General features: G+C 68.8%; 198 protein-coding genes and 6 pseudogenes (2 of these 204 only partly in view). 110 read left to right on the top strand and 94 right to left on the bottom strand.

Annotated elements, in window-relative coordinates:
* The 22 genes from JK364_RS23660 to JK364_RS23555 form a co-directional block, all read left to right on the top strand.
* Positions 1-25, top strand: the 3' end of a protein-coding gene (locus JK364_RS23660; RefSeq protein WP_201853163.1) for a hypothetical protein. The gene continues 680 nt to the left of window position 1, outside the view; the window shows 25 of its 705 coding nt (coding positions 681-705); its start codon lies off the left edge, out of view; its stop codon occupies positions 23-25.
* Between the two features lie 10 nt (positions 26-35).
* Positions 36-347 (top strand): hypothetical protein, encoded by a 312-nt coding sequence (locus JK364_RS23655; RefSeq protein ID WP_201853162.1) that lies wholly within the window; start codon positions 36-38, stop codon positions 345-347.
* On the top strand, positions 344-991 hold the full coding sequence (locus tag JK364_RS23650) for a cell envelope biogenesis protein OmpA (protein ID WP_201853161.1): 648 nt from the start codon (positions 344-346) through the stop codon (positions 989-991). The genes JK364_RS23655 and JK364_RS23650 overlap by 4 nt, the downstream gene beginning before the upstream one ends.
* Positions 991-1,209 (top strand): hypothetical protein, encoded by a 219-nt coding sequence (locus tag JK364_RS23645; protein WP_201853160.1) that lies wholly within the window; start codon positions 991-993, stop codon positions 1,207-1,209. Before JK364_RS23650 ends, JK364_RS23645 begins: the two co-directional genes overlap by 1 nt.
* Positions 1,209-1,592: a zinc finger domain-containing protein gene (locus JK364_RS23640; protein ID WP_201853159.1), complete on the top strand. Its 384-nt coding sequence runs from the start codon at positions 1,209-1,211 to the stop codon at positions 1,590-1,592. Before JK364_RS23645 ends, JK364_RS23640 begins: the two co-directional genes overlap by 1 nt.
* On the top strand, positions 1,589-2,008 hold the full coding sequence (locus JK364_RS23635) for a hypothetical protein (RefSeq protein ID WP_201853158.1): 420 nt from the start codon (positions 1,589-1,591) through the stop codon (positions 2,006-2,008). Before JK364_RS23640 ends, JK364_RS23635 begins: the two co-directional genes overlap by 4 nt.
* Before the next feature lie 31 nt (positions 2,009-2,039).
* Positions 2,040-2,444 (top strand): hypothetical protein, encoded by a 405-nt coding sequence (locus JK364_RS23630; RefSeq protein ID WP_201853157.1) that lies wholly within the window; start codon positions 2,040-2,042, stop codon positions 2,442-2,444.
* A 415-nt stretch (positions 2,445-2,859) separates the two neighbouring features.
* Positions 2,860-3,252, top strand: a complete 393-nt coding sequence (locus JK364_RS23625; protein WP_201853156.1) for a hypothetical protein — start codon at positions 2,860-2,862, stop codon at positions 3,250-3,252.
* Positions 3,253-3,316: 64 nt separating this feature from the next.
* Entirely contained in the window at positions 3,317-3,502 is a 186-nt protein-coding gene (locus tag JK364_RS23620; protein WP_201853155.1) for a hypothetical protein, read from the top strand.
* A gap of 41 nt (positions 3,503-3,543) precedes the next feature.
* Complete coding sequence (locus JK364_RS23615; protein ID WP_201853154.1) at positions 3,544-4,308, top strand: hypothetical protein; 765 nt, start codon at positions 3,544-3,546, stop codon at positions 4,306-4,308.
* A complete protein-coding gene (locus tag JK364_RS23610) occupies positions 4,305-4,592 on the top strand; it encodes a hypothetical protein (protein ID WP_201853153.1) in 288 nt (95 codons plus the stop codon). Before JK364_RS23615 ends, JK364_RS23610 begins: the two co-directional genes overlap by 4 nt.
* Complete coding sequence (locus JK364_RS23605; protein ID WP_201853152.1) at positions 4,589-4,891, top strand: hypothetical protein; 303 nt, start codon at positions 4,589-4,591, stop codon at positions 4,889-4,891. The genes JK364_RS23610 and JK364_RS23605 overlap by 4 nt, the downstream gene beginning before the upstream one ends.
* Complete coding sequence (locus tag JK364_RS23600) at positions 4,884-5,120, top strand: hypothetical protein (protein WP_201853151.1); 237 nt, start codon at positions 4,884-4,886, stop codon at positions 5,118-5,120. Before JK364_RS23605 ends, JK364_RS23600 begins: the two co-directional genes overlap by 8 nt.
* Positions 5,117-5,302 carry a hypothetical protein gene (locus JK364_RS23595; RefSeq protein WP_201853150.1) on the top strand — a complete coding sequence of 62 codons (186 nt, stop codon included), beginning with the start codon at positions 5,117-5,119 and terminating at the stop codon, positions 5,300-5,302. The genes JK364_RS23600 and JK364_RS23595 overlap by 4 nt, the downstream gene beginning before the upstream one ends.
* Positions 5,299-6,009, top strand: coding sequence for a hypothetical protein (locus JK364_RS23590; RefSeq protein WP_201853149.1), 711 nt, complete (start codon positions 5,299-5,301; stop codon positions 6,007-6,009). Before JK364_RS23595 ends, JK364_RS23590 begins: the two co-directional genes overlap by 4 nt.
* Positions 6,002-6,757: a hypothetical protein gene (locus tag JK364_RS23585; RefSeq protein ID WP_201853148.1), complete on the top strand. Its 756-nt coding sequence runs from the start codon at positions 6,002-6,004 to the stop codon at positions 6,755-6,757. Before JK364_RS23590 ends, JK364_RS23585 begins: the two co-directional genes overlap by 8 nt.
* 134 nt (positions 6,758-6,891) lie before the next feature.
* On the top strand, positions 6,892-7,902 hold the full coding sequence (locus JK364_RS23580; protein WP_201853147.1) for a hypothetical protein: 1,011 nt from the start codon (positions 6,892-6,894) through the stop codon (positions 7,900-7,902).
* A gap of 144 nt (positions 7,903-8,046) precedes the next feature.
* Positions 8,047-10,056, top strand: coding sequence for a hypothetical protein (locus tag JK364_RS23575; RefSeq protein ID WP_201853146.1), 2,010 nt, complete (start codon positions 8,047-8,049; stop codon positions 10,054-10,056).
* A 329-nt stretch (positions 10,057-10,385) separates the two neighbouring features.
* Positions 10,386-10,793 (top strand): hypothetical protein, encoded by a 408-nt coding sequence (locus JK364_RS23570; protein ID WP_201853145.1) that lies wholly within the window; start codon positions 10,386-10,388, stop codon positions 10,791-10,793.
* On the top strand, positions 10,786-11,298 hold the full coding sequence (locus tag JK364_RS23565; protein ID WP_201853144.1) for a hypothetical protein: 513 nt from the start codon (positions 10,786-10,788) through the stop codon (positions 11,296-11,298). The genes JK364_RS23570 and JK364_RS23565 overlap by 8 nt, the downstream gene beginning before the upstream one ends.
* Before the next feature lie 150 nt (positions 11,299-11,448).
* Entirely contained in the window at positions 11,449-11,715 is a 267-nt protein-coding gene (locus JK364_RS23560; RefSeq protein WP_201853143.1) for a hypothetical protein, read from the top strand.
* A gap of 11 nt (positions 11,716-11,726) precedes the next feature.
* Positions 11,727-11,981, top strand: coding sequence for a hypothetical protein (locus tag JK364_RS23555; protein WP_201853142.1), 255 nt, complete (start codon positions 11,727-11,729; stop codon positions 11,979-11,981).
* A gap of 92 nt (positions 11,982-12,073) precedes the next feature.
* Here the strand turns inward: JK364_RS23555 and JK364_RS23550 are convergent, their stop codons facing one another.
* The 13 genes from JK364_RS23550 to JK364_RS23490 all read right to left on the bottom strand — a co-directional run bounded on the left by JK364_RS23550 (position 12,074) and on the right by JK364_RS23490 (position 37,985).
* Positions 12,074-12,457: an HU family DNA-binding protein gene (locus tag JK364_RS23550; protein WP_201853141.1), complete on the bottom strand. Its 384-nt coding sequence runs from the start codon at positions 12,455-12,457 to the stop codon at positions 12,074-12,076.
* A 133-nt stretch (positions 12,458-12,590) separates the two neighbouring features.
* On the bottom strand, positions 12,591-12,956 hold the full coding sequence (locus tag JK364_RS23545; protein WP_201853140.1) for a hypothetical protein: 366 nt from the start codon (positions 12,954-12,956) through the stop codon (positions 12,591-12,593).
* Between the two features lie 41 nt (positions 12,957-12,997).
* Positions 12,998-14,734, bottom strand: coding sequence for a hypothetical protein (locus JK364_RS23540; RefSeq protein ID WP_201853139.1), 1,737 nt, complete (start codon positions 14,732-14,734; stop codon positions 12,998-13,000).
* 1 nt (position 14,735) lies between these two features.
* On the bottom strand, positions 14,736-20,282 hold the full coding sequence (locus JK364_RS23535) for a hypothetical protein (RefSeq protein WP_201853138.1): 5,547 nt from the start codon (positions 20,280-20,282) through the stop codon (positions 14,736-14,738).
* A 177-nt stretch (positions 20,283-20,459) separates the two neighbouring features.
* Entirely contained in the window at positions 20,460-25,592 is a 5,133-nt protein-coding gene (locus tag JK364_RS23530) for a type IV secretory system conjugative DNA transfer family protein (protein ID WP_201853137.1), read from the bottom strand.
* 127 nt (positions 25,593-25,719) lie between these two features.
* Positions 25,720-27,792, bottom strand: coding sequence for a coiled-coil domain-containing protein (locus JK364_RS23525; RefSeq protein WP_201853136.1), 2,073 nt, complete (start codon positions 27,790-27,792; stop codon positions 25,720-25,722).
* Positions 27,793-27,934: 142 nt separating this feature from the next.
* Entirely contained in the window at positions 27,935-30,844 is a 2,910-nt protein-coding gene (locus JK364_RS23520; RefSeq protein WP_201853135.1) for an AAA family ATPase, read from the bottom strand.
* Between the two features lie 1,682 nt (positions 30,845-32,526).
* A complete protein-coding gene (locus JK364_RS23515) occupies positions 32,527-32,997 on the bottom strand; it encodes an RDD family protein (protein WP_201853134.1) in 471 nt (156 codons plus the stop codon).
* 312 nt (positions 32,998-33,309) lie between these two features.
* Positions 33,310-33,498, bottom strand: coding sequence for a hypothetical protein (locus JK364_RS23510; protein WP_201853133.1), 189 nt, complete (start codon positions 33,496-33,498; stop codon positions 33,310-33,312).
* Positions 33,499-33,561: 63 nt separating this feature from the next.
* Entirely contained in the window at positions 33,562-34,575 is a 1,014-nt protein-coding gene (locus JK364_RS23505) for an LnmK family bifunctional acyltransferase/decarboxylase (protein ID WP_201853132.1), read from the bottom strand.
* Between the two features lie 35 nt (positions 34,576-34,610).
* On the bottom strand, positions 34,611-36,470 hold the full coding sequence (locus JK364_RS23500; RefSeq protein ID WP_201853131.1) for an acyl-CoA dehydrogenase family protein: 1,860 nt from the start codon (positions 36,468-36,470) through the stop codon (positions 34,611-34,613).
* A 58-nt stretch (positions 36,471-36,528) separates the two neighbouring features.
* Positions 36,529-37,746 (bottom strand): beta-ketoacyl-[acyl-carrier-protein] synthase family protein, encoded by a 1,218-nt coding sequence (locus JK364_RS23495; protein ID WP_201853130.1) that lies wholly within the window; start codon positions 37,744-37,746, stop codon positions 36,529-36,531.
* The gene (locus tag JK364_RS23490) at positions 37,743-37,985 is read right to left on the bottom strand and encodes an acyl carrier protein (protein WP_201853129.1); all 243 of its coding nucleotides are present in this window, start codon (positions 37,983-37,985) and stop codon (positions 37,743-37,745) included. Before JK364_RS23490 ends, JK364_RS23495 begins: the two co-directional genes overlap by 4 nt.
* Before the next feature lie 113 nt (positions 37,986-38,098).
* Between JK364_RS23490 and JK364_RS23485 the strand changes: the two genes are divergently transcribed.
* Positions 38,099-38,455, top strand: coding sequence for a hypothetical protein (locus JK364_RS23485; RefSeq protein ID WP_201853128.1), 357 nt, complete (start codon positions 38,099-38,101; stop codon positions 38,453-38,455).
* Positions 38,456-38,826: 371 nt separating this feature from the next.
* Here the strand turns inward: JK364_RS23485 and purU are convergent, their stop codons facing one another.
* From purU to JK364_RS23420, 13 genes are all read right to left on the bottom strand, one after another.
* Entirely contained in the window at positions 38,827-39,690 is an 864-nt protein-coding gene (purU, locus tag JK364_RS23480; protein ID WP_201853127.1) for a formyltetrahydrofolate deformylase, read from the bottom strand.
* 372 nt (positions 39,691-40,062) lie between these two features.
* A complete protein-coding gene (locus JK364_RS23475) occupies positions 40,063-40,611 on the bottom strand; it encodes a hypothetical protein (protein ID WP_201853126.1) in 549 nt (182 codons plus the stop codon).
* A gap of 135 nt (positions 40,612-40,746) precedes the next feature.
* Complete coding sequence (gene mobL / locus JK364_RS23470) at positions 40,747-43,035, bottom strand: relaxase MobL (RefSeq protein ID WP_201853125.1); 2,289 nt, start codon at positions 43,033-43,035, stop codon at positions 40,747-40,749.
* Between the two features lie 95 nt (positions 43,036-43,130).
* Complete coding sequence (locus tag JK364_RS23465) at positions 43,131-44,183, bottom strand: hypothetical protein (RefSeq protein WP_201853124.1); 1,053 nt, start codon at positions 44,181-44,183, stop codon at positions 43,131-43,133.
* A complete protein-coding gene (locus JK364_RS23460; protein WP_201853123.1) occupies positions 44,183-44,707 on the bottom strand; it encodes a hypothetical protein in 525 nt (174 codons plus the stop codon). Before JK364_RS23460 ends, JK364_RS23465 begins: the two co-directional genes overlap by 1 nt.
* Positions 44,708-44,770: 63 nt before the next feature.
* A complete protein-coding gene (locus JK364_RS23455) occupies positions 44,771-45,481 on the bottom strand; it encodes a hypothetical protein (protein ID WP_201853122.1) in 711 nt (236 codons plus the stop codon).
* Complete coding sequence (locus tag JK364_RS23450) at positions 45,478-46,227, bottom strand: hypothetical protein (RefSeq protein WP_201853121.1); 750 nt, start codon at positions 46,225-46,227, stop codon at positions 45,478-45,480. Before JK364_RS23450 ends, JK364_RS23455 begins: the two co-directional genes overlap by 4 nt.
* Before the next feature lie 113 nt (positions 46,228-46,340).
* A complete protein-coding gene (locus JK364_RS23445) occupies positions 46,341-47,042 on the bottom strand; it encodes a hypothetical protein (RefSeq protein ID WP_201853120.1) in 702 nt (233 codons plus the stop codon).
* The gene (locus JK364_RS23440; RefSeq protein ID WP_201853119.1) at positions 47,039-48,022 is read right to left on the bottom strand and encodes a hypothetical protein; all 984 of its coding nucleotides are present in this window, start codon (positions 48,020-48,022) and stop codon (positions 47,039-47,041) included. The genes JK364_RS23445 and JK364_RS23440 overlap by 4 nt, the downstream gene beginning before the upstream one ends.
* Before the next feature lie 197 nt (positions 48,023-48,219).
* Complete coding sequence (locus JK364_RS23435; protein ID WP_201853118.1) at positions 48,220-50,100, bottom strand: phage tail tip lysozyme; 1,881 nt, start codon at positions 50,098-50,100, stop codon at positions 48,220-48,222.
* On the bottom strand, positions 50,097-50,399 hold the full coding sequence (locus JK364_RS23430) for a hypothetical protein (protein ID WP_201853117.1): 303 nt from the start codon (positions 50,397-50,399) through the stop codon (positions 50,097-50,099). Before JK364_RS23430 ends, JK364_RS23435 begins: the two co-directional genes overlap by 4 nt.
* 58 nt (positions 50,400-50,457) lie before the next feature.
* A complete protein-coding gene (locus JK364_RS23425) occupies positions 50,458-51,762 on the bottom strand; it encodes a hypothetical protein (RefSeq protein WP_201853116.1) in 1,305 nt (434 codons plus the stop codon).
* 138 nt (positions 51,763-51,900) lie between these two features.
* Positions 51,901-52,293, bottom strand: coding sequence for a hypothetical protein (locus tag JK364_RS23420; RefSeq protein WP_201853115.1), 393 nt, complete (start codon positions 52,291-52,293; stop codon positions 51,901-51,903).
* 423 nt (positions 52,294-52,716) lie between these two features.
* Between JK364_RS23420 and JK364_RS23415 the strand changes: the two genes are divergently transcribed.
* The 8 genes and pseudogenes from JK364_RS23415 to JK364_RS23380 all read left to right on the top strand — a co-directional run bounded on the left by JK364_RS23415 (position 52,717) and on the right by JK364_RS23380 (position 61,846).
* Entirely contained in the window at positions 52,717-53,226 is a 510-nt protein-coding gene (locus tag JK364_RS23415) for a helix-turn-helix domain-containing protein (protein WP_201853114.1), read from the top strand.
* Positions 53,227-53,912: 686 nt separating this feature from the next.
* The gene (locus tag JK364_RS23410) at positions 53,913-54,233 is read left to right on the top strand and encodes a hypothetical protein (protein WP_230992388.1); all 321 of its coding nucleotides are present in this window, start codon (positions 53,913-53,915) and stop codon (positions 54,231-54,233) included.
* Between the two features lie 204 nt (positions 54,234-54,437).
* Positions 54,438-54,636, top strand: a pseudogene (locus JK364_RS58100) (Tn3 family transposase); the annotation flags it as partial.
* A gap of 192 nt (positions 54,637-54,828) precedes the next feature.
* Positions 54,829-55,560 (top strand): hypothetical protein, encoded by a 732-nt coding sequence (locus tag JK364_RS57610; protein ID WP_307841368.1) that lies wholly within the window; start codon positions 54,829-54,831, stop codon positions 55,558-55,560.
* A 308-nt stretch (positions 55,561-55,868) separates the two neighbouring features.
* A complete protein-coding gene (locus tag JK364_RS23395) occupies positions 55,869-56,114 on the top strand; it encodes a hypothetical protein (protein WP_201853324.1) in 246 nt (81 codons plus the stop codon).
* A 493-nt stretch (positions 56,115-56,607) separates the two neighbouring features.
* Positions 56,608-57,459 carry a helix-turn-helix domain-containing protein gene (locus tag JK364_RS23390; protein ID WP_201853112.1) on the top strand — a complete coding sequence of 284 codons (852 nt, stop codon included), beginning with the start codon at positions 56,608-56,610 and terminating at the stop codon, positions 57,457-57,459.
* Positions 57,456-58,253: an SAM-dependent methyltransferase gene (locus tag JK364_RS23385; protein ID WP_201853111.1), complete on the top strand. Its 798-nt coding sequence runs from the start codon at positions 57,456-57,458 to the stop codon at positions 58,251-58,253. Before JK364_RS23390 ends, JK364_RS23385 begins: the two co-directional genes overlap by 4 nt.
* 1,865 nt (positions 58,254-60,118) lie before the next feature.
* The gene (locus JK364_RS23380; RefSeq protein WP_230992386.1) at positions 60,119-61,846 is read left to right on the top strand and encodes a helix-turn-helix domain-containing protein; all 1,728 of its coding nucleotides are present in this window, start codon (positions 60,119-60,121) and stop codon (positions 61,844-61,846) included.
* 191 nt (positions 61,847-62,037) lie between these two features.
* On the opposite strand, the gene JK364_RS23375 is transcribed toward JK364_RS23380, so the two are convergent.
* From JK364_RS23375 to JK364_RS58095, 6 genes are all read right to left on the bottom strand, one after another.
* Positions 62,038-62,616, bottom strand: coding sequence for a flavin reductase family protein (locus JK364_RS23375; protein ID WP_201853109.1), 579 nt, complete (start codon positions 62,614-62,616; stop codon positions 62,038-62,040).
* 6 nt (positions 62,617-62,622) lie between these two features.
* On the bottom strand, positions 62,623-63,816 hold the full coding sequence (locus tag JK364_RS23370; RefSeq protein ID WP_372461979.1) for a cation:proton antiporter: 1,194 nt from the start codon (positions 63,814-63,816) through the stop codon (positions 62,623-62,625).
* 69 nt (positions 63,817-63,885) lie between these two features.
* Positions 63,886-65,451 carry a tryptophan halogenase family protein gene (locus JK364_RS23365; RefSeq protein WP_201853107.1) on the bottom strand — a complete coding sequence of 522 codons (1,566 nt, stop codon included), beginning with the start codon at positions 65,449-65,451 and terminating at the stop codon, positions 63,886-63,888.
* Positions 65,452-65,558: 107 nt separating this feature from the next.
* Positions 65,559-66,983, bottom strand: coding sequence for a cytochrome P450 family protein (locus JK364_RS23360; RefSeq protein WP_201853106.1), 1,425 nt, complete (start codon positions 66,981-66,983; stop codon positions 65,559-65,561).
* A 40-nt stretch (positions 66,984-67,023) separates the two neighbouring features.
* Positions 67,024-68,226: a cytochrome P450 gene (locus JK364_RS23355; protein WP_230992385.1), complete on the bottom strand. Its 1,203-nt coding sequence runs from the start codon at positions 68,224-68,226 to the stop codon at positions 67,024-67,026.
* Between the two features lie 1,619 nt (positions 68,227-69,845).
* A complete protein-coding gene (locus tag JK364_RS58095; protein WP_201853104.1) occupies positions 69,846-70,418 on the bottom strand; it encodes a nucleoside 2-deoxyribosyltransferase domain-containing protein in 573 nt (190 codons plus the stop codon).
* A 137-nt stretch (positions 70,419-70,555) separates the two neighbouring features.
* Here JK364_RS58095 and JK364_RS23345 point away from each other — a divergent pair, with 137 nt between their 5' ends.
* Positions 70,556-72,010, top strand: a complete 1,455-nt coding sequence (locus JK364_RS23345; protein ID WP_201853103.1) for a prenyltransferase/squalene oxidase repeat-containing protein — start codon at positions 70,556-70,558, stop codon at positions 72,008-72,010.
* An 8-nt stretch (positions 72,011-72,018) separates the two neighbouring features.
* Here the strand turns inward: JK364_RS23345 and JK364_RS23340 are convergent, their stop codons facing one another.
* Entirely contained in the window at positions 72,019-72,540 is a 522-nt protein-coding gene (locus JK364_RS23340) for an NUDIX hydrolase (protein ID WP_201853102.1), read from the bottom strand.
* Positions 72,541-72,754: 214 nt separating this feature from the next.
* Between JK364_RS23340 and amcB the strand changes: the two genes are divergently transcribed.
* From amcB to JK364_RS23315, 5 genes are all read left to right on the top strand, one after another.
* Positions 72,755-73,906 (top strand): cyclophane-forming radical SAM peptide maturase AmcB, encoded by a 1,152-nt coding sequence (gene amcB, locus JK364_RS23335; protein ID WP_201853101.1) that lies wholly within the window; start codon positions 72,755-72,757, stop codon positions 73,904-73,906.
* Complete coding sequence (gene amcA / locus JK364_RS23330; protein WP_201853100.1) at positions 73,903-74,169, top strand: multiple cyclophane-containing RiPP AmcA; 267 nt, start codon at positions 73,903-73,905, stop codon at positions 74,167-74,169. Before amcB ends, amcA begins: the two co-directional genes overlap by 4 nt.
* A complete protein-coding gene (locus tag JK364_RS23325) occupies positions 74,169-74,855 on the top strand; it encodes a pentapeptide repeat-containing protein (RefSeq protein ID WP_201853099.1) in 687 nt (228 codons plus the stop codon). The genes amcA and JK364_RS23325 overlap by 1 nt, the downstream gene beginning before the upstream one ends.
* Before the next feature lie 29 nt (positions 74,856-74,884).
* A complete protein-coding gene (locus tag JK364_RS23320; protein ID WP_201853098.1) occupies positions 74,885-75,610 on the top strand; it encodes a hypothetical protein in 726 nt (241 codons plus the stop codon).
* A 794-nt stretch (positions 75,611-76,404) separates the two neighbouring features.
* Entirely contained in the window at positions 76,405-77,238 is an 834-nt protein-coding gene (locus tag JK364_RS23315; RefSeq protein WP_201853097.1) for an endonuclease/exonuclease/phosphatase family protein, read from the top strand.
* Between the two features lie 22 nt (positions 77,239-77,260).
* Here JK364_RS23315 and JK364_RS23310 read toward each other — a convergent pair whose 3' ends face one another.
* The 7 genes and pseudogenes from JK364_RS23310 to JK364_RS23285 form a co-directional block, all read right to left on the bottom strand.
* Positions 77,261-77,785: a hypothetical protein gene (locus JK364_RS23310; RefSeq protein WP_201853096.1), complete on the bottom strand. Its 525-nt coding sequence runs from the start codon at positions 77,783-77,785 to the stop codon at positions 77,261-77,263.
* Between the two features lie 196 nt (positions 77,786-77,981).
* Entirely contained in the window at positions 77,982-78,740 is a 759-nt protein-coding gene (locus JK364_RS23305) for a hypothetical protein (protein ID WP_201853095.1), read from the bottom strand.
* Positions 78,737-78,847 (bottom strand): annotated as a pseudogene (locus tag JK364_RS55420) (DUF5999 family protein); the annotation flags it as partial. The pseudogene JK364_RS55420 and the gene JK364_RS23305, both read right to left, overlap by 4 nt.
* A gap of 13 nt (positions 78,848-78,860) precedes the next feature.
* A complete protein-coding gene (locus tag JK364_RS23300) occupies positions 78,861-80,756 on the bottom strand; it encodes a tetratricopeptide repeat protein (protein ID WP_201853094.1) in 1,896 nt (631 codons plus the stop codon).
* A 197-nt stretch (positions 80,757-80,953) separates the two neighbouring features.
* Positions 80,954-81,145: pseudogene (locus tag JK364_RS57605) on the bottom strand (DUF5999 family protein); the annotation flags it as partial.
* A gap of 669 nt (positions 81,146-81,814) precedes the next feature.
* Positions 81,815-82,132 carry a hypothetical protein gene (locus tag JK364_RS23290; RefSeq protein ID WP_201853093.1) on the bottom strand — a complete coding sequence of 106 codons (318 nt, stop codon included), beginning with the start codon at positions 82,130-82,132 and terminating at the stop codon, positions 81,815-81,817.
* A 149-nt stretch (positions 82,133-82,281) separates the two neighbouring features.
* The gene (locus JK364_RS23285; protein WP_201853092.1) at positions 82,282-82,692 is read right to left on the bottom strand and encodes an ATP-binding protein; all 411 of its coding nucleotides are present in this window, start codon (positions 82,690-82,692) and stop codon (positions 82,282-82,284) included.
* Between the two features lie 415 nt (positions 82,693-83,107).
* Here JK364_RS23285 and JK364_RS23280 point away from each other — a divergent pair, with 415 nt between their 5' ends.
* Together JK364_RS23280 and JK364_RS23275 are read left to right on the top strand one after the other, a co-directional pair.
* Positions 83,108-83,986, top strand: a complete 879-nt coding sequence (locus JK364_RS23280) for a helix-turn-helix domain-containing protein (RefSeq protein WP_201853091.1) — start codon at positions 83,108-83,110, stop codon at positions 83,984-83,986.
* A gap of 5 nt (positions 83,987-83,991) precedes the next feature.
* Positions 83,992-84,210: a DUF397 domain-containing protein gene (locus JK364_RS23275; protein ID WP_201853090.1), complete on the top strand. Its 219-nt coding sequence runs from the start codon at positions 83,992-83,994 to the stop codon at positions 84,208-84,210.
* A 307-nt stretch (positions 84,211-84,517) separates the two neighbouring features.
* Here JK364_RS23275 and JK364_RS23270 read toward each other — a convergent pair whose 3' ends face one another.
* From JK364_RS23270 to JK364_RS23255, 4 genes are all read right to left on the bottom strand, one after another.
* Complete coding sequence (locus tag JK364_RS23270) at positions 84,518-85,114, bottom strand: IclR family transcriptional regulator domain-containing protein (protein WP_230992383.1); 597 nt, start codon at positions 85,112-85,114, stop codon at positions 84,518-84,520.
* 671 nt (positions 85,115-85,785) lie between these two features.
* Complete coding sequence (locus JK364_RS58090; RefSeq protein ID WP_372461978.1) at positions 85,786-86,598, bottom strand: phosphotransferase enzyme family protein; 813 nt, start codon at positions 86,596-86,598, stop codon at positions 85,786-85,788.
* A 426-nt stretch (positions 86,599-87,024) separates the two neighbouring features.
* Positions 87,025-87,267: a hypothetical protein gene (locus tag JK364_RS23260; RefSeq protein ID WP_201853088.1), complete on the bottom strand. Its 243-nt coding sequence runs from the start codon at positions 87,265-87,267 to the stop codon at positions 87,025-87,027.
* Between the two features lie 283 nt (positions 87,268-87,550).
* On the bottom strand, positions 87,551-88,963 hold the full coding sequence (locus JK364_RS23255) for an NsdA family TPR-like regulatory protein (RefSeq protein WP_201853087.1): 1,413 nt from the start codon (positions 88,961-88,963) through the stop codon (positions 87,551-87,553).
* 943 nt (positions 88,964-89,906) lie between these two features.
* On the opposite strand from JK364_RS23255, the gene JK364_RS23245 reads away from it, so the two are divergent.
* The 13 genes from JK364_RS23245 (at position 89,907) to JK364_RS23185 (ending at position 101,177) form a co-directional block, all read left to right on the top strand.
* Complete coding sequence (locus JK364_RS23245; RefSeq protein WP_201853085.1) at positions 89,907-91,115, top strand: ATP-binding protein; 1,209 nt, start codon at positions 89,907-89,909, stop codon at positions 91,113-91,115.
* Between the two features lie 47 nt (positions 91,116-91,162).
* Positions 91,163-91,705, top strand: coding sequence for a roadblock/LC7 domain-containing protein (locus JK364_RS23240; protein WP_201853084.1), 543 nt, complete (start codon positions 91,163-91,165; stop codon positions 91,703-91,705).
* A 29-nt stretch (positions 91,706-91,734) separates the two neighbouring features.
* Positions 91,735-92,100, top strand: coding sequence for a DUF742 domain-containing protein (locus JK364_RS23235; RefSeq protein ID WP_307841366.1), 366 nt, complete (start codon positions 91,735-91,737; stop codon positions 92,098-92,100).
* The gene (locus JK364_RS23230; RefSeq protein ID WP_201853082.1) at positions 92,075-92,695 is read left to right on the top strand and encodes a GTP-binding protein; all 621 of its coding nucleotides are present in this window, start codon (positions 92,075-92,077) and stop codon (positions 92,693-92,695) included. Before JK364_RS23235 ends, JK364_RS23230 begins: the two co-directional genes overlap by 26 nt.
* On the top strand, positions 92,692-93,438 hold the full coding sequence (locus tag JK364_RS23225; RefSeq protein WP_201853081.1) for a GAF domain-containing protein: 747 nt from the start codon (positions 92,692-92,694) through the stop codon (positions 93,436-93,438). The genes JK364_RS23230 and JK364_RS23225 overlap by 4 nt, the downstream gene beginning before the upstream one ends.
* On the top strand, positions 93,399-94,658 hold the full coding sequence (locus JK364_RS23220) for an acyl-CoA dehydrogenase family protein (protein ID WP_201853080.1): 1,260 nt from the start codon (positions 93,399-93,401) through the stop codon (positions 94,656-94,658). Before JK364_RS23225 ends, JK364_RS23220 begins: the two co-directional genes overlap by 40 nt.
* Before the next feature lie 115 nt (positions 94,659-94,773).
* Positions 94,774-95,997, top strand: a complete 1,224-nt coding sequence (locus tag JK364_RS23215) for a cytochrome P450 (RefSeq protein ID WP_201853079.1) — start codon at positions 94,774-94,776, stop codon at positions 95,995-95,997.
* A 78-nt stretch (positions 95,998-96,075) separates the two neighbouring features.
* Positions 96,076-96,930, top strand: coding sequence for a zinc-dependent metalloprotease (locus tag JK364_RS57600; protein ID WP_201853078.1), 855 nt, complete (start codon positions 96,076-96,078; stop codon positions 96,928-96,930).
* A gap of 522 nt (positions 96,931-97,452) precedes the next feature.
* The gene (locus JK364_RS23205; protein ID WP_201853077.1) at positions 97,453-98,262 is read left to right on the top strand and encodes a zinc-dependent metalloprotease; all 810 of its coding nucleotides are present in this window, start codon (positions 97,453-97,455) and stop codon (positions 98,260-98,262) included.
* A 206-nt stretch (positions 98,263-98,468) separates the two neighbouring features.
* Positions 98,469-99,539: a helix-turn-helix domain-containing protein gene (locus JK364_RS23200; RefSeq protein ID WP_201853076.1), complete on the top strand. Its 1,071-nt coding sequence runs from the start codon at positions 98,469-98,471 to the stop codon at positions 99,537-99,539.
* 43 nt (positions 99,540-99,582) lie between these two features.
* Complete coding sequence (locus JK364_RS23195) at positions 99,583-100,425, top strand: endonuclease/exonuclease/phosphatase family protein (protein WP_201853075.1); 843 nt, start codon at positions 99,583-99,585, stop codon at positions 100,423-100,425.
* A gap of 24 nt (positions 100,426-100,449) precedes the next feature.
* On the top strand, positions 100,450-100,689 hold the full coding sequence (locus JK364_RS23190) for a helix-turn-helix domain-containing protein (RefSeq protein ID WP_201853074.1): 240 nt from the start codon (positions 100,450-100,452) through the stop codon (positions 100,687-100,689).
* A gap of 182 nt (positions 100,690-100,871) precedes the next feature.
* Positions 100,872-101,177, top strand: a complete 306-nt coding sequence (locus JK364_RS23185) for a hypothetical protein (RefSeq protein ID WP_201853073.1) — start codon at positions 100,872-100,874, stop codon at positions 101,175-101,177.
* On the opposite strand, the pseudogene JK364_RS23180 reads toward JK364_RS23185, so the two are convergent.
* The 11 genes and pseudogenes from JK364_RS23180 to JK364_RS23135 all read right to left on the bottom strand — a co-directional run.
* Positions 101,157-101,507, bottom strand: a pseudogene (locus JK364_RS23180) (IS5/IS1182 family transposase); the annotation flags it as partial. The gene JK364_RS23185 and the pseudogene JK364_RS23180 sit on opposite strands and share 21 nt — an antisense overlap.
* 139 nt (positions 101,508-101,646) lie before the next feature.
* The gene (locus JK364_RS23175; RefSeq protein ID WP_201853322.1) at positions 101,647-101,856 is read right to left on the bottom strand and encodes a hypothetical protein; all 210 of its coding nucleotides are present in this window, start codon (positions 101,854-101,856) and stop codon (positions 101,647-101,649) included.
* A gap of 80 nt (positions 101,857-101,936) precedes the next feature.
* The gene (gene fxlM, locus JK364_RS23170) at positions 101,937-103,157 is read right to left on the bottom strand and encodes a methyltransferase, FxLD system (RefSeq protein ID WP_201853072.1); all 1,221 of its coding nucleotides are present in this window, start codon (positions 103,155-103,157) and stop codon (positions 101,937-101,939) included.
* The gene (locus JK364_RS55405; RefSeq protein WP_230992382.1) at positions 103,154-103,351 is read right to left on the bottom strand and encodes a DUF5999 family protein; all 198 of its coding nucleotides are present in this window, start codon (positions 103,349-103,351) and stop codon (positions 103,154-103,156) included. Before JK364_RS55405 ends, fxlM (JK364_RS23170) begins: the two co-directional genes overlap by 4 nt.
* A gap of 451 nt (positions 103,352-103,802) precedes the next feature.
* Complete coding sequence (locus JK364_RS55400; RefSeq protein ID WP_230992381.1) at positions 103,803-104,102, bottom strand: hypothetical protein; 300 nt, start codon at positions 104,100-104,102, stop codon at positions 103,803-103,805.
* A gap of 176 nt (positions 104,103-104,278) precedes the next feature.
* A complete protein-coding gene (locus JK364_RS23160; RefSeq protein WP_201853070.1) occupies positions 104,279-104,815 on the bottom strand; it encodes a class I SAM-dependent methyltransferase in 537 nt (178 codons plus the stop codon).
* Between the two features lie 118 nt (positions 104,816-104,933).
* Positions 104,934-105,149: a hypothetical protein gene (locus JK364_RS23155; protein WP_201853069.1), complete on the bottom strand. Its 216-nt coding sequence runs from the start codon at positions 105,147-105,149 to the stop codon at positions 104,934-104,936.
* 172 nt (positions 105,150-105,321) lie between these two features.
* Positions 105,322-105,561 (bottom strand): hypothetical protein, encoded by a 240-nt coding sequence (locus JK364_RS23150; protein ID WP_201853068.1) that lies wholly within the window; start codon positions 105,559-105,561, stop codon positions 105,322-105,324.
* A 78-nt stretch (positions 105,562-105,639) separates the two neighbouring features.
* On the bottom strand, positions 105,640-106,017 hold the full coding sequence (locus JK364_RS23145) for a DUF6415 family natural product biosynthesis protein (RefSeq protein ID WP_201853067.1): 378 nt from the start codon (positions 106,015-106,017) through the stop codon (positions 105,640-105,642).
* On the bottom strand, positions 106,014-106,454 hold the full coding sequence (locus JK364_RS23140; RefSeq protein WP_201853066.1) for a hypothetical protein: 441 nt from the start codon (positions 106,452-106,454) through the stop codon (positions 106,014-106,016). The genes JK364_RS23145 and JK364_RS23140 overlap by 4 nt, the downstream gene beginning before the upstream one ends.
* 153 nt (positions 106,455-106,607) lie before the next feature.
* Complete coding sequence (locus JK364_RS23135; protein ID WP_230992380.1) at positions 106,608-107,174, bottom strand: ATP-binding protein; 567 nt, start codon at positions 107,172-107,174, stop codon at positions 106,608-106,610.
* Positions 107,175-107,454: 280 nt separating this feature from the next.
* Here JK364_RS23135 and JK364_RS23130 point away from each other — a divergent pair, with 280 nt between their 5' ends.
* The 3 genes from JK364_RS23130 (at position 107,455) to JK364_RS23120 (ending at position 109,556) form a co-directional block, all read left to right on the top strand.
* Positions 107,455-108,339: a helix-turn-helix domain-containing protein gene (locus JK364_RS23130; RefSeq protein WP_201853065.1), complete on the top strand. Its 885-nt coding sequence runs from the start codon at positions 107,455-107,457 to the stop codon at positions 108,337-108,339.
* 7 nt (positions 108,340-108,346) lie between these two features.
* Complete coding sequence (locus tag JK364_RS23125) at positions 108,347-108,577, top strand: DUF397 domain-containing protein (RefSeq protein ID WP_201853313.1); 231 nt, start codon at positions 108,347-108,349, stop codon at positions 108,575-108,577.
* 817 nt (positions 108,578-109,394) lie between these two features.
* A complete protein-coding gene (locus JK364_RS23120; RefSeq protein ID WP_201853064.1) occupies positions 109,395-109,556 on the top strand; it encodes a hypothetical protein in 162 nt (53 codons plus the stop codon).
* A 181-nt stretch (positions 109,557-109,737) separates the two neighbouring features.
* On the opposite strand, the gene JK364_RS23115 is transcribed toward JK364_RS23120, so the two are convergent.
* Both JK364_RS23115 and JK364_RS23110 read right to left on the bottom strand, forming a co-directional pair.
* Positions 109,738-110,838: a phosphotransferase enzyme family protein gene (locus tag JK364_RS23115; protein ID WP_230992379.1), complete on the bottom strand. Its 1,101-nt coding sequence runs from the start codon at positions 110,836-110,838 to the stop codon at positions 109,738-109,740.
* A 494-nt stretch (positions 110,839-111,332) separates the two neighbouring features.
* Positions 111,333-111,875 carry an NUDIX domain-containing protein gene (locus JK364_RS23110; protein ID WP_201853063.1) on the bottom strand — a complete coding sequence of 181 codons (543 nt, stop codon included), beginning with the start codon at positions 111,873-111,875 and terminating at the stop codon, positions 111,333-111,335.
* 191 nt (positions 111,876-112,066) lie between these two features.
* Here JK364_RS23110 and JK364_RS23105 point away from each other — a divergent pair, with 191 nt between their 5' ends.
* Together JK364_RS23105 and JK364_RS23100 are read left to right on the top strand one after the other, a co-directional pair.
* A complete protein-coding gene (locus tag JK364_RS23105) occupies positions 112,067-112,594 on the top strand; it encodes a hypothetical protein (RefSeq protein ID WP_201853062.1) in 528 nt (175 codons plus the stop codon).
* Positions 112,534-112,917: a hypothetical protein gene (locus JK364_RS23100; protein ID WP_201853061.1), complete on the top strand. Its 384-nt coding sequence runs from the start codon at positions 112,534-112,536 to the stop codon at positions 112,915-112,917. The genes JK364_RS23105 and JK364_RS23100 overlap by 61 nt, the downstream gene beginning before the upstream one ends.
* A 76-nt stretch (positions 112,918-112,993) precedes the next feature.
* Here the strand turns inward: JK364_RS23100 and JK364_RS23095 are convergent, their stop codons facing one another.
* From JK364_RS23095 to JK364_RS23060, 8 genes are all read right to left on the bottom strand, one after another.
* Positions 112,994-113,995, bottom strand: a complete 1,002-nt coding sequence (locus JK364_RS23095) for a thioesterase domain-containing protein (protein ID WP_201853060.1) — start codon at positions 113,993-113,995, stop codon at positions 112,994-112,996.
* Positions 113,996-114,036: 41 nt separating this feature from the next.
* Complete coding sequence (locus JK364_RS23090) at positions 114,037-115,005, bottom strand: beta-ketoacyl synthase N-terminal-like domain-containing protein (RefSeq protein ID WP_201853059.1); 969 nt, start codon at positions 115,003-115,005, stop codon at positions 114,037-114,039.
* Positions 115,002-116,138 (bottom strand): beta-ketoacyl synthase N-terminal-like domain-containing protein, encoded by a 1,137-nt coding sequence (locus JK364_RS23085; RefSeq protein WP_201853058.1) that lies wholly within the window; start codon positions 116,136-116,138, stop codon positions 115,002-115,004. The genes JK364_RS23090 and JK364_RS23085 overlap by 4 nt, the downstream gene beginning before the upstream one ends.
* Positions 116,135-117,919 (bottom strand): AMP-binding protein, encoded by a 1,785-nt coding sequence (locus tag JK364_RS23080; protein WP_307841365.1) that lies wholly within the window; start codon positions 117,917-117,919, stop codon positions 116,135-116,137. The genes JK364_RS23085 and JK364_RS23080 overlap by 4 nt, the downstream gene beginning before the upstream one ends.
* A gap of 170 nt (positions 117,920-118,089) precedes the next feature.
* Positions 118,090-118,869 carry a hypothetical protein gene (locus JK364_RS23075; RefSeq protein WP_201853057.1) on the bottom strand — a complete coding sequence of 260 codons (780 nt, stop codon included), beginning with the start codon at positions 118,867-118,869 and terminating at the stop codon, positions 118,090-118,092.
* 97 nt (positions 118,870-118,966) lie between these two features.
* Positions 118,967-119,683, bottom strand: a complete 717-nt coding sequence (locus JK364_RS23070; protein WP_201853056.1) for a uracil-DNA glycosylase family protein — start codon at positions 119,681-119,683, stop codon at positions 118,967-118,969.
* Positions 119,684-119,804: 121 nt separating this feature from the next.
* Positions 119,805-122,420 (bottom strand): methyltransferase domain-containing protein, encoded by a 2,616-nt coding sequence (locus tag JK364_RS57595; protein WP_201853055.1) that lies wholly within the window; start codon positions 122,418-122,420, stop codon positions 119,805-119,807.
* Between the two features lie 505 nt (positions 122,421-122,925).
* Positions 122,926-123,111 (bottom strand): hypothetical protein, encoded by a 186-nt coding sequence (locus tag JK364_RS23060; RefSeq protein ID WP_230992378.1) that lies wholly within the window; start codon positions 123,109-123,111, stop codon positions 122,926-122,928.
* A gap of 945 nt (positions 123,112-124,056) precedes the next feature.
* Here JK364_RS23060 and JK364_RS23055 point away from each other — a divergent pair.
* From JK364_RS23055 to JK364_RS23030, 6 genes are all read left to right on the top strand, one after another.
* Positions 124,057-125,376 (top strand): NsdA family TPR-like regulatory protein, encoded by a 1,320-nt coding sequence (locus JK364_RS23055; RefSeq protein WP_307841364.1) that lies wholly within the window; start codon positions 124,057-124,059, stop codon positions 125,374-125,376.
* 648 nt (positions 125,377-126,024) lie between these two features.
* On the top strand, positions 126,025-127,476 hold the full coding sequence (locus JK364_RS23050; protein ID WP_201853054.1) for an NsdA family TPR-like regulatory protein: 1,452 nt from the start codon (positions 126,025-126,027) through the stop codon (positions 127,474-127,476).
* A gap of 315 nt (positions 127,477-127,791) precedes the next feature.
* Positions 127,792-129,012 carry a methyltransferase, FxLD system gene (gene fxlM, locus JK364_RS23045; RefSeq protein ID WP_201853053.1) on the top strand — a complete coding sequence of 407 codons (1,221 nt, stop codon included), beginning with the start codon at positions 127,792-127,794 and terminating at the stop codon, positions 129,010-129,012.
* Positions 129,013-129,097: 85 nt separating this feature from the next.
* Positions 129,098-129,304, top strand: coding sequence for a hypothetical protein (locus JK364_RS23040; RefSeq protein ID WP_201853321.1), 207 nt, complete (start codon positions 129,098-129,100; stop codon positions 129,302-129,304).
* A gap of 80 nt (positions 129,305-129,384) precedes the next feature.
* Positions 129,385-132,240 (top strand): lantibiotic dehydratase, encoded by a 2,856-nt coding sequence (locus JK364_RS23035; RefSeq protein WP_201853052.1) that lies wholly within the window; start codon positions 129,385-129,387, stop codon positions 132,238-132,240.
* Entirely contained in the window at positions 132,237-133,463 is a 1,227-nt protein-coding gene (locus JK364_RS23030) for a lanthionine synthetase LanC family protein (RefSeq protein WP_201853051.1), read from the top strand. The genes JK364_RS23035 and JK364_RS23030 overlap by 4 nt, the downstream gene beginning before the upstream one ends.
* On the opposite strand, the pseudogene JK364_RS58085 reads toward JK364_RS23030, so the two are convergent.
* The 3 genes and pseudogenes from JK364_RS58085 to JK364_RS58075 form a co-directional block, all read right to left on the bottom strand.
* Positions 133,446-133,685 (bottom strand): annotated as a pseudogene (locus tag JK364_RS58085) (ABC transporter ATP-binding protein); the annotation flags it as partial. The gene JK364_RS23030 and the pseudogene JK364_RS58085 sit on opposite strands and share 18 nt — an antisense overlap.
* A 12-nt stretch (positions 133,686-133,697) precedes the next feature.
* Positions 133,698-133,850, bottom strand: a pseudogene (locus JK364_RS58080) (SDR family NAD(P)-dependent oxidoreductase); the annotation flags it as partial.
* Positions 133,805-134,164, bottom strand: coding sequence for an SDR family NAD(P)-dependent oxidoreductase (locus tag JK364_RS58075; RefSeq protein ID WP_372461976.1), 360 nt, complete (start codon positions 134,162-134,164; stop codon positions 133,805-133,807). The gene JK364_RS58075 and the pseudogene JK364_RS58080, both read right to left, overlap by 46 nt.
* A gap of 1,081 nt (positions 134,165-135,245) precedes the next feature.
* Here JK364_RS58075 and JK364_RS23020 point away from each other — a divergent pair.
* From JK364_RS23020 to JK364_RS22970, 11 genes are all read left to right on the top strand, one after another.
* Positions 135,246-135,785 carry a hypothetical protein gene (locus tag JK364_RS23020; RefSeq protein ID WP_201853049.1) on the top strand — a complete coding sequence of 180 codons (540 nt, stop codon included), beginning with the start codon at positions 135,246-135,248 and terminating at the stop codon, positions 135,783-135,785.
* Positions 135,786-136,515: 730 nt separating this feature from the next.
* Positions 136,516-137,226 (top strand): alpha/beta fold hydrolase, encoded by a 711-nt coding sequence (locus JK364_RS23015; protein WP_201853048.1) that lies wholly within the window; start codon positions 136,516-136,518, stop codon positions 137,224-137,226.
* Positions 137,227-137,346: 120 nt separating this feature from the next.
* Complete coding sequence (locus JK364_RS23010) at positions 137,347-137,721, top strand: GNAT family N-acetyltransferase (RefSeq protein WP_201853047.1); 375 nt, start codon at positions 137,347-137,349, stop codon at positions 137,719-137,721.
* Positions 137,722-137,923: 202 nt separating this feature from the next.
* A complete protein-coding gene (locus tag JK364_RS23005) occupies positions 137,924-139,171 on the top strand; it encodes a glutathione synthetase (RefSeq protein WP_201853046.1) in 1,248 nt (415 codons plus the stop codon).
* 281 nt (positions 139,172-139,452) lie between these two features.
* The gene (locus JK364_RS23000; protein WP_201853045.1) at positions 139,453-140,604 is read left to right on the top strand and encodes a GNAT family N-acetyltransferase; all 1,152 of its coding nucleotides are present in this window, start codon (positions 139,453-139,455) and stop codon (positions 140,602-140,604) included.
* A gap of 3 nt (positions 140,605-140,607) precedes the next feature.
* Positions 140,608-141,036, top strand: coding sequence for a hypothetical protein (locus JK364_RS22995; RefSeq protein ID WP_201853044.1), 429 nt, complete (start codon positions 140,608-140,610; stop codon positions 141,034-141,036).
* A gap of 1,340 nt (positions 141,037-142,376) precedes the next feature.
* Positions 142,377-143,357 carry a DUF8094 domain-containing protein gene (locus JK364_RS22990; RefSeq protein WP_201853043.1) on the top strand — a complete coding sequence of 327 codons (981 nt, stop codon included), beginning with the start codon at positions 142,377-142,379 and terminating at the stop codon, positions 143,355-143,357.
* 1,135 nt (positions 143,358-144,492) lie between these two features.
* A complete protein-coding gene (locus JK364_RS22985) occupies positions 144,493-145,677 on the top strand; it encodes a tyrosine-type recombinase/integrase (RefSeq protein ID WP_201853042.1) in 1,185 nt (394 codons plus the stop codon).
* 30 nt (positions 145,678-145,707) lie between these two features.
* The gene (pcaDC, locus tag JK364_RS22980; protein ID WP_201853041.1) at positions 145,708-147,000 is read left to right on the top strand and encodes a bifunctional 3-oxoadipate enol-lactonase/4-carboxymuconolactone decarboxylase PcaDC; all 1,293 of its coding nucleotides are present in this window, start codon (positions 145,708-145,710) and stop codon (positions 146,998-147,000) included.
* A gap of 134 nt (positions 147,001-147,134) precedes the next feature.
* Entirely contained in the window at positions 147,135-147,782 is a 648-nt protein-coding gene (locus tag JK364_RS22975) for an MBL fold metallo-hydrolase (protein ID WP_201853040.1), read from the top strand.
* A 42-nt stretch (positions 147,783-147,824) separates the two neighbouring features.
* Positions 147,825-148,604, top strand: a complete 780-nt coding sequence (locus JK364_RS22970) for an exodeoxyribonuclease III (protein WP_201853039.1) — start codon at positions 147,825-147,827, stop codon at positions 148,602-148,604.
* Positions 148,605-148,665: 61 nt separating this feature from the next.
* Here JK364_RS22970 and JK364_RS22965 read toward each other — a convergent pair whose 3' ends face one another.
* Positions 148,666-150,480, bottom strand: coding sequence for an SGNH/GDSL hydrolase family protein (locus tag JK364_RS22965; RefSeq protein WP_201853038.1), 1,815 nt, complete (start codon positions 150,478-150,480; stop codon positions 148,666-148,668).
* A gap of 154 nt (positions 150,481-150,634) precedes the next feature.
* Between JK364_RS22965 and JK364_RS22960 the strand changes: the two genes are divergently transcribed.
* The 5 genes from JK364_RS22960 to JK364_RS22940 all read left to right on the top strand — a co-directional run bounded on the left by JK364_RS22960 (position 150,635) and on the right by JK364_RS22940 (position 154,784).
* Complete coding sequence (locus JK364_RS22960; protein WP_201853037.1) at positions 150,635-151,075, top strand: DUF6278 family protein; 441 nt, start codon at positions 150,635-150,637, stop codon at positions 151,073-151,075.
* 476 nt (positions 151,076-151,551) lie between these two features.
* The gene (locus tag JK364_RS22955) at positions 151,552-152,298 is read left to right on the top strand and encodes an amino acid ABC transporter ATP-binding protein (protein WP_201853036.1); all 747 of its coding nucleotides are present in this window, start codon (positions 151,552-151,554) and stop codon (positions 152,296-152,298) included.
* Positions 152,299-152,345: 47 nt separating this feature from the next.
* On the top strand, positions 152,346-153,260 hold the full coding sequence (locus JK364_RS22950) for a glutamate ABC transporter substrate-binding protein (protein WP_201853309.1): 915 nt from the start codon (positions 152,346-152,348) through the stop codon (positions 153,258-153,260).
* Positions 153,261-153,270: 10 nt separating this feature from the next.
* On the top strand, positions 153,271-153,915 hold the full coding sequence (locus JK364_RS22945; protein ID WP_201853035.1) for an amino acid ABC transporter permease: 645 nt from the start codon (positions 153,271-153,273) through the stop codon (positions 153,913-153,915).
* Entirely contained in the window at positions 153,912-154,784 is an 873-nt protein-coding gene (locus tag JK364_RS22940; RefSeq protein WP_201853034.1) for an amino acid ABC transporter permease, read from the top strand. Before JK364_RS22945 ends, JK364_RS22940 begins: the two co-directional genes overlap by 4 nt.
* Before the next feature lie 22 nt (positions 154,785-154,806).
* Here the strand turns inward: JK364_RS22940 and JK364_RS22935 are convergent, their stop codons facing one another.
* Together JK364_RS22935 and JK364_RS22930 are read right to left on the bottom strand one after the other, a co-directional pair.
* On the bottom strand, positions 154,807-156,447 hold the full coding sequence (locus JK364_RS22935; protein ID WP_307841363.1) for an alpha/beta fold hydrolase: 1,641 nt from the start codon (positions 156,445-156,447) through the stop codon (positions 154,807-154,809).
* Between the two features lie 527 nt (positions 156,448-156,974).
* Positions 156,975-157,637 carry a TetR/AcrR family transcriptional regulator gene (locus JK364_RS22930; RefSeq protein ID WP_201853033.1) on the bottom strand — a complete coding sequence of 221 codons (663 nt, stop codon included), beginning with the start codon at positions 157,635-157,637 and terminating at the stop codon, positions 156,975-156,977.
* 90 nt (positions 157,638-157,727) lie between these two features.
* Between JK364_RS22930 and JK364_RS22925 the strand changes: the two genes are divergently transcribed.
* Both JK364_RS22925 and JK364_RS22920 read left to right on the top strand, forming a co-directional pair.
* On the top strand, positions 157,728-158,507 hold the full coding sequence (locus tag JK364_RS22925) for an ABC transporter ATP-binding protein (RefSeq protein ID WP_201853032.1): 780 nt from the start codon (positions 157,728-157,730) through the stop codon (positions 158,505-158,507).
* Between the two features lie 54 nt (positions 158,508-158,561).
* Positions 158,562-159,314, top strand: coding sequence for an ABC transporter permease (locus JK364_RS22920; RefSeq protein ID WP_201853031.1), 753 nt, complete (start codon positions 158,562-158,564; stop codon positions 159,312-159,314).
* A gap of 60 nt (positions 159,315-159,374) precedes the next feature.
* On the opposite strand, the gene JK364_RS22915 is transcribed toward JK364_RS22920, so the two are convergent.
* Entirely contained in the window at positions 159,375-160,130 is a 756-nt protein-coding gene (locus tag JK364_RS22915) for a hypothetical protein (RefSeq protein WP_201853030.1), read from the bottom strand.
* A gap of 268 nt (positions 160,131-160,398) precedes the next feature.
* Between JK364_RS22915 and ggt the strand changes: the two genes are divergently transcribed.
* Complete coding sequence (gene ggt, locus JK364_RS22910; RefSeq protein ID WP_201853307.1) at positions 160,399-162,174, top strand: gamma-glutamyltransferase; 1,776 nt, start codon at positions 160,399-160,401, stop codon at positions 162,172-162,174.
* An 86-nt stretch (positions 162,175-162,260) separates the two neighbouring features.
* Here ggt and JK364_RS22905 read toward each other — a convergent pair whose 3' ends face one another.
* Genes JK364_RS22905 through JK364_RS22895 form a run of 3 tightly spaced genes read right to left on the bottom strand, consistent with a single transcriptional unit; the run spans position 162,261 to position 164,747 of the window.
* Positions 162,261-162,818 (bottom strand): isochorismatase family protein, encoded by a 558-nt coding sequence (locus JK364_RS22905; protein WP_201853029.1) that lies wholly within the window; start codon positions 162,816-162,818, stop codon positions 162,261-162,263.
* Between the two features lie 49 nt (positions 162,819-162,867).
* Positions 162,868-164,319: an MFS transporter gene (locus JK364_RS22900; RefSeq protein WP_201853028.1), complete on the bottom strand. Its 1,452-nt coding sequence runs from the start codon at positions 164,317-164,319 to the stop codon at positions 162,868-162,870.
* Complete coding sequence (locus JK364_RS22895; protein WP_201853027.1) at positions 164,316-164,747, bottom strand: MarR family winged helix-turn-helix transcriptional regulator; 432 nt, start codon at positions 164,745-164,747, stop codon at positions 164,316-164,318. Before JK364_RS22895 ends, JK364_RS22900 begins: the two co-directional genes overlap by 4 nt.
* Positions 164,748-164,912: 165 nt before the next feature.
* Between JK364_RS22895 and JK364_RS22890 the strand changes: the two genes are divergently transcribed.
* The 9 genes from JK364_RS22890 (at position 164,913) to JK364_RS22850 (ending at position 177,176) form a co-directional block, all read left to right on the top strand.
* On the top strand, positions 164,913-166,676 hold the full coding sequence (locus JK364_RS22890) for a hypothetical protein (protein WP_201853026.1): 1,764 nt from the start codon (positions 164,913-164,915) through the stop codon (positions 166,674-166,676).
* A 581-nt stretch (positions 166,677-167,257) separates the two neighbouring features.
* Positions 167,258-168,100 (top strand): nitrilase-related carbon-nitrogen hydrolase, encoded by an 843-nt coding sequence (locus JK364_RS22885; protein WP_201853025.1) that lies wholly within the window; start codon positions 167,258-167,260, stop codon positions 168,098-168,100.
* The gene (locus JK364_RS22880; RefSeq protein ID WP_307841375.1) at positions 168,100-169,467 is read left to right on the top strand and encodes an aspartate aminotransferase family protein; all 1,368 of its coding nucleotides are present in this window, start codon (positions 168,100-168,102) and stop codon (positions 169,465-169,467) included. Before JK364_RS22885 ends, JK364_RS22880 begins: the two co-directional genes overlap by 1 nt.
* The gene (hydA, locus tag JK364_RS22875; RefSeq protein ID WP_201853305.1) at positions 169,464-170,867 is read left to right on the top strand and encodes a dihydropyrimidinase; all 1,404 of its coding nucleotides are present in this window, start codon (positions 169,464-169,466) and stop codon (positions 170,865-170,867) included. The genes JK364_RS22880 and hydA overlap by 4 nt, the downstream gene beginning before the upstream one ends.
* Before the next feature lie 14 nt (positions 170,868-170,881).
* Entirely contained in the window at positions 170,882-171,883 is a 1,002-nt protein-coding gene (locus JK364_RS22870; RefSeq protein ID WP_201853024.1) for a TIGR03842 family LLM class F420-dependent oxidoreductase, read from the top strand.
* A 217-nt stretch (positions 171,884-172,100) separates the two neighbouring features.
* Positions 172,101-173,138, top strand: a complete 1,038-nt coding sequence (locus tag JK364_RS22865; RefSeq protein WP_201853023.1) for a methyltransferase — start codon at positions 172,101-172,103, stop codon at positions 173,136-173,138.
* Between the two features lie 104 nt (positions 173,139-173,242).
* Positions 173,243-174,733 (top strand): MFS transporter, encoded by a 1,491-nt coding sequence (locus tag JK364_RS22860; protein ID WP_201853022.1) that lies wholly within the window; start codon positions 173,243-173,245, stop codon positions 174,731-174,733.
* 155 nt (positions 174,734-174,888) lie between these two features.
* The gene (locus JK364_RS22855; RefSeq protein WP_201853021.1) at positions 174,889-175,716 is read left to right on the top strand and encodes an inositol monophosphatase family protein; all 828 of its coding nucleotides are present in this window, start codon (positions 174,889-174,891) and stop codon (positions 175,714-175,716) included.
* Between the two features lie 47 nt (positions 175,717-175,763).
* Positions 175,764-177,176, top strand: a complete 1,413-nt coding sequence (locus JK364_RS22850) for a phytoene desaturase family protein (protein WP_201853304.1) — start codon at positions 175,764-175,766, stop codon at positions 177,174-177,176.
* A gap of 72 nt (positions 177,177-177,248) precedes the next feature.
* On the opposite strand, the gene hemC is transcribed toward JK364_RS22850, so the two are convergent.
* The 5 genes from hemC to JK364_RS22825 all read right to left on the bottom strand — a co-directional run bounded on the left by hemC (position 177,249) and on the right by JK364_RS22825 (position 186,782).
* Positions 177,249-178,184, bottom strand: coding sequence for a hydroxymethylbilane synthase (gene hemC, locus JK364_RS22845; protein ID WP_201853020.1), 936 nt, complete (start codon positions 178,182-178,184; stop codon positions 177,249-177,251).
* A gap of 30 nt (positions 178,185-178,214) precedes the next feature.
* A complete protein-coding gene (locus JK364_RS22840; RefSeq protein WP_201853019.1) occupies positions 178,215-183,020 on the bottom strand; it encodes an SAV_2336 N-terminal domain-related protein in 4,806 nt (1,601 codons plus the stop codon).
* A gap of 3 nt (positions 183,021-183,023) precedes the next feature.
* Entirely contained in the window at positions 183,024-184,013 is a 990-nt protein-coding gene (locus JK364_RS22835; RefSeq protein WP_230992376.1) for an AAA family ATPase, read from the bottom strand.
* Positions 184,014-184,104: 91 nt separating this feature from the next.
* Positions 184,105-186,357 carry a VMAP-C domain-containing protein gene (locus JK364_RS22830; protein ID WP_201853017.1) on the bottom strand — a complete coding sequence of 751 codons (2,253 nt, stop codon included), beginning with the start codon at positions 186,355-186,357 and terminating at the stop codon, positions 184,105-184,107.
* 5 nt (positions 186,358-186,362) lie between these two features.
* On the bottom strand, positions 186,363-186,782 hold the full coding sequence (locus JK364_RS22825) for a CU044_2847 family protein (protein ID WP_230992375.1): 420 nt from the start codon (positions 186,780-186,782) through the stop codon (positions 186,363-186,365).
* A 174-nt stretch (positions 186,783-186,956) separates the two neighbouring features.
* On the opposite strand from JK364_RS22825, the gene JK364_RS22820 reads away from it, so the two are divergent.
* Positions 186,957-188,432 (top strand): DNA-3-methyladenine glycosylase 2 family protein, encoded by a 1,476-nt coding sequence (locus JK364_RS22820; RefSeq protein ID WP_201853015.1) that lies wholly within the window; start codon positions 186,957-186,959, stop codon positions 188,430-188,432.
* Between the two features lie 153 nt (positions 188,433-188,585).
* Entirely contained in the window at positions 188,586-189,098 is a 513-nt protein-coding gene (locus JK364_RS22815) for a methylated-DNA--[protein]-cysteine S-methyltransferase (RefSeq protein WP_201853014.1), read from the top strand.
* 15 nt (positions 189,099-189,113) lie between these two features.
* On the opposite strand, the gene JK364_RS22810 is transcribed toward JK364_RS22815, so the two are convergent.
* Positions 189,114-189,857, bottom strand: coding sequence for an SIR2 family NAD-dependent protein deacylase (locus JK364_RS22810; RefSeq protein WP_201853013.1), 744 nt, complete (start codon positions 189,855-189,857; stop codon positions 189,114-189,116).
* Positions 189,858-189,963: 106 nt separating this feature from the next.
* Here JK364_RS22810 and JK364_RS22805 point away from each other — a divergent pair, with 106 nt between their 5' ends.
* Positions 189,964-190,716, top strand: coding sequence for a hypothetical protein (locus JK364_RS22805; protein ID WP_230992374.1), 753 nt, complete (start codon positions 189,964-189,966; stop codon positions 190,714-190,716).
* Between the two features lie 55 nt (positions 190,717-190,771).
* Here JK364_RS22805 and JK364_RS22800 read toward each other — a convergent pair whose 3' ends face one another.
* On the bottom strand, positions 190,772-191,635 hold the full coding sequence (locus tag JK364_RS22800) for an NAD(P)H-binding protein (RefSeq protein ID WP_201853012.1): 864 nt from the start codon (positions 191,633-191,635) through the stop codon (positions 190,772-190,774).
* Between the two features lie 92 nt (positions 191,636-191,727).
* Between JK364_RS22800 and JK364_RS22795 the strand changes: the two genes are divergently transcribed.
* Positions 191,728-192,555 carry a TetR/AcrR family transcriptional regulator gene (locus JK364_RS22795; protein WP_201853011.1) on the top strand — a complete coding sequence of 276 codons (828 nt, stop codon included), beginning with the start codon at positions 191,728-191,730 and terminating at the stop codon, positions 192,553-192,555.
* On the opposite strand, the gene JK364_RS22790 is transcribed toward JK364_RS22795, so the two are convergent.
* Positions 192,552-193,622 carry an ADP-ribosylglycohydrolase family protein gene (locus JK364_RS22790; protein ID WP_201853010.1) on the bottom strand — a complete coding sequence of 357 codons (1,071 nt, stop codon included), beginning with the start codon at positions 193,620-193,622 and terminating at the stop codon, positions 192,552-192,554. The genes JK364_RS22795 and JK364_RS22790 overlap by 4 nt on opposite strands.
* 207 nt (positions 193,623-193,829) lie before the next feature.
* On the opposite strand from JK364_RS22790, the gene JK364_RS22785 reads away from it, so the two are divergent.
* Both JK364_RS22785 and JK364_RS22780 read left to right on the top strand, forming a co-directional pair.
* Positions 193,830-194,963 carry a glycerate kinase gene (locus JK364_RS22785; protein ID WP_201853302.1) on the top strand — a complete coding sequence of 378 codons (1,134 nt, stop codon included), beginning with the start codon at positions 193,830-193,832 and terminating at the stop codon, positions 194,961-194,963.
* 98 nt (positions 194,964-195,061) lie between these two features.
* Entirely contained in the window at positions 195,062-195,625 is a 564-nt protein-coding gene (locus JK364_RS22780; protein WP_201853009.1) for a TIGR03086 family metal-binding protein, read from the top strand.
* A gap of 280 nt (positions 195,626-195,905) precedes the next feature.
* Here the strand turns inward: JK364_RS22780 and pssA are convergent, their stop codons facing one another.
* The 8 genes from pssA to JK364_RS22740 form a co-directional block, all read right to left on the bottom strand.
* Positions 195,906-196,772, bottom strand: a complete 867-nt coding sequence (gene pssA / locus JK364_RS22775; protein ID WP_037958797.1) for a CDP-diacylglycerol--serine O-phosphatidyltransferase — start codon at positions 196,770-196,772, stop codon at positions 195,906-195,908.
* On the bottom strand, positions 196,759-197,415 hold the full coding sequence (locus tag JK364_RS22770) for a phosphatidylserine decarboxylase (RefSeq protein WP_201853008.1): 657 nt from the start codon (positions 197,413-197,415) through the stop codon (positions 196,759-196,761). Before JK364_RS22770 ends, pssA begins: the two co-directional genes overlap by 14 nt.
* A gap of 180 nt (positions 197,416-197,595) precedes the next feature.
* Complete coding sequence (locus tag JK364_RS22765) at positions 197,596-198,798, bottom strand: acyl-CoA dehydrogenase family protein (RefSeq protein WP_201853007.1); 1,203 nt, start codon at positions 198,796-198,798, stop codon at positions 197,596-197,598.
* A 1-nt stretch (position 198,799) separates the two neighbouring features.
* Positions 198,800-199,306: a MaoC family dehydratase gene (locus JK364_RS22760; protein WP_201853006.1), complete on the bottom strand. Its 507-nt coding sequence runs from the start codon at positions 199,304-199,306 to the stop codon at positions 198,800-198,802.
* A gap of 3 nt (positions 199,307-199,309) precedes the next feature.
* Complete coding sequence (locus JK364_RS22755) at positions 199,310-200,290, bottom strand: HpcH/HpaI aldolase/citrate lyase family protein (RefSeq protein WP_201853005.1); 981 nt, start codon at positions 200,288-200,290, stop codon at positions 199,310-199,312.
* Positions 200,287-202,305, bottom strand: coding sequence for an ethylmalonyl-CoA mutase (locus tag JK364_RS22750; protein ID WP_201853004.1), 2,019 nt, complete (start codon positions 202,303-202,305; stop codon positions 200,287-200,289). The genes JK364_RS22755 and JK364_RS22750 overlap by 4 nt, the downstream gene beginning before the upstream one ends.
* Positions 202,302-203,678, bottom strand: a complete 1,377-nt coding sequence (ccrA, locus tag JK364_RS22745) for a crotonyl-CoA carboxylase/reductase (RefSeq protein WP_201853003.1) — start codon at positions 203,676-203,678, stop codon at positions 202,302-202,304. The genes JK364_RS22750 and ccrA overlap by 4 nt, the downstream gene beginning before the upstream one ends.
* Before the next feature lie 372 nt (positions 203,679-204,050).
* Positions 204,051-206,918: a glycosyl hydrolase family 95 catalytic domain-containing protein gene (locus JK364_RS22740; RefSeq protein ID WP_201853002.1), complete on the bottom strand. Its 2,868-nt coding sequence runs from the start codon at positions 206,916-206,918 to the stop codon at positions 204,051-204,053.
* A 149-nt stretch (positions 206,919-207,067) separates the two neighbouring features.
* Here JK364_RS22740 and JK364_RS22735 point away from each other — a divergent pair, with 149 nt between their 5' ends.
* Entirely contained in the window at positions 207,068-208,918 is a 1,851-nt protein-coding gene (locus JK364_RS22735) for a glycoside hydrolase family 97 protein (protein ID WP_201853001.1), read from the top strand.
* A 566-nt stretch (positions 208,919-209,484) separates the two neighbouring features.
* Here the strand turns inward: JK364_RS22735 and JK364_RS22730 are convergent.
* Positions 209,485-210,309: a TetR family transcriptional regulator gene (locus tag JK364_RS22730; protein ID WP_201853000.1), complete on the bottom strand. Its 825-nt coding sequence runs from the start codon at positions 210,307-210,309 to the stop codon at positions 209,485-209,487.
* Between the two features lie 115 nt (positions 210,310-210,424).
* A complete protein-coding gene (locus JK364_RS22725) occupies positions 210,425-212,263 on the bottom strand; it encodes a 3-hydroxyacyl-CoA dehydrogenase family protein (RefSeq protein WP_201852999.1) in 1,839 nt (612 codons plus the stop codon).
* A 393-nt stretch (positions 212,264-212,656) separates the two neighbouring features.
* Here JK364_RS22725 and JK364_RS22720 point away from each other — a divergent pair, with 393 nt between their 5' ends.
* The gene (locus JK364_RS22720; RefSeq protein WP_201852998.1) at positions 212,657-213,337 is read left to right on the top strand and encodes a HEAT repeat domain-containing protein; all 681 of its coding nucleotides are present in this window, start codon (positions 212,657-212,659) and stop codon (positions 213,335-213,337) included.
* A 20-nt stretch (positions 213,338-213,357) separates the two neighbouring features.
* On the opposite strand, the gene JK364_RS22715 is transcribed toward JK364_RS22720, so the two are convergent.
* Positions 213,358-214,437 carry an Rv2578c family radical SAM protein gene (locus tag JK364_RS22715; protein ID WP_201852997.1) on the bottom strand — a complete coding sequence of 360 codons (1,080 nt, stop codon included), beginning with the start codon at positions 214,435-214,437 and terminating at the stop codon, positions 213,358-213,360.
* Positions 214,438-214,596: 159 nt separating this feature from the next.
* Here JK364_RS22715 and JK364_RS22710 point away from each other — a divergent pair, with 159 nt between their 5' ends.
* The 11 genes from JK364_RS22710 to JK364_RS22660 form a co-directional block, all read left to right on the top strand.
* Positions 214,597-215,040: an SRPBCC family protein gene (locus JK364_RS22710; protein WP_137980052.1), complete on the top strand. Its 444-nt coding sequence runs from the start codon at positions 214,597-214,599 to the stop codon at positions 215,038-215,040.
* A 493-nt stretch (positions 215,041-215,533) separates the two neighbouring features.
* Complete coding sequence (locus tag JK364_RS22705; RefSeq protein WP_372461977.1) at positions 215,534-217,888, top strand: MFS transporter; 2,355 nt, start codon at positions 215,534-215,536, stop codon at positions 217,886-217,888.
* 701 nt (positions 217,889-218,589) lie between these two features.
* Positions 218,590-221,079, top strand: a complete 2,490-nt coding sequence (locus JK364_RS22700; protein WP_201852995.1) for a SpoIIE family protein phosphatase — start codon at positions 218,590-218,592, stop codon at positions 221,077-221,079.
* Positions 221,080-221,153: 74 nt separating this feature from the next.
* Positions 221,154-221,873, top strand: coding sequence for a class I SAM-dependent methyltransferase (locus JK364_RS22695; protein ID WP_201852994.1), 720 nt, complete (start codon positions 221,154-221,156; stop codon positions 221,871-221,873).
* Positions 221,874-221,979: 106 nt separating this feature from the next.
* Complete coding sequence (locus JK364_RS22690; protein ID WP_201852993.1) at positions 221,980-222,813, top strand: M55 family metallopeptidase; 834 nt, start codon at positions 221,980-221,982, stop codon at positions 222,811-222,813.
* Positions 222,806-224,146, top strand: coding sequence for a M20/M25/M40 family metallo-hydrolase (locus JK364_RS22685; protein ID WP_201852992.1), 1,341 nt, complete (start codon positions 222,806-222,808; stop codon positions 224,144-224,146). Before JK364_RS22690 ends, JK364_RS22685 begins: the two co-directional genes overlap by 8 nt.
* Before the next feature lie 7 nt (positions 224,147-224,153).
* On the top strand, positions 224,154-226,226 hold the full coding sequence (locus JK364_RS22680; RefSeq protein ID WP_201852991.1) for a S9 family peptidase: 2,073 nt from the start codon (positions 224,154-224,156) through the stop codon (positions 226,224-226,226).
* Positions 226,223-226,966 (top strand): 4'-phosphopantetheinyl transferase family protein, encoded by a 744-nt coding sequence (locus JK364_RS22675; RefSeq protein ID WP_201852990.1) that lies wholly within the window; start codon positions 226,223-226,225, stop codon positions 226,964-226,966. The genes JK364_RS22680 and JK364_RS22675 overlap by 4 nt, the downstream gene beginning before the upstream one ends.
* Positions 226,959-227,513 carry a GNAT family N-acetyltransferase gene (locus tag JK364_RS22670; protein WP_201852989.1) on the top strand — a complete coding sequence of 185 codons (555 nt, stop codon included), beginning with the start codon at positions 226,959-226,961 and terminating at the stop codon, positions 227,511-227,513. The genes JK364_RS22675 and JK364_RS22670 overlap by 8 nt, the downstream gene beginning before the upstream one ends.
* Positions 227,514-227,739: 226 nt before the next feature.
* Complete coding sequence (locus JK364_RS22665; protein ID WP_201852988.1) at positions 227,740-229,890, top strand: DUF5107 domain-containing protein; 2,151 nt, start codon at positions 227,740-227,742, stop codon at positions 229,888-229,890.
* Positions 229,891-230,546: 656 nt separating this feature from the next.
* Positions 230,547-230,686, top strand: the beginning of a protein-coding gene (locus tag JK364_RS22660; RefSeq protein ID WP_201852987.1) for a hypothetical protein. Its footprint extends 319 nt past the window's final position; the window shows 140 of its 459 coding nt (coding positions 1-140); its start codon is at positions 230,547-230,549; the stop codon falls past the right edge of the window.

Genomic DNA, 230,686 nt, shown 5'->3' with positions numbered 1-230,686 from the left:
GTTCCAGACCCGCGTCTACGAGTAGGAGCAACAACATGCCGCAGTTCAGCTTCGAGCAGGTCGATCCCGACAACGACAACCGGCTGCGGGTGAGCCTGAAGGACACCGGGGAGGCCCGCGGCATCACGTACCTCACGAAGGGGGCCGGCTGGGTTGCTGAGCACGCCGGCCTCGCCGGTAAGCAGGGCGGGGTGCAGGGCTTCAAGACCGAGTACCTGGCCGCCGAGTTCATGTACTGGTTCAAGGCTCCCGAGCAGTCCTGGTGCGGTGTCCCCTGGCCCCACGACTGGCCCGGCAAGGACGGCGGCGCACCCCACCCACGTGACGCGCAAGGAGACGACCGGTGACCGCACAGCTGCCGGTGCCGATACGGTGCGCGGGCCGTCCAACCCTGGGCGGTCTGGTCGTCCCGTGGATCACGCTGCACGCTGGCGGCCGGTACCAGTTCGGGGCGCTCGACAAAGACCGGCGCAACCGGGCACTGGCCGAACGGCGCTGCCAGGTCTGCGGGCAGAGCTTCGATGAGCGGATCTGTCTCGCGGTGCGGCCTGCTGATGTACACGTCGGGTACACCGCCGAGCCCGGCATGCACCCGGAATGCCTCGCGTACAGCGTACGTGCCTGTCCGATGTTATCGGGGGAGGCCACCCGCTACCGGGCCACGCCCGCGTCGTCGGGCCTGCCCGGCATCGCGGCTGTGGGCCACGGACCGCGTGCCGGACGCCCCGCCGACGCATTCGACGGCTGGTGGATCACACCCGGCTCGTACCGCGTGGAGACCGACCCGGAGCACCCCGGCCAACTGCTGGGCGTCGATCTGGACGTGCCCGTGCTGCGCAAGCGGCCCATCCGCCCGGCAGCGGGCCCGGACCTGGACAGCCTGCTTGCCCTCGCCCGCCAGGCTCTCGGACTCGAAGACGCCACGTCCAGCTGCCCACATCAGCCCGACGGCGCCCCCCAGCCGCGCAACACCGCGAAGGAGAACGACTGATGGCCACAGGCCCCGAGAACTACCGCCGCCCTGAGGAGCTGGTGCGCTCCGTCAGGGACGGCCGCCAGATCGGCGACGACGTTGCCCGGATCCTCGCTGCCGCGACGGCGCTGAACGACCACAGTGCTGACGAGGGCGGCGTGCAGCTCGCCGACTACGACAAGTGGGTCAAGGTGGCCAGCGTCTGGAAGCTCAGGCAGAAGGGCGGCGACGCCTGATGGACCTGACCCCGAATGACTGGCAGTGCGCCAACCTGCCGCCGCTCGCCATCGCCTGCCCGGACTGCGGCTCGGCGGCCGGCGAACTGTGCACGAGCCACGGCGGCACCCGCGCCCGCAACTCCCAGGTGCACCGGGGACGTACCGCCGCATGGAGCCAGGCCCGGATCGACGGCAACCCGGCCGTCCGCCTCATCCTCGACGCCGCCAAGACCCGGCGGGCCATGCACGGCAAGCACGCCGCCGAGCTGCTCGACGCTCACGGCCACACGGCCGAGGCCGAGCGGATCCGACGCGCCGTGTCCGAGCGGAACGGGCTGCTGTCCGCCAAGCAGGCCGCCGCGCTCATCCTCGACGAAGCCGAGGGAGATGAGACTCAGTGAGCGCCCGCGACACACTCATCGGGATCCTCCGACAGCGGGCCGAGCGGCACGACGCCGCCCCCCAGACGCCCGAAGCGCTGGTGGCGGCTTCCGACGCAGAGTTGCTGCGCGAGTGGTCCGTGAAGATCCGCGAGGTCGGCACCGCGAAGGGCTGGTCGGTGTGGGCTGCCGCCTACATGCACCCAGACGTTGAGTTCGTCGACACCGGCATGCCGTCGACCGAGACTATCGTTGCCGAGCTGCGCCGCCTCGATCGCGTCTCGGTCCTGCGCGAGGTCGACGAGCAGTTCGCCGCGATGAAGCTGCCCGACGAGTTGAAAGGCATGTTCAACGCCGGTTCCTATGCCGACGCGTGGCGCCGTTGCCGGGCGATCGTCCAGGCCATGGCCGAGGAGAAGGGAAGCCGACCAGCCTGAACCGCTGGTCGTGTCGCGGTACGACGTCGCCATGGAGCCCGCCTTGGAGGAAGAGTCGGTCTTCACGGTCGGCGCGGTCGCCGAGGACGGGCGGCCCGTGGCGCCGGGCTTCGACCCAGAGACGCGCCGGAAAGTCGCGGCCTGGCTCGCACCGACGGCCGCCGTGCTGCTGGTGCACGCCTCCGCGTTCGAGGTGCCGTGCCCCGGTCGGCTGCCGCTGCTTGTGCAGCGCTGCTACGGCCACGTCGACCGGTGGGTGATCCTCGACCGTGACGGGCACTGCTGGGACCGCGACGGCTACTGGGTGGCCCACTTCGGCGGGATCGCCAGCGACGCGAAACGCGACTCGGCGCGGTTCACGCTCGCCGAAGTCTGGCCCTTGGCGCACCAGATCGCCGCCGGTGAGACGGCAGGCACCGAGGACGGTGAGGGCTGATGGGCCGCCGGATGACGGCCGTCGCCTGGCTGGAGCGGCACTACGACGGCCTGTTCGCCGAGGGGCGAGGCGTCGTGATGCCCACCGACAGCAACATGATTGGGCTGAAAGTCACCAGCTACGCCCCCGACCCGGTGGACGAACGGTACGACCACGGCCCGCTGTTCTCCATCAAGCGGACCCCTTCGACGACGAGTACGCGTGGCCTGCGGCAGCGTCATGGCCGGACCCGGAGCCGGAAGACAACCTTGACGACCACGAAGGCGGTGACTCGTGATGGTGACCGACTGGCCGTTCGCCGAAGACGCCGACCGCGACGACCCGCTGACGAGGCTGCGCATCCCGGTGACCGGCGTCCACCCGGGGTGGTGATACGTCGCCTGCTTCGACTGCGAATCCGAGGCCCGGCCCAGCGATGCTCGCCTCGTTCATCCGCGAGTACATCGAGCACTGGTTCAACCAGAGCTATCAGCGGCGCCTCGCCGAACGGGCCCTCGACGTGGACAGCGGCTGCAACACCGTCATCTTCCACAAGTGGAGCCCTGACGACTGGTCCTACCGCCTCGACAGCTGGCAGTACGGCCCGTTCTGGGTACCCGTCGCACCCCGGCTGCGCGGCCGCCGGCACGACTACAGGGGCCCGTCGAAGCTCTCACTCGTCGAGGTGATGGACCACAAGCACACCATCGGCGACGAGCCGTTGCCGCGTTGGGCGGAGCGGAAGGCGGCGCACCCGGACGTCTTCCCCGTGGCGCACGCCGATGCGCCGTCGCGCACTACCGGCGACACCCCGGGGGAGGACCGGTGAGCCAGCCGTACGACCCGCACGATCCTCAGCGAAGGCCTTCTTCCAGGAGCGTATCAGCGACGTCGTGAGCCGAGCCGCCAACGACGTGAGCGAACTCGCGCCCGAAAACGAGCAGGTACGTGACGCGGCCAACCTCATCGACAGCGTCGCGCTGCACTACCTCGAGAACCCCGGCGAGACCCTGCGCCAGGCGATCAAGGCCAGCTGCGACCAGGACGTCGACGATGTCCTCGGCTGGATCCAGGACTGATCCGATCCACTAATTCCCCCATCCTGAAGGAGCAGATCATCATGGGCGCGAGCATGCTCACCGCCACCATCGCCTTCCCGGCCGCCAGCACCGAACCGCCCAACTTCGACCGCGGCCGTCAGCTGCTCGAAGAGATCACAGACGCCTCGCTCTTCACCTTCGACGAGCCCGAGATCGAGCTGGGGGAGTTGCTGCCGGATCTGGACGGCGAGTCCGACCTCGTCGACGAGAACGGCGAAGTTCTCATCGAGTACGCCCGGCGTGCCGGTCTCGTCATCATCGACAACCTCGAAGAGGTCCTCGACTCCCGGGAGACGACATTCCTCACGGTCGCCGACTACAGGATCTACATCTCCGGCGGGCTCTCCAACGGCGGCAGCCCCACGGACGCGACCGAGGCGATCTGGGACGGCTACAAGCTGCCCGAGAGCGTGCTCCTCGCCATGGGCTTCATCCCGGACTACGAGCAGCCGCTCTCCCGCGCGAACGGCGGAGGGGATCACACGCCCCTCACTGACACCGACGTGGTCGACGCGATCGCGCTCGGCCTTGGCACCTCGCCGGACTGGTCCGGTGCGCACACCCTGGAATGGGTCGCCGACACCATCGGCAAGGTACGACAGCACCCCGGGGACCGCGATCCCCACGAGTACCGCAAAGAGTTTGCACAGGAGCACGCGTTCGATCCACACGAGGACAGCTTCCTCGCGCAGTACGTCAATGAAGGGGTCGACGAGGTCGACTGGGACCCCCACCTCTCCGTCGGCCACCGCGATGTCGCGGTAGCTGGAGAGGTGCCGTCGTGACGCGCTTCCCGCTCCTCCGGCTGCTCGCCCAAGCCTTCCTGAGCGGCGTGGCTGGAGCCCTGGTCGTGACCGGCATCTGGCGCGTGGCCGCGGGCGAGACACCGTCGCCGATGACGGGCCTGGTGTGCGCGCAGCTCGTGACCACCGCGTGGTCGCTCGTCCAGGCAGCCCGTTTCCGGCGGAAGTGGCAAGCAGTTCTCGCCTCCTACAACGAGCCTGCCCTGGGCGAAGGGATCGACATCCCGCACCGGCCGCCAGCCGACAACGAGGAGGGCAACCGGTGAACGACGAGCAGTGGAACGCCCTGTACCCGATTGGTACGCCGGTGGTCGCGTACCCCGGTGTCCGCCCGGAGGACCCGCTCGCAGTCGCGGTCCGGAAGCGGCAGGCGGACGGTCGTTTCGTGGTAGGGGCCGACGCGAACCTGTGCCGCGCCCTGACGACCGTCACGCGTACTCCGGCCTGGAGGCTCGGCTACGGCGACCCTGTGGTGTCCGTCGAGGGCTGCACGGGCGGCATCCACCTCACCCACATTGACGTGATCGTGGAAGCCCCGTCCAAGGTGGCGATGGCTCGTGGCTGACTACACGTTCGAGACTGTCACCCACAGTGTGCACCGCTGGATCATCCCCGCCCCCGAGCCTTGGGGCGCCGCAGCGGGGGAGATCAGCAAAGCGTGGGCCGTGGCCGCCGCCGCTTACCGGGAGACGTACGAGCTCGCCAGTACAGAGCCGATCCCCGGAGAGGCCCTCCGCTTCCACGTCCGCGACACCGCCATCGTCATCGAATACGCCACCGAGGAGCGAGAATGACCGTGCAGATCCCCATCGAGCCCGCACGACCGCACGGCCCCCTGCAGTCGCTGCCCGACTGGTCGTTCTCGGGCGCCGGCATGGGTGGCCTCTTCACCTGCTACTGCATCGACCTGGCCGTGCGGCTCTACCGCGAGCACCAGACCCAGCAGGCTGAGGCCCCTGAGGCGGTGCCAGCATGAGCCGCCGTCCGGTTCAGGATCCAGCGATCGACGCGGAGCGCGGCGGTGAGATCCACCCCGCCTTCGGCGTCGCGGTCGTGACGCGAAGGAGCGGATCCGGTCGTTCGCTGTTCCAGTCCGACCTGTTCCACAACGAGACCATCTCGCTCTCCGTCCGCGAGGCCGTACGCAAGCGCGACCTCAACCACGACTGGGTCCATCCGGGCCGAGAGCTCGTGGAGATCGAGATGAGCCTCGCTCAGTGGGGCTCGCTTGTGTCCTCCATGGGTCTCGGCAGCGGCGTGCCGGTGACCATCCGGCGTTCCGAGCACGACCCTTTCGTGCCCGAGATCCCTCATCAGCCCCGCACCGCCGAGAACCTGCGGGAGGTTCGCGAGGTCACCGACCGGATGTACGCCCGCGTCAAGGCCGCCACGGCGGCCTTGCACGAGGCGATCCACGAGAAGAAGGGCGTGAGGGCCACCAAGGAAGCACTCAGCGCACTGGAGAACGCCGTCGCCGGTGCGGGCAGCAACGCCCAGTTCACCGTCGACTCGCTCGTGGAGACCGGCGAGCAGGTCGTCGCCCAGGCCCGCGCCGACATCGAGGCCCACGTCCTGGAGGTCGTCCGGCTGACGGGTACCGAGCCCTCCATCGAAGCCTCATCATCCGATGCCCCGGCGCTGCCGGGGCCCACTACCAGCCGAGAGGAGCCCACCGATGCCTGAACTCACCGTGCCTGACGAACTGTTCGACGCCGATTTCGTCGCGTCCGACGAGCACAGCCTGGCCGACCGCTTCGACTGGATCATCCAGGACGGCCAGATCATCCACGCTCCCGTCGTCGGCTGGACCTGGGCATGCCCCCAGTGCGGCGAGTCCGGAACCCTGCCGGAGGACCCTGTCTGCCTCGCCTCCCCGCACGGAACACAGCACGCCGCAGGCCGGTTCAGCACCCTCGTGCCACTCCTGGTCTCCGTCGTGCGCAAGTTCCCTCCGACCACGCCGTCAAGCACGAACTACCTCACCGAACTGCTCGCCGAAGCACCGTCCGCCACGACCGTCCGGGAGTGGCTCGCCGCCCGGGGCCCTGACCTTCTGGGAACAGAGGCCCACCTGGCTCTACGGCACATGGTGCGCCGCCGTACGGCGGAGGATCTCGTTGAGCGGTGGCGGCAGACGCGGGATGGCGCCGAGGCCGCGTGGGAAGAAGTCCTGGCCGACAAGATCCGCTGTCATCCGGCCTACCTGCACCCGGTGTACCCCATGGTGCCGGTTCTGGCGCGGTTTTGGGCCGTGGACGGCAAGCGCGGGCCGTTCTGGGACGGCACGGGCGTCCGTCTCGTGGCAGAGGACGGCAGCGAGCTGTGCACCTTCGACCTCGGCGACAGCCCCGGGACGACTGCGGGCCTTGACGCCCTGACCGAACTCTGCCCGCCGCGCTGGGAGGAAGACGAGCGGGACACGCTGCTGTGAGACCGCACCCGCCGCCGGGTGGGGCGCGGCACCCATGCCGCGCCCCGCTCCTCCTCCCTGGCGGAGGACGACTTCGCCGCTCTCGCCGGCGGGGCAGCAAGCATCAGCACTCACCACACACCCGGAGCACACCGATGACCGAACGGACCAAGGTGTTCACCGCCGACATCGCCGAGCGCGCTGTGCGCGTCACCTGGCCTGACAACGACCGCGGCGGGGCCACGCCGCCACCGGACGGCTGGCAGGACCGAGCGTGGGCGCAGGAGCCGACATTGCATGAGATCGACGAAGGGTCGGTGTCCGGCTGCTCGATCCTGCGCTGGCGGGAGGACCCGCGCCCGGACCCCGAGTTGATCGGTGCGTCGCTGGCACTCGTCACCGGCAGGCCGCAAGCTGCCCAGCCTGCTGCCGCGCCGCCTGCGGACCGGCCTCTGCCCCCGCTGCTGATCGGTGCGCAGGCCGAGGCGTACGCCCTCGTGGTCCGCCGCCAGACCTGCGATGACCTTGCGGGGGAGCTCCGCAATGACGGCCAGGTTCTGGCCGCCGATCTCGTGGACGAGAACCGCGACTTCACCGAGATATCCCGCTCCCTGGCCGCCATCCCCACCGCGCCGAAGACGGAACACGGTGCCTACTGCCGCCCCTTCGACTGCCGGTGCGGCTGCGACCGGGCCCAGAACTGCCTCGACTGCCATCGCTGCGTGTGCTGGCGCGCGCAGCGCTGCGCCCAGGTCGCCACCGACCATGCCCGCGCACGGGCCTGCAAGACCGCCCTGCGGGCACTCCTGGACGCCGTGGGCTCAGTGATCTTGACCGAGCTGCGGGAGACCGTCGCCGAGGCCGAGGAAGCCGCCCTGCGCGACATGATCGCCCGCCGGGTCCGCTTGCTCACGCCGGCCGACGGCCCCCGCTACACGCATGCCGTCTTCGCGGCCTATGACTCCAAGCTGGGCATGGGCTATGCCGCCTACCGCCTCCACGACGTGGAGCTGCACGAAGACCAAGACGAGGACAAGCACGAGGACGAGGGCGGGCCTGCGACCGTCGACCTGGACGACGATGTTCTGTCCGCCGCGCTCGGCACTCTCGCCGGGCTGCTGCACCCCGACGAAGGCGCGGACCTCGCCGTCGACCTCACTGACTGACCCCGAACACCGAAACGACGGGGCGCGCGTGGCCTAGGAGGTCGCCCGAGGGCGCCTCGCCGCAGCGCTTCTGGCCCGTGCGCCACACGAACCATGCGCGCCCTGCATCCCTTTGCTTTCACTACCCACCAGGAGAACCGCGCCATGTCCGCGATCACCACTGCCCCAGCCCAGGTCGGCAATGGCAAGGCCGTGCACTACGTCCGCAAGGACGCGTTCCACTCCTACACCATCGGCTGCGGTCGACTGGTGTCCCGGGAGCTGACCGCCCAGGAGGCCGCCGACCGCAAGGCGTGCGGCCCCTGCAAGCGCGCCGTGGAGGTCCTGGCTACCGAGCCGCCGGCCGAGACTGAGGCCCCCGCCGCCCCGGCGGAGGACGACCAGGCCACCAAGGTCGCCGACATCGAGCGGCGCGTGCGCCCCCTGGATGCCGACACCGTCACGGCCGCGACCATGTTCGACCCGGAGCTGACCTACTACGCGGACGGCACCCGGGTGGTCATGCGCGCCCAGGACGCCGAGCGCACCGGCACCACGTTCGGCATGGCGCACGGCGCCGCCGCGTACGCCTACCAGGCCGTGTGCTGGGTCGACGGTGGCGCCGACCTGGTCGCCCCCCACGTCCTTCACCGTGCCGACCAGGACGACCAGGCGCGCCGTCAGGAGCTGGTGACCGAGGTCGCTGCCCGGACCCTCGTCCTGGCCAGCCACGCCACCGCCCACGTCTTCCAGCCGGTCGACCTGCCGGACGGCGAGCGTATCGCCTGGACGTTCCGCACCGGCCACGGCGCCCGCGCCCGCTACCACTGGGTGTCCGTCTGCAACATCATCAGCCAGGGCGACGGCAGCGAGTACCGGTGGCAGGCTGACCAGGCCGCCCGCCTCGCCCGTCGCACCGGCCTGGATCAGGCGCCCATGCCCGAGTACATCGCCCTGGTGACCGCGGAGCCCACCGACGTCCTGGAGCGCGTGGCCGCCACCCTGGACCCGGACACCGTCAAGCTCAAGGAGGACGGCCCGGGCTGCTGGGTGGTCAAGCGCGGCGGCGCCTTCCTGGGTAGCGTCCGTGACGAGGGCGCCCGCATGCGCCGCGGCCGCTACGCCGCCTGGGCCCCCTACGCTGAGCGTCGCGACGGCAAGGCCGGGTTCCACCACGACCTGGACGCCGCCAAGGACGCCGTGGCCCAGGCGTGGCCCGTGGAGGTCGCCGAGATCGCTGGCGAACTGGGCGTGCCGGTCACCCAGGTGATGGAGGTCGCCGAGCAGGTCGACCAGGATTGGAAGGCCCAGGGACGCCGCGCCGTCCTGCGTGCCGAGGCGTACGCGGGCACGGACAGCCGGGTGACCCAGGCCGCCGCCGCCGAGGTGCGCCGCCGCCTGGAGGTGCCCTTCCACGGCCCGGCCGACTACGACGGCCCGACCGGCCTGTGCGGCTACGACGACCACACCGCGCCCCTGCTGTCCTCCGGCAAGCTCGCCCAGCACGACCGCCAGCAGGGCGTCATGTGGGCATGCCCTGGGAGTTGCCGCCCCGGCCGCGGCATCCGCGAGGAGCTGACCATGCGCGACACCACGGCCGTCTTCTACAACCCGCCGCGCCCCCGGGGCCTGGCCTGCCATGCCAAGGACGGCGACCTGGTGGTGGTCGACGGCCAGGCGATGGAGGTCAAGGGCCTCCAGGCGGACAAGGGCATCAACGCCCATGCGTGGCTGGTCCTGGACGGCGTCAGCGCCGGACCACTCCGCTTCACCCTGGAGGACCGGCTGGAGTACCGCCGGCGCGTGCGCCGCGTGGACGTGGCGTGCCGGGAATGCTGCATGTACGTGGTCATGGAGGTGGACGAGGCGGTCGACGGCGTCCCCAACACCCGCCTGTGCGGTCTGTGCGACCGCCCGCAGCCGGGAGAGATGACCGAGGACCAGGCCCGGGCCCGCGTGGCCAATACGTACCCGCGCGCAGAGGCGTTCCAGGCCGAGCGTACCGAGCACGGCCGTCTGACCGGCTACACGTTTCGGGCCGGCCGCCTGCACTCCGCCCGGTACGGCTGGATCACCGCGGCCGGGACGTACGCCCAGGCCCTGGAGGACTACCGGTCACAGGCCGCCGCCATGCTGCCCATGGCCGTCCGCGACGAGCAGGCCGCCCGCCCCTGACCCCTACCTCCGGCCGGAACTGCCGACCTGGATGACGAGGTTCTGTCCGCGGCACTCGGTACCCTCGTGCTGCTGCGCCCCGACGAGGGCGCTGACCTCACCGTCGACCTCACCGACGAGGGGAACTTCTGAAGTCGCGACCGTCCGTCCATCAGGGCCCGTGCCCCGGCTCCGCACCGTGCGGGGCTGGAGCACGGGTCTCCTCTTTCTCTTGCCCGTACCGCCTCTCAGAGACGGAGCGATCCACCATTCGACACTCTTATCGACTCGGCGAATACGGTCGTATGCAAGTCGATGACAAGCTATTCCCGACTGATTAGGCTGAAGCTATGACTCACAACAGCAACGCTCACGACAACGGCACTCCCGACGCCGCGCTCCCGAAGTTCTCCGTCAATGTCGTCCCGACCGACCAGCTCAGGCGCGAGGACCTCGCCACGATGCTGAACCTCTATCGCCGCGGCGAGATCACGCCGCTGATCTTCGGCGACGACAACAAGCCCGAGGCCGCGATCATCCCCTTCGCCGCGCTCGTGCGCCTCATGAGGTACGACCACGCGGCCTACGCCCACACTGAGGCTGCTTTCCAGGCCGAGGTCTCCCGCCGCATCCAGGAGTCCGACGCCTCCGGCGAGGCGAGTATGACCATCGAAGAGCTCGCCGAGAGCCTCGGCCCGCTCGGTCGGCAGTGGGCGGATGAGCATCGTGCTGCCCAGCAGGAGAAGCGTGATGAGTGAGCGTCAGCCTCCCATCCGTCTCCTGCCGACCGTTGGTCTCAAGCAGGACCTCCAGATGCTCCACGACGCCGCGGTGATGCACCCTCATGGACCGGAGGACCGGCTCCTGCGCGTGGCTCTCAACCAGCTGGGCCGGATCCAGCAGGGCGCGCCGAGCACGCACCCGCTGGAGTACATGCCCAGTTATCCCGACCTCTCCGATTGCGAGACCACCTACGTCGGCGCGGACCCAAGCGCAAAGCCCTCGCACCGGATCGTCTGGCGGGAGCGTGCGCCCCGGCGCCCGGGCGAGCCCGTCACCCGCGAGATCATCGCCCTGGGTGAACGTGCGAACGGGCAGGCCTACTACATGGCCGGCCAGCGCCTCGGTCGCCCCGTGGGCTTCACTCTCGCCGAGCTGGCAGCGCAGCGCGAGCCGATCGCGAGTTCCTCACGACCTCGACAGCGCTCGATCGGCAGCTTCGACACGCCATCCATGAACGAGCCTGACCTACAGTTCGAGTGACCTGTAATCAGCGATTCGGCTGACCATTGAGGGCTCCTCATAGAATGGAAGCAATAGCGATTCGATAAGAGTGAGATGGTGGCGATGTACGACTACGAGCCAGTGGCTCAGGCGATTGCTCCTGATGCCGAGCCCCAGTCCAGCGCAGCCATGGGACGCCGCCGGCGGATCGGTCCTCGTTCCGCCCTCTTCGTACGGCGCGGCATCGGACTGGCAATCGCCCTCGGCATGGCCTACGGCATCTTCCACATCATCTTCCGCACTGAGGTGTTCGCCCCCGTACTGGCCTACGTCGGCCCCGTCAAGGACTACATCGGCTGGGTGGTCGAGGACCCGGGGCGGGCCTGGATCGCGCTGGCGGCCCTCGTCATCCCGCACATCGGGCTGTACTACCTGCTCTTCGAGGACCGGAAGTAGGACGGGGTGTCATGTCCAGGACCATGTTCAAGAGCGCTCGTGCCATCATCGCCCTCGGTCTGATCGGCGGCGTCAGCCTGGCAGCCATCGTCGGATGGGTCACCGGCTTCTTCGGCTCGATCGCGAGCACCGTCGCCGGCCTGTGGAACGACTTCATGGGCTGGATCAACTCGCCGCTGGGGTGGGAGCATCTTCTCGCCGGGGCAGGCGTGCTCTTCGTCCCGGTCATCGTGCTCATTCTGATCTTCGCAATCGCCGACGGCTGAGCCTCTCAACTGGGCTCGTCCCACCACGAAAGAACTCCCGTGATGCCTGTGCATCACGGGAGTTCTCTTTTTTTCTGCTGGCTCCTCGTTGCCTACGATGCGGCCCGTAGTTCACGATCCTCAGTAGCGTTCTCGAACTCGTCGGCATCCTCGATCATCCCGTAGGTTTCCGGTGAGATCTCGTCCTCGTTGCCCCCGAGCCGGCGGTTGAAGCTGCTCGACGCGGAGAACTTCAGGACCACGTAGTCGTCGACGTAGCTCTTGCCGAAGCGCACCTTGTGGCCCTTGTGGTCCTGTCGGTAGAAGCGGCCGAAGCTCGGGAGTACGACTGTCTCTCCGCAGCTGACCGCGCCCGTGAGTTCACCGAGCAGCGACTTGTACACCCTGTTCACCACTCGGACCGGCAATCCGCTGCGAGTCGCGACCCGAGAGATGAACTTGCGCTTACAGACGCGCGGATTCGTCGTCGTCTCCATGCCCACACCCTGTCCTGTCGTCCTTCATGCCATGGTTTCGCTTAGAAACCAGTCTATCGAAGATAGTAACGAGTCAAGAAGGACTGGCGGACTTATCGAGCGCCACTTGCTACGCTTGTTGTAACCCATTCGGCTAGAGCTCCAGGTCCAGCTCGATCTCCTCCCGGTCGTCCTTGGGCTCGTAGTCGACCGACTCGATGATGTTCCGCGTGTTCGGATCGCGGCGCTGGTTCACGACCTTGTCGTGGGACTCCTCGAACCGCTGCTGCGCCGCCACGCGGTGGGCCGCATCGAGCCTCGCGCCGATGTTGCGCTCCCCGAACTCCATCATCGAGCCCAGCAATGACTTCGTGCCCTGCTTGGCCGCGTTGACGTTCGGCTTGTTCTGCGCCCGCATCTGTACCCATCGGCTCCGGTCCTCCGGCGTGACGTAGCCGAACATCTGCGCGAAACGCGAGCCGAACCTGGTCTGTTGTCCCTCATTCTGTTCCTGGCTCATGGCCGTTCCTTCTGCTCCTTGTTCGTGTTCCCGGATCGACCTCAGGCGGGCTGGTAGTCCTCGGCATCGGCCTCAGCGTTCGGGCTCTCGTTCTGCGGGCCGGCTTCCCGCTCGGACGACGGGCCCGTAGGGCGCGACCGCGGCTTGAGCCGCTGCTCCTCGAAGAAGGCCCCCGGGTCGTCGACCGCCGTCTGCAGCGTCTGTTGCCAGTTCTCCCCGAGGCTCCGCTTCAGCTCGGCCTCGAGATCCGGGTACTTCTCGTTCACTGCCTCCATCGCGTCGACGTAGGCGTTGGAGTAGACCCGCTGCTGCTCCTCGGGCGACAGGCCGTCGATGTCCATGCTCGCGATCATCACCTCGGACTGGTCCAGGCGGTGCTGGAGCATGTCGGGCAGCCCGCTGGTGTCCAGGCCCTGCTTCTGTGCCGCGAAGCCGACCAGGTAGCCCAGCATGTTGCCCCCGTAGCCCTCCTGATCGCCGCGGCCCAGCGCGTCGAGCATCGAGGTCTTCATCGTCTCGGCGAGCTGGACCTGGTGGGCGTCCGCGTCCATGGGCCGGCGCAGCGTGAACATCGCGTCCTCGGGCAGACGCTGGCCCAGATGGTCGTCGAACTCCCCGCTCCAGACCGTGCGGACTCTGCCCGAGCCCGTGATCCGCTCTTCGTGCGCAGGGGCCTTGACGATCCGGCCGTGGGCCACGCCGTTGAACATCGTGCGCAGTTCGGGCTCGTACTCCATCCGCTCGCCGATGATCATCAGCGCGCGCTGGACGACCTCCTGGCGCTCCAGGCCGTCCTCACTCATCTGCTCGTGCAGCCGCTTGCGCATCGCCCGGTAGCTGTCGCGGATCAGTCCGGCGTCCGCGCCCGGCTCACGCATCTTCCAGAAGGCGTTCTCCATGAGCGCGACCTCGGTCATGGCGGCTGAGTCCGGAGTGAACATCTCCCGGTGGCCGCGTTCGCGGTGCTGCATGGCGTCGAAGCGCTTGCGCCACTTCTTCGTCAGGTGGTCACGCGGATCCGTGCTGCCGATGAGGCGCTCGCGCCGGGCGTCGCTCGGCACATCCTTGAAGATCCTCTGCCGGTGCGCGATGCCGCTCTCGGCAGAGGCGACCATGCCGCGGGTCCTGGTGTCGATGCGTTCCTGGATCTTGTCCTTGAGGGGCTGGAGGTAACTGTCCATCTCCTTCTTGAAGTCCGGGGCGAGCATCCGCATCGCCATCACCATGCCGACGGCCTGGATGACCGAGTTGGCATTCACCCCTCGCGAGAGCGGCTTGAGACACGACTGCATCATCATCTGCATGTAGACGTGGTGCATGACGCCGAGCTCCTGCGTCCGCTCCTCGTTGTTGAAGCCGGGCACCAGCAGCTTCGAGTCCCGCAGCGAGGCCATGTACTTCTCGCCGGCCAGCCGCGTCTCCGCCCGGAGCTTGAGCAGCTGCTCGCGCTGGTCCAGGCCCTCGGTCTCGTCCTCGGCCCGGTCGACGTCGATCCAGCGCACGCGCTCGCGGTCGGCCATCCGCTCCCGGGTTTTCGCACCGAAGAACCCGCGGGCACGGTCCCGGAGCCGCTCGCGCCAGGCGCGCGAGCGGTCGTCCTCCGGTCCCGGCTCGTCGATCGCCTCGGCGTCGCTCGGCTCATCAGAGCGCGAGTCCCAGTAGGCATACGCGTCACCTCCCGGCTCGTCGGCCTGCTGCCGATCGTCGTCAACCGGAAGATCCTTGGTCGCTCGCGGGCGGCCCGCAGGGCCCGTTCCCAGTTCCTTGCGCTGTGCCATCTCAGTACCCCGCCCCGTAGTCGTCGTCGCCCTGCGGCTGATCGATCTCGATGCTCGGCGTGTAGACCGGGCGCGACGCGCCCACGCCCACGGCATGCGCAGAGCGGCGGTGCGAGCCGCGGGTGCGGGAGGTCCCCGCGTCCTGAGAGATCACGTCGCGCTTGACCACCGAGTCGTCGACGGCGATCCCAGCGCTGTCCAGGCTGTGCGCTTCAACGGAGCCCAGCTGATCGAGCTGCCGGGACGTCTCCGTCCGGGCCTTCCGGGTCCCCGAGGGTGCGAACTGCTCGTTCTTCTCGCCGTCGTAGACGCTCTCGCGGTTCTTGGCCGCCTGCACGAGGGCCTCGAAGCCACCGCCGTAGGCCATCCGGTCCATCACGGTGCCGGCCAGCGACGGGTCCTCTTCGAGGTTGCGGATGAGCCCGGTCTTCGGGTCCTCCAGCGCACTGACCACGCGGGCCACGTAGTCCGGGTTGACCGTGACGCCGAAGCCCTCCTTGGACTCGTAGAACTCGATGAACTGCTTCTCCCACTCCTCGGCCGTGGCCTGGACCGGCTCACCGTCGAGGAACGCCGTGCGCCACTGACCGGGGCCGACGTGCTCGATGCTGCGGCCCCTCCAGAGCTCGCGGCCGGGGCCCTGGAGCATCGCGTACTTGTGCCGGGCCTCGGCGGCGTCGTGCTTGGCCTGCAGGATCGACTGGGTCACCGGGTAGGTGACCTCCAGGACGGCCTTGAGGTCCTCGCCGCGCAGCGCGCGCACGGCGCGCTGGCTGAACGAGCCGCCCAGGCCGGTGCCGTGGGCCTTGATAGCCGTGGCGAACATCGACGCTTCCTGGTCGGCCTGCGTGATGCCGGGCGTACCCTGCGCATCGCCCAGGTTCCGGGCGTAATCGGCGAGCTTCTTCTCGCTGCCCTTGGCACCGGTCTGGACGCAGACCTCGCGCACGCTCCGCAGGTGCGCCTCGCGATCCGAGAACGTCAGTGCCGCGCCGAACTCGCCGCGCTGCGCCTGGCGGTACAGCCCGCTCAGCTCCTCCATCACGACCTGCTGGCCGAGCGTGATGTCCTCAGGCGACTCTGCGCCCGTGAGCGCCTGCAGCCGGAGCCGGTTCGCCTCGCTCCGCGAGCTCTCCAGTTCCTCGGCCAGTCCGGCGTCCGTGGAGAGCGCGACCTGGGTGTCCAGCGAGACCTGCATGGCCAGCGGGTGCGAGCCGTCACCCTTGACCACGCCGGTGTCCAGCAGGTTGGCCGGCACCGAGAGCTTCGCCAGGGCTTCCGCCTTGGCGGCCTCGCTGTGCAGCTTCACCACGGCGACCGCGTCGCCGTCGAAGTCGCCGTCGAAGCAGGCGTCCATCACGGGGTTGATCGCGGCACCGGTGAGCCGGTCGTCGATCGCTACCCGCATGTAACGCACGCCGGCGTCACGGAGCACCGGGTCACGCCACACCAGCGCGTGGTCGCCCTCGGCCAGCCCCAGCTGCTCTGCCTTGACCGAGCTGAGCGCAACCTGGTCGACGTCCAGCCGCGGGTCCGCAGTCCACACCATCGTCGCCGAGTCGGTCAGCCGCGAGGCCATCAGCCCGGTCTTGAAGATGTTGTTCTTGCCCGTGAGCACCCGGTTCTGCACGTCGATCGTGATCGCCTCGAAGGCGCGCTGAGCGCGCGAGACCGATTCGCTCATGCCGCGACGCACCTCGGAGCGCTTCTCCGCGGACAGACCCTGGCCGTCCAGCTGCTCGGCCATGTAGCGGTAGCGGCAGGCCTCGACGAAGACGTCCTGGTAGCTGCGGGTGTAGTCGTGTGTGACGGAGGACCCGTCCTCGAACTCCTGGCCACTGCGCAGATGCGAGGACATCACCGGCAGCTTCCACGAGCTCGCGCTCACCGTCTCGGTCTGTTCACCGGTCGGATACGTGAGCGGGAACGGGATCTCCATGTCGCCGCCGCGGTCGCCGATGAGATCGCCGAAGGACTTGCGCATCGCCGTGGTGTTCAGTCCCGGGAGCTGGCCCTCCTTGCGCGGCTGAGTGCGCAGCAGCTCGGGCATCGGGATGAACCGGCGCTCGGGGCGCTCGTCGAGGTCCTCGGCCTGGCCGATCACCCGCAGTGTGCCGTCAGCCTCCATGTCCATGCCGGTCGCCAGCAGGTACTCGCGCAGGTTCGACTCGGCCCCGCTGTTGTGGCCGTAGAACTCGCGCATGATCGCCGGGCAGTCCTGAGACTGCAGCGCCCAGGCCAGCTGCGAGGAGGCCTTACGGCCCTTGCCCGCGCGCACCTGCTCGTCGTCGTAGATCTTCGTCTTCTCGTCCACCGCCATGTGCGTGACGACAAACCGCATCTCGCCGAGAGCGCCGCGCGTGTACTCGCCGTCGGGGGAGAACAAGCCCGCCACCCGTCCGTTCATCAGCTCGCGCGCCGAGCCGGCGTTGCGCCGGGAAATGAGACTGAACGGACTCATGACGACGTCGAGATCCGCATTGGCGCGGAACCAGGCCACCTCCTGCTCGATGCCTTTCTCGCGTGCCTCGTTCAGCCGCATCTCCCGGTCGACCACCAGCGAGATCACGCCCTTGTTGCCGTGCAGGTCGCTGATCTTGTCGCCGACGACCAGGTCGCGCAGCCCTCCGCCGGCCCCGCGGATCTGGTGCTCAGCTGCGAACTCCGAGCTGAGCACGATCGGGTCGTCGGCCGTCCAGCCGCCGAAGGTCATCAGCGCCGTACCGGTGGGCTGGGTGACCTGCGAGGACTGCATGATCGTCGAGGCCGTCATCTGCTGGCGGTCGAACGGGTCGTACCGCAGCGTCTCAAGCCCGGGGAGAGCCATGAGCGGCGCACGCTGCCCGGCCACGCTCTCGTCGCCCGGCACGATCCGGCCGTCGGCGTCGACCTGGGCCTGAGTGGTCAGGTACCGCACGATGCCCTGGTTGGTCGCGCCTCCGGTCATCACCGGGTCGAAGTAGCCGCCGGGCGCAGCGACATTGTTCCGGTCCTGTCCGGTGAGCACCGTCATGTTCCGCCCGCCGGTGAGCCGCCAGGCGTCGAAGCGGTTGTCGTCAGCCGGGTCAGTTCGGTCCCGCCGGGCCCGGTACTCGGCGTAGACCGTCGAGCCGGCCTTGATTTCGTTGGAGTAGCGCACACGGCGCGCCTCGGTCTGCAGGATCGCGGCCGTCCACTCGTCCAGGTGCTCCTTGATCTCGCCGGTGGACTCGTCGAGCTGGTACGTGGTGGCGCGCTCGATGAAGTCGATCGGGTGCTTCGTTCCGTACAGCTGCGAGTAGACCGCGTTGAGCGAGGAGGGCTGGCCGGTCTCGCTGCGCCCGGCGATGAGGTCGCCGGCGATCTGGTACTGGATGCGCTCGTGCATGAGCTGCTCGTAGCCGCGCAGGCGCGTGCGTTCCTCGACCGAGGAGGGAGCCTCGCCCGGAGTCTGGGCCGTGATCGTGGCCTCGTAGCCCGGCACGACCAGAGCGTTCTCCCTGCTGGCGAAGGCGGTGGTGATCTCGCCGTACTCGCCGACATCGAAGACCTGGCCGATCTCACCCGAGATCGGAGTCCCCTTGCCGTTACGGCGCAGCTTCTCGCCGCTCCAGCGGATGACGCCCTGCTCGTCGACCAGGATCTCGGAGACCGTCGCCGCGTTGCGCTCGATGCTCTCGCGCACGGTGGCCCCGATGCGCCGCATGAACGCAGATTCGTGATCGGCGATCGGCACGGAGCGCTCGGCGTCGAAGCGGACGAGCCGGTCCTTAAACCGGGTCGTCTGGAAGGTCGAGCCCATCATCTCGTCGGGGGAGATCCCGCAACGACGCAGAGCCGAGGCGAGGTTGTCGAAGTTCGACCACTGCCCGGTGGGGCTGGTCATGTACCGCGCCACCCGGTCCGGATTGAAGCGCTGATCGACCCACTCGCCACCGGCGTCGTGAGGCTCCGCCTCCCAGGTCCCGATGAGTTCGAAGGAGACGTCCTCGGCGTGCTGCCGGACCTTCTCGACGGCGGTGCCGCCGTAGACGAGGTTGCCCATCTCGGGCACCTCCTCGGCCTGCAACTCGCCGATCTTCTCCAGCCGTTCCTGGTACATCTCTTCCGTCGCACCCGGGCGCAGCAGATCGCTGTGCGCGCCGGTGAGCACGTCCCAGTACGAGCGCTGGATCGCAGCGACCTCGGAGTCAGCCGAGTACTCCGGCGGCTCGATCGCGTCCAGCTGTCCGCCGGTTCGCTCCAGCTCGGCCTCAGCGCGAGCGATCAGGTCTTCGACGCCAAGAGCTGCCTGCAGATTCTCCCGCGCGCTCTCGACGGCGGCCTTCGCGTAGGTCTCAGCGGGCTCGGCGTCGACGAAGAAGGCCGGCAGGGAGCGGTTCTTCGCGTCCCGGCGCAGCATCACCTTCGCCCCGGGCCGGGGACCGGACTCGCCAGGGGCCACGTAGTCGCCGACCACGAACATCGACTCCCGGTCGACGTGGTAGCTGTCGGGCACATCCACCAGCGTGCGGCCACGGCCGCGCTCCTGGTGCGTCGTGCCGGTCTCGCCGGCGGCGTGCCCCGGAAGATCCGCGCGCTCGACGCGGTGGCCCTGGGCGAAGCGCAGCAGCTGAACGGCCTCCGCCGGCGAGGGGGAGTAGACCGCCATGCCGCCGGTGACCCGGTAGTTCGTCGAGTAGCGCAGCGCGGTGCCGTTGTCGTAGATCCGGGCTCCGGCGTACTCCTCCTGGCGCGTGTCGGTGAGACGGATCTCCATGCCGGTCCCGGCGATCTTCGCCTTGATCTGACCGGGCTCGCGGTCGCGCATCACCTCGTAGGACACGCCCTGGGCCTTCAGCTCTTCGAGCAGTGCTGCCGAGCGTGCCACGGCGCGCTGGGACATGAAGCGGTTGCGGTCGACACGGTTCGTCTGGGGATCGCGGCTGCCGTCGATGACCCACTCGCGGACCTGGTCGTACTCCTGCTGGCTCATCTTGTCCATCAGCGCGGTGAGTCCAGCGGCGTCGTCGTTCGTCATCGCGCGCCCGGCCTCGAACGGCTTGCCTTCGTCGTCGATGCGCCAGAGCACCATGTTCCCGCGCCGAGGATCGGCCAGGGTTTCCACCTCGCCGCCGGCCACGCGTCCGATCGTCTCGTCCGGCAGGTACACCAGCGCGGTCCCGGCGCGCTTCACGGTCGCGCGTTCGGACCAGTCGGGGGCGTAGGGGCTGATCGGCAGTCGGGCCGACCTCGGGTCGGCCTGGACACCAACGCCGGTGGCACGGCTGAACTCGCGCTGCGACTGCTGGTAGCGCTCGTTCTGCGGGGAATGGTCACCGAACTGCGGCTCGTAGTCGGACACCTTCTCCGCGAACGCCTGGTCGATGGCGGTGAGGTAGTCCGTGACGCCCAGCCGCGGGTCGGCCAGCGCGGTGCCCCGCTGGCCGAGGATCTCGTCGACCCGGGCGCGGATCACCTTGGCCTGGGAGATCGGAATGACCTGTCCGGTCTGCTCCCGGGCCTGCCCGACCGCCTTGTAGTAGACGTACTCGTAAAAGTACCTGCGCAGTCCGTGTGCCTTCTTCATAGCCAATCAGCCTCCTGTTGAAGCCCGGGGTTGGATAAGTACGTATAGAGCCTACCCCGCTTATCGAAAGGAGATGAGAGGTCATTCGGAAAGGCTAGTGCCGAGGCGGTCTCCCTTAGTCGAGAGACGACCCCGGCACTGGTCGTGATCCTTTGCCAACCCCCAAGTGGCAGCCGGCTACTTCGAGTTCATCTCGATGGCCATGGCCCGGTCGAACCGGCCGTCGGCCAGCACCTCCCAGCTCGGCAGTGAGGCCAGATACTGGTAGAAGGCTGAGTGGACCTTCACCGTCGCCAGGGATTTCAGGTCCTCCTTGGTGATGTCCTCCTCCGCGAACACCCGCGAGTCCTCGTCGTTCACATGGCCATTGATCCGGCGGGCCGCATTGGCGTACGCGTCCGAGCGGATCTGGCTGATGTACGTCTGAGACCCATCGGCGCTGCGCAGCTCGCTGTCGCCGCCGACCGAGAAGTGCTCGCGATCCTGTTCCAACTCGGTCTGCGCCGACTTGTAGGCCTCACCGATCTCGATGTCCAGACTCTTGACCTTCGCCGAGCCGTCAGGGTTGACCAGCATCTCCTTGCTGATAGTCCCCTCGGCGTAGAGCAGACGCTGCCGCTCGGCGCTGACCGCCTGACTCTCGGCGACCGCAACCCCGACCTCGACGGCATCGATGAACTGGTCCTCGTCGAACATGCTCACCCCCTCGTACTCGTCGGGGTCGACGACCACCGGAGCGTTGGGGTCCTGGCCCTCGTCGACCGTGGTCATCGTCGTGATGACCTCCATGACCTCGTCGGCGTAGACATCGGGATCCAGGCGCTCGATGTCGACCTCCTGGTAGCCGTAGATCTCCTGGTACTGCGCCTTCGCGTCTGCGGCCTTGACCGCCTGCCGCATGCGCTTCTCCAGCATCTTCACGAAGTCCGGCTGGTTCATCCGCACGTCGAAGTCCATGGCACTGGACAGCGTCGGGATCGTCTGCAGCGAGTACGTGTGCCCCGGGTGCTTGATCGTGTTCCCCAGCAGCCGGAACGACATCGGCAGGATGGTCTGGTTGCGGTTCCAGATCGGCGCGTCGCCGGCCCGGAAGACGATCGAGTTGTGCGGCGAGAGGAATGCCATGTCGTTGTAGCTGATCAGCGGCTCTTCCTTGGTGTTCATCGTGTAGGAGACCCGGCCCTCGGTCTTGCCGCCGATGACCTTGTCGACATCCTGGCTGATCTGCTTGCTGTCCCTGTAGGACCGGTGCGTCTTGCCGCTCATCTTCTCCAGCGTCTCGATCATCGAATCGTCCGTGGACTTCAGGAAGACGATGTTCGAGGTGTTGTGCGTCGGGATGAAGTCGTCGGTGAGGTAGAGATGGCGCTCGTCGGCCACCCGGATGCACTGCACCACGTCGTCTCGCACGTACTCGACGCTGACGACACGGTTGAAGCCCCGCGTGCGATCCTTCCAGCGCTCCGCCTTGCGGGGCAGCGCGAACGGGTTGATCTTCGGCAGACGAATGTTCTGCACGCGGTAAGCGTCGCGAGCCGCCTTGGGCTCGCTCTGGTTCGGGGCCGTGTACGTGATGTTCGTCTTGACATTGATCGCCACACGACCGCCGAGCGAACGCACAAGAGTCTGCACGCTCTCAGCCAGCTCACGACTCGCGGAGCTGAACTCCATCTCGCCCTTGGCGCTGATCGTGCCGTCGGTGTCCATCAGGCCGCGTAGCAGATCGATGCGTTGCGCGACCGAGCCACGAAGGTAGGCCTCGGGAACCAACTTCTCCCACGAACGCTTGCCGGCGACGCCCAGGTCACGCATAAACTTCCGAACCCCGTTGATCCGGTACTTGGGGCACAGGCCATCCGCGACAGCCCGCTCGACGATGTCATATCCCCGACGACGGATCTCGTCCACGATCTCCAGGTCGCCGCTGTAGAAGGAAACCGTCCCCGCCGGGTTGATGTGACCATCACCCAGGATCGCGCCAAAGACGTACGGGTCGATCGGGAGGTCCATCTCCGGGTAGGAGACCGGGTCGATCGCGATCAGGTCGACCTGGCGACCCTTCTCGACGCGCAACTTGAGCTCTTCGGTGCTGATGATCTCGGTAACCCGCGCCATCGTCTTGCCGTCGACACCGCCAACGTAGCGCCGCTTGCCGTTCTCGTCCTTGCCGCCGAGGTACTTGATGCTGGACTTCCAGCGCTCGACTGGCCACAGGTGTTCAGGGCACGCCTCTACCGAAGACCCGTCGCGCAGCTTCAGCCGGTAGACCGGACGGATCTTGACAGGGTACTTCTCGGTCACAGTCGTGACCGTGCCGAACGGGGTCAGCAGCTCATCACCGGGCTGAATCCTCTCCATCGTCGTCCATCCGTCCGGCGTGGCGATCTTGGCGTTGAGTACGAGGCAATTTCCTTGCACGATCTTGTCGACACTCTCGCCGTAGACGTCGCGCAGCTGCTGCAGGGTCTGCAGGATGAGCGTGAACTGCTGCTCCTGGCCCAGGCCGATGGAGAGCATCGTCTCGAAGGCGTCGATGCCCTTGCCCTCCGACTGCAGGTTGCCGAGCTCGTCGAGCATGAACCGCGTGCGGTAGAGCGGCTTCTGGTTCGACTTGGTCATGTACGCCTGGTCGGCGCTCACGTCGAACAGCTGCTTGACCAGGATCAGGATCAGCTTCGCGTACTTCATCAGGTGAGGCGGAGTCACCAGGAACAGCGCCTTGGGGGACTCCGAGTAGCGCGACAGCGTCTGCGTGATCGCCCGTGCCTGGTACGAGACCTTCTCCGGGTTGCCGTCGCCGGAGAAATCGAGCCGCGTGTCCGGGTACAGCGTGTCCCCGGGCTGGAAAGAGAGGATCTTCCCGTCCCGGGTGCCGCCCTCACGCACCGGCTTCAGTTCACGTATCACGCCGTTCTTCACGATCTTCTTGCCCGTCACCGGCTCGACCACGTAGTGCCGGCCGTTGAGCGAGACCTGGTAGTTCTTCGTGAAGCTGAAGTAGAAGGTACGTACCAGCATCTTCGTCTGCGGGTTGACCAGCTCCAGCTTGAGCCAGGCTTCGTCGCCAGGGAACTTGCCCTTGAAGTTGTACCGGGCCCAACCTTCGCGGCCGACGATCTCCTCGTGCTCGAAGTCCTCGCCCAGGTTCTCGGTGAACATCGGGTCCGTGTAGGCGGACCACACAGCCTGCTGACCGACGAGGTGGTCGCGCTTGACGTAGGTCGGCGCGAAGCGCACGCCGAGGCGACGAGGGAAGCTCAGGCCGGCCAGATCGGTGTTCTGCGAGGGCTTGCCCGAGGTCAGCGTCGAGATCGTGGGGTCGGTGAAGAACGACATGGCGGTGATCGCGATGCCGTACACCGAGGCCAGCATCTTCTCCGCGCCGGCCATCGAGCGCAGCGCGTTGTGGGCGTTGCCCACCAGCGTGCGCATGTTGTTGCGGGGCAGCTCCTCGCTCGCGTTGAAGTACAGGCTGAGCATGTCCTGATCGGCTTTGCCCTCCCACATGAAGGCCTGGGCCGCCGCCTTCTCCTGCTCCTCGGCCAGGGCGTCCTCGTTGTTCTCGAACTCGCCGGCCTTGACCCGCTTCTCCAGCTCGGCCTCAGGGTTCTTGATCTTCTTCGAGCTCATCTGCACGAAGAGCTGGTAGCAGTTGTAGAGCGTGACCTTGCCCCAGAGGTCATCGAGTTTCTGCTCCAGCAGCGCCGGGTCCATATTCAGCACGGCTGCGGCACTGCGCAGCTCCCGTTCCTCCTCCAGATAGAAGTCGATGAGTCCGTAGGCCGCGCGCTTGAAGGCGTTGTTGGCGGCATTGGGCCAGACCGGGTCCTCGCCGCCGTCGAGCGGGAAGAAGATTCCGGCGATGTTCTCCACGTACAGCGCGCACTTGGTGAAGTTGCCCTCACGCGCCGCGTCGGCCGCCAGCCCCAGGGGGCTGTAGATGTCGGTCTTCATGGAGTTGATCAGGTTGAACTGGACCGGCTCGAACCCGCGTGTGACCAGGGGCACGTAGTTCTTCACCAACAACTCGCCCTTGGGGTCGTTGATGACCATGTTCGAGGGTTTCTTCTCCCGCGACCACATGTCGATGACCGGCTCGATGTACGTCTGGCCCTTACCGGCTCGGGTAATGGCCAGCACCATGGTGTTCACCGGGGCGGTATCGACCACATACGCCCCGGCCGGGCGCTGGACCTCGCACGCCGGGAACTCCCAGTCCTCCTTGATCAGGTCAGCGACGGTCTTGTACGTGTCCGACCCGAAACCGAGCTTGTCCCGGTTCTTGCCGTCAGGGTTGTACGGGATCCGCGTCGTGTCGTACTTCTGCCGCAGCGTCTTGTCATCGGGGAGCCCGGATGCCTCGAACAGTTCGTCGCCGAAGTCCTCGTCGATGATCGGCAGGGTCTGCGTCAGCGGATCGCCCTCGTCGTCGTCCATGACCTCGCCGGTGTAATAGACGAGGTTCCCCTTCTCAACGATGACGTCCTTCTTGGCGCGCTGGGCGAACTCGACGGTGCCCAGACCCTTCTTCTTGAGCATCATGTGGCTGAGCATCGAGCTGACCTGCACGCTCGAGTGAGCACCGGCGTCGGGGAACCAGTCGTAGTTCTGCTGGATCTCTTCCGGCAGAGCGATGTGCTGGTCGTTGTGGTATTGGTTGATGTCGCTCGTGGTGTTCATCAGGTTCGCTGCGGCGACCTTCCGCGAGAACCACGTACCGATGATGAGGGCGACCATGAGACCCGAGCTGAGCGTGATGAAGAGCTTGAATCCCGAGACGTCGGCCAGATGCTCGCCGACCGTCGTCGCGCTCTTCTTGGGCTCAGCCGGCTTCTCGGCGCTGGGCTTGCCGTCCTTCGCCGCGGTGTACCAGTTGGGGACCGGAACAGTCTCAGCGCTGGGGTAGCACTCGGCCTCCACGTCCGGGTTGCCGTCCTTGGTCAGGGGCCGGTAACACTTCACGACCGAGCCGCCCGCACCCGTCGTGGTGTCCTGGATGTAGTACGCGCTCGGCTTGCCGGTGCTGCTGCCGCTGCTGGACACACCCGAACCTACGGACACGCCCACCGAGAGCACCGCCGCGGCGATGAGCGAGTAGAAGACCCAGGCGACGATCGTCACCAGCACGCCGGCAATCACCGCGACGACGATGCCCGGTCTGGTCGACTTCAGGGTCAGGAACGTGCTGCGGTCCAACTGCTGGTTGTCGTGGACGTCTCGGTTCGTCAGCGTCTCGCCGGGCGTCCGCGCTGAGATCTTGTCCCAGCTACTCGCCTTCGGCCGTGCCGCCTTCCGCCTGTTCGTGGCCATCGTGATCCCTTAATCTCGAGCCTCGCCCGTTCTGCTGTCCAGTGCGCCTGCCTGCGCAGACGACGACGGCGCATGGGAAACACGCCCCATGCGCCGTCAGATCCCCCGTCGGTCATGACCGGATCGCTCAACGGGTCAAGACCACCCCGACGATGAAGCCGGCCACGCCCATCAGGAGCGAGAGCGTGACGATCATGACGACGAGGATCTTGTTCGAGCGGCTCTGCATCTCGGAGGCCCGAGCCAGCTCGTTGGTGTAGGACTCCTTGTCGGCCTGCATCTCCGCCAGGCGCGGCTCGTACCGCCTGGCCACTGAATCCTCGACCGTCGACAGCTGCTGGAGCAGGTCGGTGACCCGCGCCACCTGGGAGCTGGTCTTCTCCTTCTCCAGGTTGAGGCTGTGCTGCCATTCGGCGTCCCGAGCCGTCATCTGCGTGATGGCGTCCTGGCGGTTGCGTTCGAGCTCGTCCTCCATCCGGCGGATCCGGTCGGCGTGCTCAGAGCGCACAACCAGCAGGAGGTCCTGCTGCTCCCGGCGCAGGACACCGATCTCGTCCGTGGTCCGCAGGTGCTCGGCCAGCGCCTCGGACTGGGCGATGTCGGCCTTGCGGTTGTCGTCGACGATCCGCTGGATCTCGGACTTCCACCGGTTCAGGCGCTCTTCCTCGGCCGCCAGGTGCTCCGACTGCCGTTCGGCCAGCACCTCGAAGATCCGCGTCTGCCCGGTCTGCATCTTCAGCGTCGCGTCCGAGCTCCGGACCCGCAGGATCTCCTGCTGGTTGTGCGCGTGGGTGTCCTCGATGTCCCGCTCGATCTCGGCGGCGGAGTCGATCTGCTCGCGCTGCATCTTCGAGCGGTTGCGCTCCTTGTACTGCAGTTCCGCCGAGAGCGCCGCCTGCTGGGCCACCTTGGAGGCCTGCGACTCGTAGTCCTGGGCGATCTCCGCCCGGCGGGCCCGGATCTTCTCATCCTTCTCCGTCTGCCGTTGCTGGTGCTCGGCCTCGGCGGCGTCCTTCAGCAGCTTGTACCGGGAGCCCGCGCGGCCGGTGGCCACATCGCGGATGACCTGCTCGGTGTGCGCCGACATGAGGTTGACGTAGAGCGCACGCAGCTCATCCTCGTGCGCGGAACGGAGCTGCATCAGGTCTGCGTTGGCCTGCCGGTTGAGCTGGGCGACCTGGTCCCCGAGCCACTCCGTCGCGCCTTCGGGCACAGCGATCTGCACGACCGGCGCGCCGATGGCGAAGGTCGCGTTGAACTCATCGAGCCGGACGTCCAGGTCCAGCTCCTCGGAGAGGAACCGGCGGGCGATGACGTCGCGCACCTGGGCCTGATCGGCCAGCAGCACAGTGTCGCCGGCCTCCTGGTAGTCGCCCTCGATGCCGTAGCCGGCGTCGGTCTCGTCGAAACCCTCGTAGCCGGCCGCCTCGTCGCCGTCGTAGTCCGGCTCCGACTCGACCGGGACGGTGCCCGCGTCGTCGATACTTGCGGCGTCCCCGTCGAGCATGGCTGCGTCCGCCCCTTCATCCGCGTCGACGACGTCGCTGAAGAGCGGCTCGTCGTCCAGGCCCTCGTCAGCCCCCTCGACACCGGGGATCTCGTCGAAGATCGCATCTCCCTCGTCCTCCCCGAGGACGGCAGGGACGGGGTCAGTGGCTCCAGCCTCGGCGACCAGGCCGCTGTGCTCTTCCCACGCCTTCTTGCCCACGGCTTCTTCGAGACTCGTGGTTCCTGCAGCGACAAAGCGCGCCTGCGCGAAGGTCGCATCGTTCACCAGATCGACGAGCAGGTCGCCGCTGGGCTTCTGCCACACGACGGCCCAGGTGTAGGTGGCACCGGTGAGCAGCGAGTACTCCTCCATGCGCGCGAGAGTCTCGTCGGTGGGGATGATGCCGAAGGCCTCCTCTGCGAGCATCTCCGCCGTGGCCACCGTGCGGATCTGGTCGGAGCTGATGAGCTCGATGATCGAGCCCTTCGCCTCGTCCCGGCCGTGCCGCTTGCTCAAGCCGCCGATCGAGTCGGCTGCGAGCACGAGCATCACCCAGGCGGTACCGCTGGGAAAGACGAACCGCGTGTTCGAACGCAGCAGCTCGACCGCCGCCGGGATCGCCGTCTCTCTCACCACGGAGGCCAGAAGCTCGTCGGGCTTCTTCTTCCGCTTCTTCTTCTGGTTGACCGTTGCCCCTCCCAGAATGCCCATTGATGCGCGACCCCTTCGCTAATAAAACACAGTTCGCCTGGCTTATGGGTGACTTGTTGTCGCCCTATGATGATAGGCAATCACAGGGCGTGAATGGGCTATCGGCTCATGACTCGACTGGTTCCCGCTGTCCTCGACCGGCTCATCGCGCCGCGCTGACCTCGACGTAGGCGTCGGAACTCAGCAGGTTCTTGTCGTCGCTGACCAGGTCGCCGACGACGTCGATGCGGATCCGTCGTTCCGAGGGGCGCTCGTTGAGGAAGGTTGCCACCGCGGTGGTGACCTCGTCGGTCAGCTTCGCCACAGCCGCACGCGCACCGCCGGCATCAGAGTCGGTGTCGCCCTTGTCCTCGATGAGGTACTGCAGGACCCTCGCATCGACGTCGACCCGCACGTTGTGCTTGACGGACACCTCCTGCACCATCTGGTGCAGCTTCTTCCGCACGATCTTTTGCTGTGTCGGCAGCGACAGCGGCTGGAAAGGTACGATCGCGTCGATACGGCCCAGCAGCTCGGGCGGAAACCGGTTGTCGCCCGTCGTCGAGGAGACAGAGCGACGGATGAGCTTCTCGTACTCCAGCAGCTGCTTGCCCGACCCGGTGTCGTCCGCCGCGTACTGCGCGATGTCCTTGTAGATCTCCGAGCCGGCGTTCGTCGTCAGCACGATGTAGGTGTTGAGGAAGCTCACCTCGCGGTTGTTGTCATCGTTGAGCCGGCCGTCGTCGAGCACCTGCAGCAGCACGCGTGTCACCATCGACGAGGCCTTCTCGACCTCGTCGAAAAGCAGCACAGCGTGGGAGAGGTCCCACACGCGCTTGGTGAGTTCAGAACGGAACGCCGTGAACGACGAGTCCTCGGCGTACTCCGTCATGTCGAACCGGATCAGGTGCCGCTGGTCGTCACCGAACAGCAGTCGCGCCAGCTGCTTCGCCAACTCGGTGTTGTGTGTGACGACGAAGTCGCCTGCCTGATAAAGGTGCTCGTCGTCGTCGACGTAGATGCAGGACGAGCTCTGTTGCTCCGGCAGCTTCTCGATCGACGCGATGCCGACCATGTCGAACTTCTTCACGCGCTTACGACCCGAGGTCTCGATGACCGCCCGCCGTGCGATCTCGTGCTTGCGGGGGAGGGAGAAGAACCGGGCCTTATCCTCGTTGCCGACCTTCACATGCATGTCATACTCAATCAGTTCGCGCCCGCCCTCCTTCGTGCGTGTCCACGATTTGATCGTGTTCGAGACGCCGAGCGAGAACAGCACCTCCCTGAGGTCCTCCGCGAGCCCCTTGGAGAACGTCGAGTACGAGACGTTGAAGCGGTCGTTAGAACCGCCGATCGATCCGTCGGTGTCGAAAAGGCCCTGCACCAGCGCCCACCGCTGCTGTACCGATCCGTGTTTGTACCTCTCCGGGATACGGCGCTCCGCCGAGCGCGCACCGATCAGATCGGGAACCGAGGCAAGCACGTCCTTTGTCTGGTACAGCGAATCGCGGCGGTCCTCCACCGGGCCAACGCCGGCAGGGAAGACCCAGCTGTAGCTGTGCCCGTACGACTTTGGTGCCGATCCCAGCCATTCGCCCACCGTCCACACGGTGTGGTCGGCGTCGTCCCCGTCAGACGAGAGCGTCAGCTTCGTCTCAGTGAGGCACCCGTTGCCGATGAGGACGCCCAAGACGTACGGGTCGACGTCGAAGTCCTGCTCCGGCCAGTGCACCGGTCCGTTCGCCGGGATGAAGAACTTCAGATACTCCCGAGAGTCGCCGGGGTAGGTCCGCACGACGCCACGCTCGACCATTTCCTGCGTGCTCAGGACCATCGGTGCGACGTCCTTGCCCGCATGCTTCTTCGACCGCTGATCGGCTGTGTAGACCGTCCACAAGTGCGGTCCTCCAACGTCGAGAGTCCGGCCGTCCCAGAGCGTGACCCGGTAGACGTCCTGCATGCCCTGCGGGAAGTGTCCGAGCACCTCGACCGGGCGACCTTGGCGACCGAACACTCTGTCGCCCGGGACCAGGTCGCCGTGCAGTTTCCAGGTGGTCTCGCTGTTGCTCGAATAGACTGGAACCTGCGTCGAGTCGATGCAGAATTTCCCCGTTCCCGTCGATCCTGTGAACAGCAGGCTCGCCATCGGCTTTCCCTTGTCGTTGAGGTCCGCCACCGACAACTGCAGACGACGCGCCACCGCGCCGGTCGCCCACTCCTGGCTGAACACCTTGGCGTCCAGCTGCTGCTTGATCTTCGCGCCGTCGACCCGGAATGCGACGTTCACATTCAGGGACTCCATGAGCACGTCCGAGAGCAGGTCCCGGTCCATCGGCCGGTGCGTCAGGCGATGCCAGCCGACCATGGAGTCGAGTACGAGGATCGACTTGCGCGGCTGGGCGCTGGCCGGCATGTAGCGCTGGGTGTACTCGTAGATCTGCCGGAAGATGTGGTCGTCGTAGAACTCGTCGGCCACGCCGTACCGTTCGGCCATGCCCTGCAGGATCTTGATGGTCGTCGCCTGGTCCGGCGGGTTGAGGTTGATGCGCTGCAGGCGCTCGACGAGCGGCTGGTTCGGTGAGATGTGCTTGTGGAACTCCTCGTAGGTCGTCGCCGCGATGATCCTGATGCCTCGGGTTCCCGAGGCCGCGAGGACCGGCTTGATCGCCTCGACGGCGGCGTCGGAGAGCTGGATGATCTGGTGGAACTCGTCGATGAAGAGCACCAGTTCGCGCTTCTCGTCCTTGACGAAGTTCTCGGCCTCGTCGAAGAAGCCCTTGAGCTTCGCGGCCATGTTCTCGGCGTTGCCCGCCTCGGAGATCATGCGCGCCGGGTCCACCTCCAGGTAGAGGCGGTCCGGATCCATGAGCATCGTGGCCTGGACCAATGCGGTCTTGCCCGTTCCGGCCTCGGCCAGCAGAAGCGCATTGCACAGCTCAGGGCGGCTCATCGAGGCCAGCAGCTGCATCGTCTCGTGCTGACGGCCGACGATGTCGCGCTCGGCCTTCTTCAGCGGCTCCGAGAGCTTGGACAGGAGTGGGTAGCGCTCGTTGAGCTGTGCCTCGTGGGACATGCCGCGCAAGACCTCCCGACTGGACTGAAGATTCAACTGGAAAATCAGCCGAAATCCTATCACGAGTCGCATTCAATAGGGCATTGAATGGACAATTCGAAAGGCCCCGGAGTCCACTCCGGGGCCTTTCGTTCCGTGCACTGGTCGCGGGTCGCTCACCCGCCGTATTCGGACTCGTTGCCCTCCGGCGTCTGGGGCTGCGCGAACTGGTGGTTGAAGCGCTCGCTGGCGGGGCGTCGTTGCTCCCCTCCGTGCCAGCCTTACTCACCAACGCGCCCATGCGTCCGACCAGGTCCACGCCGAACGAGGGTGAAGCCTTCGGCGTGTCCGCGGAGGTGATCATCCCAGGAGCGAAAGCCGCCGGCTGCCGAGTCTGCAGCTGGTGCTCACGCACCACCGGGTTGAACCGCGATCCCGGCTCGCCTGATACCGGCGCCGACGGAGGGCTGTGACGCGGCCCGCCGTGCGTGCTGGGCCCGGCCTGCGAATTCGCCACCGGAGCCCGCAGCTTGCTGAAGACAGGTACAACCTACAGGCCTGCTTGAAACAGCAGATCAGAACATATGCCGGGCACCAAAAAGTCCCCTGAAGTTCCAGGGGACTCCGGGCGGGTCGCGGGTCAGGGCTTCGGCCACTCCTCGCGGTAGCCGGTGAAGCCCTTGAGCGGTTCGGCGACCTCAAGCATCAGCTCACCGAGCGCCGTGGCGGGGTTATCCACAACTGCCTGGTTATCCACGGAGAGCGAGGCCATACACGCGGGGGTGGTCTTCGGTCTGAACGTGTCCGACTCCGCTGGGTGCTGGACCGGCGCGCAGCGCCCTGGGCCGTTGCTGCCGCCGACCGCGGGGCGAGGTTCCTAATCCTGCGTCCGTCTCGACGGCCGTGGTTCACGAGTGTCGTGACTGGCGACGCCGGGTCGCCCGTTCCCTCTGCTCCTCCTCCCACGCTTCTGCGTAGGTCGCGGCCACGGCCGGGTCCGTGTAGACGGGCTCCAGGAAGACGCACCGGGGATCGGGCTTGGGCGAAACAGGCTGCCGGCGTTGCTTCGGCACCGGTGCGACCCTGCGCGTGCGGGTGGGAAAGGACAAGGATTCTCCTGCCGGGGATGAGGCGCGGTACGTCGGTCCATGGTGGCCTCGCGGACGAGGTGTGTGGAGGCCGTACTGTGCCGCTCACCGTATGTCGGCGGGCGTGCCGGGGACAGGGTGGGGCGGCTGGAGGGCGTCGGCGAGGGCTGCCCCCCGGCCCAGCAGCACACCCACGGCCACCAGCACAGCGCAGCCGGGCACCCCCCCCGTATCCACCTCAGGCCCCACACCTGCGCAGGGGGACGCGCCCAGCGGTCGCCGATGGCACGGGAGCTTCGAGGGCGGCGAGCGAACCGGCGACTGAACCCTCTTGCGCGGCACCGAGCCCTCCGGCGCTCTTCCACAGCGCGATGCGGCTGACGGGAACGGTCGACGTCCAGCCCGGCCGGCACGGCGCCGTGTATGACCGGCCCTCGGCCATGCGGGCCCAGGCGCCGGCCTCACCGGGCTGGGATGATGAAGACCTGAGGGGCGAGGTGAACGGCCCGGCGCCGACGGGGGAGCGGAGCCGGGCCTTGATCACCGTACTCGCTGTCCCCGTCCGGGCGTGCCGATTCCGTGGTGTTGGCGAGTTTGTGGTCACGTGAGACGCTCCTACCGCGCCACCGCCACAGTGTCCGCGACCTTGTCGTGAAGGCACTGACGATACGGCCGGTCCCAGCAGCACCACAGCATATTCAGCAGCCCGAGCACGGGAATAAAGCTGGCCACGAGCCAGAACACCTCGCGTCCCACCGCACGCCAGAAGCCGATGGCCTGTCCGCTCTCGCGGTGCACGATGCATACGTGGCAGATCCGCTTGCCCAACGTTTGCCCGAACTTCCATATACACAGGGGGAAGTACAGAGTGCCGGAAACCAGGAGCCATGCCACTAGGAGCGATTGAGCAGTGGACCCCCCTCCCGCATCAATCCACATGCTTAGCCAGATGCCTCCCGTCGCCATGTAGGCCACGTACCAGAAGATCAGATCCAATACGCGCGCTCCGAGCCGGGATCCGAGGTCGGCAAGACCTGCCGGGAACGGTGGGATGTTCGCGTAGGCCAGGCTGTCGTACGGCGCCAAGTGCCCGTCGGCGTGCCCTCCGTGGGGTCCGCCCGCAGGGTCGGACGGGTGAGGCGAGGCGGTGGGGTATTGCGGATAGTTTGACACATCTTCCTCTCAACAGAGATCCACATGGGCTGTGAAGGGGGCGTTTGTGAGCTGCTGAGAAGGCTCGATACGGTCGGAGTCTGGACGTCCTCTGCGCATCGGCAGCCGACAGACGCGGTGCCGCGCTCGCGGACCGCTGACCCAGGACGCTCTGACCGGTCCGGTGCGCGCACCGGACCGGTCAGAGCGGTGGCCCTGCGGTGGTGTCGGACCTCTCGCGGCCGGTCACTTAGAGTCCACCAGACTCTCTGCGGCGCCGAGCGCGCGCGGCTTGCCGGTCGGGGACAGCTCCGCGAACGCCTGTCCCCGATACACGTCGACGACGGGCCGCTCGGTCGAGTCGTAGACCGCCTCCTGCATGTACCGGGCGGCCGCGAGTGCAGTGAGACGCAACGCGATCTTGTGGTGCAGCAAAACAGCTCCTGTGTGTAGGGCCCGGGACGGAACAGAGGGGGGCGGCATGTCCGCCGCATCGCGTCAGGGCGGCGGGGAGGCGGCGGTGGGAGTGGCCTCATGAGACCGGTGACGGGAGGCAGCGACAGCAATGGTGCGGTCGGTGGAGAGGTCATCAATGACAATGTTGGTTTTCTCCTCCGCCGGATCCTGCGGATTATAAACGGAGTGCAGTCTCAACCGGAGCGTTGTGTCGATATCTGCGTTGCCGAGGTAGCAGATACGCGTGTCACGGATGACCCGATCGAGGAAAGCCTGGTCCGATCGGCCGAGGGCGCGCCACTGCTCCAGCTGAGCGTGTTCGGCAATGGAGAAGAATGATGCGAAATAGAGCAGCCCTGCGCCATTGACGTCGAGTGTGATGTTGACGGGGTACTCGACGACGAAATGAGAGCCGCGGGCCGACCAGGAATCCGTGACCGGGTCGGGAAAGACGTGTTGGGTACGGGCCTGGCTGCACAGGAAACGTGGCGAGTACTCGTCGGGCAGGGTGGGGAGGACGGTGTTGTCGAAGCCGATTGGTGGAGAACGTACGAGGCCGACGTTCGTGTGAGTTCCGCCACGAGAGACCCACATGTTGAGATTCTCGACGTAGATGCAGTCCTCTCGATGCCGTGTGTATGCCTCACTCACCTCGAAAGGTGTGATGACGTGGTCATCCTCGGATCCGGTGATACGCCGCAGCCGGTGCATGGTGAGGACGGCCCGGCGCCCGGCATCGAAAACCTGTGTTTGCACTTCTAGCCGGTCGCCGAAAGTGAGCTGTTTGAGATGGAAACTGTCACCGGAGGTGATCCGGTAGTAGTAGAAGGAGAGGTAGGTCGGCCTCCCCCGGTCGTCACGGGCGTTGAAGACGTCGATTCCGCAGGCATCGCTCACCGATTCCCAGGTCCAGTCGCCGACGCAGGAGGCGAATGCCTTTGTGGGACCGCACATCCCTGGTCCCACGGTTACCAGTCGACGTAGGGCAGCCGGCCCCATGCGGTGCACTTGCGTGAAGTTGAAAGGCTGTGGCGCGATCCGGGTATTCATCGTCATCGCGGGCTCTCCTTCCGTTGTGGCAGCGGACGCGGTCACGCGGAGGGGCGGTGGTGAGGCCGGGCCTGGTATGCCGACAGATCGGGGGTGAGAGCCGGTGCGCGAAGAAATGCGTCCGTCAGCCCGAAGCCGCTGATCAGGAACTCGGCATCATCGAGGACCAGAGCGCACATTTTCTCGATCAGGGTGGGGATGCGGCTTGCCTGGGACGGTGTCAGCGCACCGTGGGCCACGTACCATGCCGCGTGCCGATGGGTGAGCCCGAGCGCGTAGATGGACGCGAGCAGCCGCAGCGCCCGTGCGACCCGGGGTGAGCGGGCCCGCGCCACCGCGTCGGAGAAGGCCTCCACGGCGAGCGAGCCGCCGCGGCTGCGGGCCAGGTCGAGCGCGGCGTTGATGTGATGGTTCCAGGCTGCGAAGACGGAGCCGCCCCCGCGTATCTCCCGGCGCATGGACCGGGCGGTGTCACCACCCACCACGCTCTCCCGATAGCGCAGCAGCTCCCCGTGGTAGCGGGGGTCGGCGAGGCTCCGGCCGTGCGGCGCCGGTATCGGGGAGGTCCGCGGATGAGCGAGCAGTTCGTTGCCGACCTTCGCGAGGAGGGGCAGATTGTCGCCTTCGGCCGTGACGACGCCCTGTGCCATCGCGATGTAGTCCGCGATGCGATTGGCGCGGAACATGCCCTGTGCGCCGATGCGTTCACGGCAGACGGTGAGGACGTCGGTCACGGTCCAGCTGGTGACCGCCTTGGCGATCGCGATGAACTGGTCCGTGTCGTCGTCCCCGCCGCGGTACACGAACTCCCGCTTGACGTGGTTGATCAGGAAGGTCATCGCGTACACGTCGGCCAGCGCGCGGAACAGCGCGGTCTGCTGACTGCGGTAGGCCAGCAGCGGTACGTCCCCCTGGGCGGGGGCGAAGGTGTGCCTCCGCAGGCTGTACCGCACGGCGACGTACGCGCTCGCGCGCCCCGCCGCGACCAGGGCGCCGGACAGGCAGAGCCGGCCGGCGTGCACCCGTTCCAGGGAGCCCAAGAACCGGCGGCGCCGGCTGCGCATGCCGCTGACGAACTCGCCTTCCGGGGTGATGTCGCCCATCGTTCCCCCGAGAAAGGCACGCCGGTCCACACGGACGTGGTCGAACCAGGTAACGCCGTTGTCCAGGGCCATGCCGGGCTTCTCCGGCAGCGCGGAAGCCCAGACTCCCGGGCGCAGACCGAACTCGTCGGACATCCGGACCAGGAAGGGGAAGACCCCGCAGTCGGCGTCCCGGACGATCAACCGGGCCATGACAACAGCCACCTTCGGAATGTCCTGGATTCCGGTGAAGGGCATGAACTTCTGTGCCTGCGGATTCGGCGTGTTCACGATGAACTGGTCCGCCGCGGGGTCGTACACGGCCTGCGTCTGCAGGTCGGCCGCGTTGTTGCCCCATCCGAGTTCGGTGACCATGAACATTCCCACCGCGCTCATGGACGACAGCTCTTCGGTGTAGTCCGTGAGATCGTCGCGGTCCCGGCCGTGATGGAGAATCGTGGCCAGACAGAGGTTGTAGTGCACGGTCAGCAACGGCAGCGTGGTGGTGTCCATCAACGAGGGCCATTCATTGACCGCGAACAGCCTCCTCGGGTCGGCGATGATCTCCCCGGCCGGTCCCGCGCGCCGGTGAATCAGGCGTGCCCGCTCATAGGCGAGGCGACCCTGGTCCTCCATCGTCAGGCCCTCGCGCGGGTCGAAGAGCGGATCTGCCACCGCCTCGCGGATCGGCCGGTGAACGGCCTCGAAGTCACCGTCGAATACCAGGTCGACGAGTTCAGCGCGCTCCGTCTCCTCCTGTGTCTCCTCCTCCGTCCGCGCGACGGATCGGGGACTCGTCTGCCGAAGTGGCGTCGCCATAGCGGGAATACCTCCACGAGGAGCACATCGTGTTTGTCGGATGAACAGAGGAAGATCGTCAGACCCCGAAGAGCAGGCTGACGTTGTGCCCGCCGAACCCCGCCGAGTTGCTCAGGGCGTGGGTCAGTTCCGTCTTCCGCGGCGCCCCGGATACGACGTCGAGCTGGATGTCGGGGTCCGGTTGGGTGAGGTTGGCGGTGGGCGGGATCGTCTGGTGAGCGAGGCTCAGCACGGTGTAGGCGGCTTCGACGGCACCGGCGGCGCCGAGGGTATGGCCCGTTACCCCTTTGGTCGAGGTGACGGCGAGCTCCGGGGAGCCGAGGCGGGCGATGGCGCCCGCCTCGGCCGCGTCGTTGAGCGGGGTGGATGTCCCGTGGGCGTTCACATGCCCCACGCGCTCCGGCTCCACCCCGGCGTCACGACAGGCGAGGCGCATCGCGCTCTCGATCCCCAGGCCGCCGGGGCGGGGGGAGGTGGTGTGATGCGCGTCGGAGGAGGCTCCGCAGCCCAGCAGGCCGGCCCACACCCGGGCGTGGCGCGTCCGTGCGTCGTCGAGGCGTTCGAGCACCAGGATCCCGGCGCCTTCCCCGATCACGAAGCCGCCACGGCGCGCATCGAAGGGGCGGGAAGCCTGTTCCGGTGGCAACTCCCCGCTGTAGAGGGCGCCCATGCGCGCGAAGCCCGCGACGAAGGTGGGGGTCACCGCCGCCTCGGTGCCGCCGGCGAGCACGACATCGCACGCACCGGAGACCAGCAGGTCCCGCGCCACGGCAATGGCCGTCGCGCCCGAGGCGCACGCCGTCGCCGTCACCAGGCTGGGCCCCGTCGCCCCGTACTGGATGGCCAGGCGTCCTGAAACCATGTTGACCAGCGCCATGGGGTGAAAGAGCGCGGAGACCCCTTTGCTTCCCTGGTCGATGAAACGTTTCTGCTGTACCTCGAACGTGGCCACCCCACCCGCGGCGCAGCCGACCACGATGCCCACGCGGCTGCCGTCCCAGCTGCCGGGGTCCAACCCGGCGTCGGCGACGGCCTCCTCGGCGGCCACCAGCGCCAGCTGGACGAACCGGTCTGTCCGCCAGACCTCCCGGGCCCCCACGGTTTTCGCGGCGTTGAACGACGGCACCCTGCAGGAAAACTCCACCAGGCCACCGGCGAGTTCGGGGTCTGCGGCGGCAAGACCCCTGCCATCACAGACCCGTTCCCAGTTCTCCGCCCTTCCGATGCCGGCCGGAGTGATAAGGCCCAGTCCCGTGACCGCGATCTCGGTTTTCATGGGCGATCCACTTCCTGCGCTTTGAGGAGGGAGGCCACCTCAGTAAGCTTGGTTTCTTTTGTGACCTGGTTTTCGTCGAGTTTTATCCCGAACGCGGCGTCAAGGACGTCCGTCAGTTCCACCAACGCGAGCGAGTCCATGTCCAAATCTTCAAAGGTGGCGTCTGGAGTGATTTCTTCCTTCGCCACACCCAGCTTTGTGTTGAGCAGAGATGCCAGGCGATCGTATGCAGTGCTCATGTTTTACTCCGTCGTTCTCAGAAATCGGACTCGACGCCATGTGGTTTCTCAGGTGTTTTGCGCAGTAGGCAGGTTAGGCGTGCGGTGCATAAGTGAGGAGTTACTTCACATGCTTGGTGTACACCCACCCCGTTTCTCCCTTGTGGGCTCCGGACAGGGCTTTCGCGTATGTCCAGTCGACTCCGATTCCCGTGTACCCCCCTGTGGGGGCCTGGCAGTACGAGCGCACCGAGGTCCCCTTCGTCAAAATGCCCTTGGACGTGGACGATGATTTCGGTCCCGAGCGGAAGTTCACGTTCGTGTCGATGTGCTTCGTCGACGGGCTTGACGGAAAGGTTGTGCAGGCGTCGCTTCCAGTCGCGTACGCTCCGGGCGCCAAAACGATCAGCCCTCCGCTCAGGAGGGCAGCCGCCACGCCGCCGGCAGCAATGCGTCGTACACTGGCCATTCTTTACACCATCCTTCTATGACGTCCCCGAAAGGCGGGGTCGCCTCGGTGATTGGGACAGATCCAGCACACATCAGGAGCCCTGTGGATAAGTTTTGCGTTGACGCACCCCCGTGCTCGACAGCACAGACGAATCATTGTTTTTTGGGCAGGCCAGGTCTAATCCGATCAGGGGTGTCCTCGACTGGGAACCCGCGGTCGTCTAGAGGATGACGAGACGGGCGGAGTAGCGTGAGGTATGCGAGGAAACGGTTTTGAAGGCCGGCCGGTGACTGCGTCGCCATCGGCGATGCCGTAAGGGGATCCGAATCTGCTGATGGCTCAGCAGTGGTGGGTGACAGAGTTGCAAGGCCTCTGTATTAAGTGAGTTCTACGAGGACGTTCTGGTCGCCGTCAGGCGAACATTACGGTGCGGCGCCCGTTGAGCAGCACGCGGTGTTCGCTGTGGGCTTTGAGGGCGCGTGCGAGGACGCGGCATTCGATGTCACGGCCGATCGCGACGAGTTCGTCGGGGGTGTGCCAGTGGCCGACTGGTTCGACGTCCTGTTCGATGATGGGTCCTTCATCGAGGTCTGCGGTGACGTAGTGGGCCGTGGCGCCGATCAGTTTCACGCCACGGGCATGTGCCTGGTGGTAAGGCTTCGCGCCTTTGAAGCTGGGGAGGAGCGAATGGTGGATGTTGATGATGCGGCCGGATAGGCGCTTACTGAGATCGTCCGAGAGGATCTGCATGTAGCGGGCGAGGGCCACGAGTTCGATGTTCTCGGACTCGATCAGTCCCAACAGGCAAGCTTCCGCTTCCGCCTTGGTGTCCTTGGCCACTGGGATGTGGTGGAACGGGATCCCGTATGAACCCACAAGCGCTTCGAGGTCGTGGTGGTTTGAGACCACTGCGGCGATCTCGATAGGCAGGGCGTTGGTGCTGACTCGGAAGAGCAAGTCGTTCAAGCAATGACCGAACTTGCTGACCATGATCAGCGTACGCATCTTCTGGTGCGCCGGACGGATCTGCCACTCCGTCAGGAAAGAGAAGCTGTTGGTGACGTTGGCAAGACCTTCGGACAGCGTCTCCAAAGACTGTTCTGTACAGACGCATGTACGCATGAAAATCAGCCCAGCGTCGATGTCCTTGTACTGCTGGCTGTCTTCGATGCTACAGCCAGCCGAAAGTAGGTAGTGGGGAACCGCGCGCAAAATTCCCCCTTTATCGGGGCAGGACAGAGTGACCACGTACTGCTCCTGCTGCGGTACCTGCATGACTCGATACCTCTGCTTTCGTTAGCGTGCAAAGCGTCATCTGTTGTCGGTCCTAGGGAAAGCCAAACTGGCGCGGCGTTGGCTTCCGAGAGTGCAACGCCTCGGTCGTCGAGACGGCTAGCCGATGCGATCTGAGGGACGCAGTCCCTCAACGCTCATGCGCGCTTTTCTCAGCTGAGCGTGGACGGCGTCGCCAGAACTCACGGTCCATGACGACGACCACTAGGTAAAACAACACCAGCAGGGCGGTTTTCAGGAAATCGCTGATGGCACGCACAGCTGCGCCTACCCGCGGGCGCCGCTTGCGACAACGGCGAGTTCGCCACATGACATCCAGGGGCCTTTCGAATAAGGCTGGACTCGACCTCGGTCTCAGCCGACCGCCGGCTCGTCGACCTCGACCTCGGCTGCCTGCTCCTGCTTGGCCTCGGGAGCCGGGGCCTGAGCCTGCGACTCCTTGGCCGCCGCCTCTGCCTTGTGGGCGGCGCGCATGGACGCGAACTGGTTGTCCAGCGTCTTGCCGTCGACCTTGAACTCGGAGGCCTCGACGGACTTGGTGTGGACCACCAGGCCAGTGCCGCGCGTCGCGGGCATCACGTTGCCCTTGAAGCCGTAGATGGTGCCGACCTCCTTGCCGTCCTTGTTCAGGATCGGCTCGGTGTTCGGGCCCGCGGCCTTGGCGATCTCCTCCATCTGACCGGTGGAGTACGGAGCGCCGTTGTTGTAGCGGACCTTGCCGTCCTCACCCTGAACCCGATCGGACTTCAGATGCAGGTTCGTCTGCTCCGGACCGCGCGGATCTCGAGCGTCGAGCTGGACGTCGGCGTACTGGGTTGCGCCGTCCCTGGTGACGCCGTTCTTGTAGACCTTCGCGATGAGGTTGACTCCGGTCATCGCGCCCTTGCCCTTGAGACGTGCCATGATCTTTTCCTTCCGTTCGTTCCGACTGCCCTCCGACAAGTCGGCGCGATCAGTCACATCGTCCGGACAAGGCATTGAGTCCCGACGAATGCTCTTCACGCTAATACTGTTATAGGGCATTCGACAAGACTCCGACTAATCTTTCTGTTCGCGTTGGAAGTTAGTTGATATGGGATCCGACTGCGAGTCGAATGCCATCCGGGTATCCGCTGTGGTCACAGCCTGATCGACCTGGGCCTGGACCCGCACGACGAGGCCGGCGTCCAGTGACGAGGCCTTGGACCGCCGCATCCGCTCGGCCTGCTCGCGCCCGGCGCGCAGCTCCGCGATCCGGGAACGCAACACGAGCGTGCCGGATTCCTCGTCCGTCTGCTGATGCGCCAGCTCCCGGGAGACCCGTGTCATCGCCGCGACATCGTCCACCGGCAGATCGGGAATTGCCTCGGCCTGGCCGGACTGGTCCAGGTAGTCCATCGCCCCCAGCAGCAGCCGTCGGCGATCCCTGGTCGTCTCGACGAAGGTCTGGCGTGCCTGCGGCCCGATCTCGACGTCGGTGACGAAGTCGCATCCCAGGTGGTGCAGGTCCAGAGCCTTGACCTCGTCGAAGTCATACGCGGCACCGGCGACGACCTTGAAGTCCGTGCTGACCGCGTCGGTCTCCGTACTCGCCGGATCCTCGGCGCTCGACCCCACGCGCAGCACCAGGCCGGAGGAAGCGAGATCAGCCAGCAGGCCGTCCAGCTTCTGGTCATAGGACTGCTTCATCGTCCGGATGCGCGCGTCCAGCACCGCCCGGCCGCGCTTGCCCTCGGTCAGAAGCCGGCCGCCGGGCTGATCGTAGATCGTCCGGCCCAGGTTCTCGGCCTCCTCGGAGTCTTTCATTCGCTGCAGGGAGGCATCCGCGCGCAGCGCCATGAGCGAGAGCAACCGCTGGCCGTAGGTCGCCACGTCCCGCTGCTGCTCGTACCACTGGCCGGCGTCCCCGAGGAAGGGCAGGAAGTGCCGGTACTTGCTCATCAGCCGCCGGTGGTAGTTCTCCTCGAAGCGGTAGAAGTCGTAGAGCGGGCGCGAGTCCTCGGCGGCGACGTCGGTCTTCTCGGCCTGTTCCCACTGGTGCGCGAGGTCGCGGTAGACCCCGGCCTTCTCCCGGTGATGCTGCAGGCGTGAGGCGTAGCTGCGCAGTCGGAAGCCGAAGGAGACCAAGTCGGCCTCAGCATTCTCGTCTTCGCCCTGCCGGTCCGCGGCGAGCACCGCCATCTGCTGGTAGTCCATCCCCATGACTTCGAGCATCGGCGTGCGCACCCGCAGCTCCGACTCCGGTATGGCCCGCAGCATCTGGTAGATGCCGTTGACGGCGCGTTCCATGATCTGCGTACGTCCCTGCTCGACCAGCTTCTGCCATTCCTCCGTGCTCAGAGACTCCTTCGCGCGGCGCTCGTTGGCGTAGTCGACGATGCGTTCCATGGCCTCCGGCATCGGGGATCCGGCGCGGTCGAGTTGCTCCTTCACGAGCTCGGTCACCAGTTGGTTCGCCTTGCGCATGCTGGCGTCATTCGAGCCGGCGCGCCACAGCGTTCGGTCTGCCGGCAGACAGGCGAGCAGGAACTGCGGCAGGGACTCGGCCCGGATCCGCTCGTGCGCCCACCGCTTGATGAAGGTGGTGACGTTGCGCCGCTCGTAGCCGACGGCGCTGGAGAGATGAGCCACCGCCTGCTTCTCATCGAGCCAGGCGTCAACACCGCGGCGGAGCCTGGACTTGTGCCGGTCCAGGAGCTTGCCGCGCTGCGTACCGTTCTTCGTCACCTGGCCCCGGCCGCCGTCGACCATGGCCAGGTGGCAGTGCACGTGCTCGGTGTCGACCTGGATGACCCCGACGTAGCGCAGGTCGTCGAAGCCGCTGGTGCCCGAGCTCATCCGCTCCAGACCGTGCATGATCGCCATGCGCAGCTTCATCTGGTCGATGTGGCCGCGGTAGTCGCCGCGGGCTTCGCAGTGGAAGTCGTCGTCGACGATCTTGTGCTTCCGCAGGTACTCCTCGTCGAAGGACAGCACCGTCTTGAGCACGGTCTTGCCGTGCTCGAAGTGCTCCTGGATGTCCTTGCCTGCCGCGCGCAGCTGCTCGTCGGAGAGTGAGACCGAGCCGTAGCCGAAGGCCACGCCGCCGTCACCCTGGGCCTGGCGTATCTCATGCTTCGCCGCGCCCCGCGAGATACCGTCGCGCTCGACGGCGGACTCCCGCGCCATGTAGCGCATGATGAAGTCGTCGGTGCGCAAGCGCTGGATCGGAGCCAGCGACTCGGTCGCCTGCTCGCGGGCCATGTACCGGGTGACGTAGTCACCCGGCGTCGCACCGCGCGATCCCTTGCCGCCAGGCAGCGGCACGCTGAATTCGTTGATCACGATGATGTCCTGCTTCAGGCCCATCGTCGCTCTCCTTCCTGTCTCGGCACCGATGCACTACGGCCCCGGCTGCTGCTCGCCAGCAAGCCGGGGCCGCGCTCGTCATGCCTGATCCGTCCTCAAGACCCCAGGCTCTGCTCGCCGTCCTCGCCGAAGTCCAGATCGGCCGCACGCTGGGCCATCCGGTGTTTGCGCTCGTCCGGACTCGGGACGGGCTTGACCTCATGTCGCCGGGACTCCTGCTCCTGCTCCTGCTCGCCCAGCTCCAAGAGATCCAGGTTCAGGTCGCGCTGCGCGTCACGGGCCGGAACCGGGGGAGCGAACGACTCCTCCTGCTCCTCGGCCCGGTGCAGAGCCCCAGCCACGCGCTCCCGGTAGAGGTTTTCCGTGGTGCCTTCGGTGCTCGCGCGCTCGGTCTGGTACCGGTCCCGTTCGGCGGCGATCTCCGCTTCGATCTGCTGCAGACGCGCGCTCATGCCGTCAGCAACCGGCGCTGCCTCAGGCACGGGCGCTCCGACGACCTGCTTGACCTCGGTGTCCAGGCCCAGCTCGGCTTCGGTGAACAGCGAGTTGATCGCGTCCGAGCGCGCCTTCAGCCCACGCGCATCGACTACGGCTTCAGCTCGCGGGACGCCGTCCTTGGAGTGGTCGGCGAAGTAGCCGGCGAGGTCGTAGCCGCTGGACTCGAGATCGATCTCCAGGCCCCCGATGTCGTGGATCTGGGTGAAGACCACGGACGTATCGCCTTCGGTCTGCGCCCCTGACGGGGCGAGGACAAGCATGTCCGCCGTGGCCGGCAGCTCCCACTCGATCCCGGTGACTTGCTCGGGCACGGCGAAGCCGCTCGTGAAGTAGCCCTTGCCGGCGAGTACGACGAGTTGCTGGTCATCGAACTCATAGAAGGCGTCTACCTTCTCGCCCTGACCGGGGGAGTAGGTCACCTGGGAGATGCCGAACGGCAGGGCCTGGGCCGGGGTGACCGAGCGCAGCTCGCCCGTCATGTGCAGATACGGGCGGTAGTTCTCCTCCTTGCCCCGGTGCGTGAGGTCGAGCGATTCGACCATGACACCCAGCTCAGCGGTCACCCCCTCCAGCCGGTACGTCTCCACTCCCCGTTCACGCAGGACGCGGTGGGCCCATACGTCGTTCATCGTCAGTCCTGCGGTGCGCATCACTTGCTCCTCTTGCGGTAGGTCTTGCTCCGGTTGGCGGTCCTGGTCGTGGACTTCGGTGTGACGTCGGCTCCGGACGCCTCGCCCCGGGCGTCCCGGATCTTCGCGATCATCCGCGTTGCCCAGCGCCACATGCCGCGCATCACGACGATCTCGCCCGCGGCGAGCAGTGCGACCAGGAAGAGGAGCGGCATCAGCCACACGGCGATGGTTCCGTCCGCACTGAGCGCACCCCGGGATGCGCCCGACCGCTGGTGCAGCCATGCGCCCAGCAGCGGGATGATGACCACGGCGGTGATGAACGCCAGCAGGTAGTCGGCGAGAAGGACGATGACCCGGAAGAACCCCGCCCACACCACGACGGAGAACCTGCCGGTCTCCTTCTTCGGGGCCAGACGCCGCCATCCGGTGTGCAGCTTCGAGTCCTTCTGATCCTTCACGGGCTTCGCCGTGGTCTTCTTCGCCGTCGCGGCCGTGCTCGTCGGGGCGGTCGTCTCGGTCTTCTCCAGGGTCTGGGCCGACATGTTCGTGTCCTTACGTCTCGTCGGGGTCTTCTGGGGTGCGTGCTGAAGCGGTGGGCGCGTTGCTCACCCGGTCGGCTTGAGGGAGGGCTGTTCCTCGCTGGCGGCAGCGAGGGCGTCGCGGGTCTTGCTGGAGGCCCGGTAGGCGTCCAGCGACGTCACCGTGCCGTCCTGAGAGGTGGAGTAGGTGAAGACCACGAACTCGCTCTTGGCAGCGCTGTTCTGATCCGGTCCAACGCGGACTGGATCGAGCCGGGCCACCCCCGTGCAGGAGTAGTTCAGGCCCTGCACCCGACTCACATCAATGTCCAGATCAGCGAGCGTGTACGTCCTCCCAGCGCCCTTCGTGGCTCCGGTCGCCGTCATCCACTCCGGCACGAACTCGGTGAGCGCCCGGGACTTGTGGTCGAGGAAGCCGTAGCGCGCGTCGAGCAGTACCTGCTGCTCCTTGACGGTCCGGGTCGACGCCGAGCTGTCGGTGAGGCTGAGCAGGAGGGACCGGCCCGTCGCCCTGTCGCGGTTCACCCGCTCGATGTCCATGCCCAGCAGCTGAACCAGCAGCGCCGTGTGCTGTGTTGCGAGCTTGGCCCGGGCGTCGCCGAGGTTGCCTTCGAGTTTCTGAACAACCGCATCGGCCTGGGTGTCCGACGCGGCAGGGCCGTCGCTGAGCAGGCTGGCTCCGAGCGTGACCACCGAGAGCACGAGCAGCGCCCCGGTACCGCCGAGCAGGATCTTCCCGGCGTGCTGGCGCAGCTTGTCCTTGATCTCCTCCTTCACGGTGTCTTCACCTCCTGCTTCAAGGCCTCGCCGGGGGCGGTCGTGCCGGTCTGGATGTTCACGAACGCCTTGCGGACCAGGTCGTAATCGGCGCGGGCCCAGGCCAGTACCGCCGGCCTCTCGCCTGCACCCGTTCTGGTCTCCCTCGCCAGCCAGGTCACCGTGATGGTGCCGTCGTCGTTGACCAGGTAGGGCACCTGGGCGACCCACTCAAAGCCGGAGTTGAAGCTCATCGGGATCCCGGCGCCGGCTGCCACGTCCTTGTCACTGGCGAGCAGGTACCACGGCCCCAGGTCCGCCTGGTGCACCGAGGGGGCAAAGTAGGGGATGAGGTTGCGCAGCGTCGACTGAGAAGTCGCCGTGACGAGCGTGCCGCCGTCTGCCGCCACGCTGGGCGTCAGGCAGCGGTAGTCGTTCTGCAGCTTCGCGACCTGACCAGCCGCCGTCAGGGCCGCGGTCAGACCACGCTTGGCGTCGTCGGCCTTCGGCAGTGCCGCCGTCTTCGCCTCGGTGATCCTGATCTGCTCCTGCAGAGTGGAGATCTCCGGCGCAGCCGTATCGCTCACCGCGTTCTGACCGCTGGAGAACCCCGCGGAGAGTACGAAGCACAGCAGTGCGCCCACACCCATGCTCATGCCGGCCACGAGGGTGCGCTTGCGCAGGCCGCCCGCGGGCTCCGTCTGCTCAGGAGTATCCGCGCCCCCCTGTGAGGACGCGGACGTCGCGACGAAGCGCGTCTTGCGCACTGCGCCCCCACCCGACTCATCGGTCTGTGTCGATGCCATTGGTCCTCGACTCGATGCCTCACTCGAATACCAGGGCAACTCTATCAATAAGGCGAATCGAAAGGGGGTATGGGTTATCCGGAATAGCGAGTCTCGCCACTCGCCGGGACGCCGGAGAGATTCGAGACCTTGCCCTGGGTGTCGACCGTGACGAAGAGCAGTGCGCGCCGGTGTGCCGTGACACTGGCTTTGCTCGCCTTGTTCTGGGACACCGCGTCGGAGGTGACCTCGACGTCGGCCAGGATGGCGTAGGTGTAGACGCCCGCCCGGACGTCGACGACCTCGATGTCCGGATCCGCTCCGAGGGCCGAGTTCAGGCCGACCGTGTCGATGTAGTAATAACGCCGCCCCTGGGAGTCCTCATTGAACCTCGACGGAGGCATGAACGACTTCAGGAACGTCGCGTTCTCGGTGAGGCCGAACCGGCTCTTCAGGCTCTCGCGCGCCGCCTCATAGCTCTGTCCCGAGTCCCACGTGAAGGCCATCGAGAGCAGCGACTTGATGCGCTCACCGTCGGTGCTCAGCCGGTTCTGGCTGACACCCAGGGCCGCCATGACGTCCGCGTTCACCTGCTCGGCGTTCTTCTTCTGGATGCCTGCCACCTGTTCCTCGACGTCGTCAATCTGGGCTTCCTGCTCAGCCAGGGCCGCGTGCTGGCTGCTGAAGGTCACACCGGCAGCCGTCGCGACGACCGTGAGGACCGCAGCCGTCACCAGGGCCGAGAGGTTGCGCCGGAAGAATCCCCGCCGCATGGGTGCTGCCGTCTGCTCCGTCATCGCTTCCGGCCCTTCTTCTGTGTGCCCGTGCCGCTGAGTTCAGGGACTCCGGACCCGGCCGGCATCTTGATCGCGGGGTTCTCGTGCTGAGCACCGGCGGCGGTCACCACGAGCGCCAAGTGGTCGAAGGTCCCCGTCGTGCCGTTGCGCACGTAACGCGCGCTCGCCCAGGCGAGCACCTCGCCGCTCTTCGTGTCCCGGCACAGCCAGACGACCTTTGCCTGGTTCGTCGCGCCCGAGCCGTCCTTCACGCTCAGATCGGGCATCACCGTCTCGACCTTCCATGCGTACGTGCTCGGGGCAGCTGCGTTCTGGCCGGCGTAGCGGATGTACCAGGCGTGGCGCGGATCGATCTCGGTAGTCGCATCGAACGGTGTCAGCGACGAGGTGCTGTACGCCTCCTTGTCACTGACCAGGAAGGAGTCCTTGCTGAACAGCGGTGCCATGCCCCGGCGGTGCTTGATGATCTCCAGCGTGGCCTGGTTCGGGGCCCCGTTGTTCGGGCTGGGCTGGACGCTGGCCTGGTGGTACAACGTGGCGAAGGTCTGCTCCCCGGTCGCGACCTTCTTCGCGTCGGCGGCTGCCGCCTCGGTGAGCTTGGACAACTGCGCGCCGGCGTCCGCCTTCGCGGGCGTGGACCGGGCATCATCCAGCTGCCCCTTGAGCTGGACGATCTGGGCCTCGTTGTCCGCCGTGCTCGCCTTGAAGCTCTCGCCGGCCACGCCCGTGGCGACGACGAGGGTGAGGATCCCGACCCCCATCACCGCGGTCACGCTGCGTCGGATCAGGCGCGCGTTGTCCTCCGGGCTGCGTGTCTGGACCCGTTCGCGCTGGCGCATCGTCCAGCTCGCGAAGCGCTCTTCGAGCTCAGCTCCGGTGACCTTCTTGTGTGTCTTCGGTGCCGCGGGCTTCGCTTCGGGCATCGCCCCGGTCTCCTGCTCGGGGCCCGTGCTCTCGGACTCGTCATGGGCTGTCGCCACGGAACACACTCCTCACTCAGCGTTGCTCTCATAAACGACTCAAGTCTATCTGTAAAGGCATTTCAGGCCGACTCTGAATCCATTCGATAAGGGCTCCGAAAAGCGAAGCCGGCACGCAGGGCCTGCACCGGACATGAAGAAGCCGGTGCCCGGATCGCGCGGCACCGGCTTCTCGCTCCCAGATCAGATGCAGCGCATCAGACGGTCTTGATCTTGTCGGAGGGGAGCATCGCATCCGACATGCCCACGAACTTCCAGCCCTTGGCCGCCATCCGCGCCGCGCTGTCGACGCGAACCCGACCCATGAATGCGCAATAGCCGGCCTCGCCGAGGATGACCTTGTCGCCCTGGACGCCGAGCACTACGAGAGTGTGGCCGGCGGGGCCGTAGCCCGGGCCGGAGCCCACCGAGTACGCCGTCGGGGTCGAGGACATCTGCTTGCCGGTCTCCCTCGCAATCGTGTACGCCGTCTCCTTGCCGTCACCGGCCGGGTAGGTCTGGAATGTTGTGTACTTGTTCACGAAGTAGGTCGAGAACGACACGCAGTTCATCGCATGGTTGCCGTTGCAGGAACCCGGGCCACCGCCCGGACCGTACCGGCCATCCAGGAACTTCCCGCCCTCCTTGTTGAAGAGGTCGACGAGAGCCTGGGCCTCCTCCTGCGTCATCCCGCCGTCCTTCAGCGAGACGGAACTGCCGCCCTTGGAGGTGCAGTTGCCCAGGATCGTGTCGATCCCGTTGCCGATGTTCTCGATGATCCCGCCGACGATGTTCTCGACGCCGCCCACGATCGAGCTGTCGACCGACCAGCCGCTCATCTTGCCGAACCACATCTGGGCGTTGTCGCCTCGTGCGGTGAGCTCCGCCGAGCCGTCAGCGGAGCGCTCCCACTTCTCGTGGAAGTGCAGCGCCGCCGCACGCGGCGAGCCCTGCGACTTCATGAGCATGTCCTTGAAGACCGTGACGTCGCCCGGGTTGTCACCCTCGGCCATGAAGGCCAGCTGGGCCTTGATCGTGAACCAGCCGACGCCCTTGCTCTTCGCATACTGGCGCAGCAGCGTGTTGCGGCCGAACGTCCACTGCCCGAGACCGATGCCATTATCCGTGTTCTGTGCGGCGCTGGCCTTCTCGGCGGTTATGGCATACGTCCTCATGGGGAAGTTCTGCACGCTCGTCGGGTCGATCCCGGACTCCTGCGACCAGTTGCCGAGGATGCCCGCGATGTTCTCCTTCGGCATCCCCCAGCTGCTGAGTACCGAGTAGATCTCCTTGGCGTTCTTCTCCACGTCCGCCGGGACGGTGGCCCCGGAACCGTTGCCGATGCTACCCGCGTTGACGACGCACGCCGTCCCGTTCGCGTTGATGCTGCCCTCGGTCAGCGCCGTCGAGTTGAGGACGCCGGTCAAGACCGTGCCCAGCAGGGCCACGGTGGCGGTCATCGCGACCACACCCGACATCGCTGCCGCTACAGGGGCCATCGTCGCCGTGACGGTGACGCCCAGGACCGCGCCGGCCCCCTTGGCTATGAAGCTGCCGATCGCCATGAACGGCGCAGCGATCGCATGACCAACCGCCTTGGCGATGTTGACGATGAGCATCCACAGCAGCTTCCCGGCGTTGACGATCATCGCCATAGCGGCGAAGAACATGGACTTCAACCAGTTCAGGAAGGCCATGGCCATGACCACGCCCATGGCCGGCGGAGCAGCAGCCGCGCCACCGCCGACGGCGACGCCCTTGGCCGCCTTCGAGCCCAGGCCCTCGTCGTCTTTCGACGCACCGCGCTCGTAGCCCGTGCCGCCGGCACCCAGCTCGCGCTGGTCGGCCGGCTTGGCGTCCGGGCTGCCGCCGGTGACCTCGGACACGCCCTTGACCGCGTCCTGGGCCCCCTCGACGCCGACGTTCTTTGCTGCGCCAACGGCAGCTCCCGGAAGCCCGCCAGCCTGTGCGCCCGCCACGGCACCGGAGACGGTAGCTCCCGCGTAACGCCCGGCGTTACGGCGGGTCGCGCTGCTGCCGTCTCCCTCGATCGCCTTCCGGGCCGCGCCTCCGGCCATGTTCCCGGCGACGCGGTTCATGCCCTGCACCCGGCATTCGCGGCGCCGGCCGCCTTGCCTGCGGTCTCTGCGGTGTCTGCCGCGTCCGGCATCTTCGGCGCAGTGTTCGCCGCGCCAGAAGGACCAGAAGAATCAGCTCCCGGGGCCGGGAGCTGCTTGGGCACGCTGGCCTTGCCCTCGGGAGGCTTCTCGATGTCTTCCTCAGGGCCGAGGCTCTTGGTCCCGCGACCTTGCCGGGGCATCCCCTGACTCACCGACGTGCTCGACTGGTCCTTCGTCGTCCCCTTCTTGGGACTCCGATTCGGCTTGTCGGTGGCCATGTCGTTTTCCTTTCCGGATCAATGCCAGGTAGCGGGATGCGTGACTTCATCGCTGCACTCAATGGAGAGTGATGAGGAAGTCCTTGTCGTGACGAATGGTGCTGTTGGACTGCACGTCCCGCAGACTCGCATCCAGTCGGAGCAGGTTCAGCGAGAGATCCGACTCGTACTGCGACTTGTTCCGCGAGTAGTTCTGATACGCCTGTGAAAGATTGTTCATGATGTTCATGAGAGGGCGCATCGTCACGTCAGAGGACTGGTAGTCCTTGGTGAGGCTGGTGCCGTCCGAGAGGATCCACCGCATGTCCGAGACCTGCTGGCTCGTCGGATCCGAGCCCTCGTCACGCTTCTTGGTGAAGAACTGGGCGTAGCTTTGACCGGCCGGAACCAGGGCGCCGAGGTAGCCGTCGTAGACGTTGCCTGCACGCCAGTTGAGGTCGAAGCCGCCCGGGACGACGTGTTTGGTCTGCAGCGCCAGCGTCGAGACGCCGTCCTTGGCCGCGGCTGCGGAGACGCCCGTGATCTTGTCGGTGGCGATCGAGACCGGAACGGCCGGCGGACGCAGGAACAGGCCGTCGATCTTCGTCGTCTGCAGGTCGGACGTGTACGACTGAATCTGCGTCAGGTTCGTGCGCAACTCGACGAGCTTCTGGTCCAGGGCATCCCTGGCCTCGCTCTCCTTCTCCTTGAGTGCGACCTCGTAGTAGGCCTGCGCAGGGTCGAAGGTCAGAGCGTCGAGCGCCGCGATCTTCTGGACCCCGGATGCGCCGGGGTTGAAGAAGACCCGCCACTGGTCGTACTTGGAGAAGGTCTCGTCGCCGGCCAGCTTGCCGCTGCTGTGCGCCTGCTCCGCTCCGGGCGTGGTGAGTTCGGCATTCGCACGGACCGTCAGGTTCAGCACCTGGCGGTCGAAGGGCCGGTCGGCGTTCAGGAGGACCCCGACGTAGCCGGTCGTGCCGAAGGCGTAGAAGGAGCCCTTGATCCCACTGGTGCTGACCGGCTCACTGTTCAGCGAGGTGTCCGACCCGAGCAGGAAAGCCCTGTAGTCCGCGGCGTTGTACGAGATCTGAGCGGTCGGACTGAAGTGCATCATCACGAGCGCCTTGTTGCCGCTCTCGTTGGTGTAGATCCCGTCGACGGTGCCGTCGAGATTCGTCTTCGACGTCTTGAAGTCGCTGGTGTACAGCGCCGTCTGCGACAGCGAGTCGAGCCCCGCCTGGTACGCCGAGGCCCCCGATGCGCTGATCACGATCGCACCCGTGACCGCGAAGATGCCGAAGAACACCCCAAAACGCTCGATCGCGTGGTGCGAGTCGAGCTTGAACTTCCTGCTGAAGGCCAGTGCCTTGTCCTTGATCCCCATGTTCTGCTCTCTTTCGTGCCTGCACCGTGCTGCGGGCCCGGATATGGCGAACCGGGCCGGAGGAGGCTTTGCGCCTCAACCGACCCGGTTCGCTCGACGTCTCTGCCCCCGGTCGTGTGCACGGTCTGGGACGGCCTCTTACTTGGAAGGGCCGCTCAGGAACCCGCTGAACTGATCGGCGGTCTGGATGATCACCGTGCCGCCGCCGAGGTCCGTGATGGTCTGCTGGCCGCCGGAACCGATCGTCGACATCAGCGACCACCCGCCGGTGCCCAGGGCTCCGCCGACGAGAATGAGGAGCGCGATCGTGCCCCAGCCCTGCTGATGACCTGCGGACTGCGGGTTGGCCATCAGCTTCTTGATCAGGAGCACACCGCCCCAGACCAGGCCGACAGCACCGAGCAGCATGAGCAGAAGACCGCCCCAGAGCTGGATCTGGGACTTGGCGTTCTGCAGGAAGCTGGTCAGGTCCCAGGCCGCACTCGGCAAGGAGGCCTGTGTGAGGACAGCTGCCTCGTAGATCTTCGCCATGGCTCTTTCCTCTCGCCTTTCGAATCATTCGGTGGCATGACAGTGAGTCACAAGGCAACAAGCGCAGCTCATCCAACCGGTCGAGCAGTGATGGAAGCCGGGGTGGTCGGTGGGCATGCTGTCGGCTTCCCCTGCTGGCTCGTATACGTGCGCATCCGCAGTGACTAATCTACCTCATTCGAATGGTGGATCACAGGCACACGAAAGGAGCTATCGATAAAGAGTCGAAAGGCGCTCGGAAGCGAGGCGAATCGGCATCGCGACGCGTGACCGCAGGGCCGCGGTGGACGCCTGTGGAATCCGCAGTGCGAGATGTGTAATGTGCCGCTCCAGCACTGCCACGGCGCTGGCCTGCTCGATTTCGAGGCGGGCCACCCTCACCCACCGTCGATCGCGATCTTGACCAGGAAGTACCAAACCGCCATGAACCCACTGCCCGGAGACCTTTTCGCCCGCCGACTTCGTCAAGAACGCAAACGTCTCGGCATCAGCCAGGCAGAGCTAGCGCGCCGTATGGCCAAACTGCTCGGCACGAACGTCGACTCCACCGCCATCACACGCATCGAGCAGCGGATCCGCGCGGTCAGGCTCGACGAGGCGGTCACCGCCGCCAAGGCTCTCGGGGTTCCTCTGATCACACTGGTCAGCGACAACTACGCCCGGGAAAACGAGGCTGAGATCCAGAACCAGCTCGCCGAACTCGCCCTCGCCGAGCAGGAATGGGAGAGGCAGCGCCAGAAGATCCACCGGATCACCCAGACCATCCAGCAGCTCTCCGCCGAAGGGGAGGCCTTCCGCTCTCACGCGCTGGACGTCAACCCTGAAACCGCCGGCGACTACGAGCTCGATCCTGAGACCCAGGCCGCTCTCGACGCCCGGATGCGTGACGTCCGCAACAAGCCGGCCGGAGAGGTCGCAGACCCAGGCGCATGACGCTGTTGCGGGCGGCCGGGTTGAACTCCCGGACGTAGACGTTCACCGTCTCGGGCTTCCGCCACCGGCCGGCCCGCATGATCTCCTCGGTGCTCGCGCCGTTCCGCCTTGCCTGAGTGACGTGACCAGCGCGCAGACTGTGGAAGCCGTATGCCGACAGATCCATCTTCAAGGCCGCCGAGGACGGGCCGTGGCCGAAGGCGAAGAACTGGCAGGTCCAGGACCTCGACACCGACTTTTCCGGCACCATGCTGCAGCAGCTCGTGGACACATACGACGAGCAGTTCACCGACACCCCGCAGTTCCGCTACGGCAATCGGTAGTACGACCCGCCCGGACAGGGCACCCCGGAGTCCGGTCAAGATGTTGACCAGGCTGCGTCAGGAGCCCCCTCACAGACGGGTGGTCAAGCGGTAGACCCGAAGTTGAGGTCGTGCACGTTGTGCTCGCCACGACCGTGGTGACGCCGGAGTAGTACGGCCGCCAACTCGGGCAGACTTGACGCTACGCGCTCTCAAACGCCCGCCCGCGCCGTCCTGCTGTCCAGCATCGCGGTGACCTGCCTCATGGCCGCGGTAGGCAGGCTCATCGGCGCGGTCCTGGGCGGGCCGGGCACAGCAGGGCTCTCCGCGCTAGCCGGCGGATGTGCTGCGGCTCTTGGCGCCTTTCTGACCCGCCGCCGCAGCATGGCGAAGTTCAACGCAGCTCACCAGGCCGCTCGTGATCGCGGCTTCGCCGAAGAGCTGTCCCACGGCCTGCTTCTCGGAGTGGCCCAGTACGAGACCGCGGTCTCCCCGTCGAGCCCCGACGGCGTCACCCCTGAGGAACGGGCCGCCCGCCGCACCTACGCCTACCGGATCGCGGCCCAGGACGCCTTGCCCGAGACCATTCGCCTCCTGGCGGCACGCGTGCTTGCCGCGCTCGACAAGGAAGAACACGACCACGCCCGAGAGGCCATGCAAGAACTGTCCCTTGCGGTACGCGAACAACGGAGATCCGCCCGCTAGCGGCATCCCGTGTCGGACCACTCCACCCGCAAGGCTCTCTCCTCGTACGTTCCCAGGGTCGGGACGGTGGCGAGCAACTGGCGGCGCGCTCGAGGACACCGATCTACCCAACTTCTCCACGACTGCTTTCCGTGGTGAACGTCGACTCGGAAGCGAACCCGCCAATGTGCTGGGCTAGTTCGGATGAGACCAGATCGGCGACCTGGCGTAGTCCTCAACGCCCTGGTCCTCTTCAACACTTGCTATATGGACGCCGCCGTCACTCAGCTCCGCGAGGAGGACGTTGCCCGGCTGTCGCCGTTCGTTCGCCACCACATCAACTCGGCCGGTACTCCTTCCAGCTTCCGAACTGCCCGGCGGGCTGCGGCCCTTGCGAGACAAGAACACTCCCGAGGGCGAATAACGCGTCAAAGCTGGCAAGCACTCGGAGGGCACACCGCCCTGGCACGGCATCAATTTCCGGGCAAGGTAGGCGATATTGCGTCATCTTCCGCAGGAGGCACGTGAAAATGCTCCGATATTCCCCTTGACGAGCTGGCTGTATGACGACTGTGTTCATCGGCAGAGCCGGGTACCCCCGGCGGAAGGAGTTCCAGTGACGGACAACAAGACGGTGGCGGTAACGGTCGGGATCGCCCAGCGCCCCGGCACCGAGCCGCCGTATGCGGATGGCGCCCACGTCCACCGGCGGGGCGGGCGGGTGTGCGCGGCTGTTGTCGACGGTGCCGGCCACCACGAGGAAGTCGTGGACTTCGCCCGGCACGCGCCGTCCGCGATCGCCCTCATGGGGATGGCGATGGGCGGGCTCGTCGGCCTGACCGCTGCCGGGCGCATGGCCGCCGCGTACGGCCGGCCGCCGCACATGTCCGCCGTCGTCGCCTCCATGGAGCCCGGACGGCCCACCAGCGTCCACTGGATCGGGGACTGTAGGGCGTACGGCTGGGACGGTGCAGCGCTGACCCTGTGGAGCACGGACCAGACCATGGGCGAGTGGCTGCGGTGGAACGGGGACAAGACGATCGAGATCGTCCCCGTCGAGGTTGCCGAGACCCAGGACAACTGGGCGCGGCTCGGCCTCGCCCAGGCGACCGAGATGACGTGCCGCCAGGTGGAGATCCCCGAGGACGTCCCCCTGGTTCTGCTCGTCTCGGACGGGATCTCCGACCAGGTCGATCTGGAGACTGTCGAGGCCCTGTGTCGAGACCATGCAGACGCTCCGCAGGCCCTTGCTGACGCGCTTGTCACCGCCGCTGAGGGCGAGAAAGAGGAGAAGACCGGGGATCTGTATCGCGACGACGCAACCGTGGTCGTCCTGCGGCACCGATAAGCTGACCCCGCGCAGGCACCCCAGCCGCCCCACCACCGGCGCGAACGGCGAGACGGCGGCCATCTGCTCGATGGCCCCACACCGGCTCCGTCTGCGGCGCCAGCCGCAGCGACCGGATCCCCCCCCGGAAACTCCATCGATCGCGTCCCCGACGACCGAACGGGCGTGAACATCCAGCCCGGCATACGTACGCTCGAACATGACCGGCACCTCCCGAAATTGCGGCTCTACCGGCACTCAGAGTGGCGACAACCCGCGCCAACTTGCGAGCGAGGCGCCGGTTCTCCATACGGTCTAGGCTCGTAGTCATGGGAATCGACTGGGAGAACATGCTCGGCACAAGCGGCAACGGCCTCAACGATGCCTACGACAGCGCGGTCTCCGCGGTCATCTACAGCGAGGACCCGGGGGACGGCCATCGGCCACTCCCAGTCGACGAAGCGCACGACGATACAGACGGGGACTGCGCCGAGCGTGGCGGCCGGCGCGGTGGTGGATGGGAGAAGAAGGGGATGGCCGGGCCGGAGAGTTTTCGATGTGTGCCGTTCCCGTAGGAATGTCAGGCGTCGAAGGCGCCGCCCGGAACCAGCGGGGTTTGCTGGCGAACTGCAGTGTGGACTGTGAGCAACTCGGTCTCGAACCCGACTTGCGAAACCCGCACGGCCGGACCGTGATGCACCGGACAAGGGCGGAGCATCGGCGGCGCGGTCCGGGTTGTATGGTCACCGTCACGCTCGTCGACCACGAAGCCTGCGTCCAGAACAGTGGCGAAGACCCCGGCGCCGGAGACGCACTTCTGGTCACCTGCGCATAAAAGGCCGGGCCGGGGTGAATCAGATCAGAATGCAAAAGTGTTGCGGGTGAACCTGCACAGAACTGACCTGCGGCTGCGGATCAGACGTCCGGGTACGGTGCTGCGGTGGAAGAAGCCGCACATAGCACTGCCACGGGCGAGAACGCGGTACCCTCCGCACCAGACTGGTATGCGATTCGCAAATCTTGGCGTGGTTGCCCGCATCTGCGGCGGCCAGAGGCGACGGGAGCGACGTGTCGGAGGAGAGTCCGGCGATCCTGCGGCGGGTGCTCGGTAGGCACCTGCAGGACTTGCGTGAGCGTACAGGCCGCAGTTTCGATGAAGCTGCGGCCCATCTGGGGGTGAATCACAACACTGTGCGGCGCTTGGAGAAGGGGCTGCACAAGCCAGCGCGGTCGACGCCTTGGCGCGAGCTTCTCATCTATTACGGCGCAGACGACGCCACGGTCAACGCCCTGGTCGAGCTGGGCAGCAGGGCTGAGCAGGATAACTGGTGGGACGAGTACAGCGATGTTCTGTCTCCGGCCATGGCAAACTGCGTGATGGTCGAGGGTGCTGCTGACAAGATCAGGGGATATGTGCCCAATGAAGTGCCCGCACTGATGCAGACGGCGGAGTACGCCCGCGCTGCCGCGCCGGTGCCGGACTGCGACCGGTGGATGGAACTCCTCCAGCGCCGTCAGGCCGTCCTCGATGACGACAATGGTCCGCAACTGTGGGTGACCTTCGATCAGGCTGCACTGCTCCGGGAGACAGGAAGCCCTGGCGTCATGGAGGGACAACTCGCCCATCTACTGAAGCTTGCAGAGCAACCCCGCATAACGATCCAGGTTGTTCCCTTTTCCGCGGGTATCCCTCACGCGGCACGAGCAGGGAGTTGCTGTCTGTACCGTCTGCGATCGGCCGAGTTGCCGGACATCGTGTGCGTTGACCAACTCGACCGGATGGACTTCGTGGACAGGCAGGACGCCGTGGCTTCGTACACCGAGGTTCTGGACCAGACGGCGGGACAGGCGGCGGCGCGTGGGGAGGAGACGCGGAGGCTGCTTCAGAAAATCCATGATGACTGGAGAACAGCAACATGACATCTGACGGCGCCAATCGTCCAGCCCACGCGGCTCGGTTGTACCAGATATTCCTGGGCCATCCGAAAGACGGCTGGCCGGGCGACCGCAAGCTGGGAAAGGAAATCCAGGACCACCTTCCCAGCATTGCCCGGATAGCTCGAAACGAGCGCGGATTCGTGCTGCGTGCAGTAGAAACCCTTGTCGGCGAATATGGCATCCGGCAAATCCTCGACGTCGGCGCGGGCCTTCCGCATGAGCCTAATGTTCATCAAGTTGCGCAAGATGCTAATCCAGATTGCCGGGTCGTATATGTTGACAATGACCGTACAATCATTGCCAATTTGTCGGCTTGGGGGGATGTCGACGAACGGGTCGGTTACCTTACTGCCGATGTGCGTGAGCCAGAAGCGATCCTGCGCAGCCGTGTAGTGCAGGAGGCTATTGACTTCTCCCGGCCCGTCGGGCTGGTTCTGGGTCTGGTTTTTCATTTCATCTCCGACAAGGATGATCCCGCTGACATCATCGCCCACCTGGCACGTGAGTTGCCCCGGGGTAGTTACGTGGCGTTTTCCCAGGGCACGTACGATCACGACCATGCCCGCGCCGAACAGCTGGCAGCCCTCTACGCACAGGGCGGAGTCGTGGTCAACCCACGGGACAAAGCGACGATAGAGGGGTTCCTGCAGGGGGCGGGTCTGGAGATTCTCCCTCCGGGTGTCGTGGCGACCAGTCAGTGGCGGCCGAAACCCGGTGTCAAGCCTGACGCGGCTAAAGACTGCGTCGTTTATGGCGCACTCGCCTTTAAGCCGTAAATCGCGAGCAGCTCCCCGGCAACCCGACCGAGACTCATATCAGCGATAAGGCTGACCGAGATAGACGGCGGTGCAGTCCGCGCCCGAGCCCGTCGAGCCTGCGAGACGGCGCATCTGTAGCGACAGTATCGCCCACCAGATTCACCGAAAGTCACAATGGCGAGGCGAATGCCACACTCGAATGAGACGAGGGGCGTGCAGGCAGGAGAGGGAGCGTGAACCAGTGACCGCAAGAGGGACGGCCAGGGCGATCCCAGAGAGAAGCTCACACGATCCTCAACGAGGCGGGTAGGCGCCGCCTTCGGTAGGCTCGGTTTTGCCCGCTCACCGCTCTCAGCCCAGACGAGCTGTACCGCACGGGCGGATGCACGCGGCCGCTAGGGAATCCCTGGGTTCGCTTCCAGCTCGCGCTGAAGTGGGTCGGCGCCGTGCTTTCCGTTCTCGACCGGGGCTGCTCTTCCGAGTGGACGGCGAGCGGTCGGAGGCCGGATGCGTGCACTCGGTCATGCGGCAGGCGCAAACAGCGGCAACTACGGGCACACGTCACGGGGCATCAGCGATCAGCAGTGGATGGAATTGTTGAAACAGTCGCCCGCGTGCTGGCGGCCACTTCGCCCTCGGGTATCGCCGTCCATCGGGCGTGACGACAACACAGCGCAGGCAGCCCTCGCCAACGCCGCGTAACTTGCGGGCTCGCGGCTGCGTGGGCCCAGTTGCGTCGCCTGTCGCTGGGCGCTGCCACAGGACAACGAGGTTTCCACGGCACCCGCACTCAAAGCACCTTCCGTTCAAGTCTCACTGTGGGCCTGCGCTCCAGAGGGCACCTGGTGTGCTGCTGGGCTCCGTAGCGAGGAAGTCGTCGGCGTCCTCCGTGGCCGGTGCCGCTTTCGGTGCCCCATCCTCGTGTCCGGCAAGGAAGCGCTGGGTTTCAGTTGCAGGCCCGTCAGACACGAGCTGCCAGGCACTCATGTCGGGGATGGCCGGTGGCGCGTGAGCAGGGTCTTGTCATCGGCATGAACGTGAGCTGCCCTCCCAGTAAGCCACTGATCTTGGTGAGGACTGAGGTGATGTGAGGGCCAGGGCGCTTACATGGGCGCCTGGCGGTGGTGGCTCCGGGCTCCTTCCTCCGGCTTCGCCACTGACCAGCTCTGCTGCTGCGGCGGGAAGGTGGGGGCGCCGACGTCCGACGTGCATCCGCGCCGGGGAGCCGCGGAGCCTGCGCGCGCTGACATCAATCGGATTCCCTAAGCCGACGATGGGCACGGGTGCTGCGTTGCGGAAAAATCTACCCAAATATGGGTGACACGCCCTCAGAACCTCGGCCCTCGGTCTAGTTGATCCGGGGGAAGGAGTCGGTATCCTCGCGAACCATTGACGTCGTGCGATTCTCAAGCGTTAGATACTCTTGCCTTTGAGAATCGCACGCGGGGAGGAGGGGGCGGTGCACACAAGGAGGACCCGTCGACGCCTCGGAGGTCCACTGCTGGACGTCCTTGGCCGAGAGCGATTGAGGGCTGAGCTCTCCATGGCGACCAGTCGTGACGCGGCCCCGGTCCACGGGGGCCCTGCCCAGCGGCCGGCGGCAGAGGCCAGCGCCGCTGCACCTCGCAACGGCGGTCACGGACTGTATGTGGGTTGGAGGAGGGGAGATGCCGACGCTGGGCTCGCTGTCTAAGGACATGCCCGATCTCGAGTTGAAGTTCGCCTGGCCGGTCAATCCCGCAGCCCACGTGCCTACTCGAGTGACGGGGTTAACGGCCGTGTCTCTCACACAGCTCCGCGAAGATGCTCCGGCGCTGCCGCTGCGAGACGGGACTCTTGTCGTCCTCACGGGGACCACACCCTTCCGAGTTCGGGGACGAGGGATGTCTGCGATCGAGGTGCTGTTGCGGCGGATGGCCCGCCGCCAGTGCGCGGCCCTGGTCGGTGCAGGACCAGGCGATGCCCACGAGGTGTGGCCTCAGGCAGCTCGGGATCTGTCAGACCAACTCGGCATCCCCTTGATGGCCACCACCGCGCCCCCTGAGCGGTGGATCGGCCTGGGTGGGATCGGCCTGGGTGACGAGATCCTGGCCTCCCGCGTAGCCTCAGCGGAAGCGCAGGTCGAGCAACTCAACGCCCTCATAGAGACGTTGCCCACGCAACTGGCCGACCCCAAGGCCATGACCGAGATAGCCGAATGTCTGTCGGCCACCTTGGAAGCGCAGGTGCTCGTCCACAGCGAACCCCAAGGCATTCTGGTCGCCGCGCCGGCCACCGCAGCGGAGCAGCTCGCACAGGCTTTCCTCCGTCAGTCCGCGGCGCGGCCGCTTCACAACAATCCGTCAGTCCCGCACACTCAGATGATCTCACTCGCCCCGGCCACGGGTGCCGAGACCGTCCTGGCCGTCACCTCAGAAACACGGCTCGACACCACACAGATGCGACTTGTCCGGCATGCGGCCAAATTGCTGGGACTTGTGGACCAAGCACATCGGGAGTACCAAGCGGCGACGCTCGCCCCCCAGGCCGCACGGCTCGCCGCCGTCCAACTGCTTCTGGAGGGCGAGCCGCACAAAGCTCGGCGCGTGCTCTCGGGATTGGCCCCCGGCCTACTCGAGCCCGACATGGCGCGCGTGTTTGTGATCCAGACCTCCCAGAAGTTGAGGGAGCCGACCCGTCGCCGTTGTGAAACGACCACCGCAGGACGCGCTTTGGTCGTGGGCGACCCGCAGGACGCACGGCGCATTCTCGTCATCAACCCGGTACCCGTCGGCGATGAGGCAGACGACAGCGTTGCCGTCGACCTCACCCGCATTGTGGCAACCCCAGGGAGCAAAACCTCCCTGGGCGGCAGCGGGCTGTACTCCCTCACACTGGTGGCTGACGCCTTGCAGGAGGCCACCACAGCTCAGAGGTTCGCGACGCACCAGGCCAATCCAGTGGCACTGTCCGTCCAGGAGAGCGACTTCATCAGTCTGCTTCCCCAAAGCGATGCGCAGCGTTGGGCGCACGGGCTGCTGCACCCGCTGATGGAGACGGGCAGACAGTGGGATCAGTTCCGCGAGACGCTGCCTGTTGCTCTTGCCCACCCTTACACGGTGGCTGCCCAGCTCCTGGAACTTCACCGCAACACGGTGACCAAGAAGGTCAGCCGTGCTGGGAAGCTGCTCGGAGTCGACTTGACCGCAGTGCGGCACCGGGTCAGCGTTGGCTTGGCGCTCGAACTCGTCACACGCCGGGAGCCGGTGGCCTCCCCTCACGACGGCAGCGGCACTGACTCTGGTTCTCCCCCGGACCTGCGGACACTTCTCCAGACACGGCAGGTGAGCCTGTGGGCGGACGCGTTCCTCAGCCCAGCACGTCGGGACCGTCGGGACCTGCTGACCACTGCCACATGCTGGCTCGCATACGACACTCATGTCGAGCCCGCCGCACGCGCTCTGGGCCTATCAGAGGCTACCGTCCGTAACCATCTCAGGGCGCTTGAAGCCTATTTGGCGCGCGATTTGAGCTCGCTGACCGGGCTGAGAGATCTCGCGTTTTCGCTGCATATCTCAGGGCTCGCGCAGATCATAGAGTCCACCAGCGCCCAGCTTGCTTCAGTAGCCTGAGGCAAGCTGGGCTGAGCATGTGCAGGGGAGGGTCACGATGCATCTGTCGTTTCCCGTGCCGCTTGAGCTCTCCGGAGTCCTATCCGCGTCCTTGGGATCAGTACGACAAAGCCGCCGCCCACCGAGGAGCTCGAGAAGCCGGGTCGCCCGGGGGAGTCTCACCCTCGGGCGACCCGATGCTTCCCGATCATTCAGCGGACGGAGGGCTGCACGGGATACACCCCTGTGTCCGGAGGCCCGGTAGGAGATCCCGTGGCGTTGTCGTCAGGAAACGCAGAGTACTGGCGCAGTCCATAGAGCAGCGGCTTTGGCTCGGCCAGCACGGTGATACGACGGACCTCACCAAAGACGACCCGCTGGCCGCCGACGTGCACGGTCTGGGAAACCCGGCAATCGGCCACGGCGTGCGCCGCTTCCATGAGGTGGGGGCCGCTGGCGCCGTCCGGCAGAGCCCAGGTGACCCTGCTGAACCGGTCGGGGGCACCGGAGGCGAAGAGGTCTGCGGTATCGCGCCCTTGGGCGTGCAGCAGGTTGACGGTGAATACGCCGCTGCTCAGGATCGCTGTGAGGGTGGGGCTCTGTTCCCGTATCCCGACCAGGAGGGTGGGCGGGTGGAGGGTGACGCTGCACAGCGCTGAGCAGGTCATGCCCCACAGGCGGCTGGCGTCTCCGATGGCTGTGACGATCGAAACCCCGGTGGGGAAGCCGGCCATGAGGCTCCTGAAGCGGTCGGGGGTGCTCGCATCGGTGGACGGCGTGGCGTTGCCCATGGTGATTCACCCCTCGGCTGGGTGTGGTGGTGAGGTCAGACGCATCTCTGGGACACGGGTGTAGTGGTCGATGGCCCACAGCAGCGGTCCTGTGAGGGCAGTGGTGACCAGTGCCATGGCCAGGAGCGCGAGGTAGAGGCCGGGGGTGAGGATGCCCGCGCTGTAACCGGTCTGCAGGACCACGATCTCGGTGAGCCCGCGGCAGTTCATCAGGGCAGCCAACTGCAGCGAAATGAGAGGTGACTGCTCGCCGATACGGGCACCGAGGTAGCTGCCGGTCAGTTTGGACGCGATGGCCAGCGTGGTGGCGATCGCGGTGGCCTGCCAGGAGAACCCCGACTGGGGGCTGCCAGCGACGGTGGTGCCGGTGAGCGTGAACAGGGCCGGCAGCATGGGGCGGCCGATCCGGCCGACCCCCTCAGCAGCCTTGGTCCAGGCCGGCTGGCTTCTCCCGGCAGGAACCGCGAGGCCCACCAGGACAGCGCCGATCGTGTCCGTGAGCCCGAGCCGCTCCGTGGTTTGGGCGGCTGCCACCGCGGCAACGCCTACGAGTGCCAGAGCGAGTGCCGGGTGTCGGGAGGCGAACCGGAGGCCGGTCGTGGTACTGGCCAGTCGCCGCACAGCGACCGCGGCCAGGAGACCGCAGATCAGAACGGCTGCCGCCTGGCCGATGCCTCCGCTCTCCGCACCGAGGCCGATGGCCACGGCCAGCAGCAGCCAGATCACCGCGTCGATGGAGACAGCCGAGGCCATCGCCAATCGGCCGGTGGGCGTGTGCTCCATGCCTCGGTCGGCCAGGACTCCGGCCAGGACTGGGACCGCAGTGACCGCCAGGGCGATGGCGAGCATCAGACCCAGTGCGGCCACCGGCGCTTCACCCCGCAGTGACGTGCCCCCGTAGGCCACCACCCAGGCGGCGAACAGAGCGCCGCATGCCAGGGGCAGAAGCGCCGATCCGGCGGAGAGCCAGGCCACCGCGCGGCCGCGGATCCGGTCGGTCCCATGGCGGATTCCGTGTGCAGCTCCGGCGAGAAAGAGCGCGAGGCCGAGATGACCGAGGAACTTTACGGCCTGCCACCCCGGAGAGCCGGTCTGCCAGTCCGCCCAGGAGGCCAGGACTCCGCCGAGGAGGAGGCAGGCCATGATCTCGCCGATGATCTGCGGTTGGCTCAGTCGACGGGCTGCCCAGCGGCCCAGCACAGTGACTGGCGCGGCGGCAGCGAGCACTAAGACAACGTCGCGTGTCGTGACGAGGGAGGCGTCCACAGGTCAGCGGGCCTGGGCGAGGTACTCGTACTGGTCGGGCAGCGTCTGTGCGAGTTGCCTGGCCTGGTCCTTCACCAACTGCATCTCCTTCGCCGCGCGGGTACCGTCCATCAACGCGAGAGTGGGGGCCGACTTCAGGCGTATGCCGCCCAGGCCGATGAGCATGGAGTTATACGAGTAGGACTCGAATCCGTGGTAATGCGGGTAGATCGTCTCTTCAGTCGGCAGCTTTACCGGCCAGACCTCCATCCGTTCGGCAAGGCCGTCCGGGACGGGACGGATCTTGGCATCCCGCCAGTAAGTGTTGTCGCCATTGTCGCCACGGGCCGCAGCCCGGTAATGGAGTACGAGGAATTCCCGCACGCCGTCCATGGCATGCGCTCGGGCACGGTTGTAGGAGTCCCGTAGCCTCGGATCCCAGCCAGCGTCGGGGAAATGTTTGACCAACTCCTCGATACCGTGCTGGATGAAGAAAATTCCGGTGGACTCCAGGGGCTCGACGAACCCGCTGGTGAGCCCAATGCCCACCACATTCTTCACCCAGGAGTTACGGCTGCGGCCGATCCGCATCTCGATGTGATTGGCCTCGGCATCCGCTGCCTCGGGACCGACGAAATCCCTCAGGGTGCGTTCAGCCTGTTCTGCAGAAATGTAGTCGCTTGCGTAGACATACCCGGTACCGATCCGTTCAAAGAGCGGGATCGTCCAGATCCAGCCTGCCTCCTGGGCAGTCGCGGTGGTGCAGGGCCGCAGACCGCGCCGTTTCATGTCGGTCGGCACACGGAGAGAAACAGCGCGGTCGTTGGGGAGGGTGTCCTGGTAGGACACGAACGGCTCCTCGAGTGCCTTGTTAAGCAGCATCCCGCGGAAGCCGGTGCAGTCGATGAAGAGGTCGGCGCGGACGTCGTCGGGGTGCTCACGCAGGCGGAGATGGCTGACCCAGCCGCGGTCGTCGAGGGCGACGTCCTCCACATCGTCCACGATGTGATGAGCACCGCGCTTCGTGGCATATTCGGTGAGGAAGTCGGCGAGCAGCGAGGCGTCGAACTGGTAGGCGTAGGGGAACTGGGTGTTCTGCTCGGACAGCGTGGTGCGGCCGGATCCTCCCCATCCAGCAGCCCGCTCCACGAATTCCTGCTCGAAGAGGGTGCCGCCCATGTGGCGGGGGGAGCGATTATTGTCGCAGATCGTCGACATCAGGAATACGTCCTGATCGAAGCGGGGGCTGGGGCGCTGGTGCAGCCACCAGTCGGTGAGGCTGAACCCGTCGACGACCCGTAGCCGCTCGAACGGGTGATAGAAGTACTGGCCCGGACCGGACCAGTTCTCGAACCTGATGCCCAGTTTGTACGTCGCATTGCACCGCGGCATCCATTCGCGCTCGTCGAGGCCGAGGTATTCGAAAAAATGGCGGATGGTGCTGAAGGTGGCCTCGCCGACGCCGATAGTCCCGATGCGCCTGGACTCGACGACAGTGACGGAAATGGATTCACCCAGCGCGGCGCGTAGGTATGCGGCCGTCATCCAGCCCGCTGTGCCGCCGCCGACAATGACTACGCTACCCAGCATGAGAATTCCTCTCTACCAAGGTGAAGGAGATGTACGGTTGCTCTTGCAGAGCTGTCGGTCCACTCGTGATTGATGCGTTGCGGCATTGCCTTTGCCCCGCGAGCGTCCTATTGACCGGACCGCCTCGAGAGGACTCGCCATCCGCGGCGGCGGACCGAGGGAGCGGAAGGGGCTGATGGCTGACCGGTGGACTCTTCGGACTGTGGGGTCAGCGGCGGGCAAACGGACGAGCCGAGCGATGGTGTGGGGGTGAACTGGCAAGGGAGGGCGGACCAGCTGGAGAAGAACGTGCCTGGCTTGCGACTGAGTTGGGCGCGGCTGCAGGCGAGAGCGAGGTCGGTGAATCGAGAGAGGACGCGTTCCACCGCGGTCTCGCTGATCAGGCGGGCCATGTCGCGTGCGGGACTCGGGCACCTGTGAACGCCTGCGCCCCAGGCTAGGTGTCCGCGGTTGCCTGAGCGCTTGGCGCGGTCGTGGCTGTCCTTGCCGAGAGCCGGATCGCAGTTGGCCATCGCGTACGAAACAAGGACCGGTTCCCCGGGCCCAAGGACTATCCCCTGGTAGGTGATCTTCTTGCGGGGGTAGACCGGGTGGTAGTTGGCGACCGGGGAGTCTGCCCAGAAGACCCAGTCCAGGGCTTCCCGGACGGTTGTGACGCCGCAGTGGAAGTCGCCGTTGAACTGCTGATCGTCGATGAACAGTTTCAGTGTGTTGCCGATGGTGTCCGTCAACAGCTGGCTGCCGGCGCCGAACAGCAGGATGAGCTGGTGGACTAGCTCCTCACTCGTCAAGTTCGCATCGTGGCTCAGGAGTCGGGAGGTGATGTCCTCACCGGGCCGGTCGCGCTTGAGGTTGATCAGCGCCAGGCAGTCCGTTTCGAGGTCGTGGTTGGCCTCTTTTGCGTCGTCCGCCGTGTGGAACATCTTCTCGAGGCCCGCGACGATGCGTCGGCTCAGGGAGGCCGGGCAGCCGAACGCTTCGATCAGTACCCATGTGGGCAGCTGGTGGGCGTAGTCCGCTATCAGGTCGATCTGGCCGCTGGGGGCGACAGCATCCAGGAGGCGGTCGGCAACGTGATTGACGATGGGGACCAGCGCGTAGGTGTCGCCCAACGCCAGGCTCTCTGTGATCGCCGTTCGGAGCCTGTCATGCGGATCGTCGTCCATCCACTGGGCATTGGGGCGCGGCTTCAGCATCTCCCGGGCCGGGCTGTCGGGCGGCACCCGCCCCTCGCGGAGCGCCGCCCAGTGGTTCGGGTCCTTGGCAAAATCGCCTGGCGTACCGCGCAGCACATACATGGCGCTCTGGTACGTGGTGGTGATGTATCCGTAGACGTCCGGGGCGATCTCGACGGGGGCTATGGGCCCCCTGTCGCGTAGTTTCAGGTACGTGGCGTGCGGATTGGCGCTGAATTCCGAGCCGTAGATCGGCAGGGGGTCGCTGGGCTCGGGAGCCGACGATGAGGCGTATGGACAGCCGCCTTGCACGGTGTGGACAGACCTGAGTCGGGGTGAGGCGGACCAGTCGCTCATGAGGTGGTTGCTCTCCGGGTGCGTAGAAGGTGGCGGGTAGCTATGCGCGCTCGCCGACTGCGTTGTCCCCTGTGAGGGGTTGCAAGATGACGGGGAGTGTTTGGTGGCCGTTGGAGATGAAAGATTCGAGGGGGTGGAGTTGGTCGGGGGTGGTGGCGAGGGTGAGGTGGGGGAAGCGGTCGAAGAGCGCGGTAAGGGCGGTCCGGGCTTCCATCCTGGCCAGGCGTGCTCCGGGGCAGTTGTGTACTCCGGTGCCGAAGGCGAGGTGTTTGTGGCGTGTGGGGCGGGTGATGTCGAACTGGTCCGCGGTCTCGCCGTGCTGGTGGGGGTCGCGGTTTATACCCAAGTAGCCCATGATGACCGGCACCCCCTTCTCGAACCGCTCCCCGCTTTCCTCGTGGTAGAGGTCCTCGGTGGGGAACCGCAGGAGCATGTTCGCCACAGGTGCCTGGTAGCGCAGGGTCTCCTCCACCACGTCATCCCAGTCAGCGCCGCCGTCGCGTACGAGGGCCAGCTGATCGAGATGGGTGAGGAGAGCAGCGATGGCGTGAGTGATGAGGTTGACCGTGGTCTCGTAAGCGGCCACCAGCAACATCAGAATGTTCCCGTGGAGTTCCTTCTCACTGAGCTTGCGGAGCTCGGGGTTGCTCTGATCATCACGAGCCTGGATTAGTGCGGTGGTGACGTCCTCCCCCTCTCCCTGCTCGGCGCGCTTGATCTCGGCGCGTTTGATCTTGACGAGCTCGGCGAGCAGCCGGTCCAGCTCCTCGCCGGCCGCCTGCTTCTCGCCCTCGGGGAGGCTGGTGGCGAACAGGGCCTTATTGAGGGCGTCGCGGAAGGGTTCGCTCATCTCGGCGGGCACGCCCAGGAGGGCGGTGGCCACCAAGTGCGGCAGGAGACCGGTGAACCGGGCCCGCAGGTCGACTGTCTCCCCGGGTGCTGTGGTCTCCAGATCGTCCAGGAGCCGGGAGGTGAGTTCCTCGATCTTGGACTGGAGGGCGTTGATGATGCGGGGTGCGAAGGCCGGCTGGATCAGTCGGCGCAGTCGGGCGTGGTCGGGGCCGAAAGCGGTCTGCGCGTTCTGCGTCTCGACCCACTTCCCCAGATCCCGCTTCCGCGGGATACACCCTTCCATGTAGGCGGGCCAGTGCTGCCGCGGGTCCTTGGACATCTGCGGGTGTTTGAGCAGCCATACCGCCACACGCAGATCCACGACCACGCGCGCCAGAACATCGCCCGGCATCACGACCAACGGCGCGGGACCCGCCGCCCGAAAACGCTCGGCCTCACCAGAAATATCCCGCCCAGCAGGATCAAAACGAAACGGACAACCAGAAGAGCGTCGGGTTTCCATGAGTCTCCAGACGTCGCGACTGTCGGAAGGCGGTCCCTTGGGGCCGGTACGCTGACCCTGCTTCGAAGGAGTGGTCGACCTATTGGGCAGGGATGTCGCGTTGCGCGACGTGCGTAACGGCTCTGCACACAGGTGTTGATGTCACTGTGAGCTGGCGCGGCTGGCGTGCAGCGATGGCGTGATGGGGGAGTGACTGACGATTCACGTGCCCGCGCCATGTTCCTGGCACCCAGGTGCTCGGTTGGGGGACGGTGTGGGCCGCATCTGAGTCCTCGAAGCTGGCATGAGCTGCCTAGCGTTCCTCATGCAGACGGCGCGCCTGAACAACGAGTGTTGGCACATGCGGGCCGGCGAATGGAATGGCTGCAGGAAGCGCGCGGCGTCCTATCTCGCGATGCTTGACTGATCGGTCGTCCTCAGCGTGACGCCTTCACGGAAGGGGCTGTCGTACCTCCCGATGGCCCTCGAGCCCGTTCCAGGCCGTGGTCCTGGCCGTACGCGCGCGGTCGTGCTCGGCTGGAGCATTCTCCACCTCGAGAGTCGGGATCCGGCTGGCTTCACTTGTGTAACGCTAGGCGTGGTCGAATGACACTGCCATTACACCCCTGCACCAACTACCCGGGATCATCTTTCGGGTGTGCACCGCAGACCCCTTCACAGGGTCCGGGAGTGCACTCTCGGCCGTAGTCGTCTTACGGCAGTGCACACAGCGCCCGGCTGTGCCCGTTAGGTGCTACACACGTCCGCACCACGGCGACCTCTCGGCCGGATGCGGCGCCCGAGTTTCAATATCTCCCGCAATGCGGCGACGACATGAGTCGGTGAATGCCCATGATCTGCGGCCATCGCCGTGAACCGCTGATCGGTGACGCGCGGGGCCCGCTACGGCGGGCCGGCGACAGGGCGTGGGCGTGCCTGCCGGCGGCGGGCACCGGCCGGGCGATCTGCTCGACCTCGTAGCCGGCCGCTGTCAACAGCGGTGTGGTCGGCGCGCAGGCAGGCGTCGCAGGCCCACTGTCCCGGTGGGATACGTGGAGGTGAGGCAGTGCGGGCCGCAGCCGGTGCAGGGGCCGTGAGATTCACCGCCGCCGACAGTGGTCTGCAACGGCTATCACCAGCCCAGGAAGGTGACCACCGCGGCAGGAGTGGTCGAGAGTGCGAAGAGATCCAGAAGCGGAGGTGGCCGCGGTGGTGTCATGACAGCAGCGGTCGCAGCCCGCTCCCTCCCGCGTGGCCGACGCGGTACAGGCTGGCGTCGGGTTTACCGAAGTCGAGGCAGACAGGCACACGCAGGGTGAGCACGGCCGGGTGCAGGCTGAGCTGAGGTCCCGGTCAGGGAAGTTGGCCCGTGATGGTGTAGTCGGGGATCAGATTCCCGGACGCTGCCGAGCTTGACCAGATCCTGCCGAGTGTCCGTCCGTGCAGTCCTCGCGAGTCCTCGGTCGGCGGCGGCCAGGAACCAGCCGCCGCCGACCGCGGCGAGAGCGGTGATCAGAATCATCCTGTGCTTATCGCGAGGCCCGTATGGCTGTGCGACATGCCTCAATCGTGTCGGCCAGTGTGGAATGCACGTGAAGCCCCTCACGCGCGTGGCTGAGCTGAGCCACCATGTTCGTACGCCGCACGTACCCGGCGTCGGCGCCGACCACCAAATCCGCGTCCTGACCTGCGGCCATGCCCAGCTCGTACAAGGCGATGGGCTGGTGGCTCGTCGGCGACTCAGGGAACCAGAACATCATGAGGTCTGCGCGCCGCAGATGCTGGTACTCCCATCCGACCTGGGCGGCTTCCGCGTTCAGGTCGTGCTTGGGAAAGGAGCTGCGGCGCGGGTTGAACACCGTAACGTCGAGATCTTCCAGCGCGGCCGTCGCGGTCTTCTGCCAGTCGGGGCAATCGGTGATGCCACCGGCGAGAAACAGACAGAAATCTGGTCGACGGTGATGTGAAGCCAGCGGTCTTCTACGCAGGTGATTGGAAACTCCCGCAGGACCTCCCGTCCCCGGGCGACGAGCGCTGCCAACTCGCGGTCCTGATCGCGTGGGGTGAGATACACGTGGAGCAGGGTTTCTCCTGCTGGCCACACGTCCTGGGCATGCTGGAGCACGAACGGCTTCATGACCATGCACCGTAGCGTCTCGATCCTGAACGCGCGTCGGCAGCGGACGAGTTGGGTACGGTCCGGCCAGCGGTCCGGGTCGTTCGGCGGCGGAGGCGAATCATGAAGCGTGCGCACGTGGGGCTCGCGGCGTTCGAGACCAGGGTGGGCGAGGCTGCCCGGACCCTGCTGCGCAACCAGGGGTACGACGGCGGGTGGGGCCTCACCCTGACCTCGGTCTCGTCGATCGTCAACACCAGCGAAGTCCTGCCGATTCTTCGGGCCGCCGGCATCTCCGGACAGCCGGTTCGCCAAGGGCTCGACTTCCTTACCGGCGCCATCCCGGAGCACTCTCGGCCCCGGCCCAAAGGCGGTCGTGGTGAGCACACCCGGTTCTTCGCCTTCGGCCTGGCCGGACTGCTGTCCCACCCTCGCTTCTTCCATCACGACGGCGTCGCGGAGACCGCGGCCTGGTGCGTCGGCTGGCTGGAGGACCACCAGGTCGACCACGGCTGGCCCGAAGTCCTCGGACTCGACGACACCTCACTGCACCAGACCGCCTTGGTGGTGCACCGGCTCGCCGAGCTCAGAGATACCCTCCATGACTTCGGCCCCGGATTCCTCTTACCCGGCGGGGTGGAGACCAACAGCCTGCTGGAGCGCGTCGAACCGCTGATCGACCACGGAGTGCACGGCCTGCTCTACCACCGGCGCCCCAGCGGGGCATGGGGATGGCGTACCTACATCGACACCGACCCGAGCCCGAGCAAGACCGCGCTGTGCCTGCTCGCGCTGTCGGCCGTCTGTGCCGGAACCGGGCCCGGCGGCGAGCCCGCCTACCGGGACGTCCCGCGGGAGGCGGGCGGGGTGCACGGCCCGGTGCAGCGGAAACGGCTGTCCGACGTGGTCGTCGAGGCCGGCCAGTGGCTGCTGCACAACCACCACCGGTGGGAGGAGTTCGTCGAGGACGACAAGGACGTGCAGGGCACGGCCTGGGAGCACATGGCGTACGCGCTGTGCACCCAGGCCGCCATCCGGGCCGGCGCGAGCCCGCGCGAGCCCCGCCTCGCCAAGGCGTGGAAGTTGATGAACGATCTGTGGGACCCGGAGGCGGGACTGTGGAACGAGCCGGGAGCCTCGGGCAAGCGCGCCACCATCAGGGCCGCGTACTACACGGTGTCGGCCTACGAGGAAGCGATGCAGCGTCTGGCCCGGATGAACCTTGCCGACACCACCTCCGAGGACGCGAGCGAGGCGGCGGCCGAGATGGTCATCGTCCATGTCGCCCTCGGTCCGGGCCGGACCGTCCTCCTCGGAGTACGCGACAGCGAAGGAAGTGTGGCGTGTGAGCTGTCGGAGCGCCTGTTCGATGTGGTGAAGGTCGTGTACGACGCCCCCGAGGCCGGAATGGCGACCGAGCGGATCGCGGCGAAGCTCTACGTCGCCCCGTCCTCGGTGCCCAAGTACGTTCAGCGCCTCAACCAGGCCGTCTCCACGGCCTTCGGCGGCGCCCCGGCCCGGCTACTGCTGGCCAGCACGGTGGACGGGGCCAGCGGGTATCGCCTCGCAGGGCGGTAGGCCGCCGCCTAGGACGGGGCGCGCTCCCCGGCCACCGGGTAGTTCAGCAGGGCAAACCGCGCCAGGGAACGGACCTGGTCGAAGGTCTTGAGGGTGTCGAGGTCCTCCAGGCCGAACCAGGCGGCCCCGTGCACCTCTTCGAGCTGTGCCTCCACAGCCTGCTCTATGGCGCCAGGCTGCCGCTGGACGTAGAAGAACTGGACCAGCGCCGGCGTCGGGAAGCCTTCGCGCTCGATGTCCACATAGAACGGCACGGGCTCAGGAGTGGCGTTGTGGTCGGCCGGGTGGATGGCCGGCTGGCTGGAGATCGCCTCCACCAGCAGCCCGGTCTCCTCCTTGAACTCGCGCACCGCCGTGCCCGCGAAAGACTCCCCGGGCTCGATATGACCGCCCGGCGGAACCCATTTGTCGAAGCGGTTGTGGTGCACAAGCAGCACTTTGCCACGCTCGACGAGGTAGCCCGAGCAGCAGTACACCAGACCGATGTCGCGGGCGGTCTGGCCGTCGTGGATCAGAATCGAGCGAGGCACCCCGCCACGATAGCCCACAGGAAACCACCCGAACTCCCGGGCAAGTGAAGCGACTTCACTGCGGTGTCAGTGCCGACCCGATGACATGTCATCGGCGATGACAGCACGATGTCATCGCGTACACGTCACGGCCGGGCGGATCGTGGTCGTATCCCCGGCCCAAGGCTCCCGCTCGCAGCCGGCGATGCCCCTGTCCGTCGAGGAGAGGACCCCGATGCGCTCCCGCCTGTCCCCGTGGCGTGTCCGGTACCAGCAGCGGTTTGCGGCCCCGCAGACCGTGGTGGTGCAGCCCACGACTTGGTGCAATCTGGACTGCCGGTACTGCTACTTGCCGTTTCGCAAGCTCAAGCACCAGATGCCCCTGGAGGTGGCCGAGGCCCTGGCGCAGGCGGTGGCCCAGTTCGACGACAGCGGTCATCCGATCGGCATCGTCTGGCACGGTGGGGAGCCGCTCGCCGTGGGCCAGCAGAAGTTCGCCGCCCTGCTCGCGCCGTTCGAGGCCCTACGGCGGGCGGGCCGAGTCCACCACTATGTGCAGACCAACGCGACGCTGCTCACCGAGACGTGGTGCGATCTGCTGGCCGCGGACGACGTCCGCGTCGGGGTGAGCATCGACGGCCCGGCCGCCTTGAACGCCGAGCGCGTCGACCTGCGAGGCAAGCCCGCCTTCGACCGGATCCTGCGCGGCATCTCGCAGCTGCGCGAGCACGGCATCCCGTTCTCCGTCATCTCGGTGGTCGGCGCCCTGGGCATCGCGATGCCGGAGGAGCTGCTGGAGTTCCTGACCTCTCTGGGTGGCCATTCGGTGGGCTTCAACCTCGAGGAGGTCGAAGGGGTCAACACCGACCGGCAGCCGCCCACCGCGGTCCAGGCCGAGGAGTTCTGGCGCCGCACCCTCACCTGGACCCGCGAGCATCCTGGCGCCCCGGCGGTCCGGGAAGTCGAACGCCTCGCCGAGTACCTCCATCTGATCCGCTCCGGCCAGAGAGCTGAGTGGGACGGGCGCCGCCTCGACCCGATCCCCACCATCTCCTGGAAGGGCGACGTGGTCCTGCTCTCCCCAGAACTCGCCGACACGGCGGCGCCCGAATACGGCGACTTCGTGGCTGGCAACATCCTCGACCGCCCCCTGCCCGAGATCCTCCGTGATGCCCACCGGCTGCGTTACGTACGCGACTTTCTCACCGGCCTGGACCGCTGCCAGGCCGAATGCGAGTTCTTCGACTTCTGCCGCGGCGCCCAGGCCGCCAACCGCTACTTCGAGAACGGCGACCTCACGACCACCGAGACCAACTACTGCCGAGTCTCCCGGCAGGCCCTGGTCACGGCCCTGTCCACGCTCGCAACCAAGGAGGCTGTTGCATGAAGATCCTGGACCGACTCGCCACATCCGACACCCCCGTCGTGATGGAGTTGATAGCCACGCGCGACGTCCCGACCCCGGTGATCGTTGAAGCGACGTGGGACAACCGGCCCACGTGGGACAACTGGGCCAAGAACCCGGTCCCCTTCGACAACCGCCCGACCTGGGACAACTGGAACAAGAAGAAGCAAGCTGCGCCGCTGCTGGCACGCCCCGGGCGTGCCAGCAGCACCGGCGACCGAGCCACCGCGCTGAAAGGCTGTTGATGGACACCCGCACGATCCGCCGTACGAGCGTCACGCTCCCTGCCCTGAACGAGCCGGGCCTCTACCTCTCAGGCGTCACCTCACTGGAGGGTGGCCGTGGCCGGGTGGCGGAGTTCCACTACCCCGACGCCGACCTGCGGGACCTCGACCTGGCCGACACGCACCTGATGGATGGGCGGATCACCGGCCTCAAGGCCCAGCGCACCTGTCTGGAGAAGCTGCGCGTCGACTCCGTGGAGTTCACCGACTGCGACCTGGCCTCCTTGCAGTGGACCGCCAGCAAGGTCTCCCGAGCCGTCTTCCGTGGCTGCAAGCTCATGGGCGCCGCACTCGAAGACGTGACGCTCGACAACGTCCTGTTCGAGAACTGCAAGATCGACTACAGCACCCTCACCCGCGTTCGGGCCGCCGGCCCCGTGATCTTCGCCAAGTGTTCGCTGCGCGAGACCACCTTCGCCGCCGCTGACCTCGGCGCCGCCCTGATCGATGACTGCGATCTACGGCTGACCGAGTTCGACGGCGGGAAGTACCGCGGCCTGGACCTCCGAGGTAACGACCTCTCCCAGCTTCGCGGCCTGGCCTCGCTCAAGCAGGTCGTCATCGACCACGCCCAGACACTCCAGCTGGCCGAGGCCCTCGCCGCCGAGCTGGACGTCACCTTCGGTGAAGACCTCGACGACAAGTAGCCCCGCACCTGCCCTCGGGAGGCACGGCCATGGGCCCGCGACTCGTATTCGACACGTACGACGACATACGCGGCCGGTGCGACACCGCACCGGTCCGGCAGACCGGCAGTAAGCCCGGCTACGACCACGGCGCCATCGTCCCGGGCGACGACTGGGTACCTCTCACCCCCGAGGAGGCCGAGCGGCACCAGGCCGACGACTCGACGCCGGACAGCATCCGCATCGAGCTCGTACACCGACCGCTGCCGCCGCTCGACCCGGACGACCTGTTCGGCCGACTCGAAACCGCCGCCCGCCTCGACCCCCTCAACGGCCGCTGGCCCACCACCCTCCTGGGGTGCGCGTCCCGCCCCGGCAACTGGACCACCACCACAGAGGACGCCGCCACCGGCCGACGCATCGGCCTGCACGTCGACAACTTCGACCGGCTGCCGTACCTCAAACGCCGCCAGGGCCGCCGACGGCTCTGCCTCAATCTCGGCCCCGGCCCGCGCTACCTACTCATCGGCGACCGCGACATCCAGAGGATCTGCCGCACGCTCCACACCGACCTGGAACGGCACCACCCTCACACCGAGGACATCCGCCGATACGTCGCCGCAGGACACCCGCTGCGCTGCCTGCGCATCCGCCTCGATCCGGGCGACGGCTACATAGCTCCGACCGAGTTCCTTGCTCACGACGGCTCGACCGCCGGAATCGACCAGCCCTCCGTCGCCGCCTTCTGGCTCGGCCAGCCACCGAACGCGTCATGACCGATCAGCCGCGAAACCGAGTACAAGGACCGGGAGACCCGAGCTTGGACGCGCGGGCGCTGCACCCCGCGCTCGACCCCGCCATCGCCTGGCCCACGCTCGGCATGTGGGTTCGCTGGGCAGGCGAGCGTCTCGACCTCGTGTCGCTGGCGCCCGCACGTGGCGCCAAAGCGGATCAAGTCCTGCTGCCGTGCTCCCCGGAACTCCTGATACAGCTCGAGAAGATCTCGCTCGGCGGCAGCTGTGCCAGCCTGTACGCCGTGCGCCTGATGAAGGACGGTGCTGACCGCCGTCTGGTGCTCTGCCAGCGAAGGTTTGGAAGGTGCGGTCCGAATCAGCGGATCCGTGTCCTCGATCGCGGAGCCGCTGTACGGGAAGACCCGGGCGGCCATGCTCGCGGCCGGCCGGGAACAGAGAGCCGCAGGGAACCAAGACGAGGCGGCGCAGTGGAGTGCGATGGCCCGTCAACTGCTGATGGCCAAGCGGGCGAGTCGACGCGGACGCAGTGTCCGAACGGTCTCGGGCGGACTGCCGACACTCGGCAAGCACGGATGACTGGAAGGGCGAACTATGACAAAACTCCGGGCATTCCGAAAGATCCAATATCCGACGCTACCGTTACCCACCGAGGCCGACTCCGACGCAGCCCAGCGCATCTTGCGTCGCGTCCGACCCAGCCACGCCCCTCTGCACATCGACGTGGTCCATCTCGTCGATGTGGCCGCACAAACGCGCGAGCAATCGAAGACCGTGACCTGGGACCGCCTGGCCACGATCTCTCTAGGAGGCGGAAAGTGACCACGATCAGAGTCGTCACGTTCAACACCTGGTTCGGCGGCCACGATGACTTCGGACTGGGCGCCGGCGACCGATGGCGTGGTCAGATCGAGTTCCTCAAGAGCCTTGAGGCGGACATCCTCGCGTTGCAGGAGTGTAATTTCTGGGACCTGCTCGGTAACCGGCGCATGTACCAAACCCTCAACGCCCTCGAACTGGGCAGCGCGTATCTCGCGTATGCCAACGAGACCACCAGCGGTCACCGGTTCCACAGCGTGATCATGCTGGGCCGCCGCGTTCGGCTCGCGGCGCAGGGCGCTGACCGGGACCGGTATCACCATGTCATGGGCTGGGCGAACCTGATCCTGCCGGGCCTGGACGGTCTGCTGGAGCTGCGTAACCTGCACCTGGACCCCTTTGACCCGCGTAACCGGGCACGGGAGGTTTCGCCGCTGGGGGTTCTTGCCGCTCCCGGCCGCCGGTCGCTGGTCGTGGGAGACGTCAACACCATCGGCCTCGAATACCCAGAGCCTGACTGGAGGCAGCTATCAGCGCACGCCGTCAACGGACAACTGCGCCTGCCCCGTGAAGACCAGGTCTCCGATCGGGACGCGACCGAACTCCTCGCCCGTGCTGGCTTTACGGACGCCAGCCATCCTTTCCATCAGGAAATGGCCGCAACGGCGGGGTTCGGCGACGGCGACGTGCCCCGGCGCCAGGACCTCATCCTGATGAGCCCGGCGTTGGCCCCGGCACTCATCGGCTACCAGGTGCACCTAGAGCCGGTGAACAAAGGGCTGTCGGACCATGGCGCTGCGAGCGCCGACTTCGACCTGAGCCGCGTCGCCTGAGCACCGCGGTCCTCTCGGATCATCACGCGCTGCTGCGGTGCAGGTAGTGGTGCGTGAACACGTGGTGCACCCACTCCGCTGCTGCGCCCATCAGCGTGCCGCCGGGCCAGTGGTCCGCGGAGGTCAGCTCGAGCCCGGTCGAGGTATAGGCGAGCGGCGGCCGATAGGTGGTGAGCTGCTGGACCAGCGAGGACAGCCGGGAGTCGTCGTCCAGGTCGTGCCGATGCTTGATCAGGCTGTCGCGGACGGTGTCTTCGAGTGACGGCACGCTCCGGTCAGCCAGGCGCGGCGTGAGCGCCGTCAGGATGTCTTCCACCGGCACGCCCTTGGGATCATCGACTAGGGGCTTGGCGTACAGGAGTAGTGCGATGGTTGGCAACGCGAAGGTAAAGGTGCCGCTGCTGTAGGTCTTGGGCCAGACCGGCTCCAACAGCGTCGCAGAGCGACGCACAGACTCTGTCCACCGCCTGTTCCGCCAGTCGTCGCCCTCCGCCACGGTGAGAGCCATTTGGCCTGCCGCCCACCACAGATCCCGCGTGTCAGCCATACTGCCAATCTACGGGCCACGAACTGCCGTGTCCCGCGCCTTCCGGAACTTCCCGAAGGCCCGACGCCGTCTGGCCGTCGGGCTGCTGGCGCGGCGCGGCCTCCCCGACTGTGGTGTGGCCACCGCCCTGGCGTGGGGGCCGCGGCCACGGCGCTGACCGGGACCGGGACTGGTGCCGCTGGCGCCCGATTGCGGACTATGCGGCGAAATCAACCGGAGTGCAGCCGTGAAGGGTCACCGTCACCGGAGTGCAGCCGTGAAGGGTCACCGTCACCGGAGTGCAGCCGTGAAGGGTCACCGTCACCGGAGTGCAGCCGTGAAGGGTCACCGTCACCGGAGTGCAGCCGTGAAGGGTCACCGCCGCACGGGCCGCGAGGGTCCAGCGGATCAGGGGATCGTCGTACTCGACGAGCGTGAGATCTTCGCCGTCGCCGCTGGGGAGGGGCCTCAGGGTCCGGGGGTCGTAGACGATGCCGGCGACGCCCCAGGCCGGGGTGTACTCCACGAGCGAGGCCACATACCCACGCGCCAGGTGTGGGCATTCCCGGATGGCCTCAAGAGCACAAAGTTCGTGGAGCGGGGGCGTCGTGGTCGGCTCACCTTCGGCGAATGGCCTACCGCTCCCAGCGCCTGCCACGAAGAGCTGCCGCTCGTCGCGTCGTGTGCCGACAGTGGATTTGCTGCAGACCTGGCACAGCGTGTGGTTCATCGCCTGGCGCTGGCGCAGCGCATGCACACCATCGAGTAACGGTCGTCCCACTCCGGGCCTGGCCGGCACCCTCACCCATAGCGCGTCTCTCCACCGATCGGCTCGGCTGTACTCGTCCCGGTAGCCGATTCCAACGCCCCCGCGGCCACGCCGCAGCTCGATGGTTCCCGGCAGCATGCGTTCGGCCGACCAGGGCGTGATAAACGGCACCCGGAGGCCGTTCCACACCAGGCGGCGGGGACTCATGCGACAGCTCCAGCTGTGGCTGGGAGCGGACGGTGCGGAGACAGGATTCGTCCGTCCGGCAGCAGCTCACCGGTATCGAAGAGCAGGATGCCGTTGCACAGCAGTGACCTTCTCTGCACATCACTCACCGGTCATCTCCCGGCGGTCCGCACGGCGCGTGCGGCCGTATATGGCCCTGGCTCGGGCGTGGAAGTCCTGGGCAGCGGCTGCATCGTCTTCCTCCTGCGCCAGTTCCGCCAGTGCCTCGAGCGTCGTCCCTTCCTCGGCAACGTCGTCCATGTCACTCAGTGCATCGAGGGCCGAGGAGAGATGGACGCGAGCATTTGTCAGGTCGCCTGCCCGTAAATGTGCCTGGCCCAGAAGCCGCTCAATGAGCGGCTCGACGGTACGGTCGCCTGTCCCCTTGATCATCTCTCGCGCTTTGGAGAGGCAGGTGATGGCCTGTTCATGACGCCCTGCGAGACTTTCCACCTCGCCCAGCGCGGAGAGCCCGCGTGCGATACCCCGGGTGTCGCCGGTCTCCTCCCGGAGGGCAAGCGCGGTACGCAATGCCTTGCTCGCCTGACCCAAATCGCCGAGGTCACGGTGGGCGAGACCAGTGTGGTGGAGCACCAGCGCCTCGCCACGTCGATCGCCGAGTCTACGGCGCAGCGCCTGTGCGTCCTCGAAGACGCGTAGTGCCTCCTCGCACTGGCCGGCCTCGCGCAACGCCACGCCGAGCCCGTTGCTGAGCCGGGCCTCACCCAGCAAGTGGTTGTCAGCGCGTGCACCGTCGAGACCGAGCTGGTGACTACTGATCCAGTCCTGATGGTACGGCCGGTAGATGAACAGAGCCCAGTACGCGTCGGCGAGCTGCCAGACGGCCCGGTGGAGAGCAGACTCTGCCGCGAGCCGTTGCACAGGCAAGAGGTTCGTCCGTTCGCTGTCGAGCCGTGCCAGTGCAGCCCTGGGGGCGGTGAAGGGCTCAACATATGGCGGCGGTCCGGCGTATACCGGCTCGGGGCGCCGCCGCAGGGGATAGAGGACCCGGTCTGCGGCATCCGCGACTGCCAGGTAGTGCTCAACTATCCGCCGTACGATGTCGGCTCGCTGCTCGGCGGTGTCGTCCCTCTGGGCGCGGCTGCGGGCGTGATCCTGGATCAGGTCGTGGAAGCGGTAGCGGTCGGGGGCGGCTGTTGTGAGCAGACTGGCGTCAACCAAGGTTGCCAGGAGGTACGTCACATCATGCACAGGCGGGTGGGCCGCCGCGATGGCTTCGGCGGTATCGGTGCTGAATTCAGAGCCAGGGTGAAGGCCGATTCTGCGGTACAGCTGCCGAGCGTCGTCGTCCAGAAGTGCGTCATATGACTGGTCAAGGCACGCGTTCATGGAAACCTCTTCGTCCGGGGTGGCGGAGGGAAGGGTGGCGAGCAGGCCGGCCACGACACTGGTGATGCTTCGCTCTGGCCGGGTGGCAAGCAGTGCCGCCTCTACGCACACTGCGAGCGGGAAGCGCCCGCACGACATCACCAACTTGCGTGCGGCGGTTTCGTCGGCGGCGACCCGACCTTGCCCGGCGATGCGGCCGAGGAGTTCTACGGCTGAGTCGGTGGTCAGCGGTTCTAGTGACGCCATGGTGGCGCCGTCCAGCAGCAGCGGGGCGAGCTGCCATCGGCTGGTCACCACACAGACGCCGCCCGCGGATGCCGGAATCAGCGGCCTTACCTGGGCAGCGGACTTGGCGTTGTCGCACAGGACCGCGATGCGCCGCCCTGCAGTGACAGTACGAAAGAGGGCAGTCTGCTCGGCAAGATCAGCAGGGACGTGATCGGGCTCCGTCCCCAGGGCGTGGAGAAACCGCGGCAGCACCGTGCTGGGGGCGATCAGGTTGTCTGTTCGATGGCCCTCAAGATCGACGTAGAGCTCTCCGTCAGGGAAGTCATCGCTGTGCCGGTACAACCACGACAGCGCGAGGGCGGTCTTCCCTACTCCTGGAGGTCCGCTGATCACAGTCAGCGACTGGGTGTCGGAGGCCAACGCCGTGTCCAGGACAGCGACGAGGTCGGTGCGATCAGTGAAATGCCTTGGTTGAGGCGGCAATTGGTGGGGGCGTCGGTAGCGGCCCCCGAAGGATCCACCGTGTAGGTGCACGTCACCGTGAATGGTCGCTGCCTGCACGCTCGGACCATGAATAGTCCCGGATAGGCTGTTGTGCGTAGTCTCGGCCGGATGGCTCACGTGGCCTCCACCGCGAGCGGCCGATGCGGCGAGACGATCCGTCCGTCCGGCAGCAGTTCACCGGTGTCCTCGAACTGAAGTACGCCATTACAGAGGAGAGACCAGCCCTGCTCCGGGTAGTGCGCCACGAGATGCGCGGCCTCCCTGTCGGGTGCATCAGCAGCTGGGCACAGTGGCTGATGAGGGCACCTCCGGGCCTCTCCTCCCCTGGAGGCACCGCGGGACGATCCCCGAGGAGCCGGAACCTTCCTCGCGGCTCCTCGCAGGCCGAACTCCCAGGCGCGCATGATGAGATGCGACACGGTCTTGGCACCCATCCGCTTCATCAGCGCGTGCAGGTCCTGGCGCACGGTCGGCAGGTAGAAGCCGGTCCCCGCAGCGATCTCCTCCAGATTCCGGCCGTCGGCCAGACCGAGGAGAATCGACCATTCAGCAGAGGTGAGGGGCTGGACGATCACCCGGACGGGCGAAAGCTCGGGCGGGTCGAGCTCGCCCAAGCCATAAGCCCTGTCGACTAAGCCTGGCAGTTCGGGCGAGCGTAGTTTCCCCATCGCGTCCCTGAGGCAGCGATTGACCATGGCCGTACACACGCCCATCTCTGCGGCCGCTTCGCTGGGGGTCATCCCGCGCGCCGTGAGCTGTACGGCCTCCCGTTCGCGGGGGGACAGCTGCGGGATGGGCAGCTTGGGACTGCCTTGCCGTCGGCTCGCCACGTCTCTTCCTTTCATTCGTCAGGCCGGTGTCCCGTTGATCGGGGTGGGCCCCGTCTGAGGCCCACCCCGTGCCGCCACTCGGCGACTGCTGCACCCCGGCCGCGGGAAAGGGCGCACTCCGCGGCCCGGGGGAGTCGGATGCTGCTATGACTTGCTTGGCCGATCGGGCAGCAGGTCGATGACCGCCGGCCGCGGGTCATACAGCGACGCCAGACTCAGCTCCCTCTCAAGCACGAGGGGGGACACGAGCTGATGACGCATCGGCCGCACCCAGTACGCATCCGGCGGACTGGTGCGATGCAGCGGCGGTACATGGACTTCTCCCGCATTGCCCAGGCATAGCCCGTGGTCGTTGGCCCAGGTCCGTACGGTGCCGGGCGGGACCAGCCACAGCAGTTGCTGATGACGCGGGTCGGCGATCACCGAGGCGCAGTAGAGCTCCGGCCATGCGTGATGGTCCATGCTTCGCAGGACCGCGCTTCCCGTATCTCCGGCGCGGGTGACCACCACATCCCACGATCTGCCCACCGTCCGGTACACCGCGACGTACAGCTCTCGGAGCAGGAGCCCGGGGTGCCGGTCCTGCGTCCTCGGGGCCGCTTGGAAGCACGTCAGGCCACGTCCCACGCGATCACCTCGGCAGCCGGGATCGTGAACCACGTCGTCATGCCGCCGCTACTGACCCCCCACTCCTTGGCGAGCTTGGACACGATGTCCATGCCTCGACCGTGCTCGCTGTCCAGGTCTGGCTCCATCAGCTTGGGCACTCCGGGGGAGCCGTCGCCTACCTCGATGCGTACCTCGTCCTCGGCATAGGAGAAGGCAACGCTGATGTCCTCCCCGTCCCCATGGCGGACGGCGTTGGTGAAAACCTCGCTCACCAGCACCTGAGCCACGTACACGACGCTCTCCGGGATGCGCCAGCCGCTGAGGACGGACTCTGTCAGTTTGCGAACCCCTCCCACCTCTCGCGGATGGGCCGGGATCCAGGCGCTTGAGGGCTCGCGGCGAGGTAGGACCATGGATGTCTCCTCAGATCCCGTGCATGAGCGTCGCTCCGTGGTCATGGCGGGGACGCGAGGCGGCAGGGCCGATAACTGGCGGCCGCGAGGTCCAACCGCTGAATGCCGTGCAATCACCATCGCCCAGTCCTTGCCATCGAGGGGTGCGACTGATGTTGCACACGCGACTCCTCGACGACCGTCACGCAGACGACTGGTCCCGGCGCTCTGCGTGTGCAACGCGTTCAGCATGCCACCAGAATGGTTTCCGTGAAAAGCTGTCAGCAGAATTCTGCTGAAAAGATTCTGTAGGGAACGGCCGTTCGTTGTTGGTGGTGTTCGCGTGACACCGGGATAATCTCGCTCTGTCGCAGAAGTTTCTTGTCAGCGCGGAACACGGGCCGACACACTGCTTAACGTGGGGAGAGGGAATCGCATGATCGAGGACATCGAGTCGGCCACGCCTGCCCTGTGCCGTCTCCACCTCGCCAGCGAGCTGCGTCAACTCCGGCTGGAGGCAGGAGTGAAGGCGGGCGACGTCGTCAGGACGCTCGTGTGGAGTCCATCCAAGCTCAACCGTCTGGAGTCGGCGGAGAACGGCATGGTCGAGCCCGCCGATGTCATCGCGCTGTGCAAGATCTACCAGGCCGACGACGAGACGCTCGCCATCCTCAAGGGCTACGCCGAGGTCACCAAGACCAAGAAGGACTGGTGGAACTCATCGAAGTACAGGCCAGCCGTCAGGCCCCAGTTCCGCGCATTTCTGGGACTGGAAGCTACGGCGGCCACACTGCATACCTACCAATCAGAGTTCGTGCCGGGTCTACTCCAGACTGAGGCATACGTCCGTGTGATCCACCAGCGCGCCCACGAAGGGCTCAGCCCGGAGGAGATCGACAGGCTGGTTGCGGTGCGCATGGCGCGACAGGAGGTGCTGACCCGCAAGAGGGCGCCCCTCCGGCTCACGGCCGTGATCAACGAGGCCGTACTGCGCCGACGAGTGGGCAACGAAACCGTCATGCGGGAGCAGCTCGCTCACATCGCAAAGGTCGCCTCGTGGACCAATGTCCGTGTCCAGGTCGTCCCGTTCGAGGCCGGCGAGCACGATGGGATGAACGGCTCCTTCAGCGTGCTGCAGTTCCCGGACCGCGTCCTCAAGCCCATCGTCTACCTGGAAAACCTGGCCGACACATGGGTCATACGACGCGAGACAGACGTCCACCGATACGAGGAAGTGTTCAACGAGCTGGAAGCGCTCGCTCCCGGGGCGCAAGAGTCCCTGAGTATGATCAAGAAAGCAAGCAAGGAGTTCTGATACCGATGACCACCACGGCTGACGGCCTGACCAGCGCTGCCTGGTTCAAGTCCAGCTACAGCAACAACCAGGGCGCTGAATGCGTCGAAGGAGCCCACCTCAGCGGCGAGATGGCTGTACGTGACTCCAAAGACCCAAGCGGCCCTATCTGCCACTTCTCCGCAGCGGCCTGGGCCCAGTTCATAACCGGGATCAAGACCGGAACGCTCGACGGCGACTTGTAGCGGAAGCTGCGCTACGACGGCCTTCCTCGTGTCGCCCCCGTACCGGGGCTCATGACGGAGCGGTCTCCTCGGACTGAGGGGCCGCTCCATCATGAGGTCGGAGTTGGTGCCACGGCTGGTCTGTGATCAGGCCGTGCTACTCGTGTAGATCATGCGCTCTGCGCTGCGGCAGATGGCCACGTGCTGTCAGCTCGGCTGAGCTGAGCGGCGGCATCCTTGGTCGCTTCGATGAATTTCGGGGGTGCGACAGGCATGCGATCCGAGGGTTTGAGGAGCAGTACGGAGCCCATGATGGAGTCCTGCCACATCACCGGTGCGGCGACGGAGTTCCACCGCGGCATGTGCCCGTGGCGTAGCCCTGGTCGCGGATGTCGACCAGCGATGCCAGCAACTCGGCGTTGCCGGTGATGACGCCGGGGCCCGCCTCCTCGACGACCGGTTCGGCAAGGACTCTTCTCTGTATGGCCGTAGGCAGGTAGGCAAGGATCACGTGGCCGGAGGCACCAGTACGCAGGGAGCGGCTGACGGTGACGACATCCCGTGGGGTCATGCCGACCTCGACCAGGTCTGAATCCCCCACGGCCATGTCGATGCACTGGAGGCGGGCGCCGCCAAAGGGCGCGAGTGCGTAGAGGAGCGCCAAGCCGCCGTCAGAGATCAACCGCAGTTCCTGTAGGACCCGCTGTGTCTGATCCCCGGCGAGGTCGTCAGCGGCCGGACTCATCAAGAAGGAGCACGAGGACGAGATCGCCGAGGTCTGGGCGACCCGAGAAAAGGCGGTCACCGCGGCCGCCGCCGAGACCGAGACCGAGACCGAGGCCGAGGCGAACGACACCCTCACCAACTGGCGCCGTGCCCTGCGCAAGGCTCTGCAGAAGGGCCGTCGCATCACCGGCCACTCCATGCGCCGTGGCTTCATCCAGGCCGCCCTGCATAGCGGGAAACCGCCTCACCACGTCGCCGCTCACTCCCGCCACGCACCCAAGAGCAGAGCATTCTGGGAGTACGTCGACACGATTCCGGACTGGAGCCAGAGCGCGACGATGCATCTGCGGCTCGCAGCATAGGAACAACCGCGGCCGTCGCGGGCGCGGACGGCAGGCGCTCAGGCGTTCCGGAGGACCGGCGCGGATGGCTTCCGCGATCGGCGAAGCGAAGGCGCCCAGGACGTGCGGGTTGAGCGAGGGCGAGAAGGTGAGCATCAGTTCGCCACGGTCCTCGCCGTCTTCGCACAGGGCGTGGTCCTCAACGAGTAGGACGGTGCCCGGCCCGAAGTCGCCCGGACGACCGTCGCGCACGGGTCGAAGAGTTCGTGAAGGCGGGCATCGCTCTGCGGACCAACTGCGACACGAAGTTCCGCCGACTCGACTACGAGGGCGAGGTGGACGGACCTGTCCCCGCGCACGAGGGGCATGGCAATCACGGTGTGTCACCCACCAACCGGGGCGCCCCTCAGTCGGCCTTCCTCGTCCGGCGCCGGCCGCGTTGACGTAGTCGAGCGTCGCCGCCTCGAGTCAGGGCTGTAGCGGGGAAGAGATTGGATGCTTGTTGCCTTGGCTCCTGTATGAACACCGCCTACCCAGGAACCCATTGTTTAGGAATTCTGGGATCTCGGAGTGATTCGATGCGATGGCGCACGTTCTCCACAGCAGATGGCTCACGATTTGTGCGAGACGCGTACCATGCAGTCATCCTCAACAGCCGGATACGGACTAGCAGGTCCATTTCGTGGTCGTTCGCAGGGTCCGACCCATACGCATTAGCGTAGGTTGCGTATGTGTCGTCGTCGTACCACCCGATCTGGTGGTAGGCAACTGCGACCGCAGTATCCCAGCTAGCCGGTCCGACTGCAGCGCGTTCAAAGTCCAGGAGGACCGCTTGTCCGCCGCCCAAGTCGAGGGTATTTCCGGTGTGAGCGTCTCCGTGAATGAACGATTCCGGCCACATGGCACTCAGGGATTCCCACTCAGTTTGGAGTTCCCTTAGATGACGACGTAGGAAATGGCGGTCTTCCGGGGGGATGCCAGTGGCGGCGTCGATGTGTTCGGGGATGCGTGTCCACGGGTCGAGAGTGGATAGGCTAGAGGGCCATGGGGGAGTTTGGCAGTGCAGCGAGCGCAGGAGGATGGCAAGCTGTGACGGTTTGCCAGAGCGTCGTGAGTTGATGAGTTCCCACCAGGTGACTATACGGCCGTGGCACCCAATTAGTTGAGGCAACTCATCGAACGGTCGTACAACCGGAACACCGCATCTGTCGAGCCATCGAGCAACATCCAACTCAGTGGAAAGACGATCACGATGAGTGCCATCAGCTCCAATGCGAGCGACGACTCCGGCCTGCGGGATAGCCACCACAGCGTTGTCAGCTGGTGGCTGGATGACTTCCATACCGGCTGTTTCGAGGCCGAGCCGATCACAGATCGTAGCGGCTGTCTCTAAAGCCCGTTCCCCTGTGAATGCAGGGAGAATGTGCTGTTCCACCGGCCGTCCGTTCTGTCGGGTGTCCTGTGGCGTACGGTACCGGTCGGCACCCGCTCTTACGCAACAGTGAGACTGAACAGATGGACACTCACCTCTAAGTTATTGCAGGTTGGAGCCCTCACCGACACCCCGACTCAGCGACAGCTGACCCGCAGTCTCCTGCACCACCGCTTCACGCCGGGCTGGGCTCACCACCGCCGTCATCACGCCCTCAACGCTCACGCGGTGGCCCCGCCTCCGACGGGGCCACCGCCACAATCGCATTCTTCCCAGGCACCCACACGAATAAATCGGCAGATCAAAGGCCAACACCGCCTAGGGAGAAACATCTACTCAGCCCGATCGCGAGCCGGCGCAGAGTGCAGGTAGTACGCGCGCAGCAGCCTTGCGAATATACGCCTCCAGACGCTTGGGCCCCTCATCCTCATGAGAATCCCTGTATTCGAGGGAAGGCCAGACCTCTACAGTGAAGGCACGGATGCATTCATCATCAAGGTCGATCTTGGCAAGAGCATTCATTCCCACCATCGGATCGAGTTCTTCAGCAACGACAAGTGTGAGAACTTCGCTGGTCATGGTACGGGCAGTATCTGATAGTTCGGGATTGCATCCGAGGTCATTGAGCATATCCCGTATAGCTGTCCTAGCATCACGGTCATCCCAAGTGTTGGCGTTCTGTATCGCTACCTCAACCACGCTTTCGCGGTCCTCGCCAGCGGCCAGAAGATCGCATGCCAGGCGTATGGCACCCGCACGGTCCGGCTGCGACGAAGTGAACGATGCGAGTACGGCATAGGTCCGAGCCCGCAGCTCGGGAGTGATTTCTACCATAACAGCGCACCCTATCGTGTATTTGCTCTCAACCCGGCAAATCCTCGGGCGCAAGCACAGTCTTAGCTCGGCTATTGAATACCTTTACGGCGGAAACTCGGCGAAATGCTACTAATCTGTCCTGGAATTTTTCAAGATAGGTTCGTGTGCGAACCGACCTAATATCGGCGAGAGCTGGAAACGCGGTCGATGCAACAGCGCACGCCTGCTCCACTTCCCCCTCGTCGAGGTACGCATTCGCCAGGACGAAGCGAGTGAAAACAGTGCTCCTGGCGTATTTGTCAAAGTTCCGTGAACGCAATGCGGCAGTCGCGTATCGTTGAGCCTCCCTGCCGTTCCCTAGCGCGGTAAAACAGTGCCCGAATTCATCAAAGAGTTCAGCGCTATTGAAATACTGAAGCCATTCCGGCTCATTCGTCAGGTTTCCTGATGAATAGTGGATCTCCGCCTTCTTGAGGGCTGCGGATGTTAAACGTGCATCGCCTATAGCGGCGTAAGCGCGTGCTTCAACCGCGTGCAGTGCAGCGCGGCCGACTGGGCTCGCTTTGGTTCCCGCGCCTTGGATAGCGGCATGGAGAATGTCCAGCGCTTCACGGTAATTTCCGAGGAAGATGGCCTGATGGGCAAGCGTGCCGAGAATTTTCGCTGCCAACGGGCGGTCGGCAGCCTGGTGAGCCATGTCGACGGCGAGAAGCAGGTAGCGTCGGGCGAGGCTGTGCCGTCCCGTGTCATAAGCGAGGTGCGCCGTACGGTGCGTAGCTACTGCTGCCGCTGAGAATAACTCGCGTCCGACTGCGGCGGTGTACGTACCGCGCAGCAGAGGCAGCAAATCGGAGCGCAAATAGCTCATGACTACAGCGCGGGCCGCGCCGCCTCCGAACTGATTGTCGACAGCGGCGTACCATTCGCTGGTGGCACGTACCCGCGCTACGTCAGCGCGGCGGACTTGCCGGCCAATGCCTACGTTCTCTGGAGGGGCAGCTGGCCGGGCGATCAGCCATCGCAAAACGGGGGCGGCCAAGCTCTCTACTGGAATGGCGGGCAAGCGGAGGCCGTCCTCGTCAATGCCATCTCCCCATAAGACAGCAGCGGTTCTGGCCACTTCCTGGGGAGAGGAAGGACCGCCAAGCCCTAACTTCGGGTCCAGCCTGCCAGCTGAGGCCAGTCCAATGTCTGCCGTGGTGATGATGCGTCCAAGCCTCCGCGACAGTGCCTCGGCGATGAGTTCGGGCGGTACAGAGTAGCCGAGGACCCCAGCTCGCCAGCGCTTGACGGTGGTGTGTGTGCACTTGAGCGTCAGTCCTCGCTCCGCCCCTAGAGTGCGGACTTCCTGGGCCAGTGCCTTGTTTGATAGTCCTGCCTGTTCCATCGCAGCTACCAGATCAGTGTTGCCCGCACGCACGCCGGTGTCCTCGCTGTCGCCCGTACTGCTTGTGGCCATGAACAGACTGTAGTGGGTCAACGCCATCTGTGTGGCTATCCCGTGAACCCCCATGAACCCCCCGCGGACCCTTTGAACCCCTCGTGGACTCCCTCTCCGGCGCGAAATCGTGCTTACCTGGGCTTCCGCAGGTCCCAACTGTGCTGTGGACATTCTGGTGTGCCCTGCGCGCCATTCGGCCATCGGTCTGGCTGGCATCAACTTAGGACAAATTCGATCGGTTGATAGGGGGTTGATGTGACCGAAGTTGCTGAGTCGACCGACGCGAGCGTTGTGAGGTCGAATAAAGCCCGAATCCATGACTATTGGCTCGGGGGAAGCGACCACGGTGTGATCGACCGTGTGACGGTCGAATTGGTACAGCCGCTCGTCCCGCAGATAGTCACAACCGCCGGAAACCGCACCAGCCGCTCCCAGGGGACTCACCTGCGATCTGCAAGATGCTGCCGTGCGGGGCTCGACCGCCCCGTCGCGGTGGCTGGCCGTGGGTGTGACGGGACCGCGCCCCCACTAGACCGGGGCCATCGGCGACGCTCAGACCGCTATCCGTTCCCCGTCGGTCGCGGCCTCGTCACCGGTGGTCCCTCCCTCGCCCTTTCCTGCCGCATTTCCAAGGAATTTCATGCCTGACCATCGTGCGTCGTCCGCCCGACTGGGCGCTCACCGGCGTGGCCGTCGCCGCCGTTCACCGGCCGAGCAGGTCGTCTACCAGCAGGTTCGGGCGGCTGTGGTCGTACCGCTGATGGTCGTGGCGGTGTCCTGGGCCGCGGCATGTGTCGCCTGGCAGGTGGAGCTCGTCCCGGCCGGGACACTGGCGATCTGGGCCGGATGCGGTGTCGCGGCGGCCGTGGGTGTGGGGCTGTGGCGGGCCATGGCCGCGGCTGGGGCTGTGTGCCGGGGCCAGAACCAGTCGGCGGAGGAACTGGTTACCGCTGTGCACTCGGTGAGCCTCGCGGTGCGGATGGTGGCGGAGGACCTGCAACGTGGAGGTAGCCCGTCTGCGCCTCCGCAGCAAGTCGTTTCCCAGGACGGCGGTCCCTTCGACGACGTTCGTACCACCCTCGCCCAGTTGCAAGAGCAGGTGGTGTGCGCGGTGATCCAGGCTCATGAGCGGTCGCGGCTGGCGGTGCTCCATGAGATGTTCCGTCACATCGCCCGGCGGGAGCATGCGCTGGTCGTGCGCCTACTGGACGCGCTGGAGGAAGTGCAGAATCACATCAAGTCCGCGGGCCTGCTGAACAAGGTCTTCCGGATTGACAACTTCGCGGTGAGGCTGCGTCGTCTGGTCGAAAGCCTGGCCATTCTGGGAGGCGAGTCCGCCAGCACGGTACGTCACCCCGTGACCATGACGAACGTGATCCGTGCAGCGATCCAGGCGATCGAGCAGTACGAGCGCGCCCGGGTGGTGCCCGGCTCCACCGATGCCGTACTGGCCCTGCCCGGCCATGTCGCCCCCGATGTCACGCATCTGCTGGCGGAGCTCACGGAGAACGCGACCGAGTTCTCCGACCCGGCCACATCGGTGGAACTGGCGGTCGAACTCGTTCCCGAGGGTCTGGTCATCGAAGTCGTCGACCGTGCCCGGCCCATGCCGATGCACATGCGCGAGGCGATGAACAGGCTGCTCGCCGCCCCGGAAAGCGTCGATATCCGTGAACAGCTGGAGGACGGGCGGATCGGGCTGCTGGTCGTCGGGATGCTCAGAGCGCGGCACGGTATCCATGTCACCCTCAACCGGAATTCCCCCGGTGGGACGACCGCGCGCGTCGTCATTCCGCGGGCTCTGCTCACGCAGGTCGAGCCCGATCCTGTGCTGGTGCTGGCTGGGCCGGCGAGCACTCCTCACCGCCCATCGAGTCCGCCGTCGGCCCCGGCGACCGCGCACGCGGGCACCACGGTCAGCGGGCTGCCCAGGCGGAGCCGACAGACGATGTCCGACTCCGCTACCCCGGAGGTTCCGGCGGAGGCGCCGGGCCGGCCGCGGCTTCCGGTCCGCCCGCCCGCCGTGAGTCTCCCCGACCCCTCTGATGAGGCAGGCCCACAAGCAGCCGCTGGGAGGCCGACGGCGGTCAACACCAACCTCGCCGGCGCCTTCCGCAAGGGGACCCAGCGCTCTCAGCAGACGTCGCCCCAGCAGTCGCCAGACCAGTGACCAAGGCCCCCGCTTGAGGAGGCCATCCCGACCCCAGGAGTCCATCCATGAGCCACGACATCCCTGCCACCGGTACGGCCCCGGATGACCCGCCGGAGCAGATGGAGACGCCCCTCTCGCAGATGGGGTGGCTGGCCGACCGCTTCGTAGAGCGGGTGCCCGGCGTGACGCGGATTCTGCTCGGCACCAGTGACGGGCTGTTGCTGCTCCAGAACAGCAACATGGGCAAGGACACTGCGGACAGCGTGGCCGCAAACATCTCCAGCCAGTTCTCGCTGGGCTGCGGGATTCCTGGCCCCGACGGCCAGTTGTTGCCCCCGACGCAGATCCTGATGGAGCGCCCGGATTGCCTGCTGTTCGTGATGGTTGCCGGCCGGGGACATGCTGCGGCGTTCTCGCACCATCCGGAGGAGCACCGGGGTGGCATGGTTGACACCGTGCTCGGTGTGTTCGCCGACCCTGATGCGGAGCCCGGTGTGATCGCCTACGAGATGGGCCTGCTCATCAAGCAGTTCGCGCACATCATGCAGACGCCGGTCCGTAGGGGGGAACACGGGGTCACTGCGGCCGGGGCGAGTGACACCCCGTGATGAGCCCCGCGCCCGGGGAGCCCTGGAGCGTGGCCGACAGGCTGAGCGTGCGGCCCTACGCGGTCGCGGGCGGCCGCACCCACTCCCCCCACTCCCAGGACCTGAACTTAGACACGGTGGTCGAGCCCGGGGGCGGACGGCCGCCCGATCAGGGCCCGCCCGAGGCCGAGCAGATCCTGCGGCTGTGCCGCAGCCGGCGCCGCTCGATCGCCGAGCTGTCCGGAACGCTGCGCCAGCCGGTCCCGGTGGTGCAGGTCCTGGTCGGCGATCTGCTCGATGCACAGGCCCTGCTGATCCCGGCGAGCGCGTACTCCAACTCCCCGGACGATGTACGAGCCGTACTCGAAGGACTCAAGAGGAAGTGGCCCGATGCCGCCAAATCCAAGGCCGGCTGACCCTGCCGGGGTCAGCCAGTACGCCGCGAAGATCATGGTCGCGGGCGGTCTCGGAGTCGGCAAGACCACCTTCGTCGGGGCCGTCTCCGAGATCACCCCGCTGACCACAGAGGCCCCCATGACCGAGGCCAGCGCCCAGGTCGACAGTCTGGAGGGAGTGGAGGACAAGACCACCACGACCGTGGCCCTGGATTTCGGCCGCATCACATTCGACGGCGATCCGCCGTTCGAGCTGTTCCTTTTCGGGACGCCGGGCCAGCCCCGGTACCTCCCCATGTGGGACTACCTGGCCTCCGGTGCGATCGGCGCCGTGGTGCTGGTCGACACCCGGCGCCTGGAGGTCAGCTTCGCTGCCGTGGACCACTTCGAGAAGCGCGGTCTGCCGTTCGTCATCGCCATCAACCAGTTCGAGGGTGCCACCCGCTATCCCGAGGACGAGATCCGTGACGCGCTGCGTCTCGGCTCCGGCGTCCCGGTCATCGTCTGCGATGCCCGGCACGGCAGTTCAGCCGCCGGGGTGCTCATCACCCTCGCCGAACACGCCCTGCTCGCCCCTATCGTCGCCGCTCCCGTCGCATTGGACTGTCATTCATGACCTCCGACCACGACCGCCCTGAGAGCGTCCTGGCCGCACCCGGCCAGGACCTCGCTCAACTGCACGCCCGGCAGGAACTCCTCGCCCAGCACGGTGTGTGCGTCACCAGCCCCGACGCTGTCTTTGACGCCATCGCCGACGCCCTGGCCATCGCAACGGGGTTCCCGTATGCCATGGTCAACTTCTATCTGGACCGGCAGCGTTTCGCCGGTCTGCACAACCCGCCCCCCGAGAGCGGGCTGCCTCCCGTGGACCGGACCATGGACATCCGGCACGGCTGGTGTCCCCATGTAGTGAAGCGGAAGCTGGGTCTGCCGCTTCATGACGTGCACGCCAGTCACCGCTACTCCGGCAATTTCGTGGTCGACGCCATCGGCATCAACGCCTACGTCGGCGACCCACTCATCTATCCAGGCACCAACATCGTCCTCGGCACGGTGTGCGTGATCGACGTGCACAAACATCCGGAGTCGGACGCCGATCGGCTCATGGGACAGGTAGAGATCGCCACGGCCGAGGTCATGGCCGACATCCGTGCCCGGGTCCGGCCGGAGCGTCTGACAGAGCACCGCGCGGCTTCCGGAAGCGGTGGCCGATCCGGGGCGACGCCCTTCCCTCACCTCCCTCACCCACACGAGCGTCCGGGGCTCACGCCGGGCCGTTCTGCTCTATCTCCACGCGCCCTCGAGGAAGGGAACCGACCATGCCCGCCGCCTCCGCCCCCCTCTTCCAGCCGTACCTGACCGAGGACCACCGGGATCTCCAGCGCCATGTCGAGGACGTCGTGACCGCCGCCATTGCCCCGCTCGCGCCGCTGATGGAGGCTCGCGGCCCACACACCGACCGTGAGGTGCGTCAGATCGTCAGCGAGACGGGATGGCTCGGGCTGCTCATCGAGCCGGAGTGGGGCGGCATGGACGCAGGGCACGTGGCAAAAACGGTGGTGCTCGCGGGGATATCCGAGGTCAGCCCCGCCGCCGGCGCCATCCTGCAAGCCTCCATCCTCGGTGCCGCCCCGATCGTCGAGCGGGGGAGTGAGGAGATGCGGCGTGCCTGGCTGCCCGAGATAGCCGCCGGGCGGGTGTGGCCGACCATAGCGGTGACGGAGCCCGAGACGGGCAGCCACGTCCAGGGGATGACCACCACCGCCCGCCGGAGGGGCAGGTCGGGCTTCGTCATCGAGGGGGAGAAGGACCTGATCGGCAACGCGGCCCTGGGTGATGTCCACTGCGTCGTCGCCCGTACCGGCAAGCCAGGTGCCCCGAGGAGTCTGACCGCGTTCCTGGTCGAGCAGCACATGCCCGGCCTGGAAGTCATACGAAGGCCCCTCAACGGCCTCCACGGCTTCGGCGCCGACGAGCTCCGTTTCAACCAGGTGCACGTCCCTACGAGCCACATCATCGGCGAGATCGGCGACGGCCAGGACATCGCCCTGCTGTCCTCCGTCGTCTGGGGGCGCCTCAACCTCGCCGCCGTCGCGCTTGGCATCCATCGGAGCCTTTTCGAGGCGACAACCCGATGGGTATCCACCCGGCCCCGCTACGCCGGACACCTGGCCGACCTGGAGCCGGTCCGCCGCCGGGTAGCTGAAATATGGCACCGGCTCATGACCGCGGAACTGGTCGCCTACCACGCCGCTTATCTCCTTGACCAGGGCCAGCCGTGCGATGCCTGGCTCATCAACAGCAAGCTCACCGCCGTCCGCGCGGGCGTCCGGTCCGCGAACGATGCCCAGCAGCTCCACGGCGGCCACGCCGGACGCATCGGCACCCCGTGCGAGCAGCTGAAACGTGACATCGATCTGATCAACGCCCCCGCGGGCCCTGAAGACCTCCAGCTCAAGCGCCTTGCAGAGCAGGCACTGGGCCCCGCGCGAGCCGAATGGTCCGTGCAGCACGCCATCCGCCGCAGTGCACGTCGGCGCGCACCGACCGTGACCGCCGGTCCTGATCCTGCCTCGTAAGCGCTGGCGCTGGACGAACTGCCCACCCCATCTGGAGAGATCCGCGACGCCCTGATCAGCCTGATCGGCCACCGCTTCCACTCCACCCCGCCCACTCTGCAGAAAGCCCTACCCCGTGACACTCCTGTCGGCCAGGCCCTCCACGTCGATCGACTTATTCGGCGACGCGGCACTGCACGACCCCTACCCGCTCTACGCGGGACTGCGCCAGCTCGGCCCGGCCGTACGGCTGGAGCAGCTCGGCGAGGTCTGGGCCATCTCCCGCTACGCGGATGTGCAGGCAGCCCTGGCCGACCCCGGGCGCTTCAGCAGCGCGCGGGTGGCGCTCACCGACATCGCCAACGATGCCCTGGCCGGCAGCGTGCTGGCCTCCGACGGAGCCGACCACGCGCGCCTGCGCAGGGTGCTCTCCCCCCAGCTCGCCCGCCACGCCTTCAACGGCCTCCACGGGGTCATCCGGCGGCACGCGGACCAACTGGTCGCCGAGGTCGTCCAGCGGGGCCGCTTCGATGCCGTCTCCGACCTCGCCCTCCCTCTCGTCGGTCAGATCATCACCTATCTGGCGGGTCTGCCCGGCCGGGACCGGGACCAGCTGGTGGCCTGGGCCGAGGGAGTCTTCTCCGCCTTCGGTCCCGACACCCGCCGCACCCGGGCCGCATTCCCTCTCGCCCAGACCATGGTCGACTACCTCGCCACCTCCGCGACCCGCGAGAGGGTCCGTCCCGGCAGCTGGCTCGCCGAGGTCTACGCCGCTGCCGACCGGGGTGAGATCGCCGAAGCGGAATGCATCCCTCTGGCCAGTGCCTACCTCGTGGCCGGCGCCGAGCTCACGATCCACGCCATCACCACCCTCCTCGGACTTCTGGCCCGCACCCCCCGGCAATGGCGGTCCCTGCACCGGCGCGCCCACGACTCCGCATTCCTCGGCGCCGCTGTCCGCGAGGCTCTGCGGTACGACGCGCCCGTGCAGTGGGTCTGCCGCACGGTCACCCAGGACACTTCCGTCAGCGGCGTCCCCCTCAGCGCGGGGTCACAGGTCCTCCTGCTGTACGGGTCGGCCAACCGCGACGACACCGTCTGGGGTCCCACCGCCGACCAGTTCCGCATGCGCCGCAGCGGCATCCGCCGCACCGGCACTGACCACCTGGCCCTCGGCCACGGCCCGCACTCCTGCGCGGGAGGCCACCTCGCCCATATGAAGATCACCGCCGTGCTCGGCGCCCTCGCCCGCGCCACCCCCACCCTGCGCCTGGTGCCCTCCGCTCCTCCCTGCCGCCAGCTCAACAACACGATCCGGGGCTGGGTCAGCCTCCCCCTGACCACCACCCCCGCTCGCTGACCGCTCCCGGCGCAGTGAATGCCGGCGCTGCCGCACGGGCCATGAACTGCCCACCCACCACCATCTGGAGACCCACCCGTGACCGTGATCGACGTCCTTGATGAGACCGCGCGCGAGCATCATCTCGCCGCCCAGATCACAGGGATGCTGACGGATACCGCCGAGCTGGTGTCGGACATCACCGCGCTGACTCCACCGCCCGTGCTGAGGTTCCGCCTGATGAGCCCCGCGGCGTGGAGCGCGGAATCAATGGCGTACCTGCGCCGCGAGATCGAGGGCCGCTTCGCCAAGTCGGCACCGTCCCCCGAAGAGGAAGCCGAGGCACGCACGGCAGAGCGCCTCTACCGCACAGGGACGGCGGACATCTGGTGGATGACGCACGGCAGCACGGTGCTCGACAGCGCCGGTCGACCGCAGACGCTCATCGCGCCCAAAGCCCTGCACCACACCGGACTGCGCTACGCCAGCAACGAGCTGTACCGATTCGTCCTGCACGAGAGCGTCCACCAGTGGCAGATAACCGCCAGCCGCGGCGCGGTCATGCCCCTTCCGATCCTGAAACGCGACATCAGGCAGCCCGACCGGGCCCTGATGCACCTCGTCGAAGGGCACGCCGAATGGGTGGTTCAGCAGGTCGCAGGCCGTCTGTTCGGACCGGGCCGGACGCCTGCGCCGTTGCGGCGGTCGTGGCGCTACCGGAAGCAGACCGCGGTGATCCAGTGGCTGGCCCGCAGAGTCGCGCAGCCTGCCGCCCTCGAGCAAGCCGGGGACCGGATGGAGCGTATACGCAGCGACGGCCTTCGCTGGGTGGAATCCGTCGTCGAGGGCATCGGCGTGATCCCGTTCAGCAAAGTCTGGGAGGACCAGTGGTGCCTTCCCACGGAGGATGAAATCGCCGATGTCGAGCAGTGGTTCCACCGCGTAGGCTTTTGAGCAAATTGCTCATTGCTGACGATTTCATGTCGTATGTCTCTCGGGTTCGCGAACCACGGCACGCGACGTGGAAGGCGCTCCGTCCGTATCTGGTGCGGCTTTCACGGTCGCCGCATGAACCGGTCGTCTGTTCTCTCTCCGTCGGGGACTCCGGGGGAGGACTCCGCGGTCATAGCGTGCCGACGCGTTCGCCGGAGAGCGGCGGAAGCGGTGGCCGCTCGGCCCAGTCCCCTCCCGCCCTTCGCTCAATGCCAGGCCCGAGCGTTGCCTGCCAGTACGCAGGCGCCCGAGCTGCCACGAGCTGAGCAACACACGCGGACCCCCTGCCCCTGGCCGTCACCGACGACAGGACACCCAGCCTCGGCGCGATGAACAAGATCATCGCCCTTGAGAAGGAAGCCCAATGCCTCACACATACATTGCGACCAGACCGCACCGCGCCGGTGCGGCATACCGTCCCGGCCTCTCTCGCGCCCTCGCCACGCCCACTGCGGCCCACACCAATGAGACGGGAGGGCAGCCGTGACGGCCATCGATGTGCGGGACGAGACCGGGAATCACGCCGCCCTGACCGAACAGATCCACGAGGTCATCACCCACGCGGCGCCCCTGGTCGAACAGGTCACCGGCCTCCGACTGCCGAGCACCGTCACCTACCGGATCATGGACATGAAGTCCTGGGGACAAGCGCTCGGCGGCTACTACGGCCGGCTGGCTCGGCGGGATACCGCCGGCATGACGCTCACCCCGCTGGAGCAGCGCAAGGTTGACTCATACTCCAGCGCGGGGGCCACGACGGCCAGAGTGACAGGGACTTTGGACGACTCGCTGACGGTGACCGACAGCATCGGCCGCCCCCAGACCCTGATCGTTCCTGAAGCTCTGCACCACCAAGGCGTCCTGGCCGTCCCAGAGGCGCTGAGCGAGCGGGTCGTCCGAGCCCTCGCTCAACAAGCGCAGCTCACCGAGGCCACCGTGCTCCCACCGAGGATCTGGCCACTGGAAGGGGCATGGTGGAGCCGATTGGCGAGCCTTGTGTTCGGTCACGCGAACTGGGTCGGCCACGAGGTCACGCCTCACCTCCCCGGGAAGCCGACCACCGGTCTTCGCCTGCCGAGATCCACGCGCTACAGGGTGCAATCCCTTTTTGCCCATCTACTCGACCCGGGTATCTCAAAACGCGAGCTCCAGGCAGAGCGATTTATTGCCCATGTCCTCACACACAGCAACTTAGGGCTGTTCAACCGGGTATGGACCGACGCCGAATGGGTGCCGACGCTCGACGAATTCGCCCAGCCCCATACCTGGCTACGTCGCATCGACGGAGGATAAACACCGGCTCGACCGCTATTGGCCTTTGACGCCGCAACCGTCGGGGCCCCCTTACTGCCCCTCCCCACGGGGGCAGCCTGCCGACCCGGCAGGCCCCGCTGCACACGACCACACTCCTCGGGCCATGCCCGGTCGTGTGCAGCGGACACCCTCACCTCCGCAGCCGCACCGACGACGGACCAATCTGCCCCGTAAGGAAAAGGAACATGACCGCGGATGCCGACGACTCCACCGAAAGCATGTGTATGGGGGCCAATACACCATCATCCGGAGTGGGCGTGCTCGACAAGGCCTCGGTCCTGCTGGATGCCCTGGAGATGGGCCCGGCAACGGTGTCGGTACTGACAGCACGCTCAGGCTTCTCCCAGCCGACGACCTATCGGCTGTTGCGTGTCCTGACGACGCTGGGCCTGGTCATCCCCCTGGAGGGGAAGGAATTCGCTCTGGGGCCGCGCGTGATACGCCTGGCTATCGCGGCACGCCGTGACGGCCAGGTACCCAGAACAGACCGCGTCCAGCGGGAGCCGCGCGACCTGTGCGCCACCGGAGTGGGCGTACTCGACAGGGCCTCGGTCGTGCTCAATGCCCTGGAGATGGGCCCGGCAACGCCGTCGGCACTGGCAGCACGCACCAGCCTTTCGCGGTCAACCACCTATCGGTTGCTGCGTGCCCTGACGACGCTGGGCCTGGTCATCCCCCTGGAGCGGAAGAAATTCGCTCTGGGGCCGCGCGTGATACGCCTGGCTATCGCGGCACGCCGTGACGGCCAGGTGCCCAGAACGGACCCCGTCCAGCGGGAGCTGCACGGGCTATGCGCCGCCCCCGGCATCCACACAGCCCGTCTGCACCAGTACCACGGGCCGGAGCTCATCTGCGTCGCCCAGGCGACACGCAGAACCTCACCCGCCGACGGCATACCCCTCGGTGCCGACTGCCCGGCCAGCGGCGATCCGGTAGCCCGCACAGCCCTCGCCTGGCAGAAGAAAGGCGCCCACGCCGACCCGGCACAGGACTCCGCGAGCGCCCTTGCACACATCTGGCATCAGGGCTGGATCCAGGGCACCGGAGAATGCGGAGGACGGAGCCATATCGTTCTGGCCGTCCCGGTACCCGGTCGTGGCCGGTGCTCCGCAGCCGTGCTGTCGGTTTACAGCAGGATGCCGCCCACCACCAACCCTGGCGCTGTGGTGTTCTCCGAGCGGGTGGTCGAGAGGGTGATCCAAGTGGCAGCTCGCCTGTCCGACTGGCGCGCGAGCGGAGCAGCACAGTCGACCTGACGGTGAGACAGCAAACATCCAAGAACTAATCGGAGGAATAATCGTGATAGCTCGATTCGGCACCTACAATCTGCTTGAAGGAGGAATTGACAGGGATGGTTCAGAGCACCGACGGCTGTCCCAGATAGCAATCCTGGAGCCTCTGGGTATCGATGTCCTCTCCCTTTCGGAGGTCAAGGGACTGGATAAGGACGACTGGAGGCGTCTCTACGAGCTGACTGACGCTCTGAAGATGATTACTCTGGGTCTTGCGCGGTCTCAGCGTCACAACGGTGACGGCAGTCCGAATTACACGGCTTTGCTCGTGCGGCCCGATACCGTACAGATCAAGTCATGCAATCCTCGCATGGGCACCGGCGCTTTCCATCATGGGGCTATTCGCGCCCTGCTCTGCGTGAAGGGGGTGGATTACCGTGTGTTCGCGACCCATCTTTCATGGACAGACGGCGCCACGAGGCTCGCTGAGTCGAGGTGGTTCACCGATTACGCCAAGGGATCCACCGTGACCATGGGGGATTTCAACGAGGACAGCCCGACGGCTCCCCAGCCTGACTGGTCGAAGATCCCTCAGCAGCTCCATTCACGGTATCGCCTGGTGAACCATGACGGGTCGTATGGCGATGCTGATCGGCGGGCCATGGGAAACTTGCTCAGTGCGGGATATGTTGATCCTTGTGCGTATCTGGGGCAGAAGGCCGAGCCCACGACCGGGCACTATTACGAGAATGAAAAGGCACCCCAGACCCTCGACCACATTCTCGTCGGCGACGCAGCAAAGAAGCGTATCCGAAGGTACTGGTCGCCCAAGGATAAAGTTACGCAGAAGGCGTCCGACCATTTGCCGAAGCTTCTTGATCTTTCACATGCCTGCGGGAATTCCCATTAGACACCGATTCCATGACTGTCTGCCATGCAGCACTTCGGAGGAACAGTGACCGTACCTGAAAGAGGCAGTCGCCTGGGCGCTGGGGCACATCGCGACCGACTTGCGGCGAAGCTCCGAAAAAAATACGAGGGCGGCATGAGCATTCGTGCACTGGCTGATAAATACGGGCGCTCCTACGGCTTCATACACAGACTCCTGGGAGAGTCGGGTGTGGAGTTCCGCGGACGAGGAGGCGCCAACCGTCGGTCGGCTGACAGTTCCTGAAGTGCTCCGAATCCTGCAACGCCAGGGCATCGCTCCATCTTCAACTCCGGCCCCGCTCACCGCGAGGTGTTACGTCGAGGCGAGTGGGGCGCCTTCTTTCTCTGTCGGTGGGTCCGCCTGCACGCCGCCCTGCTGACCGAACTGCGAGAACGGCTTTTCGACGCTTCCGGAAAGGTGCGCTCATGACGGATGAACCGGCTGAGTTCGACCTGTCCGCTATCGATTTTTCCGCGATGGCGGACACAACACGCAACAGTCCTCTGGCCCGCGATGTCGTAGGCAGGGTCATCTCCTGGTACAGCCAGGAGATATTGCACAAGGAGCGAGCTACAGAACCCGATCAGAGACGTGTAGAGGAACTTGAGAGCGGCTTGGACCAGGCGGAGGCTGATCGGCGTCGCATCCCACAGCTCGACTCCGAAGGACTGGAACACCTGATCGACCGCTATGTGGCCCTGCACCGGGAGTTACTGGGGGTTTCGGAATGAGGTTCGTAGACGGCGGAGGCAGATGAGGCTGCCAGGCCAGTTCGAGCACCCCCTGATGGAGGCCAGCGCCGCGTTGTTCGTAGCGCTGCGGAGCCGTTTGAACTGGTGCAGCAAGGCGGCTCGATGACACACCGGACCTTGCCCAGCCCGGAACCGTGGGCGACGCCGCGTCGGGCGATCATCGGCTTGATGCCGCGTTTCCACAGCAGGCGGCGGTACTTGTCGAAGTCGTAGCCCCGGTCGCGTAGAGGCGCCGGGGCGTGCGTCGGGCCGTCCCCGAAGTCCCCGGATCGGTGGGACCGCGGCCAGCAGCGGCAGGAGCCGGATGACTGATGGGGCCCTTGAATTCGGCCACCCCGAGATCGGCTCCGCCTCAGAGTTGCTCAGCCGATTCCTGCTTGTGCGGCGCTTACATGGGCCAGGGCCTGCGGGAGGCTGGTCGCGATCAGGAGCGGCAGCAGCATCCAGTTCACGCCGGCGAGAGCGCTCCGGCGACGAACGATGCCGACGAGGCGATCAGGTCCTGGCCCTCGTCGATCAGGTCCCCGGCGAACTGTGCTCCGCGGTCGGTGACCTCGCCCGCCGGCCGCCCGTCGGGGGAGGACGCGGTGAGGAGAGCCGGACGCCGGGCGGCCAGCGGGCGAGGACCGGCGGGCGCCGCACGGGCCAAGCACCGCATGCCCCCGCCGGGGGCTTGACTTCTGCTCCCGCGCACTTGCCGGCACGCTGCACGGGAGCAGAGGTGTTCTGGGGGTACCGCTACGCCGTGGGCCAGGCCAGAGAGATCCGGCTGTGCCTCTTGGCGATGATCCGGTCCCCGAGGATCTGGCCATCCGGGGTGCTGGCCGGATAGACCCGGATGACCGGGCCGAGGCGATCGCGCCACCGGTCCGCCCACTCGCGCACGTGCTTGACGACCACCGCGGCGAAGTCCCAGGCATCAGGACCAAACGCGTGGAAGGCGAGCTCGACCGTCCCCTCTTCTTGCGCGCGGCGGCTGGTGAGGTAGCCGAAGGTCTCGCCGTCGACGGCGGCCAAAGAGAAGCCCCGGTTGTCGGGGGTGATGATGCCGACGCTGACATGGGGGTCGACGGTCATCGTGCAGAACCCGGGCAGGGCGATAGCCAGGTGCATGTGGAGCGTCTCCAGAACGTCACGCGGGCCCGCCGTCACCCCCGTCAGCATCTCGACGCCCCCAGTTTCGAGCGCCCTGTCGAGGGGCCTCACGTCGGCGGGCAGCTCGTCGTCAAAGCACAGCTCGACCCCCGGAGCGACGAGCAGTCGCTCCTCGCGGTGCGCAGCCGAGCCCCGCAAGGGCATGAGACCGCAGAGACGCACCGATTCGCTCTCAAGATGCCCGTCGGCCCGGAAGGAGACGCAGCGGACCAGTCCGCGCATCCGCAGCGGCACGACAAGGCGGCCGCCCGGCTTCAGATGGGAGATCCATGCTGGCGGAATGTCCCACGCTCCCGCGGTGACCATGATGACGTCGAACTGGTCGTCGAGGAACGGGATGGGCTCGGCCGCATCCGCAGTGACCACCCGAATCCTCGGGTAGTACCCGGCCAGCAGGCAAGCGGTCCGATCGGTGACTTCCTCATCGATGTCGGCAGTGGTCACCACGCCGTACGGCCCGGCTAGCTCTGCGATGTAGGCCGCGTTGAGCCCGCCCGAGCCGATCTCCAGCACACTCATGCCGGGACGGACCTGTGCCTGCTCCAGCATCAGCGCGTGGATGTGCGGCGAGGACACCGCGCTGAGCGTCGACCCGTCCTCGGCGACATTGATTACGACAGCCGTGTACGCGTCGTAGACCGTCTGCAAGGAGATTTTCGGCAGGAAAGCGTGCCGGGGGACTTTTCGCATCGCGGCTTCGATCTCAGGCGATACGATCGTGCCGTCCGCGCACAGCCGGTCGACCACCTTGGCCCGCAGCTCGTCGGCATGGTCCGGACCGCTGGTCCAGCGGTCGTAGCTCACGCGGCGGCCCCCGCAGGGAGCGGACGGTGAGGGGGCAGGGCCCGCCCGTCAGGCAGCAGTTCGCCGGTGTCCTCGAAGAGCAGGACACCGTTACACAAAAGGCTCCAGCCCTGCTCCGGATGGTGCGCCACAAGATGGGCGGTCTCCCGGTCGGTGGAGTCAACTGACGGGCAGGGTGGCTGGTGTTGGCACATGCGGGCTCTCGGCTTCCTTCGTGGTGTTAGGCCGACGCGGGGGCGCTTCTCCAACGGGGCTTTAGGAGAAGCTGCCGCCCCGCGCCGGGGCTTTGAAGCCGTCCAGCGGGCGGGGCCGAAGCAAACCGGCCCGCCGGACGGTGATCTATGTGACCGGCTCCCGGCACGGCGAGTGGACCACGCCGGTGCGCGGCGTCATACGTGCGAACCTACTTCCACATCGAGGACTATCGGCAGGTGATCCGAGGTGCTCCGCGCCTGGGGCGTGTCGTAGGTGCGGCATGAGGCCAGGCCCAGTCTGTTCGCCGTCCGTCAAAGGCGCCGTTCGTCGTCTTCATCCCACCGGGTGCACTCCGGCAGGCACAGGAATGTAGATCGGCCAGAAACTCCATCTGGTTCTGCCAACGATCGCCCGAACCGTTGAGGAGGTTGTAGGTGCCCACCCGCAGATTCATCGCAGGCTCCCGGCAGCCGAGCTGGACGCCTCTTTCTGCACTCCGAGCAGGCCCAACTCCCGGCCGCGCTTCATGAGATGCGCTGGAGACTTGGCGCCCAGCAGGGACATCAGTGCACGCTCGGCCTGGCGCACGTCGTAGATGCGCACCCCGCGTATCTTGGCGATGGCCTTGTAACTCTGATCGTCCGCACGGGCCTGGAGCAGATAGTGCTGATCCGCGGTGAGCACGATGTCCAAACCGTCGGGCGCGGGCGCGGGCGGGTCGAGTTCGCCCTGCTCGTATGCCCGGTGCACGAGGCCCGTTCGTTCGTGCGCGCGCAACTTCCCCGTTGCGTTCCGGAGGCAGTCATTCACCCTGCCGACGCCCACTCCCATTTCCACGGCTGCCTGGGCGGGGGGCATGCCGTCGGCCGTGAGCCGAACCGCGTCCCGCTCTCGGGGGGACAGCTGGCCGCCTGGTGGTCGGATGGTCACGAGAGTCCTTCCGTGATCGTTGGAGGGTGATCTTCGATTCGGCCGTGCGGGTAGCGCGGGCGGGTCTCGGTCCGGCGGTGCCTCTCTCTGCCGTAACCGGACAGCACGATCGCTCTCGCCCGTTTCCCGAGCCGGTAGGTGATGCGGGAGGACCAGCCGACCGCAAGCCCTTCGATCTCGTCCTCGGTCAGCCCCCGGTGGAAGCCCCCGGCGGGCACGCGGTCCCGGTAGGGCGGGGTAGGGGCGTAGAACATGACGCCCGGGGCAAGCCACCGCGCCGCGTCCACCATGAAACGGCCTCGGCCCGGGTAGGCGATGGCCAGGCGGCACGTGATCAGGTCGACGCTGCCCGGCGTCAAGCTCCTGGGGATGTCCCGGTCCACGTCCCATACCTCGTAGCGGAGGTCGGGGGCAGCCTGCCTCGCCTGCCGGATCGCCTCGCGGGAGTGGTCGTAGCCGGTCACCTGCACGCCCCAGTGGGCGAGCTGGCGCGTCCACCGGACGGTGCCGCAGCCAATGTCCGCGGCTTTCATGCCCGGCCTCGGACGCACACGCTGGAGACGGCTTCGCTCTCAATGTCGCCGACGAGGCGGTCGGTACGGCTGCCGTACCACTCGTCCCACTCGCCGCGCGAGGGCATCGGCGCTCTCGTCATGCAGCAGGCTCCGGTCCCTCATCGGCCACGACGCGGACGCGGCGCAGGCGAGAGAGGTTGAGACGGCTCTCGGGCACCTGGCCGGCCGGCACGCAGAACAGGTTCACCGGCAGCGGCTCCGGCTCCTCGGGGACGATCGCGCGTAGCCCGGTCTGCGGGTCGCGGCGCGGCAGGTGTTGCGGCGGACGGTCCGGGAATGCCTCGAAGGTCACGGGCTTGCCTCTCCGTACGTGATCATGATGGGTATTACGAGTCCGGCGACGACCGCGACGATGAGGAGCTGCAGACACCACTGCCAGCCAGTCGGGCCGCGTCATCGGGTCCGAGGGGCCGGTCTCGTCGTGGAGGGACAGGCTGATGGCGAAGTCCGACTGGGCGGCCAGTTCACGGATCTGCGCCCAGTCGCTTTCCGGCGATCCGCCGGGACGGGGCAGCGAATAGGCGATTACGCGCGATGGCGCCTGAGCGGCGGTGAGTGACCGCCTTCTCGTTGTTCGCGAGGAGCACGCCCATCAGCCGCCGGTTCTGATTGGGCTGGAGGCGTACCCCACTCCGCAGTGGACTGGCGTTGTCCCGGTCCATCCATTCACGGTTCGCCGTCACCGGCGGAACGTCGCTGGGCATGGTTCATCTCCGTCGTACGTATGTGGCAAGCAGGCCGCGCCGTGGGAACGGGGGCCCGCGTGATGTGCGGCGGTGGGGTCACCGCTGGGCGCCGAGGCGTTCCAGGTGGTCCAGGAGGGCGTTGACCGAACGCGCGAGGAGCGTGGTATGGGTGGTGGGGTCGCGTGCGGTGCCCAACGGCGTGAGGCGCGTTCGGGCTTCGCAGCAGCAGACCATGGCGAAAGCCCTGGTGAGGTCGCCCTTGCGCAAGCCAAGCGCGGCCTTCTCCACCTCCGGAAGCAGCGCCGCGATGTCGTCTCGCAGATCTCGTTTCAGGGCGGCCAGGGCCTCACCAGTCGGAGGCTCGACGCCCGGCGCGAGGAGCAGCGCAGCGCGCGCCCGCATCGTGGCCCGGTCCACGACGGGCGTCTGCGCTTCGCGCTTCACGGGCAGTCCGTCCGCACCGGGGCCGGTCATGCCCGCACCGCGCCGCGTGCACGGCTGTCAGGCCAGGTGTTGAGCACCCAGGCGGCATGGGCGGAGAGCCATTCGTCGAGCTCCGCCCTCTCGTTGAGGTGATAGCCGCACATGGAGCGCGTCGGGGTGACGATGCCCTGGGCCTGGCAGGGCTCGATCATCTGCGCGACCCGCGGCCAGTGCTCCCGAATGGCGGCCACGGTGCTCACCGCCGCGCGGTCGATCACCTCTTCGACGACGGTCCAGTCCCGGGCGTCGACGTAGCGGCGTACTGCCGACATCACTTTCAGGGGATTGAGGTTCGAAGGCAGACAGGCGTAGATGACGACGTTCACCCGCCTGATGCGCGATGCCTGGCCGCTGCCGTTCGCCGCGCCCTGGCCCGCTAAGGCGTTCGAAGGTCCGGCCTCGGAAGTGGGCTGCATCTGCGGGTTCATGGGACTCCTTCGTTCCATGACTAGTGGGTGGTCAGGCGCTATCGGGTCAGCCGATCAGAGGGCGGTCGGCGCCATCGGACACGACAAACCGGACGTCCTTGCCGATACTGGTGTACGGCCGGGCAGTCGTCGGCATGGGCGGGCCAGGCCCGTTTACGCCCTCGCTGCTGTGCGGCCTGTGGGTTGAGAGGCCGGGCGCGAATCGGGAAGCCGCGATGCTCGGTCATCCCCTTGCTGCTCGGCAGCGCCTCGCAGGAGGAAGAAGGAGCACCAGGTGGTCGTGCCGTCGTCGCTCACGCCCCATTCGTCGGCGATGGCGTCCACGAGAACAAGACCGCGACCGTTTTCGTCGAGAGGATCCGCCTTACGTGGTACTGGACGCGCCAGCGAGCCATTCCGAACTTCGAGGCACAGGCGCGTGCCGGTTAGGTGCATTCGCACATCGACGTCAGTGCCGTATCCGTGGCAGAGAGCGTTGGTGACCAGCTCCGTCAGGAGGAGCGCGACGGACTCGGAGTAGCAGCTGAGACCCCAGCGCCTCAGTTCCCTGCGGCTGCTGCGGCGGACAAGGCCGGGCCAGACCCTGTCCGGCTCGGTGACCGTGCCGACCGTCTGGCCGTCGGCACGCGGGGTCCTCACGAATGACAGCGCCATGCCCTTAACCACATGATCGTGAGCCTCGGCATCAAGGCCCGCTGGAGCTGTCGCAGTCAGTGTCATTGCCCTGTCCTCCGCACGTCCTGATAGGGGCCGACGGGAGCGCAGGATCGCCGCACTGACGTGCGACTTTCACCACAAACCCCGTCATGGCTTGTGCTGGCTCAACTACGTTGGCGGTGAGCTGTGTTGCAAAGCAACTGGATCGCCGTTGAATTTTCAGAGAGAAGCAAACTGGCATATGCCGGAACGTGCACAGGGGGCTGCGATGGGGGCACAGGTGGTGCAACACTCTGCGCACAGCAGTGATCAACCCGCGCACAGACATGGGGGTGGTGCACAGATGGCGGCGAAGCGAGGGGCGAGCGGAAGGCGTTTGGAGCTTGGCACCCAGCTCAGACACCTGCGGGAGAACTGCCATCCGGTGGAAGACGGCCGAGCCCGAGGAATGACCCGCAAGGACGCCGTCCGCGGACTCAGGCTCTCGGAAGCTTCACTGGCCCGGATCGAGAACGGAGAGCTGAACTTCCGCCGCAACGTGGGCGACCTGCGGACCCTCTTGAAGCGTTACAGCGTCAGCGACCAGGAGCTGATCGAGCAGCTGGTCGAGCTGAACCGCGAGTCCCCGTCCGACGAATGGCTCACCCAGTACCGCGCGCACATGCCGGCAGGGATGCCTCACTACGTCGGCTTGGAGGCGGAGTCCACACAGATCCTTGCCTACCATCCGACGCTCATCTACGGGCTCCTCCAGACTCCGGCGTACGCCCGCGCCCTGTTCGAGGAACAGCGCCCGGTGGAGGACACCACAGCCGAGTTCGTACAGCGCCACGTGGACCTCCGTATGGAGCGTAAGAGGCGCGTTCTGGCCCGTGACGACGCGCGTCTTCGCGTCATCCTGGGAGAGGCCGCTCTGCGCATCCCAGTGGGTGGCGAGGAGGTGATGCGAGAGCAGTACCTGGAAATCGCCGAGCTCGCACGCTCCGATCACATCTCGGTGCAGGTGCTGCCGTTCAGGCGGGGGTACAGATCGATTAATGACTTTGCGATCTTGGACCTCGGTGAGCTTCCCTCACGAGTGCAGACAGACAACGCGTGGGGCGCCGTTTCCACTTCGGACAAGCCCCGCGAGGTCGACCGGTTTCAGCGCCGGTTCAACGCGATGGTCGGGGTCGCCTTGGGCCTCGAAGAGACCATCGCTCTTCTGAAAGAACTAGCAGGAAAGTAGCAGAGCCATCAATACACATCGCACACACCAGCCCTCCACGACCGTCGCCCCAGAGGGTGCCTGGTTCAAGTCCTCTTACAGCAGCGGCGGCACCGGCAACTGCGTCGAGGCCGCTGACCTCCCCTCGGAGGTCGGTGTCCGTGACTCCAAGAACAAGCTGGGACCCGCGCTGCGCTTCCCGCGCGCGTCCTGGGACGCCTTCGTGACAGGCATCCGCAACGGCGAGTTCAAGAGCTGACGCACTGACCCTGTTACCAACATCCCGGCGGCCCCCCTCAGAGCAGTTGAGGGGGGCCACCTCGTCTTTCTACCTGCTGTCCTGACGAGAGGTGACGGTGCGCACGGATGGATCACGGCTACGGTCTCGGCATGGCTCCTTTGCCAGCAGCTCCCGCCCGCCAGGCCCTCGTCGAGGCATGCGCCGGCATCGGACTGGAGGCCGACGGCGCCGATGTACGACGCGGTACTCGCGGCTCCTAATCAGCGGTCAGGCCGTCGTGAGACACCGGGCGGCCAGGTTGGGGGAGCCATCGAGGGCGACCCTACGAAAGCCATACCCGGTGTCTCTGGGCCTCCAGATCCTACAAGTGGCCTTGATCAACCCGATCAAGAAGGTAGGACCCTACGAATGGCTCGATCAACCTGTTCAAGAAGGTAGAGCCGCCTGACCTCCAGCACCCACCAGGAACGAGACCATGAAGACCTGCGACAACACCTCGGTCGGCATCGTCATCACCGATCACTAGGGCCGCTACCTGATGTTCGACCGCGCCACCTTCCCGCCCGGCACGGCACCTACCGCCGACCACATCGACGACCACGGGACCGCCGAGGACGCGGGCCGCGCCAAGGTCGAGTAAGAACTCGGCCTCACCGTCACCGGCCTCACCCACGTCACCGGCTGCTGGCGGGACAACCCATGCCGCCGCCTTCCCGGTGCACGCGGCACCGGCCACGACTGGACCATCTACCAGGCCACCGTCACCGGCGACCTCATCCCGAGCGCCCGCGAGACGAAGAACGTCCGCTGGATCGCTCCCGACGCTCTACAGGAGTTGGCAGACCGGACGGTCGCCTACGCCCAGGGACGCATCACAGACGCCGAGTTCGAGGCCGCGCCCGGCATCGAGCCGGTGTGGATGCAGTGGCTCGCCAACATCGCCGCGATCCACATCAGCCCCGACGACCTGCTTCGGGTGGACCAGCTCACCAGATGATCGCCGCCCCGTTCTCCTGACCTACCGCGGCCGCCGCCCGGCTCCACCCCGAGCTCGGCGCGCCGGCCTTCGCGCCCTCGGCCGACCCTGAGTGCCCTGCTGCTACAGCAGGCCGGACAGGCGAGTCCGCTGTCCGGGGTTGCGGCTTGCGTGATTTACGCCGGCCATAGGGGTCATGAACTCAGCGAAGAGTGTCACGCAGGGCCTCCTCCAAAATAGGTAGCCGGTCCAGCAGCACCAGAGCTGCCTCGTGCCGCACCCGCCCGTAGGCCTCAAGTGCGTCGTCGACGATGTGCGGTCGTTCCACCGGTACCGACAACGGAAAGGCTGAGCAGAGCATGGCTGCACAGCCGACACGAAGCGAGGACAAGAGGTCATCCGCGGACGCCGTCGGGTTGGCGTCCCGGTAGGCCAGGGCGAGATCGGTGTATCCGGTGAGCCAGCTCTCCGCACTGTTGTCCAGCACGCTCTTGGGGTCACAGCCAAGACGCGCGATCTCCCAGGCGAGGTACCCGGGTGTGGGCGGCCGGAAGTCCACGATCGCGGCTACCTCGTTGTTCTCGAACAAAACGTTGGGGCCGGCCATGTCGCCGTGCAAGACCTGGACGGTCAGCTGTGGAAGCGAAGCGAGGGTGCGCTCGACGTCCCCCAAGATGGCTTGTCGCTCACGCGCCGCCTGCAACGCCCACGTCTCGAATTCCCCAAGTCTGGGCCTGTTCAGGTACGCATGAATCAGGCGCTCGAAGCGGTCCCGTGCGGTGACCACATCGCACACCGCGGCACCAGGTTCCAGGGTGGGTGCGGCGGCGGGGTGAGCGGCGAGCCGGGTGTGGAGACGGCCCATCGCTGTGCCGACCGCTGCCCACCGTGCAGCAGTCAGGTTGCCCTCGGCAGTCTCGGTGTGTGCCACGTACGACCATAGGGACATTGGCACGCGGCCGTGGGTCTCGATGAGTTCGTGCTCGCGCGTGCGGGTTGCCCGCGCGGTCGCGACACCTCCGTCGGCGGCGTACTCGGACAGTTCGACCGACGCCCGCTCCAGAACCAAGTGTTCTCGAGTACGGTAGACCTTGGCGAAGTGCCGCTGGCCCGTTTGATTCACGATGACGTAGTTGTCCGTCGCGGTGCCCTCCGGGATTCGCGATATTTTTGCCGGGTGCAGCCCGTACGCGAGCACGAGCGTGTCGGCGACCGCCATGATCTGCTCCCCCTCCGCGGTGCGGCCGGGTGTGGAAGGCGCGGCGACAGGCTTGGGGGCGGGCTGGTGAGATGCGGTGGACATGGTCTCCTCGTCGAAGCGCACAACGATAGCGGCCAGATGATGAGCGGGCGCCAGGTGGTCGGGTCGATCAGGACGCGGGCACGGGGGTGCCGGTGAGGTGTTCGGCCCGGCGCTCGATGTGCGGGGTGAGCGTGGGGTGGACACCTCTGCTGCAGGCCTGCAGCAGCTGGCCGAGCGCGACCAGTTCGGCCGGCCGCCGTGTCGAGGATGTGGCTGAACTCGTGGTGGATGCGGGCGGCAGCCGCGGGCGCGGTCAGGGAGTAGACCCCCAGGAGTCCAATGTCGTAGCCGACCGGGAGTCGGCCCCAGTTCTCCCAGCCGAGCAGCACCAGGGGTTGTCCGGTGAGGTTGGCCCAGTGCAGGTCACCGTGGCCGGTGACGTACTCGTGGATCTGGATCGGGTCGATGCCGAGGAATCGGCGGAAGTTGTTGTCGATCCACCGTGGGTACTCACTTCACCTTGCTCCCACACGGATTCCCTTCCCTTCTCCACGTCAGGGAGCCTGCACGTACAGGCTTTCTACTGCTTCCAGCTCCTGCTGGGTGAGCGCCAGCATTCCCATCTCGTGAAGGAGGCGGCACCAGGCGGGTTCCAGGCCGGGGCACTCTGCGAAGTCCTCGGCCGAGACGTCGCCGTACGCGTGGTGGGTGGTGCGCCTGGTGTGGGTTGCGAACATCTCCTGGTTCACCCACCGCATGTTCTTGGCTTCCCTGTCCGACTCCTTCGGGTCGCCGGTGAAGCCGTCCGCCTGGAACACGGTCCACTGGTGGCCATACGGAGCCGGGCCAGGCTGGCGGCGACAGCGGTTCGGCAACCACAACGAGAGGACTTCGCGCAGCCCTGTGGGATCTACGCCGACCTCCTCCTGTGGTTCGATGCGGGCCGTTTCGACGGGGCTGCCGTGAGTATCGATGTGCCCGGTAGGGAAGGCCAGGCCGACCGGAGGGGTGTTGCGTTCGAACATCAGGAACCAGTCGGGGTGCTCCGGGTGCGGGATGAGGGTGCCAGCGCACTTCCGGTCACAGGTCTTGGGCATGGATGGATGCTTCTTTCTCTTCGGGTTCTTCGATGACGATGGATGGCCTGCATGGCGGGCGTGTCCAGCAGCGACAGTTGAGCGCCCCCGTGTCATAGGGGAGCCGCCGTTAAATGCGGAGGCGACCACCCGGCGCGCCATCGCACGCGGCGCCGCGAACACAGGCCGCGCTGCCGCATGAGAGGACGCCGATGACGGAGCACCCCGCGACCACCGACGACCGCCTGCAACGCGCGGTGACACAGCTCGTGACCGTCTTCGAGCAACTCGGGGCCGAGCACAAGGCCCTGGTCGCCGAGGCAGAGAAGACCATTGCGAAGGAGCGCCGAGGCACCGTTCACCGCACGGTCGAATGCATCGCTCAGGCCAGCTACACGCTGAGCCCCATGGTGAACATGCTGGCCACCGTCCACGGACTGAAGGCCCTGGGGACCGACAACCAGTTCTCAAAGGACGCCGACGGCCTCGACTACAGCCCGCTGAACAGCCTGCGGAACCCGAGCGAGACGGTCTGCGAAGCTGACCGGCGGGCGCCACAGCGCCAGGTCGGGAGGCTCCTTCAGCATGTCGTCGGTCGTCGCATAGAGTGCTGTCGATCTTGGACACCCTCGTTCTCGTCTCCTCAGGCACCCCTTGGCCCACACCACGAGGAGAAGCAGTGTCATACCCGCAACTGCTCACCCCCGAGGAGAAGCTCGCCGATGCGAAGAAGCTGTTGAGTCTCCCGGATATCGTCGTGATCTGCGGCTCCACCCGCTTCATGACCGAGAACGAGGCCGATCTGCAGGAGACCACAGCCGGAAAGATGGTCGTCGAACCGGGCTGTGACATGAAGCCGCCCCACGAACTTTGGTCCGATCCTGTCGAGGCCGAGGCGCTGAAGGTTCGACTCGACGATCTGCACCGGGCGAAGATCCGGCTCGCTGATGAGGTGCTCGTTGGCGACTACATCGGAGACAGCACCCAAGCCGAAATCCGCTACGCCCGGTCGCTGCGAAAGCCCGTGCGGTTCACGCACCCCGAAGTCGACCCCAACGCCTGAGCGCCCACCCTCACACCCTCCGCAGGCACCCCTTGGAATAGATCATCTAGCGGGTTGCGTGGTGGTGAGAGCGTGCTCAAGCAGCGGCGGAACGCATCGCGGCCGTTATGGCGGCAGCGAGAGGCCGCCGGTGGTTCATCAAGTAGAAGTGGTCGCCCTCGTACCTTTCGAGTCCGCGGAAGTGCGTGGTGAACGCCTGCCAGGAGAGCAGACGGTCCTCGCCGATCAGCTTGTCGCGGCGGCCCCCGAATACTGAGAGCGGAACGGGCAGCGGTTCGGGGGCGCGGGGAGGAGCCCAGGTGTCCAGGAGTTTGAAGTCGTTACGGAACACCGGGGCGAACTTGTGCCAGACGGCGTCGTTGTCGAGGAGCTGCGGCGTGCTGCCGCCGACGTTCCGCAGCCAGCCGCGCAGGTCGTCGTCGGACATCAGGTGAGGGCGGCCGTCGGCGCCGGCCTCGCCTCGCGAGGCGCCGTAGGCGGACACCCCCAGCCAGTCCGGGAGCGGGTCTCCCTCGTGGTGAAGTCGGCGGGTGAGCTGGTAGGCGATGAGTGAGCCCATGCTGTGGCCGAAGAACCCGAAGGGCCGGTCGAGCAAGGGAGCGATAGCGGTGTGGAAGTAGTCGACCAGCCGGTCGCAGTCGTCGATCAGCGGCAGTGCCTGCATCTGGCCTCGGCCGGGGGCCTCCAGGAGGCAGAGTTCCCAGTCCTGGGGGAAGTGCTCCGCCCAGCCCCTGTAGAGCAGGTGTGAGCCGCCGGCGTGGTGGAACAGGAACAGGCGTACAGCTGGGTCGCTCAGCGGCCTCGGGCGGATGACCGGGCCAGCAGACGTCTCGCCGACGAGGTTCGAGGTGACGAAGGCGTGCAGCTCGGCGAGGGTCCTGGCGCCGCTGATGACCACGGTGTTCTCCGGGACGCCGTACTCAGTCTCCACGCGGGTCGAGATCTCGAGCATCAGCAGCGAGTCGATCTCGAGTTTGTCGGTGAAGTGCGCCTCGTCGGTGACCTCCTCGGGTTCGATCTCCAGTACGCCGGCTATCAGAGTGCGGAGGTCCTCGATGTTCACGGACGTAGTGGTCATTGGTGTTCCCCTGGCTCCTACGTGGATGGACGAGTGGTCGATCAAGGGGTCAGCAGCAGAGCGGAAGCTGCGTCGTGGCGAGGGCCTCCAGCCGTGGCGAGTACGTTCCCGGTGGCGTCGCTCTCCAGATGGGCAGCCGCGGCAGCGCACTGCAGGACGCCCAGTGCCCCGGACAGCGGGCCCAGCTGGGCTTCCAGGTCGATCCGGCGAGTGGCTACGAGCAGATGGCCCGGCCCGGCACCCGCCTCGTCGACGAGCCACAGTCCGACGGACTTCTCCTCCGTCACACCGGCGGAGGCCAGCGCCGCAGCGAGGTTCCGGGCCCGTGCGTAGCCGGTGATCGTGGCGCGTGGCCGTGCGCCGCGGGAGGCGGCTGCGTCCGCCGGTTCAAGGACGACCGCGACCGCCGCGTCGGTGGACTGCTCGCCGAGCATCTTCGTCACCACGTCGTTGGCTGGTTCGACGCCGACGACGACGGCTGCTTCGGCGCGCCTGGCCACGATGAGGCTCCGGGCCCAGGCGAGGGCGTCCAGACCGCTCGTGACGCCGTTGCAGACGGTGAGGTTGGGGCCGCGCAGCCTGTAGCGGATGGCCACCCAGCCGGCGATGACGTTGCTTGATGTCTGTGGCAGGCCCAAGGGGCTGAGTCCCCTGACGCCTGCTCTGGTGATGGTGTCGATGGCTTCGCAGACGCTGTCCGCGTTGCCCAGGTTGGTGCTGACCACGACGGCGGTTGAGTCAGCCGCGCCCGTGAACGTGGCGTGGGCGTCGGTCAGGCCCGCGTCGTGGAGGGCGGACTCGGCGGCCCGCAGGGCGAGCCGGGACGCGCGGTCCTTGTGGCGCATCTCGCGTCCGCTGAGCCCGGTGGCGAGGTCGAAGCCGCCCACTCCCGGCAGGGGTCCGAGGAGGTCGCCGTACGTCGCGACACCGGGGAGTGCCAGTCCGATGCCCGTGACGACGACCTCCCGGGCGTTCGGGTTCCTCGTGTGCGCGGTGCTCGTCGTGCTCATAGGGCTGCCTCCACGATCGCGACGGCGTTGATCCCTCCGAAGCCGAACGCGTCGACCTGAGCGATGGACAGGTCGCCGGCTGCGGGGGAGCCCTGCACCAGGTCCAGTCCTGCGGCCTCGGGGATCGGATCGGTGAGTCCCAGGACCGGGGGTACCGTCCCTTCCTTCATGGCGAGTACCGCCATCAGGAGACTGAGTAGTCCCGAGCCGCCCAAGGTGTGGCCGGTCATCGCCTTGATGGCGGTCATCCGCGGACCGGGTCCGGCGCCGTGGAAGATGTGGCGCAGGACGCTCGACTCCGTCTGGTCGTTGCGGGGGGTTCCGCTGCCGTGCAGCATCACCAGGTCGATGTCCTGCGCCCGCACCCCTGCTCTGCGGTAGGCGTCCTGGACCGCGCGGGTGATGCCGTCGGGGTCGGGCGCGGTGGCGTGGTGGGCGTCGCAGTTCATGGACACCCCGCGCACCCGGGCGTGCAGGGGTCCGTTCCCGGTGCCGGCGCGCTGGACGACGACGGCTGCCGCGCCCTCACCCATCAGCATGCCCTTGTGCGTGGCGTCGAAGGGGCGGAGTGCGTCGGGGGTGTCGTTCTGTACCCGGTCGAGGGTGCCGAAGCCGCTCTCGGTGGCGGCGTCGGTGCCGGCGACGACGACCGTGTCGGCCGTGCCGAGGTCGATCATGTCGGTGGCCATGCCGAGCGCGTTCAGCGTGGCTGAGCAGGCGTTGGCGAAGGTGTACGTGGTGGACGCCCCGAAGGTCTCCTTCAGGGCGGTGCCGAAGTGCAGGTCTTCGAGGGCGACGTCCGCGTGGTCACGCCACCACAGTTCGAGGCTGCGCTGCTCGCGCATGGTGGTCCCGACCAGCACGGGTACGTGGGACAGGTCCTCGCCCAGGCCCGCGTCGGCGACTGCCTGGCGAACGACGGTGGTGAGCCAGTGGGTGGCGCGGCGCGGGATGTCGCCGCCGCCCTCGGGCCGGTCGTCGATCTCGTAGGCGTAGGCCGCTCTGTACTTGTCCGGGTCAAAGGCCTTCAGGGGCTTGCGGCTCTCCTGGCCCGCGCACAGCGCGGCGAAGATCTCCTGGGGGCTGGCACCGATGTTGGCAATGGCGGCCATGCCCGTGATATCCCTGGTCATGGTTGGGCATCCGCCTTCCTGAGCTCGAAGGCGGCCAGCTTGCCGGTCGACGTGGTCGGGAGCTTGTCGAGGAAGTCCAGACGGGCGGGCCGCCTGTAGGCGGCGAGACCGCCACGGATCGCGGCGATCACTGCGCGCCGCACCACGGCCGTGTCGGATCCTGGCCGGGCCACCAGATAGGCCACGGCCTGCTCCAGGCCGTCGGCGTCGCGGCCGCCGACCACCACGCAGTCCTGGACCCCGTCAGCGCTGCGGATGACGCTCTCGATCTCACCCGGCACGACCTTGTAGCCGCCCAGGTTGAGCAGGTCATCGGCGCGGCAGAGATGGGTGAACGTGCCGTCCGGCGCACGGCGAACCACGTCGCCGGTGTAGGCACCGCCGTCGGCGAAGGTGACCGCGGCGGCCTCCGGCCGGCCGATGTAGCCCAGGGCGACGGTCGGGCCGGCGATGTGCAGCCGGCCCTCCTCCCCGTCGGCGACGGACGTGCCGTCCGCAGCGCGGACGGTCGCGGTGATCCCGGGCACCGGGACCCCGAAGGTGCCCGGACGCTCATTCCCCGGCGGCGTGCCGACGACTATGTAGAGCACCTCGGTAGCGCCGAGACCGTTGAGCAGCTCGGCCTGGAAGGTGGTGCGGATCCGCTCGCTGAGCGAGGCTGGCAGATTCTCGCCCGCCGCCACGCACAGCCGCACGGAGTCAGAGGTGAGCGCCGTCCCGGAGGCGTTCAGGAGCGCGGCGTACAGCCGTGGGACGGAGAACAGCACGGTGGGTTGGTGGCGCTGCATCGCGGCGGCGAGTGAGTGAACGTCGACCGTGCCACTGATGAGTGCAACGCGGGAGCCGGCCGCCAGCGGGCACAGGACGGAACTGCCGAAGCCGTAGCCGAAGGACATCCGGGCGCTGGAGAGCACGGTGTCCTCGGGGGTCAGCGCCAGAACGGTGCCGATGCCGTCGGCCATGGCCGCGATCGCACCCGCCGAGTGCCGCACTCCCTTGGGCATGCCGGTGCTTCCGGAGGTGTACTGCACGAGCGCCTCACGCCCCGCACTCCACATGGCCGGGGGCCCGGCCTCCTGCGGGCTGCATGCGGGGCCAGGCTCGGCCGTGGCCAGAGCGGCGCGGACGTCAGCGCCGGCGAACTGGGTTGTCGTCTCGAACAACTCCTCCAGGGCGCGTTGCCGCGTGGGGGCTGCGTCGAGGTGCACCATCGCGGCGGCGCAGTTCTCGGCGATGTAGCGGACTTCGTCGTCCGTGAGCATCGGGCTGATCACCACGGGCACGCAGCCGTGCCACCACAGACCGAGGACGGCGGCAACGGTCGCCACGGAGTCGTCGGCGACCAGGAGGCCGCGGGCGCCCTCAGGCACGCCTGCTGCCCTGAGTGCGCCCGCATACCCACGGGCTGCCTCCAGTAGGGCGGCGTAGGTGATCTCCCCCGCCTGGGGATCGAGGTAGCTGGTCCTTTCACCCCGGCCGGCGGAGACATGACCCGCCACCAGGTGGTCGATCAGGTTGACCCCGCGGAGGCTTGTCGCCCGCTCGCTGAGCACGGACACCGCGGTGTCCAGGCTGGTGAGGGCTGCCGCTTCCTCCGTGGACAGGGCTCCGAACTCGCGCTCGATCGCGGCCGCGATCGCAACCTTTTCCAAGGAGCTGATACCGAGTTCCTCATAGAACAGGGCACCGGACTCGATGTCTTCCTTTTCCACTTCGAGGACAGACGCCACGATCTCTCGCAGCCTGTCGCGGACTTTATCGATGGGTTCTGCATCGCGCACCGTCGGAAGTCCTTTCCGTATCTTCGTAGCCGAGAAGTAAGATTGGTTGGAAAGAGAGCGAGGGTGAGCCGTAGACCTGCTCCCGTCCCTGTTCCTTTCGCCGGAACGCCGCTTGGTTCCGGTCAGGGATTCAAGAACGGGTGGAGTGCCGCAGTCCTGAGCGGGAGTGCTCAGGGTTCCAGGCCGACCTCGCAGGGGAACAAGACAGAAACACCCACGGGCTCCTCCGTGAAGATGACTCTCTTGGAGAGCGCGGACATGAAGCCGAGTTCGAAGATTGTTCCTTTTCCGACGAGACCGCCGGGGTTGCATACGACAACAGCGTCGGCCTGCATGAACGCGTCCATGTGCATGTACTTGTGCCGCCACGTGTCGCGTTCGTTCTTCAGGAGATCCTGGTAGTCGAAGAGGATGAAGTCGGTGCCGGCGGTTTCCGGCTTGATCCGTGTGGACCGAGGGCTCAGCACTGCGGTGCCACTCTCGCGCAGACGGGCGATGGTGTCCTCGATGTACCCCAGAGATTGCTGGAAGCTGCCGCAGACAACAGCATTCCGGAACTCCCGCCGGGCCAGGCCTTCCATCATGTCGTTCGATCCGCACGCGGACATGCCCGTTTTCAGGTAGAACTGCTCCAGCTCAGCCCCGACTATGTTGAAATAGAGGCCGGTGTCGACGTAGACGCTGTTGACCAGTGCGGCCGCTTCCCACTGCGGGAGCTGCTGAAAGACCCCCGTGGCGTGCAGGCGCGTTGTCTTGTTGTCAACGACCTCGTTGAACTCCTTGACCCCGGCGCAGAACGCGCCCACTCTTTCTGCCAGCACCTTGTGGGAGCGGCTGTCTTCGAACGCGAGCCGCTCCCTTTTCAGTAGTTTCAACTCGCCGCTCCGGGAGCGGTAAACGCTCACGCGCTCCGAGTCGAAGTGGACCAGCACCCTGCCTTCTGCCGCCATTGTGCTGCTCTCTTTCTTCTCGTTCCAGCGCGTTGGGAGCCTACGGCCTTCGTCTAATCAGCTGAGAGGTTGGCAAGCGTTCCGGAGAACGCAACGACTAGTCGTCTTGTCCGCGGAAGGCGCTGAGGTACTTTTCGGCAAATTCTTCCTCTCTGTCCCGGTTGTATTGGGTGATGAAACGCGGGTGCTCCAAGGGAACGATCTTTCGGAAGAAGCGCTGGCCCTCGTTCACCTTCGAGAGGAACGCGAAGTTCTCGCCACTGCCAATGCAGTAGCACACCGAGGTGTCAGTTCCGAATGCCAGCTGGCGTTCCAGGGTGTCCACGAGGAAAGAGTGCAGGAGTTCCAGCAGCTTCTTGTTCTCGTAGTAGTTGCAGTTGACCTCTCTTCCCTCGGGGTTCGTTCTCGCCAGGCCAAGGGGGCACACAAAGCTCATGACGAAGTCGGCATAGAACTTGCTGCGGCCCCCGTAGCGGCTGATGACGTCGTGCAGAAACCCGGCGGAAGGCCGGCTCACCGTATAGCCGTCGACATCGACTCCCGTGTCGCTTTCGAGGAGCTTGGCATCTTCGAACGGGACTCCGGTCACGGCCGTTCCGCGTCGGGCGGGCGAGCTCCCCAGTACCAGACGGCGCGGCTCATCGTCGTCGTAGTACTTGTTGTAGAACGCAGTCGTCACCTCCCGGACGCGCTCCTTCTGGGGGCCGCTGAACGGATTGATGACCGTGAAGCCGGGAGGCAGGTCAAGCATCGTATCCGCAAGTTCCTCGTTGAACTGCAGGATCCGATGGGCAACAGTCGTTCGCCCGGTCATTTTAGAAGTCCTTCCTTCACGCTGATCGCTCTGAACAGTCCTGTCGCACCGGTGCGATTCACCTTGTCAATGACCTGTTCGGACGTCGCGAACGTGGTCGGCTGGAGGGGCGGTGGAAACGTTAGGCGGTGACTGCCGACAGGTAGATCTCGGTACTTGTTGGGAACATTCGGATATCTTTGAATCCGGCGCAGCCGAGCTCCTCGCCAATGAGATTGGCTGTGTCCATCCCGCGATAGAGGTCGACGAAATCAGTTCCGGGGATGATCAATCCCGGGACGACGTAGCCCCGCTGAGTATACAGAAATCCGTTGGCTACGGAGACGATAATCACCGCGCCGGGCTTCAGTACTCTGTGCGCCTCTGAGGCCGCTGCGGACGTGTCGAAGAACGACGAGTTGTACGTTCTTAAGGAGACATACAGATCGTAACTGTTCTCCGGCAGGGCAGACAGGTCTTCGGCGCTGGAGATGACCGTTTTCGACGAGGGAATACGTTCGCCTATATTCGCAAGGCCATGTTCCGCGATGTCGACATAGGTGATCTGCGGGCAATCTGAAAACAAAGCTGCTGCTTCGTAGCCGGCTCCGACGCCGACGTTGAGGATGTTGACGGCAGACAGAGACCTTGTGGACGACCTCCTGTATACCGACTCGAAATCGTCGGTCCACCTCAAGTTGGCGGCACGAGCGTCGTACGCGTAGTCGTAGGTGCCGTACTTCGCGTCAAAGGCTTCGGACAGTGCGTCGTTTACGGCGCGTTCAGCCTCCTTGTACTCGATCCCATACCTCTGGCAGATCAGAGAAGCGAGCGCGATCCTCCCCCTGTTCGCATTGACATCACTCCTGGAAAGCGCGAACCCGCTCGACTTTAGCTGGGTGGCGACGGCTTCACTGATGCGATGTGTGGAGTAGTGGGGGTTGCACTCGACATTTTGCTCGCTCGCTGCGTAGAAGTCTCGGTTCTGCTCGAGGATCTCGCGCTGCAAATCGTCGGGGAAGCGGTGTATGCGACCTCGTGCAGTGACGGGATCGTCGTCGAGGTAACTCGTCAGCGCGGGGTCTGGCAGACCGACATAGACCCTGTCGATGCGCACTTCCTTCAAAAGCTCGCCGAGCTCAAACGAGCAGTCCGCTGACAGGGTGTTGATCGTCAGATATACGCTGTGTGCGCTGGGTGTTCCGAGTTTTTGGCTCTTGCTCCGCAGACTGCGATACCAGGATGCGCCGCGTACTTCTCCCTCGAAGGCGGAGCAAATCAACTCGTCGTGTTCAGAAACGAGTGCAACGCCGACCCGCCGGCCTGATTGCGACGCCCTTTGTGCAACGCTAATGGCGTAGTTCATCCAGTAGGTACTGCTCGGACCCATGTGGGCCTCCGTCACCGCGACGTAGGTCCGCACCAGCGCCGGCGTGCCAGTCGCCGCGACCACCGCGCTGCGGGCGTGAGTCAGCACATCCCGGCCGTCGCCCCGCAACGCCGCCAACCGGGCCTGATGGATGCAGCCTCGCGCCAGCCGGCCGCGATCCCCGATCGCCTGCGCCAGCCGCATCGTCTGCAAGTCGTAGCGCTGCGCCAGGCCCGGCAGTTGGTCGTCCCTCTGGCCAAGCATCTCCAGGCTGCGAGCGGTCCACTGCCGGGCGCCGTGCTCGGCAAACTCGCGGTGTGCCTGCCGCCCCACCTGCTCTGCTTCCTCGTGGTGGCCGGCCAGGGAGTGCGCTCGGCCGAGCCAGGCCAGGGCCCGGGCTGCAGCGTGCGGGTCGTCCACCTCGACGAGGTTGGCATGGGCGGAGGTGAGGACGTTGATGGCCGCCGCGGTGTTGCCGCCGCTCTGGTGGACCTGTCCGAGGAGAATGTCGGTGAGGGCGACGCCGCGGCAGTCCTCGCGACCGTCGCGCACAGTGCGGGCCTGCTCCAGGTACCCCACGGCATCCTGGGGGCGTCCGGCTTCGTAGGTGGTCGCACCGAACTCGTGGAGCGCCTGCGCCTCACCCCGGGCGCCGCCCCGACTACGGGCTCCGGTGAGGACGTCGTTGAAGCAGCCGATCGCCTCGTCGAAGGCACGCGTTCCGCGCAGGCCGACGCCGAGGGTGTTGCGCATCTCCTGTTCGGCCAGAGCGCTGTTGTACAGGTGCGCGACTTCTAGCCCGAGGCGGTGCGCCGCCTCGACCCAGAGGTCGTACACTCTCGCGGCGCGCCACCAGGGCCACATGGCGTGGACGAGTTGCCACACCGTCCCGTACCGGCTGGCTTCGTATGCCGTGCGGACGGCGGCCATGAGGTTGGTGGACGGGGCGTCGAGCCAGGCCAAGGCGCTCTGCCGATCGGCGAACTCCAGGGCGTGCTTGGGGGTGTAGACGTAGGTCCGGTCGAGGCGCCGGTGGGTGGGAGGGATGAGCCGCTCGGCAGCAGTCGTGGTGGCGGGGTGCCAGTCGGCGGCCCGGAGCCGGGCTTCGGTGTCGGCTCCGTCGGTTTCCTGTCGGGCGACGTGGTCGCGGGCGTGGGCCACGGCGGGGCCCGGGTACCGGTAGACGGCTCCGCGGACGGGGTGGTCGGCGTCCTGGAGAAACATGCGTGCGGCGGCGAGGTCGGCGCCGGCTTCGGCGGGGGTGCGCTCGGTGATGGCGACGGCGAGATGGGCGTCGATGGTGTCAACGGGCAGCAGCGCGGCCTTGCGGTAGAGGCGGGCGGCAGGGCGCGTGAGGTTGGCGTATTCGGCGTCGGGCGCGGCGCACACGATGGCTCCGGGGAGGTTGAGGGCCGGGCTGGTGGCAGCGGTCCGGCTTCGGCTGGCGCCCAGTGCGCGGACGGCAGCGGACAGGGGCGGGAGGGGTTGCGGGGGAGCTGGGTGATGCTCAGGGCGAGCGCTGCGGGCATCTGGGCGGTGAGGCCGATGAGCCTGATGACGGCGTCGGGCCCTGGTGGAGGCACTCGGACCCCAGGCAGCGGGCCGGGTGGTCGCGGGCAGCACGGTGATCGAAAGGACCGAGGGGGAGGAAGGCGGCCCCTTGGGAGGCGAGGTTCGGGTAGCGGGAGGCGGCTGGTGGCCACGACGAGGTGACGGGAGCCGCCCGGGGCCAGGGCGTGGATCTGGGCAGCGTGACGTCGGCGCTGCGGCCGCTCCGTGCGCCGCCGGGGGTGAGGCGGGAGCGGCCTGCGCCGATGCTTAAGGTGTGCCGGCTGGAGCCGGTGCCGTCCGGGTCAGCGAGGTCGAGCACGCTCTCGTCGTCCAGGTGCCCGGGTCAGCCGCGCAGCTCGACGGCGCGGGCGGGGTCGAGAACACGCAGCATCCATGAATGCCAGGATCTGGCCGTCGCCGTGCCGACGCTCGCGAGGCGGTGCTGCAGCAGCGGGCGGGGCGGTAGGCCGGTGCGCTCGAACATCACGGTGGGGATGCTGCGGTGGTGCCGGCCGAGGAAGGCGAGCATCGCGTCGGCTGCCCAGAAGTCGTGGACGACCAGAGCCGATCACGCAGGCCTTGGACCCGGCCGGCACCGAGTCCTCCAGGTCGAGCAGCACTACCTTGGCGCTAGTTCCGACGGCCGTGTCGAATCGCGCGGGCGCGGTGCCGGGAGTCACCAGCCAGGTCGGCCCGCCGAGCCCGGCGGATGCGGACGGCGCGGAGCTCGCCCGATCCAACGGAGACTGCATGTCGATCTCCTCTCGAACAGTCGACCGGTTCGGTCGGTGCTCGAGCGAGCACGACGGACCGGAAGCAGGAACACGGGGTTGGACAGCGGCACCCGGACGGTCGGACGTACAGCGGAGTCGGCAGTGACCGAGCCCCCCGGTCGATGCCCCGAACTGGCACTGCGGACCGGCTCACCGACCTAGCGCAGGAAAACAGCGTTCTGATGAAGACTCACTCCCGGTACAGGTTTTGCCTGCGGGGCGGGCACTGGGGCACAGCCGGGGCCGACCGGAAGGAACCGCAATGGGGACCTTGAGCCGAAGCCGGGCGGAGATCGGCGTGGTCTCGCGGTTCGTCCTTCGGATGCTGCGCGACAGCATCCCCCTCCCGCAGACCGTCCTGGCCGAGCATCTGGGCATCGACCTCGGCACCCTCCAGGGATGGGAGAGCGAGCGCCGGTCGCTGGCAGCGCCAACGACTTCGTCCACCATCAAGGGTTGCTTGATCACTGAGGAAGTCCTTTCGCAAGGCACCTGCTCGGCGCCGACAGACGCAGTCGGGGGCGCACAGTTGCACCGTGCAGAGGGAGTTGGAGTGAACCGCCACAACGCTCAAGGAGTCGCTGGGCAGATCGAGTGTCGGCCAACTGCGCGTGCCGCCAAAGGGTTTGGCGGGAGTCCCGCGGGAGTCCCGCCGCTGTCGGCGATACGCTCAGGCTGGCACAGCCTGATTGGATTTCGTCGTGGACGATGACGAGTGCACACCCCACCCGCTGGCCGCGGTCCGAATGGCCCGCGGATTCAACCGGGTCGAGTTCGCCGACGCCCTGCATGTCGCTGCCCGTCGTCGCGGACTGCGCTCCGGCGCGGACAAGACCCGGGTACGCAAGTGGGAGGTCAACGGAGTAAAGCCCGACAGCGTCTCCCAGACCTACATCGCGGAAGTCCTGGGTATCCCGGCCGGTGACGTCGACCCTGCCTCCTGGCCGGCATGGCTTCCTCACGCCGACAGGGGCGTCGTGCCGCTCGGCCACGCCAACACCGTGCCCGCTCTGCGAGAGGCCCTGCACACCATGGACCGCCGAACCCTCCTCAGTGTCATCCCCGGATCTGCACTTGTCGTCCTGGCCGACAGCTGGGCCGGAACCGAACCCTCGGCCCTCGCCGGCGGACCCCGCCCCGGCGTCTCGGTGGGCGAGGACGTCGTGGCCCTGCTGGAGGAGACCAGCGCCCGACTCAACGCCCTGGCAACCGAACAGCGCCAGCACATCGCACCCCTCTACGACGCACACCTCGCCCGCGTCACCGACCTGATCGACGAACAGCGCTACTCCCGCCCCCTGGGGGTGCGCCTGCACAACCTCGCCGCCAGCCTGTCCCAGACGGTCGCGTGGATCCGCTTCGATCACGGCCTGCACGGTGCTGCCAGCCGGTATTGGATCGCCGGACTGCACAACGCCTACGCCGGTGACGATCGGGACATGGGCGCAGCCCTTCTCAGCGACCTCGCCTACCAGGCCTCCTGGCGCGACGACCCCACCACCGCCGCCGGGATCCTCACCAAGGCCCTCACCCGCACCACCCACCCCGCAGCCAGCTCGCTTCTGCACCTGCGACTGGCGCGCGCCCAGGCCGCCCTCGGCGAGCGCCGCGCCACCCTGCACTCCCTGAACACGGCCGAACGCCTGCTCGGCACCGGGGGCAACGGCGACATCCCCGTCTGGTGCTCGTGGGTTTCGCCAGCTGATGTCGCCGTCGACTCGGGCCGCTGCCTGCTCGACCTCGGCGACACCACTCAGGCACACAGCCTCATCGCCGAAGGCCAAGCCCTTCTGCCAGCCAGCCGCGACAAGACCCGCGGCATATTCCTCGCATACCGGGCGCAGGGCCACCTCAGCCGTCGCGAACCCGAGGCCGCAGCGGCCGACGCCCTCGAAGCTCTCCACCTGGCCGAACGGATCGGAGCACCACGGTGCGTTCAGCTCGTACGCGATATGGCTCCCGCCTTCGCTCCTTACCGGACGGCGGAAGGCGTGACTGAACTGCTGCACGCCGTCGCATAACTCGGGCAGGCAAAGCATGTGGATGATGCCGCTGCCATACCTTCGTCCGGCTTCCAGTGCGCTGAAGACCGAGCTCATGGAGTGCTCCGCTGCGCGCCCATGATCTTCCTTCGTGAGTTGTGAACGTGGCGGCTACGGGTACGGCCGCGGTGTTCCCACCCGCGGGCTGTTCGTTTGCTCGGCATCGGGACCGCGGCCGATGAGGCGCGGAGCTTACCGCTTCAGCGATGTCGGAGCGGGCAATGCGCGAGGGTCGGGGCGGGGGCAGCCATGCGGGGCTCAGGCCAAGCCAGCCGCGTTGCTCCCAAGGGCTCTCGGGCACCGCCCCGCCGTGCTGCAAGGGCCGTACCTGAAAGGCCGTCATGGAGTGCCGCCACGACAGCCCCAGCATCACGCCCATCCCGGATCTCCCTCCGAAGCGCTGTGAAGTCAGGGACGGCAGTCTGGCCCCGGGGCGGCGGGTGTCAGCAGGGGGCGTACCCGTGGTACTTGACCGGTGCGTGGCGCAGCGCGCCAGGGGGAGCGTGAGGGGGCGGGAACAGGGGAGCGTGAGGGGGCGGACCGTGGAAGCGCTCCCTGGCACCCATCCGGTGCACTACTGTCATTTTCGGCATTTCACAGTGCTATTCGCCTGCGGTGGAGGCCCCCATGCCGTCCGAGCCCGTGCCCGACAGACCCCGGCAGTCCGGGGAGTCCGCCTTCTGTTACTGGTTCCGTATCTGCGGCTTCAACAACAAGGGTCTGGCGGCTGCCGTCAGAGAACGAGCCCTGCTCGTCGGCTTACCGCATGTCCGCACTGATGGTTCCCGGGTACGCGGCTGGCTCGGCGGCGAACAGCCGCGCGAACCGGTGCCCCAACTGCTGGCCGACGTATTCTCCGCGCGCTGCGGCCGCCACCTCACCCGAGCCGACCTCGGATTCGCCGGATCCGGTCTGGATGACCTCACCCGCTACCGAGGCCCAGCCGAACTCCTGGGTGACCTGGCCCGGACCACCTCAGCCGGACTCGTACACGAGTCCCCGCCGGCGGATCCGCCGGTACCGGACAGCGAGCAGTACCGCTTCGAGATCTCCCACGACCCAGAGCGGCTACTGACCGGCCTGCACTCCTGGGCCTACGTACAGCCCCATGGCCTGCCCGGCACTGCGACCGACGCGCCCGGACGGCGACTGGGCGCCGGTGACGCAGCCCGCATCGCCGACTACACCCACATGTTCCGGACCATGGACAACCGGCACGGGGGCGGCTCCACCCTGCACTCCGCCACCGGGCAACTGGCCTGGGCCACCCGCACGATCCGCGACGGCAGCTACACCGAAGCCGCCGGGCGAGCTCTCTTCCGCGAACTCGCCGACCTGGCAGGATGCGTCGGTTGGATGTCTCACGATGTCGCGCAATGGCCCGCCGCCATCCGAAGCCTGACTCTGGCCGTGCACGCCGCCCGCGAGAGCGGCGACGACAACTTAACGGCCCACCTCCTGCAATGCCTCGCCCGCATCTGGGGCTACCTCGGCCGCCCCGACACTGCCGCCGACTGCATCGCCCTCGCCCTGTACGGCACACGTAACAGCGCCCACCCAGTCCTCCGGGCGGGCCTGTACTCCCTCGCCGCCCGCTTCGCCGCGATGCGCAACGAGAGCAGAGAAGCGCTGCGCAACGTACGCCACGCGCAGGAGATCTTCAGCGAGGAGACCTCTGACGAACTACCGGCCTACGTCGTTTACCTCAATAACGCGGAACTCTCCTCCACCGTCGGCGAGGTCTTGTTGTTCCTCGCCCGCACCAGCAACCACCCGCAGCACGCGACGACAGCGCTCGAACTGCTCTCCGTAGCCTCCGCGGAACGGGACCCGGACCGTGCCCGGTCCCGGGCGTTTGACGCCGTCGGAGCGGCACGAGCCTTACTCGTTGTCGGCGACATCGACGCCGCCTGTGACGCAGGGCGTCGAGCCCTCGCCGTGGGAAGCGCTGTGGATTCCGCCCGGGTCCGCCGCCGCTTCCTGGATCTGGCCCGTGAAGCAGCACCCCACGAATCCGTCCCAGCTGTGCGCGACCTGCGTGAACAGCTTCTCGCCACCATTGCGGAAGGCCCACGATGATGAAGCCGTCCGGCGGTGCGCAGGGTGCCGGACTTGGCGAGAGGTATGTTCGGGCCGAGCCCCGTTTTCGTCCGACGGAAACGTCCTGGCCCAGTGCGGCATCGGCTACCTAGGCGATCTGACCAGCCTCCGTGGCGGACTGGCGCTGACGCTCGTCTGCACCGCCGCGATCCTGCCGCTGACCGCTCGGGCCAATGACCGGTAAGTGCTGCTACGAGCCCCGCGGGGACAGGGCACCGTGATTACATGGCCGCCTTCTCGTCCGGGTACTGCGGTGACGAGGGCCCGCGGGGACGGCCAGAAAGGGAGTTCTGCGTGACTGAGACCGTGTCTCTGGGGACACCTGACGTTCTGCGCGAGCGAATGGTGGAGCAATTACGAGAGCGGGGGGCGCTCACCTCTTCTGCGGTAGAGGCCGCATTCCGTACGGTGCCACGGCACCTCTTCGTCCCCGAGAAGTCCCCCGAAGAGGTCTACGGAGCGCCGGAGGGCCTCTTCACCAAGCACAACGAGCGGGGGAAGCCGGTCAGCTCCGTTTCTGCTCCGTGGCTGCATGCCCGGATGCTGGAGGCGGCCCAGGTGGCTCCCGGAATGAGGGTGCTGGAGATCGGCTCCGGAGGGTGCAATGCGGCGTTGTTGGCCGAGCTGGTCGGCGAACAGGGGTCGGTGACCACCGTTGACATCGATCGCGACATCACAGCCCGGGCGCGCGAGCGGCTCGCCGAGGCTGGGTACGGGCAGGTGCGAGTCCGGGAGGCGGACGGTGCCCGGCTGCTCCAGGACGCACCGGCTCAGGGATTTGACCGCATCATCGTCACCGTCGGTGCGGCAGACCTGTCGTCGGCGTGGATGGACCAACTTGCCCCGGCGGGGCGGCTGGTGGTGCCGCTGCGGTTCCGCGGGCTCTCCCGCACCATCGCGTTCGCCCGCGAGCAGGATCATCTGCGCAGCGACACACTCATCGTGTCCGGTTTCGTGGCCATGCAGGGCGACAGCGCACACGCACCGCGTGTCGTACGCCTGGCCGGACAGGAGGTGCGGCTTGTCGTCGACGAGGACCAGCCCGCCGACGATGAAGCGCTGACCGCCGCGTTTGCCGGTCCCTGGCATGAGCAGTGGACCGGGGTGGAGCTTGGCCCTTCGGGCGGACTGCTGCCGCGGTTGGAGGTGTGGCTCGCGGGCGCGGTCGCCCCTTACGGCAGGCTGCGCGCCACACCGGCGGCAGCCGAGCGCGGTTTGGTCGGCTGGGTGCTGGGCCGGGGCGCGCCCGCCGCGTGGAACCACAACTCCCTGGCCTACGTCACGCTGCGCCGAGCCCCGCACACCCCACAGGAGCGTTATGAGCTGGGAGTGATCGCCCACGGCCCGGACCGCGAGCGCCTGGCGGCCCGCCTGGCCGACACCGTCACACGTCTCGATCGCGAGGCCAGGGACGCGGCGGAGCCCGTGGTGCGCGCCTACCGCCGCGACGGACGCGGGCCCGGTCCGGTTGAGGTGACCGTCGACAAGCCCAGTGTCCGGCTGGTGATCACCTAAAAGCCTCGGACGGCCCCTTGCCGGGGCGGTCCGGATCCACGCCTCCCGGCGTTGAGCCCGGGAGGCCCGAGTGGAGGGAGTGGATATGGCATTACCGGCGATCGCGGCACAGCCGGCCGAGGAGGTGGCCAAGCCCGAGGAGGCTTGGGCCGACGCCTTCGATCTGGACCCCGCCGAGGACATCGGGCGGCTGGGCGTCTGGCTCGGCGGCGACGAGGACGAGGACGGGGGCGACACCACGGGGGACGGCTGCGGGGAGTCTCCGCCGCAGGGTCCGACAACCGGCTGCTGACGCAGCGCAGATGGTCCGGGGCCGGGCGCGCACGACAGCGCCCGGCCCGCTCCTCGACCGGTCTTCTTCGGGATGGTGTGATGCGCCGCTTCTTCGATCCCCATCACGTGGCGATGGCCCGGATCCCACTGCGCCCGTACAACGTCGATCCCGCCGACGAGAACGGCGACGCTCTGCTGGCGGAAGGCGTGTTTCTGGCCAGCCGGAGCGCCGCGCAGGCCGCGGACACGGACCGCGGCCGGGCGACACGACGTGCCTACGATCTGCGCTCGCGTGCCCGGACCACCCCACACGGCGCTTTCGCCGGGGTCGCGCCCGCTTGGCTCACCGGCCCGGCCGCCACCATGCGGCTGGGCGGCGCTCACCGGACCGTCACTACCCTCAGCCCCGCGTGGCTGACCGCGGTGGTAGATCAGCTACTCCGCGACGAACCTGGTCTGCTGTCCGCGCTCACGCTGACCGCCGCGTCCTCAGCCGCTGTGAGAGGGGACCGGCTGGAGATCGAGCACCCCGCCTCCGCGGGGGCACGGTTCGCCAGCGTGCGCGCCACCGAGGTATCACGCTGGCTGCTGGACGCCAGCCGCGCCGGGGCGTCGGCTGCTGGCCTTCTCGCGGAGCTTCTCCGCCGCTATCCCGGGGCCACTTCCGATCAGGCCACGCGCGCCATGCTCGATATGATCGGCACTGGTCTGCTGTGGACCGACCTGCTCCCCGCCGATCTGTGCGCGGACCCGCTGAAGCACCTGCTGGACAAACTCCCGGTCACCGCATCAGCACGGACATCCCTGACCCGTCTGGACGATCTGCTGCACAGGTGCGATACGCACCCGCCCGGCGTCCCGCAGCGGCGGAAGCTGCTGGAAGAGGCCCAGGACCTGGCCGACACGCTGCACTACACACGTCGGCCGCTGGCCGTGGACACCCTCCTCGACGCCGAGATCAGCCTGCCCCCCACCGTGGGCGAGCAGGCCGCCGAAGCCGCCACGCTGCTGTGGCGGATCGGGCACCGGACCGGTCCGCTGACCGACTATCACCAGCGCTTTTGCACCGCATACGGCCACCACCGGCTGGTGCCGCTGCTGGAGGTCCTCGACCCCGTCACCGGCCTCGGGCCGCCCGGCCCCCACGACGCGATCGGCGCCGACGAGGCCCTGGACACACGCCGCACCGCCGCGCTGGCCGCCCTGCTCGCCGATGCCCTGTCCGATGGCAAGGACGAGTTACTCCTCACCGAGCAGCACCTCGACCAGCTCGCCAACCCCTCGCCCCTGCCGCCGCCGCGCACCGCCGAGATCCATATCCAACTGCTGCGCGACGCTGGCGGACTGCGGATTGCGGTCTGCCCCGGCACGGGCTCCCAGACCGCCGGAGCCGCACCCGGCCGCTGGACACAATGGCTCCCCGAGCTAGCCCCCCGCGAGGGAGCCGACACCGGCAGCGGCCCCATGATCGCGGAAATAGTGTGCCGGCCCCGAACCACCGCCGGCGCCCTGGCGGCTGAGACCGGCGCCGCCCCCTGGCGCATCCCGCTCGACGTCCCCGCCCGGCCCGGCGACCTCCTCCCCCACGACCTCGCCGTGACCACCGACGGATCCCACCTGCGGTTATGGTCGATCCGCCACGACAGGCCGGTCATACCCGTGCTCTACAACCGGCTCGCGCCCCGGCTCCTGCCCCCGGCCGCCTACGTGCTGCACCTCCTCGGCCACGCCGGAACCCGGCCGTGGCACCCCTGGCACTGGGGCCCGTTCTCCTGCTGGCCCTACACCCCGCGCGTGCGCTACCGGCACATCCTCATCGCCCCCGCCCGCTGGCGCCTGCCCGATGCCCTCACCGCGACCGCGCACCACCGCGCGACCTTCGAGGCGCACCTGCTGGCCTGGCGCACCAGCGCCTGCCCCATGCCCCCGCCCGTGCTGGTCGCCGAGGAGGCCGACCGGCGCCTCCCCCTGGACCTGCGCCAGGCCGACCAGCGCGAGCTGCTGCGCCGCAGCATCCACCGGGGTACCCGCACGCTGGCCGTACCCTTCGCCGCACCCGAGGACCTGGCCGTGGTCGAGGGCACGAACGGCGCCCGCCACCTGATCGACCTCGTTGTCCCCCTCACCAGGCGCCGAGCCCCCCACCAGGCGGCCGCCGACCCCAGACGCGCGCTGCGCGCGGCCGACACCGGCGCCCATCTGCCCGGCAGCAGCTGGCTCTCCGCCGCCCTCCGCGCCCCCGGCTACCGCCACACCGCCGTTCTCGCCGTTCTCGCCCCGCTGCTGACCGGCCTCCCCGACGATGTAGATCGCTGGTTCTGGCTGCGCTACACCACCCCAGCTCTCGGCCCCCATCTGCGCCTACGGCTCCACGCCGACCCCCACACCCTCGCCGCCCGCATCCAGCCCGAACTGGCCCGCCTCGCCGACCAGATGCACCGCCGCGGCCTCCTCGGCCCCGGCGCCTTGCGCCTGGAGCCGTACGAGCAGGAGATCGAGCGCTACGGCGGGCCCCAGGCCATCACCGCCGCCGAACGACTCTTCCACGCGGACAGCCGCCTCGCCCTGGCCGCCCTCACCCAGACCGAGGACGTACGCCTCCTCACCGCCGCCGCCAGCGCCGCCGAGATCGCCCGCACTCTCGCCCCGGGCCAGCCCCACTCCGCGCTGAACCCCGGCCAACTCACCCGGGACCAGCGCCGCCACCGCGACGCCCTACGCTCCGCCCTCACCGGCAACGGCCCCGCCACGCTCATCCCTGCTGACCTGGCCCGCCTCGCTTGGGCACGGTGGCGCGCCGCGCTGGTCGGCTACCGCGAGACCGTTCCCCAGCAGTTCGCCGCCCGGTGCGCCAGCGACGTCATCCACATGCACGCCAACCGCATGCTCGCCCTCGACCCCGGAATCGAGCGCATCATGCGGACCCTGGCCGCCGACCTCCTGCACCGCCGATGAACATCCACGCCCAGGCCGCCGCACGCGCCCTGGACATTGCCCGCGACCTGCGCGACCCCGGCGACATCACCAGGTCTGTATCGGACCGAGCCGCCCACACCCTGTGCTACGGGCTCGCCGGCACCGCACTCCTGCACGCCTGCCTCGCCCAGACCGAGCCCGGCGCGGCCAAAACAGCGGCAGCCCACTGGGCTACCGCCGCCCGTCTGCTGGGCAACGCACCTCCGAACGGCATCCACACCGGGCCGGGAGCCTTGGCCGCATCCCTGATCATCGGTACCGGCTACCTGCCATCCCACGACCCTCACCAGGCCCTGCTCCCCCGTGCCACCGCCTGGCTCTCCGCCCGCGCCACCGCGCTCGCCCGCCATCACCACCAACGCGCCGCCCGCGCGGACGCCACTCCCTGGGCGGTCTATGACGCCATCAAGGGACTTGCGGGCATCGGCCGCGTCCTATTGGCCGCCCACAGCCGTGGCCACCGCGCGGACGCCGAGCCCGGCCTGACCGCCGCGCTGACGGCTCTCACCCACATGATCCTCACCCCCCGCGGATCCCGGCCGGGCTGGTGGCTCCCCGCCGCCCTTCACCCACCCACCGTCCACGTCCCCGCCTCCGGCGCCGCCACCACCGGCCTCGCCCACGGCATCGCCGGACCACTCGCACTCCTCGCCACAGCCCACCGGGCTGGACACACCCTCCCCGGACAACCCAACGCGATCCACACCGCGGCCCAGTGGCTCCTATCCTGGCAATCTCAACAGCACACGTGGCCCCCGCACATCAGCGGCCACGCCCTGGACCACGGCCCGGCAGAAGCCATCGCCCCCATCGCAGGGCGGACCACCGCCTGGTGCTACGGCACCCCCGGCATCGCCACCGCTCTCACCACCGCCGGCCATGCCCTCGACCTCCCAGCGCTCAATCACACTGCCACCGAGGCCATGAACGCACTCGCCGCCCGGCCGCTGGAGGACTGGGACACCGAGGGCACCGCCCTGTGCCACGGCAGTGGCGGCGTCCTTCAATGCGCTCGCCGTCTGTCCTGCCATCCTCTGGTAAAGCGCGCCGCTCACGGCGTACTGGCCAGTGCTACGACCGCACGTCCGCCTGGCTGGCTCACCGGTCGGGCCGGAACTGCCCTGGTCCTCGCCGACCTCGGCGGCCTATTGCCAGCCAGCCCCACGGCCGATGACTGGGACTGTCTCCTCCTGTTGTCCTAGCATTTGAGTCCGGCACACCGCCTCAACCAGAGCGCTGTCGGTCTCTGTCGTCAACCTCGGGGTGGTCTGCCGCTCCGCGTACGTGGCCACCGTTGCCACAGCGCTGCTGCCCAGCGCGGCGGCGAGCGCGGCCACCAGCAGCGCTGGGAAAGCTCCGCGCAGCCGGTCGCCGGCCGTCCCGCCGGCCAGGACGGGCCGCATGGCGCGGGCGGTGGCGGTCAGGCCCGCGCGGCCGGCGGGGACGTTGATGCTGCCGATGCTGATGATCCGGCCCCAGCGCTGCTCAATCATGGCCGGGGTGAATTCCCGGCACATGCGGTAGTGGGCGGTGAGGTTCACGTTCAGAGCGTGGGCCCACGCGGTCTCGTCGGTGCCCGGCCAGGAGATGCGGGGTAGGAGCCGGCATTGTTGACGAGGATGTCGACGGGGCCGGGTCGGTCGCGGACGTGGCCGCACAGGGCGGTGACCTCTGCGAGGTCGGCGAGGTCGGCGAGGACGGCGATGCCGTCGACTGCCAGCGACTGCAGGACGGTGTCGGCTTCGCGGGGGCTGGGCGAGGTGGGACACCGCGATAGTCGCTCCGGCCGCGGCGAGCGCGCGGGCGATCTCGGCGCCGGTGCCAGTGGCCGCGCCGGTAACCAGGGCGGTCTCGCTGGTCTGGTCAGGGAACAGTTTCTACGACGTGAAGTGAGAGAAACCATGCCCGCAGCGCAGCGAGATGAGAAGTCTGACAGAAGGTGTGCCAGACAGAAACTTCGTCCCACGGTGCACATCCGTAAGACGCCGCATATGGAATGTGCACCTCAAGGGACCGGCCCTGGGCAGGTGTGCACAACGGAAAGCAGCCGCATTTCAGATGGTGCATGAGACAAATGGCGGTCGCATGCGCAGATGCCTAGCGTTGGGTGCGCAAGCCCGGCCCGATCCCGACTACCGAGGTTGAGGAATGCTCCAACCGAGCACGCCCATACACGCAGGGCCTGCTGTCCACCGTAAGCAGCACTGCCCGGCAGTACCTCAAGAGACAGGTACACCACCGCCTGTCCACGGGGGAGGGCGCTGATGGCGGCCCAGATGCCGCAGACATGGCGAGGCGGGTGTCGGGGGACTGATTAGCCTCAGTCGTCCCGACAGCCCGCACTCGCTAGTACGAACAATGCCCCGTAGCTGGGGCCTGACCGCACTTTCGACTCTCGCAGAGTCACCACCAGCAGATCTCGAGAAACCCACTGGGGCCGTTCACCAACGTGTTGGAGCACGCTGGCGGAACTCAGGATAGACCAGCGGGCCGCTGCCGCAACAGCGCAGCGAGCGTGACGGAGCATCCTGAGCACGGCTCCCCGACGACGGGGATACCCACATGACCTGGCACCACGCCGCGCTGGCGGTACGGACCGCCGAAGTGCCGTTATTTCACGGTCGGTCGTCATTGGCGACGCCGGACCGTGCCCACGACGTCGGCGTCGTCGAGCAGGGCGGATAGTACCCGCTCCGTGTGACGGCGCTCGCAGCGCTCACGGATTTGCGGGATCCGCGAGCGGGCCGCCCGGGGGACGCCGATGCCTCCCCCTGCCGCGTCGCGCTCATCGACTCCCCACCGCCCCAAGGTCGTTCACGTTCGTCCCGGTGGCTGAGCTCTCCCGCACCGCGCACAGCACGAGCCCTTGGCCTGGTTTCGCGAACCAACGAGGGCCACGGCTGCGCCCTGCCCTCTTCCTTGCTCACCGCTGCGCTCGCTCGCCGTGGTGAGCCACGCCAACTTGCCTAGAAAGGCGACCTTTCGTGCCCACCTTGAAGCGTACAGCCGCTGCAGCAGTCATCACGACCATCGCCGTAGCCGGAACCGCTCTGGTCACCGTGCCCTCGGCATCCGCCGCCAGTGGCTACAAGTGCACCACCAGCAAGAAGTCCATCGACGACCCCTCCCGCACCGATCCTTTCCCGGACAACTGGGACTTCACCGCCAAGGTCTGCGCGCGACGGTCCGGGCAGACCATCTCCACGTACGCCAAGATCTCCTGGGACGGCCCCAATCGTTCCACCACCTACGACCCCGCCATCTTCGACGGAGCCTACTTCCAGCTGCAGGGCAAGAAGAGCACCGCCGGGCGGGATCCGATCCTCAAGAAGGCCAACTACAACATCGAATCACGCCTGGAGCACTCCCGTTGGGGCACCTACAACAGCTCGTTCACCACCTCCGTGCTCCGATACAAGGTCGGCAGGGCCAAGGGGCGGGGTGACGGGTCCCTGCGGCTCAACTGGAACCACGACGGCGACGGATACAAGGCATACAACCCTTTGGCGTCGCCGGTCGTGTGACCTGCCCGCCTGAGCGGCCGTGCCACTCGCCAGGCCGCCGCATCCCCTGATCCATCAGTAGCCCCGGCTGCACCCGGAAACGGGGCACCCCGGGCCTACACTCCGCGAGCAGCGGCGGATGCCTCCGCCGCCGACTGGCAGCAGCCTGGTCCACCGTCCACCCCCCCTGAGCGGACAAAGAGCCGACTCCCTGCGCGGCTCAGGAACGGGCTGCCCGTGGGGGCGCCGCCGTATGGGGCACGGCGCCCCCACCACCTCCAGGTCAACACCCGGACACCGCGAACTCCGCACCCACCGGAGGTCCCCACATGACGATCGCATCCGAACGCCTGGTCAGCGCAACCATCACCAGTACGTGGCACACCTCCGTCACCGCGCTTCCGCCGGAGCAATGGGCCCCCACTCCCTTCCGCACCCCCCAGTGGGCCGCGAGTTGGCAAAAGGTCCACACCTCACCCGTGCCCGGCAGGCGGGATCACGCGCGGGGCCCGGGACACGAAGGGCTTTGGACGCACGCACCTGCTGCACGGAATGCCGGAAGCCTGCGTCTTCCCCTCCTGCGGGACGGACCGACAGCTAGCGGAACCGCAGCGCGGGACGCACCCACGAACGCACGCCTTACCGGAAGACCGCGGACCTGGATTGCCCGGAGCAGGGGATCCCTCCTTCCCTGCCCGCCCGGCCTTGTAGAGCCTGCCGTGTCCCACCCCGTCAAGCTAAGGAGCTTTCGATGCCGATCGTGCTGATCCACGGTGCCACCTGCAGCGCCGCGACCTGGAACCGCCTGGTACCGCTGCTCGAGGGCGAAGTACTGGCCGTCGACCTGCCCGGCCGTGGCACACGGGCCGACACCGACCTACACGAGGTGACACTGAACGACTGCGCCAAAGCGGTCGCCCAGGACATCACCCACAGCGGCTTCACCGACATCACCCTGGTTGCCCACTCCTTCGGCGGCGTCGTGACACCGCAGGTGATGAGCCTGGTCCCGGACCGGATCCGGCAGGTCGTCCTGCTGTCCGCGGTGGTGCCGCCCGACGGGACCACGGTGGCCGACCACATCGATGTGGAGGTCAAGGAGGCCCTGGCGTCCAGCATGGCAGGCGGGATCTACACCTTCGGCCCTGAAGCGGCCAGAGCGCTGCTGTGCAGCGACGCAGACGAGGAGCAGGCTGCAGAGGTCCAGCGGCACCTCGTCGACGACGCGGCCGCCCTGCTGGCCGAACCGGTCGATCTGACCGGGTACCAGTTGCCCGTCCCCCGCACATACATCCGGCTGTCCCAGGACCGCTGCTACTCACCGGAACTGCAGGCAGCATCCGCCCAACGGATCAACGCCAGGGTGATCACCCTCAGCGCCGGCCACATGCCCATGGTCACCAAGCCGCATCAGGTGGCCGATATTCTCAACGGCCTCACTGCCCCCCGCGCGCTCGGGTGAAAAGGGAGACCCTGGTGATGCAGACCAAACCCTTGAGTGACTGGTCGGAGGACGACCTGGAGCTCCGGCAGTCCGGCTCCTCCAGCGGACTGGCACCGGTCGGCACTCTACGGCCTGGACATGCTGACACCGCTCACCCGAGTCCTGGGCGCGGTCGGTCTCCTCGCACATGACAGTGACGGCTCCCTTGCCGGGGGATTCTTCTGCTTTCGCTACGGATCCTGCCTCTACCTGTGGGCTGAAGCTGTCGATCAGGCCCACTTCACCCACGGGTGGCTGATCGGCGAAGCCTTCCGCTACGCGGCGGCCACAGGCGCGAGCGCCATTGACGCCGGCCGCGGCGACTACACAGACAACGCCAGGCTCGGGCTGCTACCAGTCGCGCTGGCCTCCGCCGTCTACCTCAGCCGCCCCAACCAGCACCTTCTCAGCCGCCCCGGGGCCCTGCACGTCGGCCTCAAACAACGCGCGCTGCGCGCGTGGAAGAAGAACTGACCCGCGCAGAACGCTGACACCGGTGACCAACTCAGAAGCCGTGATGCGCACCTCACAGCAGCCACACGACCGGTTGCCCAGCGATATGGACTTCCCCTGCGATGGCAGAGCGGGACGACACGACCTGATGCGCTGAACCGGCCGCAACCAAGAGCCCGCCCAGATGCGCACCGCCAGGCACATGCCCAGGAGACCGCCAACTATGGCCACCGCCACTCCCGCCCCTTCGGAGAACGCACCGCCCGCACACCGCCCCTGCACCGCCGCTGTCATCGCACCCGATGGCCCCGGGAACCTATACGCTTCAGCCCTGGCCCGCTACGGCTGGAGCACTGTAGCCGTCACCACAGCCGCCGCTGAATGCGTCAGCCACGACAGCATCTACCTGCACACCTTCGCGCACACCGGAGGCGTGCAGTGGACTGTCAAACACCTGGCCAGACTGGGCGTTCAAGCCATCCTCGCCGGATCCCCCGAGGGCACAGCCCTCGCCGACCAGCTCGCCGACCACCTGGCCCTGCCAGGGAACGACGCGGCTACCTCCGAAATCCGCAACAACATCGCACTGACGGCCGCAGCGCTCAACGGCGCGGGCATCACCGCCGCGAGCAGCACCCAGTCCACTCGTCTGGGCGAGGCACTCAGCTGGTACAACTCCACCCGCCCTGCTGCCGTCATCCTCCAGCACCCTCACCCTGCCCACCCGCACCCCGGGCTGCTGTGCCGCAACACCGACGAGATCCGCACAGCCTGGAATCACCTGCGGTCCACAGTTCCCAGCCCCCAGCCCCTCGTCTTGCGCGAGCGGCTGCCGGGAACTCAGTACCAGATCCACACCATCACCATCCCAAGCCTCGACGGCATCGGCGACCACGCGGTCACCGCTATCTGGTCACAAACCCTCACACCCGCGCGGGTAGTCAGCCGCGCCGACCTCATCAGCCGCGACGGGCTCCTGGCCAGAGCACTCGCTCGATATACCCTCCGTGCGCTCACCGCTCTTGGCATCCGCTTCGGCCCTGCCCGCGCAGAGATCACCCTCGTCCCCGACCGAGGCCCCACCCTGCTGTCGGTACGTACTGACCCGCACGCCGACTTCGCCACCGATGCCCTGCGCCGCGCCACCGGACATGACCCCGTAAGCGATACCGCGCGGATGCTCACCACCGGCCGCTACCGCGACCTCGCCCACCCCCGCCGCATCCACGTGACCAAGGTGGCACTGCTACCCCCCTGTGACGGCACCCTCGACCCGGCTCTGCTGTCCACCATCACCACGCTGCGGACCGTCGCCGCCACCACCGAACTCACCGCAGGCACTCCGGTGACCGCCGGCCAGCCCGCAGGCTGGCTCCTCCTGGTCGCTGATGACCGCCACGCCATCAACTACGACTACCAGGTGATCCGTTCCGTCGAGACAGGCGGCCTGTACCAGGGGAGGACCGCATGACACCAGCCACTCCAGCGGCGTCCAGCCCCCGCCTGCCCGAGTTCGAAGCGGCTCCCCGCTCACCGGGCTCAAGCAGCACACGTTGCGTGCCCGGAACACCCCCTGACACTCCTCCGCAGACGCCTCACAGCGCCCGACCGGAAGGGACGACGAAGACCGGACCGGCATTGGCTGGCAATCACACGATCAGCCGGAGAGAAACTCTCGCGTGCGGTCGGTGGTACGCCGTCCCGAGGCGGCTCAGCCTCCACGTGCGGTCCAGGTCGAGCCACTTCTCAGTGATGCGGGATGCAAATCCCGTCACAGAGATTGTTGGTTGCGCCGCCGACATCAGTGCGCGCGCCTGGGACGCGTTGATTGAGGCGTCGGGGTTCTACAACAGCCATGCGTGGGTTCAGGGGCTGGAGACGGCGCATGGCACCAGCCCCGTCCTCACGTCGACCGCAGAAGGACGGCTGATAGGTGTCCTCCCCACATGGCAGAACACCGAACCGTCCGGGCTGTTCAGCGTAGCCGAGATGACACGGGGCCTTTCCGGCCCGTGGGATCAGGAGTTCCTCTGGCTGGGAACGCGAAGAGGAACAGCCAACACCATTATCTGTACCCACGACCCGGTGATGCGCCGACGAGCCCTTGGGGCCTTGTTGGAGAAAGCCCGTCAGCTGGCCGCCGCACAGGGCTTGCCGGGAGCAGTGTGGCCTTACCTCACTGGAGAAGCCGCCCTGCAAATAGAGGCATGCCATCCGCTGGCGCAGGCGGTACTGCATTCGGCAGACTCCCTCGTGACGATTCCACACGGCGGGATGAAGGAGATGGAATCCGCCGCCGAAAGCAAAGACAGGAAGAAATGGCGTCGTGAGCAGCGCCTATTTCGCGAGTCCTATGGCACGGTGGAATGGGCCACTTTGTCACCCCAAGTCTCCGACCTCATCGCACCGTTGCTAGCCAGGACACGAACCAAGTACGGCGCCTCCGGTGGAACGGCATGGATACGGCGAACACTGTCCGGGCAGCTGGCGTCCGGAGTAGCGAGAAGTGCCGTTGCAGCCCTGACACGGACGGGAGGGGACGTAACGGCGGCAGCCGTTTTCTACCACCATCGCGATTGGCTCTACGGCCGGTATTGGGGTGCGTCACCGGCTGCGCCGCAGTATGCCTATTACGTACTCACCTGCTACGAGGCGATCGACGCCGCAGCCGTACGCGGATGTCGCTATCTGCATCTGTCGGTGCCGGCATCGCCATCGAAGATGGCCAGAGGAGCCCGACCCATGCCGCTGGCCTTCGTCTACATCCCTGCCGCTGACAGGAAGGAGACCGACGATCAGGTCCTGCGACGGCACAACCAACGTGTCGCACTAGAGCTTGCGAAAGCCTACTCACCCCCCTTGGGAACGATATGGGAACCGTGGGTGGAATCGAGCAGGAGTTGAAAGATGATCTACCTCGGATACACCTTCGAGCCGACCGATTACGCTCTCGTGCATCTAGACGCATTCTGGGGCTGGATGCAAGAACGTGAACCCTGGTTCTATCGGAACCTGGACATGGTGCGCGGCACCAGTTGGCGAGTAGAGAAAACACGCGCAACTGTGCGCATTCATCATCTCGTTGAATTTGACAACGAGACTGCATTGGCGGAGTACCGCAGTGTCATCGCGGAAAAGGCACAGAAAGACCCTGCCTGGGAAATGCGGAGAGTTGAGCAGGATGTGTGGTACCGGATCACCGCACGCACTATCCAGATGTCCCCTCCTGTACGCATGGGTCTTCACCCGCATGCTGCTACAGCGGATGGCCGCGGTCCTGCCGAGGGAGGCCACCAGGAAGTTCAGAACACGGACCAGGGGAGGGGTAACTGTTGAACCGACGTCTCACCGCCTGGCGTTTCCCGGCGACCGGGGACTTAGGAATGCCCGGTCTGTCCGCTGGATGGCGCCTTCTGTTCGCCGACCACCCAATGCGGCACAGCCATGCTCACCAGGTGATTCGCACCGGCGAGAGCGTTGGCATGGAAGAGAGGAATTCCTCACTCATGACGCCGGCCGCACTGCAGGGCGAGTCAGCAGCGATTCCACATGGCGAAGGAACTCCGCCTTCGCCTATTCAGCTGGCCCATCATGGTCTGGGCACGCCGTTCGCTGTCGTTGTCATCGACCCGCTTCCTCGATGGAGTCTTACAGCCGACGACGCCTCTCCCGAGTGCACCGGTGACGGCCATGATCTGCTGGCTGTGCGCTGGTGCCGGTCCGGCGCTTTCACCACGCACGCCCTGGACGCGCTGGACGGCGTCGCACGCCGAGCGCCTCAGCCGCCACTGACCGAAGTCGCCCTGACGGCTTTCCGGGAGAGCTTGGCCGAAGAACTTCAACTGGTCGCCCTCCCGGCCAGTGCCGTCCTCGGAGCGTGGAGCGACCGCCCCAGCGAGCCATCGGCACTCCGCCGTCTCGCATCGAAAGCAGAACATCTGTCTGAAACGGGAGAACCCTGTGCTCTACCGCCGGACCAGGACCCGACCCGCTCCGCATCAGATGCGGCCCCTGCACAATGACGAGCATTGCAAGACATGCTCCCTCACCCCGGAGCCTGGGTGTTCCGTGTGCCGATGCCGAGGACCCCGTCCGGAGCACGTGACGGCACCTGCCCTCCAGGGAACTGGAGCCGAGCCCCTCCGCCTCATCGCCCGCGGAATCCGTCCAAGCAGCGAGGCCGTACGCGCCCGTGAGGACGTGCCCTCCCACCGCACAGCTGTCCATCCCCGCGCGGCGGCCCGGATCGGCCGGAAGGGGGAACCCCTACCCCGCGATCGGTTATTGAAGACCCCGCCCCTTCGCAGCCAGCCCGACTCCGCCGCCACGACCGCGGAGCCCTCACCCACCGCCAGCCGCCGAGACGACCACCTCGCCGCCGGAGGCCTGTATGCCCAGGCCCAACGAGTAATGAATGCGGCTGGTGTCCGCATCGAGCGCTTCTGCTGTTGCTGCGGGCCGCAGCAGACGGCAGGTCCAGCGGTCGGCTCAGCCCCCCACGTCGACGGGGTGAGCCTCCCCCCGAACCGTCCCCGACGGCACCAACCACGGTGTCCACCCCGACCGTCGATGGCATAGCCGCCGACTACTCGTAGCGCATGGAGCTCGACGGCCCAGGCCCTGCCCTCCGAATACACCACGCCGTGCACATTCGCAGCAAGACGAACGGGTGCCCTATGACCGAGATTTTCTCACGCCATTTCGCTTTGCGGACGCTGTCCCTGGTGGCAATGACTGGAATGCTTATCAGCTGTACCTCGTCCAGCCATCAGCTGCCACACGGCACCGCGACATCACCATCCTCTGGCGACGCTGCACCCACCGGAATAGTCACCCTCCGGCAGGCAGCCAAAATTTTGGACCGCTACCAACGGGTCAACAATGCAGCAAACGCCGCTCGCGACGCGTCCTTGCTGGCCACAGTTGAGGCAGGCCAACTCTACGCGGAAAGCAAGGCCGAGCTCGAGCAGTACTACACGTTCAGCAAGAAGAGGAAGAAGGAGTACCGCGCACCCTTCTTCTTCACCAAACGCACCTTCTATATCCCCGCTCGCGGAAACTGGTTTGCTGCGTCTGCAAACAGCGGAAAGTACCGCACGCTCATGGTGTTTGAGAGGTTCGGAAGCAGGTGGAAGAAGGTGGTCGACCTTCTCCCTGACCGCCGCCTCCCGCTTCCGCATATCAAGGACGGTCTTGCCCTCACCGCCCCCACCGATGAACCCTCTGGCGCTCTGTCGCCAGACCGTGTCCCCGGTGCTATCGAGGATCTGTTCACCACTGGCGGCAAGAAAGAGGGAACGAACCTGTCCGTCACTCCCGATTCCAAGGCCATTGTCAAGACCTATCAGGAACGCAACAGCGAGCTCGGAGATCAGGCTCGGGTCAACTTCTTTCCGGCCACCCCACGGCACCAGACGGTCTACGCCCTGCGTACAGGCACCGGCGTGCTTGCTATCGTCCCCCTGGCCCACAAACAGGTAAGTGTCGTCAAGCACGCCGGCCTGCAGCTCACCCCAACAGAGGCTGAATCGGCCTACGCGTCCCGGCCTCGTCCCCAAATAGTCTCCGAGTTCCAGGGTAATGCTCTTGTGAACTTCCCCGCTCACAGCCGCCCGGAAATCCTCAACTATGAGTACGGACTCGTGGACTCCCGCTAAGCGCCAGCACACAAACCTGCCGAACCGCCCTCGACCACCGGTTGCTCAAACTCAGCCGCTGCTCGATCACGAACCGATCACCGTGAGCATGCCTTCGACTCCGGTTCTCACCAACCGTCAGTCACTGCGTAGGGTGTCAGTGCTGCGCATGCCGATGACGGGAACCGAGACGGTAATGCCCATGACCAACTGTGCAGGGGGAACAGGCGGCGATCAAGCGCGAGCTTCCGCTGGCCCCAAGTCTCTCCAAGTTTCTGGTAAACGCACGACATGCGAGAGACATCAAGCAGCAAGATGTCGCAGCTGAGTTGAGCATCTGCGTCCGGCAATACAGGACCTGGGAGACCACGCGACAGGCTATCCCGCATACCCGACTTGATGAACTGGCCGGAGCTCTGTGCCTCGACGAGACCAGCCACCGCTGACTCTACCGGCTCACCGGCCACCTGGCCCCGTTGCCGGGTACGCCCTGCTGACGGAGCACCTGGGTCAGCCCCACACCCCGCAGTCTCTCCATCTCATCCGAGCCCGACACCTGCGCGTCCCCCTGGAGGAACCGGAGCACCTGGTGCTCACACAGCGGGCAACGGCCGCGAACCTCTCCCTGGAGGACTACCTATACGGCCTCATCCGAACCGCCTTCCACGACCCGCAAGGGCACTTGGCGAGCCAGCAGGTCTGTCCGGAGCCGAACCCCAGCTTCAAGGGTAGGAGTTGCCAGACGTTCTCCCGGTGCAGGACGTGCAGGACGTGCAGGATGTCTTGCAGGCATAGCCGGTCCGGTACCGGGTTCGGCCTTGGGCGACCGCTCGGGCCAGGGCGGCAGCAACGGTTCGATCAGCGCCCGCAAGCTGTCGTCCACGATCCACGGTTGAGTCGTCACGCGACGCGAACGGTCGAGGCATCACGCCGATCACGCCCGATCAGAGCGACTCAACAAGATCCTGTTACGAGCTCGTAGGACTTGGTCTATAAGAGGCCCCTTGCCGGTACTCCTGGTAGTCCGGTTTGGTCCAACACGATTGTGCTCAAGAATCCGCAGATCAGGGGGCTTTGAGCGGCCAAAGTTTGTAGAAGCTGTGAGATGGCCCGTACTCTCTACCTGGTACTACCCGGGCTCTGAGAGGTGGAGTTCATGCCCGAACCGAAGAAAATAGTCCTAGATTCCGGGAAGATCCGGTATCGAGCGGTAATCGACATCGGCTTTCACGACAACGGGAAGCGTAAGCAACTCACCATAACTAAGGACTCGTCGAAAGAGGTAAAGGCGGAGATCTCCCGTATCGAGTACGAAAAGAACACGGGAACCTTCGTTCCACCCCATCTGCTTACAGTCAATCAGTGGATTGATCAGTGGCTGGAAAAGAAGGCGGAAGATCTGGAAGAGACCACCATCTACAACTACCAAATCACTCTGGACAGGGTTCGGGGAAAGCTCGGAAACATCAAGCTCCAAGAGCTGACCGAGGAAGACGTAGAAGCGTGGATGCTCTGGTCTCTCCGGTGTGGTCGTGTTCGGGGACCAAAGGCCGGAACAGGTCTCGGAGTAACGAGTGTGGACATGAGCCTTGCTCGGCTCAAGGACGTTCTGAACCGAGCCGTGACTAAGCGACTCGTGAACATGAACGTTGCATCGGAACTCAGCATCCCGCGTAAGGCCCGGAAGGCAGAGCGGAAGACAAAGGTTGAACTGGTTCCGTGGAACGTCTCGGAAGTCCACACGTTCGTACAGGGCATGAGTGGAGACAGGCTCTACGCTCCGCTCCTTCTCTCCCTCATGGGACTCCGTCCGGCGGAAGTGGTAGGACTCCGTTGGTCGGATATCGACCTGACCGCCGACACGCTCACTGTGGCCAACACCCGGACCATGATGGGGAACAAGACCGTAGTGGAGAAGGACACCAAGTCCATGGCGAGTGAGCGTGCTCTCCCTCTACCCATCCCGGTAAAGGATGCCTTGAAGAAGTTCAAGGCTCTCCAGGCGGCTGAGAAATTGACTCTGGGAACGGACTACGTGAACTCCGGCTACATGTGCGTGAATGAGGCCGGAGAAGTCCACACCATCAAGCAACTCCGCACCCGTGCGTACAAGCTCATGGAGGAATCCGGGCTACGTCGTGTGCGCCTCTACGATGCCCGTGCATCGTGCTTCACCTACCTGGCCAATAATGGCGTGCCGGATCACCTCCTGGCACGATGGGCGGGGCACACCAATGTCAAGACCACCAAGCGTTGGTACGTGAAGCCGGACGTTGAGGATCTTCGTGGAGCGGCCACAACATGGGGCGGTCTCCACAGTGCCCAGGACGGCGGTGTGTGAGATGGCTGTGAGACGTGGGAGCGTGTGAGCGTGAGTGAAGAAGACAGGACTACCTTGAAATACCTGGTCAACGGGCCAGAAGAGGCTCCGGTCCTGGTCTTGGGTCCGGCCCTCGGTACTACATGGCATATGTGGGATCGCCAGATACCCGAGCTCTCCCGCCACTGGCGCGTCCTCCGCTTCGACCTCCCCGGCCACGGCGGCGCCCCCGCCCATCCGGCCCCCTCCGTGGCCGAGCTCGCCGCCCGGCTGCTGGCCACCCTCGACCAGCTCGGCGTCGAGCGCTTCGGCTACGCGGGCTGCTCGATCGGCGGGGCCATCGGCGCCGAACTCGCCCTGCGACATCCCCATAGAGTGGGCTCACTCGCCCTCGTCTCCGCCTCCCCGCGCTTCGGCACCGCCGACTCCTTCCGGCAGCGCGGCGTCGTGGTCCGCACCAACGGCCTCGACCCGATCGCCCGCGCCACCCCCGAGCGCTGGTTCACCGCCGGCTTCGCCGCCGCCCAGCCCGCCATCGTCGAGTGGGCCGTCCAGATGGTCCGCACCACCGACCCCGGCTGCTACATCGCCGCCTGTGAGGCCCTCGCCGCGTTCGACATCCGCGCCGAGCTCAGCCGGATCGGCGTCCCCACCCTCGTGGTGGCCGGGGCCGACGACCAGGTCACCCCGCCCGCCGACGCCCGCGTCCTGGTCGCCGGGATAGCCGACGCACGGCTCGCGCTGGTCCCCGGCGCCTCCCATCTCACCCCCGTCGAGCAGCCGATGGCCGTCACCGATCTGCTGGTGCGCCACTTCTCCAGCTCCTGGCAGAGCCCGGACCACCCGACCGGGATGACCGCGATCCCCGCGCCCCCGCCCAAGCCCGTGCTCTCGCCCGTGCCGCCCGGCGCCGAGGTCGTCGAATACGGCCACAACGTGCCCGAACCGTTCCTGGACGCCCGCGCCGACGCGTACGACCAGGGCATCAAGGTGCGCCGCGAGGTGCTCGGCGACGCCCATGTGGACCGCGCGCAGTCCCTGGCCGACGAGTTCACCGGCGACTTTCAGGACTTCATCACCCGCTACGCCTGGGGCGAGGTGTGGACCCGCCCCGGAATCGACCGGCGGATCCGCAGCGTGGTCACCCTCACCGCCCTCGCCGCCCGCGGCCACCTCGACGAACTCGCCTTCCACACCCGGGCCGCGCTGCGCAATGGGCTCACGCCCACCGAGATCAAGGAGGTGCTGCTGCACACCGGCGTCTACTGCGGGGTGCCGACGGCGAACTCCGCCTTCGCCGTGGCCCAGCGGATCATCCGCGAGGAGACAAGCCCTGAGGGCTGAGCGCTCCGCTGGAAGTGCCGCGATGCGTCGGTGGCCATGTGCGGCGCCGTCGTGGCTGGTCGCGCCCCGCGGCGGAGCCGCATATCTATACAGCCCCGCGCCCCTTCGGGGCGCTCGGTAGCACAATGATCTCCATGAAGCTCACCAAGAAGGGCCATGCCTGCGTCCGGATCGAGAAGGACGAGCAGACGCTCGTCATCGACCCCGGGACCTTCAGCGAAGAGGACGCCGCGGTCGGCGCGGACGCGATCCTGGTCACCCACGAGCACTTCGACCACTTCAACGAGGAGCGGCTGCGCACGGCGCTCGACGACAACCCCGACGCCCAGATCTGGACGCTCCACAGCGTCGCCCACCACATCTCAGCGGCGTTTCCCGGGCGGGTGAACACCATCGGGGAGGGCGACAGCTTCAGCGCGGCGGGATTCGACATCGAGGTGCACGGCCAGCTGCACGCCATCATCCACCCCGACATCCCCCGGATCACCAATGTGGGCTATCTGCTGGACGGCACGCTCTTCCACCCCGGCGACGCGCTCACCGTGCCCGCCGGGCACCGGGTGGACACGCTGATGCTGCCGGTGCACGCCCCCTGGAACAAGTTCGCCGAGATCCTCGACTACGTCCGCGCGGTCGGCCCGCGCCGGGCCATCGACATCCACGACGCCCTGCTGTCCGACCTCGCGCACACGGTCTACGGGCGGATGCTCGGCCCCGAGGGCCCCGGCACCGAAGGCGCCGAGCACCTGCGGCTGACCCCGGGCCAATCCCTCACCCTCTGAGGGCCGGGCTCGCTGTCAGAGCCGGGATGTAGGTTGTGCCCTATGCGCATCGCGACCTGGAACGTCAATTCGATCACCGCCCGGCTGCCCCGGCTGCTGGCCTGGCTGGAGAGCAGCGGCACGGACGTCCTGTGCGTCCAGGAGACCAAGTGCGCCGAGTCCGCCTTTCCGTACGAGCCGCTCCGGGAGCTCGGCTACGAGGCCGCGGTCAACGCCACCGGCCGGTGGAACGGAGTGGCGCTGCTCTCCAAGGCCGGGCTCGCGGACGTCACCGTGGGCCTCCCCGGCGGCCCGGACTACGACGGCGGCCAGGAGCCGCGGGCGATAGGCGCCACCTGCGGCCCGGTCCGCCTCTGGTCGGTCTATGTGCCCAACGGCCGGGAGATCGGCCACCCCCACTACGACTACAAGCTGCGCTGGCTGGAGGCGCTGCGCACGGCCGTCGCCGGGGACGCGGCCGGTGAGCGCCCCTTCGCGGTCCTCGGCGACTTCAATGTGGCGCCGACCGACGAGGACGTCTGGGACCGCTCCGCCTTCGACGGGCTGACCCATGTGACGGACCTGGAGCGCGAGGCCCTGGCGGCGCTGCGCGAGTCGGGTCTTTCGGACGTGATGCCGCGGCCGCTGAAGTACGACCGCCCCTTCACTTACTGGGACTACCGCGAGCTGGGCTTCCCCAAGAACCGCGGCATGCGCATCGACCTGGTCTACGGGAACGAGACGTTCGCCAAGGCGGTCGGCGACGCGTATGTGGACCGCGAGGAGCGCAAGGGCAAGGGCGCCTCCGACCACGCCCCGGTCGTCGTCGACCTGGAGGTGTGACCCGGCGGCGGGGGCGTGTCCGGAGCGTTTTTACGGGGCGGGGGAGCCCCTGAGGCTCCCCCTACCCCATCAGCTTCCGCAGGTCGATCGACTCCGCCAGCGCCCGCAACCCCGCGTCGCCCGGGTGCAGATGGTCCCCGCTGTCATAGGCGGGCAGGATCCGCGCCGGGTGCTCGGGGTCCCGCACCACCGCGTCGAAGTCCAGCACGGCGTCGAACACCCCGCCGCTGTCCCGGATGAAGGCGTTGACGGCCGAGCGCCGCGCGTCCGCGTCCGCCGTGCACAGCGACTCGCCCTCGCACGGGGCGATGGTCGCCCCGACCACCCGCAGCCCGCGCTCCCGCACCCGCGACGCGACCGACCGCAGACCCGCGATCAGCTCCTCGGCCGAGCTGCCCCACCGCAGATCGTTGATGCCCTGGAAGACGACGACCGTACGGGCCCCGGTCTGGGCGAGCACATCCCGCTCCAGCCGGTGCTGGGTGCTGACCCCGCCGGTGTCCGTGGAGACGCCCTCGCCCGGATAGCGGTCGGCCACCACGCGGTTGGCGGAGATGCCCGCGTTGAGCACCCCGTACGCCGGGACCTCGGACTGGCCGCGCAGCCGCCGCGCGAGCACATCGGGCCAGCGGCGGTTGGCGTCATTGGTGGACTTGGTGCCGTCGGTGATCGAGTCGCCGAGCGCCACCACCGAACCCGGCCCGCCCCGCACATCGACCCCGGTCAGGAACGGCCAGGTGGTGAGGGTGCCGGTGTAGGACTCAGCCCCCGGCTCGGCGGTCCGGTCACCGCTGCCCGCCGCGCTCAGATACGACCGCTGGGTGGCCTGGCTGTGCACTGGCACCGCCGCGACCGGACCCGGCAGATGGAAGCTCACCAGCAGATTGGCGTCCGCCGGAACCGGGAAGTCCACCGGATCGCTGAACACCTGCGCGCCCGCGGGGATCGAGGTCCCCGGCCGCCCGCCGAAGGTCAGCGGCACCGGTGACCCCTGGGCCGCCGCGCCGCTCGCCTGGAGCGCGACCGTCGCATGGCCGATCTCCACGGGGGACGCGGCGAAGGTGTTCTCCAGCCGCACCCGGGCCCCCGGCCCGCCCGCGCTGGTGTGCACCACCAGCCGCAGCGTCTGATCGGTCCACGGCCCGACCTTGGTGTACCCGGCGGTGCTCGCCGCCCAGCTCCCGGTCCAGCCGTCCGCGGGCTGCCGCGGCGACGCGGCGAAGACATGGAGATCGGCCGCCGGGCCCGGGTCCCTCGGCAGCACCACCGACGCGACCTCGTGGCCGCGCTCCAACGGCACCGTCACCGCGTACAGCCGGGCCGTCTCCTGCCGCTGCCCCGCGGCGGTGTTGAGATGGGGGAGGCCCACGGCCTTGGTCGCGGCCGGGCCCGCCCGCCAGTCCGGCGCGCTCAGCGTGTACGGATGGCTCGACCCGTCGCGGTAGCGCACCGTTCCGACACCGCTCGCCCCGGCGCCGGGCCCGTTCGGCGAACTGCTCGCCACCAGGAAGGTCAACGCCTCGCCCCGGCCGCGCAGCCGCACCGTCTGGCCGTCGGCGATCACATTGTCCGGCCGTGCCCCCGCGCTCCTGGGCCAGGTCAACCGCCCCGCGTCCAGGGCGATATCGCGCCCCGGCGTCCAGCCCGCGGCCCGCAGATCCTGCGCGGAGAGTGAGGCGCCCGCGCCGTCGAAGTCCGCGTCACCCGGGCGGGTGTCATCGCTGACCGCCCGGTTGTCGAAAAGCCGCTCCAGAGGGAGCGGCTTGTGGGTCGGCGCACTGGCCGGTGCGGCGGAGGAGGGTGGTGGTGCGAGCAGTGCGAGGGTGACACCTCCCGCGACGATCCCGGCGGTTGTCCACGGTCTCGCGACGCGCATATGTGTCCCCTCTCGCAACCAACCCGACCGGCGATTCGACAGGCGCCCGGAGAACGTACGGAGGCAGGTGGGTGTCGTCAAGACAAGCATCGGGTCACAGCTCATACCGCGCGCCCTGTGGTGCGCCGGTGGCCTGGATGCCACGCTGAGCGGTATGAACATCTCCTTCTTGGGCAACTGGCGCAAGCGACGTGGCCCCGCCTCGGGCGCGGCCCTGATGGGTGCCCAGGAGGAGGACCCCCAGGGCGTCGCCCAACTGCTCTCCGAATGCGAACTCCTGCGCGCGCGGGCCTCCGCCGCGGGTATCGGGCTCGATGACTCCACGGCCTCCCTGGAGGCGCTGGACCAGATGGCGCCGCGCTGGCGCGACGACCCGGACGAGCTTCCCTGGCTCGGTAACGACGCGGGTCTCTACCTGGGCACGGTCATTGTCCGCACCGTCCCCGGGGCCGTCTGGCAGGTGTGGCCCAACGGCCGACCCGTCGTCAGGCTGGCCTCCGGCCGCGAGGTTGACGTCGTGGAGGCTGGTCAGCAGTGGGCGGCCGACGGGGCGCCCGAACTCTGCCAGTGCTATGCGGAGGTCGCCGAGGCCTAGCGGTGGGGCCGGGGGTTTTCCCCTCCCCGCCCCTTCCCGAAACCGGGGCTTCGCCCCAGACCCCGCTCCTCAAACGCCGGAGGGGCTGGAATGCGGGGCTTCGCCCCAGACCCCGCTCCTCAAACGCCGGAGGGGCTGGAATGCGGGGCTCCGCCCCAGACCCCGCTTCTCGAACGCCGGAGGGGCTGGAATGCGGGGCTTCGCCCCGGGCTCCTCCTGGGCGGCCCGGAGGTGTGTGGGCGTCTGCCCGCTCGGCCGTTGCGTCGGTGTGGCGGCCGTGGTCAGCGCGCCGGTGCCGGGGTCCAGGGGGCTGCCCCTGGTTACGGGAAGGGGCGGGGAGGGGAATGACCCGCCGGCCCCCGTAGGCCCTGTCGGGCGGTATCGGCCCATCGGTGCGTGTCCGTGCCCAAAGCTCCGCAGTTGTCCGGATAGCTTGCGCTGAACCGGGACACAGCGGAAGGCGGGTGGGGCCGGGTATGGCCGTCGGTGAGCCGTTGATCGAGCTGCGCGGCGTCAACAAGCACTTCGGCGCGCTGCACGTTCTGCGGGACATCGAGCTCACCGTCGGGCGCGGCGAAGTCGTCGTGATCATCGGCCCCTCCGGCGGCGGCAAGTCCACCCTGATCCGGACCATCAACCGGCTGGAGACCGTCCAGTCCGGCTCCATCGTCATCGACGGCCGTCCGCTGCCCGAGGAGGGCAAGGAGCTGGCGCGGCTGCGGGCCGAGGTCGGCATGGTCTTCCAGTCGTTCAACCTCTTCGCCCACCACACCGTGCTCGCCAATGTGATGCTCGGCCAGACCAAGGTCCGCCGCCGCGCCAAGCAGGACGCCGAGCGGCGCTCCCGGGAGCTGCTGGACCGGGTCGGACTGGCCGATCAGGCCGGGAAGTTCCCCGCCCAGCTCTCCGGCGGCCAGCAGCAGCGGGTGGCCATCGCCCGCGCACTGGCGATGGACCCGAAGGTGATGCTCTTCGACGAGCCGACCTCCGCACTCGACCCCGAGATGATCAACGAGGTGCTGGAGGTGATGCGCCGGCTCGCCCAGGACGGGATGACGATGGTCGTGGTCACCCATGAGATGGGCTTCGCCCGCTCCGCCGCGAACCGGGTGGTCTTCATGGCCGACGGCGGGATCGTCGAGGACCGTACGCCGGAGGAGTTCTTCCGGTCCCCGGAGAGCGAGCGCGCCCGGGACTTCCTGTCCAAGATCCTCAAGCACTGAGCCGGGTGATGACGGACATGGTGATGACGGACATGGTGATGACGCACATGAGGCGTCTGTGCCGCGCGACCGCCGCCCTCACCACGGCCCTGGCCCTGCTGCTCATGCTCGGCTGTGGCAAGGAGGGCAGCCCGCCCGCCAAGGGCCCCCGGGCCGAGAAGCTGCCCACCTACAGGGTGGACACCGGGTTCCGGCTGCCCGCCTCGCCCACCTGGCGCCGGGCCGAGCGCCGCGGCCATCTCACCGTGGGGGTCAAGGAGGACCAGCCGTATCTGGGTGAGCGGGACCCGGCCACCGGCCGTTACTCGGGCTTCGACATCGAGATCGCCCGCATGATGTCCGCCTCCCTCGGCTTCGCCCCGAAGACCATCCGGTTCCAGACCATCGCCTCCGCCAACCGCGAGACCGCGCTCCAGAGCGGCCAGATCGACTACTACGTCGGCACCTACACCATCAATCCGCTGCGCAAACGGCTGGTCGGCTTCGCCGGGCCCTACTTCATGGCGGGTCAGTCGCTGCTGGTGCGCACCGACGAGAACGACATCCACGGCCCCGGAGACCTCGCGGGCAAAACCGTCTGCTCGGTGGCCGGCTCCACCCCGCTGCAGCGCATCCAGGCCGACTACCCCAAGGCCCACGCGGTCGCGTACGACACGTACTCGGTGTGCGTGGACAACCTGCTCAGCTTCCAGGTGGACGCGGTGACCACCGACAACACCATCCTGCTCGGCTACGCGGCCAAGGCCCCCGGCGAGCTGAAGGTGGTCGGCCGGCCCTTCTCCAAGGAGCCGTACGGCATCGGCGTGCCCAAGCGGGACAACGCGCTGCGCTTCGCGCTGGACGACGCGATCCTCTTCCACGAGCGCAACGGCGACTGGAAGAAGGCGTACGACGCGACCCTCGGCCTCTCGGGTGTGCCCGCCCCCAAGCCGCCGCCCATCGACCGCTACCGCACCGGCTGAAGGCCATCCCATGGACGTGCTCACCCAGAACTTCGCCCTCTACGGCAAGGGTTTCCTCGGCACCGTGCAGCTGACCGTCTACGCCTCGCTGCTCGCCCTCGCGCTCGGCATCCTCATGGCCGCCTTCCGGGTGGCGCCGGTCGCCTCGCTGCGCGCGTTCGGCACCGTCTGGGTGTCGGTGCTCCGCAACACCCCGCTGACGCTGCTGTTCTTCGCGGTGATGCTGGGGCTGCCGCGCTTCGGTCTGGTGCTGCCGTTCACCGTCTTCGCGGTGATCGCGCTCGGCTGCTACACCTCGGCCTTCATCTGCGAGGCGGTGCGGGCGGGCATCAACACGGTGCCGGTGGGGCAGGGCGAGGCGGCCCGCAGTCTGGGCATGACGTTCGACCAGACGCTGAGCGCGGTGGTGCTGCCGCAGGCGTTCCGCACGGTCATCCCGCCCATCGGCTCGACCCTGATCGCGCTCGCCAAGAACTCGGCCATCGCCGGGTCGTTCAGCGTCACCGAACTGCTCGGCACCTACAAACCCCTCAATGAGCAGGGCTACAGCATCATCTGGACCTTCGTCTGGATCGCCGTCGGGTATCTGATCATCACCCTCGCCATCAGCGCGGTCTTCGCCCTGCTGGAGCGGCGCTGGGGAGTGCCGCGATGACCGCCCCCTCGACCACCAGCGCCCTCTACGACCTCCCTGGGCCCCACACCCGGCGGCGGCACCGGATGTACGCGCTGGCCGGGACGGCCGTGCTGCTGGCTCTGCTCGGCTGGATCGTCTATCTCCTCATCGACACCGGCCAGTTCGCCTACCGCAAGTGGATGCCGTTCGAGTACAAGGGCATCCAGGAGCTGCTGCTGAACGGGCTCGCGGGCACCCTCAAGGCGTTCGCCATGGCCGCGGTCCTCTCGCTCGCCCTCGGCGGGGTGCTCGCCGCCGGGCGGCTCTCCGAGCACCGCCCGGTGCGCTGGGTGGCCACGCTGGTGGTGGAGTTCTTCCGGGCGATGCCCGTGCTGGTGATGATCTTCTTCGTCTTCGTGGCGCTGCGGGTCCAGCCGTTGCCCGCCCTCGTCACCGGGCTGACGCTCTACAACGGCTCGGTGCTGGCCGAGGTGTTCCGGGCCGGGGTGAACTCGGTGGACCGCGGCCAGCGCGAGGCGGCGTACTCGCTCGGCCTGCGGAAGACCCAGGTCATGATGTCCGTGCTGGTGCCGCAGGGGGTGCGGGCGATGCTCCCGGCCATCATCAGCCAGCTGGTGGTGGCCCTGAAGGACACCTCGCTCGGCTTCCTCATCACCTATGAGGAGTTTCTGCACGCCGGAAAGCTGATCGCGTCCAATCTCGACTACGACCTGCCGTTCATCCCGGTGGTCATGGTGATCTCACCCATCTACATCGGGATGTGCATGCTGCTGTCGTGGTTCGCCAACTGGGTCGCCAAGCAGGAGCGGCGCAGCGTGAAGACCCGTCAGGTCGAGGTCGCCGCCGCGGAACCGGCCGCCCCGATGCCGGGGGACACCCGCGGCTGAGCCGGGGCGGCCGGAGGGTCCCTCAGTTACGGACGGGGACCGTCAGATGGGACGGGTCCGAGTCCGGGGACGAGAAGGTGAGATGGGCGCCGTCGGGGTTGTGCTCGATGTAGAGCGGGTCGACGGTGTCCATCACCAGCGCCAGCCGGTGACCTGCCGGGACGTCGTACGCGGTGGAGAACAGCTCCAGGTCCACTCCGAAGGGCGTGCCCGGGGTGCGGTCGTGGAAGGTGAACGGGGCGTGGGTGATGAGCTTGCCGACGCCCAGCGGGCCCACGTCGTACAGATACGCCACCGCCGTACCGTCGGAACGGTCGCTGGTCACGGTGGTGTGGAGCTTCACGGTGCCGCGGACGCGCTGCTCGCGGGCGTAGGCCCCGGTCTGCCAGACGGCCGCGTAGGACCGGGGCAGCAGCGGGATCGAGGCGAGCGGCGGGATCTTCAGGAACTGGTCGAGGGCGCCGCCGAGCAGCACGGTTCCGGCGTTGGCACCGGAGTCATGGTTGGCGGTGACCTTCTCGGTGCCGGCGAGCGGGACGCGCCGCTGCTCGGAGGGGACGGCCGACCAGCTGGGGTACCCCTCGTAGTCGTCGCCGTCCGCCGTACGGGACGTCAGCTGCACCGGCGCTTGGCGGTCGATGCCGTTGCGCTCGTCCTTGAGGTAGCGGTCGAGCCACTGCCGGGCGTGGTTCCAGGTGGTGTTGGGCAGTCCGAGCAGCCCGGTGAGCTCGGCGGTGGCGTGGTCGCCGGGCCGCAGCTCCAGCCGCTTGGGGCCGGTCAGCTTCTCGAAGAAGTCGGCGTAGCTGTTGGGCGGGAAGATCGAGTCGCCCCAGGAGTTGCCCAGCATGATGGCCGCGCCATTGGCGTTGATCCGGTCGAGGTAGGTGGCGGCGGAGCGCTTCTTGCCCCAGGCGATCAGATCCTTCTCCTTGGCGAGGTTGGAGGAGAAGAAGTCGTCGAGGATCTGCTGGAACTCCTCGCTGGGCCGGCCGGTCAGCGCCCCGGCTCCGGCGAGCAGCCCGGCGGCCTGGGAGTGCTGGGTGCGGTCGCTGTAGATCGAGCCGACCAGGTCCGCCCAGCCGCTCATGGCCACCACGGCCTTGATCCGCGGGTCGGCACCGGCCGCGAGCAGGCTGATCCCGGCGCCGTAGGAGAGCCCGGCCATGCCGATGTGGTCGGGGTCGGCGGGGGTGTTGGCGAGCGCCCAGTCGATGACCTTGGACGCGTCGGCGATATCGGGCGGCCCGGCCGTCTCGATCTTCCCGCCGGACTGCCAGAAGCCGCGGGTGTTGTAGGTCAGCACCACATAGCCGGTTTCGGCGAGCTTCTTGGCCTGGGCGAGATATTCGACCTGGGGCAGGGACCAGCTGGTGGGCAGGACGACGAGGGGGAGGCGGTGCGAGGCGTCGGCGTTCGCGGGCGCCACGACGTTGGCGGCCAGGTTGACGCCGCCGTCGCCGGGGATGTCGACGAAGCGGATGGAGACGCCGGAGGAAGTGGCGGTGGAGGTGGTTGTGGCTGTAGCGGCTGTGGTGGCGGTCGGGGCCGGTGTCGCGGCTGCGGTGGCGGGGGCGAGACCGAAGGCCGCACCGGCCATGACGGTGACGGTGACGGAGAGGGCGGCGGCGGTCGTGGGGCGAAGGGCTTTTCGGGCAGGGGTCACGATGGCTCCTGGTGGGGGTGCCGTGGGGGCAGGGGAGCACCGGTGCTTGTGACCTGACGGTAACTCGGGTGTTTACCGGCGGTAATAGTGCGGTAAGTTACGCGTGGGTAACGATAAAGGGCCGCGATCGGCTGCCGGGGCCGGTCCGGCCCGGGGCGCTATCCGGGGGCCGGATCCGCCAGGGTCCGGCCCCGCAATTCCGCTGGTAAGCCCCCGTCGGCCGCTGGGCTTTGGCTCCAGGCTGGGCCCCGACCCCGGGCTCGGCCCTGGCCCCGCGCCCGATGCTGGTCCCGGCCTGGGCCCAGGGTCCCGCGCTCAGGGGGTGTCCGGCGGATCTTGGCGCCTGCGGCGGGCTGTTCCCCTCCCCGCCCCTTCCCGGCACCTGATGATATGCGGCTCCGCCGCGTGCGGGGCTCCGCCCCAGACCCCGGGGCCCAAGGGTGAGGTTCCTGGTGGTGGGAGGGGTGGGCGTTCCCGGGGTCCGGGGGTGAGGCCTCTGCCCAACTCCTCGAAGGCGCCCCGGATCGTCACTCGGAACACGGTCGCCCCTCCCGTTCCTCGCGTACGGCGTAGCCGAGCATCGGTGCGCCCAGCATCTCCTCGACGGCGTTGAGGAGTTCGGTCACGGCCTTGGCGATGGCGTCGGGGCGCTCGCCCGTCGTGACGCGCCGTCCGATCTCGCCGAAGATCAGTGAGTGATAGCCGCTGATCTGGGCGGCCACCACGCGCGGCAGCGGATCCTCCGATGCCGCGCCGGTCTCCTCGGCGAGCACGGCGGCCAGTTCGTCGTTCATCCGGTGGCCGAGCTCCTCCAGCCGGGCCAGCAGCGTGGGGGCGGCCCGCATCATCGCGAAGAACGGGCCGAAGCCCTCGGTCAGCCCCAGCGAGCGGTCGCGCCGCTCCACCTCCTCGCGCAGCCGGTCCAGCACCGCCTGGGCGGCGGACCGGCCGGGCGGGCGCTCGCGCACGATGTCGGCGAGCCGTCGCGGGGACGCCTGGTCGGGCGGCAGGACCAGGTCCTCCTTGGCCGGGAAGTAGTTGTAGACGGTGTTGACGGACACCTCCGCGGCGTCGGCGACCTCGGCGACCGTGACCCGGTCGAAGCCGCGCTCCAGGAACAGGCCGGTGGCCACGTCCGCGATCCGCCGGCGCGTACGGCGCTTGTGCTTCTCCCGAAGTCCTTCGCTCATGGCTGGCAGTGTAGCCCGTTGCAAACTTGCATTCGCCTTAAACTTTTAAGTCGATTGCAAGTTTGGTGCGCGTTGTGCTCTGATCGGGGCATGTCCTCATCCGTCATCCGCGTTCGCGGCCTCACCCGGACGTTCTCGCTGGGCAGCGGCCCCGTGCACGCCGTCCGCGGGATCGATCTGACCGTCGGCCGCGGCGAGATCCTCGGCTTCCTGGGCCCCAACGGGGCCGGTAAGACCACGACCCTGCGCATGCTCACCACCCTGCTGCCGCCCAGCGGGGGCGAGGCCCGGATCGCCGGGCGCGATCTGCTCCGCGATCCGGCGGGCGTGCGCCGGCGGATCGGCTATGTGGCCCAGTCCGGCGGCCTGGACCCCGGGTGCTCCGTACGCGAGGAGCTGGTCACCCAGGGGCGGCTGCATCTGATGTCCAAGGGCGCGGCGGCCGGGCGTGCCGATGAACTCGCCGGTGAGCTGGGCCTGTCGGGGCTCATGGACCGCCCGGCCGCCGCCCTGTCCGGCGGCCAGCGCCGCCGGGTGGAGATCGCGCTGGGCCTGGTCAACCGGCCCGAGGTGCTCTTCCTCGACGAGCCCACGACCGGTCTCGACCCGGGAAGCCGGGCCGAGCTGTGGGACCTGGTGCGGCGCGTCCGCGCCGAACACGGCACCACGGTCTTCCTCACCACCCACTACCTGGACGAGGCCGACGCGCTCGCCGACCGGATCGTGGTCGTGGACGCCGGGCGGATCGTCGCCGAGGGCACCTCCGCCGAGCTCAAGAGCCGCTATGCGGGCGATCCGGCCGCGAGTCTCCAGGACGCCTTCCTGGCCATCACCGGCCGGGGCACGGCCGAGCAACCCCTCGCCATCTAGAGCCATCCAGTGCCATCCAGTGCCACCCGGAACCGACCCACCCAAGGGCCCCCTATGACTCTTCTCGCCCACACCGGCATCGTCTTCGGCCGCTGTCTGCGCTCAACGCTTCGCTCGAAGACCAATCTCTTCTTCGGAATGCTGCAGCCGCTGCTCTTCCTCGCCCTCTTCGGTCCGCTGCTGACCGAACTCGACATGGGCGTCAGCGGATCGTCCTGGCAGACGCTGGTCCCCGGGGTGCTCGTCCAGCTCGCCCTGCTCGGCGGGTCGTACGTCGGGCTCGGCCTGCTGATGGACCGCAACCTCGGCGTTCTGGACCGGATGCGGGTCACCCCGGTCAGCCCGCTGGCGCTGCTGCTCGGCCGTACCCTGCGCGATGTCGTCCAGCTGGTGGCCCAGTCGGTGCTGCTGGTGCTGCTCGGTCTGGCCTTCGGGCTGCGCGCACCGCTCCTCGGCGTGCTGCTCGGGCTGCTGTTCGTGGCCGTGCTCGCGGCGGCCCTGTCCGCGCTCTCCTACGGGCTGGCCATGAACGTCCGTACGCCCCCGGAGTTCGCCGCCATCGCCAACACGGCGGGCATGCCGCTGATGCTGCTCTCCGGGCTGCTGCTGCCGATGACCCTGGCCCCCGGATGGCTCGCGGGTGCCTCGCACGCCGTGCCGTTCCGCTACACGGTCGACGCGGTGCGCCAGGTGTTCCTGGGGCACTACGCCAACACCACGGTCGCCGTCGGGGCGGCCGTCACCCTGGCCCTGGCGGCGCTGTGCCTGCTGGGCGGGGCGCGCCTGTTCGCCCGGGTCCGCGGCTGACTCGGCCGTCTCTGGCCGCCTCAGTCGTCCTTGGCTCTGTCCCAGTCGTCCTCGGCTGCCTCAGTCGTCCTTCGCGGCCGTCTTCGCGGCGGCGCGGGGGCCGACCGAGGTGGTCGCGGGCTTGGTCACATCCGCGACCACCTCGACCAGATCCGGGCCGTACGCCTGCGAGTTGACCACCTTCAGCAGCAGGCAGAAGGAGCCCTGCGCGCCGTACTTCCGGGCCAGTCGGGTGCGGTTGCGGACGAGGTGGCGGACGGCGGCGCGGTGGGTGACCGGCCGTTGACCGGCGGCGAGGAAGACCGGGCGGCTGTCGTCGCCCGCCGTCAGCCGGGCCAGCAGCACATGCTCGACCGCGCCCGGATCCGGGCGGTAGTCGGTACCGGCGATGGTGAACATCCCCCGGTCCGTGCCGGAGTCGTCCCCCGCGTGCACGGTGACGCCCGGCAGTAGATTGGTCATATGGGCGGCGAGCCTGCGGTGCGCGGTCGGATCGCCGACGCAGAACTCGGTGCGTGCCCCGAAGCCTTGCAGCCCCGTGTCATGCGGGGCCACCTCGGCGTGCGCCCCGCAGTTCTCCACGACCGACGCGAGCCCCAGCAGCGCCAGCGCGTCATGGCGGGGGATGCTCCAGTGGGCCGAGGTGCTGTCCCGATGGGTGACCATCACACACTCCGAACCGTCCGGCAGACCGAAGAAGCGCTGCTCGCGGGCGCGCTTGCGGCGCGCGAACGCGGAGTGCACGGCCCAGCCGGCGGCCAGGCCCACGATCAGGGCGGCCGCGGAGGCGATCAGATCCTGCAGGGTGTCTGTCATGGCCGCGCATCGTAGCGGCCGACCGGGTACACGTTCGAGCGTACGGATGAACGAACGCCGAAACGGACACATGAACGGATGGGGGATGGATCGACCCCTGTTGGGGGTGCGTGGCTCGCGGGTAGGCTCCGGCCCCTGTCGTTTCGCTTGGAGGTCACGGATGGGGCACGCCGCACGACCAGCCGCATCGTCAACCAGGTCCATCACCGTCACATCCGCCGGGACGGCCGTCCGGCGCCGGTTGCCCGCGCTCGTGGCCGCCGCCGGAATGGTCGCGGTGCTGGGCGTCGCCCCGGCCGGTGCCGCCGGGCACGAGAGCGCCGGCAAGGGCGCTCCGGCCAAGACGCCCGTGGCCGTCGGCTACGGCGGCGCGGTCTCCAGCGTGGACCCCGACGCCTCGGCGGCCGGGATCGACGTACTGCGGCACGGGGGCAACGCGGTGGACGCGGCGGTGGCGACCGCCGCCGCGCTCGGGGTCACCGAGCCGTACTCGGCGGGTGTCGGCGGCGGCGGATACTTCGTCTACTACAACGCCAAGCGGCACAAGGTCTCCACGCTCGACGGCCGCGAGACCGCGCCTCGCAGCGCCGACCAGAAGCTCTTCCTCGACAAAAACGGCAAACCGCTGCCGTTCGCCGACGCCGTCACCAGCGGGCTGAGCGTCGGCACCCCCGGCACCCCCGCCACCTGGAACGACGCCCTGAAGGACTGGGGCACCCGATCGCTGGGGCAGGTGCTGAGGCCCGCCGAGCGGCTGGCCCGCGACGGGTTCACCGTCGACCCCACGTTCCGTCAGCAGACCGCCGACAACCAGGCCCGCTTCAAGGACTTCCCGGCCACCGCCAAGCTCTTCCTGCCCGGCGGCGAGCCCCCGGCGGTCGGCTCGACCTTCCGCAACCCCGACCTCGCCCGTACGTACGCGCTGCTGGCCAAGAAGGGTGTCGGCGCCATCTACAAGGGCGAGCTGGGCAGCGACATCGTCGACACCGTGCGCAAGCCGCCCGTCGACCCGAAGGCGCAGCGCGTCGTGCGCGCGGGCGATCTGACCGCCGAGGACCTGCGGTCGTACGGAACGAAGCGGCAGGCCCCGACCCGGACCGACTACCGCGGTCTGGACGTGTACGGCATGGCGCCCTCGTCCTCCGGCGGCACGAGCGTCGCCGAGGCGCTGAACATCCTGGAGAAGACCGACCTCTCCAAGCTCAGCGACGTCGAGTATCTGCACCGCTATATCGAGGCCAGCCGGATAGCCTTCGCCGACCGGGGCCGCTGGGTCGGCGACCCCGCCGCCGAGGACGTTCCCACCGAGGGGCTCACCTCACAGCGGTTCGCCGACTCCCGGGCCTGCCTGATCAAGGACGACGCGGTGCTCAAGAGCCCCGTACCGCCCGGTGACCCGAACAACCCGGCCGGGCCCGGCTCGTGCGACACCCGGGGCCACGTCGCCCCGACCACGTACGAGGGCGAGAACACCACGCATCTCACGGTCGCCGACAAGTGGGGCAACGTGGTGGCCTACACCCTCACCATCGAGCAGACCGGCGGCAGCGGGATCACCGTCCCCGGCCGTGGCTTCCTGCTCAACAACGAGCTGACCGACTTCTCCTTCGCGCCCGCCGACCCCGCCGTCCACGACCCGAACCTGCCGGGTCCGGGGAAGCGGCCGCGGTCGTCCATGTCGCCGACGATCGTGCTGGACGGCCACCAGCCGGTGCTGGCGCTGGGCTCCCCGGGCGGGGCGACCATCATTACCACCGTGCTGCAGACCCTGCTGAACCATCTCGACCGGGGCATGCCGCTGGTCGACGCGATCGCCGCACCGCGCGCCAGCCAGCGCAACGCCGCCCAGACGGAGCTGGAACCGGCGCTGTGGAACGGCCCGGAGCGCGCCAAGCTCGAGGCGCTCGGCCACTCCTTCAAGCAGAACCCCGAGATCGGGGCGGCCACCGGAGTGCAGCGGCTGTCCGGCGGACGGTGGCTGGCGGCGGCCGAGACGGAACGGCGGGGCGGCGGCTCGGCGATGGTGGTGAGCCCGAAGCGCTGACCGCTGACCAGGTACGGCGGGCTCCGGTTCCGGAGCCCGCCGTACTCCTGTCTGTCGGCCGCCGTCAGCCGTCGGTTAGCTGTTCCTCAGCCCAGCAGGCCGATGATCGCGTCCGCGGAGTCCGTCTCGCCGAGCCGGGGGAAGATCTTCTCGACGCTGTTGCGGTGGGCCTCGGCGTCCATGTCGGTCATGGCGTCGGTCGCGAGGGTCACGTGATACCCGTGCGCGTACGCCGCACGGGCCGTGGACTCCACCCCGATGCTGGTGGCGATGCCGCCGAGCACCACCTGGGTCACCCCGCGGCGGCGCAGCTGGAGGTCGAGGTCGGTGCCGTGGAAGGCGCCCCAGGTGTGCTTGGTGACCACGATGTCGCCGTCCTCGCGGCCGAGTTCCGGCGCGAGGTCGGCGAAGTCGGCCGGGAACTCCCCGCCGCCCCCGCCCCGCTGCGCCTCGGTGCGGCCCGGGGCCCCGGCCACCACCCGGACCAGGACGACCGGCAGCCCGCGCTTGCGGAAGGCGGCGGCCAGCCGGGCGCCGCGCTCGACGACCTCGGCGGTGGGGTGGACGGTGGGCAGTCCGGTGATGCCCTTCTGGAGGTCGACGAGGACCAGGGCGGTGTTCGGGTCGAGCGTGGTGGCGGGCACGGTGCCTCCTGGGGTGGGTCTGCGGGGCGTATGAGGGAACGGAAGGTGGTCAGGTGCGGGGCCGGGTACGGGCGCGGCCGCGCAGGGCCCGGTCGGTGGCGGTCAGCACCAGCACCGCGAGGCTGAGCGCACCCGCCACCATGGCGATGCCGTGCAGCCCGGCGGCGGTCGCCCGCTGCCCGTAGAAGAGCCCGATCAGCCCGGCGGCGGTGATCGCGCCCAGGTACTGCGAGGTGCGCTGGAGCCCGGCCGCCGCGCCGACGCTCGTCGGCGGGGCCTGGGTGTAGACGGCGGCCTGGTTGCCGGTCGAGGACAGCCCCTGCGGCAGCCCGAAGAGGACCGCGGCCAGCAGCAGCGCGACCAGCGGGGTGGACTCGTCGGCGAGCAGCAGCACCCCGCTCCCGGCGGCGAGCAGGACGGCCGCGAGGACGAGCGGTGCGTAGATGCCCTTCGTACGGGCGCCGAGCAGTGAGCACACGGCGGCGGCGCCCGACATGGGCAGCATGATCAGGCCCGCGCGGGAGGCGGAGTAGCCGTGCCCCTCCTCCAGCCACTGCGCGTATCCGTACATGACCATGTAGATGACCAGGTACGCCGTGCCGTGGCGGAGGTAGGTGAGGGCGAGGGAGCGGTTGCGCCCGATCATCCGCAGATCGATGAAGGGGCGGGGGCGGCGCAGCTGCCACCAGGTCAGGGCGCCCGCGAGCACCAGGACGACGGGCAGCAGCGCCCAGTTGGGCCGCGCCAGGTCCATCAGGAAGATCATGAGGGTGGTGAGGGTGGCGGTGAACAGCGCGATCCCGAGCGGATCGAATGCCGCGCCCGCCGTGCGGGCCCCGGAGCCCGCGCCGTCCTCCGCGCCCGTCATACGGGTCCTGGGGAGCCAGAGCAGCGCGAGCGCGATGCCGATGAGCGCCAGTGGCACATTGACCGCGAAGATCGCCCGCCATCCGGCGGTCGCGGTGAGCACGCCGCCCAGCACCGGACCGACCGCCGCGCTGCCGAGCGCGGCGAGTGAGAGCCGGCCGAGCACGGGACGCGGTGTCTCCCGTCCGGTGGCGAAGGACTGGGCGCGCAGCAGCGCCATCGCCGCCGGGTACGCCGCGGACGTACCGATGCCGAGCAGCACCCGCGAGGCGATCAGCCAGCCGAACGCGGGCGCGAGCGCGCCCACCAGCCCGGCGGCGCACACCACGAGCAGCCCGGAGAGGAAGACCCGGCGCGGACCGAGCAGATCCGCGAGCCGCCCCATCGCGGGCTGCGCCACGGCGCTGGCGAGGTAGAGGGAGGCCACCAGCCAGGCCGTCCGGGCGGCGCCGACCCCGAAGTCATGGCCGATGGCCACCAGGCCGGTGGCGATCATCGTGGAGTTGACGGGGTTGAGGACCGAGCCGATGAGCAGCGGGGCCATCAGCCGGGGGCCGAAGGGATCGGCGGGGGCGTGGCTCCCGCCCGCCGATCCGGTCGCCGGTTTGGCGGGCTTTCCCGCGGTGTCGGTCATTCCTGGACCAGTCGCTTCAGCAGGTCGGTGGCCTCGGCGAGGGTGCGGCGCTCATCGGCGTCGAGGCGGGTGTCGAGCGCGTCCAGCAGCCAGCTCTGCTTGGCCTGCCGTACGGACGCGATCGCCTGCCGCCCCCGCTCGGTGCTCGAGAAGACCACCTGCCGTCCGTCGGTCGGATGCGGGGCCCGCTCCACCAGCTCCTGCTCCTCCAGCGCCGCCAGGATCATGCGCATCGACTGCGGCCGGACGAGCTCGGCGCGGGCCAGCGCGGCGGTGGTCGTCGGCCCTTCGTTGTAGAGCCGACTGAGCACGGCGCGCTGGGAGGGGGTGAGCGCCCCCTGCGAGGAGGCCGCCCGCATGCGGCGCATCAGCTGGGTGACGACGCCGGCGAGGTCGACGGCGAGGTGCGTTGGATCATGCGGGGTCATGGTTGAAGCATAGGAAATCGACAGCCAAACTTGCAAGTTTGGCTGTCGTGTGCGGAGTAGGAAAAGCGCCCGTAGCACAGCCGTAACCGGTCCCGTAACACGCAGGGTGTCCAATGCGTGGCCTCGGGTTGTGCATCGTCCATCGTCCGAGGGGGAGGGGTGGCCATGGCGAGCGGGGAACTCCCGGCCGAGGTCGAGGAGTTCGCGACGTATCTGCGGGAGCTGACGAGACGGCTGGACGCGGGGGCGGGCTGGTACGGCGTCTTCGCCCTGCGCGACCCGGACGGGCTGCGGGCCTGTCTCGACGGCCTCGAGGTCCCGCCGTGGGACCTCGTCCAGTCCCTGCTGCAGGACCTCTCCGCCCAGCACGGCCCCGGTGCCGCCCAGGTGGCCGCGTCCCGCGCGGCGACCCTCTATCGAGCCTCGGTCGCGGCCCACGACGCCGGGCCCGGCCGCCGCGAGGCCCTCCGGGACCGCCTGGACGGCATGCTCCGCCAACGCCGGGGCGCCGCCCAACGCGCAACCGACCTCCGGTCGGCCCTGACCACCGCCGAGGACCCGGCCGCCCGGCACCGCTTCGCCGCGGAACTGGCCTGGGCCCACGACGACTACCAGCGCGCCACCGCCCGCGCGGAAGAACTCCACGCCCGCCTGGCCGCGCTTCCGGGTGTGTCCCGTCCCGCGCCGCCCCCGGATGCCGTGGCGGCGAGGCCCCCGGGCACCCTCGCGAGTGCCGCTGGGCCCGCCTGGGACGGGGCCGGTCGGGCAGGGCATCCGCAGGGGGCGGGGTTCGCGGTGGCGTACGAAGCGGTGGCGTACGAAGGGGTGGCGTACGAAGGGGAAGGCGGCGGCAACGCGGAGGTGGCCACCGGCCCCGGCACCACGCCACTCGGGCACGTCGCGCGGGAGGGCGGTGGCGGCGCGGAGGTGGCCACCGGCCGCGGCCTCGCGCCACTCGGGCACGCCGCGCGCGACCCGGCATCGGCCGGGCCGGCCGGCGAGCCGGCGGTCGCCGGGGGCGAGGAGCCCGCGCAGCCCTCGGCGGCGTCCCCCGGCCCGGTTACCGCCCAGCACACTCCTGCCCCCGCGCGGCCTCGGCCTCGCGGGGCGCGGTTCGCGGGGGTGGAGGAGGCGGACGCGGCTCCGCGACCTCGCGGGGCGCGGTTCGCGGGGGCGGGGGATGAGGGCGCCGCGGTGGCACCGACGCTGGCCCCGCCCGTGCCTCCCTCGGCGGAGAACGGAACCGAGGCCCGTGTGACCCCGGTGACCCCGCGTGGGGCGCGGTTCGCCGGGGCCTACGACGGCCAGGACGGTGGCAGGGGTCGTAAGCGGGACAGGGTGGCGGACGACGGGCGGCGGCTTGCCCGCGAGGCGGCGGAGCGTGCGGCGGCGCGGCGTGCCGCCCAGGAGGCGGTCGCGCGGCTGGGCCGGCTCCGGGCGGAGGGCCGCTCCGGCGAGGCCCATGTCGTGCTGTACGAGGCCGCCGTCTGGCCCGCCGCGTGGCTGCCGGTGCTCGCGGAGGAACTGGAGCGAGCCGGACTCGGGGCCGACGTGTCCACGCTGCTGTGGGAGACGGCGTGCCTGCCGCCCGCACAGCTCGCCGCGGCCGCCGAGGCGCTGGTCGCGGCGGACCGCGAGGCCGACGGCGAGGGGCTGCTACGGCAGAGCGTCTCGCGCCCCGTCCCCGAGGTGGCCCACACCGCGAAGGCGCTCCTCGCGGCGGGCGCTCCGGGCAGGGCCGCGTTCCTGCTGGAAGCGCTCGTACGGGCCCGTACGCCGGAGGACGCGGCGCGAGCGGCGGCCGAGGATCCCGCCACGCTGGTGCCCCTGCTGCTCGACGTGGCCGCCGAGGTTTCCTCCAGCACCCACCACGATCTGGCCCACGCCCTCCGCGCCGCGCGCCTGCCAGGTGTCCCCGGCCTCGCCTGAGGGTTTGGCGTGGTCGGCGTGGTCGGGTGCGGGTTTCGTTTCGCGCCTTCGGCGCAATTGAGCAGCGGGGCAGGGGGTGGGGGCGCGCGCCGCGTCGCCGGGCGCCGGGCCGGTGGGCGCGGGCGCCGGTGGCGGCATCTGTGCCCGGGAGCTGAGGCCGATGCCGGACGGCCCCTCCGGGTACCCCCCGAAAAAACGCTTGATCTGAAGCAACTAATTTGTCAAACGTTTTCGGGAGGGGTACCCCAACCCCTCGCGCTGTCCGGCACCGCCCCCAGCTCCCGTCCGGCGAAGCCGCCACCGGCGCCCGCATCCGTCGCCCCGGCGCCCGGCGGCGGCGCCGCGCCCCCCACCCCCGCCGCCGCTGCTCAATTGCGCCGAAGGCGCGAGACGAAACCCGCACCCATACGAGCCGAGAAGCCCGAGCGCCCCGCTCCCACCCGAATCCAAGACCCGATAAAACACGAAACGTGATCGTCTTCGTTGAGTAACGGCGGCGGTATTGCCAGAGTGGTCAGTGCGCTCTTACGTTCTTCACAGCCCGGATTCTACGTGCGTAGACACAGGTTGAGGAGCTCATCATGGCCAACCTCGTACGTGCCGCCCTCGTCCAGGCCACCTGGACCGGCGATACCGAATCGATGATCGCGAAGCATGAGGAACACGCCCGGGAGGCGGCCGCTCAGGGCGCCAAGGTGATCGGCTTCCAGGAGGTGTTCAACGCGCCGTACTTCTGCCAGGTGCAGGAGGCGGAACACTACCGGTGGGCGGAGGCGGTGCCGGACGGGCCGACCGTGCGGCGGATGCGGGAGCTGGCCCGGGAGACCGGGATGGTGATCGTCGTCCCCGTCTTCGAGCTCGAGCAGTCCGGCTTCTACTACAACACCGCCGCCGTGATCGACGCGGACGGCAGCTATCTCGGCAAGTACCGCAAGCACCACATTCCGCAGGTCAAGGGGTTCTGGGAGAAGTACTACTTCAAGCCGGGAAACCTGGGCTGGCCGGTGTTCGACACCGCCGTGGGCAAGGTCGGGGTGTACATCTGCTACGACCGCCACTTCCCCGAGGGCTGGCGCGAGCTGGGCCTGGCCGGGGCGCAGCTGGTCTACAACCCGTCGGCCACCTCCCGCGGCCTGTCGGCCTACCTCTGGCAGCTGGAGCAGCCCGCCGCGGCCGTCGCCAATGAGTACTTCATCGCCGCGATCAACCGCGTCGGCACCGAGGAGTACGGCGACAACGACTTCTACGGCACCAGCTACTTCGTCGATCCGCGCGGCCAGTTCGTCGGCGATGTGGCCAGTGACAGGAAGGAGGAGCTGATCGTCCGCGACCTCGACTTCGGCCTGATCGACGAGGTGCGCCAGCAGTGGGCGTTCTACCGGGACCGGCGGCCCGACGCCTACGAGGGGCTGGTGCAGCCGTGATCGGCGACATCAACGACGTCAAAGGCATCAACGACGCGAAAAGCGGCCCCCACGCCACCCTCCACGCCCGCCACCAGGCCGTACTCCCCGACTGGCTCGCCGTCTACTACCAGCGCCCCATCGAGATCACCCACGGCGAGGGACGCCATGTCTGGGACGCCGAGGGCAATCGCTACCTCGACTTCTTCGGCGGCATCCTCACCACGATGACCGCCCACGCCCTCCCCGAGGTCACCAAGGCGATCAGCGAGCAGGCCGGCCGGATCCTGCACACCTCGACGCTCTACCTCGACCGGCCCATGGTCGACCTGGCCGAGCGGGTCGCCGCGCTGTCGGGCATCCCGGACGCGCGGGTCTTCTTCACCACCTCCGGCACCGAGGCCAATGACACGGCCCTGTTGCTCGCCACGACCTACCGTCGCTCCAACCAGATCCTGGCGATGCGCAACAGCTATCACGGCCGCTCCTTCTCGACCGTCGGCATCACCGGCAACCGCGGCTGGTCGCCGACCAGCCTGTCCCCGTTGCAGACGCTGTACGTGCACGGCGCGGTGCGCACCCGGGGGCCGTTCGCCGGGCTGTCCGACGGCGAGTTCATCAAGGCGTGCGTGGCCGACCTGGAGGACGTACTCGGCCAGGCGCACGGCAATGTCGCCGCGCTGATCGCCGAGCCGATCCAGGGCGTCGGCGGCTTCACCTCCCCGCCCGACGGGCTGTTCGCCGCCTTCCGCGAGGTGCTCGACCGGCACGGGATCCTGTGGATCACCGACGAGGTGCAGACCGGCTGGGGCCGCAGCGGCGACCACTTCTGGGGCTGGCAGGCGCACGACGGCTCCGGGCCGCCCGACATCCTCACCTTCGCCAAGGGCATCGGCAACGGCATGTCGATCGGCGGTGTCGTGGCCCGTGCCGAGGTCATGAACTGCCTGGGCGCCAATTCCATCTCCACCTTCGGCGGCAGCCCCATCACCATGGCCGCCGGTCTGGCCAACCTCAACCACCTGGTCGAACACGATCTCCAGGGCAACTCCCGCCGGGTCGGCGGGCTGCTGATCGAGCGGCTGCGCGCCGCCTGCGCCGGTCTGGACGGTGTGCGCGAGGTCCGCGGCCGGGGGCTGATGATCGGCATCGAGCTGGTGGACCCGGGCACCGGCGAGCCGTCCCCCGAGGGCGCGTCCGCCGTGCTGGAGGCAGCCCGGGAGGGCGGGCTGCTCATCGGCAAGGGCGGCGGGCACAACACCAGCGTGCTGCGGATCGCCCCGCCGCTCAGCCTCACCGTCGCCGAGGCCGAGGAGGGCGCGGAGATCCTCGAAGCAGCCCTCAAGACCGGCCTGGAGACCACCCGGTCCGGAAGGAGCGCGAGCTGATGTCCCGTACCGTGATCCGCGGCGGGCTGGTCGTCACCGCCGCCGAGGAGACCCCGGCCGATGTGCTGATCGAGGACGGCAAGGTCGCCGCCCTCGCCACGCCCGGCAGCGAGTGGACCCAGGGCTGGACCGCCGACCGTACGATCGACGCCACCGGCAAGTACGTCATCCCGGGCGGGGTCGACGGGCACACCCATATGGAGATGCCGTTCGGCGGCACCTTCGCCTCCGACACCTTCGAGACCGGCACCCGGGCGGCGGCCTGGGGCGGCACCACCACCATCGTGGACTTCGCCGTACAGACCGTGGGCCACGCCCTGCGCGAGGGGCTGGACGCCTGGCACCTCAAGGCGCGCGGCAACTGCGCCATCGACTACGGCTTCCACATGATCCTCTCCGATGTGAACGAGAGCACCCTCAAGGAGATGGATCTGCTGGTGGGGGAGGGCGTGAGCAGCTTCAAGCTGTTCATGGCCTATCCGGGGGTCTTCTACAGCGACGACGGGCAGATCCTGCGGGCCATGCAGCGCGCCTCCGGCAACGGCGGGCTGATCATGATGCACGCCGAGAACGGCATCGCCATCGACGTCCTGGTGGAGCAGGCCCTGGCCGAGGGCAGGACCGACCCCCGCTACCACGGTGAGGTCCGCAAGGCGCTGCTGGAGTCGGAGGCGACGCATCGCGCCATCCAGCTCGCCCGGGTGGCCGGCGCCCCGCTGTATGTGGTCCACGTATCGGCCGAGGAGGCCGTCGCGGAGCTGATCCACGCCCGTGACCTGGGGCTTCCGGTCTTCGGCGAGACCTGTCCGCAGTATCTGTTCCTGTCCACGGACAATCTCGCCGAACCGGACTTCGAGGGCGCCAAGTACGTCTGCTCCACCCCGCTGCGGCCCGTCGAGCACCAGGCCGCGCTGTGGCGGGGGCTGCGGACCAACGACCTCCAGGTGGTCTCCACCGACCACTGCCCGTTCTGCTTCACCGGGCAGAAGGAGCTGGGCCGGGGCGACTTCTCCAAGATCCCCAACGGTATGCCGGGCGTGGAGCACCGGATGGACCTGCTCCACCAGGCCGTGGTGGACGGCCGTATCTCCCGCCGCCGCTGGATCGAGATCGCCTGCGCCACCCCGGCCAGGATGTTCGGCCTCTACCCGCGCAAGGGCACCATCGCGCCCGGGGCCGACGCCGACATCGTCGTCTACGACCCGGAGGCCCGGCAGACCCTGTCCGCCGAGACCCACCACATGAACGTCGACTACTCGGCGTACGAGGGCAAGCAGATCACCGGGCAGGTCGAGACCGTGCTCTCGCGCGGTGTCCCCGTCATCGACCGGCGGGAGTACACCGGACGCGCCGGGCACGGCCAGTTCCTCATCCGCGACACCTGTCAGTACCTGAGCTGACCCAGGGAGCGAGCATGGACTTCGGACTCGTGCTGCAGACCGATCCACCGGCCTCGGCCGTCGTCGAGCTGATGCGCCGCGCCGAGCGCAATGGCTTCGGCTACGGCTGGACGTTCGACTCCGCCGTGCTGTGGCAGGAGCCGTTCGTCATCTACAGCCAGATCCTGGCCCGGACCGAGCGGCTGATCGTCGGTCCCATGGTCACCAATCCGTCCACCCGGACCTGGGAGGTGACGGCCTCCACCTTCGCCACGCTCAACGAGATGTACGGCAACCGCACCGTCTGCGGGATCGGCCGTGGCGACTCCGCGCTGCGGGTGGCGGGGCGCAAGCCCAACACCCTCGCCCGGCTGGAGGACGCCATCGGCGCCATCCGCGATCTGGCGGAGGGCCGGGAGGCCGTCGTGGACGGCAGCCCGATGCGCATCCCCTGGATCGAGGACAGCAGGCTTCCGGTGTGGATGGCGGCGTACGGGCCCAAGGCGCTCGCGCTGGCCGGGCGGAAGGCCGACGGCTTCATCCTGCAGCTCGCCGACCCGTTCCTGACGGAGTGGATGGTCAAGGCGGTGCGCTCCGCCGCCGCCGAGGCCGGGCGCGATCCGGACGCGGTCACCATCTGCGTCGCCGCCCCCGCGTATGTCGGCGACGATCTGGACCACGCCCGTGAGCAGTGCCGCTGGTTCGGCGGCATGGTCGGCAACCACGTGGCCGACCTGGTCTCCCGCTACGGTGAGCACTCCGGCGCCGTGCCCGAGTCCCTGACCGCGTACATCAGGAGGCGGCAGGGGTACGACTACGCCCACCACGGCCGGGCCGGCAACCCGGACACGGCGTTCGTGCCCGACGAGATCGTGGACCGGTTCTGTCTGCTGGGCCCGGTCGAGGCGCATATCGAGAAGCTGGAGCGGCTGCGCGAGCTGGGGGTCGGCCAGTTCGCGGTCTACGCGATGCATGACGCGAAGGAGCGCACGCTCGACGCGTACGGCGAGCACGTCATCCCCGCGCTCACCGGCTGACCGGCTCGCCGCTTCAGCCGCACCCCGGCAAGGCATGGCCCCTTTTCCTAAGGAGGGGTTAATTCCGTTTCCGCGGCCGCTCGTCGACTATCGGCGGGCGGCCGCGGAGAACAAAAAGCGGGCCCCCGAATACCTTCGAACATGGTTACAATCACCTCGGTTTTTGTGCTCTGATGTGCGGTCGGCCGAACGACTCCTTGCCACAGAAGGGTTGGGCATGACACAAACCGAGGTACCGATAGATGTGGAGCTCCGGGGGCTCTACAAGGCCCACTATCGGTTTCAGTTCCTGAGTGCGGCATTCCAGTTAGGGCTCTTCGCACTGGCGGAGAAGGAGCCCGGCCTGGCCGTGGGCGAGATAGCCACCCGGCTGGGGCTCAAGGAGCAGCCCACCCGTATCCTCCTTCTCGGCTGTACGGTATTCGGGCTTTTGGACAAGAAGGGCGACGGCTACCACACCACCCCTCTCTCGAAACCGCTGACCGCCAACTTCGACGAGGCGCCCGCCTCCAACATTCCCTGGGAACAAGACGGTATCTACCGGGCGATGGCCTGGTTCTGTGAATCCCTCAAGGAAGACACCAACGTCGGTCTGCGGCGTGAGATTCCGGGAACGGCGTCCACCCTCTACGGGCGGCTCGCCGAAAATCCCGAACTGGAAGCCACATTCCACACCATGATGTCCTCGGTGAGCAGGCTCGTGGGCGCCGAACTGGGAGAGAAGCTCGACCTCTCCGAGTGCACCCACCTCCTCGACATCGGCGGCGGAACGGCCATCAACGCCTCCAACTTCGCCGCCCGCCGACCCGATCTGCGCATCACCATCGGCGATCTGCCCTCCATCGCGGCGGCCGCCAACCAGAAGATCGAGAAGCTGGGGCTGGCCGACCGGGTGCGGGCGGTGAGCCTCGACGCCTTCCACGACGAGTTCCCGAGAGGCTGCGACGGAGTGCTCTTCGCGCACTTCCTGGAGATCTGGTCCCCCGAGCGGGTCCAGGAACTCCTCGCCAAGGCCGCCCGCGCCCTCCCTCCCGGCGGCGCGATCTACGTGGTCACCCCGCGCCAGGACGACGACGGCACCGGACCCGAGCGGGCGGCGCTGCTGTCCGCGTACTTCCACACCATCGCCTCCGGCGAGGGCATGGTCTACACGGGCGCCGAGTACGAGGAGTGGTTCCGCGCGGTGGGCATCGAGCCCGCCGGACGGGTGCCGCTCGGCGCGGACACCGTCGTGATCACCGGCCGCAAGGCATAGTCCGGAACCAGGCGAGGACACCCCCGGCGGGCACGCCGTGCGATGCGGAGGTCGCGACGGCCCGTGCGCCGGGGGCACGACCCGCCCCGATCGGGAGGCGAACCATGGCCGGCGCCACGAGCCCAGCCACCCCGGGCCACGCGGACGGCGAGGGCGACCGCCCGCCGCCGCACCACCGCCACAAGTGGCTGATCCTGGGGATCTGCTGCATCAGCCTGTTCATGGTGGGCCTCGACACCACCATCGTGAACCTCGCCCTGCCGTCCATCCAGGAGGACCTGGACGCCACGCCCTCGGGGCTCCAGTGGACGGTGGACGCCTACACCGTGGTGCTCGCCAGCCTGCTGATGCTCTCCGGCTCCATGGCCGACCGGTTCGGCAGGCGCAGAACGTTCCAGACCGGGCTGCTGCTGTTCAGCCTGGGGTCGCTGCTGTGCGGGCTGGCGTCCGACACCGGTTCGCTGATCGCCTTCCGGATGGTGCAGGCCACGGGCGGCGCCATGCTCAACCCGGTCGCGGTCTCGATCATCGCCAACACCTTCACCGACCTGAGGGAGCGGGCCAGGGCGATCGGGATGTGGGGCGCGGTCGCGGGCGTGAGCATCGCGCTGGGGCCCGTCGTCGGCGGTGCGCTGGTGGACTCCACCGGCTGGCAGGCCGTCTTCTGGGTCAACCTCCCGGTCGCCGCCCTCGCCCTGGCCCTCACCGCGCTGTTCGTCCCCGAGTCCAAGGCCCCGCGGCCGCGCAGGCTCGATCCAGTGGGGCAGCTGCTGGTGATCGTGGCGCTGGCGACGCTCACGTTCGGCATCATCGAGGGCCCGGTCAAGGGCTGGGACTCGGCGCCCATCGTCGGCTGCTTCACGGTCGCCGTGGCCGCCGCGGTCTCTCTCATCCGCTATGAACTCCGCCGTGCCGAACCGCTGCTGGACGTCCGCTTCTTCCGCAGCCCCTCCTTCAGCGGCGCCATCGCCTCGGCGGTCTGCGGCTTCGCCGCGCTCGCCGGGTTCCTCTTCCTCAACGCCCTGTACCTCCAGGACGTCAAGGAGTTCTCCCCGCTGCACACCGGGCTGCTCACGCTGCCGATGGCGGCCATGACCCTGGTCTCCTCACCGCTCGCGGGCCGTATCGTCGGCGCCCGCGGCCCGCGCGTCCCGATGGTGATCGCCGGGGCCGGTACGGCGGCGTGCGGACTGCTGCTGACCCAGGTGCGGGCGGACACCCCGATCTGGTACCTGGTCATCGCCTATGTGGCGTTCGGCATCGGCTTCGGCATGCTCGACGCCCCGCTGACCTACTCGGCCGTCTCCGGGATGCCGCGCTCCCAGGCGGGGGTGGCCGCCGCGGTCACCTCCACCGGCCGCCAGGTGGGGGCGGCCCTCGGCGTCGCCGTCCTCGGCTCGGTCTCCACCGCCCGGGTGCACGGCCCCTTCAGCTCCGGGTTCCCCGGGGCCAGCCATCTGGGCTGGGCGATCATGGCCGGATGCGGGCTCGCCATCATGGCGCTGGGCCTGCTCACCACCGGCTCCCGGGCCCGCCGCCCGGCGGAGCCCAGCCCGGAACCGGCCCCCGACCAGCCCGCCGAACGCGTGCCGTGACCCCGCGCCGGTTCCCGTACTTCACCGAGGTGAGCGGTGATGTCGGTAAATGTATGGGTTCATGCCTTTCGCGGCGGTCGCTCCCTTCACCTCGATGACACCTTCCCGCAGTCGCCGTGCCACTCGCTGTCGCAGAGACATGATTCGATGAACGCATGATCGATGAATTTCTCGCCGGTGATCTCGGCGCGGTGGAGAAGGCGGTCCGCGAGGCGGTCGCCGAAGAGGTCATGCCGCGCTTCCGGCAGCTCGCCGCCCATGAGATCGTCGAGAAGCAGGGCCCGCACGACCTGGTGACCACCGCCGACCGGCTGGCCGAGGAGCATCTGACCGACGCCCTCACCAAGCTGCTGCCCGGCTCCGTGGTGGTGGGCGAGGAGGCGGTGCACGCCGACCCGGCCGTGCTCACCGCCCTCGGCGGCGACGCGCCCGTCTGGATCGTCGACCCGGTCGACGGCACCCGGCAGTTCGTCCACGGCGACCCCGGCTTCTCGACGCTGGTCACCCTCGCCCACCGGGAAGAGCTCCTCGCGTCCTGGACCTACGCCCCGGTGCTCGACCTGATGGCCATCGCCCGCCGTGGCGGGGGCGCGCTGCTGAACGGCGAGCCGATCCACAGCGGCTCCCCGGAGCCCGGCACGGTCCTCCACGTCGCCATCTCCCACTTCGACTTCACCACCGACGCGGAGAAGCGCACCCTGTCGGGCCTCCGGGCGCCGGGCGCCGAGGTGCGCCCCTGCGGTTCGGCCGGTCTGGAGTATCTGAACGTGGCCCGGGGGCTGCTCGACGCCGTCGCCTTCACCTGGGAGAACGCCTGGGACCACGCCGCCGGTCTGCTGCTGGTCGACGAGGCGGGCGGGGCACACAGCACGCTCGACGGCAAGCCGTTCCGGATCAGCGGGGGCAACGCCCTTCCTTTCACGGCGGCCAGGGACGAGGCGGCAGTTCGGCATATCCTGGGCCTGCTGGCCGACGCCGGCTGATCGTTCCACCGATACCTCGAGGACGAGGGGGAGCCGACGTGCCGTCCATGCTCGACGCGGTCGTAGTGGGTGCCGGACCGAACGGGCTGACCGCGGCCGTCGAACTCGCCCGCCGCGGCTGCGCGGTGGAGATCTTCGAGGCCGCGGACACCATCGGCGGGGGCTCACGCACCGAAGAGCTGACCCTCCCCGGCTTCCGGCACGACCCGTGCTCCGCCGTGCACCCCCTCGCCATCGGCTCCCCGGCCTTCGACCGGATGCCGCTGTCCCGGTACGGCCTGGAGTGGCTCCACCCCGAGCTGCCGCTCGCCCACCCCTTCCCGGACGGCACGGCCGCGGTGCTGGCCCGCTCGGTCGGCGAGACCGCCATGTCGCTCGGCCCCCGCGACGCCGGCACCTACCGCCGGCTGCTGGCCCCCTACCTCGGCCGCTGGGCCACCCTCGCCCCCGATCTGCTGCGCACCCACTGGGACGGGGTGCCCCGCGACCCGATCACCTGGGCCCGCTTCGGGCTGCACGCCCTCCAGCCGGTCTCGCTGCTCGCCGGTCCGCTCCGTTTCCGCGACGAGAAGGCGCGCGCCCTGTTCGCCGGGCTGGCCGGGCACGCCATCGCGCCCACCAGCTCCCCGGCCACCGGCGGCCCCGCCCTGATGTTCGCCGTCGCGGCCCATGAGGTCGGCTGGCCGATCCCGCGCGGCGGCTCCCAGTCGATCGTGGACGCGCTGGGGGCGTACCTGCGCGCACACGGCGGGACGATCCACGTCTCCACCGAGGTCAAGCGGCTCGACGAGCTGCCGCCCGCCCGCGCCTACATCTTCGACACCTCGCCGCGCGCCCTGGCCCGTATCGCCGGTCTCGGCAACGCCTACCGCCGCTACCGCTACGGGGCCAGCGCCTTCAAACTCGACTACGCGCTGTCCGGCCCGGTCCCCTGGACCGCGCCCGACGCCCGCCGCGCGGGCACCGTCCACGTCGGCCCCACCTCGGGCGAGATCGGCGCGGCGCTACGGGCCGCCGTCGAGGGCCGCGACCCCTCCTCCCCGTTCCTGATCACCGCCCAGCCCAGCCTCCTGGACCCCTCCCGCGCCCCGGAGGGCAAGCACACCTTCTGGGCCTACGGCCATGTGCCCAGCGGCTGGAAGGGCGACGCCACCGAGGTGATCGAGCGTCAGATCGAGCGCTTCGCCCCCGGCTTCCGCGATCTGGTCCTGGCCCGCGCGGCGGCCGGCCCACCCGAACTCGCCGCCCGCAACGCCAACTACATCGACGGCGACATCGCCTGCGGCGCCTTCGAGGGCATCCAGGCCGTCATACGCCCCAAGCTGGCCCGCGTCCCCTACGCCACCGCCCACCCCGCGGTCTACCTCTGCTCCTCCGCCACCCCACCCGGCCCCGGCGTCCACGGCATGTCCGGCCACCACGCGGCACGTGCGGTGTGGCGGCGGCTGCGGGCGCGGTAGGGGGGAGGGCCCGGGAGGGGCCTGGGGCGGTCTCAGCGCGGGACAACAGCGCCTCAAGTGCGGGATGGTGCCTCAGTGCGGGATGGTGTCGATGACCTCGCGGGCGCCCTGCCGGAGGAGTGCCACCGCGACCGACGTGCCCAGGGTGGCCGGGTCCAGGGGGCCCGCCCATTCGTGGGCGTCCAGGACCGTCTTGCCGTCGGGGCTGAAGACCCGGGCGCGCAGCGAGAGGCGGCCGTCGCGCTCGGCCCTGGCGTAGCCCGCGATGGGGGAGTTGCAGTGGCCCTGGAGGACATGCAGCAGCATGCGCTCCGCGGTGATTTCCTTCCAGACCGCGGCGTCGCCGAGTCCGGCCACGGCCTCGATCGTCTCGGTGTCGTCCTCCCGGCACTGGAGCCCCAGCACCCCGGCCCCGATCGGCGGGCACATGGTGTCCACCGGCAGGATCTCGCTGATCCGGTCCGTACGGCCGATCCGCTCGAGACCCGAGACGGCCAGCAGCAGCGCGTCGCAGTCGCCCGCGTCCAGCTTCTCCAGCCGGCGGTTGGCGTTGCCGCGCATCGGCACGCACTCCAGCTGCGGGTGGGTGATGGCCAGTTGGGCGACGCGGCGGACCGAGGAGGTGCCGATCCGGGTCCCCGCGGGCATCTCGTCGAGGGTCAGCCCGCCGGGGTGGATCACGGCGTCGCGGATGTCGTCCCGCTTGAGGTACGCGGCGAAGACCGTGCCCGCGGGCAGCGGACGGTCGGCGGGCACGTCCTTGATGCAGTGCACCGCGAGATCCGCCTCACCCGCCAGCAGCGTGGCGTCCACCTCCTTGGTGAACGCGCCCTTCCCGCCCAGCTTCGACAGATCGCCCATCCAGCGGTCGCCGGAGGTGGTGACCGGTACGACCTCCGTACGGATCCCCGGCCGCAGCGCGGCGAGCTCGGTACGGACCCGTTCGACCTGGGCGAGAGCCATGGGGGAGGAACGGGAGACGATGCGGATCAAATCGGCGGACGACATGGCGTAGAGGATAGGCCCTCGCGGCGGGCGCTATGTCCCGGCCCCGGGGAACCCCTCCGCGACCAGGGCGGCGAGGTCGATGTGGGCGTCGAGGGTCTTGGGGGCGAGTTGTTCGAGGCCGATGTCACGCTCGGTGGCCAGATGTTCGTCGTACGGCACGACGACCACACCGCGGCAGCGGGCCCGGAACCCCTCCGCCAGATCGCCGTCGGAGGCGGTCTCGGTCTCGGACGACCTGTTGATCACGGTGATGGCCTGGCGTACCAGCTCCGCATGACCGCCTTCCTCCAGCTTGTCCAGGATCGTGTGCGCGCTCCACCTGTGCTCGGCGGACGGGCTGGTGACGATCAACAGCTGGTCGGCGAGGTCGAGGATTGCCTGTCTGGCGTTGAGGAACGAACCGGTGTCGGCGAGGACGACCGCGTAGCGGCCGCTCAGGTCGGCGAGGACGCGGCGGGGTTCCTGGTCCGTGGGCCGGGTTCTCGGGGTCGTGCGGGCGCCCGGTGCGGAGGGCCCCGCGAAGATCTCGAGCCCGGACGGTGCCCGCCTGGTGTGACCCACCTCGATGCCCAACGGTCCCGCGCCGAACGCGGCGACCTTGTCCTCGCGTTCGCTCGCGAGGATCGAACCGAGCACGAGCGTCGTCGCGGTGTGCTCGGTCCCCACCGTGCAGGTCACCGCGACGCGGTGGCAGGACGGCAGCGGCGTACGGATGAGGTCCAGCTTCCGCTGTCGCTGCTCCGCCCTGGCCGACCGCCCGCCGAGCCCGACGAGCGCGGCCAGGCGCGAGCGGGTGGAGCGAGGGGGCTGCGGCGGCTCGGGAGCCGCCGTGTCCGGTGTCTCGTCTGTCTCGTCTGTCTCGTCCGGCGGTGGGGCGGGGGCCGCGGTCCCGACCTCGTACGACGTATTGGGCAAGGTCAGCACGGGCGGCAGACACTGGACGAGGACGTCCGCCACCCGGCCCGCCGACGGACGCCTGCCCGGCCGGTCGTCCAGACAGGCGGAGATGATCGAGATCAGCTTGGGTTCGCGCCATACGGCGTCCGTCTGGGAGAGCTGAGCGGTCGGCTGCGCGTCGCTCAGGGCGCGGAGGATCTCGCCCAGGGCGTAGACGTTGTCCGCGTCGGTGGGGGCTTTCGGGCGGCGGTCGTTGATGCTCGCGTCGGTCCAGCCGATGAGCTTCACCGTACGGCCGACGACGAGCACGGTGTCCGCCGTAAGGGTCCCGAGAACGACGCCCTTGAGCGCGCACATGTTCACCGCCTCGGCGATGCGGAGGCCGATGGTGGCGGCGTGCACGGCGTCCAGCCGGGGTGAGCCGTCGGGCCTCCGGCCCAGGAGCGTGGACAGCGGTGGGGCCGGTGAACCGTCGGGCAGGTGGATGAACTCCTGGGTGAGCCACGGGGGGTCGAGGGAGGAGGCGTCCGCGAAGAGCCGTGGCGCGTAGTGCCCGGCCATCCGCCGCAGCGCCTCCGCCTCGGTCCGCAGCTCCCGCCTCGCGCCCTCGGCCCCGGCGGTGCGGATCACCACCTGCCCCCTGGGATCGCGTGCCGCATGAGCCAGATAGACGCTGTAGCCCCGGCTGCCGCCCAGCCTGCGCTGGGCCCGGTACCGGTCGAACGACGGCAGGCCGCTCTCCGGCTCCGTGCCGGGAGCGGGAGCGGAGTCGGACGTGGCGCCGGGGGACGCCGACAGCGGGGGTGTCCTGGACAGGTCCTCGCCGCACGCGTCACAGTAACGGTCGTCCGGTTCCAGTCGATTGCCGCACAGCAAGCAGAAGGCGGGTCGCTCGGGCCGTGGGCTCCGGGGGTGGGCCTGCGGCACCCCGGCGTCCGGCTGGAAGGCGGTGAGGAACTCCCAGACCTGCGCGGCCGTCGGGCGGCCCCGCCGCTCCAGGCATGCCATCACCATGTCCCGGACCGGCCGCCACGCGTCACCGCTCCAGCGCGGCATGTCGTAGGCGTCCCGGCCGTACGCGTACAGCTGCCCCCCGCCGCCGAGGCACAGCAGGATGCCGCCCAGCGCTCCGACATTCTCCTCGGGAGTGGGCGGGCCGCTCCCGAGGGTCGTCGGGGACGGCGCGCCGTCGATGCGGGCCGAGGACCAGCCGGTCACGAAGACGTCCTCACCGGCGATGTGCACGGTGTTGACGGTGAGGTCGCCGTGCGCCATCCCCTCGGCCGCGCATACGCGCACCGCGTCCGCGATCCGCCGGGCGATCGCGAGGGCGGTGTGCCCGTCCCATTGATCGGCGCGCTCGAACAGGACATCGTGCAGCCGGTGGCCGAGGAACACTTCTTCGGCCACCCACGGGACGTCCTCGTCCAGCCCCTCGCGCAGCAGCCGGGGCGCATGGCGGCCGTCCATCCGGCGCAGTGCCTCCGCCTGTACCCCGAGCAGGGCCGCGGCCTGTGGCGCGGGAAGCTCGGGAACGACGGTGACGACGGCCTCCTCGCCGTAGGCGTCATGGCCCAGATAGGGCACGACGCGCGCTCCCCGCGGTCCGGCCCTCAGCAGCCGGTACGGGCCGAGCACCCGCGGATCGCGGGATGCCAGAGGGTGCCATCGCACCCCAGTCGTCGGCGTCGTGATCAGCGACGGCCGCGGCGGCGCCCCCAGCCGGGCCGCCAGCCGTCGCTCCACCGTGCTGAAGGGCCGGGCGCCGGGCGGGAGCCGGTCGCTGCCACCCGGGTCGGCCAGCCAGGCCGGGAAGTCGGGGGAGCGGCCCGCCAGTTGCTCAAGACGACGGCCGATGAGTCGGCTGGTCGCGACCAGCTCCGCCAGCGGCACCGCGCCCAGCAGCGCCCGCTGTGCCGCGTCGGTGAAGGTGAAGGGGCGGTGTTCGGGCGGGAGCGGGTCCGAACCCGCCGAGGCGGGCGGTTCGACGGGGCGCATCAGCCCGCCCAGGAACACCTCGGCCAGCCGTCCGGTGTCGGTCCGGCCGTCCACCGCCTTCTGCACCATCCGCATCACCGGCACCGGCAGCGGTGCCACGGCGGCGAGATGGGCCGCCAGCCGGTACGCCTCCGGGGACGCCGCGTCCCGGAAGCGCTGGACGCGGCCGAGCTCATCGGCCGGGGCGGTGACGGCGGCGGGGCCGGGGACGGCCGCCGGGCCGGGGACGGCGGCCGGGCCGGGGACGGCGGCGGCGGGGGCGGTGCGGGGGCCGTCGTGCGGGCTGTCGTGCGGGCCGTCGTGTGGGTCATCGCGCGGGCCGTTGCGCGGCGGGACCAGCAGCGGGAGGACCGCCGTACCGCTCGCGGAGGCGATCAGCCGGGCCCAGTCGGCCAGCGGCCCGGCGTCCGGCTCCAGTACCGGAACCGGCACTCCGTCGAAACGCGCCAGGGCGGCGGGCAGCACCGGATCCGCGACCGTCCAGTCCGCGTTCGCCGAGCCCGGTCTGCGGGTGCGCACCTGCCAGCGCCGGGTCCGGATCCCGGAGCCCTCCCACAGCCGGGGCGGCAGCGCGTGCACCACCGCCGTGGGGCCCAGCCCCGCCCAGCGCGCCAGCACCTGGCCCATCCGCCCGTCCCGCCACGCCGCGCCCACCCCGTCGCTCACCACGAGCACCAGCGTGTGCCCGGAGGGGTCGGACAGCGCCGTCGTGGGCAGCAGGGGGGCCTCTGGGGCGTAGGGGCGGGCGCGCAGCGCGGGGGCGCCGCCGCCGCGCGTGTGCAGGCCCAGCACCCGGACGACGCGGAAGGCGCCCGAGCGCTGCAGTACGGTCCGCAGCTCGACGGCGAGCCGCCGCCACAGCAGCATCGACATCCCGTCGTCGATGACGAGCGCGAGATCGAGCCAGCGTTCGCGGGCGGGGCGGGTCACCACGTCCGGCAGACCCGTCTCGGCGAGCGCCGTGGCCGTGGCGGCCTCGTCGAACTCCCGCTTGAGCGGATTGGGGCGGTGCTGTTTGAGCGGGCGCAGGGCACGGCCGATGGAGAGCTCCTGGTGCAGCGCCTTGTCCTCGGGCACGCGGAGCGGCAGCGCGCGCCGCGTCTCCGGAGGCACGCCCTCGGCGCCCTCCGCACCGGGTCCTTGGCCGCCGCCGTACAGACCGCGCAGCCGCTGATCGCCACCGCGCGGGGTCCGGGCGGGGCGCTGCTCCGGCGGGTCGTCCGGCCGCCCCTTCGCGGAGGCGGACGGCTGGGCGCCGGGCTCGCCGCCGTTGGTGTGCGCGGTGCGGGCGGGCGCGGTCGGCCGGCCGGTCCGCTGAGCGGACGCGGGCGGCGAGGCCGTGGTCGCGGGGCGGGGAGCGGGCTCGGGGCGGGTGGCGGGCAGCGCCGCCCCGCCGCGGGTCACCGCGCGGGCCAGGGGCGCCCGCTCGGCGCCGTCCTCGGGCAGCCGTCCGGCCAGCCAGAGCGCGTCGAGCAGCTCTTCCCTGGACAGCTCGAGACCGCTGGAGGCGAGGACCGCGATCGCCTCGTCAAGCCGCCCCAACGGCCTGGCGGGGCCTTGCCCGGCGCGGTCTCGCCCGGTGCCGCCGCCCCCGGGTCCGCCTTGTGTGGTGTCGCTCTGCCTGGTGCCACCCCGTGTGGCGTCGCTCTGCCCGGGCTCGCCTTGTGTGGCGTCCCCCTGCCCGGTGCCGCCCTGCGTGGCGTCGCTCTGCCCGGTGCCGCCTTGTGTGGTGTCGCCCTGCCTGGTGCCGCCCCGTGTGGTGTCGCCCTGGCCGGGCCCGCCCCGTGTGGGGTCGCCCTGGCCGGTGCCGCCTTGTGTGGTGTCGCCCTGCCTGGCCCCGCCTTGCGTGGCGTCCCCCTGCCCGGTGCCGCCCTGCGTGGTGTCGCCCTGCTCGGCGTCACCCTGCCTGGCCCCGCCCCGCTCGGCGTCCCCCCGCTCCACGTGTCACACCGCCCCGCCCAGCCGGTGCAGCACCGCTTCCAGCAGCCCGTCCGCCGTCACGTCCATGCCGCCCGCCCGCAGGAACACGGCGTTCAGCAGCTGGTCGGTCGCCAGCTCGCGGGCCGCCCGGCGCCGGAGAAACGCGTCCAGCAGCTGATCGACGTCCTCCAGCGCGTCGTCTCCCAGATGCGCGGTGACGATCGCCCGCAGCCGCGACTCGTCGGGGGTGGGCAGCTCCAGCCGGACACAGCGGCGGAGGAAGGCGGGCGGGAAGTCGCGCTCACCGTTGCTGGTGATCACCACGACCGGGAACTCCTCGCACACCAGTCGGCCCCGCCGCACCGTGGCCCGCTCGCCCGCCCGCTCGGTGAGCACCTCCACCACCGACTGCTCCTCCGGCAGCCGGGCCAGCTCGGGGATCTCGAACTCGCCCTCCTCGAAGACGGTCAGCAGGTCGTTCGGCAGGTCGACGTCGCCCTTGTCGAGCTCGTCGACGAGCAGCACCCGGGGGCGTTCGCCCGGCACCAGCGCGGTGCCCAGCGGCCCGAGCCGTACGAAGCTGCCGATGTCGGGCTCGGCCTCGCCGCGGTCGCGCGTCAGGGCCGTCTCGCGCAGCCGCCCGATCGCGTCGTAGCGGTAGAGCGCGTCCTGCACGGTGGAACGGCTGTTGACCGGCCAGCGCAGCACCTCGGCCAGGTCCATCTCATGCGCGATCGCCCGCGCGAGCGAGGACTTGCCGGTCCCGGGGCTGCCGGTGACGAGCAGCGGACGCCGCAGATGGAGGGCCGCGTTGACGACGTCCGCGTGTTCGGGCTCGATCAGATACGGCGCCGGGCGCGCCGGACCGGAAGCGGACGGCGCCCGCTCCCCGTCGGGCGCCGCCTGCTCCCCGGCGCCGAAGCGGCGCCACGGCGGGGCGGGTGGCATCTCCACATGTCGGGGCACGCCGTCCCCCCGGAACAGCCGCCAGTCGGGCTCTTCCCGTGGATTCATCGGGGAACCTCCCTCTCGGCCCGCCTCAGCGGACATCGCGCGCCTCCTGCCGTCTCGTCATCACATCTCGCCGCCCTCGCGGGTCCCACCGTCACTCCGTGGGGTCCACAAGGTCCAGCCGTGGCAGCGCCCGCCCGGCATCGGCCCAGGCGAGCACGGGCCGCCCGGGGTACTCGTCGGGCCGTTGCAGGGTCTTCGTACGGTAGGTCCGTACGGCCTCGGGCAGTTGACGGGTGCTCGCCCCCGCCGCGTGGCGCACGGCCGGGGACCCCTGCTCCCCGCTGCGGTCCCACAGCACCACCGGAACGCCCGCGGCCAGACACATCTGCACCACACCGGTGCGCCGGTGGGCCGCCACATCGACGGTGACCCGGGCGGTGAGCCGCTCCATGAGCAGACCGCACACCGCCTCCGGGTCCGGGGCCGTGGTGTCGTCGATGTGCACGGGCTCCTCGGCCTCCAGCCGGGCCCAGCGCTCCCGCCACTGGTCCAGCATCGTGCCGCCGTTCAGCTCCCGCAGCTCGGGGCAGTTGACGACCAGGGGGTACGGGGTGCCGAGCCGGATGGGGAGCACCGCTCCCGGCCCCGCGGCCTTCCAGCGGTCCACGGGCACCTCCAAGGTGTCCCGGTCCACGATCAGTTCGATGACGGGCCGTGGCCCCGAGGGGTCGGGACGGCGCAGCGAGCCCACGGCGGCGAAGATCTCCTGGGCCACCTCCTGTGCGCCGCGCGGCCGTTCGCTGTCGTCCGACACCTGGCGCAGCCCGTCCCCGTCGTCGCACCACAGCCGCAGCCGGTAGCGCTCCGGCTCCTCCTCCCGCGCCGCCGCCGGTGCGCCGCCCGCCGGTGCGCCGCCCGGTGGTGCGCCGCCCGGTGGTGCGGCCCCGCAGCGGTCCAGCCTGGCCACGACGCGGGGCGCGGTGCCCCGGGAGGCGTTCCGCGCCCACTGTTCGGCGTCGTGGCGGCGGTCCATCAGGGCGGCGTCGTGGACGCCGAGGCGGCGGGCGACCGCCGCGTTCCACCGCCGCAGCGCGGCGCGCCGATCCGCCGGGCAGCAGCCCGCGGCCACGAACTCCACGGCACGCAGCAGGCCCGGCACGGCGGGCATGACCCCGTCGTCGGCCGCCGAGCTGTCCCCGTGCAGCCCCTCCACATGGGCGATCAGCGCCTCGAACCGCCCGCCGTTCCCGGCTTTCCCGCCATCCCCGCCGCCCCCGCTGTTCCGGTCGTCCCCACCGCCCCCATGATGGCCGTCACCGCCGGTGAGCAGCGCCACGGACAGGGCCGCCAGCGGCAGCGACGCCCGTACGGCCCCGGGGACACCGGCCGCGGCGGCCGCGGGCAGGGCGCGCAGCTGGACCAGCAGCCGCTCGTGCTCGCCCGGCGAGAGCAGCTTGGGCAGCCCCCAGCGGCGTCCTATGGCGAGGAGGTCGTCGGCCACCGGGCCGGCCGTACCGCGTACCGCCTCGACCAGCGCGGGCAGCGCACGCCCCCGGGTGAGCAGCAGCTGGGCGAACTCCTCGGCGGAGGGCACGCCGTCCGCGCGATGGCCGAGACCGCACTGCCGGGCGACCGTACGGCAGCAGCGGATCCAGCCCTCGGACAGCGGCAGCGGCCCGTCCAGCAGGGCGACGAGCTCCGCGTAGGCGGGGTGGTCGCGCACGTCCTCCGTGGGCTGCCGGGGCAGCAGATGGCCCGCCCCGGCGTCGTCCAGCTCCCGCGTCACGCGCTGCCAGGGGATCCCCCAGGCGCGGCGCAGCACCCCCCGGACGTGGAGTTTGGCCGTGACGAGCCCGACGACGGCGCCCTCCTCGTTGGACCACAACGGGCCGCCGCTGTAGGCGGGTTCGATGTCCAGGGCGCGCTCGGCCCCGTCGAAGTAGCCGAACCGCCCGTCGCACGCGCTCACTTCGGCGTCCGCGAACACCCCCGGCTCACCGCTGCCGTGCCAGGCCCGTACGAGCTGCCGCTTGGCCATCGGGTGCCAGCGCGGCGGCTCGATCGCGGGCGGCAGCGCTCCGTTCAGCCGCAGGACGGCGAGGTCGCCGTTCCATTCGAAGGCGCCCAGGCCGCCGTCGTCGGTCCGGGGCGGTATCCAGACCGTCAGCTCGGCATGGGCCTCGACGGTGTGCTCCGGTCCGTGGAGCCGTACGGGCACGGCGATCGGGCCCGGGTGATCCGGGGCCAGCATGTCCTTTCCCAGCGCGCTGTTGACCACATGAGCGCATGTCAGCAGATGGCGTCCTGGCAGCAGGACGCCCGCGCCCGCCGGTCTTCCGTCGGCCTTGGCGAGAATGGACACCGCGGGCCGTGACGAGACCCCGTGCGCGTGGAACCACCCCATGGGCTTCAGCCCGCGGGGCCGGGCCGGGACGACCCCGGCGGCGCTGTCGGCTCGGGCCGCTCCGACGGCCTCCAGGTGGCCGAAATGGTCAGGTTGGCGTTCCCGTTGGCGCCCACGATGCCGAGTTTGAGGTCCTGGCCGACCTGCACCCCGAACTCCACGGTGAACTCCTGGGGCGGATGCGGAGCCGAGCTGACGGCGTCGTGTACGTCCTGGAGCACCGGCCCCAGCCCTTGCAGGATGATGCCCAGACCGGCGTTGGCGAGCGTGGCCGCGGCGGCCCGCGGCCCGCGCCCCACCGGGGTCACGCCGCCGACGCCGCCGTACGCGTCCTCGGGGGAGGCGTCTCCTACGGGGGCCAGTTCCAGCCGTACGGTCGTGCCGTCCGCCAGGGGTATCTCACGGTGTTCCGTCACATTCCTCATCATGCCGATCATCAGGCCTCCGGTCTGCCCCTTCGCACCAAACGCCGCCGGAACGACGGATGTGGCGCGGGGCCACGGCGCGGGGCCACGGCGCGCGCCACCGGGGCGCCCCGCGTAAGGTCGATGTCGGATTTCCGCGAGCCTGCCCCCACCCCGCTGGCGGATGCTGGACCCATGCACACCGACACCGACCGGTGCCTCCGCGCCGCACAGGCGAAGGACGCCCGCTTCGACGGGTGGTTCTTCATCGCCGTTGTGACCACCGGGATCTACTGCCGGCCGAGCTGCCCGGTCGTCGGGCCCAAGCCCGAGAACATGCGGTTCTACCCCAGCGCCGCGGCCGCCCAGCAGGCCGGGTTCCGGGCCTGCAAGCGGTGCCGTCCGGACGCCAGCCCCGGCTCGCCGCAGTGGAACGAGCGGGCGGATCTGGTGGCCCGTGCCATGCGGCTGATCGCCGACGGTGTGGTGGACCGGGACGGGGTGCCGGGCCTCGCCGCCCGGCTGGGATACAGCACCCGGCAGATCGAGCGGCAGCTGCTCGCCGAGCTCGGCGCGGGCCCGCTCGCGCTCGCCAGGGCCCAGCGGGCGCAGACCGCGCGGCTGCTGATCGAGACCAGCGCGCTGCCGATGGCGGACATCGCCTTCGCGGCCGGGTTCGCCAGCGTCCGCGCGTTCAACGAGACCGTACGGGAGATCTTCGCGCTCTCCCCGACCGAGCTGCGGCAGCGGGCCAGCCGCGGGCCACGGACCAGCGTGCCGGGGGCGCTCACGCTGCGGCTGCCGTTCCGCGCGCCGCTGTGCCCCGACAACCTCTTCGGCCACCTCGCCGCCACCGCCGTCCCCGGCGTCGAGGAGTGGCGCGACGGCGCGTACCGGCGCACCCTGCGGCTGCCGTACGGGCCCGGGGTGGTCACCCTCAACCCCCGGCCGGACCACATCGCCTGCCAGCTCTCCCTCGCCGACCTGCGCGACCTGGCCGGGGCGATCAGCCGCTGCCGGCGGCTGCTGGACCTCGACGCGGACCCGGCCGCCGTGGACGACCTGCTCCGTACGGACCTCCAGCTGGCCCCGCTCGTCGACAAGGCCCCGGGGCGACGGGTGCCGCGCGCGGTGGACGCGGACGAGTTCGCGGTCCGCGCGGTGCTCGGACAGCAGGTGTCCACGGCGGCCGCCCGCACCCACGCCGGGCGCCTGGTGACGGCGCACGGCGAGCCCGTGGAGGACCCGGCGGGCGGCCTGACCCACCTCTTCCCGTCCGTCCAGGCCCTCGCCGGGCTGGACCCCGAGAAGCTGGCCATGCCCCGCACCCGCCGCGCGACCCTTACCGGGCTGATCGGCGCGCTCGCCGAGGGCCGGGTCGCGCTCGGCGTCGGCAGCGACTGGGACGAGGCCCGCGCGAGCCTCGGGGCGCTGCCGGGGCTCGGCCCCTGGACCGTCGAGGTGATCGCGATGCGGGCCCTCGGCGACCCGGACGCCTTCGTCCCGACCGACCTCGGGGTGCGCCGCGCCGCCGCCGAACTGGGCCTGCCCGCCACGCCCGGCGCCCTCACCCGCCACTCGACCCACTGGCGCCCCTGGCGCGCCTACGCCGTCCAATACCTATGGGCGACGGACGCGGCCCACCCCATCAACCGCCTACCCGCAGCATGACCGTTTGTGGGCAATCGTTCCGCGAGGGGGCACCTCCCAGCGGTAGCTGGGGGAGGGACGGGTGGGCACAAACCGGCCACCGGGCCGCACCCGGCAACGAAACGGCGGCCGCTACCCCGGAAAGCCGCCCACCCCGCACCTGAGAGGAACTTCGTGAACCGCACCCACACCACCATCGACAGCCCCTACGGCCCCCTCACCCTCGTGGCCACCGGCACCGACCTGTCCGGCCTCTACATGGTCGAGCAGCGCCACCGCCCACCCGAGGAAACCTTCGGCGGCCCCGGCGACCCAGCCGACACCCCCTTCGCCGAGACCATCCGCCAGCTCACGGCCTACTTCGCGGGCGAGCTGACCGAGTTCGACCTGCCGCTGCACCTGGACGGCACGCCCTTCCAGCGCCGCGTCTGGGCCGAGCTGCGGGCCATCCCGTACGGCGAGACCTGGTCGTACGGCCAGTTGGCCGACCGCCTCGGACAGCCGACCGCCTCCCGCGCGGTGGGCCTGGCCAACGGCAAGAACCCGGTCGGCATCATCGTCCCCTGCCACCGCGTCGTCGGCTCGACCGGCAGCCTCACCGGCTACGGCGGCGGCCTGGACCGCAAGCGGCGCCTGCTGGACTTCGAGGCGCGGCAAGAGCGGCAAGAGCTACCGGGCCTCTTCTGACGCTGAAGTCAGTGATCAGCCCGCGGCGATGCGATCCAACAAACTGGGCAGCGCCGCACTGATGGGCTCGCGAACGACCTCGTCCGCGAGCTCGTCGTACGGCGTCGGCTCCGCGTTGACGATGATCAGCCGGGCCCCATGCTCGGCGGCCAGCCCAGCGAGCGAGGCCGCGGGCTGAACCTGGAGACTGGTGCCGACCGCGATGAAGATCTCGCACGCCTGCGCCACCGCGACCGCTTCCGTCAGTACCTCCGGATCGAGGCTCTCCCCGAACATCACCGTGGCCGACTTCAGGATCCCGCCGCACTCCCGGCACGCCGGATCCGCCTCACCCGCCGCGACCCGTTCCAGCGCCTCGTCCATCCCGGACCGCGCCTCGCAGTGGGTGCACCGCACGGCCCGCGCGGTGCCGTGCAGTTCCAGCACCTTGCGCGCGGGCATCCCGGCGATCTGGTGCAGCCCGTCCACGTTCTGGGTGATCACCCGCACCGGCACCCCCGAGCGCTCCAGCCGGGCGACGGCCTCGTGCGCCCCGTTGGGCCGGGCCTGCAGCGCCTTGCTGTCGCGCCGCATCTCCCAGGAGCGGCGCCGGATGCCGGGGTCGGTCATGTAGTACTCGTACGTCACGAGCTTCTCGGCCTCGGGGTCGCGCCGCCACAGCCCCTGCGGACCGCGGTAGTCGGGGATCCCGGAGTCGGTGGAGATGCCCGCCCCGCTGAGGATCGCCACCAGCGGCCGGTGCGTCGTCTCGCTGCTCATGCGGCGAGCGTACGCACGCCGCGCGGCCGACGGCGAGCGCGTTTTGCCGGACGGGTAAAGTCCGCCCGGCACCGGGACGGACGCGGCGGACGGGGAGAGTACGGGAATGGCACGTTTCCTGTGGCTGACCAGCCACGACGCACAGGACGCACAGGAGGACCGGGAAGACCAGGAGGACCAGGAAGACCAGGAAGACCAGGCGCGCGCACCGGAGGACGGCCTCCCCTGGACGATACGGATCGCCGACGGCCCCGCCCGCCGTGGCCGCACCAGCCGCCCGCTGGCCTTCCCCGAGCGGCGGAACCCACCCGGCGGCGGCCTCCCCGAGTACCGTGCCGCCCGTAAGGAGGGCACCCGCGCGTTCACCCTCTGGGCAGATCCCCATCGAGAGCAGGTGTTCGCGCAGGTGGTGACCAAGTCGGCCACCAAGGGCGGCCCCGCCGCCTACGAAGTCCTGGGCGCCGCCGGTGAACCCCTGGCCCTCGTCACCCGCCGCCCGGCCATGAAGGGCGGCCTCCGCACCCGCTGGACCGTCCAGCAGACCGGCTCCCGGCCCGCCGTGGGCTTCAAGGGGCGGCCCTTCTGGTGGGGCGTGTGGTGGCTGTTCCTCCCCCTCCAACTGCTGGTCGTGATCGGCATCATCCTCAACGGCGGCGGCGACCCCGGCCGCACCCCGCGCCGCACCCGCTGGCGGCTGGACCGCCGGATCGTCCTCGACTTCCACAGCGGCCCCGGGACCGCCTTCGAGCTCAAGGCCGTGGCGGACTGGTGGGACGATCGCGTGACCGCCTCCCTCGTCGCCCTCCTCGACAGCCACGGCGGCTGGCTGGGCAGCGAATGGGACACCGCCGACCGCTGACGTCCGCGTGGACGCACCCTCTCGGCGCGCGGCTGGGCCCGATTCGTGCGGTACGTCACCGAGGCGTCGTGAGCGCCGACTTCAGGTAGTCCTCCACACGCACCACGGGTCGACCGAGAACATCGGCGAGCGTGGGGTCGACCGGTGCGAAGTCGCCGTCGCGGGCGGCGGCGAAGAGGCCGACGAGCAGGTCGGCCGACGACTCGGGCACACCATGGGTGACCAACTGCGCCCGGTACTCGTCGTCGGAGACGACCACCCGGCGGATCGGGCGGCCCGTCAGCCGCGTGAGGATATCCGCGATTCCGGCCATGTCGATCACCTCGGGACCGGTGAGCGCGGGGCTCAGACCGTCCAGTACCTCCCCGGTGAGGGCGAGGACCGCCGCGTCGGCGAGGTCGGCGTGGGCGGTCCAGGCGACCGGCCCGTCCTCCGGCACGGCCAGGACGCCCGTCTCCAGCGCGCCCCTGACCAGCTCCACGGCCGATGAGATGTAGAAGCCGTTGCGCAGCGAGGTGAAGGGGACACCGGACCGCCGCAGAGCCTCCTCGGTGGCGGCGTGGTCGGGCATCGGGACGAACGGCGAGGACGGGCTCGCGCCCATGTGGCTCGTGTAGAGGATCCGCTTGGCCCCGGCCGCCGCCGCGGCCGCGATGGCCGCGCGGTGGCCTCGGACGGCGGCCTCGCCCGTGGTGCCCGTCGAGACGATCAGGACCTTCGAGGCGCCCTCGAAGGCGTGGGGGAGGGTGTCCGGGTCGGCGAAGTCGCCCCGGCGGACACGCACGCCCCGCGCGCCGAGGTCCCGTGCCGCCTCCACATCGCGCACGCTGACGCCGATCTCCTCGGTGGGGACGGCTTTCAGCAGCCGCTCGGCGACCATCCGGCCGAGCTGGCCATTGGCTCCGGTAACGATGATCACGGTGATCTCCTCTGCCTGTTTCCAGTGCTATCGCCGTCAACGTATCACCGGAAACGAAGGGTCGCTAACGAGATCCTGTTATCGTTGGAAGCATGGAGAGGGAGGACGTCATCGCGCCGGACGGAAACCACGACGCGAGCCACGGCGCGAGCCACGAGACGAACCACGACGCGAACCGAGACCGTGACGGCAACCGTGATGGCAACCGCGACGGGAATCGCGACCGCATCGTCGCGGCCGCCGCCCGGCTGCTGTCCGACGGCGGGCCCGACGCGGTCTCGACCCGGGCGGTGAGCTCCGCGGCCGGAGTGCAGCCGCCGACCATCTACCGGCTCTTCGGCGACAAACAGGGCCTGCTCGACGCGGTCGTCGCGTACGGCTTCACGGAGTACGTGAACAGCAAGAACGCCGAGGAACCCACCGATGACCCGGTCGAGGACCTGCGGGCCGGCTGGGACCAGCACATCGGCCTCGGCCTGGCCAACCCGGCGCTGTACTCGCTGATGTACGGCGGGCACCGCCCTGGGGTGTCCTCACCGGCCGCCGTCACCGCCTTCGACATGCTCGCCCGGCTCATCCGCCGCATCGCCGAGGCGGGGCGGCTCGCCATCCCCGAGGAGCGTGCCGCGGCCCTGGTCCACGCGGCGGGCTGCGGTACGACGTTCACGCTCATCGCCACGCCCGAGGACCGCCGCGATCCGGAGCTGTCCCGTACCGCCCGCGAGGCGGCCATCGCGGCGATCACCACGGACGCGCCCGCCGCCGCCGAGCCCGGCCCCGTCGCGGCCGCCGTCACCCTGCGCGCCGCGCTGCCCCGGACGGACGCGCTGACCGCGCCCGAACGCGGCCTCCTGCGGGAGTGGCTGGACCGCATCGCCGATCCGGCCCCCACCGCCGGTGAGCGGACCGAAACCCCCTAACCCGAGACCGCCAGCCGGTGCGTACGCGCCGCGAGGTCGCTGACGCGGGCCCCGTCGAAGCCGAAGACGGCGCTGCGCACCCGATCCTCCAGCGGCTCGGTCCACTGCGGCGGAATGGCCGCCGCGCCGCACAGCACCCCCGCGACCGAACCGGCCGTGGCGCCGTTGGAGTCGGTGTCCAGGCCGCCGCGTACCGTCAGGGCGATCGTCGTCGTGAAGTCGCCCGCGCCGTAGAGCAGCCCGGCCGTGAGGACGGCGGCGTTGGGGACCACATGGATCCAGGGCAGCCCGGCGGTCTCCAGCTCCAGCTGGGCGAGCGCGTCCACCCACGCCACGCCCGCGTCGTGCAGGGACGCGATCCGGCGCACCGTACGGGCCAGGCGGCAGCGCGGCGGGATCCGGTCCAGGGCACTGTCGACGGCGGCGCGCGGACCGTCCGCCGTGAACGCGGCCGCGATCAGGGCGGCCGCCCACATCGCCCCGTACACCCCGTTGCCCGTGTGGGAGAGAACGGCGTCGCGGCGGGCCATCGTGGCGGCGCGCCGCGGATCGCCGGGGTTGACCCAGCCGTGGATGTCGGCGCGGATCAGGGCGCCGATCCACTCCTGGTAGGGGTTGTCGAGGGTCGCGCTGAGCGGCGGCTTCACCCCGGCCGTGAGATTGCGGTAGGCGGCCCGCTCGGCGGTGAAGGTCTGCAGATACGGCAGCCGCAGCAGCCACACCTCGCCGACCTGCTCGGTGCTGAAGCCGGGGCCGTGGGTCTCCAGCAGGTGCAGACCGAGGACGGAGTAGTCCACGTCGTCGTCGCGGCAACTGCCGTGGATCCGGCCGCGCACGCAACTCTGCCACTCGGGGCGCAGCTCGAACTCCACCGGGTCGGGCGGCGGCTCCAGGGCGGGGAGGTAGTCGGTCAGCGGGAGGGCGTCGGCGCGGCGCAGATACCGGTCGATGCGGTCGCGGGTCCAATGGTCGCCGTTCTCGACCGGTTTGCCGAGCATGTTTCCGGCGATCCGGCCGAGCCAGCCGCCGAGGATCCGGTCCGCGAGTGCGCTCCCGCTGAGGGCCATGCGTCAGGTGTACCCATCTGAGGTGGGTGTACCGGTGCGGTCGCGCCGGATAGGGTCACAGCGGCGCGACCGCCTGTGCGAATGCGAGGGGTTACGAAGGTGACGGACGCTTCGACGGAGGCTTCGGAGGACTCGGCGGCATCGAGGACGGAAGCCGCGGCAGAGACCATGACATGGGCGCAGGGGCAGGCGACACCCCCGAAGCGCGTGCTGATCGCCGCGGACAAGTTCAAGGGCTCGCTCACGGCGGTGGAGGTCGCCGAGCGCGTCACGGCGGGCCTGCGCCGCGGCGCGCCCCGGGGCGGCGAGAGCCTGCGGATCGCGGCGCTGCCCGTCGCCGACGGCGGGGACGGCACGGTGGACGCGGCGGTCGCCGCCGGGTTCGAACGGCGCGAGGCCCGGGTCACCGGGCCGCTGGGCGCGCCGGTGACGGCGGCGTACGCGCTGCGCGGGTCCACGGCCGTGGTGGAGATGGCCGAGGCGTCCGGGCTGCGCCATCTGCCGAAGGGGGTGTTCGCGCCGCTCACCGCGACCACGTACGGCAGCGGGGAGCTGCTGCGCGCGGCGCTGGACGCGGGCGCCCGCACGATCGTGTTCGGCGTGGGCGGCAGCGCGACGACGGACGGTGGGGCGGGGATGCTCAGCGCGCTGGGGGCGCGCTTCCTGCGGGAGGACGGTACCCCTGTCGCACCGGGCGGGGGCCCGCTGCGCGACCTCGCGACGGCCGATCTGTCCGGCCTCGACCCGCGCCTCGCGAACACCGAAACCGTCCTGGCCAGCGACGTCGATAATCCCCTCACCGGGCCGAAGGGCGCGGCGGCGGTCTACGGCCCGCAGAAGGGCGCGGGCGAGGACGATGTGGCGGCCCTGGACGCCGCCCTCGCCCACTACGTACGCGTCCTGGAGCGTGCGGTCGGGGCCTCGGCCGCCGAATACGCCCTCGCACCCGGCGCGGGCGCGGCGGGCGGCATCGGCTTCGGCGCCCTCGTCGGCCTCGGCGCGGCCTTCCGCCCCGGCATCGAGGTGATGCTCGACGTCCTCGGCTTCCCCGCCGCGCTGGAGGGCACGGACCTGGTGATCACGGGGGAGGGCTCGCTGGACGAGCAGACCCTCCACGGCAAGGCCCCGGCAGGCGTCGCGGCGGCGGCCCGCGCGCGGGGCATCGAAGTGGTCGCGGTCTGCGGCCGCCTGTCCCTGGCCCCCGCGGCCCTGGGCAACGCGGGCATCCGCCGCGCCTACGCCCTCACCGACCTGGAACCGGACCCGGCCCGCTGCATCGCCGAGGCCGGCCCCCTCCTGGAACGCACCGCAGAACGCCTGGCGGCGGACTTTCTCAGCTGACCCCGTGCGTGCCCTTCTTCAGGTCACCGGTCTCGTCGACGACCGGGACGCCGACCTCCGTTCGGGGAGGGTGGAAGATCATGGCATAACGTACTGCCATGACGAGTTCATCCCTGCGGTTAATTCCCGATGCCATCAACCGCTTCGGCGCACGAGTGCACGCGGTCGACGGCCACCGGTGGAACGATTCGACGCCGTGCACCGAGTGGACCGTTCGGGACCTCGTCAACCACCTGGTCAGCGAGCACTTGTGGGTGCCGCACCTGCTCGCCGGAGAGTCCCTGGAGCAGGTGGGCGACCGCTACGACGGCGACATGGTCGGCGCGGATCCCGCGCGCGCGTGGGACGAGGCCGCGGAGCGCTCCCTCGCGGCGTGGAAGGGCGCCGATCTTTCCGGGACAGCTCGGTTCTCCTTCGGGGAGGCCCCGTTGACCATGTACGCGGACCAGATGCTCGTCGACCTGACCATCCACGAGTGGGACCTGGCCCGCGGGTGCGGCCAGCCCGAGTGGCTCGACCCGGCCGCGGTCGACCACAGCCTGGCCTACGCGCGCGCCAACGCCGAGAGAGTGGCAGGCCTGGGAATCTTCGCCGCTCCGGTGCCCACCACCAGCACCGACCCCGCCGTTCAGCTGCTTTCCTTGCTGGGGCGCGCCGTATGACGGGTCCGATTCACGTAGTTCGGGAGTGCTCGCGGTTGCCTGGCACGGGCTGCGGTGCGGCTTCGTGATTCCTGGCCGTAAGAGGTCGCGCGGGTAGAGGTGTGCGACGCCGCCGGATGGGCGGCTGCCCACACCGCGTACGTGGCCCAGCCGGGGGCAGCCGGTGCGGAGGCTCGATGTGGGGCAGTGACGTCGGCCGTAACCGAAAACGCCGTGGGGCCCGAGCGGGAAGCTCGGGCCCCACGGCGTTCCGTCCAAGGGACGGGCGGCCTGACGGCCGCTACGGCAGCTGCGCTGCCCTCGCTTCGCGGCGGTTGTCGCGGAACGCGTTCACCCGGCGGGCCGTGGCGAAGAGGGGGATCACCGCGCCCATGACGACCTGTAGGGCGCAGGCCGACTGGAGGAGGAGCTCACCGCCGGGGGCCTCGAAGGCCCAGGCGGCCAGCAGGGCCATGCTGGTGACGATCCAGCCGAGCATGGCCACGGCGAGCCGGCCGCGCGGCTTGGGGTACTCCACCCGGCTCACCATCAGCCAGGCGACGCCCACGATCGCGAGCAGCGTCGGCACGAACGGCAGGCCCAGCAGGACCACCGAGACGACCGTCAGGGCGCCGAATGGGCTCGGCATGCCCTGGAAGACGCCGTCACGCAGCGTGACACAGGAGAATCTGGCAAGCCGCAGCACCACCGCCAGCAGCACCACGATCGCGCCCACCACCGAGACCCGCTGGTAGGCGTCGTCGGACACCATCCCCCAGACGAGGACGAAGTACGCGGGGGCCAGCCCGAAGCTGATCAGGTCGGAGAGGTTGTCCAGCTCCGCGCCCATCGCCGAGCTGCGCAGCTTCCGCGCGACGAGCCCGTCGAAGAGGTCGAAGACGGAGGCCAGCAGCATCAGCATCACCGCGGAGGCGGCGCTGTGCCGGGTCATCCCGCCGTCCTCGCTGCCCGTGAGGTGCGGGATGAGGACGCCGGTGGTGGTGAAGTAGACCGCCAGGAAGCCGCAGGTGGCGTTGCCCAGGGTCAGCGTGTCGGCTATCGACAGTCGCGTCGACAGCGGCATGTCGTCCGTTTCGTCGACGTCGGCCGCGTCCACCTCGGCCTCGGGGACCCAGGCGGCCTGCGTATCGGGATCAATCACGGTCAAGGCGAGTCACCCCCGCGGTGGTGGCCTGGCCGACCTCGACCGCGACATCGACACCCTCGGGGAGGTATACGTCGACCCGCGAGCCGAAGCGGATGAGACCGATCCGCTCACCCTGTTCGACCTTCGTGCCCTGTGGCACATAAGGCACGATACGCCGGGCGACGGCGCCGGCGATCTGGACCATCTCGATGTCGCCGAGCTCGGTGTCGAAGTGCCAGACGACCCGCTCGTTGTTCTCGCTCTCCTTGTTGAACGCGGGAACGAAGCCGCCGGGGATGTGCTCCACGGAGGTCACCGTACCGGCCAGCGGAGCGCGGTTGACGTGGACGTTGAGCGGGCTCATGAAGATGGCGACGCGGGTGCGCCCGTCCTTCCACGGCATGATGCTCTGCACCACACCGTCGGCCGGGGAGATCACACGGCCCTGCGTGATCTCTCTCTCGGGGTCGCGGAAGAACCACAGCATGCCCGCCGCGAGCGCGGTGGCGGGCACGGCGACCGCCGCCCAGCGTCCGGAGCGGCGGGACCGAGCAAGACTGACCGCCGCGGTGGCGACGGTCGGGAGGAGCCACGGCGACGCTCCGCGCGCGAGGCGTACACCGACCGGGCTGTCGCGTTGTGCAGAGGATTGGCTGTGGGGCATGGATGACCTTCGTAGCGGAGGATGCCGCGACGCAAGACTGGGGACGGCGGCTTTACGGGATGGTATCGGTTGCGAGCGGTAACTGGGCAAGCGCCAGGGCCCGTCGGTGGCTTGTCAGTGACCGAAGACCCTTGGCGCGGTGTGACCTTGTTCTCTCGGATACCACCCCAAAAGGGACGTTCAGTCTTGGGTTCGGTATTCCTCCAGAAGCCTCCGTCCAATAATCATTTTCTGAATCTCAGCGGTCCCCTCGCCGATGAGAAGCATCGGTGCCTCTCGGTAGAGCCGCTCGATCTCGTATTCCTTGGAGAAGCCGTACCCGCCGTGGATGCGGAAGGCGTCCTCCACGACCTCTTTGCAGTACTCCGACGCCAGGTACTTCGCCATTCCCGCCTCGAGGTCGTTGCGCGCGCCCGAATCCTTCTTCCGGGCCGCATTGACCATCATCGCATGCGCCGCCTCGACCTTTGTTCCCATTTCGGCCAGTTTGAACTGGATGGCCTGATGCTGGGCGATCGGCTTGCCGAAGGTATGCCGCTGCTGTGCGTATGCGACGCCCAGCTCGAAAGCGCGCCGCGCCACACCGCAGCCGCGGGCGGCGACATTCACCCGGCCGACCTCGACTCCGTCCATCATTTGGTAAAAACCTCGGTTCGGCGCCCCGCCGAGCACCCGATCGGCCGGAATGCGCAGTCCGTCCATGATGAGCTCGGTGGTGTCGACCCCCTTGTAGCCCATCTTCTCGATCTTGCCGGGGATGGTCAGACCGGGCCGGACCTCGCCGAAGCCGGGCTCCTTCTCGATCAGGAAGGTGGTCATCGCCTTGTGCGGCGCGACCCCCTCCTGAGTCTCGCCGGTCCGGCACAGGACCGCCACCAGAGTGGAGCTGCCGCCGTTGGTCAGCCACATCTTCTGCCCGTTCAGGACGTACTCGTCGCCGTCCGGTACCGCCTTGCTGGTGATGGCCGACACATCCGACCCCAGTCCCGGCTCCGACATCGAGAAGGCGCCCCGGATCTCGCCCAGCGCCATCTTGGGAAGGAAATACTCCTTCTGTTCCTCGGTGCCGTGCTGCTTGAGCATGTACGCCACGATGAAGTGGGTGTTGATGATGCCCGAGACGCTCATCCAGCCGCGTGCGATCTCCTCCACGCACAGCGCGTAGGTGAGCAGTGACTCACCCAGGCCGCCGTATTCCTCCGGGATCATCAGCCCGAAGACGCCGAGCTCCTTCAGTCCCTCGACGATCGCCGTCGGATATTCATCGCGATGTTCCAGTTCGGTCGCGACCGGCAGGATCTCCTTGTCGACAAAATCCCTGACCGTGGAGAGGATCTCCCGCTGGATGTCGGTCAGGCCCTCCGTCTGCGCGAGGCGGCTCATATCACTGCCCTCCCAGCTCCGGGCGGCCCGGCTGCTCGCCGCCCCGCTCCTTGATGTATGTGGCGGTCGGCACCATCACCTTGCGCCGGAAGACACAGACCAGCGTGCCGTCCTGCTTGTAGCCCTTGGTCTCCACATACACGATGCCCCGGTCGGTTTTGGACTTCGACGGCGTCTTGTCCAGGACCGTGGTCTCGCCGTAGATGGTGTCGCCGTGGAAGGTGGGCGCCACATGCCGCAGTGACTCGACCTCCAGATTGGCGATGGCCTTTCCGGAGACATCGGGGACGGACATGCCCAGCAGCAGTGAGTAGATGTAGTTACCGACCACCACGTTCTTGCCGAAATCGGTCGTCTTCTCGGCGTAGTTGCTGTCCATGTGCAGCGGGTGGTGGTTCATGGTGAGCAGACAGAAGAGGTGGTCGTCGTACTCGGTGACCGTCTTCCCCGGCCAGTGCCGGTAGACGTCGCCCACCGTGAACTCCTCATAGGTACGGCCGAACTGCATGGCTCATGCCTCCGGGGGCTGGAAGGCGGACGTACGGCTCATCCCGGCGGCGCGGCCCTTGCCCGCGACGACCAGGGCCATCTTGCGGCTGGCCTCGTCGATCATCTCGTCCCCGAGCATCGCGGAGCCCTTCATACCGCCCTCCGCCGAGGTGCAGTAGTCATAGGCGTCCAGGATCAGCTCGGCGTGGTCGTAGTCCTCCTGCGACGGCGAGAAGACCTCATTGGCCGCCTCCACCTGGCCGGGGTGCAGCACCCACTTGCCGTCGTAGCCGAGCGCGGCCGCGCGCCCGGCCACCTCGCGGAAGCCGTCCACGTTCCGGATCTGCAGGTACGGGCCGTCGATCGCCTGGAGGTCATGCATGCGGGCCGCCATCAGGATCCGCATCAGGATGTAGTGATAGGCGTCCGCCGGATAGCCGGGCGGCTGCTCGCCCACGACCAGGGACTTCATGTTGATCGACGCCATGAAGTCGGCCGGGCCGAAGACGATGGTCTCCAGACGCGGCGACGCGCCGGCGATCTCGTCCACGTTGACCAGGCCCTTGGCGTTCTCGATCTGCGCCTCGATGCCGATCCGCCCGATCTCGAAGCCCATCGTCTTCTCGATCTGGGTGAGCAGCAGGTCCAGCGCGATGACCTGCTGGGCGTCCTGCACCTTGGGCAGCATGATGCAGTCCAGGTTCGGGCCCGCGCCCTCGACCACCGTGATGACGTCCCGGTACGTCCAGTGGGTGGTCCAGTCGTTCACCCGCACCACCCGGGTCTTACCGGTCCAGTCGCCCTCGTTCAGCGCCTTGACGATGGTGTGCCGGGCGTCCTCCTTGGCCAGCGGCGCGCAGGCGTCCTCCAGGTCCAGGAAGACCTGATCGGCCGGGAGCCCCTGGGCCTTCTCCAGGAAGCGCGGATTGGAGCCGGGGACGGCGAGGCACGAGCGGCGGGGGCGCAGACGGCCGGCGGCATCGGAGCGGTCGGGGGCGGTCATACGAGAACCTCCAGAGGGGGAAGCGTGTTCGCGGCGCGGATCTCATCGACGATACGGCCGATGATCTCCGTGATACCGAAGTCCTTGGGGGTGAAAACGGCGGCGACCCCCGCCGCGCGCAGGGCGGCCGCGTCCGAGGACGGGATGATCCCGCCGACGATGACGGGGATGTCCTGGGCGCCGGCGGTGCGCATCCGCTCCAGGACGTCCGGCACCAGCTCGGCATGCGACCCGGACAGGATCGACAGCCCGACGCAGTGCACGTCCTCCGCCACGGCCGCCGAGACGATCTGCTCCGGGGTGAGCCGTATCCCCTGGTAGACCACCTCGAAACCGGCGTCCCTGGCCCGTACGGCGATCTGCTCGGCGCCATTGCTGTGCCCGTCCAGACCGGGCTTGCCGACCAGCAGCCGCAGCCTTCCGCCGCCGAGGTCGGCCGCGGTCTTCCCGACCTTCTCGCGGACCGAGGCCAGCAGGGAGCCCGCCTCCGTGGCGACGGACAGGGGCGCGCCGCCGACCCCGGTGGGGGCGCGGTACTCCCCGAAGACATCGCGCAGCGCCCAGGCCCACTCCCCGGTGGTCACCCCCGCGCGGGCACAGCGCAGGGTGGCCTCCATCAGGTTGTCGGTCCCCACGGCGGCCTTACGGAGGGCACCGAGGGCCTCCTCGGCGGGTCCCTCGTCGCGCTGCTCGCGCCAGGTGTGCAGGGCCGAGACCACCCGCGCCTCGTTCTCCGGGTCCACCGTCATGATCGCGGTGTCGAGGTCGGCGGTGAGCGGATTGGGCTCGGTGGACTCGTAGCAGTTGACGCCGACGATCTTCTCCTCGCCCGCCTCGATGCGCGCCCGGCGCTCGGAGTGGGAGGCCACCAGCCGCGCCTTGAGATAGCCGGACTCGACGGCGGCCATCGCCCCGCCCATCTCCTGGATCCGCTCGATCTCGGCCTCGGCGTCCTCCACCAGCGCGGCGACCTTGGACTCGATCACATGGGAGCCCTCGAAGATGTCGTCGTACTCCAGCAGATCGCTCTCATGGGCGAGGACCTGCTGGATGCGCAGCGACCACTGCTGGTCCCAGGGGCGGGGCAGGCCCAGCGCCTCGTTCCAGGCCGGGAGCTGGACGGCGCGGGCGCGGGCGTCCTTGGAGAGGGTGACGGCCAGCATCTCCAGGACGATGCGCTGGATGTTGTTCTCCGGCTGGGCCTCGGTCAGGCCGAGCGAGTTCACCTGGACGCCGTAGCGGAACCGGCGGTGCTTGGGGTTCTTGATGCCGTACCGCTCGCGGGTGATCCGGTCCCAGATGCGGCCGAAGGCGCGCATCTTGCACATCTCCTCGATGAAGCGGACGCCCGCGTTCACGAAGAAGGAGATCCGGGCCACCACGTCGCCCTTACGGTCCTCGGGAACCTGGCCGGAGGCGAACACCGCGTCCAGTACGGCGACCGCCGTGGACATCGCGAAGGCGATCTCCTGCACCGGAGTGGCCCCGGCCTCCTGCAGGTGGTAGCTGCAGATGTTGATCGGGTTCCACTTGGGGATGTGGTTGACCGTGTACGCGATCATGTCGGTGGTCAGCCGCAGGCTCGGGCCCGGCGGGAAGACATGCGTCCCCCGCGACAGGTACTCCTTGACGATGTCGTTCTGCGTCGTCCCCTGGAGCTTCCCGGCATCGGCGCCGTGCTCCTCCGCGACGACCTGGTACAGCGCCAGCAGCCACATCGCGGTCGCGTTGATCGTCATGGAGGTGTTCATCCGCTCCAGGGGGATCTCCTGGAACAGCCGCCGCATGTCGCCCAGGTGCGAGACCGGGACCCCGACCCGGCCCACCTCGCCGCGCGCGAGGATGTGGTCCGGGTCGTAACCGGTCTGGGTGGGCAGGTCGAAGGCGACCGAGAGCCCGGTCTGGCCCTTGGCCAGGTTGCGCCGGTACAGCTCGTTGGACGCCTCGGCGGTGGAGTGCCCGGCGTACGTGCGCATCAGCCAGGGACGGTCCTTGGGCCGGGGTGTGCCACTCATCGCATATCCCGGCTGTGCTTGCCGGTCCGCTCCGACGAGTCGTCACGGAACAGATTGATGGCGTTGATGTGCTGCTCGCGCATCGCCCGGTCGCGCACGCCCATGCCCTCCTCGGGGGCCAGGCACAGCACGCCGACCTTGCCCTGGTGGAGGTTGTGGTGGACGTCGTACGTGGCCTGGCCGGTGTCCTCCAGCCGGTACGTCTTGGACAGCGTCGGGTGGATCTTGCCCTTGGCGATCAGACGGTTGGCCTCCCACGCCTCGCGGTAGTTGGCGAAGTGCGAGCCGACGATCCGCTTCAGCGACATCCACAGGTAGCGGTTGTCGTACTCGTGGGTGTAGCCGGAAGTCGAGGCGCAGGTGACGATCGTGCCGCCCTTACGGGTGACATAGACGGACGCGCCGAAGGTCTCCCGGCCCGGGTGCTCGAAGACGATGTCCACGTCCTCGCCGCCGGTCAGCTCGCGGATCTTCTTCCCGAACCGCTTCCACTCGCGCGGGTCCTGGGTGCCGTCGTCCTTCCAGAACTTGTAGTCCTCGGCGGTGCGGTCGATGATCGCCTCGGCGCCCATCCGCCGGCAGATCTCGGCCTTCCGCGGCGAGGAGACCACACAGACCGGGTTGGCCCCGCCGGCCAGCGCGAACTGGGTGGCGTAGGAGCCGAGCCCGCCGCTCGCGCCCCAGATCAGGACGTTGTCACCCTGCTTCATCCCGGCGCCGTTGCGGGAGACCAGCTGCCGGTAGGCGGTGGAGTTGACCAGGCCCGGGGCGGCGGCCTCCTCCCAGCTCAGATGCTTTGGCTTGGGCATCAGCTGGTTGGACTTGACCAGCGCGATCTCGGCGAGCCCGCCGAAGTTGGTCTCGAAGCCCCAGATGCGCTGCTCGGGGTCGAGCATGGTGTCGTTGTGGCCGTCGGCGCTCTCCAGCTCGACCGACAGACAGTGCGCGACGACCTCGGCGCCCGGCTTCCAGGAGTTCACGCCGGGGCCGGTGCGCAGCACGACGCCCGCGAGGTCGGAGCCGATGATGTGGTATGGCAGGTCGTGCCGCTTGGCCAGGGGGGAGAGCTTGCCGTACCGCTCCAGGAAGCCGAAGGTCGGCAGCGGTTCGAAGATCGAGGTCCACACGGAGTTGTAGTTGACCGAGCTGGCCATCACGGCGACGAGCGCCTCTCCGGGGCCCAGCTCGGGCACCGGCACCTCGTCCACGTGCAATGACTTACGGGGGTCCTTCTCCCGGGTGGTGAGGCCCGAGAACATCTCGGCCTCGTCCTTGCGCACGGTCACCGCGCGGTACGACTCGGGGACGCGCAGTGCCGCGAACTCCTCGGGTGCTGTGTCCGACGCCAGGATCGCGTCAAGTATCTCGTTCATCGGTGCCTCCGGCGAAGCGTCCATGGGGGGACGCCTGAGGGAACGCTGGGCTCGTGACGGGTGATGCTGATGCGGTGTGCCGTCGGTTCGGCGGAGGTGGTGCTCGATGCGGCGCGGGTAACGCCGGGTGCCTGGTGACGCAGGCGTCGTCCGGGCGCGCGAAGCGGTTTGCGGGGACAGCCGACGCACGATGGTTGGCAGTGCGCCGGCCGCCCGGACACCATCACCGTATGGCACGCTGTGCCACCTCGCAAGACACTGGGTGCCAACAATTTCCCTCAGTTGTCATCTCCAGTGCACACATGAGCAACAATGACGGCCGCCCCGTTTGGGGCGGCCGTCGCAGTGTGTATCGGCGGTGCGCGTCCTTCGTCAGTCGTCCTTCTCCAGCGAGAGGGCGAAGATGTGCGCCCGTGCGGTGCCCGAGGGAGCGCCCAGGGTGATCGCCGACAGCTCCTTGCCCGGGTCCAGCTCCACCACCTGGTGGAAGATCGCGGCCTTGGTGCCCAACGGGCCGGTACGGGTGTGGATCTGACTCGTCCGCACCGCCTCCGTCTCCCCGTACGCCGGACCCGACATCCAGGCCGTCAGCTGGATGGTCAGCTTGCCCGTGGAGCCGTCGGCGTACGTGGCCACGGCGGGGACGGACACGTTGCCGGTGTCGCCCGCGCCCAGCACATGCAGCTTCGTATAGCCGCCCGCCGCGACCGTGACCTTCTGACCTGCGGCGATGACATTGTTGTTGGAGCCCTCGCTGCCGTTGGTGAACGCGAAGGTGATCCCGTCGTCCTCGGTCTGCCCGGTCTGCGGCAGCTGCGCCATCGGATAGGTGCGGCCCGTACCGTCGAAGTCGCCGTCCCCGTAGTACATCTCGGTGGTGATGGCGTCGTTGTCGAACTGCCCGGTCAGATCGACCTGGGTGACCGCGCCCGTCTGCGGCAGCTCCGGCAGGCCCCAGGGCTCGGCCGGGGTGGTGACCTTCACCGGGGCGATCCGGAAGTCCGGCCGGGTGCCGGCCGGGTAGATCACCGCCTCGTCCTCCCGGTCCAGCTCCAGCTCGATCTCGCCGTTCCCCAGGTCACGCCACTTCGGCGCCGGGCCGCCGACCCCGGCGACCGCGACCCGGCCGCCGATCGAGTGACGGACGCGGCAGGGCTCCCCGGCCAGGCTGCGCACCCGCACCCAGCGCGTCGTCCCGCCCGTACGCACCCCGCTGACCAGGAACGCGCCCTGGGTACGGAAGTCGTGCAGCGTGACGTCCCGCCACTCGCCCGGCACCCCGGGGAAGAAGCGGATGGTCCCGCCCCAGCTCTGGCAGAGCATGTCGTGGATCGTCTGCGCGCCCGACAGCGGGGTCTCGATCACCGGACCCGCCTCGTAGTAGTGGGTATTGGGCTGGATGAACCGCGCCACCAGCTCCCGCAGATACTTCAGCGCGTCATCGCCGCGCCCCATCTGCGTCGAGATCGAGGCCGCGCCCGAGAAGCTGTAGCCCCGCAGCGCGCCCTCGAAGCTGATCCAGTGCTCCAGCGAGCGGGCGATCAGGTCCCGGTGCTCCTTCTGGTCCCAGTTGACCAGGTAGAGCGGGTAGACCGAGAGCATATGAGAGTAGTGGCGGTGGGACTTGGCGAAGGGGACGCCGGTGCCGATCATGAAGCCGTTCTCGTCCACCGGATAGTCGACCAGCTTCTCCAGCACCTCGCGCCACTTGGGCACCAGCGGATCGTCCTTGTCCAGCAGCTCGACCGTGTCCAGCAGGGTCTGGCAGGACCAGCGCAGCAGCGCCAGATCGTAGTTGCAGTCCGGGGCCGCGCCGTACTCGGGGGAGAAGGTCTTCGGCAGATGCAGCCTGCCGTCCGGCTGCTGTGCGAGAAAGTGCAGGTAGTAGTTGGTGGAGCGGCGCAGCAGCGGATAGAGCACATCCTCCAGCAGGCCCCGGTCCATGGTGTGGCGGTAGGTCAGCCAGACGTTGTGCAGCGCCCAGGGCAGATTGCCGACCTCGGGGGAGTCCCCGACGCCCGGCACCGGCACGGTGCCGTTGTCCTCGCACTGCGCGTCCGTGGAGCGGCGCAGCCCGGCCGAGTCGGCGCGGTACTCGGGTTTGAGGCCGCTGATGAGCACATCGGTGTTCTCGGCGAGGGTGCGCGGAATCGCGTCCAGCTCCAGGTGGTTGGAGCCGTGCACCGGCCAGTACTCCAGCTGGACGTTGAGGTTCCACCACACCCCGGGCCAGGGCGTCGGCTCCACCCACGGGCCGGTGGTGGCCATGACGGGGGCGTGCTCACGGGCGGCGCAGGCCAGCTTGTACAGCTGGATCCAGTAGAAGCTCTGGAGCATCCCGTCGGGCACCGAGATGAAGCTCTTGCGGTAGAAGCGGTGCCACCACTCGTAGTGGGTGCGCCGCAGGCTGGAGACCGGTAGCGCGGACGCCTTGCGCACGGTGGTCCGCGCCCGTCCCTCCGCGTCCGTACCGGGGTGGGAGTGCGCCACGGCCAGGTAGTACGTGCGCTCCCGGCCGCTGCCGCGCTGCTTGTACGCGGTCACCGTCTGCCCGCCCGCCACCAGGGACTGGACGGTGAGGCCCAGCCCGTCCTCGGTGCGGCTGACCGGGGCCGGGTTGGGCTCGAAGCCCTTCGGCGGATCCTCGCGGACGATGCGCGGACTGACCGCCGGTGAGGGCTTGAACTCCCAGCGGAACCCCTCCTCGCCGGCGCTCGCCTCGACGGTGGCCAGCAGCATGGTGCGGTCGTTGTGCACCAGCGCGCGGAGCTTCAGCTTCCCCTTGTCCGTGGTAACCGTGGAGCGCAGCTCGGCGTTCCACAGATCCAGCCGCAGATCGACACCGGTGATGGCGCCGACCGGGTGCAGCAGCAGATTGCCGACCGGGAGCCGTGCCACGCCCCAGTCGCTGCCGCCTTCGGTGGGCCGGTGGTCCTGCACCTCGCTGTGGTGGACCGTGAAGCGCAGCGCGTTCTCCCCGGGCTCCTGGTAGATCATCGAGCCGAGCAGGCCATTGCCGAGGAACGGCCCCTCGTACCACGTTCTCGGCAAGCGCTTCCAGAGCAGATCCTGGCCGCTGAGAAAGCGCTCCCACTCCTGGTCGGTGCGCATGCCCCGCAAGGTCACCGAATGCTGTGGCTGGGCCGCCGCCTCCTGTTCGGGGAGGACCGTGCCGACGGTCGTGCTCGCGGCTGCTCCCGCCGCCACCCGGCCCAGGAATCCGCGTCTGCTGACTGGCATCCCGATCTTCTCCCGTCCCCGAAGCGATCAGATTGCTCCGATGATTTGGCTAGACGGGAGCGTAGAAACGGGCTGATGATGCGTCAAGGCACCCGATTGCTCTGATGTATCGAGCGCCGTGTCGAGGATGCGGTGAACGAGGAGGAACGATGCATACGGCACGATCAAAGGTCACCAGAGCCGTGGCCGCCCTCGCCTGCGCGGCCGCCGTGCTGGTGCCGCTCCGGGCGGCGGCGGCATCGGACGGTCGTGCGCAGGACTGGCGGCTGACCGGAAAGGGGCAGGTCAGCGGCGAGCTCAAGCTGAACAACGAGGGCGCGCTGACACTGGCCGCACGCCATGGCTCCACCACCGTTCTCCGGCCGTCGGGCCTGGGCATCCGCACCGCCGAGACCGATTTCAGCAAGGGCTTGCGGTTCGCGGGGCGCAGCGACCGTAAGGTCCACGAGACCTACACGACCACCACCGGCCGCCGCACCCAGCACACCTCCGACGCCTCCGAGTCGACCTTCACCTTCCGCAAGGACGGACGGACGCTGAAGGTGGTCATCCGGGTCTCGGCCGACGGGCTGGCCTACCGCTATGTGCTGCCGGACAAGGGGACCGTCACCGTGCTCGGCGAGAGCACCGAGTACGCCGTCCCGCCGTCCGCCGACTCCTTCCTGCTGCCGTACGACAACGGTCGCCAGGACTACGAGTCCGCCCATGACCACGGCACGGTGGCCGACGCCAAGTCGGGCGACTACGGCTATCCGTCGCTCTTCCACATCGGCTCCAGCTGGATGCTGATCGAGGAGGCGGACCTCAACAGCTCCTACGGCGGCTCCCGGCTCACCCTCGACTCCGCCACCGACCGCTTCAAGCTCACCCTCCCCGACCCCGCCGAGGTCAGCGGCCCCGGGCTGACCACCCCCTGGCGGACCATGGTCATCGGTGACCTCGCCACCGTCACCGAGAGCGATCTGCCGACCGATCTGGCCGCCCCCTCCAAGGTCGCCGACACCTCATGGATCAAACCGGGCCGGGCGGCCTGGTCCTGGTGGTCGGACGGGCAGAGCCCGACCAGCCTGGACGCCCAGAAGAAGTTCGTGGACTTCGCGGCGCGCGAGGGCTGGGAGTACATCCTGGTGGACTCCGGCTGGAGCAACGACTGGATGCCCGAGCTGACCGCGTACGCCAAGGAGAAGGGCGTCGGCGTCTGGGCCTGGGTGCGCTGGCAGACCATCGACCAGCAGAGCGAGCGGGACCGGCTGTTCCCGCAGTACAAGTCCTGGGGGATCGCCGGGCTGAAGATCGACTTCCTGGAGTCGGACGGCCAGGACCGGATGCGCTGGTACGACGGGGTCTTCAAGGACAGTGCCAAGCACCAGCTCATGCTGAACTTCCACGGCGCCACCATCCCGCGTGGCCAGGAGCGGACCTGGCCGCAGATGATGAGCGTCGAGGCGGTCAAGGGCGCCGAGGGCACCCGCCCCAAGCCGGGCCGCCAGCCCTTCCCGGCCGCGCACTACACGACGCTGCCCTTCACCCGGAACCTCATCGGGCCCATGGACTTCACCCCGGTGACCTTCACCGGTGTGCGGCCCACGAGTGACGCGGCCGAACTCGCGCTGTCGGTCGTCTACGAGTCCGGGGTGCAGCACTTCGCCGACAGCGTCGAGTCGTACGAGAGCAGGCCACTCGAGCTGAAGTTCCTGAACCAGGTGCCCACGGTGTGGGACGACACAAAGCTGGTCGACGGCGACCCCGGCGACCGCGCCGTCCTGGCCCGCCGCTCCGGCGACACCTGGTACCTGGGCGCGATCACCTCGGGCGAGGCCCGCACGCTGGACGAGCCGCTGAACTTCCTCGGCAAGGGCGACTGGCGGATCGAGGTGTGGAAGGACGGCCCCGACGGCAAGGTCGTCACCGAAACCCAGGAGGTCACGGCGACCTCACGGCTCAAGGTGGACGTCCCGAAGAACGGCGGCTTCGCGGCGAAGCTGACCAAAACCGGCTGAGCCGCCCGCGCCCGCGCCGCCCCGCACCGGGGCGGCGCAAGCGCGGCCCGGGCGGGGCCCGCCTGTGGGGGGCGGGTGCCGCCCCTCGTCCCCACCGCGACGGCGAGGCGGGAGGGGCCGAGCTCGGATCGACGCGGCGCGGAGCCTGCCTGCGGGGGCGGGAGCCGCCCTTCCTCCCGCCGCGATGGAGGGTCGCCCGACGGCGCAGTCCGGCGGTGCCGAACCGCCTGCTCGGCGGGGCCACCGGGCCCGGGGCCTGCCGGTGGGTGTGGGAGGGGCGGGTGCCGCCCCTCCTCCCCGCCGCGACGGCGAGACGCCCGACGGCGCAGTCCGGCGGTGCCGAACCCATCGCATGGGCGGGCCCGGGCCCCGGAGGCGAGCCCGGACCGGTCCGGAGCCTGCTCGCGGGGGCGGGTGCCGCCCTTCCTCCCGCCGCGACGGCGAGACGCCCGACGGCGGAGTCCGGCGGTGCCGAACTATCCGCATGGGCGGGCGACCCCAGCCCAAGACAAGGGTCACCGGGCCCCCGGGGCCAGCCCAGAACCAGCGAACCCCAAACCGCAGCGCTAGCGCTGCAACGCTTCCTTGATCGTCCGCATGACCTCCGTCAGCGGCGCGTCCGTCCGTGCCACCATCACCACCACCTCGTCCTTCTCCGACGCCGAGACCGCCGCCGCGGGGCGCCCGCCGGCCACGGCGGGGCGTCCCCCGATGCCGCTCCCGAAGGTCTCGCGGACGATCGCGAAGGCGTGGTCCAGCTGGGACTCCAGATCGCCCTGGCCGCCCGCCCGCAGCCAGCGCCGCAGCACATGGTTGTGGGCCGTGACCACGGCCGACGCGGCGACCTCGGCCAGCAGCGGATCGTCGTCGCCGTCGTGGTGGGCGCCCTCGTCGAAGTGGCCCAGCAGATAGCGGGTGAACAGCCGCTCATAGCGGGCCACCGAGGCGATCTCCCGCTCCCGCAGCGCCGGTACCTCACGGGTCAGCTGGTAGCGCTCCACGGAGACGCCCGGTGAGGCCGCGTACATCCGCATGACCTCCTTGATCCCGCGGCACACGGTGTCCAGGGGGTTCTCATGCGGAGGCGCCGCGTCCAGCACCGCCGCCGCCCGCACCAGCGTGTCGTCGTGGTCCGGGAAGATCGCCTCTTCCTTGGAGCGGAAGTGCCGGAAGAAGGTGCGCCGGGCCACCCCCGCCGTGGCCGCGATCTCGTCGACGGTCGTCGCCTCGTACCCCTGCGTCGCGAACAACTCCATCGCCGCGGCCGCGAGTTTGCGGCGCATGGACAGACGCTGAGCCGCGGCGCGGCGGCTTCCCGCGCTCTCACCGCCGCCGGATGAGGGGGTTCGTTTCGTACGCTCCGTACGCGTGGCCTTCACGGGCTGGGACATGTGGGGAACGTAACACGCTTGTGAGTGCCGGTGCGGGGGCAGACCGATGGACGGCTCCAGCAGCCCGCCCCACCGGGTACTGGAGTCAGACGGTCCGCCCCACCCGGAGGCGTACTCAGGCTTTGGCATACTCGCGGAAGCCGCGCCCGGTCTTGCGGCCGAGGCACCCGGCGGCCACCAGATGCTCCAGCAGCGGCGCCGGCGCCAGGCCCGGCTCACGGAACTCCCGGTGCAGCACCTGCTCGATGGCCAGCGACACATCGAGCCCCACGACGTCGAGCAGTTCGAAGGGGCCCATCGGATAGCCGCCGCCCAGCTTCATCGCGGCGTCGATGGCGTCCGGGGTGGCGTAGTGCTCCTGGACCATCTTCACGGCGTTGTTGAGGTACGGGAACAGCAGGGCGTTCACGATGAAGCCCGCCCGGTCGCCGCAGTCCACCGGGTGTTTGCGCACCGCCGCGCACACCGCGTGCGCGGTCGCGCGCACATCGTCCGCGGTCAGCACGGTGTGCACCACCTCGACCAGCTTCATCGCGGGCGCCGGGTTGAAGAAGTGCAGGCCCACCACGTCCTGCGGGCGCGAGGTCACCCGCGCGCAGGCGACGACCGGCAGCGAGGAGGTGGTCGTGGCCAGCACCGCGCCCGGTTTGCAGACCTTGTCCAGCACCCGGAACAGCTCCTGCTTGACCACCAGGTCCTCGGCCACCGCCTCCACGGCCAGGTCCACGTCGGCGAACGCGTCAAGCGCGTCGGCCGGGGTGATCCGCGCCAGCGCCTGCTCCCGGACCTGCTCGGTCATCCGCCCCTTGGACACCGACCTTTTCAGGGATTTCCCTATGCGCGCCTTCGCCGCCGCGGCCTTCTCCAGGGTCCGGCCGGCCAGCACCACCTCCAGGCCCGCCTTGGCGAAGACCTCGGCGATCCCGGAGGCCATCGTGCCCGAGCCGGCGACGCCGACGGCGCGCACGGGGCGGGCCCCTTCCGTGGAGTGCCCCACCTCGGCCGTCGCGGCGTCGGGGACGACGCTGCCGCTGCCCGGCGCCTCGTACGTGTAGAAGCCGCGGCCCGCCTTACGGCCGGTGAGTCCGGCCTGGGCGAGCTGCCCCAGGATGGGCGCGGGCGCGTGCAGCCGGTCGCCGGAGGCGGCGTACATGGCCTCCAGGACGGTACGGGCGGTGTCGACGCCGATCAGGTCGAGCAGGGCCAGCGGGCCCATCGGCAGCCCGCAGCCGAGCTTCATCGCGGCGTCGATGTCCTCCCGCGCCGCGTACTTGGCCTCGTACATCGCGGCGGCCTGGTTGAGATAGCCGAACAGCAGCCCGTCGGCGACGAACCCGGGCCGGTCGCCGAGCGCCACCGGCTCCTTGCCCAGGTCGTGGGCGAGCGCGGTGACCGCCTCGACGGCCGCGGGGGCGGTCAGCACGCTGGAGACGATCTCGACGAGCTTCATCGCGGGCGCCGGATTGAAGAAGTGCAGACCCAGGACCCGCTCCGGATGGGCGGACTCGGCGGCCAGCCGGGTCACCGACAGCGCGTTGGTGCCGGTCGCGAGGATCGCGGCGGGGCTGACCACGGTGTCCAGCTCGGCGAAGACCCCGTGCTTGGTGTCGTAGTCCTCCGGCACCACCTCGATCACCAGCTCCGCGCCGGCGGCGGCGCGCAGATCGGTGGAGACGCGGAAGCGGTCGAGGATCCCGGCCCGCTCCCGCTCGCTGATCCGCTCGCGGTGCACGGCGCGGGCGGTGGCGACCTCGAGCGCGGTGACGGCTCGGCGGCAGGCGCCTTCGTCGATGTCGATACCGATCACCTCGCGGCCCGCCCGGGCCAGGGTCTCGGCGATGCCGGTGCCCATTGTGCCGAGCCCGACGACGGCGACAGTAGTGAGCGGGGCCCGGGAGGGGGAGAGATCAGAGGGGGACGTAGTGCTGACGCCGGTGTGTGGGAGACGGTCCATCGCGGACTCCAGAGGGTGTTCCCCGGACGCGGGGATGAAGTGACGACTGAGGGGAGCTCGTGTCATGCCACTGCTGCCGTTCACGCCACGCACGCGCGGGGGGCTGACTCGGCTGACACAAATCCCCGATGGAAGGGCTTGCACGCTCCCTTACGGACAGCGCCGCACGGAGGAAACTGCCCGTGGGAGACACGCGGCCGGCCCTGTCCCGGGGCCATGCCTCAACTGCTGTTCTGGAATGCCGAACCGACGTCACACAAGGCGGCTGCGTCACCAGGCCGCCGGAGCAGGGGTGCTGCTCGTGTCGCCATATTAACTCGTGGGTAACCAAGATGCCAGAGCTCAAAGTGAGGCCGTGCCGGAACGCGGCCCACCGGGGAGGGGAGACCTCGTATGGACGATGAATTCCGGACGCTGACGGAGCGGGTACGGGCCTCGCTCCCAACCCCCCAGGAAACCGCGGCCCATGCCTCGCTGCTCGCGCTCGTGCGCCAGGGCACCCCCGCCGCGCGTGAACAGCTGGCCCGCATCCTCGTCGCGCCGGAGCAGCCGCTGTGGGCCCGGGAGACGGCCGCCTTCGTGCTCGGCAGCGCCGGAGACCGCCGGGCCTTCGAAACCCTTGTCCTCCTGCTCAACTACCGCGAGCCGGCCCGCTGTGCGACCGCCGCCCGGGTGCTGGCCCGGCTCGGCGATCCGCGCACCGCGCGGGCCGCCGCCGCCCTGGCCACGAACCCGCTGCGCACCGCGTACTCCCTGCACCCCATCCGGCTGCTGGTGGAGCTGCGGGCCCCCGAGTCCGTACCGGCCCTGGTGGCCGCCCTGGAACGGCAGTTGGCGGCCCGCGACCGGCACTGGGCGATCGCCCGCGCCTGCGTGGAGGGCCTGGGCGCGATCGGCGACGAGCGCGCCATCCCGGCCCTGACCGCCGCCGCCCAGCACATACGCCTCAGCGCGGCGGCCGCCGCCGCGCTGGCCCGGATCACCGGCGAGGGCGCCGTCACCGGCGGGGGCGCGCCGGAGCCGGCGGGCCAGGGCGGCGCGGCGGAGAAGGTGGGTGAGGCGCGGGTGCCGTGAGAGGGAGCGGGGGCGGGTCTTCAGAGCAGTGACAGCTGGGCCGGCGGCGAGTCGGACCGGGCGTCCCGCTCCTCTTCGGTCCGGGCGTTCCGGGCGTCCCCTTCGGTCCGGGCGTCCGGCTTGTCGGGCACATTGCGGTGGGTGCCCGACGCGTACGGTCCGATGCCGTACTCGGCGGCGAAGTCGTGCACCATCCCGGTGATCCGCCGCTGGTACCACTTCGGGGCGTAGGACCCGCCCTCGTACAGCGCGTCGTACCGCCGCAGCAGCCTGGGGTGGTGGTGGGTGAGCCAGGCGCTGAACCACTCACGGGCGCCCGGGCGCAGATGGAGCACCAGCGGGGTCACGGAGCTGGCGCCGGCCTCCGCGATCGCCCTTACGGTGGCCCGCAGCTGCTCGGGGGCGTCGCCGAGGAAGGGGATCACCGGGGCCATCAGCACACCGCACGGGATCCCGTGGGAGGACAGCGTCCGTACGACGTCCAGGCGCCGCTCGGGCGAGGGCGTGCCCGGTTCGACGGTGCGCCACAGCTCGCCGTCGGTGAAGCCGACCGAGACCGAGACGCCGATGTCGGTGACGCGCGACGCCCACCGCAGCAGCTCCAGATCGCGCAGGATCAGGGTGCCCTTGGTGAGGATCGAGAAGGGGTTGGCGCGCTCCGCGAGCGCCGTAAGGATGCCGGGCATGAGCCGGTACCGGCCCTCGGCACGCTGGTAGCAGTCCACGTTGGTGCCCATGGCGATGTGCTCGCCGGTCCAGCGGCGGGAGGCGAGCTCGCGGCGGAGCAGCTCCGGCGCGTTGGTCTTCACCACGATCTGGGAGTCGAAGCCGATCCCGGTGTCCAGGTCGAGATAGCTGTGGGTCTTGCGCGCGAAGCAGTAGACGCAGGCGTGGGAGCAGCCGCGGTACGGATTCACCGTCCACTCGAACGGCATCCGGGAGGCCCCGGGCACCCGATTGACGATCGAGCGCGCCCGGATCTCGTGGAAGGTGATCCCGCGGAACTCCGGGGTGTCGAAGGTCCGGGTGGTCACCGCGTCCGCGGCGAAGAGGGCCGGGGCGGCCGCCGTGTCGTCTCGGGTCAGGTTGTCCCAGCGCATCGCAGGCACCTCCGGGTCTCGCTCGGTACCACAATAGAACACATGTTTGATTGGTTTTAGTCAACCCCGGATTTGGGCCGGTGCCCCTGAGGTGGTTGGCTTGCGCCTGTCAGGGCGCCATGGGCTGGAGGCGCCACGTCGAGGGCGGAAGGAAATGCGATGGGGCAGGTCGAGGCCACCACGGAGCGGATCGTCACGGGTAAGCCCGAGGATGTGTTCGACGCACTCGCCGACTACCGCGACACCCGCCCCCGGCTCCTCCCGCAGCAGTTCAGCGAGTACGAGGTGCGCGAGGGCGGCGACGGCGAGGGCACCGTCGTGCACTGGAAGCTCCAGGCCACCAGCAAGCGGGTGCGCGACTGCCTGCTGGAGGTCTCCGAGCCGTCCGACGGCCAGCTGATCGAGAAGGACCGCAACTCCTCGATGGTCACCACCTGGACCGTCACCCCGGCGGGTGAGGGCAAGTCGCGGGTCGTCGTCACCTCGACCTGGACCGGCGCGACCGGCATCGGCGGCTTCTTCGAGCGGACCTTCGCCCCGAAGGGGCTGGCCCGGATCTACGACGAGCTGCTGGCCAAGCTCGCCGCCGAGACGGCCGAATAGCGCCTATGACGCCGCTTTTGGTGCGGCTTTCGGCGTCGCTTATGGCGTCGCTTATGGTGCCCATGGCGTACTGATCCCGTCCCTGGCCCCGTCCCCGTCCCCGGCCCCCGGACCGAGCGTCGCACTCACCGGTTCGGGTGGTTTTCCCCGCGGTCCCGCATACCCCCGTACACACTCTCACCGGGGCGAATGCCGTCCGCGGCCCCTCGTTGGCGATTCGTCGCTGTTTGCCCCCCGTTGCGCGTGATGCGAGAAATGGGCGGCGCAGACGTGACGAGGGGAGAAGGACGTGGGCGGCACCACCGGGACCACCGGCGCCACCGTGCCCAAGCGGCGAGAGAGCCACGAGCACGGCGGATACGAACCGGCGGGCCCTCCCGCCCACGCCACCGACGACGGAACCGAAGCCGGCGGCGCCGGGGCGGGTGCGGCGCCGCACCCGGCGGACGGCGCCGCCCCGGCGCCCGCCCCGCTCGGCCCGGCCCGGGTGCGGATGGTCTTCTTCGGGCTGATGCTCGCGCTGCTGCTCGCGGCCCTCGACCAGACCATCGTCGCCACCGCCCTCCCCGAGGTGGTCGGCGAACTCCACGGCCTGGGCAAGATGTCCTGGACCGTCACCTCCTACCTCCTCGCGGTCACCGTCGTGCTGCCGCTCTACGGCAAGCTGGGCGATCTCATCGGCCGTAAGAGCGTCTTCGTCTTCGCGATCGTCGTCTTCATCGCCGGATCCGCGCTCGCGGGCTGGTCACGCACGATGGAGGAGTTGATCGCCTTCCGCGCGGTACAGGGCGTGGGCGCCGGCGGTCTGATGATCGGCGTCCAGGCGATCATGGCCGATATTGTTCCCCCGCGGGAACGTGGCCGCTATATGGGGCTCATCGGCGCCGCGTTCGGTCTCGCCTCGGTGGCCGGGCCGCTGCTCGGCGGGTTCTTCACCGACCATGCCTCCTGGCGCTGGTGCTTCTACGTCAACGTCCCCTTCGGGCTGCTCACCCTCGCCGTCGTGGCCGCCGTCCTCAAGGTGCCGGAGCCGCCGCGGCGGGCCCGCTTCGACTATCTGGGCGCGCTGTTCCTGTCCCTGTTCTCCACCTGCGCGGTGCTGCTGACGAGTTGGGGCGGCACGGAGTACGCGTGGGGCTCCCGCGTCATCCTCGGGCTCGCCCTGGGGGCGGCGGGTTCGGCGATCCTCTTCGTCGTCGTGGAGTGCGTCGTCCCCGAACCCATCATCCCCATGCGGCTGTTCCGCGACTCGGTCTTCTGCGTCAGCGGGCTGATCGGCGCCGTCATCGGCGTCGCCCTCTTCGGCGCCGCCAGCTATCTGCCGACCTTCCTCCAGATGGTCGACGGCGTCTCGGCCACCGAGTCGGGGCTGCTGATGGTGCCCATGATGGGCGGCATGGTGCTGGCCTCCATCGTCTCCGGACACCTCATCAGCAGCACCGGCCGCTACAAGGTCTTCCCCGTCGTCGGCGGGCTGATCTCCATCGCGGGCATGTGGCTGCTCTCCCGGCTGGAGGAGGACACCCCCCGCCAGGACTACAGCCTGTGGATGGGTGTCCTCGGGCTCGGCATCGGGCTCGTCCTGCCGGTGCTCGTCCTCGTCGTGCAGAACTCCGTGCCCGCGGCCGACCTCGGCTCGGCCACCAGCGCCAACAACTACTTCCGGCAGATCGGCGGCAGCGTCGGCGCGGCCGTCTTCGGCACGCTCTTCGCCAACCGGCTCACCGACCGCCTCCAGGTCGACCTGCCCTCCGGGGCGGCGTACGGGCGCGGCGGCGACGGAACCGGTCTGCCCGACCCCGACTCGGTCACCCCGCAGATGGTGCACGCCATGCCGGGCGCCCTGCGTGACGGCTACATCGCGGCGTACGCCCACGCCATGCCGCGGATCTTCCTCTATCTCGTGCCGGTGCTCGTCCTGGGCTTCCTGCTCGCCTTCCTCCTGAAGGAGAAACCTCTGGTGTCCCACACCGACTATGCCGTCCAGCAAGACCCGCAAGATCTGCACGACCCCGTGGTACCGGCCGCGCGCACGAGCGCCCGGCCCCGGCACGCCGCGGCCGCCTCGCCCACCGCGCCGCCGCCCACCGCGGGCGTCCCGGTCTGCGGCACGGTCCAGCACCACGACGGCACCTCGGTCCCACGGGCGGCCCTGACCCTCATCGACGTCGGCGGACGCCAGATCGGGCGCGGTGCCACCGGGGAGGACGGGCGGTACGCGCTGAGCACACCGGGCGCCGGGTCGTACGTCCTGATCGCGGCGGCCGGCGGCCACCAGCCGCGGGCGGTCAGCGTCACCGTCGGGGACCGGCCGGTCGAGCTGGACGTGGTACTCGGCGGCGCGGGACGGCTCGCCGGTGCCGTCCTTACGGCGGATGGCACGCCCGTAAGGGAGGCGACGGTCACCCTGACCGATGTGCGTGGCGAGGTCGTCGCGGCCACCCGCAGCGGCCGCGAAGGGGGCTATGTGATGGAGGAGTTGGTGGCGGGTGAGTACACCCTCGCCGCCAGCGCTCCCGCGTTCCGCCCCGCTGCCCTCCCCGTCACCGTCCAGGCCGCCCGCGAGACCCGGCAGGACATCGAACTGGCCGGTGGCGCGGTCCTGCGCGGGGTCGTGCGGGCCACCGGCGGCCGGGTGGTGGAGGACGCCCGGGTCACGCTGCTGGACGCGGCGGGCAACGTGGTCGACACGGCGACCACGGGCCCCGAAGGAGCGTTCCGCTTCATCGACCTGTCGGCGGGCGAATACACGGTCATCGCGGCCGGCTACCCGCCGGTGGCGACGGTCCTCCAGATCGCGGGCGGCGGCCGTACGGAGCGCGATCTCCAACTGGGCTACGAGGACTAGGCGGGCTAGGAGGGCTAGGCGGACCAGGAGGGCTCGGGGGCGTCCGACGGATCGCGCCGCCCGCGGCGGGCCGCTCCCCTCCCCGCCCCTTCCCTCAACCGGGGCTCCGCCCCGGACCCCGGCCGCGTCGCGGGTGCCACGGTCGGTGCCCCGGCCGGTGAGTTGAGCGCGGTGGCGGTCGGTTTCTCGGCTCCTGGGGTCCGGGGGCGGGGCGGAACCGGGGCTCGGCCCCGGACTCTGGCCGGGCGGTCTGGGTGTGTGCGGGCGTCCGCCTGGTTAGCGGCTGCGCCGGTGTGCCGCTCGCGATCAGCCCACCGGTGCAGGTGTTCACGCCCTTACCGCCCGCCGCGAACGGCGCCCGTCCCGCGGAGGCCCCGGCCCCTCCCCACTGGCCAGCCGCTCGGCCACCACGTCGCGGGTGGCGCGGTAGGCGCGCTGGGCGGTGAGCTGATCGCGGCGGTGGTCGGCTCGTCGGGCCCTGGGGTCCGGGGGCGGAGCCCCTGCCACGCGGCGGAGCCGCATATCGATGCTGTGGGAAGGGGCGGGGAGGGGAAGGATCCGCCGGGAGGCGCGCCGCGGCGACTGCCTCGCACCTAGTCGCACATGACACCTATTCGGGTATTGCCTCCCGCAGTCGCCCGCAACAGCCGTACCGTGGGTAGCGCTGTCGCAGATCTTGCGTGCGAAGGAGTCTTCCGCCTATGGAGTACGGCACGTCGCGCTGCGACGACGGCCAGGGCGAGCCGCCCGCGGTGCCGGAGCAGCGCAGGGGTGTCCACGGGAGGATGCCGCTCGCGGTCGTCGTCATCGACGCCGAGGGGCGGGTCACACACTGGAGTTCGGGGGCGCGCAGGCTCTTCGGACCCACGCGGCAACAGGCCGTCGGCCGTCCCGCCGTCGATCTGATGCCGGTCTCGGGGGCGTTACGCCACGCCGAGGTGCGCACCGACGCGACGGACGGCCCGGAGCTCGACGACTCGCGGCTCGGCACCGTGTACTACCCCACCGCGGGGCGGGCCCGGATGGCGGAGCCGGGCCATGGCCGGGTGGACGTCCTGTGGTGGGCGTATCCGCTGGTGGGCCCCGGCCCGGAGCGGCTGCTGGTGCTGGCGGCGGACACCCAGGGGGTGGGCGGGGACGCGCTGGGGCGCGACGAGCGGATCGGGCCCGGATTCGCGCTGCACACCGAGTTCCCCGGCGCCGAGCGGCTGGCCGGCCGGCTGCCCGACATCCTGCCCAACATGGGCCCGGCCACGGCCGGCCGGATCGTCGCCCAGGTGCTGGAACTGGGCTATCCGGTGCTGGAGATCAGTCACCACGAGCGCGTCCCGGTGACCCCGGACTGGGGGATGCCCCGCTACCGCGAGCGCCGCGAGCGCCGGGCGCGCCAGGAGGCCGTACGGCGGAGCGCGATCGCGGCGGACGGCGCACCGGATCGGACGCACGCCCCCGAGCGTTCGGCGGACCCCGACGAGGTGGACCTGGAGTACGCGGCGGTCCGTGAGCGGCTGGAGTTCCTCAACGAGGTCAGCGGCCGCATCGGCACCTCCCTGGACCTCGCCCGCACCATCCGCGAGGTGACCAGCGCCGCCGTCCCGCGCTTCGCGGACTTCGCCGGGACCCATCTGCGCGCCCAGGTGCTGGCGGGCGAGGGGTTCCCCGACGGCCCGCCCGACGTCACCACCGTCTGGCACCGCGTCTGGGTCGAGCACAACGACGAACCGGGCCGCTGGGACGACACCGTGCCGGTCGGGGAGAGCATCGCGTTCCCCGAGCACACCCCGTTCTTCCAGTGCATGGTCACGGGCGAACCGGTGCTGATCCCGCACCTCAGCGACGAGGTGGGCGACCGGATCGCCGGGCAGTTCGAGAAGCGCGACCTCAGGCCCCTGATCAACGGCCGGTCGATCCTGATCGTGCCGCTCAAGGCGCGCGATGTGGTGCTGGGCTTCATGGTGCTGCTGCGGCGCCGGGGGCGGGAGCCGTTCGACGACATGGACCGTACGACCGGCGCCGAACTGGCCGCCCGTGCCGGGCTCGTCCTCGACAACGCCCGGATGTACACCTACCAGGAGAACGTCGCCGAGACGCTCCAGGACAGCATGCTGCCCCAGGTGACGCCGCGCATGGCGGGCTGCGACACCGCCACCCGCTATCTGCCCGGCACCCGGCTCGGCCGGGTCGGCGGAGACTGGTTCGACACCATCAAGCTGCCCGGGTCGCGCACCGCGCTGGTGGTCGGCGACGTCATGGGGCACGGGCTCACCTCGGCGGCGATGATGGGGCAGTTGCGCACCGCCGTGCAGACCATGGCCGCGCTCGATCTGCCGCCCGCACAGCTGCTGCGCAACCTCGACGATCTGGCCCAGCGGCTGGGCGAGCACTATCTGGCCACCTGTCTGTACGCCGTCTACGACCCCGTCGGCTCCGAGCTGGTGGTCTCCAACGCGGGCCATATCCCGCCCGTGCTGGTGCGGGCCCGGGACGGCCGCAGCGAGCTGCTGGATCTGCCGACCGGGGCGCCGATCGGCGTGGGCGGGGTGCCCTTCGAGACGGTGACGGTGCGGGTGTCGCCCGGCGACCGGCTGGTGCTGTGCACGGACGGCCTGGTCGAGGTGCGGGGCCAGGACATCGGCGCGGGGATCGCCGCGCTGTGCGAGTCCGCGGCGCATCCGGCGGCGTCCATGGACGACGCCTGCGACACCATCATCCGGGCGCTGGCCGCCGCCTCCCGCGACACGGACGGCCGTGACGGCCGTAAGGACGACGTGGCGCTGCTGATGGCCCGGCTGAACGGCATACCGGCCGAGGACGTCGCCCAGTGGCGGCTCGCGCTGGACCCCAGCGAGGTCGGGCGGGCGCGCCGGCTCGTCCGCGAGCGGCTGCTGCGGTGGGGGCTGCCGGAGTCCGTGGAGACGGCCGAGCTCCTGGTGAGCGAGGCGGTGACCAACGCGATACGGCACGCCCACACCCACCATGTGCGGCTGCGGCTGGTGCGTACCGACGCCCTGCTGTGCGAGGTCACCGACGACGACCACGAACTGCCGGCGCTGCTGAGCGCGGACCGCGAGGACGAGAGCGGGCGCGGGCTGCGGGTGATCAGCAAACTGGCGCGCGAGTGGGGGACGAGCCGCACGGGGCGCGGTAAAACGGTGTGGTTCGAGCAGGCGTTGGCACATCCGGCCGAGTAGGCGTTGGCATATCCGGCCCAGGAGCCGTCGGCACATCCGGCCGATCAGGCGTTGGCACACCCAGGGGAGCGGCGATGAGCGTCTCGGAGCGCTACCGGCAGGCGTGGGAGAGCTACTGGCGGGAGACCTCGGACGTCCCGGGGGACGCCATATGGGACGTGGACCCCTCGCTGGGCGCCGCCCCGCATCTGGACCTGCTCGCCCCGCACGCCGACACCTCGCTGCCGATCGTCGACCTGGGCTGTGGCAACGGCACCCAGACCCGCTATCTGGCCGCCCGCTTCGGGCGGACGCTGGGCGTGGACCTGTCCCAGGCCGCGGTGGAGCACGCACGGCGCGCCGACCCGGCGGGCGCGGCGGAGTACCGGCGGCTGAGCCTGACGGACACGGCCGCGGTGGCGGACCTGGCCCGGCGGCTCGACGACGCCAATGTGTACATGCGGGCCGTCATCCACCAGAGCGACGCCGCCGACCGGCGACCGGTCGCGGAGGCGGTGGCCACGCTGCTGGGGCGGCGCGGGCGGGGGTTCGTCGCGGAGCTGACGGAGGAGTCCAAGGCCGTGCTGGCGAAGCTGGCGGGGAGCCCGGGCGGTCCGCCGCCGAAGCTGCGCCGGGTTCTCGACCACGGGCTGCGGCCGGCCGACGCGGCGGACAAGGAGGTTCCGGAGGTGCTGGCGGAGGCCGGGCTGGAGATCCTGGCCGACGGCCCGACGGCGCTGGCCCAAACGGAGCAGTGGCCGGACGGCTCCCGGGTCGAGCTGCCGGCCCGCTGGTTCGTGGTCTCGCGGGCGTAGTCCGACGTGGCGGGCGGACCCCGCGCGCCGCAGGCCGGAACGGTGGACTGGACCAGTTATCCACAGGGGTGGTTCGGGTCGGGCGCGGCGCGTAACGTGACGAGGCATGAAGATCCTCATCAGCGCCGACATGGAGGGCGCCACCGGCGTGACCTGGCCGGCTGATGTGCTGCCCGGCACCCCGCAGTGGGAGCGCTGCCGCCGTCTGTTCACCTCCGATGTGAGCGCGGCCGTCGCGGGGTTCCTCGACGGCGGCGCGGACGAGGTGCTCATCAACGAGGCGCATTGGAGCATGCGCAATCTGCTGCTGGAGGAGCTGGACGAGCGCGCGCAGATGCTCACCGGGCGGCACAAGACCCTGAGCATGGTCGAGGGCGTGCAGCACGGTGATGTGGACGGGGTGGCGTTCGTCGGCTATCACACCGGCGCTGGCACCGAGGGCGTCCTCGCCCACACCTACCTGGCCAACTCCATCACCGGCGTATGGGTGAACGGCGCGCGGGCGAGCGAAGGCCGGCTCAACGCACTGGTGGTCGCCGAGTACGGGGTGCCGGTGGTGCTGATCACCGGGGACGACAAGACCTGCGAGGACGCCAAGGACTATGTGCCCGGCGCCCGGTGCGTCGCGGTCAAGGACTATGTCTCGCGCTATGCGGCGGTGTGCCGCACCCCCGCCCGCACGGCCGCGGACATCCGGGAGGCGGCGCGGGAGGCGGCGGCGCTGGCGGTGCGCCATGAGCCCGCCCGCGGCGGGCCGTTCACCCTGGAGCTGGAATTCGACGCCGAGCATCTGGTGGGGGCGGCGAGCGTCGTGCCGGGCGTGGAGCGCAGCGGCGAGCGGCGCGTCGCGTACACCTCACCGACCATGTACGAGGGGATCCGCTGCTTCAAGGCCGTCACGACGGTCGTCTCGGCCGCGGTGGAGGAGCAATATGGCTGACGCGGGCCGCGCCGAGGCGATCGACGCCCAGGCGCTGGAGGAGGTGGTGCGGTTCACCTCCGATCTGATCAGGATCGACACCACCAACCGCGGCGGCGGCGACTGCTCGGAGCGCCCGGCCGCCGAGTATGTGGCGGAGATGCTCGGCGACGTGGAGATCGAGCCCACCCTGCTGGAGCGGTCGCCGGGGCGCACCAATGTCGTCGCCCGGATCGAGGGCACCGACCGGTCCGCGCCCGCCCTGCTGGTCCACGGCCATCTGGACGTGGTGCCCGCCGAGCCCGCCGACTGGACCGTGCACCCCTTCTCCGGGGAGGTGCGCGACGGGGTCGTCTGGGGCCGGGGCGCCATCGACATGAAGGACATGGACGCGATGGTGCTCGCCGTCGTCCGGGCCTGGGCGCGGACGGGTGTGCGGCCGCGCCGGGACATCGTGCTGGCCTTCACCGCCGACGAGGAGGACAGCGCCGCCTGGGGCGCCGGCTTCCTCGCCGACCGGCACGCCGGGCTCTTCGAGGGCTGCACCGAGGGCATCAGCGAGTCCGGAGCCTTCACCTTCCACGCCGGGTCCGGGATGCGGATCTACCCCATCGCGGCGGGGGAGCGCGGCACGGCCTGGCTGAAGCTCACCGCGCACGGCCGCGCCGGACACGGCTCCAAGGTCAACCGGGACAACGCGGTCAGCAGGCTGGCCGCCGCCGTCGCCCGCATCGGTGAGCACAGCTGGCCGGTCCGGCTGACGCCCACGGTGAAGTCCGCGCTCACCGAACTGGCCGCGCTCCAGGGCGTTCCGGCCGAGGTGGACGCCCCGGACTTCGACGTCGACGCCCTGCTGGCCAAGCTGGGCCCCGCCGCCGCCCTGGTCGAGCCCACCGTGCGCAACAGCGCCAACCCCACGGTGCTCGAGGCCGGTTACAAGGTCAATGTGATCCCGGGCCGCGCGACCGCCTATGTGGACGGGCGGATGCTGCCCGGCGGCGAGGAGGAGTTCCACGACACCCTCGACCGGCTCACCGGACCGGATGTGGAGTGGGAGTTCCACCACCGGGAGCGCCCGCTGGAGGCGCCGATCGACACCCCCACGTACCGGGCGATGCGCGCCGCCGTCGAGCACTTCGACCCGGGCGCCCGCGCCGTGCCGTACTGCATGTCGGGCGGCACCGACGCCAAGCAGTTCTCCCGGCTCGGCATCGCCGGATACGGCTTCTCGCCGCTGCGCCTGCCCGAGGGCTTCGACTACCAGGCGCTCTACCACGCCGTGGACGAGCGGGTGCCGGTGGAGGCCCTGCACTTCGGCGTCCGCGTGCTCGACCACTTCCTGCAGAGGGCGTGAGGACACGGTGCAGCAGCAGACGGCCGTCACGGCCCCTTACGGCGACTGGCCCTCCCCGGTCGACGCCGAGCTCGTCGCCTCCCACGACGGCCATCCGGAGTATGTGGGCACCGTCGGCGAGGAGGTGTGGTGGACCGCGCCGCGCCCCGGCGAGGGCGGCCGCCGCGCCCTGATCCGGCGGCGCACCGACGGCGCCGAGATCCCGGTGCTGGCCCCGCCGTGGAATGTCCGCGGCAAGGTGATGGGGTACGGCGGAATGCCCTGGGCCGCGGTGGACCGCGCGAGCGGCGGCCCGCTGATGGTCTTCGTCCACTTCGCCGACCAGCGGTTGTACGTCCATGAGCCGGACGCCCCGGCCGGGGCCGCGCCGCGCCCGCTGACCCCGCTGTCCGCGGTGGGGGAGGGGCTGCGCTGGGCCGATCCGGTGCTCCTCCCGGAGCGCGGCGAGCTGTGGTGTGTGCTGGAGGAGTTCACCGGCGCGGGGCCGACGGATGTGCGGCGGGTCATCGCCGCCGTACCGCTGGACGGTTCGGCCGCCGAGGACCGTGCGGCGGTGCGCGAGCTGACCGACGACAGCCATCGCTTCCTCACCGGGCCCCGGCTCTCGCCCGACGGCCGGCGGGCCGCCTGGATCGTCTGGGACCACCCCCGGATGCCCTGGGACGGCACGGAGGTGATGCTGGCCGATGTCGCGGAGGACGGCTCCTTCACCGGTGCCCGGGCGGTGCTGGGCGGGCCGGAGGAGTCGGTCGCCCAGATCGAGTGGGCCGAGGACGGCGCGCTGCTCGCGGCCACCGACCGCACCGGCTGGTGGAATCTGCACCGTCTCCAGCCGCCGGAGCCGGAGGAGGCGTCCGGGGCGCGGGAGCCGGCCACGGCCGGGCGGCCGGTGGAGCTCTGCCCCCGCGAGGAGGAGTTCGGCGGGCCGCTGTGGAAGCTGGGCCACCGCTGGTTCGCCCCGCTGACCGGCGGTCTGATCGCGGTGCTGCACGGCCGGGGCGCGGCGGCCCTCGGCATCCTCGACCCGCGGACCGGTGAGCTGGCCGATGTGCCCGGGCCCTGGACCGAATGGGAGCCGACACTGGCCGTCAACGGCACCCGCGTGGTCGGCGTCGCGGCGAGCCCGCACAGCGGCCATGAGGTGGTGGAGCTGGACGTGTGCACCGGTCGCTCCCGGGTCATCGGCAGCGCCCACAGCGACCCCGTGGACCCCGCGTACTACCCCCGGCCGGAGGCCCGCACCTTCACCGGACCGGACGGCCGGGAGATCCACGCCCAGCTCTACCCACCGCACCATCCCGGCCACACCGCACCGGATGGTGAGCTTCCGCCGTATGTGATCCGGGCCCACGGCGGGCCCACCGGCCGTGCCCCGCTCGTGCTCGACCTGGAGATCGCCTACTTCACCTCGCGCGGCATCGGCGTCGCCGAGGTCAACTACGGGGGCTCCACGGGCTACGGCCGCGCCTACCGCGAGCGGCTGCGCGAACAGTGGGGCGTGGTCGACGTCCAGGACTGCGCCGCCGTCGCCGGGGCGCTCGCCGACGAGGGCATCGCCGACCGCGCCCGGCTCGCGATCCGCGGCGGCAGCGCGGGTGGCTGGACGGCGGCGGCCTCCCTCACCGCCACGGACCTCTACGCCTGCGCCACCGTCAGATACCCCATCCTCGATCTGGTCTCCTGGGCCACCGGCGGCACCCATGACTTCGAGTCGCGCTACACCGAATCGCTGGTGGGCCCGCTCGATGAGGTGGCCGACCGCTACCGCGAGCGCTCCCCGCTGCACCGGGCCGACCGCGTCGGCTCGCCGTTCGTACTGCTCCAGGGGCTGGACGACACCATCTGCCCGCCCGAGCAGTGCGAGCGGTTCCTGGAGGCGGTCTCCGGGCTCGGCGTCCCGCACGCCTATCTCACCTTCGAGGGCGAGGGGCATGGCTTCCGCTGCGCCGATACGATGATCCGCGCCCTGGAGGCCGAATTGTCGCTGTACATCCAGACCTTCGGGCTGATCAGATCCGATGTGCCCACCCTGGAACTGCTGAAGTCAGCGGTTCCGAACTCCACTGGAGGAGCGAGTTGACACCCCCACCGGCCCCGCGCATCGTCGGTCGTGATCCGCTGCCCACCGCCGTCGCGGATGGCTGGCCGCAGGGCGGCGAGCCCGAGACCTGGCTGCTCAGCGTCTCGCGGTACACCGCGGCCATGGACGCGGGCGCGCCCGCCACGATCCTGGACGCCGAGGAGCGGGAGCGGGCCTCGAAGTTCCTGCGGGCGGAGGACCGCGAGCGCTATACGGCGGCCCATCTGGGGCTGCGGGAGCTGCTCGGCGCCTATCTGGGCATGGCCCCGGCCGATGTGCCGTTCACCCGCGAGGATTGCCCCGGCTGCGGCGGCCCGCACGGCCGCCCCGCCGTGTCCGGCACCCCGCTGCACTTCAATATGTCGCACGCCGGTGATCTGGTGCTCTTCGCCTTCGCGGGCTCCCCGGTCGGCGTGGACGTGGAGAAGCTCCAGCCCGCCTCGGTGGTCGAGGGGGTCGCCGAGAGCCTGCACCCCAAGGAGCGCGCCGAACTGGACGCGCTGGTGCCCGCCGACCGGCCCGCCGCCTTCGCCCGCTGCTGGACCCGCAAGGAGGCCTATCTCAAGGGCCTGGGCACCGGCCTGTCCAGGGACCCGGCGGTCAACTATGTCGGCACCGGGCTCTCCGCCGTGCCGGTCGGCCCGTGGACGATGACCGACATCCCCGTGGACGAGACCATATCCGGGAGCTCCGGCTATGCGGCGGCCATGGCGCTGCTGACATCATTGCCGCATGCCTGACGTCCCCTACGTCGCAGAAGGAACCCGGGCCGCCATCCGCCACACCCGCCGCGAGGACGCGGCGGAGTTCACCAGGCGCGCCCGGGAGAGCATGCCGTTCCACCGCCCCTGGCTCACCCTCCCCACCACCGAGCCGGCCTTTCAGCACTACATCGCCCAGCTGGAGCGCGAGGACCGCGAGGGCTTCCTGGTCCATGCCCGGGAGACCGGCGACATGGCCGGATTCATCAACATCAACAACATTGTGCGCGGCGCCTTCCAGTGCGGCTCGATCGGCTACGGCGCCTTTCCGCCCGCCGCCGGACAGGGCCTGATGTCCGAGGGGCTCGGGCTCGTACTGCGCCATGCCTTCGGTCCGCTGGGGCTGCACCGCGTGGAGGTCAACATCCAGCCGGGCAACAAGGCGTCGATCGGGCTGGTGAAGCGCCATGGCTTCCGGCTGGAGGGATTCTCCCCCGACTTCCTCTATATCGAGGGCGCCTGGCGCGACCACGAGCGCTGGGCCATGACCAGCGACATGCTGAACCAGCGGACCGACCCTGAGTGACGGCGCGGCCGGGGAACTGGGTGGGTGACGGTGCCGGGGCACGACCGAGCCGGGTGGCGATGCCGGGCCCTGACCGGCGCTGCCGGGCGCCGGATGGCAATGCGGCTGACGGGTCACCATGATCGGTCCGAAGCCGCTCTGTTCAGCGAGCCCGTCGGCGTTGTTCCATGGTCACCGGACGGTCGCCGCACCGAGGTGACCCAAGGCAGTCGGAACGAGGCAGCCCGTGGCCACGAGTGTGCGACGTACCACTCTGACCCTTCCCACCGCCCCCGTGGGGCCCGACAACCCCCTGCCCGCGCTGCGCCCCCTCGACGAGGTGCACCGCGTGGACGACCGCACCCGGGCCACCCTTCCCGGCGACATGGCCCGTCAGGTCGCCTACGCACCACTGCGGTCGGTGCTGCCGGTGCGGCTGCGCGATGGCTACGGCCGCGACCGCGCCCCCGCCGCCCTCGACGCCATCGTCCTGGAGAACGACCGGCTTCGGGCCACCGTGCTACCCGGGCTCGGCGGCCGGGTCCACTCACTGGTCCACAAGCCGACCGGCCGTGAGCTGCTGTACCGGAACCCGGTGCTCCAGCCCGCCGACTTCGCCCTCAACGGCGCCTGGTTCTCCGGCGGGATCGAGTGGAACATCGGCGCCACCGGCCACACCACCCTGTCCTGCTCACCCCTGCACGCCGCCCGCGTCCCCGCCCCCGACGCCGCCGAAGGGGGCGCGATGGTGCGGCTGTGGGAGTGGGAGCGGCTGCGCGATCTGCCCTTCCAGGTGGATCTGTGGCTGCCCGCCGACTCCGCGTTCCTCTACGTGGGCGTCAGGATCCGCAACCCCCACCACCTCCCCGCCCCCGTCTACTGGTGGTCCAACATCGCCGTCCCCGAGGACGAGCGCACCCGCGTCCTCGCCCCCGCCGACGACGCCTGGCACTTCGGCTACGCCCGTACCCTCGGCAAGGTGCCGGTCCCCGAGTGGGACGGCGCCGACCGCACCTATCCGCTGCGCGGCGACTACCCCGCCGACTACTTCTACGAGGTGCCCGACGGCGCCCGCCGCTGGATCGCCTCGCTCGACGCCGACGGCGGCGGCCTCGTCCAGACCTCGACCGATCTGCTGCGCGGCCGCAAGCTCTTCGTCTGGGGCGCGGGCCCCGGCGGACGGCGCTGGCAGCAGTGGCTGACCGAGCCCGGCACCGGCGGCTACGCCGAGATCCAGGCCGGGCTCGCCCGCACCCAGCTCGAGCACATCCCGCTGGAGGCGGGCGAGGAGTTCGCCTGGCTGGAGGCGTACGGCCCGCTGACCGCCGACCCGGTGGCCGTCCACGGCGCGGACTGGGCCGCCGCCCGCCGCGAGACCGAGACCCGGCTGGAGGCGGCGCTGCCGCGCGCCGCCGTCGACGCGGCCCACGCCGCCTGGCGCCCGTACGCCGACGCGGAGCCGGTGGAGCGCCTCGCGACCGGCTCCGGCTGGGGCGCGCTGGAGATCGAGCGCGGCGGATTCCAGCTGCCCGGGACGCCGTTCGACCCCGACACGCTGGGGGAGGAGCAGGAGCCGTGGCGCCGGTTGCTGCGCACCGGCGCCCTGCCCGACTGGGCGCCGGGCCCCTCCCGGGCCGACCCCGGCGCCTCCGTGGTCGCGCCCGCCTGGCGCGACCTCCTCGAAGCGGCGCCCTCGACCGCCGCCGCCGAGTATCACCTCGGCGTCGCCCAGTGGCACGCGGGCGACCGCGCCCAGGCCGAGCGCAGCTGGGAGCGGTCGCTGCGGTGCGCGGAGACGCCCTGGACGCTGCGCTGTCTGGCCGTCGCCGACACCGCCTCCGGCCATCCGGCGCGCGCGGCGGAACGGCTGCTGCGCGCCGTACGGCTCCTCCTCACCTCGGCCGCCGCCCCGGAGCCCGAGGCGCCCCCGGTGCTCGAAACGGCGGGAACGGGGCAGGGGGTGGCGCGGCGGGAGGCGGGGGCCGTGTCAGTCGCCGCGCCGCCCGTCGCCGCCGATCCGGCCGCCCTGGAGACGGCCGAGGCGGCGCTCGGCCGGGAAGCGATCCTCGCGCTGCTCGCGGCCGACCGCGCCGACGACGCACGAGCGGTCCTCGACGCACTGCGCCCCGCCATCCGCGCACGCGGCCGCTTCCGGCTGTTGCGCGCCCAGGTCCTGCTGGCCCAGGGCGACGCCCTGGCCGCCCGCGCCGTCTTCGACGAGGGCTTCGAGGTCTGCGATCTGCGCGAGGGCGACGAGGCGTTGAGCGACACCTGGTACGCGATCGTGGAGCGGCTGGCGACCGGCACCGAGGACCCACTCACCGAGGAGGTCCGCGCCCGGACCCACGCCGCGCACCCCCTCCCCGCCCACTACGAATTCCGCATGCGCCCCGCCTAGCGGGCCTACGGCCCGCAGGTGGCAACCGGGGCGCGCCCACCTGGCGAGCGTACCGACCGGGCCGCGCCCGTATGCGTCCCGCGCTCAGCGAGTGGTCTGGCCCGGGCCGTCCGGTGGCCCGACCGGCGACCCGCCCGCGCAGCGAGTGCTCGGCCGGGGCGCGCCCGCGCTCTGCGCGTGGGCTGGGCCCCAATGAGCCGCCTGCTGGGCTTGCCCCGCGGGTTGGCCTCGTGGCGACGGTCCGATCCGGGCCGCGTTCGCAGGCGGCTTCGTGGCGGCGGCCAGGCCCGGGCGGCGCCCGCGTGCGTTCCGCGGCCCGCATCGCGACGTGCCCGACGTGCGCGCGGGCGGCATACGGGGTGTCCGGCGGGCCACGCGGCGGAGCCGCATATCGATGCTTTCCCCTCCCCGCCCCTTCCCTCGACTGGGGCTCCGCCCCAGACCCCGGGGTCCAGGGGCGAAGCCCCTGGTAGCGGGAAGGGGCGGGGAGGGGAGCAGCCCGCCCCGCCGCAGGCGTCACGCCGTGGGCCATCGTCCGTGGGCCATCGTGCGCCAGAGGTGGCCAAGGCGGGGCCGGACCCGCATGGCGATGCCCCGTGGCGGGCACCCGGGCGCGGACGTCGGCATGGCGCGTCAGCGGAAAGGAGCCGCGTACCGTGAGGACACCGCATGATCCTGGGGCGGATCCGGAGGATGAGGGGGTTCCCGATCCGCGGGACGGGACGTCCGAGCGGCAGTGGGCGGAGGATCCTGAGCAGTTGCCCGTGGCCGGGGACGAGCCGACGATCGCCGGATA

Origin of the sequence: Streptomyces endocoffeicus, assembly GCF_016741935.1 — a bacterium.
Taxonomy (GTDB): domain Bacteria; phylum Actinomycetota; class Actinomycetes; order Streptomycetales; family Streptomycetaceae; genus Streptomyces; species Streptomyces endocoffeicus.
This window is presented reverse-complemented; position numbering and strand designations above follow the sequence as displayed.

What these genes read in the sequence shown, in the direction of transcription:
- JK364_RS22830 (WP_201853017.1), bottom strand. Translation starts at nt 186,357, where the DNA reads ATGGGGTGGTTCCACGCGCACGGGGTCTCGTCACGGCCCGCGGTGTCC.
- JK364_RS23365 (WP_201853107.1), bottom strand. Translation starts at nt 65,451, where the DNA reads ATGCTGGGTAGCGTAGTCATTGTCGGCGGCGGCACAGCGGGCTGGATG.
- JK364_RS23545 (WP_201853140.1), bottom strand. Translation starts at nt 12,956, where the DNA reads ATGAGCCAGGAACAGAATGAGGGACAACAGACCAGGTTCGGCTCGCGT.
- JK364_RS22710 (WP_137980052.1), top strand. Translation starts at nt 214,597, where the DNA reads ATGGGGCAGGTCGAGGCCACCACGGAGCGGATCGTCACGGGTAAGCCC.
- JK364_RS22940 (WP_201853034.1), top strand. Translation starts at nt 153,912, where the DNA reads ATGACCGCCCCCTCGACCACCAGCGCCCTCTACGACCTCCCTGGGCCC.
- JK364_RS23380 (WP_230992386.1), top strand. Translation starts at nt 60,119, where the DNA reads ATGTCTGCGATCGAGGTGCTGTTGCGGCGGATGGCCCGCCGCCAGTGC.
- JK364_RS22870 (WP_201853024.1), top strand. Translation starts at nt 170,882, where the DNA reads ATGGACTTCGGACTCGTGCTGCAGACCGATCCACCGGCCTCGGCCGTC.
- JK364_RS23320 (WP_201853098.1), top strand. Translation starts at nt 74,885, where the DNA reads ATGGGCCCGCGACTCGTATTCGACACGTACGACGACATACGCGGCCGG.
- JK364_RS23290 (WP_201853093.1), bottom strand. Translation starts at nt 82,132, where the DNA reads ATGGACCATCACGCATGGCCGGAGCTCTACTGCGCCTCGGTGATCGCC.
- JK364_RS22865 (WP_201853023.1), top strand. Translation starts at nt 172,101, where the DNA reads ATGACACAAACCGAGGTACCGATAGATGTGGAGCTCCGGGGGCTCTAC.
- JK364_RS23580 (WP_201853147.1), top strand. Translation starts at nt 6,892, where the DNA reads ATGACCGAACGGACCAAGGTGTTCACCGCCGACATCGCCGAGCGCGCT.
- JK364_RS22765 (WP_201853007.1), bottom strand. Translation starts at nt 198,798, where the DNA reads ATGAGCCGCCTCGCGCAGACGGAGGGCCTGACCGACATCCAGCGGGAG.
- JK364_RS23460 (WP_201853123.1), bottom strand. Translation starts at nt 44,707, where the DNA reads ATGTCGGCCCAGACCCTGGAGAAGACCGAGACGACCGCCCCGACGAGC.
- JK364_RS23145 (WP_201853067.1), bottom strand. Translation starts at nt 106,017, where the DNA reads ATGACCGGCCCCGGTGCGGACGGACTGCCCGTGAAGCGCGAAGCGCAG.
- JK364_RS22855 (WP_201853021.1), top strand. Translation starts at nt 174,889, where the DNA reads ATGATCGATGAATTTCTCGCCGGTGATCTCGGCGCGGTGGAGAAGGCG.
- JK364_RS22890 (WP_201853026.1), top strand. Translation starts at nt 164,913, where the DNA reads ATGGCGAGCGGGGAACTCCCGGCCGAGGTCGAGGAGTTCGCGACGTAT.
- JK364_RS23565 (WP_201853144.1), top strand. Translation starts at nt 10,786, where the DNA reads ATGAGTGAGCGTCAGCCTCCCATCCGTCTCCTGCCGACCGTTGGTCTC.
- JK364_RS23505 (WP_201853132.1), bottom strand. Translation starts at nt 34,575, where the DNA reads ATGACGATGAATACCCGGATCGCGCCACAGCCTTTCAACTTCACGCAA.
- JK364_RS23070 (WP_201853056.1), bottom strand. Translation starts at nt 119,683, where the DNA reads ATGACCGGGCGAACGACTGTTGCCCATCGGATCCTGCAGTTCAACGAG.
- JK364_RS23410 (WP_230992388.1), top strand. Translation starts at nt 53,913, where the DNA reads ATGGCGAAGTTCAACGCAGCTCACCAGGCCGCTCGTGATCGCGGCTTC.
- JK364_RS22900 (WP_201853028.1), bottom strand. Translation starts at nt 164,319, where the DNA reads ATGACCGACACCGCGGGAAAGCCCGCCAAACCGGCGACCGGATCGGCG.
- JK364_RS22735 (WP_201853001.1), top strand. Translation starts at nt 207,068, where the DNA reads ATGCATACGGCACGATCAAAGGTCACCAGAGCCGTGGCCGCCCTCGCC.
- JK364_RS23445 (WP_201853120.1), bottom strand. Translation starts at nt 47,042, where the DNA reads ATGACGGAGCAGACGGCAGCACCCATGCGGCGGGGATTCTTCCGGCGC.
- JK364_RS55405 (WP_230992382.1), bottom strand. Translation starts at nt 103,351, where the DNA reads ATGTGCCAACACCAGCCACCCTGCCCGTCAGTTGACTCCACCGACCGG.
- JK364_RS22770 (WP_201853008.1), bottom strand. Translation starts at nt 197,415, where the DNA reads ATGCCCCACAGCCAATCCTCTGCACAACGCGACAGCCCGGTCGGTGTA.
- JK364_RS22915 (WP_201853030.1), bottom strand. Translation starts at nt 160,130, where the DNA reads ATGACAGACACCCTGCAGGATCTGATCGCCTCCGCGGCCGCCCTGATC.
- JK364_RS23005 (WP_201853046.1), top strand. Translation starts at nt 137,924, where the DNA reads ATGGCCACCGCCACTCCCGCCCCTTCGGAGAACGCACCGCCCGCACAC.
- JK364_RS23130 (WP_201853065.1), top strand. Translation starts at nt 107,455, where the DNA reads ATGGCGGCGAAGCGAGGGGCGAGCGGAAGGCGTTTGGAGCTTGGCACC.
- JK364_RS23285 (WP_201853092.1), bottom strand. Translation starts at nt 82,692, where the DNA reads ATGGTCCTACCTCGCCGCGAGCCCTCAAGCGCCTGGATCCCGGCCCAT.
- JK364_RS23010 (WP_201853047.1), top strand. Translation starts at nt 137,347, where the DNA reads ATGCTGACACCGCTCACCCGAGTCCTGGGCGCGGTCGGTCTCCTCGCA.
- JK364_RS23490 (WP_201853129.1), bottom strand. Translation starts at nt 37,985, where the DNA reads ATGAGCACTGCATACGATCGCCTGGCATCTCTGCTCAACACAAAGCTG.
- JK364_RS23085 (WP_201853058.1), bottom strand. Translation starts at nt 116,138, where the DNA reads ATGACCAGGGATATCACGGGCATGGCCGCCATTGCCAACATCGGTGCC.
- JK364_RS23355 (WP_230992385.1), bottom strand. Translation starts at nt 68,226, where the DNA reads ATGCCGGGCGATGTTCTGGCGCGCGTGGTCGTGGATCTGCGTGTGGCG.
- JK364_RS22720 (WP_201852998.1), top strand. Translation starts at nt 212,657, where the DNA reads ATGGACGATGAATTCCGGACGCTGACGGAGCGGGTACGGGCCTCGCTC.
- JK364_RS22820 (WP_201853015.1), top strand. Translation starts at nt 186,957, where the DNA reads ATGCACACCGACACCGACCGGTGCCTCCGCGCCGCACAGGCGAAGGAC.
- JK364_RS23160 (WP_201853070.1), bottom strand. Translation starts at nt 104,815, where the DNA reads ATGAAAGCCGCGGACATTGGCTGCGGCACCGTCCGGTGGACGCGCCAG.
- JK364_RS22860 (WP_201853022.1), top strand. Translation starts at nt 173,243, where the DNA reads ATGGCCGGCGCCACGAGCCCAGCCACCCCGGGCCACGCGGACGGCGAG.
- purU (WP_201853127.1), bottom strand. Translation starts at nt 39,690, where the DNA reads ATGCAGGTACCGCAGCAGGAGCAGTACGTGGTCACTCTGTCCTGCCCC.
- JK364_RS23150 (WP_201853068.1), bottom strand. Translation starts at nt 105,561, where the DNA reads ATGCCCAGCGACGTTCCGCCGGTGACGGCGAACCGTGAATGGATGGAC.
- JK364_RS22945 (WP_201853035.1), top strand. Translation starts at nt 153,271, where the DNA reads ATGGACGTGCTCACCCAGAACTTCGCCCTCTACGGCAAGGGTTTCCTC.
- JK364_RS22895 (WP_201853027.1), bottom strand. Translation starts at nt 164,747, where the DNA reads ATGACCCCGCATGATCCAACGCACCTCGCCGTCGACCTCGCCGGCGTC.
- JK364_RS22835 (WP_230992376.1), bottom strand. Translation starts at nt 184,013, where the DNA reads ATGAATCCACGGGAAGAGCCCGACTGGCGGCTGTTCCGGGGGGACGGC.
- JK364_RS23625 (WP_201853156.1), top strand. Translation starts at nt 2,860, where the DNA reads ATGCTCGCCTCGTTCATCCGCGAGTACATCGAGCACTGGTTCAACCAG.
- JK364_RS58090 (WP_372461978.1), bottom strand. Translation starts at nt 86,598, where the DNA reads ATGGAAGTCATCCAGCCACCAGCTGACAACGCTGTGGTGGCTATCCCG.
- JK364_RS22925 (WP_201853032.1), top strand. Translation starts at nt 157,728, where the DNA reads ATGTCCTCATCCGTCATCCGCGTTCGCGGCCTCACCCGGACGTTCTCG.
- JK364_RS22670 (WP_201852989.1), top strand. Translation starts at nt 226,959, where the DNA reads ATGCCTGACGTCCCCTACGTCGCAGAAGGAACCCGGGCCGCCATCCGC.
- JK364_RS23550 (WP_201853141.1), bottom strand. Translation starts at nt 12,457, where the DNA reads ATGGAGACGACGACGAATCCGCGCGTCTGTAAGCGCAAGTTCATCTCT.
- JK364_RS23560 (WP_201853143.1), top strand. Translation starts at nt 11,449, where the DNA reads ATGGGACGCCGCCGGCGGATCGGTCCTCGTTCCGCCCTCTTCGTACGG.
- JK364_RS23095 (WP_201853060.1), bottom strand. Translation starts at nt 113,995, where the DNA reads ATGACCACTACGTCCGTGAACATCGAGGACCTCCGCACTCTGATAGCC.
- JK364_RS23345 (WP_201853103.1), top strand. Translation starts at nt 70,556, where the DNA reads ATGAAGCGTGCGCACGTGGGGCTCGCGGCGTTCGAGACCAGGGTGGGC.
- JK364_RS23645 (WP_201853160.1), top strand. Translation starts at nt 991, where the DNA reads ATGGCCACAGGCCCCGAGAACTACCGCCGCCCTGAGGAGCTGGTGCGC.
- JK364_RS22950 (WP_201853309.1), top strand. Translation starts at nt 152,346, where the DNA reads ATGAGGCGTCTGTGCCGCGCGACCGCCGCCCTCACCACGGCCCTGGCC.
- JK364_RS23360 (WP_201853106.1), bottom strand. Translation starts at nt 66,983, where the DNA reads ATGAGCGACTGGTCCGCCTCACCCCGACTCAGGTCTGTCCACACCGTG.
- JK364_RS22705 (WP_372461977.1), top strand. Translation starts at nt 215,534, where the DNA reads ATGGTCTTCTTCGGGCTGATGCTCGCGCTGCTGCTCGCGGCCCTCGAC.
- ccrA (WP_201853003.1), bottom strand. Translation starts at nt 203,678, where the DNA reads ATGAACGAGATACTTGACGCGATCCTGGCGTCGGACACAGCACCCGAG.
- JK364_RS23240 (WP_201853084.1), top strand. Translation starts at nt 91,163, where the DNA reads ATGAGCCACGACATCCCTGCCACCGGTACGGCCCCGGATGACCCGCCG.
- JK364_RS23060 (WP_230992378.1), bottom strand. Translation starts at nt 123,111, where the DNA reads ATGCTCGCCTTCCTCGGCCGGCACCACCGCAGCATCCCCACCGTGATG.
- JK364_RS23035 (WP_201853052.1), top strand. Translation starts at nt 129,385, where the DNA reads ATGCGCCGCTTCTTCGATCCCCATCACGTGGCGATGGCCCGGATCCCA.
- JK364_RS22985 (WP_201853042.1), top strand. Translation starts at nt 144,493, where the DNA reads ATGCCCGAACCGAAGAAAATAGTCCTAGATTCCGGGAAGATCCGGTAT.
- JK364_RS23220 (WP_201853080.1), top strand. Translation starts at nt 93,399, where the DNA reads ATGCCCGCCGCCTCCGCCCCCCTCTTCCAGCCGTACCTGACCGAGGAC.
- JK364_RS23075 (WP_201853057.1), bottom strand. Translation starts at nt 118,869, where the DNA reads ATGGCGGCAGAAGGCAGGGTGCTGGTCCACTTCGACTCGGAGCGCGTG.
- JK364_RS22730 (WP_201853000.1), bottom strand. Translation starts at nt 210,309, where the DNA reads ATGTCCCAGCCCGTGAAGGCCACGCGTACGGAGCGTACGAAACGAACC.
- JK364_RS22790 (WP_201853010.1), bottom strand. Translation starts at nt 193,622, where the DNA reads ATGGCCCTCAGCGGGAGCGCACTCGCGGACCGGATCCTCGGCGGCTGG.
- JK364_RS22810 (WP_201853013.1), bottom strand. Translation starts at nt 189,857, where the DNA reads ATGAGCAGCGAGACGACGCACCGGCCGCTGGTGGCGATCCTCAGCGGG.
- JK364_RS22690 (WP_201852993.1), top strand. Translation starts at nt 221,980, where the DNA reads ATGAAGATCCTCATCAGCGCCGACATGGAGGGCGCCACCGGCGTGACC.
- JK364_RS23190 (WP_201853074.1), top strand. Translation starts at nt 100,450, where the DNA reads ATGCAGCACTTCGGAGGAACAGTGACCGTACCTGAAAGAGGCAGTCGC.
- JK364_RS23520 (WP_201853135.1), bottom strand. Translation starts at nt 30,844, where the DNA reads ATGTCCCACGAGGCACAGCTCAACGAGCGCTACCCACTCCTGTCCAAG.
- JK364_RS22700 (WP_201852995.1), top strand. Translation starts at nt 218,590, where the DNA reads ATGGAGTACGGCACGTCGCGCTGCGACGACGGCCAGGGCGAGCCGCCC.
- JK364_RS23115 (WP_230992379.1), bottom strand. Translation starts at nt 110,838, where the DNA reads ATGTCCACCGCATCTCACCAGCCCGCCCCCAAGCCTGTCGCCGCGCCT.
- JK364_RS23420 (WP_201853115.1), bottom strand. Translation starts at nt 52,293, where the DNA reads ATGGCGAAGATCTACGAGGCAGCTGTCCTCACACAGGCCTCCTTGCCG.
- JK364_RS23465 (WP_201853124.1), bottom strand. Translation starts at nt 44,183, where the DNA reads ATGCGCACCGCAGGACTGACGATGAACGACGTATGGGCCCACCGCGTC.
- JK364_RS23590 (WP_201853149.1), top strand. Translation starts at nt 5,299, where the DNA reads ATGAGCCGCCGTCCGGTTCAGGATCCAGCGATCGACGCGGAGCGCGGC.
- JK364_RS23105 (WP_201853062.1), top strand. Translation starts at nt 112,067, where the DNA reads ATGACGGAGCACCCCGCGACCACCGACGACCGCCTGCAACGCGCGGTG.
- JK364_RS23425 (WP_201853116.1), bottom strand. Translation starts at nt 51,762, where the DNA reads ATGGGGATCAAGGACAAGGCACTGGCCTTCAGCAGGAAGTTCAAGCTC.
- JK364_RS23530 (WP_201853137.1), bottom strand. Translation starts at nt 25,592, where the DNA reads ATGGCCACGAACAGGCGGAAGGCGGCACGGCCGAAGGCGAGTAGCTGG.
- JK364_RS23495 (WP_201853130.1), bottom strand. Translation starts at nt 37,746, where the DNA reads ATGAAAACCGAGATCGCGGTCACGGGACTGGGCCTTATCACTCCGGCC.
- JK364_RS22760 (WP_201853006.1), bottom strand. Translation starts at nt 199,306, where the DNA reads ATGCAGTTCGGCCGTACCTATGAGGAGTTCACGGTGGGCGACGTCTAC.
- JK364_RS23395 (WP_201853324.1), top strand. Translation starts at nt 55,869, where the DNA reads ATGGGAATCGACTGGGAGAACATGCTCGGCACAAGCGGCAACGGCCTC.
- JK364_RS23430 (WP_201853117.1), bottom strand. Translation starts at nt 50,399, where the DNA reads ATGGCCACCGACAAGCCGAATCGGAGTCCCAAGAAGGGGACGACGAAG.
- JK364_RS23540 (WP_201853139.1), bottom strand. Translation starts at nt 14,734, where the DNA reads ATGGCACAGCGCAAGGAACTGGGAACGGGCCCTGCGGGCCGCCCGCGA.
- JK364_RS23325 (WP_201853099.1), top strand. Translation starts at nt 74,169, where the DNA reads ATGGACACCCGCACGATCCGCCGTACGAGCGTCACGCTCCCTGCCCTG.
- JK364_RS22990 (WP_201853043.1), top strand. Translation starts at nt 142,377, where the DNA reads ATGACCGAGATTTTCTCACGCCATTTCGCTTTGCGGACGCTGTCCCTG.
- JK364_RS23435 (WP_201853118.1), bottom strand. Translation starts at nt 50,100, where the DNA reads ATGAACCGCGTCGCCGGGAACATGGCCGGAGGCGCGGCCCGGAAGGCG.
- amcB (WP_201853101.1), top strand. Translation starts at nt 72,755, where the DNA reads ATGCGCTCCCGCCTGTCCCCGTGGCGTGTCCGGTACCAGCAGCGGTTT.
- JK364_RS23260 (WP_201853088.1), bottom strand. Translation starts at nt 87,267, where the DNA reads ATGACCAGCGAAGTTCTCACACTTGTCGTTGCTGAAGAACTCGATCCG.
- JK364_RS22920 (WP_201853031.1), top strand. Translation starts at nt 158,562, where the DNA reads ATGACTCTTCTCGCCCACACCGGCATCGTCTTCGGCCGCTGTCTGCGC.
- JK364_RS22780 (WP_201853009.1), top strand. Translation starts at nt 195,062, where the DNA reads ATGACGAGTTCATCCCTGCGGTTAATTCCCGATGCCATCAACCGCTTC.
- JK364_RS23015 (WP_201853048.1), top strand. Translation starts at nt 136,516, where the DNA reads ATGCCGATCGTGCTGATCCACGGTGCCACCTGCAGCGCCGCGACCTGG.
- JK364_RS22715 (WP_201852997.1), bottom strand. Translation starts at nt 214,437, where the DNA reads ATGCGCTGGGACAACCTGACCCGAGACGACACGGCGGCCGCCCCGGCC.
- JK364_RS22805 (WP_230992374.1), top strand. Translation starts at nt 189,964, where the DNA reads ATGGCACGTTTCCTGTGGCTGACCAGCCACGACGCACAGGACGCACAG.
- ggt (WP_201853307.1), top strand. Translation starts at nt 160,399, where the DNA reads ATGGTCGCGGTGCTGGGCGTCGCCCCGGCCGGTGCCGCCGGGCACGAG.
- JK364_RS23385 (WP_201853111.1), top strand. Translation starts at nt 57,456, where the DNA reads ATGACATCTGACGGCGCCAATCGTCCAGCCCACGCGGCTCGGTTGTAC.
- JK364_RS22795 (WP_201853011.1), top strand. Translation starts at nt 191,728, where the DNA reads ATGGAGAGGGAGGACGTCATCGCGCCGGACGGAAACCACGACGCGAGC.
- JK364_RS23375 (WP_201853109.1), bottom strand. Translation starts at nt 62,616, where the DNA reads ATGGGCAACGCCACGCCGTCCACCGATGCGAGCACCCCCGACCGCTTC.
- mobL (WP_201853125.1), bottom strand. Translation starts at nt 43,035, where the DNA reads ATGGGCCTGAAGCAGGACATCATCGTGATCAACGAATTCAGCGTGCCG.
- hemC (WP_201853020.1), bottom strand. Translation starts at nt 178,184, where the DNA reads ATGTCGTCCGCCGATTTGATCCGCATCGTCTCCCGTTCCTCCCCCATG.
- JK364_RS22930 (WP_201853033.1), bottom strand. Translation starts at nt 157,637, where the DNA reads ATGAGCGAAGGACTTCGGGAGAAGCACAAGCGCCGTACGCGCCGGCGG.
- JK364_RS23655 (WP_201853162.1), top strand. Translation starts at nt 36, where the DNA reads ATGCCGCAGTTCAGCTTCGAGCAGGTCGATCCCGACAACGACAACCGG.
- JK364_RS23525 (WP_201853136.1), bottom strand. Translation starts at nt 27,792, where the DNA reads ATGGGCATTCTGGGAGGGGCAACGGTCAACCAGAAGAAGAAGCGGAAG.
- JK364_RS22970 (WP_201853039.1), top strand. Translation starts at nt 147,825, where the DNA reads ATGCGCATCGCGACCTGGAACGTCAATTCGATCACCGCCCGGCTGCCC.
- JK364_RS22850 (WP_201853304.1), top strand. Translation starts at nt 175,764, where the DNA reads ATGCTCGACGCGGTCGTAGTGGGTGCCGGACCGAACGGGCTGACCGCG.
- JK364_RS23255 (WP_201853087.1), bottom strand. Translation starts at nt 88,963, where the DNA reads ATGGCCACAAGCAGTACGGGCGACAGCGAGGACACCGGCGTGCGTGCG.
- amcA (WP_201853100.1), top strand. Translation starts at nt 73,903, where the DNA reads ATGAAGATCCTGGACCGACTCGCCACATCCGACACCCCCGTCGTGATG.
- JK364_RS22885 (WP_201853025.1), top strand. Translation starts at nt 167,258, where the DNA reads ATGGCCAACCTCGTACGTGCCGCCCTCGTCCAGGCCACCTGGACCGGC.
- JK364_RS23275 (WP_201853090.1), top strand. Translation starts at nt 83,992, where the DNA reads ATGACCACCACGGCTGACGGCCTGACCAGCGCTGCCTGGTTCAAGTCC.
- JK364_RS22755 (WP_201853005.1), bottom strand. Translation starts at nt 200,290, where the DNA reads ATGACCGCCCCCGACCGCTCCGATGCCGCCGGCCGTCTGCGCCCCCGC.
- JK364_RS23570 (WP_201853145.1), top strand. Translation starts at nt 10,386, where the DNA reads ATGACTCACAACAGCAACGCTCACGACAACGGCACTCCCGACGCCGCG.
- JK364_RS22995 (WP_201853044.1), top strand. Translation starts at nt 140,608, where the DNA reads ATGATCTACCTCGGATACACCTTCGAGCCGACCGATTACGCTCTCGTG.
- JK364_RS22965 (WP_201853038.1), bottom strand. Translation starts at nt 150,480, where the DNA reads ATGCGCGTCGCGAGACCGTGGACAACCGCCGGGATCGTCGCGGGAGGT.
- JK364_RS23615 (WP_201853154.1), top strand. Translation starts at nt 3,544, where the DNA reads ATGGGCGCGAGCATGCTCACCGCCACCATCGCCTTCCCGGCCGCCAGC.
- JK364_RS23000 (WP_201853045.1), top strand. Translation starts at nt 139,453, where the DNA reads ATGCGGGATGCAAATCCCGTCACAGAGATTGTTGGTTGCGCCGCCGAC.
- JK364_RS23310 (WP_201853096.1), bottom strand. Translation starts at nt 77,785, where the DNA reads ATGGCTGACACGCGGGATCTGTGGTGGGCGGCAGGCCAAATGGCTCTC.
- JK364_RS23140 (WP_201853066.1), bottom strand. Translation starts at nt 106,454, where the DNA reads ATGAACCCGCAGATGCAGCCCACTTCCGAGGCCGGACCTTCGAACGCC.
- JK364_RS23630 (WP_201853157.1), top strand. Translation starts at nt 2,040, where the DNA reads ATGGAGCCCGCCTTGGAGGAAGAGTCGGTCTTCACGGTCGGCGCGGTC.
- JK364_RS23225 (WP_201853081.1), top strand. Translation starts at nt 92,692, where the DNA reads ATGACCTCCGACCACGACCGCCCTGAGAGCGTCCTGGCCGCACCCGGC.
- JK364_RS23185 (WP_201853073.1), top strand. Translation starts at nt 100,872, where the DNA reads ATGACGGATGAACCGGCTGAGTTCGACCTGTCCGCTATCGATTTTTCC.
- JK364_RS23040 (WP_201853321.1), top strand. Translation starts at nt 129,098, where the DNA reads ATGGCATTACCGGCGATCGCGGCACAGCCGGCCGAGGAGGTGGCCAAG.
- JK364_RS23585 (WP_201853148.1), top strand. Translation starts at nt 6,002, where the DNA reads ATGCCTGAACTCACCGTGCCTGACGAACTGTTCGACGCCGATTTCGTC.
- JK364_RS23030 (WP_201853051.1), top strand. Translation starts at nt 132,237, where the DNA reads ATGAACATCCACGCCCAGGCCGCCGCACGCGCCCTGGACATTGCCCGC.
- JK364_RS23640 (WP_201853159.1), top strand. Translation starts at nt 1,209, where the DNA reads ATGGACCTGACCCCGAATGACTGGCAGTGCGCCAACCTGCCGCCGCTC.
- JK364_RS23305 (WP_201853095.1), bottom strand. Translation starts at nt 78,740, where the DNA reads ATGAGTCCCCGCCGCCTGGTGTGGAACGGCCTCCGGGTGCCGTTTATC.
- JK364_RS23270 (WP_230992383.1), bottom strand. Translation starts at nt 85,114, where the DNA reads ATGGAGTGGCCGGTGATGCGACGGCCCTTCTGCAGAGCCTTGCGCAGG.
- JK364_RS23475 (WP_201853126.1), bottom strand. Translation starts at nt 40,611, where the DNA reads ATGGCACGTCTCAAGGGCAAGGGCGCGATGACCGGAGTCAACCTCATC.
- JK364_RS23595 (WP_201853150.1), top strand. Translation starts at nt 5,117, where the DNA reads ATGACCGTGCAGATCCCCATCGAGCCCGCACGACCGCACGGCCCCCTG.
- JK364_RS22825 (WP_230992375.1), bottom strand. Translation starts at nt 186,782, where the DNA reads ATGAGGAATGTGACGGAACACCGTGAGATACCCCTGGCGGACGGCACG.
- JK364_RS22725 (WP_201852999.1), bottom strand. Translation starts at nt 212,263, where the DNA reads ATGGACCGTCTCCCACACACCGGCGTCAGCACTACGTCCCCCTCTGAT.
- JK364_RS58075 (WP_372461976.1), bottom strand. Translation starts at nt 134,164, where the DNA reads ATGGTTTCTCTCACTTCACGTCGTAGAAACTGTTCCCTGACCAGACCA.
- JK364_RS23110 (WP_201853063.1), bottom strand. Translation starts at nt 111,875, where the DNA reads ATGCCCAAGACCTGTGACCGGAAGTGCGCTGGCACCCTCATCCCGCAC.
- JK364_RS23090 (WP_201853059.1), bottom strand. Translation starts at nt 115,005, where the DNA reads ATGAGCACGACGAGCACCGCGCACACGAGGAACCCGAACGCCCGGGAG.
- JK364_RS22685 (WP_201852992.1), top strand. Translation starts at nt 222,806, where the DNA reads ATGGCTGACGCGGGCCGCGCCGAGGCGATCGACGCCCAGGCGCTGGAG.
- JK364_RS23535 (WP_201853138.1), bottom strand. Translation starts at nt 20,282, where the DNA reads ATGAAGAAGGCACACGGACTGCGCAGGTACTTTTACGAGTACGTCTAC.
- JK364_RS23500 (WP_201853131.1), bottom strand. Translation starts at nt 36,470, where the DNA reads ATGGCGACGCCACTTCGGCAGACGAGTCCCCGATCCGTCGCGCGGACG.
- JK364_RS22695 (WP_201852994.1), top strand. Translation starts at nt 221,154, where the DNA reads ATGAGCGTCTCGGAGCGCTACCGGCAGGCGTGGGAGAGCTACTGGCGG.
- JK364_RS23555 (WP_201853142.1), top strand. Translation starts at nt 11,727, where the DNA reads ATGTCCAGGACCATGTTCAAGAGCGCTCGTGCCATCATCGCCCTCGGT.
- JK364_RS23200 (WP_201853076.1), top strand. Translation starts at nt 98,469, where the DNA reads ATGACCGCGGATGCCGACGACTCCACCGAAAGCATGTGTATGGGGGCC.
- JK364_RS23280 (WP_201853091.1), top strand. Translation starts at nt 83,108, where the DNA reads ATGATCGAGGACATCGAGTCGGCCACGCCTGCCCTGTGCCGTCTCCAC.
- JK364_RS22740 (WP_201853002.1), bottom strand. Translation starts at nt 206,918, where the DNA reads ATGCCAGTCAGCAGACGCGGATTCCTGGGCCGGGTGGCGGCGGGAGCA.
- JK364_RS23050 (WP_201853054.1), top strand. Translation starts at nt 126,025, where the DNA reads ATGCCGTCCGAGCCCGTGCCCGACAGACCCCGGCAGTCCGGGGAGTCC.
- JK364_RS22750 (WP_201853004.1), bottom strand. Translation starts at nt 202,305, where the DNA reads ATGAGTGGCACACCCCGGCCCAAGGACCGTCCCTGGCTGATGCGCACG.
- JK364_RS22960 (WP_201853037.1), top strand. Translation starts at nt 150,635, where the DNA reads ATGAACATCTCCTTCTTGGGCAACTGGCGCAAGCGACGTGGCCCCGCC.
- JK364_RS23135 (WP_230992380.1), bottom strand. Translation starts at nt 107,174, where the DNA reads ATGACACTGACTGCGACAGCTCCAGCGGGCCTTGATGCCGAGGCTCAC.
- JK364_RS22955 (WP_201853036.1), top strand. Translation starts at nt 151,552, where the DNA reads ATGGCCGTCGGTGAGCCGTTGATCGAGCTGCGCGGCGTCAACAAGCAC.
- JK364_RS23175 (WP_201853322.1), bottom strand. Translation starts at nt 101,856, where the DNA reads ATGCGGTGCTTGGCCCGTGCGGCGCCCGCCGGTCCTCGCCCGCTGGCC.
- JK364_RS22975 (WP_201853040.1), top strand. Translation starts at nt 147,135, where the DNA reads ATGAAGCTCACCAAGAAGGGCCATGCCTGCGTCCGGATCGAGAAGGAC.
- JK364_RS23415 (WP_201853114.1), top strand. Translation starts at nt 52,717, where the DNA reads ATGAACCCACTGCCCGGAGACCTTTTCGCCCGCCGACTTCGTCAAGAA.
- JK364_RS23575 (WP_201853146.1), top strand. Translation starts at nt 8,047, where the DNA reads ATGTCCGCGATCACCACTGCCCCAGCCCAGGTCGGCAATGGCAAGGCC.
- JK364_RS23230 (WP_201853082.1), top strand. Translation starts at nt 92,075, where the DNA reads ATGCCGCCAAATCCAAGGCCGGCTGACCCTGCCGGGGTCAGCCAGTAC.